This is a genomic window from Streptomyces sp. NPDC017225 (assembly GCF_044331465.1).
Classification (GTDB): domain Bacteria; phylum Actinomycetota; class Actinomycetes; order Streptomycetales; family Streptomycetaceae; genus Streptomyces.
In genome coordinates this window covers 115343-330160 of record NZ_JBIRNE010000008.1, presented here as the reverse complement: position 1 = coordinate 330160, position 214818 = coordinate 115343, and the positions used below count along the sequence as shown (strand labels likewise).

Genomic DNA, 214818 nt, shown 5'->3' with positions numbered 1-214818 from the left:
GCGGCCGCCTGGTTCTTTTTTGGGGGGGGGGGGGCCGCCCCCACCCCCCCCCCCCCCCCCCCCCCCCCCGCGCGCCCCCCCCCCCCCCCCCCCCCCCCCCCCCCCCCCCCTCCGCTGTGTACAGCCGCTTGGCCTCTGCGTTCTTCTACATGCGACGTGCGGTTGTCATTCAGTGCTCGTGCTCAGTGCCGGTGATGCACCACTCCAGTACAGACATAGCCGCCGTCATCTTGTGGTGTGCCTGCCGCCAGGCGCGGCTGCGTGCGCCGTCGAGCACGCCGTCGCTCACCTCCTGGCCACGCACTGCGGGCAGGTCGTGCAGGAACACGGTGTGCGAAGACGCGACCTTGGCGACGAACTCCTCGTCGATACGGAACCCCTCGAACGCCTTGAGCCAGTCGGCGTCCCTCTTCGGTACGCCCATGGTCTGCCAGCGGCTGGTGTAAATGGCGTCCACTGTTCCGGTGACCTGGTCGATGCCGGTGCACTGCGTCACGTGGGCGCGGCCGGCGCCCAGCCGCTCGACGGTTTCGAGGACGTGGTCGGGGACTCCGTAGCCGGCCGGACACAGCAGGGTGAGCCGCAGCCCGGGGGTGAGGGCCGCAGCGTACGCCAGGGCCGTGGCCGAGCTGTTGCCCTCGCCGACACACAGCACGTGCCGCCCGGCCAGGGAGCCGAACTCCTCGGCGACGGTGGTCAGATCTGCGATTGCCTGGGTGGGGTGTTCGCACTCGCTCAGAGCGTTGACGACGGGGAGGGAGGCGCTCTCGCTCAGGCTGCGCATCTCCCCGAGGGGGCCGTTGGTCCGTACGACCAGGGTGTCGAGGTACTGCGACAGGACGCGGGCGGTGTCCTGGAGCGTCTCGCCGGTGACGAGTTGGAGGTCGTCGGGTCCGTAGGCGATGGTGTGGGCGCCGAGCCGGGTGGCGCCGGCCCAGAACGAGGTACGGGTCCGGGTGGAAGACTTGTTGAAGTAGACGCCGACGGCCCGGTCAGCGAGGCTCTTGGCCCGCGCTCCTTCGCGGCCGAAGCGGGTGGCGCGCGCGACGAGATATTCGAGTTCGGCGGAGTTCAGATCGGTGAGCGAAATCAAGTTGCGCATATCGGGGTGGCGAGCCTTTCTACGGATTCGATGGGAGAGACGGCGGCGGGCACCTGGGCGGCGACGGGCAGAGGGGCCCGACGTTCCGCTGCCAGCAGGTGCTTGACCAAGTTAAGGACGCTGAAGCGGCTCACCCCGTCAGCTTGCGACTCCTCGGCACCGACCGGGCAGATCAGTCCTCGCACCAGCAGCGCGTGCACTCCGCGTCCGACCCATGCCGGGTTGCCCCGTGTGTCGTGCGCGACGGTGTCGACGGTCCAGGAACTCTCGTATCCGGCGAGGGCGTGCAGGAGGGCTCCGTGCTGCGGGGAGAGTCGGGCGATGGAGTGTTCCAGGGCACAGCGAAGCCCGAAAGCGGCACCGGGGTCGGAAACTGGCTCGGTGAGGGTCACTGGGGAGCGCTGGGCCGCTTCGAGGAGTTGGTGAGGGGCGTAGACGGAGAGCCAGGAGGCCGCGGACTCGAGTGCCAGGGGTACTCCGTCAAGGGCTTGGCAGACGCGGGCCATGGTGGCGACGACAGCTTCGGTGGGCAGGACCTCGGGCCGCAGGTGCCGCAGGTAGGACATCATTAGGGACACTGCCGGCTGCTCGGCGAGGGCCACCGATGTGCTGTCGGCGCGCGGGGCTAACGGCGCGAGCGCCAGTAATCGGCCGCCGAGACCCAGTTCGGGGTCCCTGGTAGTGACGAGGACTCTCAACCGCGGGTTCATGTCTAGGAGTTGGACAACCGCCGACTTCACTGCACCGCTCACCTCCAGGCCATCGAGGACAAGCAACGGGGTCCCGTCGATGACCTGTGTGAGCTCGGCTAACGAACCACAGTCATTGAGCAACTCGCGCACCCAGTTGGCGAGCACCTGCTGGGGCCGCCCCGCTAGAGCGTTGACCGAGCCTCCCATCGGCACCCACACGATTGGAGTCTGATGCCTGCGATGCAGTACCTGAGCGGCTTCGAGAGCCAGCCGGGTCTTACCCACGCCCATGCCGCCGACGATGCTGACGAGCCGCTCGCCATCGGTGCCCAGCAGTTCGGTGACGGCGCGCAGCTGCGGACCACGACCGACGAACGGTCCGGTCGACATTGGGGGTACGGCGGAGTGAGTGTTATCCACCTTCTGGAGCGTGTCGGCGACGGGCTGGCTGCCGGCCGCCATCTCGAGGGCGGCGCGACGCGGGCCGCTGAGCCGCATGGCGTCGGCCAGGAGCCGGACGGTCTCCTTTCGCGGCCGCTGGACACGTCCCAGTTCGAGGTCACGGATGGCCCGAACGCTGACCGTAGAGAGGCCAGCCAGTTGTTCCTGCGTCAGCCCGGACCTAGCTCGGGCTTCCTTGAGTAACTGGCTCAGTCGCTGGGCATGTCCGCTGACGCTCGCCTCGATCTTGGGCGCCGCCTGGACGGCGAGAGTGCCCGTTCCCCTCATGCGATCGGCCAGGGTCGTCTGATCAGGCATTTCACTCCAGATTGAATCGCTGCGTGCAACCGTTGGCTTGTCGGAGTACCAGACCTTGAACTGCTACCAATCGGCCTAAAGACAACACTCCTCGCTCGATTTCGCGGCGGCGTAGCATCTGCGGTTCCTAAGGCCGGCCGATCGATCGTGCCTTTCGCATCTCTCCCGTACGCATAAAGCACTAGCTGCTGATGCCGTTGACGTGGTACAGGAGGGGCGTGCCAGGCCAGCAACACTCGCAGCAAGCAGAGCGCGCGGCGGAACTGATTGGATCACGCAGCGATAAACGATCGATAAACGCAGCTCGACAGTCATGTCGGGGGTCGCGCTCCGGGACCGACACCATGGACTCAAAATCCCGCAAAGACCCGCTGCAGCACCAGCCGGACCGCCGCCCTTCACGCCGTCGAGATCGCCTGTCGATCGGGGCGAGAAAGGTTCACTGCGCGTAAAGTGCCCACCTGCTGCCGTCGATGGACGCCGTTCCGGGCAGTGCGACGAGTTCGGGCTTGAACAGCGGTTGCGCGCTCATCGCGGGCTCCCAGGTCGCCATCTTCTCGTCCTGCGGGACCTCGATCCGCTTGCCCTCGGCGAGGTCGGCGACCACCTTCAGGAGCAACCGCACGCCGAGCGGGGCCAGATGCTCGCGCCACAGGCTCTGCGCGGTCGAGCCCGGGGGAACGAACAGGTGCTCCTGTCCGGCGAGCGGACCGGCGTCGGTGCGCTCGGTGAGGTGGTAGACGCTCCCGCCCGTCACTTTGTCGCCGTCACGGATCGTCCACCGGATCGCGTCCCTGCCGCGGTGGAGCGGCAGCAGGCTGGGGTGGTAGCCGATGGTGGCGACGGAGGCCCTGGCCCGCGTATAGCGGCCGAGGAAGGCGTGCGAGTGCGCGGCGACGATGATGTCTACCCCGTCGGGGATGTGCATCGCGCGCAGTTCGGCCGAGTCCGTCCACGGGATGTCCCGGGGGAACGCCCAGGAGCGCAGGCGGTCCCAGGACATCGCGTTGCTCTCGTCGGACCTCCCCTTGCGCAGCCGGGGCGCTGCCGCACCGACGATCTTGTGCCCTTCATCGAGGAGAGCTTCCGCGACCTGTACCGCGAAGGCCCCCTGTCCTGAAATGTAGATGTTCATTCGCACTCCTGCGGTCGCTGGGCGGGTGTCTGTCAGCGTCAGGCCGCCGGCGCTCCCACCGCCGCGGTGAAGTGCCGTTCGACGTAGTTGAGGGCGCCGTCACGGTCGGGGCAGGAGTGGACGATTCGCCAGCCCTTCGGCACGTCCAGGTGCGGGCACCACAGCACGTACTGCTCGGCGGCGTTCGTCACCCCCAGCCCGCCGTATTCGCTGCCATCGTCGAAGGGGTTGCCGCTCATTAAAGGACCTCTTTCAGTCCGGAGTGATCGGGCAGGAACCGCACCGGGAGCGTGGAGAACCCGGTTAGGAAGTTGGATCGGATGGGCAGCGCCTCGTCGGTCTGCTCGAAGCCTGTGATGAAGTCCCGCAGCGACTGGAGCAGTTCGGAGATCTCCACCTTGGCCAAGTAGGAGCCGACGCAGAAGTGCGGTCCGTACCCGAAGGCCATGTGCTTGTTGGGGGTGCGGCCGAGGTCGAAATCCCCGGGCCGCTCGAAGACCCGCTCGTCCCGGTTGCCCGAAGCGTGCCACAGCGTGACGATCTCGCCGGGACGCAGCGTCACACCGTGCAGCTCGGTCTCGCGGACGACGCTGCGCCCGAAGTGCATTGTGGGCGAGGCCCAGCGCAGTACCTCGTCCACCGCGGTGTCGACCGCGACCTCCCCTTGCTTGAGCCGCCGCCACTGCCCGGTCTCGACCGCGAGCGTGCGGACGCAGTCGATCATCGTGAGACGGCTGGTCTCGTCGCCCCCGATGATCAGGCTGTAGCAGTTGAGCACGACGTCCTCGTCGGACAGCGGCACACCGTCGATGGAACTGCCGACCAACATGCTGATCACGTCGTCGCCCGGGGAATCGCGACGCTCCTCGACGAGTTCCATGAAGTACATCAGGATCTCGTTGCGGGCCATCTCGGAGTCGACCTCGTCGACCCCCTCGTCGTCAGTCGACAGCGCGGTCTTGGTGAGCGAGAGCAGGAACTCCCTGTCCTGCTCGGGCACGCCGAGCAGGTTCGAGATAGTGGTCATCGGGATCCGGCTGGCGATCTGCTCGGCGAAGTCGCAGCCGCCCGACTCGACCGCCTCGCGGATCCACTGCCGGGTGTTGGCCCGCACCGTCTGCGCCACCTCATTGAGCACCCTCGGCGAGAGCACCCGTTGAAGGATCTTGCGCAGCTCGTGGTGGCGGCGCCCGTCAGTGACGGCCAGCATCCGGCCAGCCCCGGCGTCACCGCCCTCCAGCAGCGTGACCAGCACGTTGCCGCGCTCGGACGTAAAGTTCGTGTTGTCCCGGTAGGTGGCCATGATGTCGTCGTAGCGGGAGAGCACCCAGAATCCGCGGCGGCCGTCGACCGGGGGGTTCCAGTGCACCGGTGCGGTGTCCCGCAGGCGGCGCCAGAACGTGTCGAGGTCGTGGTCCGCGAAGGTGTCCGGGTCGCCCAGGTCCAGGGTGTCCAGTGCCGGTGAACTCATGATCACCAGTCCGTACGCCAGAACCGGCGCGGCTGGAACGGATACGTGGGCAGCGGCACCCGGTGGCTGGTCTCCCCCTGGTGCAGGGAGTCGAAGTCCACCTGCTGGCCGGTCACCCAGGCGGCGGCCAGCTCGGACAGCGCCTGCGCGTCCTTCCCGGTCTGCACGATTCCCTTGTCGTTGCGCTGGAACGCGTCGACGTCCACCCGCGGTGCTGCGGCGGTCTTGGTGGCCGGGCCGTGGGCGGAGTCGTCAGACAGCGCGGCGACCAGTTCCTCGCGGCTACGGACCACGGCCGCCCAGCGGCGCGCCATCACCTTGCGGCCCAGGTTGAGGCTGAAGCAGATGTCGTCGAGACGCAGGTCGGGGTGGGCTACCAGCCAGTCCTTCAGCCGTGCGCGCTGCCGGGCGAGCGCCTCGTCGTCCAGGGCGGACAGCGTGGCCAGGCGCGGCCTGCCCTCGGCCTCGGGAGCACGCTCGGCGAGGGACGGTGGTTCTTCGAGGACCAGGTGCGCGTTGTAGCCGCCACCGCCGATCGAGGTGATGCCCGCGCGGCGGATGCCGGACTCCGGACCCCAGTCCGCCGTCTCCAGCTGCGGCACGAACGGGGTGCTGGGGAGGTCGAGGTCCTCGTTGACCTCGGTCAGGTTGATCGTCGCCGGCAGTGTCTTGTGGTACAGGGACATCGCGGCCTTGATGGCGCCGAAACCGCCCGACACCACGCCGCCGTGGCCCACGTTGCCCTTGACACCGCCGATCGAGGTGGTGGCGGTCTGTTTGCCGAAGGCCATGCTCGCGGCGTGCACTTCGAGCTCGTCGGTCATCGGCATGCCGAGACCGTTGGCCTCGTACATGGAGACGGTGTCCGGGGTGACGCCGCCGACCTCCATGGCGTTGGCGATGCACGCGCTCATCCGCTCGGGCTGGGCCAGGCCGTAGGCCATCACGCTGACGCCGTTGTTGTTGACGGCCGAGCCCTTGACCACGGCGTAGATGTGGTCGCGGTCGGCGACGGCCTGCCCCAGCGGCTTGAGCAGCACAGTGACGACGCCGCTGGACAGCGCGGTGCCGGTGCCGTTGGCGTCGAACGGCCGGCAGTGGCCGTCCTTCGACAGGATGCGGTTCTCCTCCCACAGGTGACCGCGGGGGTGCGGCAGACGGACCATCGAGCCGCCGGCGATCGCCATGTCGGTCTGACCGAGCAGCAGCGACTGGCAGGCCAGATGCACCGAGTAGTGGAAGCCCGCGCAGACCGCGGCGACGGTGACGGCCTCACCGATGAGACCCATGTAGTATAGGGCGTTGGACGTCATGGTGTCCGGCGACCAGGCCAGGCTCGCCTCGATCGCCTCGGGACCGACCGACACGCGGTCCGGCGGGGAGCTGTAAAGGGCGGCGGTCTGCGGGTTGTTGGCGCCATACATGCCTATCTCGGCGTTGATCCGGTCCGGGTCGTAGCCGCCGTCCTCGAGCGTCTCCCATGCGCTCTCCAGGAACAGCCGGTTCTCCGGCGTCATCGCGGCCGCCATCCGGTCGCTGATGCCGAACACCGACGGGTCGAACTTGTCGTACGTGTCGAGCACACCGCAGGCCCGCACGTAGAACGGGCTGTGGATCAGGGTCTCGTCGACGCGGATGTCGTCCTTGGCCAGGAAGGACACGGACTCCCTGCCGTGGACGAGGTTGTCCCAGAACTGCTCCTTGGTGCGGGCATCGGGCGCCCGCAGGGACATGCCGATGACGGCTACATCGCCTGGGTCGTAGTCCTGCTCGGGGCTTTCGGTCATGGAAGGCTCCTGCTCCGGATTGAGTTGACGGTGACTCAGTTCCTGCTGGAGGCGGCACGGCCGCGCAGCGCGGCACGGCGGGCGCCCGCGCGGCGGCGGGCCGTCCGGACCACCTCCGGGGTGGCGCCGCTCTCCTCGTCGAGCCAGCGGGCGAGGGAGGAGATGTCACGGAAGCTGAACAGGTCGGGCACGCGGACACGGCGGTCGAACCTCCGGGTCATCAGCCGGGCGAGGCGGACGAGCAGCAGCGAGTCGCCGCCCAGGTCGTAGAAGGCGGCCTGGACATCGATGCTCGCCGGTTCGAGGTCGAGCAGCTGGCCCCAGATCTCCGAGACCGCCACCTCGGTCGGCGTACTGGCGGCCGTCATGGGCCCCTCGGAGTCGGCGGCCGGCGGCTCGGGAAGCGCGGCCCGGTCGAGCTTCCCGCCCGGCGCCAACGGCAGCGCGGTCAGGAACACGATCGTCCCCGGCACCATGTAGTCGGGCAGCTCGGTGGCAAGCCTGCCGTTGATGGTGGTCTGGAGCGCGGCGTCCACCCAGACGCCGTCCCGGGCTCCCCCCTCGGGCACGACGTAGCCGATAAGCCGGTTGCCCCGTACGACGGCGGCGGCGTCCCGTACCTCGAGGCAGCCGGTGAGGCGGGCCTCGACCTCCTCCAGCTCGATGCGGTAGCCGCGCAGCTTGACCTGGTGGTCCGTGCGACCGACGAACTGGAGTTCGCCGTCGGCGGTGAACGTGACGACATCACCAGTGCGGTACATGCGCTCGCCGTTGACGAACGGGTCCGGCACGAACCGCTCGGCCGTGGTGCGGGGCCGGTTGACGTAGCCGTGGGCCAGGCCGACGCCGCCGATGTACAACTCGCCGGGCACGCCGACCGGCTGCCGATTCAGGTTCTTGTCGAGCACGTAGGTACGGGCGTGGGCCGACGGTGGGCCGATCGTCGGCTCGTCCGTCCCGTTCTTCGGCACAAGTCCATACGAGCAGAAGACGGTTCCCTCGGTGGGACCGTAGGCGTTGAAGACCCGGTCGGCGTTGGTCTCGTGGTAGGCCCGGTCCACCAGTTTGCGCCGCAGGGGCTCGCCACCGAACACGACGGTGCGTACGCTCGACGGTAGATACCCGGCGTCCAGCAGGCCGTTCATCACCGACGGGATGACGTTGAGGTGGGTGACCTTGTCGACGTACTGGCTCTCCGGCAGATGGACGGCGCTCTCCACGAGCACGACCGCGCCACCGCGGCACAGCGCGGCAAAGATTTCCATCACGGACATGTCGAAGCAGACCGAACTTGCCGCCGAGACACCGCTCAGGTCGCAGCCCTCGAAGAGCCGGTCCACCTCGGACAGCATGGCGACGCAGCCGCTGTGGTGGATGGCCACGCCCTTGGGCCGGCCGGTGGACCCCGACGTGTAGATGATGTACGCGGTGTCGCCGGGCACGACCGGCACGGGCTTCTCGCCTGGCTCGGTCGTCACCGTCTCGTCGAGCACGACCACGGTCGGTCCCGCCGGGCAGTTGGCCCGGGACAGGGGCGTGGTCATCAGCAGACGGGTTCCGCTGTCCCGGACCATGAAAGTCAGCCGCTCGGGCGGGTAGTTTGGGTCCAGGGGTACGTAGCAGGACTCTGCCCGCAGCGCGGCCAGGATGCCGACGAGCAGGTCGGGGGTGCGTTCAACGCAGATGCCGACCGGGACACCGGGCCCCGCGCCGTCGGCGATAAGGCGCTCGGCCAACAGGCGGGACCGCTCGTCCAGCTCGCCGTAGGTCAGGACGCCGGCGTCGGAGTAGACCGCGGTTGCGTCGGGGCTCTTGACCGCTTGCTCGATGAACTCGGAGTGCAGGGTCACGGTCACTGGTCCGTCTCCTCGGGGAGCCCGTCGGACGCGATGTCCTCGAGGGTTAGGTCGGGTTGGGCGATCGAGTCGAAGAGCACAGTGCGGTAGAGCGCGAGCAGTGCCGTCACGGTCTGCCTTTCCAGGAGGCTCGGTTTGTACTGGACGTGTCCCACGACTTCGCCGTCGATGTCGGCCATCGAGATCTCCAGGTCGAACTTGGCGAGGTGCCTGCGGACCTGGAGTGGTTCGAGCGGCAGGGCGCCGTCGGGCGAGACGGTCTCGCCGACGCCGTGGAAGAGCTTGACGGAGCGCGGAAAGGCGTCCGAGGACAGCCAGTTGACCACCACGTCGGACCACGGGGAGCGGCCCTCGGCCCGGGGTGGCTTTAAATGGGACGTCAACAGGTCGAAGGGGTAGTGCATGTGCTCCAGGAGGCCGAGCGAGAAGGCATGCACCTCGCGCAGCAGGTCGCGGAAGCTGCGGTCACCGGCCGGGTTCGCCCGCACAAGCACCGTGTTGACGTAGTAGCCGATGGCGGACTCTCGACCGGGCTCCGCGCGTTGGGCGATGGCGGTGGCCAGAACGGCATCCTCCGTGCTCACCGCACGGTTGAGCGTGGCGAAGAACCCGGCAAGCACTACCGTGCTGATCGACACACCCTCGCGAACTGCGAACTCCCGCAACATGCGGGACTCTTCGGCGCTCCAGCGAAACGCGATGTCGCGGCCTTCGTACGTGACGCCCGGGGGCCGCTCCTTGGTGGACAGGTCGAGGTGCGCGGGCGGGTCGGCCAGCTTCCGCGACCACCAGTCCAGCGCCGCGTCGGCGACAGGGCTCGCAAGCCACTGCCTCTCCCACTCGACGAACTCCGTGTACGGGGCCGCCGGCGCGCTTTCGGCGGGGTCCGCGCCCTCGTAGTACTCCTGGAGTTCGCGGATCATCACGTCCGCCGACGCCGCGTCCGACGCGATGTGATGGACGAGTACCAGCAGGTAGTGGTCCGCGGGGCCACGCGTCATGAGGACGACCCGCACGAGCGGTCCGTTGTCCATGTCGAGTGGCAGGTGCCCGAGCCGCGCCAGTTCCTCGCGGGCCTCTTCGTCGTCCAGGTCCGTGCTGTCGGCCACGTAGAACTCGTACACCGAATCGTCCAGAATGACCTGGTACGGACGGCCTCCGGCCTCCACGAAGATCGTGCGCAGCGCGGGATGCCGCTCGATCACAGCCCGTACGGCGCGGTCGAGCGCCTTCTCGTCGACCTCGGTCCTGATCCGGGCGGCGACCATGAAGTTATAGGGCACGGCGTCCGGCGAGACCATCTGCATGAACCACAGCGAGGCCTGGCCGTGCGAGGCCGGTGCCAGTTCGAGACCGAGTCCTTCGGCGCGCAGCTGGTCCAACGCCGGTGTGTCGGCGGGGACGAGGAGGCCGCGTGCGTCCAGCTCCTCCACGAGCTCTTCGGCGTCCAGCTCGGAGAGGTCGTCGAGGAAGGGCTGGGCGGGCTTGGCCTCGGGTGCGGGTTCGGCCGCTGCCTGGGGCTCCGGCTTCGCCACCGCGACGGGCTTCGGCTGGGCAGCCGGGGGAGTGGCAGGCCCGCCGGTGATCTCGACGAAGTGGTCGACGACCTCGGATATCATCCGGCCGTCCAGGAAGACGACCGGCGACACCCGCTGCCCGAACAGCGCTTGCATCCTGTTGACCAGGCGAATCGCCAGCATCGAGTCCAGACCAAACTCGCGCAGACCTGCCTTGATGTCGAACCTGCTCACCGGGACGCCCAGCGCGTCGGCGAGTTCGGCGAGGACGATCTCCTCGACCGACCTGCTCTCCTTCTCCACGGCCCTTTCCTCCACCGGCGCGACCGCGGCTTCTGTCACGGTCACCGCCGCGGCGGGGGCAAGCGCGGGAACCTGCGCGACATCACGGCGAGGCGTCGGCGTGGTGTCCAGCCAGTAGCGGTCCTTCTGCCACTGCACGAGCGGGGTCTCCACGACCTCGACGTCGTCGGCGAACAACGAGTCGAAGGTCAGCGGAAGGCCCCTGACGTACAGGGAAGCGGCGGCCCCCAGCAGACAGCGGACGTCGCTCTCGCCCCGCCGCAGGGAGTTGATCGCGTGTACCTGGGCACCACGGCTCAGCGCGATCTCCTCGACCGCGCCGCGCAGCGTCTCGTGCGGCCCAATCTCGATAAAGGTGGAGACACCTTCGTCGACCAGCGTGCCGATCGTCTCGGCGAACCGGACCTGGTTGCGCAGGTTGTGCACCCAGTAGTCGACGTCGGCGACCGGGTCCACTGCGCCGGCCAGTGCCGTGGAACGGAACTCGACGGTGTTCAGCAGCGGCGTGATGCCGGCGATGGTCTCGCGCAGCGGCTCGAGCAGCGGGCCCATGCCGGGGCCGTGCACCGGTCGCTCCACGCGGATCCGCTGGGTCGAGACCCCATCCCGCTCCAGGTCGGCCTCAAGGGCGTCGACGGCTTCGGGCGAGCCCGAGACCGCCGCGCTGGTGGGGCTGTTGACCACGGCGATCGCCGCGTGCTCGGCATACGGCGCGAGCCTCGGCACAAGCTCGTCCTCCGGCAGGCCGACCGAGATCATGGCGCCGGGCGCCGCCTTGCGTTCGAGCAGGTGAGAGCGTGCGACCACGACGCGGGCGGCGTCCTCCAGCGACAGCGATCCCGCGACGCAGGCAGCCGCGACCTCGCCCAGACTGTGACCGACCACGGCGGTCGGCCGGATGCCGAGTCCGAGCCAGACCTTCGCCAGCGAGACCTGCAGGGCGAACAGCACCGGCTGCTGGAAGTCCATCTCCTCAAACCTGGCCTCGTCGGCAGAGGCCGCGAGTTCGTCGAGCACCGAGCAGCCGCCCGCCGCGCGCACGGCGACGTCGCAGGCGTTCATCCACGTACGGAATCCGGTGTGCGAGCGCAGGAGCTCCCGGCCCATGCCGACCCACTGCGTTCCGCCGCCGGAGAACACCAGCGCAACGCGTCGGTCGACGCTGCCGGAGACCGTGCCTGTGACGACGTCGGGGTGCGGCTGTCCTGCGGCGACGCGAGCGAGTCCGTCCAGGACGTCCTGGCGGCTGCGGGCGAACAGCGCTATGCGGTGGTTGTGGTGGGCGCGCCTGGCCGCGAGCGTGTAGGAGAGGTCGGAGACCCGCAGGCCCGCGTCACGTTCGACGTGGTTGGACAGCTCACGGCAGGTGCCGGTCAGCGCGTCGGCCGTACGCGCCGTGACGGGGACGAGATGTACCTGCTCGTCGGCCGCGACGTCGCCCCCGCCCGACCTGACGTGCCGCCCACGGTCGCCCACGAGGAACGGGCTCTGAGTGACGGTGAGTCCGGCGGTGTACAGCGCGCCGAGGGAGCCCAGCAGGGTCGAGGCTTCGTCGGCGCCGCGGCGGAGCGAGGGCAGGGTGGTAGCCGGCAGGATCTCCGACACGGACTTGAGCAGGACGGGGTGCGGGCTGAGCTCGATCACCACGTCGATGTCGTGGTCGCGTAGGTTCGTCAGGGCGTCGACCACCCGGATCTCCTGGCGCAAGTTCTTCGCCCAGTAGTCGGGGCCGAGCTCCGTGCCATCGACGAGCTCGCCGGTGACCGTCGAGATCATCGGGATGCGTGCCGTGCGCGGCGTGATGCCGTCGAGTTCGAACTTGAGCGGGGCCAAGACGTGTTCGACCAACGGCGAGTGCGGGGCGTGGCCCATCCTTACCCGGTGGTTCGTGACGCCCACGTCGGTCAGCCGCTGGACGAGGTCGTCGATCTCCTGCGGGGTGCCGGTGACCAGGGTGGAGCCGAGTCCGTTGTAGCCGGACACGGTGAGTTGGCCACTCAGATACTGCTTGACCTCGTCCGCGGCGGTCATCACCACGATGCCCTCGCCGCGTCCCACGGCCAGTTGCTGGAGGAGCCTGCCGTGGTGGGCGGCTAGGCGGGAGGCGTCGTCGAAGTCGAGCGCGCCGGCGATGTGCGACGCGGCGAATTCACCGACGCTCTGCCCCAGGACGACGTCCGGCTCCACGCCCAGCGAGCGCCAGGCCTCGGCCAGCGCGACCTGGATGGAGAACAGCAGTGGCTGGAAAACATCCATGTCGTCGATGCGGCCCTCGGGGTCGAGCAACTGATCGACGATGGAGAAGCCGAGCAGCTCCCGCATCCGCTTGTCGGACCTCATCATGGACCGTCGGAACACCGACATTCCGGCGAGCAGTTGCCTACCCATGCCCACCCACTGCGAGCCGTTGCCGGAGAACAGGAACGCCACCCGCGGCGTGCGTCCGGTCGTCTCCCCGACGCTCAGTCCGGAGGCCGCCTCACCGGTGCCGAAGGCGTCCAGCTGTGTCCTGAGTTCGGCCATGTCGCGGGCGGTGGCCGCGAGCCGGAACATGCCGTTGCCGGGCGCCCTGCGGCAGACCGCGCGCAGGTCACTCTCGTCCCGCAGCGCCCGGGCCCGCTCGGCAAGCGCCTCCCGGGAGTCGGCAGCAAGGAGGAGTAGCGAGGCCTCGGGGCGCGGCAGTTCCTCGACGGCGACGTGACAGATCGCGCCGCCGAAGCCGAACGAGCTGACCCCGCCGCGGCGCGCGTCGGAACGCCGGGGCCACGGCGTCAGCCGGTCCTGGACGGTGAGGTTGTACTCGTCGAACATGATCTGCGGGTTCGGCGCGGTGTAGTGCAGGCTCGGCGGCAGCACGCCGTTGCGCATCGACATCGCGAGCTTGACCAGGCCGACGATGCCGGCGGCAGCCTCCAGGTGCCCGACGTTGGACTTGACGGACCCGAGCCGCAGCGGCTCCGCGCGGTCGCCGCCCAGGACCGCGCCGATGGCGTTGGCCTCGATCGGGTCGCCCAGTGGCGTCGCGGAGCCGTGGCACTCGATGTAGTCCACCAAGTGCGGGGGCACGCCCGCCCGTTGGTAGGCGGTGCGGAGCATCTTCTCCTGCGCCTGGGGGTTCGGCGCGGTCATGCCGTTGCTCAGACCGTCGTTGTTGGATGAGCTACCCTTGATCAGGCAGTACACCGGCAGGTCCCGCTCCAGCGCTACGCTCAGCGGGGCGAGCGCGACGACGCCGGCGCCCTCACCACGTACGTAGCCGTTGGCGCGGGCGTCGAACGACTTGCAGCGGCCGTCCGGGGCGAGCGCGCCCATCGCGTCCATGGCAGTGTAGTAGTCGGAGACGAAGCTCAGGTTCACGCCTCCGGCGAGCACCAGATCGCTCTCGCCCAGCCAGATCGACTGGCATCCAACGTGTACGGAGACCAGCGACCCGGCGCAGGCGGCGTCGATGGCCATGCTCGGGCCCTGCAGTCCGAGGATGTAGGAGACGCGGTTGGCGATGATGCCGTCGTGCATGCCGGTCGCGGTGTGCGGGGTGATCTGATTGTCGGGCCCGCGGTAGTGCGCGAGGGCCGCGTAGTCGCCCCAGCAGGAGGCCATGAAGACGCCGGTGTCGCTGCCGACGAGGCTGTCGGGCGCGACCCCCGCGTCCTCCAGCGCCTCCCAGCACAGCTCAAGGATGAGGCGCTGTTGCGGGTCCATCTGGACGGCTTCGCGGGGGGAGATGCCGAAGAATAGCGGGTCGAACTGGTCGATGCCGTCGATGAACCCGCCCCACCGAACCTTGTCGTTCAAGAGGTCGCGTCGCCCGGCCGGCACCGGGCCGACGGCGTCGCCGCCCTCGACCAGCAGTTGCCAGAATGAGGACGGATCTGGTCCTCCGGGGAATCGGCAGCCGATGCCCACGACCGCGATGGGCTCATGCCATGCCGTACGACGAGCATTGCTCGGGGCAGCGGTCTCTGCGGCACGAGGACCATCGACAAGCGCACGGGACAGCTCGTCGATGGTTGGATACTGCCACATCCAGGTGACCGGAACTTTCCAGCAGAGGAATTCGGACAACGAGGCGGCAAGGGCCGACAACTTCAACGAGTCCAAGCCGTACTGGCGCATCGGTGTCCAGCGATCCACCGCACCCCTGGACAAGTCCACCAGCTCAACAACACGAGAAATCAGAAACTCCGTTACGGCATGCGAATCTCGTGCTGCGCGCTCTTGGGGCATTTCGGCTCCTCAGCAGGGCGGATGGAATGGACTGACAGAGCTTGCGACCAGCTGATTAAGGGCTCAGAAATCGGGTCAGCCATGTGATGAGGAAGCTGCGGCACGCATGCGGCCGATCCGATCAAAACGACCAGGGTCAATGACTCTCAGCCTGGCGAGTCAGCGCTCAGGAAACTGGCCATGAGAACGCGTGCCACAGGGGAGCCAAACGCGACGAAGCCCTCTCAGGAGGTAAGGGGACCCTCATCTTGCTGGGCAGGCTGCCCCCTCCCGATTAGGAAGGCCTGGCGGTAGAAGAACTGGTACCTGCACCCCGACCCCCGTCAATGCATCTTGGCTGAAACAGATCGCTCTCTGCTTCAGAATCACTGCCCGACAGTCCAACCGCCGGCGTGCATCACGTGCCTCCTGAACGCATTGGTTCGCGACTACATTGCCATTGGGAACGTACACTCGAAACTCTCCGTGTGCACAACCGCTGCACCGCCGCGATGCGCAAGGCGCTGGCCGCATCATGAGGCACTCGCTCGACAACTTCAGGCTGCCACCTTGTTCAGGGTGATACAAGTGTCAGCCGTGCATCATGAGGTGTACTGGCGTGATTTGCTGCCCGAGGTGACCGATTCACTCTCTTCTCGAGCAACGACTCGAGCGATTCGGGCGCAATGGGCAACAGGAGGCATTCTTGTTCAACATAAGCCAACTTCGACGCGCCACCGGCCTGCATCAGTAACCCACTGCAGTCGCCAGCAGAGAAAGTCGGCGGCGGCCCTCCGCTGGGCCCCAGCGGAGTGGGAAACCATGGAGCCCTATAACGCTCAGCCCGGATGTGAGGGACACGCTCCAGCGGCGTACAAGTAGGCCGGTCTGGACAGCAGGCGAGCGGCACTGCAAGCTGCTCGGCATGACAATCATGCACGACGAGTCGACGTCGGCTGACGCACGCGTCCTGGTGATGGGCACCGGACGGATAAAACTCGCCACAACACGGCAGCAGCCTACGGGCAGTGCCAACGACGCCTTATCCAGCCATTCCCCTCATCGTCTTGCGGCCGCGCAACCCTGCACACTTGTAGCAGTTGTGGGCGGAGTGTTCGCCCGATTACGGCTCAGCTACCCCTTCCTTCGGGCAGCTGCCGTCAACCGGATACGTGACGGCGGGTCGGCCACCCAGCTGTCCGGGTCCAGCAGCATCCGGGTACACCCCAGCAACCGTCAGTTTGTCGGCGGCGAGTTCCTCGGGAGGCCCGCATGACCAGTACAGAGGTGATGCCACGGCACCGGCCGGGACTGGCACTTGGGGCGCTAGCCGGGGCGCTCGCACTAGATGTGAGTGGTCTCGGGGTGCTCAATGCCGCACTGCCATCCGTCGGAGCTCGTTTCGGCCTGGACGACACCACGCTCCAGTGGGTCATGATTGCTTACGCCGTAACGTTCGCCGGCTTCCTGCTGGTAGGCGGCCGCCTGGCCGATGTGTTCGGCCGTCGACGGGTGTTCGAACTCGGTGTCGCAGTGTTCACGGTGGCCGCGTTGGTCGGGGCTGTGGCGCCGAACACCTGGGTGCTGCTCGGTGCGCGTGCGGTCCAGGGCATCGGCGCGGCGCTGTCGGGTCCGGCTGCACTGGCCCTGCTGACCGAGGTGTTTCCGGTCGGCCCGGTCCGCAACCGGGCACTTAGTGTGTACGCGGCGGTCGGCGCAGCGAGCTTCAGCGGCGGGGTATTGCTGGGCGGTGTGCTGACCCAGTTCCTCGGCTGGCGGTCGGTGCTGTGGTTCTCGGTGGTAGTGGGGGTGGCCGTGCTGGCCGCGACGCGCGCTGGGCTGCCCGGTGGTGTTGGGCGCGGCAGCCAGTTGGACCTGCCCGGTGCGATCTCGGGCACGATCGGCCTCACCCTGCTGGTCGTAGGCGCGAGCAGTAGCGGCGCGTTGGCATGGGGTTCTTTCTGCGTCGCAGTGGTATTCCTGCTGCTCTTCGTCGTGTGCGAGCACCGCAATGCCGACCCGGTGCTTCCTCTCGGCCTCTTCCGGGTCGCATCGGTACGGGCAGCGAGTCTGGCGGCGTTCCTCCAGTACATGGGCTCGGTCGGGATGCTGTTCTTCGCGCCGCTGTATCTGCAGGGGATGCTGAAGTACTCTCCGTTCGAGTCCGGTCTCGCGCTGGTACCGATGTCGGCGGGCGTTTTCCTTACCGCCAACTTCGTCACCGGACGCCTGCTTGCCAAGTACACGCCGCGCACGCTGATGGCCGTCGGGCTCGTCCTGATCGGCGGAGGAACAGCGCTGTGGATGAGCACACCTCACCAGGGCAGCTATCTGCTGCATGTGCTGCCTGGCCTGGTGATCAGCGGCATCGGCCAAGGACTGAACTTCCCCTCAATGACGTCCGCCGCGCTCACCGGTGTCGAGCCGGAACGACATGCGGTCGCCGGGGCGGTGAATGTCGTGGCACAGCAGATCGGCGCCAGCGTCGGAGTGGCGGTCATGGTCCTGGTCGCAGCGACTAGCGATGACCAGCTCACCGGCTACCACCTAGCCTACCTCTCAGTCGGCATCGGCTGTTTGCTCGGAGCGGCGATCATCACTATGTCAGGTCGTCAGACAAGCGCGTCCTGAAGAGCCCTCATGTGGAATAGCTCGGGACTGCTGCAGCTGTACCAGGCCCGCCCCGGGCCGGGCCGTAGCCGTCGATGGCCTCCCACACGAAGATCAGCAACAGTCGTCGTCACGGCCGGCGCGCGCCTTTGGCGCGACTCTTTTGGTCATTGCTGGTGTCATCGCCGCGGTGGCCGCATGCCTCAAAAGTTGATCAACTTTCTGTCGAGCTGGAGGAGAATAGAGCCTGCCCCCCATAGGACCCCCGAACTTGGAAGTTCGGGGGTCCTATGCGTGGACTCACGCAGCGGGCATCAGTTCAGACACTTGGTGATGAACCTGCGGAGTCGTCGAGGAAGCCCGTCCGAAGCAGCCATCGATCCGGCTCGGCACGTAGGGACTCTGTGCCCCCCTGCGATCACCGGTTAGCGATCTGAGGGCCGATGCTGGATGGGCAGCACTCGAAGGGACTGCTGCAGAGTTGGGTGACACCTGACCTGGCTTGCTGAGAGGCGGCCTGGAAGGATGTTGCAGCGCCCAAGCCGTATCCCAAGGAGTTCCGCGAGGACGTCGTGCGAGTCGCGCGCAACCGCGAGCCAGGCGTCACGCTGGGACAGATCGCCGCCGAATTCGGCGTCCACCCGATCACGCTGTCGAAGTGGCCGCGCCGCGCCGACACCGACGAGGGCGCCAGGCCCGCAACGGCTTCGAGTGAGTCGGCCGAGCTTCGCGAGGCCCGGAAGCGGATCCGGCTGCTGGAGCAGGAGAACGAGGTCCTCAGGAGGGCGGCGTATCTGTCGCAGGCGAACCTGCCGGCAAAATGATGTACCCGCTCGTCCGCGAGCTGGCCGCCGCCGCTGCCCCTTGCCGGGTGCCGGTGGCGGTGGCGGTGACGTGCCGGGTACTCGGGCTGGCCCGCCAGCCCTACTACCGGTGGCTGGACCGGTCGGTCACCGACGCCGAATTGGCCGAGGCATACCGGGCCAACGCCTTGTTCGACGCGCACCGCGACGATCCCGAGTTCGGCCACCGCTTCCTTCTCGACGAGGCGCGCGCCGCCGATGAGGCATGGCCGAGCGGACCGCCTGGCGGATCTGCCGGGACAACGGCTGGTGGAGCGCCTTCGGCAAGCGCAGGGGCTGCGGGAAGAACGCCAAGGCCGGGCCGCCGGTCCACGATGACCTGGTGCGACGGGACTTCACCGCGGACGGGCCGAACCGGCTGTGGCTCGCGGACATCACCGAGCACACAACCGGCGAGGGCAAGCTGTATCTGTGCGCAGTCAAGGACGCTTTCTCGGGCCGTATCGTGGGCTACTCCATCGACGCCCGGCTGCAGTCCCGCCTCGCGGTGAGAGCCTTGGAGCCCGCCGTCGCCCGCCGCGGCCCCGTCGCGGGGTGCATCGTGTACTCCGACCGCGGCTCGCAATTCCGGTCCCGCAAGGTCGCCGCTGTACTCACCCGGCATGGCCTGGCCGGTTCGATGGGCCGGGTCGGGGCCGCCGGCGACAACGCCGCGATGGAGAGCTTCTTCGCACTGCTGCAAAAAGACGTCCTCGACCGCCGTACGTGGGCCACCCGCCAGGAGTTGCGGACCGCGATCGTCACTTGGATCGAGCGGACCTACCACCGGCGCCGACGGCAACGACGCCTGGGCCGATTGACCCCGTCGAGTACGAGACCATCATGACCCCACCCGCAGCTCTGGCTGCATAAACCCCGCTGTCACCTGATCACGCAGCAGTCCTCCCGCTGCGGCACGTCACCGAAGAAGCTCGGAGGATCCGGAACCTCCTCCACTGCCCGGTCCAGCTCGTCGAGTCTGCCCCCACACCCGACGGAACACCTCCGCCCCCGAGTATCGGCACACCCACCACATCTGCAGTCCTGGCACGCCTGCCGGCATAAGGGATTGCCACTTCGCATGCCACGGCATATCCGACCGGAGCGATCCCTCATTCAGTCGCCTGCTTCTGCACGACCATGCAACGACACCGTTGACCGTCTCCGCCCTCTCCCGGGCCAATCTCGATCACCCGCAGTTGGCCTACCTGTCTGCCTGCAACACCGCGGACCCTGGACGTGGGGACCTACTGGACGAGGCCGTCCACCTCACCAGCGCTTTCCAACTCGCCGGGTTCCGTCATGTCATCGGGACCCTGTGGCCGATCAACAATCACCTGGCCGCCGAAATCGCCGAGTCCTTCTACACACACCTGACAGTCGGCCAGCCCGGGAGCCTTGGCCCCGACCAATCCGCTACCGCGCTCCACAAGACGATCCGGGCAGTGCGCGACCGCTATCCTGCAACTCCCTCCCTTTGGGCTGCACACCTCCACGTCGGCGCCTGAGCCAGGCAGATGCAGTCTGCTCGGCCTATGCCTCTATCCTCAGCAACTCCGCACTGCCCCTCGCTTCCTCCTCGGTCGCCCTGTTAGGACCCGGCGGGGCGAAGCTGAGTGCCGTTCTTCAGCAGAGCGAGGCGGGGAGGCGGACGGCGGCGAGGCTGGTCTCGGTGTTCAGCCGTGGACGAGTCATGACGCTTCGGTTCAAATGCCTCGGTTCATGGGTCCCAGCCCGCTCATCGTAGGTCCCCGGCCCGGGTATACCCGCCCGGGCACACGCTTCCGTACGGGGACCGAGTCGCCGGTCCGTACGCGCGGCCGGTGGGGAAACCGGCTGATCACCTGCGGTCAGTGGTATGGCTGCGGCGACGGCTCGGCGGGGAGCGGCCGCGGCCCCCGTCGCGGTGGGCCCGCCGTTCGCCGGTGGCCGCCGACTCCGCCCCTGTCTCGGGCGGGATGACCAGCAGGTCCCAGCGGCCGGTGCCATAGGAGAGCAGCAGCTTGTGCGGGTCGATCTCCGGGGTGAACCAGCTGACCTTGACGATGTGGCCGTCCACGAGAACCTTGCGGGGGATGACCGGCCAGTACTCCGGGTTGACGGCGATGCAGCTGTGCCCCTTGCTCATTCAGGACGGCGTGCATCAGAGGGCGACGTATCGGTGGGCGTGACGGCCCTCGCCCATATCCACCACCGGCTGGAAGCAGGTCTGCGTCTCAGCCGCTCCCCTCTCGATGCTCACGGCGTGTGGCCTCGGCGGGAGGGCCCTTCGGCGCGGTCACACGTGGGCTCTTACGGTTCCGCCGACCGATTCCCGGTAGGGCGTCGCTGTGGCGGAACGCCTCGATCCTTTCGGCATGCTGCGCGTTGAGCCGGTGAATCAGGACCATTCCCGCGATGATCAGGAAAATGATCGCGGCGATGGTGACGGCTGTCTCCACGTCCTCACCTCCTCAGGGCGGAACTGGAGGTCCCGATCGCGGCTCAGTCCGCCGAAGCGGCTCCGCCGTCGGTCTGCCATTCCTCTTCCCAGCTCCGAGCCTCTGCCGTGTCGTAGCTGATGACCTCGTAGGCCGTCAGACCGCTGGCGGTGCGGATACCCCCCGAACAGTTGCTACTCATCAGCCAGGCGGCGGCCGGCTCCGTCTCCGGAGGGACCACGAGCAGGTCCAAGCGGCCCACCGTGTAGGAAGAGGAGGATCTGTTCCCCGGGCCTCCTCTTGGACACCGATGTTGTTGCTTGCCGGGAGCGGCACCGGCGTGGCGGCCGGTGTGCGGAGTGCTCCCGGCGCTTTCGGTCTACGCCGCTCCGAGGCCCCGGGACGTACTCCGTGAGCAGGCATTTCATCGCACTGCAACGAGTCCGGCACCGTCAGCGAGCGCAGCCTGTGGGGCGGCGCACGACATAGGAGTGCGTCAAGCAACCCATTGCGGCACGATCCTGTCGACGATCGGCGTACGGTCCCCGGGGAAGCGAGCCGGGCGGATCGTCAGCGACGTCAAGACGCATCCCAGAAGCATGCGCCGATCCGTGAGCGTCGACTCCGCCCACGCGTCCGCGAGTGCCTCGCCGTCCGCGAAGAAGACCGAGAGATCTGCCTCCCGCGCGAGCTCGCCGGCTTCGACGTCAAGGGCTTCGATTGCCGCCGACTGCTCGGCCGCCAGCGTCTTAAACCGGTCTTCGGACAGCGTTCCCTCGACGTAGAAGTCGTGCTCCAGCTTGTCTCGGCGTGCCTTCGCCGCGTCGAGGCCCGCCATGACCTCCTCGCGACGAGCTTCCCTCTCCACGTCGTGGAGGACCGCCCAGCGTCGGACAATGGCGTCGAGGCCGGGGGACCCGTGTTCGAGGGCCGAGACGTGGCTCAGCCACATCGCCTCGACCGCCGCGTCCATGCGCTCAGCTCGAACCACCACGCCGGGGCACGCGTCCTTGCCGTACACCGATCGGGTGCGGCACCGGTACATGCGACCGCGGTCGCCGCCACTGCCGGTCATGCCCTTCCTGCAGTGTGGGCAGGAGAAGATCCCGCCGAGGAACGTGGTGTGCGGACGTTTTCCCCGCGAGCCCCCACCCATCTTCGTGACCCGCGCTTCGATCAGCGCGAGAATCCGGAGCCGCTCCCCCGGACTGACGACACCAACGCCGATCACTACCGGATTGCCTTCGGCATCCCGCGCGGGTTCGGACGAGGGTACCCAGACGTCGAGGGGCTGACCGTGTTCGTCGTGCAGCCTGTCCTTGGTGGGCAGCAGGCCGGCCCACGCCGTCGAGCGCACCATGCGCGTGATCGCGCGCGCGTCCCAGCGGGCGCCGTCCCGTGTCCTGATGCCGTCCCGTTCCAGATCGTGGGCCACGCGCATCGCGGATTTCCCGGTCAGCAGCTCGTCCGCGATACGACGGGCGTACGGGTACTCGGCCGGGTCCGGTTCGATGCGTCCCGATCCCCTGGGGGAGCGGACGCCGTACGGGGTGCGCCCACCCGGCCACCGTCCGGCGGTGCGTGCCGCGTTCTTTCCGGTCGTCACCCGAAGGGTGAGGTCCTTGATCTCCTCGCGGGCGCGCTCGGCCAGGATCGCGAAGACGATGCGGGCGCCCGGCTGGCTGGAGTCCAGGCTCTCCTGGAGCACGAAAAGCCGCGCCCGGCGGCGGTCGAATTCGTCCAGGGCCGTACCGATGGCAGCCATGCCTCGTCGGTCGAAGCGGTCCGTCTTCCACACGGCGAGCGTCTTGATCTCGCCGGCCATCACAGCGGCCATCGCGCCTTCGAGCTTCTCTCGCCGTACGTGCTGCTTGGAGGCGCTCCGCTGCTCCAGCCAGACCTTACGGACGGTGAGTCCTTGCCGGTCCGTTTCACGTCGCAGGTCGCGAGCATGCTGCTTCAGGGTCTCGACGGTCTCCCTCTTCTTGCTGCGGCGGAGGTAGAGGTCGACCAGGTCCTCTGGTCCTTTCCCCGCCAGCTCCTCGGGGGAACCGTCCCGGAACTCCTCTGCCACTTTCTTCGCCATATTTCCCTCCTACATCACGGATCCGGCCGCTCCAAACGGCATCCGTGCAGGTGAGGGCTGCTGTGTACTTCTAGGCGCTCTCCCAGGCGAGCGCGAGGAACCGTTCGATCCGGGCGAGGTCGAGCTCGGCCGCGAGCGACACGGCGACGATCGCGTGGTCGACGTTGGCCGCGAGGATCTGCCCCTCGGACCGCTTGGAGGAGGTGGAGCGCACGAAGGCCGTACGGCGGGGCAGATACGTGCGCACGTAGCGCGGGTTGCCGTCCGGTTCCACGGCGACCCAGTCGCCGGTGCAGACGACGCGCAGCGGGTCGTGCGGGGTGACGAAGGCGGTGTCGGCCCGCAGGACTCCGCCGGCGGTGACGACGTCGCACTGCCCGCGGTCGACCCGTACGACCCGTCCGGGGACGAGCTCCTGGGCGGCGTACGGGGCGAACCCGGCCTCCCAGCCCTCGTCCCAGCCATAGGCGGCGAGGACCTGTCGGACGTCGGAAAGGGAAGGTGTGTTGAGCGAGGCGTTGGACAAGGGGGGCCCTTCGAAGGGTGGCCCCGGCGGCGCGCTCCGCGCGGAAGTCGAGTGGGTGTCAGCCGGAGACCACAGGGGTGGGAAGGATGAACTCCTGGATGCGGGCCGTGCCCGTCACCATGACAGTCATCAACGTCCTCACCTCCCGCTTCTTCTCGACGAACCGACACCGTCCCTTCGGGAACGGCTGAGCAGCACCATAACCTCGCCCCGGGGCGCGGCACCACCGATTAAACGCCGGGCCCGCAAGCCCGAGAGCCTGGGTGCACGACACCTGGGGACACCGCGGTCTGGTTCCGATTCCTCCGTACGGCCAACCTGGTGGTCAGGCAGTCGATCAGCTGCCGGACACTCGCCTCGGACCGCGCCGGCGCTCGTTTCGCGCGGCGGGGACACCGATGAGGCGACTCTCCACCGAGGAGCATGCGATGAGCATCACCGACACCGTGAGCTGGAACCAGGAGGCTCTCGACGCGATCCTCTCGAACGACGAGGGACGGCCCGTGCTGTTCACCAACGCACGCGTCCTGACGATGGACCCACTGATCGGGACCATGACCGGCGCCGACCTCCTCTTCGCCGGCTCCCTGATCGTGGGGGTCGGCCCCGCCATCGTCACCGCGGCGGGGGACGACAACGCCATCGTGGTCGACTGCGCCGGCCTGACCATCGCCCCCGCCGTCGTGGACACCGTCGCGCTGGCCGGTGGCCGCGGCCACCGCTCCGAGTACGTCGCGACGCTGTCACCGGGCAACACCTGCGACTTCCTGGTGCTGCCCGACGAACTCGCCACCGACGTGGCGAGCGCGGTCGCCACGCTCGTCACCCGGCCGGAGCGGGTGCGCGCGCTCGTCGCGGCCGGCCGGCCGGTCCTGTGGGCCGGCGCCGACGTCCCCGGCCGGGCCGGCGCCACCGAGGCGGGTGTCCCGGCGGCTGAGGATCTGACCGGCAGCCCCCGCGTCGGAACCTGGATCGACAAGAACGACTTCCTGCGCCAGGAACTCACCGCGGACGGCCGCTACGACGAGACCCGGGGCGGGCGCCCGCATGCCTTCCAGGGCCGGTACTGGATCGACGGCGACCGCGTCGACTACCTGGACGATCTCGGCTTCTGGGCCTACGGGGAGTTCCGGGGCGACGAACTGCACCACGCGGGTTACGTCATGAAGCTCGGCTGACCTTCCCTCCGGCCGGAACACGCACGGTCCCGGGGCCGGGCGCGATCCCGCCCATTTCGCCGAAAGGAAAGAAGACCTCTCATGAACGTCAACGACACCGCCGGCGCCGCCGTCCTCGAAGAGCTCCGGCGCCGGCCCGCCGACCGGCGGCGCGTCCTGTTCACCGGCGCGACCATCGTCACCATGGACCCCGGCCTCGGCGTCGTCGACGGCGGTGACCTCCTCGTCGAGGGCGACACGATCACCGCCGTCGGACGCGGCCTCGACGCGGCGGACGCCGTGGTCGTCGACGCCACCGACACGATCCTCACCCCCGGTTTCGTCGACACCCACCGGCACGCCTGGGAGGCCCAGCTGCGCCGGATCATGCCGGACGTCGACGACCTCGGCGGCTATGTCACGGCCACCCTGGCCGGCTACGCCACGGTCTACCGGCCCCAGGACATGTACATCGGCACCCAACTGGCCGCCCTGACCGCGATCGACAGCGGCATCACGACCATGCTCGACTTCTCTCACAACTCCCGCACCCGCGAGCACTCCGACGCCGCCGTCGAGGCCCTCCTCGACACCGGCATCCGCGGCGTGCACGCCTCCATGGGCCCGCACTTCGGCGAGTGGGACCGGCAGTGGCCCGGAGACCTGGCCCGCGTCCAGAGCCGGTACTTCAGCAGCGGCGACCAGTTGCTCACCCTGCGCCTGGCGGCCCTGGCCACCGACGAGATCGCCGGACCGGGGCTCGCCTACGGCCCTGAACTCGCGCGTGTGGCCCGGGAACTGGGTGTCGGAGTGAGCGTGGACGCCGTTTTCGGCAGGTCCTCCTCCGAGGCGGTCCTGCGCTGGGCCCGGGCCGGTGTCCTCAGCCCGGACGTCACCCTCATCCACTCCACCGGGCTGACCCCCGAGGCATGGAAGGCGATGGGGGAGACCGGCACCACCGTGGCCCTCGCCCCCACGTCCGACGCGCAGATCGGCCTGGACACGGCGATCCCCGCCGTCGACGAGGCGCTGGCCGCCGGCATCCGCCCCGGCCTGAGCATCGACGTGGAAGTCGCCCTGGCCGGCGACATGTTCACGCAGATGCGGGCCCTGCACACCATCCAGAGGATGCGCGCGGTCAACGCCGTCCACGGCACCGACCGGCGGCCCTCCCGCATCACCACCCACGACGTCCTCGACTTCGCCACCCTCCAGGGCGCCCGCACCAACGGCCTGGCCGGCGTCACCGGCTCACTCACCCCGGGCAAGAAGGCCGACCTGCTGGTCATCCGGGCCGAGGACCTGAACAACATGCCGCTCAACGACCCGATCGGCACGATCGTGCTGGGCTCCGACGCCCGCAACATCAGCGCCGTCCTCATCGACGGCGAGCCCCGCAAGTGGGACGGCCAGGTCCTCGGCGTCGACCTGGCCGCCCTGCGCGACGAGGTGCGCGCCTCGCGCGAGTACGTGCTGAACACCCCGGCTGTCTGAGCGTTCCCGCCCGCGGGCAGCCGGCGCCGCCCCCGACCGCGCCTGCTCCCACGCGACCGACAACCGGTCGCCCCGGACATGCTGAGGGCCCTGGGCGGCCCCTTCTCGGCCTCCTCCTCGGCCGTCCGGCCGCCCGTCTTTGCCGACGCGTCAGGGTGGGGGAGGAACAGCGGCGCGCTGTTCCTCCCCCACCCTGACGGGACGGACTTCAGATGGCCTGGGCGGTGGGCAGGATGGTGATCTCGGTGAGGTTGACGTGGCGCGGGACGGCGGCCATGAAGGCGACGGTTTCCGCGATGTCGGCGGACTGCAGGCAGTCGATGTCGTGGATGAGATCGGCCATCAGCTTGGAGGCGTCGGGGTCGGTGACGTGGTCGGGGAGTTCCGTCTCGACCATGCCGGGCTCGATGGTTGCCACGCGGACCATCTTGCGCCCGAGTTCGACGCGGAGCAGCCGGGTGAGGTGGCTGATGTACGCCTTGGTGCCGGAGTAGACGGAGAACTTCTCCAGGATCCGGGTGGCCGCGATGGACGAGGTGTTGATCAGGTCGGCGGGTTTGCCCTGGGCGGCGGAGTCCGTCAGGTGCGGGAGGAACGCGGCGATGACGTTCATCAGGCCGGTGATGTTGAGGTCGATCTGGCGCTGCCATTCGTCGACCTTGAGTTCCTCGATGCCGGAGACGAGTTGGACGCCGGCGTTGTTGAACACGAGGTCGGCCTTGCCGAAGCGGGTGGCGACCTGGTCGGCGGCGGTCTGGACGGCGGCACGGTCGGTGACGTCGACGGCCAGGGCGAGCGCGGTGCCGCCACCGGCCTCGATGTCCTTGACCAGGCTGTCGAGGCGTTCCTTGCGCCGGGCCAGGACGACCACGGTGGCACCGAGTTCGGCGAGTCGCTGAGCGGTGACGGCACCCATGCCGCTGGAGGCGCCGGAGACGACAGCGACACGGCCGGCGAGGGGAGTGCCGGTGAGCAGAACGGTGGACATCACACAATCTCCATCTCTTCGATCGGACGGCCCGGCGGTGGGGAGAGCCGGGGTGGTGCGGTGCCCGGCCGGCCGGACCGTCCTGCCCTGCCGGGCGACTGGAGGGGGCCGCGGGCACCCGAAGGCGAGGGCACCGGCGGCATGTCAGGCGGCGTCGTCGTGGCCGGTGGCGGCGGACTTCTCGCGCCACGGGGCGAGATCGTCCCGCACCTGCTGGCACTTGACCTCGAGTCGCTCAAGGGTGTCGCGCCCGAGGTAGAGGTGCGTGGGCGGCTTCTCGGTGGAGGCGGCCTCGACGATGAGCGCGGCGCCCTTGACGGGGTCACCGAGCTGGGCGTGGTTGGCCTGGTCGACCCAGTCCAGCGTCACGTGGGCGGGGGTGCCGTCGTAGTCGGCGATGCGGTTCGCGGCGACCGACAGGGAACTGGCGTCGAGGAAGTCGGTACGGAACACACCCGGCTCGACGACCATCGACCGGATCCCGAACGGGGCCATCTCGGCCGAGAGTGCCTCACTGATGCCGGCGACGGCGAACTTCGACGCGCTGTAGAGACCGACGCCGGGTTCGCCCTCGAAACCGGAGCGGGAACCGATGTGCACCAGCCGGCCCGAGCCCTGCTCGCGCATGACGGGCAGCACGGCGCGGGTGACGTTGATCAGGCCGAAGACGTTGAGGTCGAACAGCGACCGGGCCTCCGCGTCGGTGACCTCCTCCAGCGCGCCGAGCAGGCCGCGGCCGGCGTTGTTGACCAGGACGTCGATGCCGCCGAACCGGTCCACGGCGGCATCGACCGCCTGCGGGACGCTGTCGTTGTCCGTGACGTCCAGGGCGACCGTGAGCACCTTGTCCGCGTTCTTCAGATCGTCCGGCACACGCTCCGGATTCCGTACGGCGACCACGACATCGCCGCCTCCCGCCAGAGCGGCACGGGCGATTTCCGCGCCGATTCCGCGCGAGGCACCGGTGACGAACCACGTAGCCATGGGAAAAACCTCTTTCGTCGCTTCCCCTGTTCGGGAATTTCCGTTGACGTTTTCGAGGGTGCCCATCGGCTACGACGCCATGGTGGCAGCGCTTGTCCTGGGAGTGGCACACCCAGCCTCGATGACCCGGTAGGTCCGGGGCGGGCTGGTTCAGGAGCCGTGTGCGGGTTTCCGCCGGTGGAGTACTGCCGATGCGCCGAGGGAGCCCAGCAGGGCCAGTCCGTCGGCGGAGAGGGAGCCCGGCTCGGCCTGCAGGATGACGAGCTGCTGCCCCGGGGCACTGCGGATGCTGAGGGCCTCGTGCCGCAACTCCAGGTCTCCCACGACGGAGTGATGCACGTGCTCGACGTCGTAGGGCGGGAGCCGGGTGTACCGGCGGGCCCACAGGGTGCGGAACTCGCCGCTGCGTACCGACAGTTCGCCGACGAGCTCCAGGAGTCGAGAATCTTCCGGAGTGCCGGCCGCGGCCTGCTGGAGGTCGGCGACCGCACGCTGCCGGGCCCGTACCGCGTTTCGGTGGAAGGACTTCGCCGCGGGGTCGAGGAAGAGCATGCGCAGCACGTTGTCGTGCTGCGCGAAGTCACCGTAGAGGGCGTCGGCCAGGGCGTTGGTGGCCAGCAGGTCCTGGGCGTGCCCGATGACGAGGGCAGGCGTCCCGGTCCAGCTCTCGATCAGCTGCCGCAGGTGCGGACGGACCCGCTCGACCCGGACCGGGGGCTTCGTACGGCGGACCGCCGGCCGGGCCAGCCGGAGGAGCTCCCCCTTGTCCTCGTCTCCGAGCCGCAGTGCGCGGGCCAGGGACTCCAGCACCCGCAGCGAGGGGACGGCTTCGCGGCCCTGCTCAAGCCGGCTGTAGTAGCTCAGACTGATCCCCGCGAGCGTCGCGACCTCGTCACGCCGCAGGCCGGGCACCCTTCGCCGGCCCGCCACGGACAGTCCCGCCTCGGCAGGGCCGAGTCGTTGCCTGGCGGAGCGGAGGAGCTGACCCAGCCCTTCCACCGGGCCAGGGCGAGTGTCGTTGTCCATGGAGTCAAGGCTAGGCGGAGAAGGCCGGGCGAAGCCCCGCCGACGGTGGGTACGTCGCACCCAGGAACACGGCTTCCTCCCCCTCCGGGAGAAAAGCACGCGATGGATCGTTGAGCGATGTTCGACTGGTGTCACACCGGGCAGTCAATGGTTCTCGTCGGCTGCGACCATTTAGTCTTGCCGCATGAGCAATGGGACTCCTTTGGGTGATTTCCTCAGAGCCCGCCGAGAAGCCTTGAAGCCGCACGACGTCGGTCTGCCCGAACACGGGCGACGCCGGGTGCCGGGACTGCGCAGAGAGGAAGTCGCGCTACTCGCCGGAGTCAGCTCCGACTACTACATCAGGCTGGAGCAGGGGCGCGAGAACAGCCCGTCCCCGCAGGTGCTCGACGCCGTGGCGCAGGCACTGAAACTGAGCGCGGAGGCCACCGACCATCTCCACCGCCTCTGCCTCACCGCCTCGCAGCGCCCGCGTGACCGGGGTGAGGCGGACGTCAGCCGGCAACTGCTGCAGCTGATGGACGGATGGGAGCACACTCCGGCCTTCGTCGTGGGTCCGGCCCTCGACATCATGGCGGGCAACTCCCTCGCCACGGCCCTGCACAGCGCGTTCGACGAGTTCGACAACCTCGCCCGCATGGTGTTCGTCGACCCGGCGGGGCGCGAGTTCTACCAGGAATGGGAGCGAGCCGCGCACTCCTGTGTCGCCGAGATCAGAGCCGCCTTCGGCCACGATCCCCGATCGGCCCGCATCGCCGAGGTCGTGGCGGAACTGTCCGCCCGGAGCGAGGAGTTCGCCCGGATCTGGCAGATGCACGAGGTCAAGAGCAAGTCCCAGGAAGGCAAGCATCTCAAGCACCCCCAGGTCGGAGACCTGCACATCAAGTTCGCGGCTTTCACGGTCAACGGGGCCGCGCATCAGCAACTCGTGGTCTACCAAGCCGAACCGGCCAGCCCGACGGCGAACGCCTTCGAGGCGCTGAGGGCCATGGCCACCCAGCCCGAGCCGGCCCGGGCATCCGTGCCCGTGGCGCCCGACCTCGCCGGCGACGAGCAGGAGCGGTGACGGCGAGCGCGCGCGGCCGGGGAGAGGCCGGCCTGTGCTCTCGGGCGGGCCGGATCACCCTGGCTCGGACCGCTCCCTGAGACCAACCCATCCCCGCGTTGGGCGTGTTGGTGACCGAACAGGGCACCCGGAGCGGGAGGCCGGCGCATGCGAGTGCGGTCGGCGGTCGCTGAGGAGATGGGGATGCGTATGCGTGGCACGGGGACGAAGGCCGGTGCGATCGTGGTTGCCGCGGTTGTGGGGAGCGTGGTCCTCGCGGGGTGCGGGGACGGCGGTGAGCCGAAGTCGCAGGAGGGCGGCGGTTCGTCGGCGAGCGCGAGCAAGGACGGTGGCGGCACCGGGCAGGAGAAGGGCACGTCGGCGGTACGGGCGGCCTACGACAGGACGGCCGAAGCCGAGTCGGCGCGGATGACGATCAGAATGAAGCTCGCCGCGGAGGGGAAGACGATCACGTCCGACGGCAAGGGCACGCTCGACCTGGCCGCCGGCGACAGCGTCATGACCCTCACGGTGCAGGACAAGACGATCGAACAGCGAGTGGTCGACCAGGTCCTCTATCAGAAGGTGCCGGGGCAGAAGGCTCCGGGGGGCAAGCCCTGGATCAAGATCGACCTGGAGAAGGCCGCTGCACAGCAGGGGCTGAGCGGCCAGCAGATCGGCGATCCGGCGCAGACCGCCGCCTATGCCAAGGCGATCACCGACAAGGACGTGACCAAGGTCGGCACGGAGAAGATCGACGGAGCCGACACCACCCACTACAAGGTCTCCGTGGACGTCTCCCAGCTGCCGGGCGGCGAGCGGATGAGCAAGCAGCTCGGCCCGACGCTGCCGATGCAGGTCTGGCTCGACGAGGAGGGCCGGCTGCGCCGCCAGCAGATCGACATGACCGTCCAGGCCCCGGCCTCCGCCTCCGCGAAGCCGGACGGCGGCGCATCCGCCCGGCAGCTCAAGATGAGCACGGTGATGGAGTTCACGGACTTCGGCACCGAGGTCGACGCCGAGGCCCCGCCGACCGAGCAGGTGGCCGACATGACGGACCAGGCTCTCCAGGGCGGCCCGCAGCAGAGCTGATTCCCCGTCACCGGTCGAAGCCGCGTACGGGGGGGCGGATACGTGCGCACGTAGCGCGGGGTGCCGTCCGGTTCGACGGCGACCCGGCCGTCGGTGCAACGGCCCGGTGGACGCGGGTGCTTCGGCGGGTGAGCCGGGACGCCGCGCCCGCTGGCCCCGCTCACGGGATCGCTCCGGCGGCCGGGCAGGCGTCGACGGGGCCCAGGGAGACGATGTCCGCCAGTCGCACCGTCACCTCGCCCGTGTCCGTCTTGAGTACCAGTCCGCCGTCGGCGATCCGCAGGGACTGCCCGCAATGGGCGGCCGAGGAGGTTCGCACGAGCAGCCGCGGCCCCTCCTGGACCGGGCCGTACCAGGTGAGCGCGACCGCTCCCACCAGCGCCGCGCCGCAGACCAGGGTCAGCAGCACACCCAGCCGCAGCGCCCGCACGGCGCGCAGCGTCTCCACGTGCTCCCCCGCCCGGAGCCGGGCGGGGGCCGCTGCGGTGTCCGACGCGAGCGAGACCATGACGGGCGCGCCGTGGGCCGCGCGCAGCAGCAGGAGGGCGCCGGCCGTGCCGCAGACCAGGGAGAGCAGGAGCGTCCCGCCGACCAACGTGCCGTAGGGCGGCGCGAGTTTGCTGACGTCGGTACGTCCCTTGATCAGGCCGAAGCCGAGCAGTCCGACGAAGAGGCCGGCCAGTCCGTGCCGCCAGGCGTACGCGGCCTCCCGGACGCGGGGCAGTTCGGCGGCCAGCAGATCCAGGGTCCGGCGGGCCGCCTCCCGGTCCGCGGGAGTCGCCGGGGGCCCGGGAACCACGCGCCGGCCGGTCGTCACCCGTGCTCCAGCCGTACGTTCCAGTAGGCGCCGCAGCCGGTCTCGTCCTCCGGGCGGCCGGGATGCGCGGTCTCGCAGGTGCAGATGACCGGGATGCCGTCCGCGCGGTGCGACGGTCCTCGGTACGCGCGACGGACGTGGAGGTAGGTGCACGCGCACCCGCACCGCGGGCACCGCCCGCTGAGCACCACCGTCTCCTGGTTGACGGGCACGACGTCCACGGCCTGCGCGTACGTCGCCGCGTAGTCGGCCCGCGTCGTCTCCCGGTACGCGACGGGCTCCCGGGCGGCGCCCGACGCCGAACCGGTCGCGGCCGAAGCCGACCGGGCCGAACCGGACGTGTCGGTCCCCGTGTCCGCGTCCGTGTCCGTGTCCGCCATGTGTGCCTCCTCGCACCACCACGTGCCTGTCGGACGCCCGTTGGTCCGATGTCCCAGCCAGGACACCACGGGGGGTGCCGCGTCGACGGGCCGCGACCGGTAAACGCCCGGCCGGAACGGACAGTGGTCGGCCGCCGGGTGGAAAGCGGTCGGTCTCCGGTCGCCCGGCGGGTGCCTCTCGCCAACCGGCCGTGCCGGAAAGCGTGAAGGGGCATGATGAGTGCGGGAGGGAGAGCTGGATGGACGACGCCTCGCACGATGCCTCGCTCGACGCTCACGCCGCACGGCACTCGGACTGCTCACCGGCCGAGTCACCGACCGACGTCTCCGCACGTGCCGACTCCGTCCTGGCCGGGACGGCGGACTGCGTCGTCCCCTTCCGTGCCGACGAGCACAGCGGACCGGTCGGCCCGGAGCTGGACGCCCGCGTCGACGAGGTCGCCCTGCTCGTCGACGAGTCGGACGAGGTGCCCGGCCAGGAGACGCTCCGGGCCCGGCTCAGGGCGCGGCTCGGGGCGCTGGTCGCCACGCGGTTCGTCCTCGGGCAGCGGCCCGAGGACCGGCTCCGGGCCCGCGAACTGCTCCAGGAGGCACGCGGGTCGGAGCTGCTCGACACGGCGGACCGCGGCATCGCGCGCCGCGATCTCGTCCGTCTGCTGGGGTCCCGGCTGGTGCGGCTGGACGCGACGGTGCGGGAGGCGGGGATCGACACCGCGGACGGCCTCCGCCTGGGCGACGTGCGCATGGCCATGGAGATCGGCAGGCCCGAAACACAGGGCGGCTCGGGCCTACCGGAGGACTTCGGCCTACTGGTCCGACTGCTGTTGGCCAACGACTCGGTGGACCTGGACGCCGAGCAACGGGAACACCTCCTCCTCCTCGACGCCGCCACGGAGGCGATGCAGCGCAACGACCTGCCCGGTGTGTTCGCCTCGGCCGAGCGGCTGATGCGGTCCGGCCGGTACGAGGGCTCCTTCCTGCCCCGGATGCTGAACTCGGTGCTGCCCACCCTGCTGTCGGTGTTGCCGGACGACCCCCCGGCGGAGGTGGAGCAGCAGGCCGCCGACCCCGGGGGCGGCCTGGACGCCCTGTGGGAGATCCTGGCCCTGACCGAGGTGCAGGACCCCGGCACACTGGCCCCCGGGGAGCTGCCCGAGCTCATCGAGGCCCTGACGGGCCGCGAGGATGCCGGGCCGGACGGTCCCACGCTGTCCGCCCGGATGATCGCGGCCATGTCCCACGTCTCCCAGGCCACCCGTACCGGCGACATGACGAGCATGAACGCCGGGCTGAGACTCGTACACGAGGCCTTCGTGGCCGAGGAGTTCGACGCGGGCCAGCTCGCCGACTGGCTGCCGGGCGTCATGGCCGGCATGCTCGCCGGTGCCTCCATGACCGGAGGCAGCCTCCAGGACGAGGACCTGGCCGACACCATTCTGCGCGACCTCGAGCGGGCCGGCGCTCCGGTCGGCGGCAGACTGGCGGTCAGCCTGCGCGCGTGCGGCCGGATCGCCCGGCTGCAGATCGCCCTGACCCGGGCGTTGGACAGCGATGACGGCGACGCCGTCGAGTCCGTGCTGCTCGACCTCCAGGAAATGGAGGACTCGCTCGCCGGGGCGGAGGAGTGGGTGACGGTGGGGTATTCGTTCCTGCTGGGCTCGGCGTACCTGGCGATGGCGCTGCGCGGCAGGACGACGGAGGACGTCCGCACGGCCGTGCACCACTTCGAGCAGGTCATGACGGAGTCGGTGGAGATTCCCGCCCTCCGGAAACTGCTGGACGCCTCCTGGGCACCTCTGCTGGCGCTGACCGCGCAGCTGGACAAGGACCCCAGCCGCCTTGCCGCGGGGATCGAGCGCACCCGGTCCACTCTCGAGGGCCCGGGAGTGACCTTCGACTTCGAGTCCCGCGTACGGAGGGTGCTCGCCCTCGCCCTGGAAACGCTGCACGAGCTGACCGGCGACCCGGCCGCCCTGGACGAGGCCGTGGCGGAGCTGCGGCTGGCCCGGTCGGCGCTGCGGCCGGACGCCCCGGGCAATGCCTCGGTCCACGGATCGCTGGCGAAGACCCTGGCCGACCGGGCGGGCGCCCGGCCCGGCACTCCCGAGGCCGACGAGGACCTGCGCGCCGCCGTGGGCGCGGCACGGGACGCGCTGCGGGCGACGGCGGACGACGTGCTGCTTCAGGCCGGGGTGCGCCACGGCCTGCGGATGGCCCGGCAGGGCGCCGACCTGGGACGTACGGCGGCCCTGTGGGCGCTTCGGATCGGGGACCCGCAGGAGGCGGTCGGCTGTCTGGAGGCCGGCCGCTCGCTGGTGCTCCGGGCCGCCGGGGTGTCCTTGGGCGTCGCCGACCGGCTGGCCGCGCTGGGCGCGCCGGAACTCGCGGAACGCTGGCGCACCGCCGCCCCGGCGGGGGAGGCCCCGGCCGACGGCGGGGTGGCCCGCTCTGCGCTCGACGAGCTGCTGTCCGGATCGCCTGGCGGGCCCGCGCTCCCGGGCGACCTGCGACGCGAGTCACTGGCCCTGCTGCGCGGCCGGGAGCGGCCGGCCGACGAACCGTCGGCCGGGACGGTGGCCGCCCTGCGCGCCGGCCTGGCGCGGGCCGGGGTCGACGCCCTGGTCCATCTGCTGCCGGGGTCGGGGGCCGAGGACGGCGCGCTGCTCGTCGTCACCCCGGACGGGCCGGCCGGCGTGGTCCGGTCGCCCGGGCTGTCCGTGTCCGGCCGGGCCCCGGTGACGGACTTCCTGGCGGCCGGGGCGGCCCGGCAGCGCCTGGAGTCGGCCGACGGCGAAGTGGCGCCCCAGGAGCTCGACCGGGCGGACCGGGCCTGGTCGGCGGCGCTCACCGCGCTGTGCGACTGGGCCGGCGGGGTGGCGGGCCCGGCGCTGGACCACCTCGGCCTCTGGGGACGCGCCCTGCGCGAATCCGGGCTCGTCCGTCACCCGGCCGGCTCCGAGGACACACACTCCTCCTCCGCTTCGGATCGCGCGCCCGAGGCCGCCGTACGGCTGGTGCTGGTGCCCTGCGGCGAGCTGGGCGTGGTGCCGTGGCAGGCGGCCGTGCTGCGACCGCCCGACTCGGCCGGCGGCCCGGACTCGGTGCGGCTGTGCGAGGTCGCGGTGGTCTCGCACGCGGCCTCGGGGCGTGAGTTCCTCCGTGCGTCGGCACGTCGGCGCATGCGCCCGGCCGAGCGGCCCGCCCTGGTCTTCCACGGGCACGACCTGATGTGGGCGGAGGAGGAGGTCGAGGTGCTCCAGGAGCGGTACTACCCGGATGCCGGGCACTTCGCCGAGTCGTACGGCACCACCCCCACGCCGGAGACGGTGCTGGGGCTGCTCGGCGCGCGGGACGGCGCCCCCGCCTCGCTGGTGCACCTCGCCTGCCACGGGCTGGCCGGGCCGGACCCGACCGCCTCCGCGCTGCGGCTGGCCCCTCCCCCGTCGGCCGCGGCGGACGGGGCCGTCAGCGCCGACCTCACCCTCAGCACCCTGCTGGACACCCCGTCCGGCGACGCCTCACCGCGGACACGGGGCCCGCTGGTGGTGTGCAGCGCGTGCGAGACGGACCTCACCACCCGCGACCACGACGAGGCCCTGACGGTGACCTCGGTCCTGGTCCACCGGCTCGCGGCCGACGCCATCGGCTCCCGGTGGCGGGTCCCCGACGGCAGCTCCGAGATCCTCATGCTGGTCCTGCACGACCGGCTCGCGGCGGGACTCGCGCCGCCGGACGCCCTGCGGGCCGCGCAGCGCTGGATGATCACCCCGCCGGATCTGCGCCCCGAGGTGACCGGGCTGGCGGACGTCTCCGGCTACCGGCTCCGCCAGGACTTCCGCGACCGGCCCGAGACCTGGGCCGCCTTCGTCCACCAGGGCAATCCCGCCCCGGCCGCACCGCCCGAGACCGCCCAGGGGGGAACCCGGTGAACCCGGCCGACCTGCTCCTGTCACTGAAGGAGAACGCCCGCCTGCTGTCGGGCGAACTCGACGAGGAGGCCCGGCAGAAGGTCGTCTCCGCGCTGCGCCTGCTGTACGACGAGGCCGTCGCCGGCCGGGTGCCGGGCACCGCCCGCGCGCTGCGCCGGCTGATGCGCGCGCTGGCCGTTCTCCCGCCCGGCCATCCCGTCGCTCGGCATCTCGACGGCCGGCGGTACGCGACCGGGGCCACCGGCATCCCGTCCACGGCGCTCGTGGCGGACCTGATCGGTCTGCTGGGCGAAGCACCGGCCGGGCCGGAGGAGTTGCGGCGCTCCGCCCGGGCGCGTCTGCTCGCCGCCCCGGCCCTGTCGCCGCGGGAGCACGCGGGCCTGCTGGCCCGGGTGCCGGACGGCGGGCCGGAGCCGCCCGGGGTGATCCGGCTCGACGACCCGGGGAGCGGGCCGCGTTATCCACGGTTCCAGTTCAGGCCGGGCACGGCGGAGCCGCTGCCGGTCGTACGGCGGATCAACGAGCTGCTGCGGGCCGACCGGGACCCCTGGGGCGCCGCCGACTGGTGGCTGGGCGGCAACATGTGGCTGCGCGGGGTCCCGGCGGAGCTGCTCGGCACCCTCCCCGACGAGGACTTGGTGGCGGCCGCCGCCGAACTGGTGGAGGGGGGCTGATGGGCGGCCAGATCCCTCCCGAGGGCGTGCCGATGGAGCCGGTGTTCACCGAGCTGGCGGCGGGGTCCCTGCTCTGGCGCTGTCACGAGACCCAGTACGGCGTGGGGCAGTACAACCCGCGCACGGCGCACGAGTACTTCAAGGGAAGCCGGTTCGACCCCACGGACAAGGACCCGTACCCGTACCTGTACGCCGCGCTCGACCCGGTGACGGCGCTCGCGGAGGTGCTGCTGAGGTCCGTGGAGTTCGACGACCGGGCGGCCGTCCGGCAGGTGCCGTGGGCGCAGGCGTCCCGGTACCTGCTCTCGGCGGTCCGTACGGTCTCGGACGTGACTCTGGTCGACCTCACCAGCGCGGAGGGCCTGGCAGCGGTGTGGCAGGACGACTGGCTGGTGACCAGCATGGAGTACGCGCAGACCCGGTACTGGGTCCGGCTGATACGCGAGCACAGCGTGGAGGCGCAGGGGCTGTGCTGGACGTCCAAGCGCTGCATGCCGCGGCGGGCCCTGCAGTTGTTCGGCGACCGGTGTCCCGAGCCGCTGGTCACGTCCCGGCCGGAGGAGTGCTACCGGCTGGACTCCCCCGCCGGCCTGGCGGAGGTCAACCGACTGCTGGGACCGCTTCGGGCGGTGGTCTCGGAGCCGGAGTTCTGACCGGCTGAAGTTCCGACCGGCCGGAGTCACTGACCGGCCGGAGTCACTGACCGGCCGGAATCTCTGACCGGCCGGAATCTCTGACCGGCCGGAGTCTCGGCCGGTCGGCTAGGCCCCGGCGCCTCCGGCTCCCGACCACCGTCGGGGGCCGGAGGCGCCCTCGGTCAGCCCCGTCCGGTGGCCGGCAGCAGCGGCCAGGTGTCGGCCAGCTTCATGGCCGCCTCCGTCACCGCGGCGTCGCCGGATTCGTTGACCAGGCCGTTGAGATAGGCCGCCGCCGCCGCGTCGTAGAGCGCGTGCACGGCGCGGATCCGCTGCTCCGTCGCCTGCCGGCGGTCCTCCCTGCGGGCCTCGGCCGTGCTCTGCGCGGCCCGTGCCCGCTCCGTCGCCGCGACGCTCTCCTCGCGGCGCCGCAGGAGTGCGGCGCGGCGTTCCAGCGCCGTCCGGTAGGCGTCGAGGAAGGGGTGTTCGCGGAAGAGCCCCAGGAGGAAGCCGATCCCGCCGGACAGCAGCAGGAGGGCACAGAACATCGCGGTGACCGTCTGGGGCGCCAGGTCCAGGCGGTCCAGCAGGGTGGCGGTCGTACCGGTGTCCGCGCCGGCGAAACCCTCGGCCTCCGGCGGCAGGTCGGTCTCGCCCTCGCTCTGCGTCACGAACTTGGCGCGCAGGACGCCGAACAGGACGGTCAGCGCCACCCACACCCCCAGCAGCGTGAGCGACGGCAGCCACGAGGCGCGGACGGACCCGGTCGTGGCACGCCAGCGCAGCATGCGTCCGGCGAGGTGCGGCAGCAGGACCATGACGAACGCGGCGGCCCCGGCCAGGGTGATGGTCTGGGTGTCGGCGTTGATGCTGCCCACCCCGTGGAACGGCTGGAACGCCGCCCAGTAGATGGGCGCCTCCACCAGCACGATCGCCAGGAGCGTCGCCCAGGTCATCCAGCCGGGCAGGCCGGGCCGTTTGGCCAGTCCCTCCCACGCGTCGGCGGTGACGTCGCCGACCGCGGTCCGCGCCCCGAGGTGCGGCACCCGCACCGGCGCCGGGCCGCCGTCCCCGTCACCGTCGGCGGGCCGGGGCGCCTCGCCCGTGCTGGGCACCGGCTGGAGGATGTCCGGTTCCTCGTCGGAACGGGTCTGCCGCGCCTGCGCGGGGACGACCGCCGGCGTCTCCGGAGTCCGGCCGTCGCCGTCACCGTCGGCGCCGTCGCCCGCGCGGCGGGGTGACGGCACGGCGGGGAAGGTCTGCTCCATCCACCGGGCCTCCAGCCTGGCGCGGATGACGTCACGGAAGCGGTTCCAGCGATTGGTCCGCCGGGCGAGGATGTCCAGTTGGTCCTTGGCGGTGCCGATCTGTGCCACGGCCTCGCTCAGGCGCTGGTCGAGCAGCAGGGTGTCGGCGGTGCACTTGGTGACCTCGGACACGGCCCGGGCGTCCAGGAGTTTCTCCCGCTCCTCGGTGAGCCCGGCCTGCTCACCGATCCGCCCGATCACCCGGTCCCGCACGGAGGCGAGTTCGGCGAAGTAGGCGGGCCGGCCCTCGCCCCGGAGCACCCAGGGGTCCAGCACCTTCCGCTTGGCCGCCTTGCGGCCCATGGCGCCCGCGGCCCGCAGCAGTTGCCGCTCGGCCCGGTCGTCGAGGACGGCCGACCCGTCGGAGCGCGGTACGGGCACGCCGCCGCGGCCGCGGACACCGCTCTGCCCGCCCGCCCCGCGAGGTGCCGGCAGGCTCAGCCGGCCGCGTCGCTGGCGGCGCGGCTCACCGGTATTCGTTGTGGACATCGGCCTTCGCCCTTTCTTCCAGGACCTCCATCCAGAACGCCTCGAACCCCTCGAACTCGCTGGCGCGGTCGCCGTACTTCATGCCGAAGCCGACGGGGTAGACGTCCATCCCGTCGATGGCGGGCAGGCCGCGCTCCTCGACGAGGGACGTGATGGCCTTGTCGCGTCCCGCCCCGGTCGTGAGGTCGGCGTCGCCGATCGAGAACTCGGGGTCGGACTGCTCGAAGTCGCTCACCACCAGCAGCTTGGCCTTCGGACCGTCCGAGGGCATCACCGAGGCGATGCGGTCCAGCGCGCCCCACACGTCGGAGCCGGGGCGCTCCTTCATGGCGCACTCCAGTTCCTTGAGCGCCTGGCCGGCGGCGCCGGCCCGGGCCTCGCGCCGCTGGCTCTCCTGATCCGTCGTCTCGTCGTGCGGCGGGTCGAGGTCGACCCGGTCCACCTTGCAGGAGGAGATCTGGGAGGTGTACGTGATGGGGGCGAAGTCGACGGTGCCGCACTTCTGTTCCTTGAGGAACGGCAGCAGCTCGTCCTTCAGCTTCGCCTCCGCGTCGAAGCCGTTCTTCGTCGCGGCCGCCGAACCCGAACCGTCGACGACCACCCCGCAGGGTGTGGTGAGCGCCTCGGACTGCGAGGTGCAGGAGGCCAGGGCGGCGACCAGGGCGGCCGTCGGTATCAGGGCGAGCAGCCGGCCCCTGCGGGGCGGCCGGGGCCGCACAAGTGCTGAGGAGTGCACGGTGACCTTCCTTGTGGAGGGGGAACTCATCCCCTGTTGCCTGTTCCGCGCGGCGCGCCGGCCCCGGTGGCCTGGCTGTCGAGGATGGCCAGGGCCTGCGCGACCGCCGCCGGGTCGCCGCCCGTCCGGGGTGGCCCGGATCCGTACCAGCGGTCGGACAGCAGGCCGTCGTCGATCCGGTGCCAGGTGGCGTCCAGTTCGATCCGGCCCGGCAGCCAGCCGGTCGGACGCAGCTCCGGGATCTCACGGATACGGCGGGCGCGTGTCCAGGCCGCGTCCCAGTAGCAGGTCAGCAGATGGTTCGCCTCGTCGACGAGGCCTTGGGCGCGCGACCGGCACACGGCCGCGGAGTTGCGCCAGGTGCCGACCGATCCGCCGTAGCGGGCGAGGGCGGCGGGCGCCGGTTCACCGCGCCTCGTGTACTGGGTGACGACCCGGACGGACTCCGCCTGGATCTGTTCGCTCAGCGCCCGGTTGCCGAGCAGCATGCGCGAGCGCAACCGGGTGGTGCTGCGGAGCACCTGCGCCCGCACGCCCAGCACGTAGGGCGGCAGGCCGTCCGTGGAGGGGGGCAGCCCCGCCCCGATCTCCGTCAGCACGTCCAGGAGTCCCGGTGCGTCGCGTCGGCCGTGGCCGCGGGCGACGGCCGTGGAGAGGATTCCGATTCTCAGTCTTCGGGCGGTTCCGCCCGTGCGGCCGGAATTGATCATTCGAGCTACCCCCATTCCCGTGCGATCTCCGTGGAGATCGTGGCGCGGTGACGGAGAGAGTAGCGGAAACGATCGCCTCCGGAGACGTGAAATCAGAGGGGGAACAAACCATTCCGGCGGCCCTCCGGAAAACAACCGGATTCCGTCCGGTATCCAGCCGGACAGAGGCGGGAACGCGATTGCGGGCCGGATCCGGAGCCCTGCATACTCGCGGTCAGCACCCCGAGGAGGAGCGGTCATGGACGTCCGGATCGGCGGGACCCATTTCCCCCTGGAGACACTGGGGCCGGGCAGGCGTCTCGGTGTCTGGTTCCAGGGCTGCTCGCTGGCGTGCGCGGGCTGCATGTCCCGGCACACATGGGATGCCCGAGGGGGGACGCGCGTATCCGTTTCCGCGCTGCTGGAGTTGTGGGGGGAGGCGTTGGAAAGGGGTGCGGAGGGGCTCACGGTCAGTGGCGGTGAGCCCCTCCAGCAGCCGGACGCGCTGGCCGGGTTGCTGGCCGGCGCGGCCGGTCTGCGGGACGGGGCGGCGGGCGGCACGGCCGCCGGGGGTACCGGCGGAGCCGATCTGCTGGTGTACACGGGGTACGAACCCGAAGAGCTGTCGGAGCGCCAGACCGCGGCGCTGCGACACTCCGACGCGGTGATCACCGGACGGTTCCGGGTGGCCGAGCCGACGGGCCTGGTGTGGCGGGGCTCCGCCAACCAGCGCATCCGGCCGCGCACGCCCCGGGGCGTCGCCCGCTACGTGCCGCACCAGGAGCGGGAGAGCACCGGTGCCCGTCTCCAGGCGGTGGTCGACACGGGGGCCGCCGTGGGCCTGCGGCTGTACGGGGTGCCGTCGCGCGGCGAACTGGCCCACCTGGAGCGGCGGTCGAAGGAGGCGGGGGTGTCGCTCAGCGATCCGAGCTGGCGGCCCTGAGGACGTCGGCGTGGTCCGGCCGGCGCGTCACGATCCGCACCGACCAGGTGGTGTCCTCGCGCAGTTCGCGCCGGACGGACCAGAGCAGCCAGCGGGCGGCGACCAGGGCGGGCAGGCCGCCGCGCCCCGCGCCGATCAGGGGGAAGCAGATGGTGGACAGGGGCAGGGAGAGGGCCGCGCGCTCCTGTCGGGCGAGCGCGAACGAGGCCTGCACGGCCTCGGCCAGTGCGGCGGGTGCGACGTGGTAGCGGTCACCGTCTTCCACGGGGGTGGAGACGGCGGCGTGGTGGATACGTCGTACGCCGTGCGCGGCGAGGGTGCCCGGGGAGGTGGCGACCACGGTGCCGGGCCGCACCGGAAGGCCGGCCCGGCCGTGGCTGCGGAGCCAGGTGCCCAGCTCGCGCGGCAGGACGTCGTCGACGATCTCCCCGGCGGTGTTGCGGGTGGCGGCGGCCCTGCGCAGCGCGCCGGAGACGGTCGGCCTGAAGATCTTGGACATCTCGAGGTAGACGTTCTCCGAGGAGACCAGGATGTCCGCGTCCCGTACCAGTTCTATCGGGCAGACCCGGATGTCGATCCGGGCGGCCACGTGCGCGGGCACCGGGGCGGCGGGCGGCGGATCGGCGAACAGGAGGGAGGCGGCCGACGCGGGTGCGGTCCGCGCCGCGGCGTCGTCCGCCATGCCGTTCCGGCCCCCGCCGTTCAGGGCGTTCCGGCCGTCCGGACCGCCGTCGTCCGGTCCGCCGCCGTCCGCGCCGCTCCGGCCGTTCGGTCCGGGCCTGGCCGTGGCCTCCCGGGCCAGCGCCAGTGCGGCGGTGGCCAGTTCGGCGAACACCTCCAGCTCGTAACTGCGCCGGAACCGCTCGGTACTCACTCCGTAGACGGCCGCCGCGGCCTTGCGCCGGTCGGCCGCGGGTACTCCGCGCCGGTCGGCGAACAGCCCGAAGGTGTGCGCGGCGGCGCGGGCCAGCGGATCACAGCCCGGGCCGTCGTGCAGCGGACCGCCGCCCGTGAGACGGCGCACGGCCGCCGCCAGCAGCCGTTCGACGCCCTCCAGTTCGTCGTCCTCCCCGCCGCACAGCCCGGCCGCGAGAGCGGTGTCCCGCAGCGCTTCCCGGGCGCAGTGCCGGAGCCTGGGCAGGCCGGGCCGCCTGAGGGCCCTGAGTTCCTCGACGAGGCAGTGGTGCGGGGGAAGGGAGCGCATGCGGTGCATGGTAATCCGGGGGGCGTGAGAAGAGAGCGGTTCGGAGTGCGCCCCCTGTATGCGCCGGTGCGCGCCCTGGTAATTCCGTGGAACCCGTCCGTATCGGGAATTGTCTTCGGTATTGTCGTGCCCCCTTATCCCCCGTCATTGCGGTCGTCCCCGAAGTCGACTTTCCGGAAGGCCGATGGTGACTGATCTCGTCTCTCCCGAGGACGGCGGATTCACCGATGCCGGCCGGATCGAGACCCGCCCCGTACGTGACGACGTGCCTCCGGCGCTGGCCCTCGGGTTCGTCCTGGTCAAGGTCATCAGGGCCGCCGAACGCCCCAGCCAGGCCGTCGTGCTGCGCGTCCGGGAGAGCGGCGCGCGGGCGAGTGACGCGCCGCTGGTGCTGAAGTGGTACCACCGCATGCATGCCCCGGACCCCGCGGTGGGACGGCTGCTCGGCGGGGAGCCCGGTCCGCACCTGGAACAGCTGGTCGAGACCGGCCTCGCCGACGGCCACCCCTACCAGCTGTTCCGGTCGCACGGGGAGACGGACCTGCGGGCCTACCTCGACGGGAGCCCCGGCCCGATGCCGCCCGCGAGGGTCGAGGCGGTGGCCCGGCAACTGCACGCCGCGGTGTCCGCGCTGCACGAGCGGGAGATCGTCCACCGCGACATCACCCCGGACAACGTCATGGTCGAGAGCCGCCGCGGGAACGCGCTGGACCTGGTGCTCGTCGACTTCGGGGTCGCCGCGTACCGGCCCGACGAGGACCCTGGACCGCGGCGTGCCTGGCGGGGCAAACCGAAGTACCTCGCGCCCGAGGCCGGTTCCCTCCACCAGACCGTCTCCGAGGCGGGAGACTGGTGGTCGGTCGGCATGATCCTCGCCGAACTCGCCCTGGGCAGGCACCCCGTGGACTTCTTCAGCGACGAAGCGGTACTCCGGGAGACAGCCACGCACGACCCCGACGTCAGCGGCGTCCACGACGGGCGGACCCGCCGGCTGTGCGAAGGGCTGCTGACCCGCGCCCCGGAGGACCGCTGGGGTGCCGACGAGGTCGCGGCGTGGCTGGCCGGCCAGTCGCCGCCGGTCCCCGGCCGGACCCGGGGGCAGGCCCCGGGCGCCCCGCCGCCCTCCGGTCTTCGCCCCTTCCACTTCCTCGGCGAGCGGCACACGGAACCGGAGCACCTGGCCCGGGCCCTGGACTGCCACCCGCCCGCCACGGCCGCGCTGCTGTCCGACGCCGAGGACCGCGCCGCCCTGGCGGAGTGGCTCGGCCAGTTCGAGACCGCCGGCGGGCGCAGCCCCGAGGAACTGCGGCGGCTCACCGCGCTCCGCGGCGAACTGCGCGAGCCCCCCGGCCCGGCGACCGGCGTCCGGCTGATCACCTGGCTCGGCCCGTACCGCGAGGTGTCCCTGTGGGGCCTGCCGCTGACCGCCGAGGGCATCCGCGCGCTGAGCCGGGCGGCCCGCCGGGACGACTCCGAGGCCCTCGCCCTGATCCGGCACCTGACGACGGCACCGGAGATCCTCACCGTCCTGTCCCGCCGCCCGCGCGGGGAAGGCCTGGACGAGGTGCGCGTGCGCTGGGACACGCTGCGGGACCGATGGCCGCACCTGGCGCGGGAGGTGCGCCGCGCCCCGGACATCGCCGGGCTGGACCGCGTCCGCCGGGCGCTGAGGCAGACCCCCGCCGTGGACGCCCGGCTCCTCGAACTGGCCCGTGAGCCCGACCGCGCGGCGGCCCGGCTCGCCGCGGAGGCCGCCACGGTGCGCGGCCGGCTCAACGCGCCCGTGCCCTGGTTCGACCGGCTCGTGGAGTCCGGCGCGGACAGCGAGCCGTTGCGGCTGCTGACGGCGCTGCTGCTCGCCGAGCACGCCGTCCGCGAGGCGAACGAGCGGCACTCGCGCCAGGTCGACGAGGAGATCCAGCGGCTGATGGACGAGGACGCGGACGGTGTCGTGGCCGTCATGCGGCGCATGGACCGGCTGCCCACCCTGGCCTGGGCGCTGTTCGGCGCCACCGTGCTGACCGCGCCGTGGTGCTTCGTGATCGGGCTGGCGGACGTACTCGGCCGGGCCTCCCGGGAGGCGGTCGTCACCGCCTGGGTGCAGACGGTCCCGGCGGCGGCCGTGCTCTTCGCGACGGAACTGCTGACCGCCGCCTACATCGGGCCACCCGCGTACCACCCGGGCCGGTCGCTGGCCGGTCTGCTGATCCGCACCTCCGACCGGCCCGCGACCTTCGTGCGCTCCGGCCGGTTCTGGTCGGTGCTGCTCGGCGCGGCCGTCCTGGTCGGGGCGGTGCTGCTGGGCTTCTACGCGCTCGCGGTCGCCCCGTGGGTGTGGCCCCTGGCCAGTGTCGTGCTCCTCGCCGGGTGGAGCGTGCGCCGCTGCCACGCGTGGCGCCGGGAACGGCGCGCCCGGCTGGCCCGCCGGGTGGACGTGCGGCGCGGCCGGATCGCCGCACGCCGTGCCTGACGGGCCCGTCCGGCACCGGACATCCGACACGAGTGACCCGGCCACGAGCGGCCGGAGTACGAGTGACCAAGGCACGAGTGATCAAGGAACGGGAGGCAGGGGATGAGCGTAGGAGCCGCGTTTCCCACCCTCGACCTGGTGGCACCGGGGGTGGCCTTTCCGGCCCAGGCCCCGCCGGTCGACCTGTACGCGGTGCCGGACGCCGGTGCGGCACAGGTGGGCGACGCCGCCACGCAGGTGTCCACCCACGTGGGCGACGCCGCCACCCAGGTGTCGGACGCGGTGAGCCACGGGTTGCAGGAGGCGGGCCAGGCCGCGCTGGAGGCCCTCGGCACGCTCAGCGGCGTCCTGCTCGCGGGCCGCGCCGCGATGCTCACCACCCGGGTCCTCGCCTCGGCCGCTGTCCGGGCGGCCGAGGAACAGCGCTGCCTGGAGCGGCAGGAGGCCCTCTCCGCCACCGCGGCCGAACAGTGGGAGGCGGCCGCGTACGCCGTGGTGCGGGCCAACGCCCGCAGGACCGCGCTGCTGGCCCGGCACGCCCGCGCCGAAGCCCCGGGCGGGGGCGGCCAGGGGCCTCCGCGCCCCGACCTCCCTCCACCCCTGGACCCGGTGGGCCGCCCGCTCGGCGCGCTCCGAGCGGAGCTGGTGTGCTTCGAGGAGGCCGTGCGCCGGGCCGAGGCGGCGCAGACGGCCTGGGAGGTCGGCCGGCTCACCGACGTGATGGACGAGGCGTGCGACGCAGGCGACGCGGACGACGCCGACGACACCTGGCGGCGCCTGATCCGGGAGCGCGGGGAGGCCATGCTGAGCCGCCACCTGACCAGCCGCGATCCGGGTGCGGAGCAGGCCGGCCAAACCCCCGTGGAACCGCCCCGCGCGACGGCGGGCACGGAACGGGACGCCGATGCCGTCCGCCGGCTGGGCGCGGACATCCTGGCCGCGCTGGATCCGCAGGCGGCGCCGGAGACCGTGGAGCTGGCCGCCGCGTCGGTGGGGCGGGCCGCGCGGCACGCCGCGGAGAACCCGACGCGGGCCCGGCGCCACCTGGGCGAGGCCCGCAAGTTCGTGCAGGACGCCAACCGCAGGGCACGGGCCCGCCGGGCCGAGGAGGAGTGGGCCGCCGCCCAGCTGGACTTCCTCACCCGTCGCGCCCCCGAAGCCACGGAGCCGCTGCCCGGGGCGCCCGACGCGGAGCGGCCCCTGCACCGGCTGCTGGAGGAGGGGGTGCCGCTCACCCCCGAGGAGCGCCGACTGGTGGAACTCCGGGTCACGGAGCGGCTGACGCATCTGGAAGCCCTGTACGTACGCGCCCAGTTGACCGAGGTCATGACCGAACTGGCGGCCCGCTACGGCGGACCGGCCGACGCGACGTGTCCCGAGGGGCAGGAACTGCGCCTGGACTGGACACCGGAGGGCTGGGAGCCCGACCACTGGCTGCGGGCGACCCTGGTCCGCGGCACGCTGCGCATCGCCACCATGTACCGCGACGGCCCGGGCGAGCGCCGGCCCGAGGACCGCGCGGTGGACGACGAACGCTGCGCGGAGGCCCGCCGCCGGATCGACGAGTTCGCCGTCGTGGCCCGCGAGCTGGGGCTGGACATGGACGTACGGATCGAGCAGACCGAGGGCGCGCGACCGGGCCTGCCCGGCGAGGACGGCACCGTCGTCCTGGACGGCGCGCTCGGGACGAACATCCGGCGCCGCCGCCCACCGGGCGACGAGGGCCCGGCCGCCCGCGAGATGCCGCCCCCTGGGTGACCGGACCCGCTGAGGCGGCCGGAGCACCCCCCATCGGGAAGGACACATGGACCTGCAGAAAGAAGCCCGGTTCCCGCTCTTCGCGGAGGAGCTGGCGGGCACCCTGAGCGTGCACGCGCAGTACGTCCTGTACGGCAACTTCCGCGACCTGCACCTCGTACGGATCCGCGACCGCGACCACCCGCTGCCGCTGCTGGGGGTGCTGTGGAACCGGTTGCGCCCGTTGGGCTACCAGGCGCTGCTGCTGTGCGACCAGGTCTCGGGCGTCCAGGTGATGCAGGCGGACGAGAGCGTCCGGGAGGCGGTGCTGACGCTCCTGGAGCCGCTGGACTTCCCTGGCACCAGCCCGGCGCAGACCCAGCGCACGGTGGCGCAGCTGAGGGCGATCAGCGAGGGCTGGGGACCGGAACGGGCCAAGGTGCGCGGCGACCGCGTACTGCCGCCGCTGCGCGTGGCCCTGGTGATCGACCACGCCTCACGGCTGGTGAGCGACGTGAACCGGCTGACCCCCGAGGAGCGCGACTTCTTCCTCGCCTGCCTCCAGCTCGCGGTCGAGGCCAAGCCCGTGGAGGGCCCGCCCGGAGCCACCGGTGACGCGGCCGGAGCGCTGTTCAACCCGCTGATCTGGCTGGCCGACGGCGAACGGGACCTGCCGAACTGGCTGCTCGCGGGCAGCGAGCGGATCCGTACCGTGGCGGTGCCCGAGCCGGACGCGGACGAGCGGCGCCGCATGGCGCGGCAGCTTCGACGGGAGTACCTGCGCACCGCACCGTCCTGGCAGCCGGACGGGGAGCGGCCGGCCGGGGTCCGGACGACCGAGGAGGCGGCGGAGGAGACCGTCGGCGCGTTCGCGCGGGCCGCCGCCGGCATGAACCTCACCGCCATGCAGGAGAGCCTGCGCCTCGCCCTCGCCCGGAACCTCCCGTTCGACCGGATGCCGGACGCGGTCCGGATCTACCGGCTCGGCGTGGAGCGCAACCCGTGGAGCCGCGACGAGATCCGCCTGCGCATCCTCAAGGGCGAGGACCCCTCGGACGAGCGGGCCATCCCGCGACGGGTCCTGGGCCAGGAGGCCGCCGTGGCGATGACCCTCGACATCCTGAAGCGGGCCGCGCTGGGCCTCTCCGGCGCGCAGGCCACCAGCCCCGGGCACCGGCCGCGCGGTGTGCTCTTCTTCGCCGGGCCCACCGGCACCGGCAAGACCGAGCTGGCGAAGGCGGTCGCCTCGGTGCTGTTCGACAGCGACCAGGCGTATCTCCGCTTCGACATGAGCGAGTTCTCCGCGGCGCACTCCGCCGACCGCCTGGTCGGGGCGCCGCCCGGCTACGTCGGGTTCGAGGCGGGCGGTGAACTCACCACCGCCGTACGGGAGAACCCGTTCCGGGTGATCCTCTTCGACGAGATCGAGAAGGCCGACAAGGGCGTCCTCGACAAGTTCCTCCAGGTGCTGGAGGACGGCCGGCTCACCGACGGGCAGGGCGTCACCACGTACTTCAGCGAGTGCGTGCTGATCTTCACCTCCAACCTGGGCGTGCAGCGCACCGATCCGCAGACCCAGGAGTGGCAGCCGCTGGTGGAGCCGGGCACCCCGTACCCGGAGCTGGAGGCCATGGTCCGCAGGAACATCAAGGAGCACTTCGAACGGGTCATCGGACGGCCGGAGCTGATGAACCGGCTGGGCGGCAACGTCGTGGTGTTCGACTTCATCTCCCCCAAGGTGGCCGAGCAGATCTTCGATCTCCAGGTCGGCAACGTCCGTCGGCAGCTGGCCGCCGGGCACGGCATCGTGCTGGGACTGACCGACGAGGCGCGCGAGGTGCTGCTCGGCCACTGCACCCAGGACCCGTGGAAGGGCGGGCGGGGCGTCGGGATGGTTCTGGAGACGCATCTGATCAACCCGCTGGCCCGCGCCCTGTTCGCCAAGCCCCATCTGCGCCCGGGTGCGACGGCGCTCGTCTCGGACGTCAGACAGGACGAGACCGGCAGGGTGGAGATCGCGGTCGACTTCAAGAACGGCACGGAGAACGGCGCCGGAGGCGGGGCGCGATGACGGTGCCGGCCCCCGGGTTCGACGAAGACGAGGACGACGACGCGAGAGGGCCCGAGGACGACGGTCTGGAATGGGTCCCGACGTCCGGTCAGCCGCCGCGCGGGAGCGGTTCCGCCACTCTCGTGGCATCGTCCACCACCACACCGCGGATCGTCCCGTGCCCCCACTGCGGCGCCCGGTTCCCGGCGGGCACCGCCGCGTGCCCGGCGTGTCTGTCACCGCAGGCCGGCGGCCGGGCGCCGACGGGCACCGCGCGGGCGCCGTCCCGGGGCACGGCGCTGCGTCTGGTGTTCCGCGGCGCCGGGAGCCGCCTGGAGGTGCCGCCCGGCGGGGAACTGTCCCTCGGGCGGGACCCCGACTGGGCCCCGGAGGCGGCCGGGCTCCTCGCGGAGGAGTCGACGGTGTCGTCCCGGCACGCCCGCGTCGCCCACGGCGAGGACGGCACCGCCTCGCTGACGGAGGTCCCGCAGGGCTCCACCAACGGGGTGCGGATCAACGACCGGGTCCTGGTCGCCGGCCGCACGGAGCCTCTGGTGGACGGCGACCGGGTGTGGCTCGGTCCGCTGGTCAGCTTCACGGTCCGGGTCCCGGGACGACCGCTGTGCTGACCTTGGCCGGCTCGCGCTTCGGCTCCCTCCGGCTCACACCTCGACGGGCGCGTCCTCCGGCAGGCTGTCCATGAAGGAGCTGACGGAGAAGACGGCGCGGCCGGCGCCGGGCAGGCCGTAGCCGGGAGGCGAGGCCAGGCCGAACTCGTCCATCGTGGCGCGGTAGGCCTCCAGCAGCCGGATGTGGTACTCCAGCGGCGCGCCCTGCGGGTTGGCCTTGCCGAGCGGGGTGGTGGGCTCGGGGCACCAGGTGGTGAAGCGGGGCGTGATGCCGTGCGACATGAAGAAGCGCAGGCCCTCGGTGGTGGAGGCGATGGCCTCGTCGACCGTCTTGAAGCCGAACGGCTCGGCCATCTCGACGCCCGCCACGAAGTTCGGGATGACGTTGCGCGCGCCGAAGACGTCGGTGGAGTCCAGGATGCGCTTGTGCCACTCGTCGCGGCCGACGTACCGCTCCTTGCCGGGGCAGTACATCTTGAACAGGTACTCGTCCCACACCTCGTAGTTGGGGTGGTAGATCTGGACGCCGTAGTCCTTGAAGCGCTGGACGTCGTCCTTGGGCAGGGCCTGGGCGACGACCTTGCCGATCCATCGGCCGGGGAAGTGCTCCTCGATGGCCTTGGCGTAGCGCCCGTAGAAGTCCGCCTCGTCCAGGCCCTGGACCTTCGACGTGATGGCGCCGCCGGTGAGGGTGTAGGCGGTGGACGTCTTGGCCGTGTCGTAGGTGTTGATGATGTCCAGTGCTTCGAGGACCTCGTCGACGTCCTTCACGCCCGTGTACGGGCGGCCCGCCGCCTTGTGCTGGCGCCAGTTGTGGTTGATGTCGCAGTACTGGCACTCCTCCTTGGCGCCGAAGTACTGGCAGACCCGGAAGGCGGTCAGGTAGATCAGGTAGCCCCACTGGATGGTCGGGGCCACCTCCATGACCGACTTCCCGTTGGCGAGCTTGTGGCGGTAGTACTCCGGCATGGGCGGCACGCCGACGTCGGAGATCCGCCTGCCGTCCAGGTAGAGGCCGAGCTGCCCCTCCTCGTCGGCGGCGACCCGGTAGGGGGAGGCCGGGTTCACGCGGACCGAGACGACGGTGCGGCGCAGGTCGTAGGGGCCGCCGGTGAGGATGATCTCCTCGGGCGGGCGGCGCAGCGCGGCCTCGCCCAGCTCCGGCAGGGTGCCGTGGTCGAAGGAGAAGATGAAGTACGACTTCGGCTTGACGTCTCCGTCCTCGTTGTCACTCAGCGCGGAGGCGTCGAAGGCCACCCCGCCGCGGAGCAGGTCCTCCTTGAAGACGGCTTCCCGCGGCACATGCGGAAAGCGCTCCATCAGATCCTCGACCAGCGCGGTGCGGTTGCCCATCCGTGTCTCCTCCCGGCTCAGGCGTTCGACTTCTCACGGTATGCCCCCGCCGATGCGGCTTCCCGCCCGGGGCCCCTTCCAGGCGCGCCGGGTAGGTTCTCGCGGTATGAGCGACATCACCGTGACCAATTGGGCCGGCAACATCACCTACACGGCCAAGGAGCTGCTCCGGCCGCACTCACTGGACGCGCTGCGGGCCCTGGTGGCGGACAGCGCGAGGGTGCGGGTGCTGGGCAGCGGGCACTCCTTCAACGAGATCGCCGAGCCCGGTGCCGAGGGCGCCCTGCTGTCGCTGGCCGCGCTGCCGGCCGAGGTGGACGTCGACACGGCGGCCCGTACGGTACGGGTGGGCGGCGGCGTCCGGTACGCGGAGCTGGCCCGGCTGGTGCACGGGCGGGGGCTGGCGCTGCCGAACATGGCGTCGCTTCCGCACATCTCGGTCGCCGGGTCGGTGGCGACCGGCACGCACGGTTCCGGGGTCGGCAACGGCTCGCTGGCGTCGGTGGTGCGCGAGGTGGAGCTGGTCACGGCGGACGGCTCGACGGTGACCGTCGCGCGCGGTGACGAGCGGTTCGGCGGTGCGGTGACCTCGCTCGGCGCGCTGGGCGTGGTGACCTCGCTCACCCTCGGCCTGGAGCCGGCCTACGAGGTCGAGCAGCACGTCTTCACCGAGCTGCCGCTCGCCGGACTGGACACGGCGGCCTTCGACACGGTGATGGCGGCTGCGTACAGCGTGAGCCTTTTCACGGACTGGCGGGCTCCCGGGTTCCGGCAGGTGTGGCTGAAGCGGCGCACCGACCAGCCGCTGTCCGGCTTCCCGTACGCCGCGCCGGCCACCGAGAAGATGCACCCGGTACCGGGCATGCCCGCGGTGAACTGCACCGAGCAGTTCGGGGTGCCGGGTCCCTGGCACGAGCGGCTGCCGCACTTCCGCGCCGAGTTCACGCCGAGCAGCGGTGCCGAGCTCCAGTCGGAGTACCTGATGCCCCGCGAGCACGCCCTGGACGCCCTGCGCGCGATGGACGCGATACGGGAGACCGTCGCGCCGGTGCTCCAGACCTGCGAGGTGCGCACGGTCGCCGCCGACGAGCAGTGGCTCAGCCCGGCCTACGGGCGGGACACGGTGGCGGCGCACTTCACCTGGGTCGAGGACACGGCGGCGGTGCTGCCGGTGGTGCGGCGGCTGGAGGAGGCACTCGCGCCCTTCGCGGCCCGCCCGCACTGGGGCAAGGTGTTCACGACCCCGGCGGACGGGCTGCGCGCGCTCTACCCGCGGCTGGACGACTTCCGGGCACTGACCGGGGCGCTGGACCCGGCGGGCAAGTTCACCAACGCGTTCGTGCGCGGAGTGCTGGCGGGCTGAGCGCACTCCTGTGGGGCTCCGCGCCGGTCAGTGGTCGGCGCAGCAGGGTGTCGGGTCGGGGTCCTCGAACGGCACCAGCATGCCGCCCGCGGCGGGCATGGCGGCCAGGACGAGGCGGCCGCTGTGCCACTGCGGGCGGACGTGTTCCCGGGTCACCAGCCGCGTGTCCGCCGGCGGTTCCTCCGGCGTGCCCAGTACGGTCACCCGCTCGATCGCGGAGCGCGCCAGCAGGTCGGCCAGCGTCAGTGTGCCGGTGAGGGCGTCCGCGCCCGGGTAGAGGACGGCGCGGCCGGCCTCGTCCGGGGCGCCGTCGCCCACCTCGTACCCCTGAGCGGTGAGCCGGTCCCGGGCGGTGCGCAGGACCGGCTCCGCCCCGGCGGCGTGGGCCGCGAGGGACAGGGCGACGCGCGGGCGGCCGTCCCGCACCAGGTGTGTGCAGCCGAAGACGTCCTCGGGGAGGTCGAGTTCGGCCGCGAGCGCCTGGAGCAGGTGGTCGGCCTCGCGCAGTGTCGTCGCGTCGGTGTCGATGCCGATGGCGTACGGCGCGAAGGGCGGCGTCACGAGGGCAGGATCCATACCGGGTTGGAGTAGAACCACAGGTCGCGCCACGGGTCGGCGTCGCCGACGACGTCGATGGCGGGGCCGGCCGGGTCGACCTTGGCGCCCAGCGCGCCGACGGCGGAGCGGTTGCCGTCGGTGCCGCGGGTGCGGAGGTAGACGGGGCGGTCGACGCGGCCGAGGTCGTAGGTGAGCCGGACGGTGCCGGTGTCCTTGTTCACCTCGTACGACTTGACCACCCGGGCCGTCGGCGCGGTGAAGGTGTCCTTGTCGGCGACCTCGCCGGTCACCTCGCCCTGGATGACGTCGACGCGGGCCAGCTTCGGCGTGAATCCGGCCCAGTTGGGGCCGCCGGCCAGGGCCACGTCCATCGACAGGGTGACCCGCGTGCCCTTGCGGACGTGCAGGGCGCCGCCGAGCGTGGCCCAGCGGCCGCCGCCGGACACGCGCACGTCGAGGCCGCTGATGAGCTGGCCGTGGTCGACCCAGATGCGGCCGGCGCGGATGCCGTCCATGACGGCGGCGTAGTCGAAGCCGTCGGAGCCGACGTGGGTGCGGCTGTACTGGCCGGGCCAGAAGTCGCCCTGGGTGACGTCGATCTGCCCGGCGTAGACCGGGTCGTCGTAGCGGCCGTTGGCCGCGAAGTCGCCGCCGCCGCGGGCGGCGGTGTCGGCGTACACCTGGTGGGAGTCGGAGTTGGCGGTGATCCACCAGGGGCGGCCTTCGGCGATGAGGCTGTCCCACAGGCCGCCGACGGTGGCGGTCATCCAGTCGAAGCCGCCCCAGGTGCGGTAGCTCTCCAGCGGGTAGCCGGGGAAGGAGTTGGCGCCCGGGCTGCCGTCGTAGATGCCGCGGGCGCGGCCCATGCCGAGCGGCTTCGGCAGGCCGGCCGCCTGGTGGCCGGGGGCGCCCTCGAAGCCGACGGCGATCTGGTGGCCCCGGGAGGTGGCGTCGCGCCAGGCGCGGATCTCGTGCGGGGAGTCGATGCCCTTGCGCGCCGGGTGGTTGGCGAGCATGAGGGCGTCCTTGACCTTGCGCCGCCTGACCTGGTCGGCGAGGAAGGAGAGGCCGGCCACGGCGAGGGCCTCGTTGGCGGGCGTGGAGTCGCCCGCGCCCTTCACACCGCCGTCGTAGTCCGTCTCGAACTGCTTGAGGACGGAGACCTCGTTGCGGCCGGGGTGGACGAAGACCGTGCCGTGTTCGGCGGCCGGGATGTTCCACTCCAGGCCCTGGAAGACGAGGGTGTCCTCGTGGGCGTCGCGGGCCTCGCGGATGTCCGGGTTGACCTTCTCCACGCCGATCTTGGCGTGGGTGACGCTGCCGTGGTCGGTGATGACCATCCAGTCCATGCCGTGCCGGGCGCCCTGGCGGACCTGGTCGACGACCCGGTACTTGCCGTCGCTGCTGTACTGGGTGTGGATGTGGTGGTCGCCGGCGAGCCAGAGGAAGCCCTTCTTGCGGCGGCCGTTGCCCGCTGCCTGGGCGGGGGCGGCGGTCGCGGTCTGGGCGAGGACGGTGCCGGCGGCCAGTCCGGCGCCGAGCAGACCCGCGCGGCGCAGCAGGCCGCGGCGCGACTGCTGCTCGGGGCTCAGGGCCTCGTCGGGCACGCTGGTGTCGAAGGCGGCGGGCAGGGGCTGCGCGGCCTCGTGCTCGTGGTCGTGCGGATGTGCGTGTCCGTGGTGGTGATGGCCGTGCGTGTGCCCGTGACCGTGCCCCATGAAGTCCTCCTGGATACCGCCGCCGTGCGCGGCTCCGAGGAGAATCGAGGAAGAAGGTGAACGTTGAACGACCCGTAGGTGATCTCCGCCCGCCGCCCCGCCTGCCCAGGCGTGAAACCTGGGCAGGGGCGTGCCGGGCTCCGCGTCCCCGTCCGGTCCCGAACGACGTCCCCCCTGGTCAGCTCAGGGCCCGCACCTCGTCGTAGGTGGGCGTCGTGCCGCCCGGGACCCGCCCCGCGCCGATGTCGGCCGCCGTCTCCAGGGCGGCGCCCAGCGCCCGCCGGTACAGCAGCGAGCCGAGGCTGACGCGACGTACGCCGAGGTCGGCGAGGTGCGGGAGGGTGGGACCGGTGGGCGAGTAGAGGACGTTGAGGGGGACGTCGACGTGGGCGGCGAGGGCCGCGATCCGGCCGGGGTCGGTGAGGCCGGGTACGAAGACGCCGTCGGCGCCCGCCTCACGGTAGGCGTCCAGGCGCCGCATCGTCTCCGTGACGCGGCCCGCACCGGCACCCGCACTCTCGCCGTCGCCGAGCCAGTACGTGTCCGTACGGGCGTTGACGAACAGGCCGGGGGCCGCCGCCCTGACCGCGGCGATCTTCGCGGCGTGCCGGTCGACGGGTCCCAGGGCGTCCTCCAGGTTGATGCCGACGGCCCCGACCGCCGCCAGCTGCCGCGCCAGCTCCCCCACCTCGTCCGGGTCGTCGCTGAAGCCGTCCTCCGCGTCGACGGAGAGCGGGAACGGTGCCGAGCCCAGGGTGAGGGCCAGCCGCAGCGTCTCGTCGCGGGTCGCCGACGCCCCGTCGGGCAGCCCGCCCCCTGCCGCGACGCCCAGGCTGGTCGTACCGATCGCCCGGAAGCCCTGCCCGGCGAGGGCGAGCGCGGACGCGTGGTCCCAGGCGCACGGCAGCAGCAGGGGATCACCGGCACGGTGCAGCTCGGCGAAGGCGGTCACGACAGGTCACCCACCGCGTCGGCGTAGTACACGGATTCCGTGAGGTGCGCGGCGAGTTCGCGGAAGCTCCAGCCCTCGCCGGGCGAGTGGTCGAGCTGCTCGTCGGTGAGCGCGTCGAGGCGGTTGGACCAGACGCGGGCGAGCCGGACGAGGCGGCTGCGGGCCTCGTCGAGGTCCTCCCGCGTGAAGGGGGCCCGGTCCGCGTCCGTGGTGACCAGGGAGGCGTGCCAGTGGTCGGGCTGCGTCGCTTCACCGGCCAACCGCGCCTCCAGCTCCGCGAGATGGTCGACCATGTGGTCGGCGACGCGCCGGATCGCCTTGTGCGGGGTGTAGACGCGGCCGTCGACGTGCGCGGGCCGCCCGTCCCAGCGGGTCCAGGTGGCGGCCAGGGCGAGGACGTGGTCGACCATGCCGGTGACGGCGTCGGCGGGCGTGACGGCGGTGGCCGTGGCTGGGGTGACGGTGTTCGTTTCGCTCATGTCCCGCACGCTACGGGCCCGTCGCTTCGGTGCCGGCCGAAGTGTTCCCGGCCTTCGGGCGGGTACCTGGACGGTCATCTTGGCGACACCACGGGATTCGACTGCCCGAGAGGCGGACATGGACAGACGCGAGCGACGCGACGACACATCCGAGCCGCGGTGGCGGGACAGACTGTCGGTCATCGGCCTGGCCGCACTGGCCGTCGGCCTGGTGGTGCGACTGCTCTTCAACGGGGCCGACGCGTGGCCGTCGGCACTCGTCGGTGCCGCCCTGATGAGCGTCTGGATCGTGTTCCTGGTGCGCCGTCGCCGTCGGCACGACGCGCGGGACACCGGTGCGGAACCGGACGACGTGCCCGCCATGGAGCGGCGGATCCTCAAGGGCGGGCCGCCGCCCGAGGAGCCGCGACAGCGGCAGACCATGGCGGCGCTGGTCGACTCCCGTCAGCGGAGGCTGCGGCGCAACCGCTGGTGGGCGTTCCCGCTCCTGGCCGTCGTCTTCTTCGGGACGTCGATTCTGTGGTTCGTTTCCGGCTCCGTCGCGGCAGGGAGCCTGACCCTCGCCCTGGCAGTCGCCTTCCTGGGCTGGCTGACCTGGTTCAACCTCCGTTTCGACCGGCGCCTGTCCCAGATGCGGAGCCGGCTTCAGGGCTGAGCCGCCCGTGCCGTGCCTCACGCCTCGACACGGCAAGGGTGTGACGCAAAGAGGCCAACGGGTCCGGCACCGCTGCTCACGCGACGCGCGCGTCAGGCCACCAGACCGTGCCGGTAGGCGTAGACGACCGCCTGGACGCGGTCGCGCAGGTCGAGTTTGGTGAGGATGCGGGAGACGAAGGTCTTGACGGTCTCGGGGCTGATCACGAGGGCGGCGGCGATCTCGCTGTTGGAGAGGCCGTCCGCGATGAGGCGGAGGACCTCCGTCTCCCGGGGGGTCAGCGGGAGGTCGGTCGGGGTGCCACGGGTGGGCCGGATGCGGGCGGCGTACTGGCCCACGAGCCGGCGCGTCACGTCGGGGTCCAGCAGCGCCGCCCCCATGGCCACGGTCCGGATGCCGTGCAGCAGCCGGTCGGGCGGCGCGTCCTTGAGCAGGAACCCGCTCGCTCCGGCGCGCAGCGCCTCGTAGACGTACTCGTCCAGGTTGAACGTCGTCACCACGAGCACCTTGACGGGATGCGCCACCCCGGCGCCGGCCAGCAGGCGGGTGGCCTCGATGCCGTCGAGCACCGGCATGCGTACGTCCATCACCACGACGTCGGGACGCAGCTCACCGGCCATGTCGACCGCGGCCTGCCCGTCGCCGCACTCGCCCGCCACCTCCAGGTCGGGCTGGGCGTCGATGATCGTCGCCAGTCCGGTGCGGATCAGTACCTGGTCGTCGCAGACCAGGACCCGGACCGGCGCGCTCATGACGGGCTCCCCGCGGGTATCCGGGCCCGGACGACGAAGCCGCCGCCCGCCTCGCGGTCCGCGCTGAATTCGCCGCCCAGGACGTCGACCCGTTCGCGCAGCCCGGCCAGGCCCCGCCCGCTGCCGCCGGGCGACGCGGCCCGCGAACCGGACCCGTCCGTGCCGACCTCCACCGTGATCTCCCTTTCGCAATGACGGACCAGGACCGAGGTGCGGCTTCCGTGGTCGTACTTGAGGGCGTTCGTCAGGGCTTCCTGCACGACCCTGTACGCCACGAGGTCGGCGCTGCCGGTCGACGTCGCCGGCGTGCCCTCCTCGGTGAACTCCACGGGCTGCCCGGCCCGCCGCGTCTGCTCGACCAGGGTGAGCAGTCTGCCGACGGGCGGCGTCCTGGCCTCGCTGCCGGGGCCGGAGACGTGGCCGGTCCCGTGGTCCGGGTTGAGCAGGTCGAGCAGGTGCCGCAGGTCGGTGATGGCCCGCCGGCCGGTGTCGCTGACGGCCGTCAGGGTCTGGTCGAGGCGCTCCGGCGCGGCGGTCAGATACCGTGCCGCCTCCGCCTGTACGACCATCGCCGTCACGTGGTGGGTCACGACGTCGTGCAACTCGCGTGCGATGCGGCCGCGTTCGGCGGCGCGGGCGTCGTCGGCGACGCGGGCCCGGCGCTCGGCCTCCGCGGCCCGGGCGGAGCGCATCCACACGCCGACACCCCACGCCAGGGCCAGTGCCAGGTAGAACGTCACGAACTCGGCGGCCGGTTCACCCGGACCGCGCCGGTGCAGCACGACGGCCAGCGGCACGTACACGGCGGAGAGGACGAGCAGGGTGACGCGCCGGTACCGCTCCAGGTAGGACCCGGCGCTCAGCAGCGCGATGGGCAGCGCGGTGCCGGCGAGCAGGTGGTAGCCGTTGGCCTGGTCGACGGCGAAGCCGATCGCGATCAGGGCGAGGCAGAGAGCGGGCCACCGTCGGCGCAGGGCCAGGGGAAGGGACTGGAGGACGACCGCCACGCCGCCCAGCGCGTCGAGGGACTGGGTCGGCAGACCGCCGACCTCCGTCCCGTTGCCGCGCAGCCCCGGCAGGAGCGACGCGACGAGGAGCAGCACCCCGAGCGGGAGGTCCCGGACGGTGACGTCGAGCCGATGCCACAGCTCAGGAACCCGCCGACGATCGATCACTGGGGAAGTGTAGCGGTGGAGTTGACACGGGCGGCCCGCCGGGAGCGGGGCTTGATGTTGCCGCGCCGGTGGGCCAGCCACAGGAACACGATCGTCAGCACCACGCCGAAGCCGATCGCGTGGATGCTGCCCTCCGGTCCGAACCCGCCGCCGGTGAACAGCTCCGGTCCCGACGTCGCGGTGTCGAGCAGTCCCTGGCTGGCGCCGTTGCCGGACACCTCGGTACTGAAGATGCCGGCCGCGGCGAAGTTCCAGCCGAAGTGCACGCCGATGGGGACCCACAGGGTGCGGGTGGCGGCGTACGCGGCGGCGAGCATGAAGCCGGCCTCGATGGCGATGGCGATCGCGCCCCAGAGGGTCGCGTTCTCGTTGGCCAGGTGCATGAGGCCGAACACGACGCCGGTCAGCACGAGCGAGATGTACGTGCCTATGTGCTCCTCGATGATCCGGAACAGGACACCCCGGAAGACCACTTCCTCCGCCACGGCCGCGCCGGCCATGAAGCCCACCAGCCCCACGGCGCCCTCCGGTGAGCCCAGGCCGTCGATCTCGTAGTGCCCGGCGGCGTAGAGGTTCGCGATGACGGCCCCGAACATCCCGAGACCGATCAGCATCCCCCAGCCGGTCTTGACGACGGCGCCCTCACGGGCCACGTCCGGGGCCGCCCGGTGTTCGGTGCGCCGCACCACCCACGCGTACACGAGGATCGCGAGCGCGGCCGACGTGAGACCGACGACGAGTGCGAGCCAGTCGTTGTCCTTCACCGCGCTGGTGGCACTGCCGGTGGCGGCGAACATCACCATGACGGCGAGGAACTGCCAGACAAACCTCACGGAAAAACTCCTTGATCGGGGCCGGGACCCAAGCGCCGCGGACTGCACTGAACGCTACGGATCCGGCGGCCGGAGATCGTCACCTCACGGTGGGCACCTCGCCGTAGCTCTCACGGGGGACAAGTCCTACGGGCCCCGGCCCGACTGGCTAGCCTCGTACCATGACCAGCGACTTCGCCGACGCCCTCGCCTCCGGCCGCCCGCTCGTGCTCGACGGCGGGCTGTCCAACCAGCTGGAGTCTGCCGGTCACGACCTGAGCGACGCACTGTGGTCGGCCCGCCTGCTCGCCGAGGACCCCGGCGCGATCACCGACGCGCACCTCGCCTACTACGAGGCGGGCGCGGACGTGGCGATCACCTCCAGTTACCAGGCCACCTTCGAGGGCTTCGCCCGGCGCGGCGTCGACCGGCGGCGCGCGACCGAACTGCTCACGCTCAGCGTGGAACTGGCCCGGGACGCCGCCCGCCGCGCACGGGCGTCCCGCCCCCTGTGGGTGGCGGCGTCGGCCGGCCCGTACGGCGCGATGCTCGCGGACGGCTCCGAGTACCGGGGCCGCTACGGGCTCGGTGCCGGGGAACTGGAGCGCTTCCACCGGCCACGGCTGGAGGTCCTGGCCGCCGCCCGGCCCGACGTCCTCGCCCTGGAGACGGTCCCCGACACGGAGGAGGCCACGGCGCTGCTGCGGGCGGTGCGCCACCTGGGCGTGCCGGCCTGGCTGTCGTACACCGTCACGGGCGACCGCACCCGCGCCGGCCAGCCGCTGGAGGAGGCCTTCGCCCTGGCGGGGGACGCGGAGGAGGTGATCGCGGTGGGCGTGAACTGCTGCGCCCCCGAGGACGTGGCGGGCGCGGTCGAGACCGCCGCCCGGGTCACCGGCAAGCCCGTCGTCGCCTACCCCAACAGCGGGGAGGCGTGGGACGCTCAGACGCGGGCGTGGCGGGGGCGCTCGTCGTTCGCCGCCGAGCGGGTACGGGGCTGGCGGGCGGCCGGGGCCCGGCTGGTCGGCGGGTGCTGCCGGGTGGGGCCGGAGGTGATCACGTCGATCGCGTCGGGGCCCGCGTCGGCATGACCGGACGCCCGCGCCCGTCACGCCCTACGTGATCCCCACCTCGCACCACACGATCTTGCCGGGAGCCCGCTCCCCCACTCCCCACTTGTCCGCCAGCTCCGACACGAGCAGCAGCCCGCGCCCACCCTCGCCGGGCTCCCGTACGTCCGCCTGCGGCACCGCCGGTACGCCGACCCCGCTGTCGTGCACCTCCACACGGACGCCGTCACCGCAGGGCAGGAGCCGCAGCAGGAAGCCCCGGCCGGGTGGTACGCCGTGCACCAGGGCGTTGGTCGCCAGTTCGCTGACGCACAGCACCACGTCGTCCGCGCGCTCACGCATGCCCCACTCGGCGAGCGCCTCCCGCGCGAACGCCCTCGCGGCGGGGACCGACCGGCGTTCGCGGCGGTAGAGGCGTTCACGTGGGGACGGGGGTTGAGTTTCTTCGTTCACGTGACGAGGGTCACGCTCTGTGGCCATGATGAGACAGAGCGCACTGCCGTACAGCGGGACCGTACGGGTGCGCGATGGTGAACGTACGCGGGTGGGTGGGGAGTTCGACCTCATGGGCACGACGACACGGAGGAACGCCTCCGCGATGAAGATGGTGGGGGCACTGCTCGCCCTCTACCGCAAGGAAGCCGGACACACGCAGAGGTCGCTGGGCGAGCGGTTCGTCATCGGCGAGGAGCAGATCGCGTCGATCGAACAGGGCAGGCGCCCACTGAAGCCGGATCTCGCGGAGCAGCTCGACGAACTCCTGGGGACGAAAGGGGCCTTGTCGGTCGCGTTGAGCAGGATGCCGGAGGTGGATCTGGTTCCGTTGTGGGCGGAGGAGTATCTGGATCGGGAGCGGGAAGCGGTTGCGATCTCTTGGTACGAGGGCCTGGCGGTCCCCGGCCTGCTTCAGACCGGCGGGTACGCGCGGGCGGTCTTCCGCAGCCGCGTGCCTGTGTATGACGAGGACACGATCGAGCAGCTGGTGGCAGCACGGGTCGAGCGTCAAGACATCCTGCACCGCAAGGTGCCACCCACGACGAGCTTTGTGATCTGGGAGGCTGCGCTGCGCGACCAATTGGGCGGCAGGAAGGTGTACGTCGAACAGATCCAGAGGTTGCGCGAGTACGCCGACGTACCCGGGATCGTCCTACAGATCCTGCCGCTCGGGCGCACCACACACGCAGGGCTTGACGGGCCATTCATTCTGCTCGAGACCCCGACTATCAACGGCTCGCCTACATGGAAACGCAGCGTGGCAGCCAACTGATCGGCGACCCTGGTGGGGTGGGAATCCTGACCCAGAAATATGCGATGCTGCGGACGCAAGCCCTCAACACCGAGGACACGAGGGCCCTACTGGACCGTCTTCTGGGAGAGTAATGAGCGGCAACGCACTTGACTGGTTCAAGTCGAGCTACAGCGGCAGCGAAGGCGGCGCCTGCCTGGAAGTCGCCTACACCTGGCGCAAGTCCAGCTACAGCGGCAGCGACGGCGGCAACTGCGTAGAGGTCGCCACCGAACCCACCACCATCCACATCCGCGACTCCAAGGCCACCGACCCCACCGCCCCTCACATCACCGTCGAACCAGCCGCCTGGACCGCGTTCCTCGCGTGGTGACGTCGGCCTTCCACAGGTCGAACTCGGCGTCACGCGGGCCGTACGCCGTACGCGCCGCGCCGTCGCCGAAGATCCGCACGGGATGCGTGGCGTCCCACGCCGTCCAGCCCGGGTCGCCGGTCTCCGCGAACCGCACCCACGCCCCGTGCATCGCGTCGGCCAGCTCCTGCGGAGCACCCTCGCCCGCCAGCCTGCGTGAGTCGGGCGCGTCCCCGGAGTCGAAGACGAAGCCCAGCTCCAGGGCGTGGCAGGCGCCGAGGTCGGGCAGCCCGGACGGCCAGGCGAACTCGTAGACGTAGGACGAGCCCGGCCGCGCGTCGGCCAGGCGGTGGACCGGGATGCGGAGCAGGTGGTCGGTGACGAGCTGGCCGACGGTCTCGGCGGCACCGGCGTCGGGCCGCAGGGCGCGGTAGCCGCGTACGACCTCGTTGCCGCAGTGGACGCGGGCGCGGGCACCGGCCAGGGCGACGGCGCCGAGCCGGTCGACGCGTTCGAGGAGGCCGCCGGGCACCAGCCAGAGCCGGTACTCGTCTCGGGTCCAGCCCATCAGCAGGTCGACGCCGGGTGCCGCCCCGCCCTCCACCAGCGCCTCCAGCGGATCGCGCGGGACCACGTCGCCGTCGACGACGACCCCGAAGGCGGGCCCGCCGAGTACGGGGCTGCTGAGCCTGCCCACGTCGGCCTGGGCGCGGAGCAGCTGCTCCCGGTCGGCGGCGGCGAAGGCCGCGGCGGTGGCGGGGATTCTCAGGCGGGAGGCGATGCGGCGGACCATCCGCCGCACCTTGTCGCGGTCGGCGGCCTCCGGCGCGCCGCTCTGGAGCACGGCCCGCCGGAACAGTCCCTGAGCCCCCGGGGCGGCGAGGAGGGCACCGGTGCTGATGGCTCCGGCGGACTGGCCGGCGACGGTGACCCGGTCGGGGTCGCCACCGAAGGCCGCGATCGACTCGCGCACCCACTCCAGGGCGGCGAGCTGGTCACGCAGGCCGGCGTTGGCGGGGGTGTCCGGGAACAGGCCGTAGCCCTCGATGCCCAGCCGGTAGTTGATCGACACGCAGACCACGCCGTCCCGCGCGAAGGTGCGGCCGTCGTAGACGGGTACGGCGGAGGAGCCCCTGGTCAGGGCGCCGCCGTGCAGCCAGACCAGGACGGGCAGCCGGGCGCCGGGGCCCGGCTCGGGGGTCCAGACGTTGAGGTTGAGGCAGTCGTCGCCGGGGATCTTCGGGTCGGAGAGGTACTGGGCGAAGGCCTCGGAGTACGGCGGTTTCGGCGCCGTGGGGCCGAAGGAGCCCGCGTCGCGCACCCCGTCCCAGGGCTGGGGCGGCACGGGCGGGCGGAACCGGCGGGGGCCGAAGGGAGGGGCCGCGTAGGGGATGCCCCGGAACACGGCGACTCCGTGCTCGTACCTGCCGCGTACGGTCCCGTACGGCGTACTGACCACAGGGTTCGTCCTGTCCGCCATCACCCGCTCACCAGCCCTTCGCCGCACTGATGCCCTGCCGCACCGCTCATCTCACAGCGTTCCGTCGGGCGGATCTATTCCGGGACGTCCCGGACGTCCCGGACGTCCCCTCGGCGCCGCTGGGGGGACAATGGAAGCCACGCACGCCCGCTACGCGCCGTCGAGGAGGCCGTCGTGACCGCCGACCCTCATCGCCCGAGCCACTCCCCTGGCCAGACCCCACCCGTGAGGATCGCCGAGGCCGACGGGCAGCACGCCGTGCTGGCCTTCTCCGGCGACCTGGACGCCCCCGCGCTGCGCGTACTGGAGGAACTCCTCCTCGACGAGCGTCTGCGGCAGCCCGGAGCCTGGACCCTTGAGATGAACGACCTGCACCACATCGATCTGGCCTGCGCCTACGCACTCCTGCGCGCGGTCACCCGGGCCCCCGAACCGGCCGCCATCACCGTCCGCGGGGCCCACCCGGCCGTGCACCGGACTCTGCGGCACGCCGGCCTCGAAACGGTCGCCACCTTCGAGCACTGACCGGCCGGGCCGCCGCCCCGCCCCCACCTGCCTACTTGCCTGCCGGGAAAGCCAAAGGTAACTTTCCCAGCAGGCAAGTCAAGCGTGCACGCAACAGGGAACGGGGAGGCGGTGGCCGTGAGCGCACCGGTGGACGCCGAACAGGCATGGCGGGATCTTCAGCGCATCCGGGTTCCGCAGGAGCGGGTGTACGACGAGTTCGAGCGGTCCGGGACCAACGGCCCCGGCGCGACCCGCATCACGGCCGCGATCATGTGGGTCTTCCTGGCCGCACTGGGCCTGGACCTGCCCCGGTGGGGCGTCTGGCTGGCCCTCGCCGCCTACGTCACGCTGCTGAGCGCACTGGCCGTGAGGTACCACCGCAGGAGCCGGATGCAACTGCACCACTCCCACGCCGACTGGCGCATGCTCGCCGCGTTCGTCGCGGGGATGGTGGTGACCGGCACGACGATCGTGCTCTCCGGCCGTCTGCTCGAGTCGCTGGACCCGATGTCGGCCAGTCTCGTCCAGGCCACGGTCTCGGCGGCCGTGTACATCGCGTGCGTCGGGACGACGACCCGCTGGTCGACCGGCGCGCTGCGTGGCCGCGGCGCACGGACGGTCCGCGAAGAGGCGGGCCGGTGAGTACACCCACCGGCTTCGACGAGCTGATCCATCCCGCCACCCGGCTGTCGGTGGTCTCGCTGCTCGCCGCCACCGAGTGGGCGGACTTCGCGTTCATCCGCGACAGCCTCTCGCTCAGCGACTCCGCGCTGTCCAAGCAGCTGCACACTCTGGAAGAGGCCGAGTACCTGGAGATCCACAAGGAGGGCGGCGGCCGCAAGAGGCGCACGAAGGTACGGCTGACGGACCGCGGCCGGACCGCCTTCGAGGGCCACGTGGCGGCGCTCCGGTCGATCGTCGAGCGCGCCGGTCCGACGACGACGGCGACGGCGACGGCGACGGCGACGACCGAGTCGGCACCACGACAGCAGCAACCCTCGAGGGCAGGACGATGACGCAGCACGAGCACCCGACCACCCGACCGGTGATCCGGATACGCGACCTGACGATGGCGTACGGCGACGTCGACGTCCTCCACGGCATCGACCTGGACATCCACCGGGGCGAGGTCTTCGCCCTGCTCGGACCCAACGGCGCCGGCAAGACCACCACCGTCGAGATCCTGGAGGGCTTCCGGCAACGCTCCTCCGGAGAGGTCAGCGTCCTCGGCGCGGACCCGGAGCGCGGCGACGACGCCTGGCGCGGCCGCATCGGCCTGGTCCTGCAGTCCTGGCGTGACCACCCGCGCTGGCGGGTCGCCGAACTCCTGACGCACTTCGCGACGTACTACCCCGACCCGCGCGACCCGGACGAGCTGCTGGCGCTCGTCGGCCTCACCGAGCAGGCCGGCCGGCAGGTGAACCGGCTCTCCGGCGGCCAGCGACGGCGGCTGGACGTGGCGCTCGGCATCGTCGGCCGCCCCGAACTCCTCTTCCTGGACGAGCCGACCACCGGCTTCGACCCCGAGGCGCGGCGCGAGTTCCACCTGCTGGTCGAACGCCTGGCCCGCGACGAAGGCGTCACCGTCCTGCTCACCACGCACGACCTGGTGGAGGCCGAGCGGCTCGCCGACCGGATCGCCATGCTGGTCGGCGGCCGGATCCGGGCCTGCGGCACCCCGTCGGAACTGGCCCGGGGAGCCGCCGCGCAGGCCGAGGTCCGCTGGACGGACGACGACGGCACATCCCGCCGCGAACGCACGGAGGACCCCTCCCAGCTGGTCTGGGAACTCCACCGGGACGCGCACGGCCCGATCGCGGACCTGGAGGTCCGCCGCCCGACGCTGGAGGACACCTACCTGCACATGGTGCACCGGGAGTCCGACGACACGGACGAGTCCGTGGACAGGGAGGCACAGGCCGCATGAGGGAAACACCCGGAACACCCCGAACACACGGAACACACATGACGAAGAGGCACTGGCGGGCGGGCTTCCTCCGCGGCGGCATCGAGCTGCGGCAGCTCCTGCGCACCCCCAAGGAGCTGTTCGGCCATCTGAGCAACGTGGTCGTCGCCCTGGTGATCGCCGGCTACATGAGCGACGACGTCCCCGGCACCGACACCCCGATGGCCCATCTGGTGCTCGCGGGCTTCGCCGCCTATCTGCTGTTCCAGATCGGGCTGATCAACCTCCCGCAAATGCTGGTGACCGAGCGGGAGGAGGGCGCCCTGCTGCGGCTGCGCGCGACACCCGGCGGGATACCGGCGTACCTCATAGCCAAGTGCCTGCTGGTGGTCGGCACGGCGGTCGGCACCCTGGTCCTGCTTCTGGCGGCCTCGGCCCTGCTGGTGAACGGCCCGCTGCCGTCCGGGCCGGGCGACTGGCTGACGCTGCTGTGGGTCACCATGCTCGGGCTGCTCGCCGTCGTACCGCTGGGCGCGGCCATCGGCGCCGTGCTGCCCAACCCGCGCGAGGCACTGGCGTTGATCATGCTCCCCGCGATGGGGCTGCTGTTCACCTCCGGAGCGGTGATCCCGATCACCTCGATGCCCGTGCCGGTCCAGCAGGTGGCCTCCGTCTTCCCGCTCAAGTGGATGGCACAGGGCCTGCGTTCGGCGCTGCTGCCGGACTCCGCGCAGGCCGCCGAGGTCGCCGGAGCCTGGGAACTGCCCATGGTCGCCCTGGTACTGACCGCCTGGACCGTCCTCGGCTTCCTCCTCGCGATCCCCCTCCTGCGCCGCGCCGCCCGCCGAGAATCCGGCTCCCGCATGACCGCCCGCCACCGCAAGGCGGCCCAGAGCGGGGCGATGCCCGCGTAGGAGACCGCGCCCGCGCCCGTCCCCCGTGTCACGCCGTCCGCGCCGCCCAGGCGATGCCGCCCCGGAGATGGGCGCGGAAGTCCGGGTCGGCGTAGGCGTCGGCGGCGTGGCCGAGGGCCGTGTAGAAGACGCGGCCCGCGCCCTGTTCACGGCACCAGGACAGCGGATGGTCGTCGCCCATGCCGCCGCCCTCGTACGACGACTCGTCGGCGCGGGCGAGGACGCGGACCGCGCCGCGCGGGTTGGTGCGGAAGTCGTACCACTCGTCGGTGAACTCCCATACGGCGGGCAGATCCCGGGTCGCCGGATGACCGTGGTCCTCGACGACCACCCGGCCCGGCTGGTAGGCGGGGTGGCGCTCGAAGCGGGCGCCGAGCAGCTCGCCGTAGTACGGCCAGTCGTCCTCGGTGCAGGCCGCCGCGTGCACGCCGACGAAGCCCCCGCCCGCCTCGACGTACGCGGCGAGCCGGGCGCGCCCGGCCGGGGTGAGGACCTCGCCGCTGGTGGAGAGGAAGACGACGGCGGCGTACGGGTCCAGGGGTTGCTCCAGGACCGCCGGGTCCTCCGTGTGGTCGGCCTCGAACTCCCCGAACGTCGCGACGGCGTCGACCGCGTCCGGGATGGAGTCGTGGCGGTAGGCGGTGGTGCGCGTGCAGAGGAGCAGTCGGGGGGCCATGGCGCCGACCTTAGACGGCCGCGCCGAGCGGTGGCACCGGGCGGCGGGGCGGGGTCAGCCGCCCACGTCCACGCTGTTGTCGGGTGCCCCGTCGCCGAACGGGGGCAGGTCGCCGCGTTCCACCGGTGTGGTGACGGGCTTCGGTGAGGGCAGGGTGACCGCGGCCTCGGCGGCGTCGGGCCGGTGGACGGACGCGGCGGCGCCGCGCAGGATCTCGCGCGACACGTCGTCCGTGTCGGCTGACACCTTCACCACATGCCCGTTCTTCGGCAGGGCGTACTCGTGCCGACCGCCGCCCGTGCGGTAGAAGGTCCCGGCGTCGGGGTCACACGTGGTCCGTTCGCCGCTCGTGAGGCCGACCGGTTGGCTGCGGCAGGTCTCCTCGGTCATCGAGCCCCGCTCGACCATGATGTTGACCACGGCTCCCGAGACGGCCGTGTAGGCGGCGGAGAAGCCGTCGTCGCCGAGGGCGCCGACGGACTGCTGGGCCAGGGTGAAACCGGGGGACTCGGTGACGTAGACCAGCTCGGGCGCGATGCCCATCGCCTGTGCGCGGGCGTCGAGTTCGCCCTGACCGGCGGCCTCGGTCGTGCTCGCGGAGGAACTGGACGTGGGGCCCGCGGCCTGGGCCGTCCCCGCCGGAGAGCCGGTCGCGGGGTCGGCGCCCGCCTTCTCGGAGCCGCAGGCGGTGAGCAGCAGCGGGGCCAGCAGCAGCACCGGCAGAACGCGCGTGGGACGAGTCATGCGAACATCCTGCCGCACAGACGTTCCCCGTCCCGGCCCGGAGGCTCGTACGCCGAGGCCCCCGGAGCAACGGTCCGCGCGCGGGGGTGAATCCTTCCGCGCCCGCCGCGCCTCTCATAGACGTGCGGACGACCGCGTCCGCCCCGCACATCACCGGGAGGTACCCATGACCACCGTCCTCATCGCCGCAGCGGCCGCCGCGCTGCTGCTGTGCGCGTGCACCGTCACGCTGCTGCGCCGCCGGAGGCGTCAGCGTGGCTGACCGCGCCTGGCCCGGCGCGTCCCTGGTCGTCGCGGCGCAACGCGGCGACGTCGAGTCGCTCACCGCGCTGGTGTACGGCTCCTACCCGCACGTACACCGGTTCGCGCGCACGCTGTGTGCCACACCTCAGGACGCCGAGGACGCCGCCCAGGAAGCGCTGATCATCCTCTACCGCAAGATCGGCATGCTGCGGGCCTCCGGAGCGCTGGCGTCGTGGATGTTCCGGATCGTCCGCAACGAGTGCCTGCGCCGCGCTCGTGCCCTGCTGCACCGCGGACCGGCCTACGAGCCGGAGCAGCACGGCACGTCGGGCCGCGACGCGTTCGGCGGGACCGTGCGGTCCGCCGAGGAGGACGTGCTGCTGCGTCTGGAAGCCGAACGCGTCGCCGCCGCCGTCGCCGACCTGCCCGACGACCAGCGGCGGGTGCTGGTCATGCGGGACATCCAGGGCCTGCCCGGCCGCACCGTCGCCGACCGGCTCGGACTCAGCACCGCCGCGATGAAGTCCCGTCTGCACCGGGCCCGTTCCGCGGTGCGCGAGGCGCTGCGCGACGAACCGGCCGCGACGAAGGGACCCGACGATGACAGCTGACCCGACCACGGCGTCCCGTACCGCCGCGCCCGGTTCCACGCCCGGGGCCACGCCCGGTTCCACGCCCTCCGCCGGGCCGGCACGCGGCGGTTTCGCCGGCACCACCGTCCCGCGCCACCTGGCCCGCGGCGCCGTCGGATTCGGCGCGCTCGCCGGGTCCCTGGCCCTGTTGCCGGTCACCGGCCCGGTGAGCCTGCTGCTCCTGCCGGTCGGCCTGCTCGCGCTGCGTGGCTGCCCGGCATGCTGGGCGATCGGCCTCGCGGAGGCCGTCTCGGCCGGGCGGCTGCGCCGGTCCTGCGCGGACGGGAGGTGCGAACTGACGCGGCCCTAGGGACGGTGCGCCGCGGCGTCCTTCGTCAGCTGGACGGCGGAGAGCAGGCTGAGGCCCGGTGCCGCGTCGCGCAGGACCTTGACGGCCTGTACGGAGTCGGCGGGGCCCTGGTAGCCGGCCATGGCGAAGCGTTCGTGGACCCAGCGGGCGCGCAGCTCCGCGTCGGAGGCGCCGGCCGCCTGCTCGACCAGGGCGGCGGCGTGCTCCAGGCCGGCCCGCTGATCGGGTGTCGCCTCGGCGAGCGCCTGGCGGATGCCATGGGCGATGACGTCCGCGTCGCGCAGGACGAGGACGTTGAGCTCCGGTTGTCTGCCGCGTCCGAACATGGGGCCATGATCGTTGCCGTGGCCGTGCGGTACAAGCGACTTGAGGGGCTTCTGAGGCGCGGGACCACCGCGACGCTCTTTCCTGTCTGCTCCCCGCGTGTCCGATTCCTTCAAGACCGGCCTCGTACACCCTGCCTACGGTGGCCCCATGACCGCACGATTCAACGCCATCGGCCTCGTCGTCACCGACATGGCCGCGTCCGTGACCTTCTACCGCCGCATCGGTTTCGCGTTCCCCGAGGACGCCGGGGACCAGCCGCACGCCGAGGCCGAGCTGCCGGGCGGGATCCGGCTGCTGCTCGACACCGAGGAGTCCGTCCGTTCCTTCCACCCCGGCTGGCAGCCGCCGGCCGGCGGCGGGCGGCACTCGCTCGCCCTCTTGTGCGACAGCCCCGCGGAGGTGGACGCGCTCTACGAGGAGCTGACCACCGGTGCCGGGTGCCACGGCGAGCTGGGGCCCTGGGACGCGGTGTGGGGGCAGCGGTACGCCGTGGTCAACGACCCGGACGGGCACGGCGTCGACCTGTTCGCGCCGCTAGCCGCGTCGGCCCAGTAGCTCCCCGGGCGCCGCTCCCGCCAACTCCCGTACGTCCCGCGCCAGATGGGCCTGGTCCGCGTAACCGGACCGGGCGGCCGTCTCGGCGAGGGGCGCGCCGGCGCGGGCCAGGCGGAGGGCGCGCTGGAGGCGCAGTACGCGGGCCAGCGTCTTGGGGCCGTAGCCGAAGGCGGTCAGCGAACGGCGGTGCAACTGACGTGCGCTCAGGCCGAGTTCGCCGGCGGTGGTGGCGACCGGCCGGCCCGCGTCGAGGGCGGCCACGATCCGGCGCAGCAGCGGGTCGGGGGGATCGGTCTCGGCCGCCCGGGACAGCGCGGCCTCCTCCAGACCGCTCGCCGGGTCGGGGGCCGCGTTCACCCGCGCGGCCAGGCGCCGCACCCGGTCGGCCGGCCAGAGGTCGGTGAGGTCGACGCGCCGGTCGCGCAGTTCGTGGGCGGGGACGCCGAGGAGGGCGGGCGCGGCGCCGGGGTAGAAGCGGACGCCCGCCCAGGGTCCCGGGGCTCCCTCGGTGACGTGGGCGCGGGTGTCGGGGCCGGCGACCAGCAGGCGGCCGTCGTACCAGAGCAGGTCCATGCAGCCGTCGGGCAGGACCCGGCCCGTGCCGGGCGCGGTCGGGGTGTTGGTCCACACCACCGCGCCGGTCAGCCGGGAGGCCCGTTCCGCGTACACGGGTGCCAGGTTACGCCGACGCCGTCCGGTACTCCTGCGGGCTGACGCCGTACACCCGCTTGAAGGCCGTGGACAGCGCGAACGCGCTGCCGTAGCCGACCTGGCGGGCGATGGCGCCGAGGGTGTCGCCGGTGTCGCGCAGCCGGTCCGCGGCGACGGCGAGGCGCCAGCCGGTGAGGTAGGCCATCGGGGGTTCGCCCACCAGGTCGGAGAAGCGCCGGGCGAGCGCGGCGCGGGAGACCCCGGCCTTCGCGGCGAGCGAGGCCACCGTCCAGGGGTGGGCCGGGTCGTCCTGGAGCAGCCGCAGCGCCCGGCCGACGACCGGGTCGCCCAGGGCCCGGTACCAGGCGGGCGGCTCGGCCCGGGGGCCGGCGAACCAGGCGCGCAGCGCGGCGATGACCAGCAGGTCGAGGAGCCGGTCCAGGACCACCTCCTGGCCCGGTTCGTCGCGCGTGACCTCCGTCATCAGCAGGGGTGTCAGCGGGTTGTCCCACACGTCGGCGGGGAGGGACAGCAGCGGCGGCAGGGCGTCCAGCAGCCGGCCGCCGATCTCGCCGCGCACCAGGTAGGTGCCGATCAGCAGCACGGCGCCGCCGTCGGCCCGGTCGCCCCAGGTACGCACTCCGAGGTCCATCGTGCCGTTGAGGGGGCGTCCGTCGGGGTAGCCGCACGCGCCGCCCGGCAGAATCACCGCCCGCGGCGGGGTGGCGGGGTCGTCGGCGCAGGTGTACGAACCGGGACCGCGCGCGATGGCCAGGTCGCCGGCGCTCAGCCGCAGCCGCTCCCCCGTGTCCGGCACGATCCAGGCGTCGCCGCGGACCATGAGCATCACCGTCAGCGGCGCCCGGTCCTCCACCCGCACGGCCCACGGCGGGTCGAAACAGGCGCGGATCATGAACGCGCCCCGGGCACGGGGGCCCTCCAGCAGACCGGCGAGTGCGTCCATGGCGCCACAGCGTAGACGTACGCGTATGCCGGCGAGTCGCTTGGCGATGGGAACGTACGGCGCCCGGCCGTTGACTGGAGCCATGACGGACATGGCGGGCATGAGGGCACACGAAGACATGACGGCACAGAGGGAGAGGACGGTCGTGGTGACGGGGGCGTCCGGCCGTACCGGGCGGCGGGTGGCCGAGGCGGCGCGGGCGGCGGGGCTGACCGTGCGAGCGGCGTCCCGGGCGACCGGCTTCGACTGGCGGTCCCCGGCGACCTGGGCGGACGTCCTGCGCGGCGCCGACGCGGCCTTTCTGGTGTGTCCCACGGACGTCGGCGCCCCCGACGCCGCGGGCACGGTCGGAGCGCTCGCGCGCAAGGCGGCCGGGCTCGGCGTGCGGCGGATGGTGCTGCTGTCGGCGCGGGGCGAGGAGCAGGCGCGGCCCACCGAGGAGGCACTGGCCGGGGCCGGCGTGGACTGGACGGTCGTACGGGCCGCCTGGTTCGCGCAGAACTTCAGCGAGGGGCCGCTGGTGGAGGAGCTGCGGCAGCGCGGGGAGCTGGTGTTCCCGGCCGGTGACCGGGCTCGGGAGCCGTTCGTGGACCTGCGGGACGTCGCCGACGTGGTCGTGGCGGCGCTGACCTCCGGCGACAGGTACGCCGGGCGGGTGCTGGAGGTCTCGGGGCCGCGGCTGCTGACCTTCGAGGAGGCGGTCGCCGAGATCGCGGGGGAGACGGGCCGCCCACTGACGTACCGGGCCGTGTCGCCGCACCAGTACGGGGAGAACCTGGCCGGGTTCGGGGCGCCGAAGGAAGAGGCCGCGTTCCTCGTGGAGCTGTTCGGCACCCTGCTCGACGGACGCAACGCCCGTCTGTCGGACGGGGTCCAGCAGGTGCTGGGACGTGCGCCGAGGGACTTCGGGGACTTCGTACGGGATGGCGCGGCGGCGGGGACGTGGGCCGCGGGGTCGTCCGACCGGCCTTGAGGGGCCTGTCCGGCGCTTCCGCCTGCCTCTCCGCCTGCCTCGCGGGCGGACGACGGGACGCGTCGGACCGGCCCTGGGGAGCCTGGCCGGCCGGCTACGAGGCCTCCGGCTTGTCGTGGTTCACGGGCGGGTTGTTCTTCACGTGGGTGCGCAGGCGGGACGTGAGGTCCTCCGGGGGCAGGAAGCGGGACCAGCGTTCCGGGAACTCGGAGGGCATGTCGGGGTCCGCCTCGCCGTTCGCGGCGGAACGGGCCACGTACTCGGCGACCTGCGCCTGCCGCAGCCGCTCGTTGGCCTCGCGGGCCGCGGCGGTGGCGGCGGCCGGCCAGACCCGGTCGATGGCCGCGTTGACCGCGGCCCCGACGAGCACCGCGAACGCGGACACGCCGATCCACAGCAGCACGGCGACGGGCGCGGCGAGCGAGCCGTAGATGGTGGGGCCCTCGACGGTGTTGGTGAGGTAGATGCGCAGCAGGAAGCTGCCGAGCACCCACATCGCGAGGGCGACCAGCGCGCCGGGCACGTCCTCGATCCACGGGGAGCGCACGGGCACGGAGACGTGGTACAGCGTGGTCAGGAAGGCGACGGACAGGATGATGACGACCGGCCAGTACAGCACCTGGACGACCGTCGTCGACCACGGCACGATCCCGACCACGACATCCGGGCCGGCCACCATCAGCGGCAGCGCGATGGACCCGATCAGCAGCGCCACGAGGAACAGCAGGAACGCCATCAGGCGGGTCTTGACGATCCCCCGGACGCCGTCGAGGCCGTACATGACGGTGATGGTGTCGATGAAGACGTTCACCGCGCGGGAGCCCGACCACAGGGCGAACAGGAAGCCGAGGGAGATGACGTCGGGCCGGCCGCCCTTCATGACGTCGTCCAGGATCGGCTCGGTGATCTGTTCGACGCCCTTCTCGGAGAGCACCGCGCGGGAGGCGTCCAGGATGCTGGTGCGCAGGCTCTCGGTGGTGTCGGCGCCGATCCACAGGTCGACGTAGCCGAGCAGGCCGATGACGCTCAGCAGCAGCGGAGGCACCGACAGCAGCGTGAAGAACGCGGCCTCGGCGGCCAGGCCGAGGATGCGGTACTCCATGCACGAGTTGACCGTGTCCTTGAGCAGCAGCCAGGTGGTCCTGCGTTTGGATACGTTCCGGTACAGAACCCGGGCACGATGGAGCCGGCCGGAGGGCCGTTCGGTGGATTCACTTGCTGGCTGCACGACCTAAAGGTATCCGCCGCGGAGGGTCGCACTCATCCGCGGACGCCCTCCGCACCGTGCGGGCCCCTCACCGGTGTCCGACACGGTAGGTTCACGGTCATGGCAGGCAGTACCCACACCGTGACGAATCAGGCCCCGCCGCTGGTCGGCTACGACGTCTTCACCGCCGACCGGACCCTGACGGCCGCGGTCGAGCGGCATCTGGCACCGGAGCTGCGCGAGGAGGCGGTGGCCGAGCTGTCGGGGCTGGGCCTCGGCTGCGGGTCGGTCCAGGCCCAGGAGTGGGGCGCGCAGGCCAACGAGAACCCGCCGGTGCTGCGCACCCACGACCGCTACGGCCACCGCGTCGACGAGGTCGGCTTCCACCCCGCCTGGCACCGGCTGCTCGGCAAAGGGGTGTCGGCGGGCCTGACCGCGGCCTGGTCCCGGCCGGGCGGCCATGTGCGGCGCGCCGCCGGTTTCCTCATGTGGACCCAGGTGGAGGCCGGCAACGGCTGTCCGCTGTCGATGACCCACGCGGCGGTGCCGGCCCTGCGCGCCGACCCGGAGCTCGCCGCCGAGTGGGAGCCCCGGCTGACCTCCCGGGTGTACGACCGGGAGCTGCGGCCGGCCCACCTGAAGGCCGGTGCGCTGTTCGGGATGGGCATGACGGAGAAGCAGGGCGGCAGCGACGTACGGGCGAACAGCACCTCGGCGCGCCCGCTGGCCGAGGACGGCACGTACGAGCTGACCGGGCACAAGTGGTTCTGCTCGGCGCCGATGTCGGACGGCTTCCTGGTGCTGGCCCGGGCGCCGGGCGGGCTGACCTGCTTCCTGGTGCCGCGCGTGCTGGCGGACGGCGCCCGCAACGTGTTCCTGATCCAGCGGCTGAAGGACAAGCTGGGCAACCGGTCCAACGCCTCCGCCGAGGTCGAGTTCGCCGGTACCTGGGCGCGCCGGGTCGGCGAGGAGGGGCGCGGGGTGCGCACCATCATCGGCATGGTCGCGGCGACCCGGCTGGACTGCGTGCTGGGTTCGGCGGGCCTGATGCGGCAGGCCGTGGCGCAGGCGGTGCACCACTGCACGTACCGGGAGGCCTTCGGCGCGAAGCTGGTCGACCAGCCGCTCATGCGCAACGTCCTCGCGGACCTCGCGATCGAGTCGGAGGCGGCCACCACGCTCGCGATGCGGCTGGCGGCGGCCTACGACGCCGCCCACGGCGACGGTGGCGGCGACGAGCGGGAGCGGGCGCTGCTGCGGATCGCGGTGCCGGCGGCGAAGTACTGGGTGACCAAGCGGTGTGCGCCCCTCGCGGTGGAGGCCGCCGAGTGCCTGGGCGGCAACGGGTACGTCGAGGAGTCGGGGATGCCCCGGCTGGTGCGCGAGTCGCCGCTGAACTCGATCTGGGAGGGCGCCGGCAACGTGCAGGCGCTGGACGTGCTGCGCGCGCTCGGGCGGGAGCCGCTCGCGATGGACGCCTATCTGACCGAGGTGGGCCTGGCACGCGGCGCCGATCACCGGCTGGACGCGGCGATCAGGGGCCTGCTGACGGAGCTGGCCGATCTGGAGGCCGCCGAGGGGCGGGCGCGGCGGCTGGTGGAACGGCTGGCGCTGGTGCTCCAGGGCTCGCTGCTGGTCCGGTTCGCGCCGCCGGAGGTCGCCGACGCGTTCTGCGCCGCGCGGCTGGGCGGTGACGGGGGCGCTGCCTTCGGCACGCTGCCGCCCACGCTGGACCTGGCGTCGGTGGTGGAGCGGGCCCGCCCGGTGGCCGTGGCCTGATCCCGTCGGGTGGCGCGGGGGTGGTGCTGCGCCGACACGGCACCACCCCCACCACACAGGCCTGTTCAGGCCGCGTACGCCGCTCGGGGCGACGTGGTTCAAGTTTGGCCACCGGTACGGCCGCCCACCAGGGTTGCAGGGGGTTGCAACTTGCTGTCGGCTGTGTGCGGACTGTGTCCGCGGGTCACGGGCAAGCGGTCAGTATCGGACGAACATCCGGGTGCCTGGACGTCCGAGCATTCGAACGAATACGACTATCCGAGTATCCGAATAACCGGGCATCCGGCTTCCGGGAGGACGGGACCAGTGGCGCTCTCGCCGAGGGACGTGACCCAGTTCGCCGCCGTCGACACGGCGCGTGCGGCGCGGATGCTCAGCGAGGTCCGTTCCGCGAAACTCTCGGGCGGACGGGCACCGGTCGCGCCGCGGCCGGTGATCGAGCAGTCCTGGGACCGGGTGCTGCGCAGCGGTGTCGATCCCGAGCACGACTTCCGTTCCGGGCTGCTGGCCCCCGAGGAGGTACGGCGACGGCGGGAGGCCTCGGCGCTGCGCCACGTGCTGCCCGTGCTGCGGGAGGGTCTGCTCTCGGTCGCGGACGTCGCGCACCACATCATGGTGGTCGCCGACGACGAGGGCCGGGTGCTGTGGCGGGAGGGCAGCGCGCGGGTGCTCCGCAAGGCCGACGGTCTCGGTTTCGAACTCGGGGCGGACTGGCGGGAGGAGGTGGTCGGCACCAACGGCATCGGCACGCCGGCGGTCACCCGGCGGCCCGTACAGGTCTTCGCCTCCGAGCACTTCGTCCGGTCGCAGGCGACCTGGACCTGTGCCGGAGCGCCCATCACCGACCCGCGCAGCGGCCGACTGCTCGGCGTGGTCGACGTGAGCGGGCCGCTGGAGACGATGCACCCGGCGACGCTCGCCTGGGTCGACTCGGTGGCCAGACTCGCCGAGGCCCGGCTGCGCGAACTGCACGTGCGGTCGCTGGAGCGGCTGCGGGCGGTGGCCGCGCCGGTGCTGGCCCGGCTCGACGGGCGGGCCCTGGTAGCGGACCGGGAGGGCTGGACGGCGGCGGTGACCGGGATGCCGTACCTGGACCGGGTGGTGCTGCCCAAGTCCCCGGCGGCGGGGCCGAGGTGGCTGCCGGCGTTCGGGGCGTGCACCGTGGAGCCGCTGGATGAGGGCTGGCTGGTACGGGCCGCCGGGAGGCCGGTGCCGCGGGGCGACGCCAGGATCGTGCTGGACCTCGGGCAGCCGCGCCGCTGGTCGGTCCGGGTGCTGGGCGGCGCGGAGGACTGGGCCCGGGAACTGAGTCCCCGGCACGCCGAACTGCTGTACCTGCTGGCCGTCCACCGCGCCGGCCGCAGCGCCGCGGAGCTGGCCGAGGACGTGTTCGGCGACCCGGCCCGCACGGTGACGGTACGGGCGGAGATGTCGCGGGTACGGAGGTACCTCGGGGCCTATCTGGAACACCGGCCGTATCGTTTCTGCGAGGACGCGGAGGTCGAGGTGGTCCTCCCCGACGACCCACGCGGTCTGCTCCCCCACTCGACGGCACCGGCCGTGGCGGAGCACCGGGCGGGGGCACTGCCGGCATCCTGACAGCGACCAGCCGCGGCGGCGTGGCACGCGGTGGCGGCGCGACGCGGTGTGGCGGCGCGACGCGGTGTGGCGGCGCGACGCGGTGGCGGTGGATCGCCGCCGGATGCCCGCCGGATGGCCGCAAAAACGGTTCGTTTCGCATATTTGCACCGTCCGCGTCCGCGGACCCGTCCGTCTGTCGTAGCATCCCCTACGGACCGCCCCATCCGCTCCTCGGTCAACGTGGCCACCGTCGAGCCCAGTTGGTCCGGTGTCCGTGGAGGTTGTATGAAGCAGCGCGGCAGACACCGCCGACGCAGGCGGGGCAGGGCGCTGCGCGCGGCCCTGACCGGGGCGGCCCTCGCGCTGACGGGTGCCGCCACGCTGATCAGCGCCTCGCAGGCCACGATCGCCGACGACCCCGGCTCCCTCGAACGTCTCACCTCCGTCACCGAGACCGACGCGCTGCGGCTGACGGAGCACCGCGTGCCGTCACCCTGGCTCGACCGGCTCTCCGCCGCGATGGGCGAACCGGTGGGCGTCGACACCGTCCTCGACTCCGCCGACCACACACTGCGCGACGCCGCCGACTGCGCGACCGGGGACCGGGAGGCGCTGCCGGTCTCCCCCGCGGCGACCCGCGCCTACTGCTGGGAGGACGAGGACACCGAGGGCTGGCGTCCCGGCGCGGTCACCACCTCCGGGGACGCCGACGAGGACGGCCGCTGGGGCACCCACCGCGTCATTCTCTCCGCCTGGTCCCGCGACGACGGCACGCCCGGGGGCGGTCTCGCCCGGGTCTCCTTCGTCGACGCCGACGATCCCGACCACCTCGGCTACACCTCGGCGCTCCTCGCCGTCCCGGTCGACGGCGGCAACAACTACCGGGGGCTCGCCTCCCCGGTCTCCGGCATGGTCTGGTACCAGGACAAACTGCTGGTCACCACCGGTGCCGGGGGCCGCGACGCGCTGTACGTGTACGACGTGGAACGGATCCAGCGCGCCACCACCGACGCGGACGCCGTCGGGCGGGTGCCCGGGGGCTGGGCGGCGGACGGCCACCCGTACGTGCTGCCCGCCGTCGCCTCGTACCGCCTCTCCGGGTCCCGGGACGCCGCCCGTCCGGCCGCCATCTCCCTGGACCGCGGCACGGCCCCCGACAGCCTGGTGGCGAGCGAGCGGGTATCCGCGGACGGCGACCGCCCGACCCGGCTGTGGCGCTACGCGTTCGGCACCGACCCGGACCGCACCGGGCTGCCGGCCGTCGACGCCGCCGGGCGCGTCGACGCGGTGGAGGCCTACGAGACGGGGGCGGCGGAGGTCGGGGGCGTGCTGTCGCACCGTCCGCCCGGCGCGGAACGGGCCGACTGGTATCTGGGACGCGCGGCCGGCGGGCACGACGGGCGCGGGACCCTGTGGCGCCAGGACACGGAGGGCGCCCGGGCCACGGAGTGCGGGGCGGACCGCTCCCAGCGGTGCTGGAGCGGACAGGCGGGCTCCCTGTCCTACTGGGCGCAGACCGGCGAGGTCTGGTCGCAGTCGGGCCGCATGCTGTTCGCGCTGCCGCTGACCTCGATCGAGGACGCGCTCGACTGACGGCCACCGGCCCCCCGCGCGGGGTCCGTCGAGGCCACCGGGCCACGCGGGGCCCCCGCGTGGGCGGGGATCGACAGATCCGCGGGCCGGATGATTCCCTGACCGTCATGACCCGCATCGCCGTGACCACCTGGTCCCTGGAGCAGACGGCGCCGACCGATCTGCTGCCGGCCGCCGCACCGGAGGGGGACGTCCGGATCGTCCGCGCCGAGGTGCCCTCCCCCGAGTTCAGCCGCTTCCTGTACGCCTCGGTGGGCGGCGACATCCGCTGGACGGACCGGCTCGGCTGGAGCCACGCGCGCTGGCGGGAACACCTGGAGCGGCCCGGCGTGGAGACCTGGGTCGCCTACGACCACGGCACCCCCGCCGGGTACGTGGAGCTGACGTCCGGGGACGACGGGGTCGTGGAGATCGAGTACTTCGGCCTCATCCCGGCCTTCCGGGGCCGGCGTATCGGCGGCCACCTGCTTTCGTACGGCGCCGCCCGCGCCTGGGACCTGGCGGACCGGTGGCCCGGGCTGGCCACGACGAAGCGGGTGTGGCTGCACACCTGCAGCAAGGACGGCGAGTACGCGATGGACAACTACCAGCGCCGCGGCTTCCGCCTGTTCGACACCAAGGTCGAGGAGGAGGCGGAGGTGGCCACGCCGGGGCCCTGGCCCGGAGCGTTCCCCGCCTGACCGACCGGCCGGCCGCCGCCCCTCCCCCCGGGGGCCGTCTTGTGACCCACAACACCCCTGTCTCGCTCCACGAGACAGGGGTGTCCACTTTCTGGACGAAGCTGGACTGTGTCCAGATCGCCGTGCCAGGCTTCCGCCATGCCTGGAACTGGAATTGCCTTGGTGAGTCGGCGGCACGTCGACCTCGGCCGCATGTCCAGCGCCATCTGTCCGGTCCGCTGAGAGCTTCCTCCAGCACCACCGGATTTCCCCCATTCGCCTGATTCCCGCGCAATGACGCGCAGGGATGCCACACGTGTGCCATGCGCCATGCGTGCAGGTCAGAGCCGCTTCCCGTCTGCCTTGAAGGACGTGTCACCCATGGCCGCCACGCCGCCGAATCCTGCTGCCGCGACCCCCCGCCGCAAGGTGAGCCGTCACCGCGGCGAGGGTCAGTGGGCGGCCGGTCACTTCACCCCGCTCAACGGCAACGAGCAAGTCAAGAAGGACGACGACGGTCTCAATGTGCGGACACGTATTGAGACGATCTACTCCAAGCGGGGTTTCGACTCGATCGACCCCAGTGACCTGCGTGGACGGATGCGCTGGTGGGGGCTGTACACCCAGCGCAAGCAGGGCATCGACGGCGGAAAGACGGCCGTCCTGGAGCCGGAGGAGCTGGACGACAGCTACTTCATGCTGCGGGTGCGCATCGACGGCGGCGCGCTGACCACCGCGCAGCTGCGCGTCATCGGCGAGATCTCGCAGGAGTTCGCGCGCGGCACGGCCGACATCACCGACCGGCAGAACGTCCAGTACCACTGGATCCGCATCGAGGACGTGCCCGAGATCTGGGAGCGCCTGGAGGCCGTCGGCCTGTCCACGGTCACCGCCTGCGGCGACACACCCCGCGTGATGATCGGCTCCCCGGTCGCGGGCATCGCCGAGGACGAGATCATCGACGGCACGCCGGCCCTGGAGGAGATGAAGCGCCGGGTCCTGAACAACCCGGCGTACTCGAACCTCCCCCGCAAGTTCAAGACCGCGATCTCCGGGTCGCCGGTGCTGGACGTGGTGCACGAGATCAACGACGTGGCCTTCGTCGGCGTCGAACACCCCGAGCACGGGCCGGGCTTCGACCTGTGGGTCGGCGGCGGCCTGTCCACCAACCCGAAGCTGGGCGTGCGCCTCGGCGCCTGGGTGGCGATCGAGGACGTGCCCGACGTCTACGAGGGCGTCATCTCCATCTTCCGCGACTACGGCTACCGGCGACTGCGCAACCGCGCCCGCCTGAAGTTCCTGGTCGCCGACTGGGGGCCGGAGAAGTTCCGCCAGGTGCTGGAGGACGAGTACCTGAAGCGGAAGCTGACCGACGGCCCGGCGCCCGCCGCGCCGACCAGCCGCTGGCGCGACCACATCGGCGTGCACCGGCAGCAGGACGGCCGCTACTACGTCGGCTTCGCCCCGCGCGTCGGCCGCGTCGACGGCACGATCCTGACCAAGGTCGCCGACCTGGCGGAGGCGCACGGCTCCGGCCGCGTGCGCACCACGGTCGAGCAGAAGATGATCGTCCTCGATGTCGAGGAGGGACAGGTCGACTCCCTGGTGGAGTCCCTGGAGGCACTGGACCTCACCGCCCGGCCCTCCACCTTCCGGCGCGGCACCATGGCCTGCACCGGCATCGAGTTCTGCAAGCTCGCCATCGTCGAGACCAAGGCGCGCGGCGCCTCGCTGATCGACGAACTGGAGCGCCGCCTGCCGGGGTTCGACGAGCCTCTCACCATCAACCTCAACGGCTGCCCGAACGCCTGCGCCCGCATCCAGACCGCGGACATCGGCCTCAAGGGCCAGCTGATGCTGAACGACCGGGGCGAGCAGGTCGAGGGCTATCAGGTGCACCTGGGCGGCGCACTCGGCCTGGAGCCGGGCTTCGGCCGCAAGGTGCGCGGCCTGAAGGTCACGGCGGAGGAACTGCCGGACTACGTGGAGCGCGTCCTGACCCGCTACCAGGCCGAGCGCGAGGACGGCGAGCGCTTCGCCACCTGGGCGGCCCGCGCCTCCGAGGAGGCCCTGTCGTGAGCGAGCGCGCCGCGCCCTTCTACTGCCCCTACTGCGGCGACGAGGACCTCCGCCCCCATGAGGAAGGTCACGGCGCCTGGGAATGCGGGGCGTGCAACCGCGCATTCCAGCTGAAGTTCCTCGGGCTGCTCGCCCGGGGCGTTCAGCCCAACTCCACGGGAGGGGAACCGATATGACGGCGGTTCAGGAAGAACGTACGACCGAGGATCTCAAGGCACTCGCCGAGCGGGCGGGCCGCGAGCTGGAGGACGCCTCCGCGCCGGAGATCCTCCGGTGGGCCGCCGAGACGTTCGGCAGCCGCTTTTGCGTGACCTCCTCGATGGAGGACGCGGTCGTCGCCCACCTCGCCTCCCGCGCCCTGCCCGGCGTGGACGTGGTGTTCCTCGACACCGGCTACCACTTCCCGGAGACCATCGGCACCCGGGACGCGGTGGAGGCCGTGATGGACGTCAACGTCATCACGCTCACCCCGCGCCGGACGGTCGCCGAGCAGGACGCCGAGTACGGCCCGAAGCTGCACGACCGCGACCCCGACCTGTGCTGCGCGCTGCGCAAGGTGCGCCCGCTGGAGGAAGGCCTCAAGGGCTACCAGGCCTGGGCGACCGGTCTGCGCCGCGACGAGTCCGAGACCAGGGCGAAAACTCCGGTGGTCGGCTGGGACGAGAAGCGGGGGAAGGTGAAGGTCTCCCCCATCGCACGGTGGTCACAGGAAGATGTGCGAACGTACGTCGCCGAGCACGGTGTCCTCACCAACCCGCTGCTGATGGACGGCTACGCCTCCGTGGGCTGCGCGCCCTGCACCCGCCGTGTGCTGGAGGGCGAGGATTCCCGCGCCGGACGCTGGGCGGGCCGTTCCAAGACCGAGTGCGGACTGCACGGCTGACATGACGACGACCACCGGGACGACCGGGACCGGGACCACCGAGACCGGGACGACCGAGATTCAGGAGAACCACGTGAGGAGCGGAGCCACCGTCTGGCTCACGGGCCTGCCGAGCGCCGGCAAGACCACCATCGCCCACGAACTGGCCGGCCGGCTCCGCGAGGAGGACCACCGCGTCGAGGTCCTGGACGGCGACGAGATCCGCGAGTTCCTCTCGGCGGGCCTCGGCTTCGGCCGCGCGGACCGGCACACCAACGTGCAGCGCATCGGCTTCGTCGCCGAACTGCTCGCCCGCAACGGCGTCACGGCACTGGTCCCGGTGATCGCTCCGTACGCGGACAGCCGGGACGCGGTCCGGACACGCCACGAGGCGAACGGCACGGCCTACGTGGAGGTGCACGTGGCCACCCCGGTCGAGGTGTGTTCGGTGCGCGACGTGAAGGGCCTGTACGCCAAGCAGGCCGCGGGTGAGCTGACGGGGCTCACCGGCGTCGACGACCCGTACGAGGAGCCCGTCAAGCCCGACCTGCGCATCGAGTCGCAGGACCAGACCGTCCAGGAGTCCGCCGCGGCGGTCCACGCCCTGCTCACCGAAAGGGGACTGGCATGACGACGACCGTGGCCACAGTGGAGAAGGGTGCGGCCGGCCCGTACGCCCTCTCCCACCTCGACGCCCTCGAGTCCGAGGCGGTGCACATCTTCCGCGAGGTGGCGGGCGAGTTCGAGCGGCCGGTGATCCTCTTCTCCGGCGGCAAGGACTCGATCCTCATGCTGCACCTGGCGCTGAAGGCGTTCGCCCCCGCGCCGGTGCCGTTCTCCCTGCTGCACGTGGACACCGGGCACAACTTCCCCGAGGTCCTCGACTACCGCGACCGCACGGTGGACAGGCACGGGCTGCGGCTGCACGTCGCCTCCGTGCAGGACTACATCGACCGGGGGGTGCTCAAGGAGCGCCCGGACGGCACCCGCAACCCGCTGCAGACGCTGCCGCTGACCGAGAAGATCCAGGCGGAGAAGTTCGACGCCGTCTTCGGCGGCGGGCGCCGCGACGAGGAGAAGGCACGGGCGAAGGAGCGGGTGTTCTCACTGCGGGACGAGTTCTCCCAGTGGGACCCGCGCCGCCAGCGCCCCGAGCTGTGGAACCTGTACAACGGCCGGCACGCCCCCGGCGAGCACGTCCGGGTCTTCCCGCTGTCCAACTGGACCGAGCTCGACGTGTGGCAGTACATCGCCCGTGAGGGCATCGAGCTGCCGGCGATCTACTACGCCCACGAGCGCGAGGTCTTCGGGCGCGGCGGGATGTGGCTGACCGCCGGTGAGTGGGGCGGGCCGAAGGACGACGAGACGGTCGTCAAGCGGCGGGTGCGCTACCGCACCGTCGGCGACATGTCCTGCACCGGAGCCGTCGACTCGGACGCCGACAGCATCGAGAAGGTGATCGCCGAGATCGCCGTCTCCCGGCTCACCGAGCGCGGCGCCACGCGCGCCGACGACAAGATGTCCGAGGCCGCGATGGAAGACCGCAAGCGCGAGGGGTACTTCTAAAGATGACCAGCACCACCGAACCCACCGAGCCGCCGGCGGCCTGGCAGCTCTCGGAGACCACCCTGCTGCGGTTCGCCACCGCCGGGTCCGTCGACGACGGCAAGTCCACCCTGGTCGGCCGTCTGCTGCACGACTCCAAGTCGGTCCTCGTCGACCAGCTGGAGGCCGTCGAGCGGGCCTCCGCGAGCCGCGGCCAGGAAGCCCCGGACCTCGCGCTGCTCACCGACGGCCTGCGGGCCGAACGCGAGCAGGGCATCACCATCGACGTGGCCTACCGCTACTTCGCCACCCCGCGCCGCCGGTTCATCCTGGCCGACACCCCCGGGCACGTGCAGTACACCCGGAACATGGTCACCGGCGCCTCCACGGCCGAGCTGACGGTGATCCTGGTCGACGCCCGCAACGGCGTCGTCGAGCAGACCCGCCGGCACGCCGCGATCGCCGCCCTGCTGCGGGTCCCGCACGTCGTCCTCGCCGTCAACAAGATGGACCTGGTCGACTACGAGGAGCCCGTGTTCGCCGCCATCGCCGAGGAGTTCACGGCGTACGCGACCGAGCTGGGCGTCCCGGAGGTCACCGCGATCCCGATCTCGGCGCTCGCCGGCGACAACGTGGTGGAGCCGTCTGCGACCATGGACTGGTACGGCGGCCCGACGGTGCTGGAGCACCTGGAGACCGTGCCGGTCAGCCACGACCTGGCGCACTGCCACGCCCGGCTGCCCGTGCAGTACGTGATCCGGCCGCGCACCGCCGAGCACCCCGACTACCGCGGCTACGCGGGCCAGATCGCCGCCGGTACCTTCCGCGTCGGCGACGAGGTCACCGTCCTGCCCTCGGGCCGTACCTCGAAGGTGTCCGGCATCGACCTGCTGGGCGAGCCGGTCGACGTCGCCTGGACGCCGCAGTCGGTGACGCTGCTGCTCCAGGACGACATCGACGTCTCGCGCGGCGACCTGATCGTGCCCAGCAAGGACGCGCCGGCCACCACCCAGGACGTCGAGGCCACCGTGTGCCACGTCGCCGACGCGCCGCTCACCGTCGGCCACCGGGTCCTGCTCAAGCACGGCACCCGCACCGTCAAGGCGATCGTCAAGGACATCCCGGCCCGGCTCACGCTGGACGACCTGTCCCTGCACCCGCACCCCGGGCGGCTCGCCGCCAACGACATCGGCCGGGTGAAGATCCGTACGGCGGAGCCGCTGCCCGCCGACTCCTACGCCGACTCGCGGCGCACCGGTTCGTTCATCCTGATCGACCCGAGCGACGGCACCACGCTCACGGCCGGCATGGCCGGCGAGTCCTTCGCCGCGCCGGAGCCGGTCAAGGACGAGGCGGACGACGGGTGGGACTTCTGAGCATGGACTCCCCCGACTTCTGCTCCACGTTCGCGAAGGAGGGCGGCCGCGTCGGCAGCGGCGCCCTGGGCTGGGGGTGCCCCCGAACGGAGTTTGGGGGAGGGCAGGGCGGGGTCGCGCGATGTGCGTGCTGACGTACGCGCACCGCTCGCGCGCCCTCACCCCGCACCGCCGCAGACGCAAACCCGCCGACCTCCCGGCCACGACCTGACACCTCGGACCAACCGACAGGCGTGACCGCCGGGCCAACGAGAGGACCACCTCCCGTGCCTGCCACCACCGCCCCGCGCCGCACCCTCGCGGTCCTCGCCGCCCTCCCGCTGCTGGCCCTCGCCGGCTGCGGGTACGGCTCGCAGGCCAAGGACGACGACACCGCGAAGGTCGCGGCGGGCGCCGAGAAGATCGACGGTCTCGACTCCGTCCGGATCGGCTACTTCGGCAACGTCACCCACGCGACTCCCCTGGTCGGCAACCAGAAGGGCTTCTTCCAGAAGGAGCTGGGCGCCACCGAGGCGAAGTACGCGGTGTTCAACGCGGGCCCGTCCGAGATCGAGGCGCTGAACTCCGGCTCGATCGACATCGGCTGGATCGGCCCGTCCCCGGCGATCAACGGCTACGCGAAGTCGGACGGCAAGAACCTGCGGATCATCGGCGGTTCGGCCTCCGGCGGGGTGAGGCTGGTGGTGAACCCGGACAAGATCAAGACCCTGAAGGACGTCAAGGGCAAGCGCATCGCGACCCCGCAGCTGGGCAACACGCAGGACGTCGCGTTCCTCAACTGGATCGCCGAGCAGGGCTGGAAGGTCGACGCGCAGAGCGGCAAGGGCGACGTGACGGTCGTCCGCAGTGACAACAAGGTGACACCGAACGCCTTCAAGTCCGGCTCCGTCGACGGCGCGTGGGTGCCGGAGCCCACCGCCTCCCGGCTGGTCGCCCAGGGCGGCGAGGTGCTGCTGGACGAGTCGGCGCTGTGGCCGGACGAGGAGTTCGTGATCACGAACATCATCGTGCGGCAGGAGTTCCTCGAGAAGCACCCGAAGGCCGTCGAGGCGGTGTTGAAGGCCTCGGTGGACACCAACGAGTGGATCGGTGCCAACCCCGACGACGCCAAGGCCGCGGCGAACAAGCAGCTGGAGAAGGACACCGGCAAGGCGCTGCCGGCCGACGTCCTGGACCCGGCGTGGAAGTCGATCCGGCTGACCGACGACCCGCTGGCCGCCACCCTCGACGCCCAGGCGGAGCACGCCGTCACGGCCGGCCTGCTGGAGGAGCCCGACCTCGAGGGCATCTACGACCTCACGCTGCTCAACAAGGTCCTCAAGGCCAAGGGCGAACCCGCGGTCGACGACGCCGGTCTCGGCGTCCAGTAGGCCCGGATCCCGACCATTCCCCAGGAGGTGACGACCATGGCCACGACCACGACCCTCGCCAAGGCCGACGAGGGCACCGCGGCGGTCACGCACGCCGCCCGGATCGAGCACGTCTCCAAGTCGTTCGCGGGCCCCGCCGGGCAGCAGCTCGTGCTGGACGACATCACCCTCGATGTCGCGCCCGGCGAGTTCGTCACCCTCCTGGGGGCCTCCGGCTGCGGCAAGTCCACGCTGCTGAACCTGGTGGCGGGCCTGGACAAGCCGAGCGCCGGCGCGATCACCACGGACGGGCGGCCGGCCCTGATGTTCCAGGAGCACGCCCTGTTCCCGTGGCTGACCGCGGGCAAGAACATCGAACTCGCCCTGAAGCTGCGGGGCGTGGCCAAGTCCGAGCGCCGCGACAAGGCGGAGGAACTGCTCGAACTCGTCCGGCTGAAGGGCGCGTACGGCAAGCGGGTGCACGAGCTGTCGGGTGGTATGCGCCAGCGGGTCGCGATGGCCCGGGCGCTCGCCCAGGAGAGCAGGCTGCTGCTGATGGACGAGCCGTTCGCGGCGCTGGACGCCATCACACGGGACGTGCTGCACGACGAACTGACCCGGATCTGGCGCGAGACGCGGCTCTCCGTCCTGTTCGTCACGCACAACGTCCGCGAGGCCGTGCGGCTCGCCGAGCGGGTGGTGCTGCTGTCCTCCCGTCCCGGGCGCGTGGCGCGCGAGTGGACGGTCGGCATCCCGCATCCCCGCCGCATCGAGGACACCGCCGTGGCGGAGCTCTCCGTCGAGATCACCGAAGAACTGCGTGGGGAGATCCGCCGCCATGGCCAGCACTGACACGAAGCACTCCCCGGGGGGCGGCGCCAAGGACGGCGGCCCCGGGGGCAAAGGCTCCGGGGACGGCGGCGATCTCGCCGGCCTGGAGGCGGGCCTGGACGCGCTGGAGACGGTGCAGCAGGGCCGCACACCCTTCCGGCAGACCTTCGTGGAGAAGATCCTGCCGCCCACCGTCGCCGTGGTCCTGGTCATCGCGGTCTGGCAGGGGCTCGTCTCCTTCGAGATCGTCGACGATCCGACCAAGCTGCCCGCGCCGTCCGACGTGTGGGACGTGGTCCACCAGGCCTGGCTCCAGGGCGAGCTGCTCGGTTACATCTGGACCAGCGTCTCGCGCGGCCTGCTCGGCTTCTGCTTCGCCCTGCTGATCGGCACCCCGCTGGGACTGCTGGTGGCGCGGGTGAAGTTCGTACGCGCGGCGATCGGCCCGATCCTGTCCGGCCTCCAGTCGCTGCCGTCGGTGGCCTGGGTGCCGCCGGCGGTGATCTGGCTGGGCCTGAACAACTCGATGATGTACGCCGTCATCCTGCTGGGCGCGGTGCCGTCCATCGCCAACGGCCTGGTGTCGGGCGTCGACCAGGTGTCCCCGATCTTCCTGCGCGCGGGCCGCACGCTGGGCGCGACGGGGCTGAGGGGCACCTGGCACATCGTGCTGCCGGCCGCGCTGCCCGGCTATGTGGCGGGTCTGAAGCAGGGCTGGGCGTTCTCCTGGCGCTCGCTGATGGCCGCCGAGATCATCGCGTCCTTCCCCGACCTCGGGGTGGGGCTCGGCCAGTTGCTGGAGAACGGCCGCAACGCCAGCGACATGGCGATGGTGTTCGAGGCCATCCTGCTGATCCTGTTCGTCGGTATCGCGATCGACCTGCTGATCTTCAGCCCGCTGGAGCGGTGGGTGCTGCGCAGCCGCGGTCTGCTGGTGAGGAGCTGACAGTCATCATGTCCGCGCCGGTTCTCCTGGTCATCGCCCACGGCAGCCGCGACCCGCGGCACGCCCAGACCGTGCACGCCCTGGTGCGCCGGGTCAGGTCGCTGCGCCCGGACGTACGGGTGGAGACCGGCTTCCTGGACTTCAACGTCCCCTCGGTACAAGGGGTACTGGAGTCACTGGAGACGCAGGGAGTGCGCGACGTCGTGGCGCTGCCGCTGCTGCTGACCCGCGCCTTCCACGCCAAGGCGGACATCCCCGCGGTCCTCGCGGACGCGCCCCCGCGGCTGCGGATCCGGCAGGCCGAGGTGCTCGGCCCGTCCCCGCTGCTGCGCTCCGCGCTGGAGCGGCGCCTGTACGAGGCGGGTCTGACGCCCGCCGACAAGTCCTCGACCGGGGTCGTACTGGCCTCGGCGGGGTCCACCGACCCGGAGGCGATCGCGGTGATCGCAGAAATCGCGCGGGAGTGGCGGCACACCGGTTGGTGCGCCGTGCGGCCCGCGTTCGCCTCCGCATCCCTTCCGCGCACCGAGGACGCGGTGCGCGAGCTGCGGGAGCTGGGCTGCGCACGCGTCGCCGTGGCGCCGTACGTCCTGGCCCCGGGCTTCCTGCCGGACCGCATCGCACGGGGCGCTGCCGAGGCGGACGTACTGGCGGACGTCCTCGGGCCCTCGCCGGAGGTGGCACGGGTGGTACTGGACCGGTACGACGAGGCGCGGATGCCGGCGCTGGCGGCGGTCGGGGCCTGAGCCCCGGGTTCCTCGGCCGGGGCCCGCTCAGGCCCCGGTCAGCTCCACGAGCTTGACGACGGTGTTCCAGTTGCGGGTGGTGGCGATCAGGCCCTTGTTCACGCGGGGTCGGGCCAGGGCGTCGGCGAGCTTCGAGCGGCCGAGACCGTTCGGCGCGTACAGGTACAGGGCCCGGTCGCCGAGGCGGAACTCCTCGGGGAGGAAGGCCGGCTGGTCGACCGTCTCGAAGCGCTCCGCGGCGATGGGCGCGGAGAAGTAGGTGACGTGCAGCTGCTTGGCCTCCAGGCCGGCGGCCGGGAACGGGCACGCCTCGGCGACCGCCTTCAGATCGGCGTGGTCGCGCACGATCACGTCCACCGCGAAACCGAACCGCTTCTCGATCGCGCCCCTCAACTCGGCGGCCAGGGACTCCTCGTCCCCGTGCCCGGACTCGAACACGGCCTGCCCGCTCTGGAGATGGGTGCGTACGGCGTCATGGCCGAGGTCCGTCAGGAGCGCGCGCAGTTCGGCCATCGGGAGCTTCCTCGCGCCGCCCACGTTGATCCCGCGCAGCAGCGCCGCGTACGTCGTCGTCATGCGCACACCATAGAGCGGCCGTCGTGCCCCGTGGGGGTGGGCACGACGGCCTCGTCCGCGCGCCGGGCGGACGTGCGCGCCACTCTCGCCGATGCGGTGTGCGCGGTTCAACCACTACGCACTCCTGTGACTTATTCAACAACTCTGCGGAAGGGCCGCACGGGGCCGTGGTGACCGCCCGTACGGCGCCTTCCGCTTCGGCGCTCTCTCTCCTCTGTCGCTCTCAGGCCCGCGCCGCCGCCAGTTCCGCCTCGATCAGGTCGGCGGCCCGTCGGGTGCCGCCCTCCTGGGCCATCCGGGCCTGGAGTTCCGCCAGCCGCCGGGTCACCTCCGGGTCGTCGACCAGGGCGAGGGCGGCGGTGCGCAGCGCCTCGGCGGTGGCCTCCTCGGTGGGGAGGTGGCGGGCGACGCCGAGTCCCTGGAGCATGTCCGCGTTGCCGAACTGGTCCACGGCCTGCGGAACGGCGATCATCGGCGTGGCGGTGGCCAGCCCTTCCTGGCTGCCGCCCGCACCCGCGTGGGTGACGAACAGGTCGGCCTGCTTGAGGATCGCCAACTGCGGTACCCAGGACCGTACTTCCACGTTGTCCGGTACGTCGCCCAGCTCGGCGGCGTCGACGTGCTTGCCGACCTGGAGCACCACGTGCCAGCCGGGCAGCTCGCCGAAGGCCTTGACGCACTCCCGGTAGAAGGCCGGCTGCTTGGTGAAGGACGACCCGAGGGAGACCAGGACGACCTTCTCGGCGCCGTCGGGACGCTGCCACTCCCCCTCGGCGGAGCGGTCGCCCTGGCAGGCGCCGACGAAGGTGTACGTCGACTCGTCGACCCGGTCGGCGTTCGGCTGGAGCGCCTTGGGGATCAGTACCAGGGAGCGGGCGGGGCGGCCGACGAACGGGTCGGGGTGCATCGTGATCCCGTTCTCCTCCAGCCAGGCGTGGAAGCGGGCGTAGTAGGCCTGGCCGCGTTCGGTCTTCAGCGGCTCCTCCCACATCGGCTCGCCGACCTCCTTCTCGTATCCCTCCCAGGCGACCATGTTCGGCGAGAGGGAGACCACCGGCACGTTCCATCGGTGGCCGAGGACGCGGGCCGGGTAGGAGGTGATGTCGTGCAGGACGAGGTCCGGCTCGTCGCCCTGGTAGGCCTCGATGAGCTGCGGGAGCGCCTGGACGGCGTCGTTGAAGAACGGCTCGACGTTGTCCAGCAGGGTGGTGCCCCAGGCCTCCGGGTCGGCGTCGGGGCCGGGGAGCGTGCTGTTCCACAGCTTGGGTTCGGCGCCCGCCTCGGCGACCTTCTCCGCGAACAGCGGCGGGATCGCGTACGTCACCCGGTGCCCACGCGCGACGAGCTCGCGGATCACCTCCAGGCTGGGATTCACGTGCCCGTGCGCGGCGACGGAGAACATGGCGATGTGAGCGGGACTGGTCATGCGGAGAATGTATTCGAGACGAGACGTCTCGTACAACTTCTTCTCCTTTGGGTTCGTCCTCATGCCACCAGCTCCTCGTACAGCCGCAGCCAGCGCGCCGGCGCCACCTCGCCGACGAGCACGCCGGGGTCCAGGCGCGCGGCCCGGAACGCCGCGTCCACCCGGCGCCCGGGGTGGGCGCGACGCAGGGACGCGTGCAGCGAACCGCCGACTCCCGAGAAGCCCAGCTCGACCAGGTCCTGCCAACTCCGTTGCTCGACACCGGAGATCAGCGGCGTGCGCCGGCGTTCGACGCGCAGGATCCCGGCGTCGACGCGGGGCACCGGCCTGAAGCCGTACCGGCTCACCCGCCCGGCCAGCCGCCACTCGTGACGGGGCCAGGTCCGGACCGTCAGCAGGGTCCAGCGGCCGTAGTCGCCGGTGCGCTTGCGGGCGTACTCCAGCTGGGTGATCAGTGTGGCGTCGGTGAGGCCGGATGCGGTGAGGCACCAGTCGACGATGTCCGCCGTGCGGGAGAACGGCACGTTCCCGGCGACGGAGAACGGCGTGCGCGGGGGTCGCGCGGCGAGGAAGTCACCGGCGACGACGCGGACGTGGGGGGTGTCCGTGAAGCGGGCGCGGAGCCCGGGGACGAGTCGGGGGTCGATCTCGTAGGCGTGCAGTTCCCTGCTGCGGCGGGCGAGCGGCTCGGTGAGTGCGCCCTGGCCGGCGCCCACTTCGAGGAGCAGGGGCGGGCGACGGCTGTCGGGGGCGGCGAGGCGGGCGACGCGGTCGGCGGTGGCGCGGTCGGTGAGGAAGTTCTGCGAGAGCGTGCGGGCACGCTGGGTGGGGCGGGCCATGGCCTGCGGTCCTTGTCTTCCGTGAAAGGGGAAAAGGGCAGCCGAAGGCCCTGACCGGAAGACGAGGGCGGAAAGGAGATGCGGAGACTCAGCCCCGCCGCGTGTGTGTCACGTGTGTCAGCGGCGGGGGGACCCCGGTCCGGTCAGGGCTCCGGGGCCACGACGCATCCTGATGGAGTACGTGCTGCCCCGGCCGAGACCGGAGATGAAGATCGCGTTGAAAGCTGCCACGGAGCCGACGGTAGGCTCCGGCGCCGCGCACGGGCAACGGGTTTTCCTCGTCAGCGCTGGTAGCGGGCGAGGACGAGGTTTCCGTCCTCTTCCAGGCGGCTGCGCAGCTCCTCCAGGTCGATCGCTCCGCTGTAGTACTCCTGGAGCGCGGGGGTGGCCACCTTGTCCTTCCACTCGGGATAGCCCCTCACGGACTGCGCGGGCGCGGTGCGCAGCTGCCCGGCGAGGGCGGTGCCCGTGGCCCAGCCGTGCTCGGCCGTGTGCAGGGCCGGGTCCTTCAGCGCCTCGGTACCGGTGGGCAGCATCCAGTCGCCGAGCGCGAGGCGCACCATGTTGTCCGGCTGGAGGAGGAAGTCGATGAACGCGGCGGCCTGCTTCTTGTGCGGGCTGTCCTCGGCGACCGACAGGGTCTGCGGGCTGACGCCCTGGGTGAGCCCCTCGGAGCCGGCCGGGGCGGGCAGGACCTGCCAGTCGAAGCCGTCGGGCGCCTGCTGCTGGATCTGCTGGCGGTAGGAGAAGCCGAGCGGCACCATCGCGTACTTGCCGGCGAAGAAGCCGGGCAGCGTGTCGGAGCCGCCGCTGCCGAGGGTGGTGGAGGAGGCGCTGCGGTCCGTGTTGACCTGGTCGTGGATGGTGCGGGGCACCACCTGGTCGCCCTCCTCGAAGCGGACGGTGACCTTCCCGTCCGCTCCTCGGTGGAACAGCTTCCCGCCGGTGGACAGGGACAGGTTGAGCGTGGCGGACACGGGCTCCTTGAGCGGCCAGGCCACTCCGTACCTCCCCTCGCCGCTCAGCCGCTTCGTCACCTGCCGGAACTCGGGCCAGGTCCAGGGGTGTTCGGGCGTGGGAATCCGGACGCCCGACTCCCGCAGCAGGTCGGCGTTGGCGATCAGTACCCGCGGTTCCTGGAGGAACGGGACGCCGTAGACGCCGTCGCCGAAGGTGACCGTCTCCCAACCGCGCCGCGGGATGTCCGACTCGAGCCGCTCGGACAGCAGTCCGGTCAGGTCGGCGAGGTAGCCGCCGTAGGCGAAGTCGGCGAGGTCGTCGGAGGCGTCGTGGATGATGTCGGGCGCCTCACCGCCCTCGAAGGAGGTGAGGAGCTGGTCGTGGACGCTGTCCCAGCTGCCCTGGACGTACTCGACGCGCACGTCCGGGTGGGTGGAGTTCCACTCCCGCACCAGTTCCCTGTTGACCGTCACGGACTCCTCCTGCCAGGCCAGGGACTGGAAGCGCAGGGTGATCCGGCCGTCGTCCGCCCCGTCGCCGCCGCCCGAGCAGCCGGCGAGCAGCAGGGCGAGGGAGACGAGCAGGGTGGTGAACCTCGTACGTGCCCGCATCAGCTCTTCACCGCCCCGGCGAGCATGCCGCCCGTGATCCGCCGCTGGATGAGCGCGAAGACCACCAGCGAGGGCAGCGTCGCGAGGAAGGCGGCCGCCGCGAGCGGGCCGAGGTCCGCGACGCCCTCGGCGCCGAGGAAGTGGGTGAGGATGACCGGCAGGGTCTGTTTCTCCGGTGTCTTCAGCAGCACCAGCGCGAAGAAGAACTCGTTCCACGCGGTGATGAAGGCGAACAGGGCCGTCGCCACGATGCCCGGCGCGAGCAGCGGCGCGGTCACCGACACCAGTGTCCGCAGCCGCCCGGCGCCGTCGACCGCCGCCGCCTCCTCCAGCTCGGCCGGCACGGCCCGGACGTACCCGGCGAGCATCCAGAGCGCGAACGGCAGCGACCACACGACGTACACCATGATCAGCCCCGGCACCGAGTTGATCAGCCGGAGGTTCTTCAGGACCAGGAAGAGCGGGATGATCAGCAGGACGAAGGGGAAGGCCTGGCTGACCACGACCCACCCGGTGGCCGCCTTGGTGAGCCGGCCGCGGCGCCGGGCCATGACGTACGCCATCGGCGTCGCGATCACCACGGCGACCACCGCGGCGCCGAGCGCGGCGAGCAGGGAGTTGAGGGCGGCCCGCAGCAGCGGCTGTTCGTCGAAGGCCTGCCGGAAGTTGTCGAGGGTGGGGTTCTGCGGGATCCAGGTGGGGTGGAGGGTGGCCAGCTCCTGCGGTGGCTTGAACGCGGTGGAGATGAGCCAGAGGAACGGGAAGGCCAGGAAGACGAGATACGCGAGCAGCGCGGCGTACTGGCCCACGCGGGCCCCGGTCGAGGTCCTCATGCCTCGTCACCTCCCTTGGCCCGGCCCTCGGGTTGGTTCTTGAGTCCGCCCTTGAGCCGGCCGGCGAGGAAGACGGCCAGCAGGACCGAGATCACGGCGACCATGACGCAGCCCATCGCCGCGGCGTAACCGAACTGCCCGTAGCGGAAGGCCTCTTCGTAGGCGAAGAGCATGGGCAGCCGGGTCCTGCCGCCCGGTCCGCCGTTGGTCAGCACGTAGACCAGGGCGAAGGAGTTGAAGTTCCAGATCAGGTTGAGCGCGGTGATGGCGAGCGCGACCGGTCTCAGGGCGGGCCAGGTGACGGTGCGGAAACGGCGCCAGGCTCCGGCGCCGTCGACGGCGGCGGCCTCGTGCAGTTCGCGCGGGGTGTTCTGCAGCCCGGCGAGCAGGGCGACCGTGGTCTGGGGCATGCCGGCCCAGATCCCGACGACGATGACGGCGGGCAGCGCGGTGGCGAGGCCGCTGAGCCAGTCCCGGCCGTCGCCGAGGCCGAGGTCGCGCAGGGTCTCGTTGAGGATGCCCGCGTCCGGGTTGTAGACCAGCCGCCACATGATGCCGACGACGACCTCGGGCATCGCCCAGGGAATGATCGCCAGGGCGCGGGCCAGGAATCGCATCCGCCGGTTCTGGTTGAGCAGCAGGGCGAGGCCGAGCGCGAGCAGGAACTGCGGCACCGTGACCCCGACGGCCCACAGCAGCCCGATGCGGAACGAATCCCAGAACAGCGTGTCCCGCATCAGGTCCTGGAAGTTCAGGGTACCGACCCACTGGGTGGGCTGCGTCCGGCCCGACTGGGCGTCGGTGAACGCCAGCAGGATGCCGTAGAGCAGCGGCCCGACGCTGAGGATCAGGATGGGAATCAGCGCGGGCAGCACCAGGAACCAGGCGCCGTGGTCGGGGCCGCGCCGTTGCCGGTCCCGGCCGGGCGCGCGACGCGCCGGTTTACTCGGCTCGGTCACCAATGTCACGCAATCAGCCCCTTTGCACGGCTCGAGCGGGCCTGGCCATGGTCGTGAAGGCGCCGTGCCCCGTCAAGACACCGCGCACACGCTCCCACCTGTGCGAATGCGACACTGGCCGACGGTTGGCGGGAATCCGCCGGACATGACGGACACGGAGGCACACAACGATGGACGAGGCACGGGCGCGGGAGGTGCTGGCCGCGGCGGGGGTACTGCCCGGCCGGGCACGGGAGGCGCGGCTGCTCGCCCTCGGCGAGAACGCGGTGTTCGCCGCCGGTGACCTGGCCGTCAAGGTGGGCCGTGACGCCGAGCTCCTCGGCCGGGCGCGCCGGGAGCTGGCCGTCGCGGTGTGGCTGGAGGAGGCCGGGGTGCCGGCGGTGCGGGCGGCCGACCCGACGGCGCTGTTCGTCGACGGGCACCCGGTGACCGTGTGGCGGCGGCTGCCCGACTCGGTGCGGCCCGCCGAGCCGCGGGACGTGGCCGCGCTGCTCCGGCTGGTCCACGCGCTGCCCTCCCCCGCCTTCGAGCTGCCGCCCCGCGAACTGCTGGGCGGCGTGGAACGCTGGCTGCGGCTCGCGGGCGACGTGATCGACCCCGCGGACGCCGCGTACCTGCGCGAGCGCCGGGACGGCTTCGCGACGGCCGCCGCCGCGCTCGTCCCCCATCTGCCGCCGGGTCCGATCCACGGCGACGCGCTGCCGCGCAACGTGCACGTCGGACCCGACGGACCGGTCCTGGTCGACCTGGAGACCTTCTCCGCCGACCTGCGCGAGCACGACCTGGTGGTGATGGCGCTCAGCCGGGACCGCTACGGGCTGCCCGCCGGGGCGCACGACGCCTTCACCGCGACCTATGGCTGGGACGTGCGCGAGTGGGACGGCTGCGCGGTGCTGCGCGGCGCCCGGGAGACGGCCAGCTGCGCCTGGGTGGCCCAGCACGCGCCGAGCAACCCGAGGGCACTGGCCGAGTTCGAACGCCGGGTGGCGTCGCTGCGGGACGGGGACCCGACGGTGCGGTGGTATCCGTTCTGACCGCGCGTCGCCTTCCGGGGGCGGGGCTGCCGGGGTGGGGTCTTGCGGGGCGGGATTTCCGGAGCGAGGCTGCCGGGGCGGGGTCTTCCGGGGGCGAGGCCTTCCCCGCGGGGGACTGCCCCGACCGGGTCTTCCGGACCGGAGGCTCCCGGACCGGGGACTGCCCCGACCCGGCCTTCCGGACCAACGCCTTCCGCACCGCGCACTGCCCCGACCCGGCCTTCCGGACCAACGGCTCCCGCACCGCGCACTACCCCGACCCGACCTTCCGAGACCGGGTCAGACCCGCTCGTCGGCCGGTTCGCGCACCGGCCATCTCCCGTCGATGACGGCCGTGGCGTCGCCCTTGCGGCGCAGGAAGCTCTGGAAGTCCGCCGCCCACTCGGCGTACCACTCGATCTGGCGGTGGTGCAGGTCCGCCGGGCCGAGGGACGCGACCTTGGGGTGGCGGCCGGCTATCGCGCAGGCCAGCCGGGCCGCGGCGAGTGCGTCGGCCGTGGCGTCGTGGGCGGCGTCGAGCGGGACGCCGTACTCCCGGCAGACGGCTTCCAGGTTGCGCTTGCCCCGGCGATAGCGGTCGACCGAACGGTCGATGGTGTACGGGTCGATGACCGGGGCCGGGTCCAGGCCGCCGAGGCGGTCGCGCAGCGACGGCAGTCCGTAGCGCCGCAGTTCGGCGGAGAGGAGGCTGAGGTCGAAGGCCGCGTTGTAGGCGACGACCGGGACGCCCGTCTTCCAGTAGGCCGCGAGCACACCGGCGATGGCGTCCGCGACCTGGTCGGCGGGCCGCCCCTCGCCGGCCGCCCGCTCGTTGGTGATGCCGTGCACCGCCACCGCGTCCGCCGGGATCTCCACCCCGGGATCGGCCAGCCACTCCCGGCGTCCTCGCGGCTCCCCGCCCACGACCTCGATCACGGCTCCCGTGACGATGCGCGCCTCGCACGGGTCGGTGCCCGTCGTCTCCAGGTCGAAGCCGATCAGCAGCTCCCGGTGCCAGCCCATGGGCGGTCCCCCTTCTTGGTGGTGCGTTCCCCCAGTGGTCTCCACCTTCGCATGGGCCACTGACAATCAGAGGATCGCATTCCGCTTATGCCGGCCCCCGGGCCCCGCACGGACCGGCGCCGACCCTCACGACACCGGCCGCGAATCCGCCCACATCAGCTCGAACTCCTCGCGATAGGTGGGGAAAAGTCCGCCTTCTTCGACCTGGTCCGACTTCACCACCTTGCTGCCGTTCCGCCCGTTGCGCAGGACGAGCACCGGCGCCTCCATCCCCCGGGTCCGGCGCAGATAGGACTGCACGACCGCGATGCCGTCGGCGCCGTCCCCGTCGACGAGGTAGGCCGTGAAGCGCGGCGTCTCGTCGAAGACCTGGATCTCGAACGCGCCCGGGTCCCGCAGCCGGGAGCGCACCCGGCGCATGTGCAGGATGTTCATCTCCACGGCGCGGCTCAGCTCGCCCCGCTTGATGCCGAGTTCACGCTCCCGGCGCTTGATCGCGCTGGAGGCCGGGTTCAGGAAGAGCAGCCGCACCCGGCCGCCGGACTCGGCCAGCCGGAGCAGGCGGCGGCCGGAGAAGTTCTGCACGAGCAGGTTGAGGCCGATACCGAGGGCGTCCAGCCGCCGCGCGCTGCCGAAGATGTCCTCGGCCGGGAACTGGCGCAGCAGCCGCACCCGGTCCGAGTGCACGGCGACCACGTCGGCGTAGCGGTCGCCGACCAGGTCCTCCACGGCGTCGACCGGCAACCGCCGCGTGGACGGCACGTCGCCGCCCGCGCCGAGGACCTCCAGCAACCGCGCCGAGGCCCGCTCGGCCTGGTTCAGCACCGCCTCGGACAGCGCCCGGTTGCGGGAGACGACGTTGCGGGTGACCTCCAGCTCGTCCAGGGCGAGTTCCACGTCGCGGCGCTCGTCCAGGTACGGCTCGAAGCAGGGCCAGTGCTGGACCATCAGCTCGCGCAGCTGCGGCAGGGTGAGGAAGCTGAGGACGTTGTCGTCGGCCGGGTCGAGCAGGTAGCCCTTGCGGCGGCTGACCTCGCGGACGGCGACGGCCCGCTGCACCCACTCCTGGCCGGCGGGTCCCGCGGCGGCGACCACCCACTCGTCGCCGTGCACGGGTTCGTAGACCGGCCTGAGGACGGCGGCCACGACCGCGCGCAGCCGCTGTTCGACGAGGTTGAGCCAGATGTAGGCCCGGCCGGCCCGCTGCGCACGGGTGCGCACCTCGTGCCAGGCGTCGGCGTCCCAGTCCAGCTCCGGACCGATCGCGCCCGCGCTCATCGGCCGCGCCAGGGACACCGCACCGGGCGGGACGTCCGTGGAGTTCCCCTGGTGACCGTCGTCACCAGGAGGCAGCTCCAGCCCTCCCGAGCCCACCCGCGCACCGCCTTCCGCTCCCCCGGAGCACTACCGGTCAGACCCCGTCCCAACGATCAAGGAAGGGTACTCCGCGAGCGGTCCGCGGTGCAGCCCGATGGACCGGCCGGTTTTCCCAACGACCCTGATCCACGGGACCGTTCCGGTCCGTCGTACACCGGGGAGTGAGCGGATTCATAGCGGTGACGCCGCCCGGTTCGGGGAAGGCTTCCTCGCGCCCACACCGGGGCACTTGCCGAGGAGAACGCCGAGGGGCGGGTAGGAGGACGTACGTGCCAGGTGGTCGCCTCACTTTCGGGGAGACTTCCGGGGGACTCGGAGCCAAGGCGTCCGCACCGGCGCCGTACACCTGAAAGAGTCGTGTCCATGCAGGTCTGGCCTGGAGAGGCATATCCACTCGGTGCCACGTACGACGGCGCCGGCACCAACTTCGCGGTCTTCACGGAGGCCGCCGACCGAGTAGAGCTGTGTCTGCTGCACGACGACGGCTCGGAGACCGCGATCGAGTTACGGGAGAGCGACGCGTTCGTACGGCACGCGTACGTGCCGGGCGTGATGCCGGGGCAGCGGTACGGCTACCGCGCGCACGGCCCGTACGCCCCTGAGCGCGGGCTGCGCTGCAACAGCGCCAAGCTGCTCCTCGATCCGTACGCGCGTGCGATCAGTGGCTCGGTCCGGTGGGGCGAGGAGGTGTACGGCTACCACTTCGGCGACCCCGGCCGGCGCAACGACCTGGACTCGGCGCCGCACTCGATGACGTCGGTCGTGGTCAACCCGTACTTCGACTGGGGCGACGACCGGCGCCCGCGGACGGAGTACCACCACACGGTGATCTACGAGGCCCATGTGAAGGGCCTGAGCATGCGGCACCCCGGGCTCCCCGAGGAGCTGCGCGGCACCTACGCGGCCCTCGCGCACCCGGCGCTGATCGAGCACCTCACCGAGCTGGGGGTGACCGCGCTGGAGCTGATGCCGGTACACCAGTTCGTCAACGACCACCGCCTGGTGGACATGGGCCTCAACAACTACTGGGGCTACAACACGATCGGGTTCTTCGCCCCGCACAACGCCTACGCCTCCTGGGGCGACCGCGGCCAGCAGGTACTGGAGTTCAAGTCGGCGGTGAAGGCGCTGCACGAGGCCGGGATCGAGGTCATCCTCGATGTCGTCTACAACCACACCGCCGAGGGCAACCACCTGGGCCCGACGCTGTCCTTCAAGGGCCTCGACAATCCGTCCTACTACCGGCTGGCCGACGACCCCCGCTACTACATGGACACCACGGGCACCGGGAACTCCCTGCTCATGCGGTCCCCGCACGTCCTACAGATGATCATGGACTCGCTGCGGTACTGGGTCACCGAGATGCACGTCGACGGCTTCCGCTTCGACCTCGCCGCCACCCTGGCCCGGCAGTTCCACGAGGTGGACCGGCTTTCGTCGTTCTTCGACCTGGTGCAGCAGGACCCCGTGGTCTCGCAGGTCAAGCTGATCGCCGAGCCGTGGGACGTGGGCGAGGGCGGCTACCAGGTGGGCAACTTCCCGCCGCTGTGGACCGAGTGGAACGGCAAGTACCGGGACACGGTGCGGGACCTGTGGCGCGGTGAGCAGCGCACGCTGGCGGAGTTCGCGTCCCGGCTGACCGGGTCCTCCGACCTCTACCAGGACGACGGCCGCCGCCCGCTGGCCTCGATCAACTTCGTGACCTGCCACGACGGCTTCACCCTGCACGACATGGTGGCGTACAACGACAAGCACAACCACGCCAACGGCGAGGACAACCGGGACGGCGAGAGCCACAACCGGTCCTGGAACTGCGGTGTCGAGGGCGACACCGACGACCCGGCGGTGCTGGAGCTGCGGGCACGGCAGATGCGGAACCTCACCGCCACCCTGCTGCTCTCCCAGGGCGTGCCGATGATCAGCCACGGCGACGAGTTCGCCCGCACCCAGCGGGGCAACAACAACGCCTACTGCCAGGACAACGAGCTGGCGTGGGTGTCATGGCCGGACGGCGACGGCGACGGCCCCGGCGCCGGACTGCTGGAGTTCACCCGCGCGATGGTGTGGCTGCGCAAGAACCACCCGGTCTTCCGCAGACGCCGCTTCTTCCACGGGCGCCCCGTGGAAGGCACCCACGACGAGCTGTCGGACATCGCCTGGTTCACCCCCGAGGGCGCGGAGATGACCCAGCGGGACTGGAACTCGGCGCGGGCGTCGGCGCTCACGGTGTTCCTGAACGGCAACGCGATCTCCGAACCCGGCGCGCGCGGGGAGCGCATCGGGGACGACTCGTTCCTGCTGATGTTCAACGCCTCGCCGAAGACGCTGGACTTCGTGGTGCCGGTCGACCACGGCCGGCAGTGGGAGCTGATCGTCGACACCGCCCTGCCGGAGGGGGTGCCCGCGGACACGGCCGCGAAGGTGCAGGCCGGCGACCGGCTGACCCTGGTGGACCGGAGCCTGACGGTGTTGCAGCGGCCCGTCTAGCGGACACAGGGGCGTGTCCCCCCGAGGACACGCCCCTACGCCCGTGCAGGGGGCCCGATGACACGAAAGGCGGCGGGGCGGGTACGTAGGTCTGCATGACACCTGAGCGACCCGACCCGGTGCTGCCCTCGACCTCCCCGGCCCCCTCGGCCACCTACCGGCTGCAGCTGCAGCCCGCGTTCCCCTTCGGGGCCGCCGCGGCGGCCGTGCCCTACCTGGCCTCGCTCGGTGTGTCGCATCTGCACCTGTCCCCCGTCCTGGAGGCGGTCCCCGGCTCGCAGCACGGCTACGACGTCGTGGACCACGCGCGCGTGCGCGCGGAGCTGGGCGGCGAGGAGGGCCTGCGGGCGCTGGCGCGCACCGCGCGGGAGCACGGTCTCGGCCTGGTGGTGGACATCGTCCCGAACCACATGGCGATGTCCCCCCGTCACAACCGCGCCCTGTGGGGGGTGCTGCGCGAGGGCCCGAAGTCACCCTACGCGCGGTGGTTCGACATCGACTGGGAGGCGCAGGGGGGCCAGCTGCTGCTGCCGGTGCTCGGCGCCCCGGTCGGCGAGGTGCTGGACGAGCTGAGGGTCGACGGTGACGTACTGCGCTACCACGACCACGCCTTCCCCCTGCGGAGCGGCACCGCGGACCTGCCGCTGCCGCGGCTCCTGGACGCGCAGTGGTACCGCCCGGTGTGGTGGCGGCTGGCGCGCACCGAGCTGAACTACCGGCGCTTCTTCAGCATCTCCGAGCTGATCGGCGTACGCGTGGAGGACCCGGTGGTCTTCGAGGCCACGCACGCCACCGTGCTGCGACTGCTGCACGAGGGGGTGGTCGACGGGCTGCGCGTCGACCACCCCGACGGCCTCGCCGACCCCGACACCTACCTGCGGCGGCTGCACGAGGCCACCGGCGGCCGGTGGACGGTGGTGGAGAAGATCCTCGCGGACGGGGAGCGGCTGCCGGCCGCCTGGCCCGTCGCCGGCACGACCGGCTACGACGCCCTGCGGCACGTCGACGGACTCTTCACGGACCCGGCGGGCTACGGGGAGCTGCTCGGCCAGTACCGCAGGTTCGCCGCCCCGCAGACGGACCGGGGCGGGGACTGGGCGGCGACGGTACGGCGGGCGGCGTACAAGGTGATCACGCACGAGCTGGCCGCCGAGACGGACCGGCTGACCCGGGTGGCGCACCGCCTGTGCGTCGCCTCGCCGGAGCCCGCGTTGCGCGACCGGGCGCCGTGGGCCCTGCGCACGGCGCTGCGGGAGCTGCTGGTCCGGCTGGAGGTGTACCGGCCGTACGGGTCGGTGGACGCGGCGTCGGTCGTCACCGAGGATGCGGCGGCCGAGGCGCGGCTCGCGTTCGCGGTGCCTCAGGAGGCCGGCGCGGTGGACGTCGTACGGGATCTGGTCCTGGGCCGGTACGGGGACGGGCCGGACCACGTGGAGTTCCGCACGCGGTTCGCGCAGACGGCGTCGGCGCTGCGCGCGAAGTCGGTGGAGGACACGGCGTTCTACCGCTACGTGCCGCTGCTGTCGGCGACCGAGGTGGGCGGGAACCCGGGGAGTCCGGCCCTGTCGCCGGAGGACTTCCACGCGTACTGCGCGCGCGTGCAGCGCGACTGGCCCGCCACCGGCACGGTCGTGTCGACCCACGACACCAAGCGCAGCGCCGACGTGCGGGCCGCGCTGGCGGTGCTCACCGAGTGCCCGGAGCGCTGGGCGGACGTCCTGACGGAGGTCACTCGCACGGGTGAGGGTGTGCCGGACGCGCAGCTGGCGTGGGCGGCCTGGCAGACGGTGTTCGGGCTGGGTCCGGCGGACGGTGAGCGCGTGCGGGAGGCGCTGCTGAAGCATGTGCGCGAGGCGGGGATGTACACCAGCTGGACGGAGCGGGAGCCGCCGTACGAGGAGGCGGTGGCCGGGTTCGTGGCGGCGGGGCCCTGCGGCGCGCCGGGCGAGCGGGTGGCCGCCTTCCGCGCCGCCCTGGGGCCGCACATCCGGGCCAACGTCCTCGGCACCGCTCTGACGCACCTGACGATGCCGGGGGTACCGGACCTCTACCAGGGCACGGAGGACGAGTACCTGGCCCTGGTCGACCCGGACAACCGCCGGCCGGTGCCCTTCGGGGAGGGCGGCGATGCCGGGAGGTCCCAGGACGGGGAGAAGGGCGCGGTGACCCGGGCGGCGCTGGCGCTGCGCGCGCGGCGGCCCGACGTCTTCGGCGACGCGGCGACGTACGAGCCGCTGCGCGCCGAGGGACCGGCGGCCGCGCACTGCGTGGCGTTCGTCCGCTCCGGTGAGGTCCTGACGGCCGTGACCCGGTTGTCGCTGCGGCTGGCGGAGGCGGGCGGCTGGCACGGGACCGCACTGCCGCTGCCGCCGGGCCGCTGGGCGGACGCGCTGACGCCCGGGCGGGAGTTCACCGGGCACGCGCGCGTGGAGGAGCTGTTCTCGGGGGTGCCGGTGGCGCTGCTGGAGCGGGTGGGGGCGGCGGCGGGCGACGAGGACTGACCGGGACCGGCGGGGTGACGGGGCGCGGGCGGGGGTGGGTGGCAGGGCTCGCGGGAAGCGGACGGAGAGCGACACGCACTCGGCCCGGAGGCCGAACGCGTGTCGCCCGCTCACCGGGCCGCCCGGTTCACCCCTCCGTGTCCCACGCGAACACCGACCCCGTCCGCGCCGCCATCACGCACGGGTTGGGGAAGGTCTGCGTGTACTCCACCGGCCGGTCCCGCCACTGCCCGTGCGCGTGGGCGGTCACCGGGGCGTGGATCATCGGGCAGGGGGTGTCCCGCGGCGGGATGTCGGCGATGCGGCCACCGGCCGCGTCGAGTTCCGCGCAGGCTCGGGCGGCGTGGGCGTGGCCGCGGGGCGGGTGGCACAGCAGCAGGGCGTCGCGCGTGGGGCCGGACTGGTCACCCGACGGGGCGCCGGGCAGGACGTCCGACTGGGCGTCGCCCCGGGTGACGGTGAGATGGAGCCAGTCGTTCGCCGGTGTCCGCTCCGCGGTGGCCTGTGCGGGGGTGGCGCAGGCGAGGAGGAGGGCCGCGGCTGCCAGCAGGGCGGTGCGTGCCGCCCGGGCGGTGATGGTGTGGGTCATTCCCGGTGCATCGGCACGGCGGCCTCGGAACCCCAGCCCGGCTCACCCGAACGGGAGCCCGCGGTGGGGCGCCGCGCGGCCAGTTCGAACGCGGCGAGTACGACCCGCGTCTGATACTCCACCTGGCGTGCGACCGGTATCCAGCGGGCCGCGCAGCCGTCGCGGTAGTCGGCGCAGCCTTCGTCGACGAGCCGGTCCAGTTCGGGCAGCACGCCCGCCGGATCACCTCCGGTACGGGTCACCAGCTGGTGCAGCAGCCCCGCGGTCCGCAGGGACAGGCGCCGTCCGGCGAGCCGCAGGGCGACCAGGTGGGCGGTGCTCATCGGCGGCAGGCAGCGGCCCGATCCGTCGTCGGTGTCGGGGTCCCACGCGTCGGCCAGCCTCGGGCAGACCAGCAGGTAGTCGTCGACCGGTGCGAGGAGGTGCGCCGCCCCCGGGACGGTCGCCAGGTGGGGGCGGAGCCGGGCGAGGACGCGGTGCAGGCGCTGCGTGTCGTGCCGCAGGGCGCGGCTCACGGAGCGCAGTACCCCGTCCTGGTCGGCCGGGGGCGAGCCGTCCGCCACGGCGGCGACGCCCCACATGGGAGCCTCGACGACCGCGGTGACGGTGCCGTACCGCCGCGGGTGGCACCACGTCGAGTCGACGGCGGCCTCGGTGATGGCCGCGGTGAGGTCGCCGCGGCGGGGCGGCGGTATCCGGTAGACGGCGGGACCGAGGTCGGGCCAGTACAGGGTGTCGTAGGCGCCGAGTTCGCGGGGGACGCCGAGCCGGGCCGCGGTGTGGGCGATGCGCTGGGCGAGGCCCGGCAGGTCGTGGGTCACCTCGACGAAGCCGCCGCCGACGTCGACGCCGTGCAGGGAGCACTGCAGGAAGGGCCGCAGCTCGTCCTGGAGGGTGAGCAGGGCGCGGGTCTCCGGCAGCACGGCGCGGTCCGGGCCGTCGGGCAGCCACTCGGGCTGCTCCAGGAAGCCGGGCCGGAAGAAGTTCCGCGCGTAGCGGCCGAGGGTGTACGGGCCGGACAGCCAGCCCTCGTTGCGGCGCAGACCGTCCGGGTCGACGGACAGCAGGAGGTTCCAGGTGGCGTCCACGCCCTCGGTGAGCCGGGGGTCGGCGAGGGCGCGCTCGGCCAGCCGCAGGACGGTGGCCCCGCCCACGGGCTCGTTGGCGTGCGGCCCGGCGACGACGAGGACCTGGCGGCTGCCGTGGCCGACGCAGAGGAGCAGCAGCGGGATGCCCGAGCGGGACGTGCCGACGCGGCGCAGCCGGGCGTCACGGGGGTTGCGGGCGACGAGTGCGGCGGCCCGGGAGCCCAGTTCGTCCACGGTCGGATAGCGCAGGAGGGGCGGCAGGGCACACCTCCACGATGCGGGCCGTCGGGTCACCTGACGTGCGCGGTGTACGCACAGTCAGTCACGACTTGTGGGGTACGTCAACACCGTGAAATGCAAAGGGATTTGTCCCGCGATCCGACCCGACGATCCGGCCCACCGCGATGCACGACACCGAGTGAACCCCAGGCCAGAGCTGTGCGCCGGCCTCGCCGCCGGTCTCTCCACCGCCCCCGGGCTCAGTTCACCGCGAGGCGGAAGGCCATCTGGCCGAAGCCGATCTGGTCACCCTCGCGGACGACGGCCGCGCCGATGACCCGCCGTCCGTTGACCGTGGTGCCGTTGGTGGAGCCGAGGTCCCGCAGCACCCACATGCCGCCCTGGCGGCTGAGCTCGGCGTGCACGCGGGAGACCGTCTCGTGGGTCAGCCGCAGCCCGCTCGCCGGGTCGCGTCCTATGCGCATCGGATGACCGTTGCCGGGGTGGGGCAGCAGCAGCTTGGGCAGGCGTTCGGCCTGCCAGGCCCGGCGCAGCCGCACGCCGAACCCGGACACCGCCTCGACGGTGCCGAAGACCAGCCGCGACATCCGCCCCTCGGTGGCGAGGTCGGCGGTGAGCGGGGCGAGTTCCTCCGGGCGGCGGGCGGCGAGCGCCAGCTCCATCCTGCGGATGAACGTGTCGTGCGACAGACGTCCCATGGCGACGCCGTCCCGGAGCAAGTTCAGCGCCTTGTCGCGCTCCGCGTCGGACAACCGCGCGGGGTACGTGTTGAACTCGAAGGACGACGTCACGCAGGTGATTGTCGGTCAGCCGGGCCGGAGTGTCCAGAAAACGGGAAACGGCCGCCACGCGCGCCGGGCACGGCCGTCACTTCCGGACCACGGCACGACACCCGCCGCAAACGGGGCGTTCAGCAGCGCGGAGATCACTTTTGCAGGACCATGGACGGGCTACATCACGGTGAGCAGACGAAGGGGAACCGTCCGTGCAGTTCGAGGTGTGGGCACCGCAGGCCGGCCGAGTCACGTTGCAGTGCGACGGCGCCACGCGCGCGCTGGAGCGCGATCCGGAGCGGCCGGGGTGGTGGTGCGGTAGGGCCGAGGCACGCGACGGCTCGCGGTACGGCTTCGCGGTGGACGACGGGCCGGTGCTGCCGGACCCGCGCTCACGCCGGCAGCCGGACGGACCGGACGGGCTGAGCGCGGTCGTCGACCACGGACGGTACGCGTGGCGTACCGAGTGGGCCGGGCGCCCGTTGCCCGGGGGCGTCCTGTACGAGCTGCACGTGGGCACGTACACGCCCGAGGGCACGCTCGACGCCGCCGCCGAACGGCTCGGCCACCTGGCGGACCTCGGCGTCACACACGTGGAGTTGATGCCGCTGTGCCCCTTCCCGGGCCGGCACGGCTGGGGGTACGAGGGGGTCTCACTGTGGGCCGTGCACGAGCCGTACGGCGGCCCGGAGGCGCTGAAACGGTTCGTCGACCGCGCCCACGCGCTCGGCCTGGGCGTGGTCCTGGACGTCGTGCACAACCACCTGGGCCCGACCGGCAACTACCTGCCCGCCTTCGGTCCGTACTTCACCGACACCCATCACACGCCCTGGGGCGTCGCCGTCAACCTCGACGCTCCCGGCTCGGACGAGGTCCGGGCCTATCTGGTGGACAGCGCGCTGGCGTGGCTGCGGGACTACCGGGTCGACGGGCTGCGCCTGGACGCGGTGCACGCCCTGGTCGACACGCGCGCGTGCCACTTCCTGGAGGAACTGTCGACCGCGGTGGACGGCCTCGCCGCCGACCTGGAGCGCCCGCTGTTCCTCATCGCCGAGTCCGACCTCAACGACCCGCGGGTCATCACCCCCCGCGCGGAGGGCGGCCTGGGCGTGCACGCGCAGTGGAACGACGACTTCCACCACGCCCTGCACGCCGCGCTGACCGGTGAGTCGCAGGGCTACTACGCCGACTTCGCGCGCGCTCCGCTGGCGGCGCTCGCCAAGACGCTGACGCGGGGCTACTTCCACGACGGCACCCACTCCAGCTTCCGGGGCCGCGGTCACGGCCGTCCGCTGGACCGCGGCCGGGTCGCCGCGCACCGGCTGACCGGCTACAGCCAGACCCACGACCAGGTCGGCAACCGCGCCCAGGGCGACCGCCTGGCCGCGCTGGTCTCCCCGGGGCTCGCGGCCTGCGCGGCCACGCTGACGCTGACCGCGCCGTTCACGCCGATGCTGTTCATGGGCGAGGAGTGGGCGGCGGGCACGCCCTGGCAGTTCTTCACCGACCACACCGACCCGGAGCTCGCCGAGGCGGTGCGCGGCGGCAGGCGGCGCGAGTTCGCCGCGCACGGCTGGAAGGAGGAGGACGTGCCCGACCCGCAGGACCCGGCGACACGCGAGCGCTCCTGCCTGGACTGGTCCGAGCCGGAACGCGAGCCGCACGCGCGCCTACTGGCCTGGTACGGCCGGCTGATCGCACTGCGCCGCGAGCAGCCGGACCTGACCGCCCCCGACCTCGGCGACACCAAGGTCGCGTACGACGGCGAGGCGCGCTGGCTGGCCTTCCGGCGCGGCGACATCCGGGTGGCCGTCAACCTGGGCTCCGAACCGGCGGCGATCCCGCTGGGCACCCGCCCCGCGCGCGTGCTCGCCGCGTGGGAGCCGGTGCGGGCGCCGGGCGCGGACGGGGTGCTGCGGGTGCCGGGCGAGTCGAGCGTGGTGCTCGTACAGGAGTGAAGGGTGCGGGAGCGGCTCGTACAAGAGTGGCTCGTGCGGAAGCGGCTCGTACAAGAGTGGCTCGTGCGGAAGCGGCTCGTACAAGAGTGGCTCGTGCGGAAGCGGCCCGTGCAGGAGTGGCTCGTGCGGAAGCGGCCCGTGCAGGAGTGGCTCGTGCAGTCATGAGGGGTGCTCAGGACGGGGCGTCGTCCGTGCCGTCCTCGCGCAGCTCCGTCACGCGTTCCAGCAGGATCGGCTCCCAGGCGCGCCGCAGCCTGGCCCTGAGCAGGGGCAGGGGCAGGGGCAGGGGCGGCGGTAGAGGCAGCGGCGGCGGTTCGGACGCGGATCCGGCGGACCGGCCGGTGAGGGCCTCGGCGAGGTGGACGAGGGCGTCGCAGCGGGCCAGCCACAGACCGCGCAGACAGGGCCGGGCGCCGTAACCGGCGAGGGTGGCGGCGCGGACGGCGGCGGGCGAGCCGACACAGAGCGCGAGCGCGGCGATGTCCTCGGCCGGGTCGCCCAGGACCGCGTCGGTCCAGCCGAGGACGCCGCGCACCCGGCCGTCGGCGCCGACCACGAGGTGCTCGCCTGCCAGGCCGTGGTGGACGAGAACCGCCGCGCCCGACTGCACGCCGAGCTGGGCCGACGCGGCCCGGGTGAGCCGCTCCGGCCGGGCCGCGTCGAACTCGTCGGCCTCGGCGAGGTGCCGGGCGGCCCGCTCGCCGGCCTGCCGCAGCGTCTCCAGCGGGCGCGGGGCGGCCCGGGGCACGCCGAGGGTCTCGGCCTGGCGGACCGGGACCTCGCGCAACCCCGCGAGCAGCGCCGCGAGGTCGGCCTCGCCGAGGGCCGACACGTCGAGGTCCTCGCCCGACCCGCCGGACACCCTGGCGTCCAGCGTGTAGGTCAGCCCCGGCGCCCACTCGCCGTGCGCCACGCTCGTCGGTACCACGACGGAGACGTACGGGCGAAGCAGCTCGCGCAGGCGAAGCTCGCGTCGCTGCCGTACCGCGGCCCCGCGGTCGGGGGCCAGACGCAGCACGTGCCGGGCACCGACCCACCAGGTGGCGGGGGCGGCACCCGCCGCCACGGGCCGTACGTCGTCTTCCGCACTCTCTCCCAGCAGGGAACGGACCAGTCGGCGGACGGTGTCCGCGGTGGGTGTCGGTGCCTGGGTCATGGTCGCGCCGTCGTCTTCCGCATCTGCCGGGGCGCTCGGGTCCGCCGGGACGTTCGGGGCTCTTCGTCGCCGCTCACTCCACTATGACCATCTCCCGGGTCGTGTCGTTGAGACGCCGGCCGCCGTCCTCGGTGACCGTGACGATGTCCTCGATGCGTACCCCGAACCGGCCGGGCAGATAGACGCCGGGCTCGACGGAGAAGCACATGCCGGGCACGAGGAGCCGCTCCTCGCCCTCGATCATGTACGGCGGCTCGTGCGTGGTGACGCCGATGCCGTGCCCGGTGCGGTGGATGAAGTACTCGCCGTAGCCGGCGCCGGCGATGACCGCGCGGGCGGCCCGGTCGACCTCCTGGCAGGCCACCCCGGGCCGTACCGCGCCGAAGCCCGCCTCCTGCGCCTCGCGGACGAGGTCGTGCACCCGGCGCTCCTCGTCGGTGGGCGCGCCCACGTGGACGGTGCGGGAGGTGTCGGAGCCGTAACCGTCCTTCAGTCCCCCGAAGTCGAGGACGATCATGTCGCCGTCCCCGATGACGCGGTCGCCCACCTCGTGGTGCGGGTTGGCCCCGTTCGGTCCGGAGGCGACGATGGTGAAGTCGACCTGGGAGTGCCCGAACCGCCGCAGCAGACCGGCGAGGTCGGCGGCGACGTCGGACTCCCGGCGGCCGCCGAAGCGCACCTTGCGGATCTCCTCGAAGGCGGCGTCCGCGGCCGCGCCCGCCGCCGCCAGCAGCTCCAGTTCCGCCGCGTCCTTGACGGCGCGCAGCATGGGCAGCGCCTCGGTGAGGGCGGCGTACGAGGTGTCGGGCAGCGCGCGTTGCAGGGCCAGCAGGTGCATCGCCCAGGCGTTGTCGCTGACGCCGAACCGTCCGGAGCCGTCGAGGAGGGCGGCGGTGGCGGCGTAGGGGTCCTTGCCGTCGGTCCAGTCGCGCAGGGTCAGGGCGGGCGCGCCGACGGCCTTCTCCGCGTCGGGTGCCTCCAGCGTCGGGACGACGAGGACGGGGTCGCGGCCGGCGGCGAGGACGAGCAGGGTGAGGCGTTCGGTGGCCGCGGTGGGCGCGTAGCCGGTGAGCCACACGAGGTCAGGGCCCGGCGCCACCAGCAGTCCGGCGAGCCCGGCGTCGGCGGCCGCCCGAGCGGCGCGCTCCATGCGGACCCGGTAGTCGTCGGCGGTGAAAGAAGCAGTGGGCGCGCTGCCGGTCATCCGGGCCTCCCTGGGCGAGAAGAGTGAAGGGACTACGGGCAGCATCCTGCCCCCGGCGCGGGGGCGACGCGAGCCGATTGGCATGGAACAATCACCACGACTAATGGTTTGATGTGACTCAAGCATTAGTTGCGGGGGATGCCTTCGGGCGCCCGGAGGAGGCCGACACCATGCTCGTACTCGCGCACATCAGCGATCTGCACCTGGACGGGAGTGCGCGGGCGACCGGACGCGCCGAGCGGGTTCGCGACCGGCTGTGGGAACTGCCGGGGCGGGTGGACGCCCTCCTGGTGACCGGGGACATCGCGGATCACGGCACCGAGGCGGAGTACGAGGAGGCGGCACGCATCCTGGGGCTGCGCGACGGCACCGCGCCGTTGCCCGTGCTCACCTGCCCCGGCAACCACGACAGCCGCGCGCCCTACCGCAAGGCCCTGCTGGGCCGGCCCACCGCCGACGGACCGGTCAACGCAGTGCACGTCTTCGACGGCGGCGCGGTACTGATGTGCGACTCCAGCATCCCGGGGAGCGACGAGGGGGAACTGGACGAGGAGACCTACGGCTGGATCGAGGCCGCGCTCGACGAGCTCGACGGCGACCGCCCGGTCCTCCTCGCCTTCCACCACCCGCCCACCGCCGTGCACCACCCCCTGCCGGACTCCTACCAACTGCGCCGCCCGGAACGCCTCGCGGCGCTGCTCGGCCGCCGGCCCGAGATCGCCGGGCTGATCACGGGGCACGCCCACACGCCCGCCGCCACCGTGTTCGCCGGGCGGCCCCTGGTGGTCGGGCCCGGGGTGACGTGGACCCTGCGGCTGCCCTGGGAGGGTGAGCGGATCGCGGACCGGGACGCCCCGGTCGGACTGGCCTACCACGTGCTGGACGACACGGGACGGCTCACGAGCCACTTCCGCACGGTCAGGTGACGACCCCCGGCACGGCCGTCAGCTGCTGGTAGCCGCCGCTCTCGTGGCGCACGGTGACCTTGACCTCCTTGCCCGGCCGGGCGCGGGCCACGGCCCGGGCGAGGTCGGCGGCCGAGTCGACCCGGGTCGTGCCGACCGCCAGGAGCACGTCACCCCGGACCAGGCCCGCCGCGTGCCCGGGGCCGGGCACATGGACTCCCACGACCAGGGCGCCCGGCTTCTCGTCGTCCACGGCCTCCACGCCGAGGGTCGCGGCGGCCGGCGACGGGCCGGCCGGCGGGTGCGCCGGGGCGGCCCGCCCGCCCTTCGGCACCGCCGCGGCTGCTCCCGCCGCACCCGACGGCCCTGCCTGCCGTTGCAGTTCGGCGAGTCTGCTCATGCCGATCACCGTGGCGCCCATCGTGCCGAGTCCCGCGCCCGCCAGGAGCAGGACCGTCGCGGCGCACACGACCAGCAGCAGGGCGGTGAACCGGCGCCGGCCCCCGGCTCGCGGGCGCCGGGCGGTGTCGGGTGCGGTGCCGGCCCCCGGTTCCTGGCCGGGCATCGGCTTGGGTCGCAACGCTGTCTGTTCCATGGATCGCCTCCGGCAGGTGCTCTACCCGGCGCACCGGCGCGTGACGAGCCACGAAAGAGTGAGACTGACCGGGGGTCAGCCGAGCGCGGGCAGGGCGGTGCGCCTCGGGACGGGCACGGCCGGGATGCGGTCCGGGAGGAAGCCGTGGGTGCGCCCGGCGAGGTACCCGGCCTTGTACCGAGGGACCTCTCGGTGCCAGTTGAGGATGCCGGCCATCCAGTTCTGGAGATCGGTCACGTAGCCCCGCATGATGGCGCGTGCCTCGTCCGAGAGCTGGAAATCGTCGTAGACGACCGGGAGTTCGTGCTCGACGACGTGCTCGAACTGGCGCATGCGCTGGTTCATCAGGTCCTGGACGACGGGGAGCGCGGTCGGATAGTCGACGCCGAAGAAGTTCTGCACGACCAGGACCGCGTTGTGGATCTCGCCCTCGTACTCGATCTCCTTCTGGTACGAGAAGACGTCGTTGAGGAGGCACGCGTAGTCGATCGCCGCGTTCTCCAGGGACCGGACGGGACCGCTGCGGTAGACCTCGGGCGGCACGGCGGGGCCGTGGCCGGCGCGGCACAGGCCCAGGGTGAGGTCGGAGCCGAAGGTGGCGCGCCGCATCTCCAGGTAGTCCACCGGGTCGGGGACGCGGTTCTGGATCTGGTTGGCCAGCTCCCACACCCAGGCCTCGGTCATCTTGTCGACGGCCGTCTTCAACGGGAGCCGCTGCTCGGGCGTCATGCCCGCGGTGGTGCGTGCCCACAGGTCGATCAGGGAGCGCTCCATGGCGTTGGCGGGCGGCGGGACCGGCTCGGTGTCCAGCGGCATGCAGGCCGACAGCCGGGCCGTGGTCAGCCTGGCTGCGGCCAGGTCTCGGCGGTGGCCGTAGACGAGCGGGTAGTAGTCGTCGCCGTAGGTGCCGAAGGCCAGCCAGCCGGAGGCCAGGTTCAGCTGGTCCTGGGTGGCGTCCGGGTCGAGGCCGGCGGCGCACAGGGGCAGGTCGCAGCTCGCGAGCTTGTCCTCGTCCCACACCCCTTCGCTGAGGAACCCGATCCGGTGCGACCACTCGAACAGGTGCCGCCGGGCACCGTCCAGGGCGGGGCTCAGCTCCAGCGGGAACGGCATGCGGATGTCGGGGATGACCGAGGGGCCGACCTTCTGGAAGGGCGTGTACGTGTAGGGCCGCGCCCGCTCGGCGACGGCCGCGGCGAGCAGCCCCCCGACGTCGGCGGCGGAGGTGCCGGGCCCGGTCAACGCCTGCCAGGGGGCCGTGGGCCGGGCGCCCTTGTTCATGTAGCGGCTGGAGCGCATGTGCCATTCGTGGCCGCCGGACTGCCAGTCCTGGAGGCCCTTCGCGTACGCCCCGACGGCGGCGACCTCGGCCGGGGTCAGGCCGCTCTCCAGGGCCACCGCCGGCACCTCGGTGAACGCCGTGTGCTCGAACTGGTGCAGCCGGGAGGTGAGGACGTCGTTGACCAGCTCGGCGGCCTCCTGGGTGGTGCAGTCGAAGAAGGTCTCCAGGACCAGCACGCCGTTGCTCAGCTCGCCCTCGTCCTCGACCTCCCGCTGGTAGGAGAAGAGGTCGTTGCGCAGGTGCACGGCGTCGGAGAACGTCTCCATCAGCACCCTCAGCGGCCTGGAGCCGGAGACGGCCGCGGGCACCTCGGCGGTCGCGTACTCCACGAGTCCGGCCGACCAGGGTGCGCCGCCGACCTTGCGCCGCATCTCGATGTACTCGACGGGGTTGGCGACGCGCCCCTCGTTGATGTTGGACAGCTCCCACAGGGACTCGTTGAGCAGGTGCTCGGTGGCGACGGCGAAGCGGGCGCGCCAGTCGGCCGACATCGCGGGAACCGTACGCCTCCAGAGGTCGGCGAGACCGGCCTCGACCGGGTTCTCCGGTGCGGGCATGTCGGCGGTGGGGTCGAGCGGCATGAACAGGGGGAGCCGGTCGAGGTGCGCCTTGCCGCCGACGCGGTCCTGACTGCGCTTGAACTTCTCCAGGAAGTGGTCGTCGAAGAAGAAGACCCACACGTACCAGTCGGTGACGAGGGAGAGCGCCGGCCCGTCGCAGTCGGGGTGGGTGTAGGCGCAGAGCAGGCCGTAGTCGTGCGCGTCGAGGTCGGACTGCTCCCAGACCCCTGAGCCCTCCAGCATGCCCATCTCGCGCGCCCATGTCGTCGAGTGGGCGCGGGCCTCGTCGAGATGCGGGTTGAGCCGCGCGGGGTGCGGCAGGTAGAAGTGCGGGAGTTCGAAGGGCTGTCGCGTCATGGCCGGGCACTACCCACGGCCCTTCGGGCACATCCACGGGCCGGGACATGATCACACCATCGCGTGAATCAGGGCGGAAAGCGGAACTTTCGTCGGCCGGGCCTCCGGGGTGCCGGGGCGCGGGCGGGGTGCGCCGCCACGTGGCGCGGGCTCAGCGCCTGACCTGGATCAGGGCGTGCGTCCCGCTCGTCCGCCAGCGCTGTTCCCCGCTCGCCACCAGCGCGGCCTCCGTGTCCGCGGTCAGACCGGTGATCACGTCCGACTTCAGGGTGCGCAGCGCGGCGACGGGACCGGGGAAGTAGGCGGTGGCGTCGGTGAAGGAGGTGGTCGGCGGCCACCAGCGGTCGCCCACCAGGCGGCGGTAGTTCAGGTCGCCCTTGAGGACGGTGACCGTGGCCGCGGCGAACTCCGCACGCAGGTCGTCGGGCATGTCCGCGTACGGCAGGGGGGCGCACGAGAAGGGGTGGGCGCGTACGGTGACGCGGCCGTCGGTCAGCGCGTTCCACAGCCGGTCGCCGTACGCGGCGGCCGCGCCGCCCGCCGCGACGAGCCGGCGCAGCGCGTCGAGCACGTCGGCGGGCGTGGCGTCGGAGACGTAGTACGGATACGGCTTGACGTGCAGGACCGCCCGGTCGACGCGGCCCTGGCCGAGGAGGTGCGAGACGAGGAGCAGGTCGGGGACGAGTTCGCGGCCGGCGTTGTCGGCGACGAGGCACAAGGTGACCGGGCCCGCGGTGACCGGGCCCGCGGTGACCGGGGCGGAGGCGCTCGTCCCGGCGGGCGGGAGCAGTGACCAGAGCGCGTCGCTGTCGTCGGCGACCAGGGCCCGCACCCTGTCCTTGGTGCCGGTGCCGGTGCCGGTGGTGGCGGTGCCGCTGTCGGAGAGGCGGAAGCCGAGGTCCGCGCGGTTGCCCCAGAGCGAGCCGTGCAGCAGGGCCCGGGTGCGCTCGTCCGAGGGCAGGTCGGCGAGGCCGTCGAGCGCGGCGAGTTCCTCGTCCGTCTCCGGCGCGTCGAGCTCGGCGAGCTTGGCGGGCCGGAAGGGGTCGAGGCCCTCCCAGCTGCCGGGGCCGAAGTAGCCGACGGCGTCGAGGAGCCGACGGTAGAAGTGGCTCTCCGCCCACAGCCAGGGCACGTCGAACCAGGAACGGCCGGCGTACGCGTCCATCCCCCAGTCCGCCCAGCGGCGCCGGTCGCGGGGGTCGGCGTCGGCGGGCAGTGGCTCGACCACGCCGTCGGCACAGCTCGCGAGGAGCGCGTCGAGGGCGCGTCGCCGTTCAGGATCGTAGGGGAACGCCTCCCGCACCTGCCGGACGATGGCGGGATGCCGCTCGGCCAGCACTCCGTGGGGGAAGGCTCCGGGCTCGTTGCCGAGGATGACGGGGGCGGGCTCGGACGGGGTGTCGGGCATGCGCCTCACCGTACCGCGCGGTCCGGGGCGGGAAGGGAGGCCGGCCATGTGCCGGCGAGGGTCGCCCGCCTCGGATCAGGCCGCGCTCGTGTCCCGTTCCAGGCGGGCCACGAGGGTGAGGTAGCGGGCGCGTCGGGTCACCGGCACCATGCCGCGGATCAGGATGTACCACATGCCGGCCAGGCGGCGGGGCTGTCGCGCGGCCGGTTCGAGGGTGCCGCCCACGACGCGGGTGCCGACGATGGAGCAGACGAGGGTGTGGGCGACGGAGTCGATGTCGATGTCCGGGTGCACGTCGGACTGCCTGACGGCGTCCAGGAGACGGGAGGAGGCTATCTCCCGCCACTCGGTGAAGGGGTGCGGCAGCGGCGGCCGTACCGGCACTCCCCCGGTGGCGAGCCGCAGCCCGGCCCGCAGCACCGGCCCTTCCTCGCACAGCCGGGCCATGCCGAACGTGAGGCGCATCAGCGCCTCCAGGGAGGTGTAGCCCCGGCCGTCCAGATCCGTCGCCAGCCGGCGCGAGGTCCTGGACTGGATCTCCATGATGGCGTTGGCGAGGTCCTCCTTCGCCGCGAAGTGGAAGTACAGGGCGCCCTTGGTGACTCCGGCGTGGGCCACGATCTCGCTCAGGCTCGTCGACTCGTAGCCGTGACGGTCGAACAGGTCGGCGGCGGCCCCGAGGATCGTCGCGCGGGTCTGCTCGGCGCGTATCTGCCTCGCCATCGGCTGAACTCTCCTGGGCTGGAACTCAACAGGCCGTGCCGCCTGTCTTAACCCCCTGTACACGATAACTCACCGTCAGATCCGCGTGCTTACGGCCCCGTGGACCGCGATCCGGCCCTGCCGTACGAGGCACGGACCTAACCCGGTCGGTCGGTTGGTTCCGGTCATTCTCGGTCAGTCTCGGTCAGTCTCGGTCAGTTGACGCACACCGTTCCGCCCCGTCGGTCACGGGGCGCAGGTGGTGGTGAAGTACCCGTCGGCGAGGCGGAGTCCCGCGTCCGGAGTCGCGCCGCGACCGCCGACGTCGCGGGAAGGCGGCCCGGGCCGCGCGGACGGCTCCGCCGCCGCTGGAACGACGGGCCGGCGTACCCGCCCGAAGCCGAGCCGACGAACCTGTCACCCGGCCGTCGACGCCTCCGGCACCGGGGCACCCGGCGTCCGCGCCCCGGCGCGCGCCCGGAGCCGGACGCCGGGTCTTCATGCGCACCTTCGTTCCCCCGTCGCCGCCCTCTCTACCGCACCCGCCTCCCCTGCCCTCTCCCTCGCCCCCCTCGCCGGCCACGTGTTCCACCCGTCCCGTTCATCACGATGCGGCACCGACAACTCACACCTGGTCGCTGGTCACTTGACTACCAGCCGTCACACACTGTTTGCTCCGGCCAGGCGAAGTACACCCGGCTGGCGCACCGACCCGCGGCTCCGGTCCACCTCGTCCCGTTCCTCCTGCTCGGCCGCACAGCGAGGTGCCCCCACCCCCATGAGCACATCTCCCCCGCCCACCCGCTCCCCCGGACCTCCGCGCGCCGCGGTTCTCGCCGTGGCCGTCTGCCTGCTGGCGGCCGGCTGCTCCGCCCTGGGCGGTGAGGAGGACGGCTCGGCCGCGGACGCCGCCGGCGGGTCCGGCGCCGGGCGGATGAAGATCGTCATGGTCACCCACGGCGGTGAGGGCGACGCCTTCTGGGACCGGGTGCGCAAGGGCGCCGAGGCGGCTGCCGCCAAGGACGGTATCGAGCTGACGTACGCCGGTGACGCCGACGCCGCCGACCAGGCCGGCCTGGTGCGGGACGCGATCCGCGACAAGCCCGACGGCATCGCCGTGACCCTGGCCAAACCGCAGGCGATGAAGGGGCCGATCACCGAGGCCAAGGCGGCCGGCATCCCCGTGGTCGGGCTCAACTCCGGCATCGACGCCTGGCGGTCCGCCGGGCTCCTCGGGTACTTCGGGCAGGACGAGAGTGTCGCGGGCCGGGCCGTCGGCGACAAGCTGACCTCCCTGAAGGCCCGGCACGCCCTGTGCGTCATCCACGAGCGGGGCAACGTCGCTCTGGAGGCCCGCTGCGCCGGGGTGAAGAAGACCTTCAAGGGCGAGACCGAGATGCTCTACGTCGAGGGCACCGACATGAAGGCGGTGGACGCGGCCGTCACCGCACGGCTGCGGCAGGACTCCAGCATCGACGAAGTCGTCATGAACGGCGCGGCGTTCGCCCTCACCGCGGTCGAGTCGGTCGACGAGGCGGGCAGCAGAGCCCACGTCGCCACCTTCGACCTCGACAAGGACCTCGTGGCCGCGGTCAAGCGCGGGGACGTGCAGTTCGCGGTGGACCAGCAGCCGTACCTGCAGGGCTATCTCGCGGTGGACGCGCTCTGGCTGTACCGCACCAACGGCAACGTCAGCGGTGGCGGGGTGGCACCCGTACTGACCGGTCCCGCGTTCGTGACCCGGACGAACGCCGACGCGGTCGCCGAGTTCGCCGCGGGCGGCACCCGTTGACCGGGCACCGCGGCCGCGGGCGGCCCGTGCACCCGCACCTGCCCCTGCCCTGCCCCTGCCGGCGCCTGTGGCCGCGCCCGCGCACAACCGCCACCCTTCCCCACTGATCGCCTAGGACGACGATGTCTGCACGGACAGGTGCCCGGCGCCGCCTCGGCTCCATACGTCTCTCCCTGATCCTCCTGGCCCTGGTCCCCGGCGTCACCCTCGCCGCCGTGTGGGGGGTGACGACGATCCAGATGTTCTCGGAGGGCCTGCGGCTGCGCTCGCAGACGGAACTGAGCCGCGACACCGGGGCCATGGGCACCGAGGCCGCGCTCGCGCTGCAGAAGGAGCGCAGCCTGTCGGCCGCCTGGCTGGCCGGACCCGGCGGTGACCGCGCGGAACTGGACGCCCAGCGCGAGAGGACGGACCGGGCGGTCGCCCAGCTCGTCGGCGAGTCCGACGCGATCGAGCGCGCGCCCGCCCGGGTCTCGGACCGGCTGTACTCGGTGCTCGGCTCGGTGGGCAGTCTGGAGTACTACCGCAACCAGGTGGACGCCCCCAGCGACATCACTCCCGAGCAGGCGCTCGACCAGTACACATCGATCATCGACGAGCAGATCCACGCCTTCCAGGAACTCTCCCAGGTCGACGACGGCGACCTCACCTCTCAGGCCGGGCCGCTGGTCGCCCTCGAGCACGCGGCGGAGCTGATCTCCCAGGAGAACGCCCGGCTCACCCTGGCCTGGCCCGCCGGGCGGATGGACGAGGAGCAGTGGTCGCAGTTCGCCCAGCTGGCCCACACCCGGCGCTGGCTCGTCCAGGACCAGATCGTCCCCTCCCTGACCGGCAGCGCGAAGGCGCAGACCGAGCGGGTCCTCGCCAGTACCGAGTGGCAGACCCTGGAGGCCGTCGAGGACCAGGTGCTCGCGGCCCGCGCGGCGGACGGGGGCGGGGACGGGGACGGCATGATCGTTCTGCCGGACGCACGGCAGCGCTGGACCGCCGCGCTGGACACGGTCTCCGACCAGTACGAGGCACTGATCCGGCAGCAGACCGACGGACTGCTCGACCGCAGTGCCGACGAAGCGCGCGGGCTGCTGATCACGGCCGCCTCCCTCAGCGCGGGCGGCCTGCTCGCCCTGGTGCTCTGCGTCGTCATGTCCTGGCGCATCACCCGCTCGCTGTCCCGGCGGCTGCGCGGACTGCGGCTCGCCACCCTGAGCCTGGCCGAGGAACGACTGCCCGACGTCGTGGCCCGGCTGGAACGGGGCGAGAAGGTCGACGTGGATTCGGCCACCCCGCCGCTGGACTACGGACGGGACGAACTCGGCCAGGTCGCCCAGGCGTTCAACGCGGCGCAGCGCACCGCCGTGCACACCGCCGTCGAACTCGCCGACACCCGGCGCGGCTTCCAGAAGGTGATCCTCGGCATCGCCCGGCAGAGCCAGAACCTCGTCAACATGCAGCTCGGCAAGCTGGACGCGCTGGAGCGCGAGCACACCGACCCGGAGATCCTCAAGGGCCTGTACGAACTGGACTCCACCGCCAGCCAGCTGCGCCGGTACGAGGAGAACCTCGTCATCATCAGCGGTGAGCAGCCCCGGCGCACCTGGCGCGAACCCGTCGCACTGGTCGACATCCTGCGCAGCGCCGTCGGAGAGGTCGCCGAGTACCAGCGCGTGGAAGTGCACACCGACGAGGAGGTGGCGCTCGCGCCGCCCGCGGTGGCCGACGTGATCCACCTGCTCGCCGAGCTCATCGACAACGCGACCGCCTACTCCCCCGCGCCCAACCCGGTCGGGGTGCGGGCGGCGATGGTGGCCAAGGGCCTGGCCGTGGAGATCGAGGACCGCGGGCTCGGCCTGTCGGAGGAGGACTACGCCTCGTTCAACGCCCACCTGGCGGTGCCCCCGCAGTTCGACGTGGTCGCGCTCGCCGACGACCTGCGGCTCGGCATGTTCGTCGTCGCCCGGCTCGCGCACCGGCACGGCATCACCGTCACGCTGCGCCCCTCCCCGTACGGCGGGGCCACGGCGATCGTGCTGATCCCGCACGACATCGTGGTGCGCGAGCCGGTCGACGCGGCCCGTGACGCGGACGGTACGGCGACCCCCGGGGCGCCCGGCACTCCCGCGCCGCCGGCGCCTTCCACGTCACCCGTGTCTTCCGCGTCTTCCGTGGCCTCCACGCCTTCCACGTCCTCCGCGTCCTCCGCGTCCTCCGCGTCCTCCGCGTCCTCCGCGTCCTCCGCGTCCTCCGCGTCCGAGGGGGTGCCCGTTCCCGCGAAGCGCCCCGTTCGGCCGGTGCGGCCCGTACCCGCGAGCCGGCCCGGCGCTCCCGCCCCCTCCGCGTCCGCCACCGAGCGGAACGGGCCTGCCCCGCTGCCCCGCCGGGTGCCGCAGACCAGCCTGGCCGCCGAACTGCGCGACGAGGACGTCGTCGCCGGCCAGGACGGTCCGGACACCGCGTCCGACGACTACCCCGACTTCACGGCCGAGCGCGCCGCCTCTTCCCTCGCCGGTTTCCAGCACGGCACGCTGCGGGCCCAGGCCGCCGACGCCGACGCCGACGGCACGGACACGGGGACGGACGCCGACGACCGGGCGCTCTCCTCCGCCGCCCCCTCGACTCCGACCGCCGACCACCGACCGCCCACGAAGGACACGCGATGACCCGACCCTCCCCCGCCACGCACACCGAGCTGGACCAGCTGCTCACCGGACTCGTGGAGCGGGTCGCCGACGTGAACCAGGCCGTGGTGCTCTCCGAGGACGGACTGGTCGTCAGCAAGTCCACCGGCTTCCCGCGCGACGACGCCGAGCGGCTGGCGGCGACCGCGTCGGGACTGATGAGCCTGAGCAAGGGCGTCAGCATGGACTTCCGCGGCGGCCCGGTGCGGCAGGCTCTCATCGAGATGGCCAACAGCTACCTGATCCTCAGCTCGGCGGGCCCCGGCGCCCACCTCGTCGTGCTCACCGGCCCGAACGCCGACGTCGGTGTGGTCGCGTACCAGATGAACATGCTGGTGAAGAAGATCGGCGAGCACCTGAGCGCGGCACCGCGGGCCACCGCCGGCCCCGGCGAGTGACGTGACCGATGGCGACGCGGGGGGCCGGCTCGTACGGCCGTTCACCCTGACCGGTGGCCGGACCCGGCCCAGCCGCGCCGACTTCACCCTCATCACGACGGTCGCCGCGGTCGACCCGCAGCCCACCCGGGCCGCGCGACCGCAGCCCGAGCACCTGCGGATCCTGCGGCTGTGCGCGAAACCGCTCGCCGTGGCGGAGGTCGCGGCCCGCCTCGACCTGTCGGTGAGCGTGACCGTCATCCTGCTCTCGGACCTGCTGGAGGCCGGCCGGATCACCGCCCGGCCGCCGCGTCCCGTCTCCCGTGCCACCCCGGACCTGGACCTGCTGCAGAAAGTGAGGGACGGCCTTGGCCGGCTCTGACCGCGCCGCTGAGGCGCCCACGGCACCCGCACCCCCGGCCGCCGCCCCCGACGCCGTGAAGATCCTGATCGCCGGCGGTTTCGGCGTCGGCAAGACCACCATGGTCGGGTCGGTCAGCGAGATCGCCCCGCTGCGCACCGAGGAACCGCTGACCGCGGCGGGGCTGGACGTCGACGACCTCGCCGGCATCGAGGAGAAGCGGGACACGACCGTGGCCCTGGACTTCGGGCGCATCACCATCGGCCGGGAACTGGTGCTGTACCTCTTCGGCACGCCCGGTCAGCAGCGGTTCTGGTTCATGTGGAACGACCTGTCGATCGGGGCCCTCGGAGCCGTGGTGCTGGTCGACGTCCGCAGGCCCGAGTCGAGCTTCGCCGCCGTCGACTTCTTCGAGCGGCGGGGCATCCCGTTCGTCGTCGGCGTCAACGGCTTCCACGGGCGGCATCCGTATCCGGCCGACGAGATCCGGGAGGCGCTGGCGCTGCCGCCGCACGTTCAGGTGCTGCTGTGCGACGCGCGGGAGCGGGCCTCCAGCCGCGACGTCCTCATCGCCCTGATCGACCAGCTGATCGACGCCGCGGCCGGGGCCGCGGCGTCGTGAGGAGCGTACGGCGGGCGGAACAGAAACCGGACCGCTCAGGTCAGGTCAGGTCAGGTCAGGTCAGGTCAGGTCCGACCGAACCAGGTCAGATCAGATCAGACCCGCCGACCCGAGCCACTCCTTGGCCACGTCCAGCGGGTCCTTCTTGTCCAGCTGGACCTGCGCGTCCAGGTCGAGGAGCGTCTTCGTGTCCAGCTTGGCGGAGACCGCGTCGAGCGTGTCGACGCCCTCCTGGGACAGCCCCTCCTTGTGGACCAGCGGTGTGACGTTCGCGTACCCGAAGAGGTTCTCCGGGTCCTTCAGGACGACGAACTTCTCCTTGATGATGGTCGGGTCGGTGGTGAAGATGTCCGCCGCCTGCACGGTGTTCTTGGTCAGTGCCGACTGGGTCAGCGGGCCGCCCGCGTCGAGCGCCTTGAAGGACTCGAACTTCAGGCCGTACACGGACTCCAGGCCCTTCAGCCCCTGCTGCCGCGTCTGGAACTCGGGCGAACCGCCGATCACCAGGTCCGGCGCGATGTCCTTGAGGTCGGCGAGGGTCGACTCGGCGGTGAGCCCGTGCTTCTTCGCCGTCTCGGCGTTGACGCTGACCGAGTCCTTGTTCTCGGCCGGCGACGACTCCAGCAGCGTCAGCTTCTTGTCGAGCTTGGCCTCGGCCGCCGTGTTGACCGCCTCGGTGGACTTCTGCTCGGCATCGGGGTCGAGGTAGGCCAGCAGCGCGCCGTTGTACTCCGGCAGCACCGTGACCGAGCCGTTCTTCATCAGGCCGTAGGTCGTCTCGCGGCTGCCGATGTTGTGCTTGTAGGTGACCTTGAGGCCCTTGGCCTTGAGCGCCTCGCCGTAGATGTCGGCGAGCAGGGTGCTCTCGGCGAAGTTGTTCGAGCCGACGACGACCGTGCCGGCCTCCGCCTTCTCTCCGGCGAGGGGGTTGTCGGAGGTGTCGTCGGAGGAGGAACAGCCCACGAGCAGCGCCGCGGCGGCGGTGAGCGCGACCGCCGCCGCACCGGTGTGCCTCGTCCTGGACCTGCTGCTCTTGGCGGTAGAAGTCATCCACCGATCCAAACGAGCCACTTGTCGGTCAGTCAAGAACGGCCTGGTTACGGTTTTCTTCACCACTGTGTTCGAGGTCGTGGCCGGTCTCATCGCCTGCGCACCCCCGGAGACACCGCCAGGCGTTCCGCCGCCCAGAACACCGCGAGCGTGACGAGCGCCAGGAGCGCCACCAGAGTGGCGCCGCCGACCACCTTCTCGTAGTTCCGCTGGTAGAGCCCGTCGATGATGTACCGGCCGATCCCGCCGAGACTGACGTACGCGGCGATGGTCGCCGTCGACACGACCTGGATGGCGGCCGAGCGCAGTCCGCTGAGGACCAGGGGCAGGGCGACCGGCAGTTCGACGCGGAAGAGGATGCTCGACTCGTGCATGCCCATGCCCCGCGCGGCGTCCACCGGGGAGGGGTCGACCGAGCGGACCGCCTCGTAGGTGGTCACCAGGATCGGCGGGATCGCGAGCACGACCAGCGGGATCATCACGGGCAGCAGGCCGATGCCGACCACGACGGCGATCAGCACCAGCAGTCCGAAGCTGGGCAGGGCGCGGGCGGCGGTGGCGACGAGGGCGACGGCGTTTCCGCCGCGCCCGGTGTGTCCGGTCAGCAGCCCGACGGGCAGGCCGATCGCGGCGGCGAGGCCGAGGGCCATCAGCGTGTACTGGACGTGCTCCAGCAGGCGCTGCGGGATGCCGTCGTAGCCGTGCCAGTGGGCGCCGTCGCTGAAGAAGGCGTTGACGAAGCTGAGTACGTTCACCGGGCAGCCGCCTTCTCCGGTTCGGGCCGCTCCTGCCGTACGACGGCCTGTCGCACGGCGGTCTCCTTCGGGCGGCGTTGCCGCCCGCCGCGCGGCATCCAGGGCGTCAGCAGGTTCCGGACCAGGACGAGGGCCGCGTCGCACAGGATCGCCAGTACGGCGGTGGTGAGGACGGAGTTCACCGCCAGCTCGGGACGGCCGTACTTCTGCGCGTCCGCGAGCAGGTTGCCGAGGGCGCCCTGGTTGCCGATGAGGGCGCCGACGCTGACCAGGGAGATGCTGGAGGACACGGCCACCCGGAGCCCGGCGAGGATCGCGGGCACGGCGATCGGCAACTGCACCTGGAGGTATCGCCGTACGGGCCCGAAGCCCATGGCGGTGGAGGCGGCCAGGGTCTCCTGGGGCACCGACCGCACGCCGTCGACGATCGCCGGGACGAGCACCACCAGGCTGTAGACGGCCAGCGGGATCATCACGGTCAGTTCGGTCTGGCCGGTGTAGTCGATGAGGACGACGAAGACGGCCAGCGACGGCACGGCGTAGAACACGGTGGTCACGCCGAGCACGGGCGGATACAGCCAGCGGAAGCGCACACAGAGCTGGGCGATGGGCAGCGCGAGCAGCAGCCCGGCCAGGACCGGCAGCAGCGCCTCGCGCAGGTGCAGCCCGATCAGGCCGAAGTAGGTGTTGCCGAGGTCGCTGGGGATGTCGAAGAAGCCGTTCACGGGCCGACCTTCGTGACGCCGGCCGGCCCCGAGGGCTGCCCGTCGTCGTCCTGCGCGCCGGCGTCCAGTGAGCCGGCGTCCCGCGGTGCGGCGGCTCCCCCCGTGCCGTGGGCCGTGCGGATCGCCTCGCCGATGGTCTGCTGGGAGACGACGCCCGCCACCCGCCCGTCGGCGTCCACGGCGACCGCCCAGCCGGTGGGAGAGAGCACGGCGCAGTCGAGGGCGGCCCGCAGCGAGTCGGTGCCGGGTACGAACGGCCGCCCGTACGACAGCAGCCCCTCCACAGCGATGTCCCCGGCGGCCAGGTCCCCCGGCTCGGCCCAGCCCAGCGGCCTGCCGTCCGCGTCGGTCACCAGCAGGTAGGGGGCGTCGGACACGGCGAGCCGCTCGGCCGTGGCGTCGACGCCGACGACCGGACCGGTCGTCAGCTCCAGGCCCGCGGAGGGGAAGAAGGACAGCCGCCGGATACCGCGGTCGGCACCGAGGAAGTCCTCGACGAAGTCGTCCGCGGGGTCCGACAGCAGCTCGGCGGGCGGCGCGAACTGGGCGAGCCGGCCCCCGGTGCGCATCACCGCGACCATGGTGCCCAGTTTGATGGCCTCGTCGATGTCGTGCGTGACGAAGACGATGGTCTTGCCCAGCTCCTCCTGGATGCGCAGGAGTTCGTCCTGGAGTCCCTTGCGGACCACGGGGTCGACGGCGGAGAACGGCTCGTCCATGAGCAGCACGGGCGGGTCGGCGGCGAGCGCCCGCGCCACGCCGACGCGCTGCTGCTGGCCGCCGGAGAGCTGGTAGGGGTACCGCTTGCCGAGGGAGGTGTCGAGCCCCACCCGCTCCATCAGCTCGGCCGCCCGTTCGCGGGACTTCTGCTTGCCCCAGCCGATCATGCGGGGCACGGTGGCGATGTTGTCGATGATCGTCCGGTGCTGGAAGAGCCCGGCGTTCTGGATGACGTACCCCATCGACCGGCGCAGCGTGGTGAGCGGCTGCCGCTGGAGGTCCGCGCCGTCGAGGAGGATGGTGCCCTCGGTGGGCTCGACCATCCTGTTGATCATCCGCAGGGTCGTCGTCTTGCCGCAGCCCGAGGGCCCGACGAGGACCGTGATCGAGCGGTCGGGTATCTCCAGCGACAGCCGGTCGACCGCCACGGTGCCGTCCGGGTACCGCTTGGTGACTGATTCCATCCGTATCAAAACGCCGAATACCCTTCGGGTGGGCGGGAGGTTCTGGCCAGGTCGCTACGGTCGTTGCCGGGAGAGTCTAGACGTCCGGTGTCACGCAACCGTGGTGACCGTGTGCGGCTCCGCGCCGCCGGAAGGCGTCCCCGCCGCCGCTCCACCACCGGCAGCCCCGCCCGCGCCGCACCGGCGACCCGTCCTACGCCGCCACCGGCAGCCCCGCCGTGCGCCGCACCCGGCGTTCCGCGTCCACGGCGAACACCTCGCAGCCCTCGCGCGCCGCGGCCCACGCGACGCCCTCGGCGCCCATCGCGAAGGCCGCCGTGGCGACCGTGTCCGCCTCGGTGAGGGTCGGCGCCACGACGGTGAGGCTGAGCAGCCCGGTCGCCGGACGCCCGGTGCGCCCGTCGAGGATGTGGTCACCGCGTTCGTAGCGGGCGGAGGTCGCCACCGCCCCGTCGGCAAGCCGCAGTACGGTGCACAGCCGGCCGGCGTGCTCGGGGTGCCGTACGCCCACCCGCCAGGGCCCGCCGGCGGCGACCACGTCACCGCCGGCGTTGAGGCAGAACCGCCGCGCGCCCGCCGCCCGCAGCAGCCCGGCCGCCCGCTGCACCGACCAGCCCTTGACCACCGCGCAGGGATCCAGGCCCCGCCCCGGCAGCCGGACGTCGAAGGCGCCCCCGGTCGCGACCCGGTACTCCTCACACAGGTCCAGCACCTCCCTCAACCCGGCGCTGACGGACCGGACCTCACCGCGGCCCAGCCGGGACACCTCGCTGTCGGGCCGGAACGGGCTGAAGCGCGCGTCGACCTCACGCAGCCACGCGAAGACGGCGTCCGCGGCCTCCTCGGGCACCTCCGTGTCGTCGACCCGCAGCGAGACCGGGAAGCCCATGACGTGTTCGACGCGCCGCAGCTCAGGCACCGCCGCCACCGGCGCCCCGGGCGTCGATGGCGGCCTGGAGGGACTCCCTGTATCCGTCGCTGGTGACCGTGGCGCCGGAGACGGTGTCGATGTCGGCGCTCTGCGCCTCCAGGGTCTCCTCGACGAGTCGGGGGACGGCGGCCGTGGTCTGCGGATGGTCGGGCTGCCGGAGCATGCGTACGGCGGTGATCCTGTGGTCCTGGAAGACCACCTCCACCTGCACGGGGCCCTTCTCGGTGTCGACGGTGGGCCCCGCGACGACGGCGGAACCGGCTGCCGGCGCGGACGGCGCCACGGACGAGGGCGCGGACGGGGTGGCCGAGGTGGCCGCCGTCTCGTGGGCCGGGGCGTAGCGCCAGAGGGGGATCAGGCCGGCGATGCTCAGGACCAGGACGGGCAGTGCGCGCTTCACGGTGCGGGGGTTCCTCTCGTTCGCGCCGGACTCATCCGGCCAGGCTGAAGCGTTCGGCGTGTATCTGCGCGCCGGGGACGCCCAGTTCGCGCAGGGTGCGCAGCAGCGCACTCGTCATGCCGGGCGGTCCGCAGACGTAGACGTCCCGTTCGGCGATGTCGGGGACGAGCGCGGCGAGGTCGCGCGGACCCAGCTTGTCGGGGACGGCCGGTCCGGTGACCAGGTGCAGTTCGGCGCCCTTGGCGTGGGCGAGGTCGCGCAGTTCGTCGTAGAGGACGGCGTCGCGGTCGGTGGCGACGCGGTAGACGAGCACCGCGTGTCCGTGCGACTCCTCCAGCAGCGCCCGGATCGGGGTGACGCCGACGCCGCCGGCGATCAGCAGGGTGTCGGGGCGGGTGCGGTGCAGGGTGGTGAAGGCGCCGTAGGGGCCCTCGGCGAAGACGCGGGTGCCGGGTTCGAGATGGCGCAGGGCGGCGGTGCCGTCGCCGGCGGTCTTGACGGTGAGGCGGAGCTGCCGGCCGTCGGGCGCCATGGACAGCGAGAAGGGGTTGGCCTGCCACCAGCGGTCGCGGGTCAGGAACCGCCACAGGAAGAACTGGCCGGCCCGCGCGGGCAGCCGGTCGAGGTCGCGGCCGCTCAGGTACACGGAGACGACGTGGTCGTTCTCGGGGACGACGGCGGTGACGCGCAGCCGGTGGCGCAGGTTCCGCCGCAGCGGCAGCACGAGCCGGCCCAGCAGGACCGCGCCGAGTGCCGCGCCCCAGAGCCCGTACCAGTACGTCTTCGCGGCCGGCGAGGAGGTGAAGCTGGAACCGACGGCGACCTGGTGGGTGAAGGCGAGCACCACCGCGACGTAGGTGTACAGGTGGAGGAAGTGCCAGGTCTCGTAGGCCATCCTGCGCCGGGCGGCGCGCGCGGAGACGGCGCCGACCAGGATGAGGACCGCCAGCGCGACGGTCGCGCGCAGCACGCCCTCGACGGTCTCGGCGAGGTCGACGAGCTGGTTCAGCGGGTCCATGCGGGACGGCTGGGCGTAGCCGAGGGTGATGAAGGTGACGTGGGCGAGGAGGGTCCACAGGACGGTGAAGCCGGTCCAGCGGTGCCAGGACGTCAGCCGGTCCATGCCGATGCGCCGGTCGAACCAGGGCAGCCGGGCCACCAGCACCAGTTGGAAGGCCATGAGCAGGGCGCCGTACAGGCCGGTGAGGCGGCCGAGGACGACGAGGGTGTTGGAGGCGAAGCCCGCCTGGACGAACAGGACGGCCACGACGGCGGCGTTGGCGGCCAGGATCGCGTACAGGCCGGTGCGGGCGACCGCCTTGGGGCGGAGGGCCGGCGCGGGGGGCGGCCGGCGGTGGGGGGCGCTCGGGGCAGTGGTCACGGAACCGAGCTTCACCCGCGCGACCTGTCGTTTTCCTGTCGGGCGACTTTCAAGTATTTATCGATCCCGGCACGGCGGTCACCGCGGTATGGGGTGTGGGCGGCCGGTGGCGCAGTATGAGCGGGTGGAAAAAGTACGGCTTCTCGTGGTGGACGACGACCCGCCCATCGCCGATCTCGTGGCCACGGTCGCCCGCTACGAGGGCTGGGAGGCGGTCACCGCCAACTCCGGCGAACAGGCACTGCGGCTGGCCGCCGACTTCCGTCCGGACATCGTGGTGCTCGACCTGATGCTGCCGGACGTCGACGGCTTCGGTGTCCTGGACCGGCTGCGCCGCTCGGGCACGATGGTGCCGGTGGTGTTCCTCACCGCGCGCGACGGAGTGGCCGACCGGGTGGCGGGGCTGACCCGGGGCGGTGACGACTACCTGGTCAAGCCGTTCGCGGTGGAGGAGCTGATGGCCCGGCTGCGGACCGTGCTGCGGCGCAGCGCCGGGCCGGGTTTCCATCGGCCGGTGCTGCGGGTGGCGGATCTGACGATGGACGAGGACACCCGTGAGGTGTGCCGGGGTGAGCGGCGGCTGTCGCTGACCCCGACCGAGTACGAGGTGCTGCGCTATCTGATGCGCAAGTCGCCGGCCGTGCTGACCAAGGCGCAGATCCTCGACCACGTGTGGGAGTACGGCTTCGGCGGCCGGTCCAACGTCGTGGAACTGGTCGTCAGCCGGCTGCGCCGCAAGCTCGACGACACGGACGACGCGGACGACGGCGGTGAGCCGCTGATCCAGACGGTGCGGGGCTTCGGGTACGTGATCCGGCAGGCGGCGCGGTGATACGACGGTGGTGGCGTGCCTACCGGGGGCTGCGGCTCGGGACCCGGCTGGCGCTGGGCCTGGGGGTGCTGTCGCTGGTGGTGTTCGCCGTGGTCGGGACCGTGCTGACCGCGTACATGCGGGACTATCTGGAGCGGCAGCTGGCCGACCAGATGAAGCTGGTGCAGGTCGTGCAGTCCAAGGACGCGGCGACGCACGGCACGGTGCGGCGCGAGTCGTACTACGGCTGGTACACGGCCGTGTACGACGTCTCCGGCGGCTCGGCGGACCTGCGCACGCCCGCCGAGGTGCCGGCGGACAGCCGCGCGCTGACCGCCCTGGCGCAGACGATGGCACGCTCGGACGAGGACCTGACCCGCACCGTGCGGATCGGCGGGCACGGCCCCTACCTGCTGCGGGCCTGCGAGGTCGAGCCCGGGGTGGTGCTGGTCAGCGCCGCGCCCATGGGCGACGTCGAGGACACCGTGGAGCAGCTGATCACGGTGCAGGTCGTCGCCTTCGGTCTGGCGCTGCTGGCACTGGTGGTGTTCGGGCGGCGGATGCTGCGGCGCGGGCTGAAACCGCTGAGCGACATGGCGAGCACCGCGCACGGCATCACCTCGCACGACCTGACGGAGTCGGCCGCCCGGCTGCCGTTGCGCGTGGACGGGCGGGACGGCGGGCGGGAGGTGGCGGAGCTGCGGACCGCGTTCAACACGATGCTGGAGCACATCGACGACTCGCTCGCGGTGCGTGCCCGGGCCGAGCAGCGGTTGCGCCGGTTCGTCGCGGACGCCTCGCACGAGCTGCGCACCCCGCTGATGTCCGTACGGGGCTACGCCGACCTGTTCCAGTACGCGGCGGCCAACGAGCCTGGGGAGAGGGAGCGGCACCTGGCCCGGCTGCGCGCCGAGGCGGCCCGGATGGGAGTGCTGCTGGACGACCTGCTGCTGCTCGCCCGGCTGGACGCGGCCGAGGTGGAAACGCCGCTGCGCTGGGAGGACGCGGATCTGACGGAGCTGGTACGGCAGGCGGCCGACGCCTTCCGCGCCGGTCACCCGGATCATCCGCTGACGGTGACGACCGGTCCCGCGGTGGTGAAGCTGCGGCTGGACCCGCAGCGGATCCGGCAGGTGCTCGACAACCTGCTCACCAACGCGGCCGTTCACACCCCGCCGGGCACGAAGGTCTCGGTCGCCGTCCTCGGGACGGCCGACGCGGCCCGGGTGGCGGTCGCCGACACGGGGCCGGGCATCCCGGTGGCCGACCGGGGACGGATCTTCGACCGCTTCTACCGGGTCGACAAGGCCCGCAGCCGCGACCGCGGCGGCAGCGGGCTGGGCCTCGCCGTCGCCGCTTCGCTGGTGCGGGCGCACGGCGGCACGATCGAGCTGGGCGGCGAACCGGGCGTCACGGTGTTCACCGTGACGCTCCCGGCCGCCGGGCTCTGAACCGGGGGTTCAGCCCTCCGTGGGCGCCAGCCGCAGCGAGACGCTGTTGATGCAGTACCGCTGGTCGGTCGGGGTCGGATACCCCTCGCCCTTGAACACGTGCCCGAGGTGCGACCCGCACCGGGCGCACCGCACCTCCGTACGCACCATGCCGTGCGACCGGTCCTCGATCAGCTCGACCGCGTCGGTGTCCTTCGGATCGAAGAAGGACGGCCAGCCGCAGTGCGACTCGAACTTCGTGGAGGAGGTGAACAGGTCCGCGCCGCACGCGCGGCAGGAGTAGACGCCCTCGGTCTTAATGTCGGTGTACTCACCGGTGAAGGCGGGTTCCGTGGCGGCCTGGCGCAGGACGGCGTACTCGGCCGGTGCCAGTTCCGCGCGCCACTGCTCGTCCGGCTTCTCGACGTCGTACGACATGAGTCTCAGCCCCTTACAGGTTCGGTGCTCTACAGCTCGTCCAGGATGCGCGGTCCGAGGTCGGTGACGTCGCCCGCGCCCATGGTGAGAACGAGATCACCGGCCTTCGCCATTCCCGCGACCACCGCGGGCGCCCCGGCCTTGTCGTGCACGGGCGTGACGTCCGCGCCCGCGGCCCGGGCGGCCTCGATGATCAGGTCGCTGGTGATGCCCGGGATCGGGTCCTCTCGGGCGGGGTAGATGTCGAGGACGACCGACGCGTCCGCCAGCGCCAGCGCCTGGCCCATCTCCTTGCCCAGCTCCTGGGTGCGGGAGAAGAGGTGCGGCTGGAAGAGGACCAGGATGCGGGCGTCGCCGACCGCGGCGCGCATGGCCTCCAGGTCCGCCGTCATCTCGGTGGGGTGGTGCGCGTAGGAGTCGACGACCTGGACGCCGGCCGCCTCGCCCTTGAGCTGGAGGCGCCGCTTGACGCCCGTGTAGGCGGCCAGCGCGGGGGCCAGCTCGGCGGCCGGGAGGCCGAGGGCCACGCCCGCGGCGAGGGCGGCGACCGCGTTGTGCGCGTAGTGGCGGCCGGGGACGGAGACCGCGAAGGTCAGCTCCGCGCCGTCCATCACCACCGTGACCTCGCTCTTCAGGCCCTGTGGGACGACCGACAGGATCCGTACGTCGGCGTCCTCGGACTCCCCGTACGTCACCGTCCGCACCGATCCGGCCAGCCGCCGCGTCAGCTCCCGGGCGCCCTCCTGGTCGGCCGCGATCACCAGGGTGCCGCCGGGGACGATCTTGTCGGCGAAGGTCTCGAAGGACTCGTAGATCTCGTCCATCGACGCGTAGTTGGCGTGGTGGTCGAGTTCGACGTTGAGGACGATGGCGACCTCGGGGGCGTACTTGTGGAAGCTGCGGTCGCTTTCGTCCGCCTCGGCGACGAAGATCTCGCCGTCGCCGTGCAGGGCGTTGGAGCCGGGCGCGTCCAGGTCGCCGCCGATGGCGTACGAGGGGTTCAGGCCGAGCTCGGACAGGGAGACGGCCAGCATGGAGGTGGTGGTGGTCTTGCCGTGCGTGCCGGCGACCGCGATCGGACGTGCGCCGTCCATCAGGGCGGCGAGGGCGTCGGAGCGGTGCACGACCGGGATGCCGCGTTCGGCCGCGCGGGCCAGCTCCGGGTTGTCCTCACGGATCGCCGACGACACGACGACGCAGCTCGCGTCGTCGGCGAGGTGCTCCGCCGCGTGCCCGATGTGCACGGTCGCGCCGAGCGCGCGCAGGGCCTCGGCGGTCGCGGACTCCCGGGCGTCGCTGCCCGCCACCTCGGCGCCGCGCTGGGCGAGGATCTTGGCGATGCCCGACATTCCGGCGCCGCCGATGCCGATGAAGTGCGGTCGGTCCATGGCGGTAGGAAGGCCGGGTGCCATGCGCTGTTCTCCCCAGAGGTGCGACGGGTGGTACGACAGGTGGTGCCTGCTGACGGTGTCCGCCGGTGGTGTCCGACGGTGTCCGGCCGACGGTGTCCGCCGGCGGTGTCTGCTGGTGGGCGCGCCCCCGGGCACGCGGCCCCGGAGTGCGAGGCCCAGCCTATGCCTTGCTGTGGGAGAACAGTTTCAGGACCGGTACGCCGACCTTGTGGCGGGCGCGCGAGGCCCAGTCCCGGTGGAAGAACTCCTCCACGTAGTGCGGATCGGTCAGGACGATCACCTCGTCGGCGCCGATCTCCAGGACCAGGGATCTGAGCTCCTCGAGCGGGTGGTTCTCGATCAGGCGGCCCTCGGCCTCGGCCCCGGACGCGCGCAGCGCCGCGAGGGACACCTCCAGTGCCCGCTGCCCGACGCTCTGCGCCTCCTGGCCCTCGGGCGTCTCCCCTTCCCGGACGGCGTCGTCGAGCTCGCCGAGCGCGACGTCGTCGATGGCCCGCAGCAGCCTGTCCGCCTGATCGCCGCGCGGCTGGAGCAGCACGTGGAAGGCGACCGGCTCCTCCCCGTGCAAGGTGGTGACGAACTCCACGTCGGCGGACGTCAGGGCCTTCTCGATCATCAAAACGCTTGTGAACACCAGGCGCCCCTTCTCCTTCGAGGGCCCGTGGGCCCACCCTCCGTAGGCCGTACCGGACCCTGCGGAAACCATCCTGCCCCGTGATCGCCCGGGTACTGCCTGATTCAGTGTGCCCGGCGCGGGCCAGGCGGAACGGGTGACACCACCGATTCCCTAGTCACGCCGGTACCGGCTGAAGAGGAAGCCCTCCTCCTCCAGCAGGGACGCCAGGGCGAACCGCCGCGGCACCTCGACCGAGGGCCCGCCCGCGATCCGCTGCGCGTCGCCCGCGGTGAGCAGCGGCGAGACGGTCAGGCACAGCTCGTCGAGCACTCCGGCCGTGACGAACTGTCCCAGCAGCCGCGGGCCGCCCTCGGTCAGCAGCCGGGTGTGACCGAGTCCGGCGAGCGCCTCGACGGCACGGGCGGGGTCCACGCCGACGCCGTCACCCGCGATCACCACCCGGGCGCCGGCCCTCTCGGCGGCCGTGATCCGGTCCGGGGCCGCGGCCGCACCGGTCAGGATCAGCGTGGGCACCATGGGCGAGGTGAACAGCGGCAGGGAGAAGTCCAGCTCCAGGCCGGCGCTGACCACGGCGATCGCCGGCGCGGGACTCTGCCCGGCCGCCCGCCGCAGCTCGGCGAACTCCGCACGCGAGCGTGCCGGGCGGTATCCCTCCTGGCGTACGGTCTCGGCGCCGGCGACCACCACGTCCGCCAGGGAGCGCAGGGTGCCGAAGACGCGCATGTCGGCCGCGCTGGAGATGGGCTGGGACCGGCCGTCGTGCTGGGCGGCCCCGTCGAGGGTGGAGACCATGTTCGCCCGCAGCCAGGTCCTCGGCCGCCCGTCCGGCTCGGGGTAGGCATAGGCCGCGGCGAGCTCGGCGAGGCTCCACTCCCGATCGGTGGCGTCGGGGCCCGGGCCGGCTGTCTGATCGGTCACAGGGGGCACAGGGAACAGGCGTCGCATGCCGTGCAGTGTTCCACGCCCCCGCCCCCCGAACCGCCCCACCACCGAGCCACCCAGCACCCAGCCCACCTACCCCACCCAGCCGCCCAGCCGCCCAGCCGCCCAGCCGCGGGCGATCGTGCCGCCAGGGGCGGCACGGGTGGGCACGGGTGGGCGCGGCGGCACCCCGCGACGCCGGGCCACACACCCCACCCACCCCCGCTCCACGGCGACGCCGGGCGCCCCCACACCACCGGCCCACCGCACACCCCGCACCACCACGCCCCGCACAGCCGCATCCCCACACACCCCCACACCCCCACAGCGACACTGCACAGCGACACCCGCCCCCGAACAGGGCCTACCATGGACCCCCGTGTCGTCCTCCTCCCCCGCCCCCGGTTCCGCCCCCTCCGGCCGCCCCCTGATAGCCGGGACGGCGCCGGCGCCCGCGTCCGCGTCCGCCCCGCTGTCCCTGTGCGCCCGCGAGCCGCACGTCCCCGCGGACCGCCTGGTCGCCGAGATGGTGCCCCCGCCCCGCTTCGACTCGGTCCGCTTCAGCACGTACATCCCGGACCCGAACCAGCCCAGCCAGAGCGAGGCCGTACGCGTCCTGGAGGACTTCGCGACCGGACTGGACGGGGCACCCGCCGCGACCGGCAGGCGAGGCCTCTTCGGCCTCGGCCGGAGCAGGACCCCGAAGCGACCCGCCGGCCCACGCGGCGTCTACCTCGACGGCGGCTACGGCGTCGGCAAGACCCACCTGCTGGCCTCCCTGTGGCACGCCACCCCCGCCGAACCCTCCCGCAAGGCGTTCGGCACCTTCGTGGAGCTGACCAACCTCGTCGGCGCCCTGGGCTTCCAGCAGACCGTGCAGACCCTCTCCGGGCACCGCCTCCTGTGCATCGACGAGTTCGAGCTCGACGACCCCGGCGACACCGTCCTCGTCTCCAGCCTGCTCGCCCGGCTCGTCGAGGCGGGCGTGGCGCTCGCCGCCACCTCCAACACGCTGCCGGGCAAGCTCGGCGAGGGCCGCTTCGCCTCGGCCGACTTCCTGCGCGAGATCCAGGGTCTGTCCGCCCACTTCCGCGCCCTGCGCATCGACGGCGAGGACTACCGCCACCGCGGCCTGCCCGAGGCGCCGGCGCCGTACTCCGACGAGCAGGTGGCCCGCGCGGCGCAGGCCGCCGAGGGTGCTTCCCTGGACGACTTCCCCGCGCTCCTCGACCACCTCGCCCGCGTCCACCCCAGCCGCTACGGCGCCCTGACCGACGGCGTCGCGGCCGTGTGCCTCACCGGGGTGCGCCCGGTGCCGGACCAGTCGACGGCGCTCCGCCTCGTGGTCCTCGCGGACCGGCTCTACGACCGCGAGGTGCCGGTCCTGGCCTCCGGGATGCCCTTCGACCGGCTCTTCAGCGAAGAGATGCTGAAGGGCGGCTACCGCAAGAAGTACTTCCGTGCGATCTCCCGGCTCACCGCGCTGGCCCGGGACGCGGCACGGCTCGTCGACACGCCCTGAGAAGAGCCTGTTCTCGCCAACCCAGCGCGCTTTTCGGGCTCTCTTCTGCTCGTAACTCCCCGTTAACCCTGCAAAGCCCTCCGCAGGGTTAACGTGTTTCTTGACCGCGCATTTGACCATGCGTTGGCAGTGTCTTGACCATGCTTCGCCATGCGCTGACCACGCATCGGCCCACGCCACGGGCGTGAACTGCCTGGAGGGGGGCGTATGTTCCGAGGACCGACGGCCCGGACCGTGGTCTCGCTCCTCGCCGGCGTCCTGGTCGCCCTGGTGGCGTTCGCACCCGGCACACCCTTCGCATCCGCGCATACGAGCCGTGATGCCGTGGCCAACGCCCACCCCGGAGCCACCCTCTCCGGTACGGCGTCGCACGACGAGACCGTCACCTGCCACGACGTCGGCCCGTCGGGGAACCCGACCAGTTCCCCGCGCGTCCGCGACCGGCACCGCACCCCCACCGCGCCCCAGCCCGAGGCCTTCGAGCGCCCGTTCCTGCGACAGCGCGGCCCCGTGGTCCCCGACCTCGGCGCGTCGGTCCGTGCGACCGGGCACCGGCCGAGACCGGCGCCGGACCACTCCCCCGCGGCACTCCAGGTCTTCCGCTGCTGAGGGCTCACGACACCCCCACCTCTGTTGTCCTGCCCATCCGACGCGCCCCCACCGCGCGCCAGGAGGAATCACCCCCATCATGCAGCCCCTCATCGACAACGCCCGCATGTTCGGCCAGCGCCCTGAGGAGTTCGCCGGGCACGCCGAAGGCCAGTCGCCCGAAGTCCTGTTCATCACCTGCTCCGACTCCCGGGTCGTACCGGCCCTGATCACGGGCGCCCGGCCCGGCCAGCTCTTCGAGCTGCGCACCGCGGGCAACATCGTCCCGCCCCACGGCGGCGAGCACCCCTGTGGCGAGGCGGCCACCATCGAGTACGCCGTGGAAGTGCTCGGCGTCACCGACATCGTGGTCTGCGGCCACTCGCACTGCGGCGCCGTCGGCGCGCTGGTACGCGACGACGACCTGAGCGCCGTACCCGCCGTGCGCGACTGGCTGGCGCACGCCGCGGACGCGCCGAAGCCGTGCGACCCCACCGATCCGACGGTCGCCGAGGCCGTGCGGCACCACGTCCTGGCGCAACTGCTGCGGCTGCGCTCCTACCCCTGTGTCGAACAGCGGCTGGCGGACGGCCGGCTGCGGACGCACGGCTGGTACTACGAGGTCCACACCGGGGTCGTACGCGAACACCACGCGGACACCGACACGTTCGAGACCCTGTGAGCGCCGGCATGAACGCCATATCCGAGAACGGCCGCAAGTTCCCCCATCTGCGGCAGGACTTCACCGCCTCGCTCGTCGTGTTCCTGGTCGCCCTGCCGCTGTGTGTCGGCGTCGCCGTCGCCTCCGGTGTGCCGGCCGAACTCGGCCTGGTCACCGGCATCGTGGGCGGCCTCGTCACCGGACTCCTGCCGGGCAGCAGCCTCCAGGTGTCCGGTCCGGCCGCCGGTCTGACGGTGCTGGTCTTCGGCGCGGTCGACGCGTACGGGCTGCCCGCGCTCGGCGTGATCGTGCTGGCCGCCGGTCTGATCCAGCTCGCGATGGGCGCCCTGAGGCTGGGGCGCTGGTTCCGGGCGATCTCCCTGTCCGTCGTGGAGGGCATGCTGGCCGGTATCGGCCTCGTGCTCATCGCCGGTCAGCTGTACTCGGCGGCCGGTATGGAGGCGCCCGCGTCCGGACTCGACAAGCTGACCGGACTGCCCGGGGCCGCCGCCGACGCGCTGGGCAGCACCGAGGCACTCACCTCACTCGCCCTCGGCGCCGGCACCATCGCGGTGATGGTGCTGTGGAAGCGGCTGCCGAAGCGGGTACGGACCGTGCCGGGCGCGCTGGCCGCGGTCGGCCTGGCCACGGCGGTCACGGCGGTCTTCGGACTGTCGGTGGCGACCGTCGAGGTGAACGGCCTGCTGGACTCGATCCAGCCCCCCGGCGCCGACGCCTTCGGCGAGCTGGTGAACGTGGGCGTCCTCGGCACGATCGTCGCCTTCACCCTGATCGCCTCGGCGGAGAGCCTGTTCAGCGCCGCCGCGGTGGACCGGCTGCACGACGGCCCGCGCACCGAGTACAACAAGGAGCTGATGGCGCAGGGCGCGGGCAACACCGTGTGCGGCCTGCTCGGCGCGCTGCCGATGACCGCCGTGATCGTGCGCAGCTCCGCCAACGTCGGCGCGGGCGCGCGGACCAAGGCGTCCCGGGTGCTGCACGGTGTGTGGCTGCTGCTGTTCGCCGCGCTGCTGCCGTCCGCGCTGGCGCTGATCCCGCTGCCCGCGCTGGCCGGCATCCTGGTCCACGCGGGCTGGAAGCTGATCCCGTTCCGCGGCGTCGTGTCGCTGTGGCGGGGGCACCGGGGCGAGGCGCTGATCCTGGTGGTCACGGCCGTGTCGATCGTCGCGGTGAACATGTTCGAGGGTGTGCTGATCGGTCTGGCGCTGTCCGTGGCCAAGACCGCCTGGGAGGCCTCCCACCTCAAACTGGAGATCGTCGACAAGGGCGCCGGTCCCGTCCAGGCGCACCTGTCGGGCAACGCGACCTTCCTGCGGCTGCCGAAGATCCTGGAGAGCCTGGAGGCGCTGCCGCAGGACCGCCCGGTCGAACTGGACCTGTCCGGGCTGCACCACCTGGACCACGCCTGTCGCACCGCCCTGGAGAACTGGGCCGAGCGGCACAGCGCCACCGGCACGGACCCGGTGAAGGTCACCGAGCCGGTGACGGCGGCCGTGTAGTCGCGTCCGTAGCGGTCGCCGCCGGTGGCCCCCGGCGGCGACCGGTGACGACGCCCGGTCCGGGGCACCGCCCCGGACCGGGCGTCCGGCATGCCGTGACGAGAGCGCGTGGCCCGGGGGCGGTGGCCAGTGGCTGGCCCCCGGCCAGTGACACGAGCTACGCGCGTGGTTCCCGGTATTACCGGCAGATGATAGACACGGCGGGGTCACAGTCCTGTCCGCCAGCAGGAAGGTCGCCCCATGTCCGCAACCCGACGCCAGGTACTCGCCCGCACAGGAGCCCTCGGCGCAGGCATCGCCTTCACCGGAGCCCTCTCCGAACTCTTCGCCGGCACCGCCGCCGCCCAGTCCCCGGGCCACACCGGCTACGGCCCCCTGGTCCCCGACCCCGACGGCCTGCTCGACCTTCCCAGAGGATTCCGCTACCGGGTGCTCTCCCGCGAGGGCGACCAGCTGCGCTCCGGCGAGGGCCCGGTCCCGTCCAACCACGACGGCATGGCCGCCTTCGCCGCGCGTTCCGGGGGGCGCCACGGCGGCCGCCACGGCGGCGTCCACCTCGTGCGCAACCACGAGAACCGCCCCGGCGCGAAGGTACCCGTCCCCACCGTCGAGGGACTGACGTACGACCCGGAGGGCGAGGGCGGCTGTACGACCCTGACCCTGGACTCCCGGGGCCACGTCCAGGGCGAGCGGGTCGCGATCGCCGGTACGGCGGTGAACTGCGCGGGCGGGCCCACTCCGTGGGACACGTGGCTGACCTGTGAGGAGACCGAGGACAAGGCCGGCACCAACGGCTACACCAAGGACCACGGCTTCGTCTTCGAGGTCGACCCGGCCGATCCGCACCGCACCGGCGCGGTGCCGCTGACCGCGATGGGCCGCTTCCAGCACGAGGCGGTCGCCGTGGATCCGCGACGGGGCGTCGTGTACGAGACGGAGGACGCGTTCGAGCGGCCGTTCGGTCTCTTCTACCGGTTCCTGCCCGAGAAGCCGCTGGGCGGCACGGGCTCGCTGCGGGCGGGCGGCCGGCTCCAGGCGATGCGGGTGCCCGGCGTGCCCGACCTTTCCTCGATCCAGGAGACGGGCGCCCGCTTCGACGGTGTCGAGTGGGTGGACGTACCCGACCCGCTGGCCACCGGGACACCCATCCGGCACCAGGACTTCGGCCGGGGCGGCATCACCCACGCGCAGAAGCTGGAGGGCTGCTACTGGGGCGGGCGCAGCGTGTACTTCGTGTCGTCCTTCGCGCACAGCGACGAGGGCTCGGCGGGCGACCACTACGGCCAGGTCTGGCGCTACGATCCCGAGCGGCGCCGGCTGACCCTGGTGATCGTCTTCGGCCCGGACACCGACGTGCAGCTCCCCGGCGAGTCCCCCGACAACATCTGCCTGGCCCCCAGCGGCGGCCTCATGGTCTGCGAGGACGGCGCCGGCGCCCAGCACGTCTACGGCGTGACCAGGCGCGGTGAGGTGTACGCGATGGCCCGCGGCGCCCAGAACATCGGGACGCCGGACGACCCGGAGTGGGGTGAGTTCGCCGGGGTCGCCTTCTCTCCCGACGGCGACACCATGTACGTCAACTGCTACACGCCCGGGACGACCTTCGCGGTGACGGGCCCCTGGCGCGGGTAGGCGCGGGCGACCAGAGGCGCACCGCCCGGTCACTGAAGCCGCTGCTACGGGGTACTCGGCGCCGCATGACGGAGAAAGCGCAGGTCAACGGCTCGTACTGGCTTCAGACGGCACCGGGCGGTGCGCCGCGCCCCGCCCTCGCGGAGGACCTCGATGTCGACGTCGCCGTGATCGGCGCCGGCGTCGCCGGGCTCAGCGCGGCCTGGGAACTGGCGCGGGCCGGGCGCAGTGTGGCGGTGCTGGAGGCGGGGCGGGTCGCCGCCGGCGTCACCGGCCACACCAGCGCCAAGCTGACCGCACAGCACACCCTGGTCTACGACAAGCTGCGCCGCACCCGGGGCCCCGAGGGCGCCCGCCTGTACGCCCGCTCGCAGACCGAGGCGATCGAGCGCGCCGCCGGGATCGTGGCCGAGCTGGGCATCGACTGCGACTGGGAGACCCGCAGCGCGTACACCTATGTCCGCGACGCGGGCCGCGTGGACGAGCTGCGGGCCGAGGCGGCCGCCGCGAAGGAGGCGGGGCTGCCGGCGTCGTTCGTGACGGAGACGGGGCTGCCGTTTCCGGTCGCGGGCGCGGTGAAGGTCACCGGGCAGGCCCAGTTCCATCCGCGCAGGTACCTGCTGGCCCTCGCCGACGACCTGGAGGCGCACGGCGGGCGGATCTTCGAGAACACCACCGTCCACAGCCTGGACGAGGGCGAGCCGTGCCGCGTGTCGACCGGGGCGGGCGCGGCGGTGACCGCCCGGGACGTGGTGGTCGCCACCCACTACCCGATCTTCGACCGGGCCCTCCTCTTCGCCCGCCTCTCCCCGCGCCGGGAACTGGTCGTCGCCGGGAGCATCGAGGCGGACCGCGACGTCGACGGCATGTACATCACGCCGGACGAGAACACCCGCTCGGTCCGTACGGCCCCCCTGGACGGTGCGGGCGACGACGCGGGCCGCCGGCTGCTGGTCGTCACCGGGGAGCACTTCACGCCCGGCACGGGCGACACCCGGGAGCGGTTCGACCGCCTGTCCGCCTGGGCCGGCGAGCACTTCCCCGGCGCCGACCTCACGTACGCCTGGGCCACGCAGGACATCGATCCCACGGACACCGTGCCGATGGTGGGCCCGCTGCACCCGGGCGCGCACCACACGTACGTCGCCACGGGCTTCGGCGGCTGGGGGCTGAGCGGCGGCATGATGGCGGGCCGGCTGCTCACCGCGCAGATCACCGGCGAGGAGTGCGCGTGGAGCGAGCTGTACGACCCGCGCCGGCTGCGCACGGCGGTGCGTGAGGCGCCGGCGTTCCTCAAGACACAGGCCGAGGTCGCGCGCCACTTCGTCGGCGACCGGCTGCGGCCCGCACCGCCGGTGGACGCCCTGCCGCCGGGCGAGGGTGCCGTCGTGCGGGCGGGCGGTGACCGGCTGGCGGTCTACCGGGACGAGGCAGGCGCGCTGCACGCCGTCTCGCCGCGCTGCACCCACCTCGGCTGCCTGGTCGACTTCAACGCGGCGGAGCGCGCCTGGGAGTGCCCCTGCCACGGCTCCCGCTTCGGCACGGACGGCAGGGTGATCGAGGGCCCGGCGACGAAGCCGCTGGAGCAGCGGGACATCTGAGCGTCACCGGCTCCCGTTCTGAGCCGTGAGGGTGACAGCTCGGGCACGTCACACCCCATAGTCGTACATACAGAACAGCACACTCATACGTTCGTACGGTGATCACTCTCGTACGACGCGCAGCCGCTCTGGGTGTCCTGGGCGCCGCCCTCGCCGCCTGCGGGACCACCGACGCCCCGCGGGCTCCGCGCCCGGCGGCGACCGCGCCCGCCGCCGCCCCGGCGGAGCCGGCCCCGTCCCTGCCTCCGACGCTGGCTCCCGGCCCCGCCGGTCTGACCCCCGTCTTCGAGCACGGCCCGCGCGCCCGGGAGAAGACGGTCGCCCTCACCTTCGACGCCGACATGACCGCCGACCAGGGGCCGCGTGCGGCGGCGGGCGAACGGTTCGACAACCCCCGGCTGATCGCCACCCTGCGGAAGCTGAAGGTGCCGGCCACGGTGTTCATGACCGGCCGGTGGGCCGAGGAGTACCCGGACGAGGCCCGGTCCATCGGCCGGGACCCCGGGTTCGAGATCGCCAACCACTCCTACAGCCACCACGCCTACACCGACGACTGCTACGACCTGCCGACCGTGCCGAAGGAGCGGATGCGGTCGGACGTGGAGCGGGCCTACGCGGCGTTCGAGAAGGCCGGGGTGCGGAACGCGATGCCGTACTTCCGTTTTCCCGGCGGCTGTTACGACGAGGCGGCGCTCAAGGAGCTGACCACCACCGGTGTCACCGCCGTGCAGTGGGACGTGGTGAGCGGGGACGCGTTCGCGACGGACGCGGACGCGGTGGCCCGGCAGGTGCTGGACGGGGTGCGGCCGGGTTCGGTCGTCGTCATGCACTGCACCCTCAGCGCCGCCCCGGTGACCGAGGAGGTGGTGCGGACGGTCGTGCCCGAGCTGCGCCGCCGGGGCTACCGCTTCGTGAAGGTCTCGGAGCTGATCGGCGCCTCGGACGGCCGCCGCTGACGGGCCTACGCTGGAGAGATGAGCAGCGACGACGCCCCCGCTCCCGACGACTACTGTCTGATCGACGCGACCCGGCCGCCCAAGGCCGACGGTCCGCCGTACGCGGAGTGCGTGCTGTGCCGGGAGCCTACGGAGTACCCCGAGTCGTACAAGGGCATCACCTTCTGCCCTGTCTGCGAGTGGCAGGAGGCCCAGCGCACGGCGTGTTCAGGCTGATCCGCGCGAGCTGAGCGCACAGGCCGCGGCGGCCGCGGCGGCGGTGATCGAGGCCGCCACGGCCAGCGGGAGCAGCGGCAGCGGTACCGCGCCAGACTTCGACCCGGTGACCAGACCACTGACCGCCGCCCGCGCCGGGGAGCCCGACGCCACCAGCGCCAGGAGGGCCGCGAGCAGCAGCGCGGGGACCGCGCGGCCGGGCGAGCGCAGCAGCGGCCAGGCGGTGAGGGCGCCGACGGCGGTGCCGAGCAGGGCGCACACCAGCGCGGCGAGCAGTCCGGCGCCGCCCGCCGCGAGCGGGGGCACGCGCGTGCCGTGGTCCGTGCTCACCGGGTCGCTGATCAGCGTCACGACGACGGTGGCCGCCGTACCCAGTAGGACCGCGGCGGCGAGCGCCACCAGCAGACTGGCCAGGTGGGCACGCGCGGGTCCGCGCGCCGCCGACACACATGCCCGGGCGGCGGACGGCTCCCCGGTGACGCAGATCCGCACCAGCCAGGCGGCGACCGGCAGCAGCACGGCCGCCGCCCAGCCCAGTGAGTCGAGCACCGGCTGCCCGCCCCGCACACCGATGCCGAGGGCGGCGGCGTACAGGATGACGGGCGCCGGCCAGCGCTGGGAGCGCAGCAGGAGGGCGGCCTGGTAGCGGAACAGGGCGGTCATCGCGGGCCTTCCTGGGCGTGCACGCTCACCACGTGCCAGGGCGGCGTGGCGGTCAGAAGCGTACGCAGCAGGACGTCGGAGTGGGAGGCGGGGACGGTGAGGGAGTAGGAGCCGGGGCGGCTCTCCTCGGCGGTGGCGATCCGCAGGGCGTCGCCGGGCAGGGCGTCGCCGGGTGGTCCCTGCACCCGGACGACGACGCGCGGCCCGTCCGGTACCCCGGGGCATTCGGGACGGCGGTGGAGGGTGCCGTCGCGCACGGTGTACGTGGCGCCCTGCGCGTCGGCCAGACGGCGCGGGTCGTGGTCGACGAAGACGACGGCACCGCCGGACGCCGTGCGCTCGGCGACCGCCCGTTCCAACTCGCCCCGGGCGTCGGCGTCCAGGCCGGTCCAGGCCTCGTCGAGCACGAGCAGCTCCGGTTCGGCGAGCAGGGCCTGCGCCACGGCCACCTTCTGGCTGCCGCCCTTGGACAGCCGGGCCAGCGGAGTGGAGGCGTACCCGGCGGCTCCCAGCCGCTCCAGCCACTGCCCGGCCGCACGGGCCGCCGCACGGCGGGACAGCCCGTGCACGGTGCCGAGATGGGTGAGGTAGGCGGCGGCGGTGAAGGGCAGGGCGGGCGGGAAGCGCTCGGGGACGTAGGCCGTGCGCGGCCGGCCGGTGACCCGGCCCTCGGTGGGGGCGTCGATCCCGGCGAGCAGACGCAGCAGGGTCGACTTGCCGGTGCCGTTGGTCCCCTCGACACGGACGAGGGTGCCGGGCTCCACGCCCAGGTCGACGCCGCGCAGCACCCAGGGCCCGCGGATGCCGTACCTACGGCCGACGCCGTCCAGTCGCAGCTCGCGTCGCATGGGGTCGTCCTCTCGTGTCTGGTGCGTGGCTTGGCAGACTGGTGGGCGTGAGCAATGATCCGACGACGCCCGTCCCCGACAGTCCGTCCGTCCGCGACAGTCCGTCCGTCCGCGACAGTCCGTCCGTCCGCGACAGTCCGTCCGTCCCCGACAGTCCGCCGGTCCTTGACGGCGCGCCCGCCCCGGACAGTCCCTTCCGCCCCACACCCGGCGACCGCGACCTCGCGCCGCAGTTCGTGCTGCCGCTGGTCGTACGCATCGAGCGGGCGGCGCCACCGCCCCGTACCGACGCGCTGGAGACCGCGGCCCGGGCGGTGCTGGTGATGCTCGGCGACGAGCGGTCGACCGGCGACGGCGAGTGGGCGCGGGCGGTGCGGGACTGGCAGGACGCGCGCATCCGCAAGGTCGTACGGCGGGCGCGCGGCGCCGAGTGGCGGCGGGCCGAGGCACTGCCCGGCGTCAGCGTCACCGGGAAGACGGCCGAGGTGCGGGTCTTCCCCCCGGTCCCGCTGGACGGCTGGCCCAAGGACCTGGCCCGCCTCCAGGTCTCCGGCACCGACCTCGACGACCCGGAACCGCCGGCCGGCGCCGACCCCTGCGCGCCGGTGCTCTGGATGAACCCGGACCTGGACATGTCGGCCGGCAAGGCGATGGCCCAGGCCGGACACGGCGCGCAGCTCGCCTGGTGGGAGCTGTCGGACGGCGAACGGGCGGCGTGGCGCGACGCGGGCTTCCCGCTGGCGGTACGCACCGCCGACCCGGCCCGCTGGGGCGGCCTCACCACCGGCGGCCTGCCGGTGGTCCGCGATGCCGGGTTCACGGAGATCGCGCCGGGGTCGTGCACGGTGGTGGCGGACCACCCGGCGCTGCGGTGAGGCCCGGGCCGGCCCGGCTGCGGGCGCGCCGGTCCGCGACAGTGCCGTCACCAGCGCATGTGGACGTCCTCGGCCCACCCCAGGAGCCGCTCCACGGTGATCTCGGTGCCGTCGTCGGTGCGGATCCGGCCGTCGTAGTGGCCGAAGCGCTGGTCGGTGCGGTTGACGACCAGGCCGGCGTTGGTGTGCGCGGAGCGGTTGTGGAACGGCGTGAAGGTGAGGTCCACCTGGTCGGACGAGGGCGTGCGGACGGTCCAGGGCGCCAGGGGGTCCGAGGGGGACCAGCGCCAGTCCAGCTCCTCGCCGATCTTGGTGAGCCGGCCGTCCACGCACAGTCCGTTCTCGGTCGACCCGGTGCCCTCCGTCCAGCGCCCGCCGAACTGGAGGCCCACCGTGTGCCCGTCCGTGCGGCCGGAGGCGGCGCCCCAGTTCCAGTCGACCGTGCGTGGCCAGCGGCCCCGGCCGTGGTCCAGCACGGCCCAGGCCTCGCCGCCGTCCCCGCCGAAACCCAGGACCTCGGTGCCGATCCTGACCCCGCCGGTGGCGGGGAGCGCGGTCTGCTTGGACGTGTACTGGAAACGCCGTTCGCTCCACGGCACCACGACCGAGAGCGACTCGTGGCCCTCCGGGCGCTCGACCAGGAGGTCGACCTCGACGGGCAGCCGGTCCGGAGTGAGGCAGCGGGCCTTCAGACGCGTACCGCCGTCCTCGTCGCGGATCTCGACGCGCACCTTGCCGCCGGTGGGCCGCTCGGGGCCCACGACGACGTCGCCGGCACCCGGGGCGCCGGCGACGGTGTCCGGGAGGCGGACGCCACGGCCGGCCGGGATCACCGCGGCCCGCTCGAACTCGAGCCCGGTCGGCTCGTACTCCAGCAGGTAGAGCGAGTTCAGTGCGAGGAAGTCGAGGTCGCTGACGGTCAGCGCCACCAGGTGGGTGGGCGTCGTCACGCACCAGTGCTCCCACCGCTTGGTGCGGCCCCAGCCGCGCAGGTTGGCGCGATGCAGCGGCACCCTGGACCAGCCGACGGCCACCGGATCGAGCCTGCCGTCGGGCAGACAGAGGTCGACGGGCTCGGTGATCTCGTTCTCGTGCGTCGCCATGGGCGGAGCCTATCGGCGGCGCGAAGCTCAGATGGGCGGTTGACCGCGCCCCGCGTCGCCACAACTCCCACGCTCTCGCGCGGATGTCGCGGGAGCCGTTCCGGTCCGCGTGATCAGCGAATCCGCAGGACCGGCATCCGCACCAGGCCCTGGGAGACCCGGTTCGCCCTGTCGATGTGGCCGCATTCGGCGCAGGTGCGGGAGGTGTACGCCGGATCGACGTACACCACCGGCACCCCCGCCTTGCGGGCCTTGTAGGCGATGAACTGCCCCAGCTGGCGAAGGCCCAGCTGGAGTGGGTGGCCCGTCGGGGCTTGCGAAGCCGTACCCGCTCACGAATGCCCGTCAGTTCTCCAGGGCGATTCCGCGACCGGTGCGTTCTGCCTCGGCCACCACACGTTTCGCGATCTCGTGGTTGATGTCCTTGGCCCGCCGCGCTTCTTTGCGCCGCCGTTTCCTCAGCCGGCGTCTGGCGGACGGAGTGTTCTTCTTCTGCGGCTTGGTGCGGAGCGTGCGCTCCCGGCTACGGGTGCGGTTGAGCTCTCGTCCGGCCATGATCTCGCCGTCGCAGATCGGACTCGCCCCCGCGGTAGAGGGCCAGGGTCGCCATCCGCTCGGGTGAGGCCGTGAACGCCACGTCCTTCACCCGCCCGGCGGTCGTCCAGACCGAGACCCGGCGCTGGTCGATTCCAAGGTGGGCCCTCAGCGTGACGTACGCGTCACACACCTTCTTGATCACGTGCTGGGCGGCCTGCGCACCCAGGTTCCACCGGGCCTCGCTCGCCCAGGTCGCCGCTGCGTTGCAGGCCGCAGGGTCGCCTCCAGCGCCGCCGCCCGCACCGGCGTCGGCACCAACTTGACCCGCGTCATCAGTCCTGGGGTTCCTCGCAAGAATCTGCAGAACATGCCCTGCCCGGGGTTCGGTCCGGGTCGGGCGGGCGATAAACCCGGCATGCGCGCAGAAGGGGGACGTAGCCATGGAGCGACTGGGACAACCGGGACGACTGGGACGACTGGGAACCGGTATCGGATGGCGTCCGGAGATCGCGGACGTGGTTGAGCGGATGCCCGGCATCGACTGGGTCGAGGCCGTGTCCGAGAACCTCTGCCCCGGGCACCTGCCCGACTCGCTGCTGCGGCTTCGCGAGCGCGGGGTGACGGTCGTGCCGCACGGTGTCTCGCTCGGGCTCGGCGGTGCCGGGCGGCCGGACCCGGGGCGGCTGGCGGCGCTGGCCGAACGGGCTCAGGTGCTGGAGTCGCCGCTGGTCACCGAGCACATCGCGTTCGTCCGGGCGGGCGGGCCGCTGACCGCCTCCCCGGTCCTGGAGGCCGGGCACCTGCTGCCGGTGCCGCGCACCCGCGACGCCCTCGACGTGCTGTGCGAGAACGTGCGCATCGCGCAGGACGCGCTGCCCGTGCCGCTCGCCGTGGAGAACATCGCCGCGCTCCTCTCCTGGCCGGACGACGAGGAGATGACGGAGGGGCAGTTCCTGTACGAGCTGGCCGACCGGACGGGGGTGCGACTGCTGATCGACGTGGCGAACCTGCACACCAACCACGTCAATCGCGGCGAGGACCCGGCCGAGGCGCTCGCCGAGCTGCCGCTGGAGGCCATCGCCTACGTCCATGTCGCGGGCGGGCTCGAACGCGACGGCGTCTGGCACGACAGCCACGCCCACCCCGTCGCGCAACCGGTGCTCGACATCCTGACCGACCTCGCCTCACGTGTGACGCCGCCGGGCGTGCTGCTGGAGCGTGACGAGAACTTCCCCGAGGGGGAGGAGCTCATGGCGGAGGTGGAGGCGATCCGCGCCGCCGTGGAGAAGGGGCGGGCGGCGGGGACGGTGCCCACCGCGCCCGGGCCCGGGGCGGTGTTGTCCCGCGCCGCGCGTGCCGGGTCCGGAGCCGGAGCCAAAGCCGGTGACGCCGTACGTCAGCGGCTCGGTCTCGCGCAGGCCGCGCTGCTGTCCGCACTGGTGGCCGGGACGCCCGCGCCCGAGGGGTTCGACCGGGTGCGGCTGGGGGTGCAGGCGCGGGCGCTCGCCGGGAAGCGGGCGGACGTGGTCGCGAAGGTCGCGCCCGAACTGCCGGTGCTCCTCGGTGCGGGGTACCGGCCGGCCTTCCTCGCCTACGCCCGTCGGCGTCCGATGACGGGTGGCTACCGGCGGGACGCCCTCGACTTCGTCGAGCACCTGACGCGCGACGGCCTTCCGCAGGACGCCGACGCGCGGCGGGAGTTGCGGCAGTGGTGGCTGGAACGGTCGGGACCGGTGCCGCGGTCGGAGCGTGCCGGGGTGCGGTGGGCCCGTGCGACCAGGCGTGTTCTGCTGCGCCGTTGAACCGGACACGGCCTCGCCGGGACATCACCAAACGGAACGTCACATACCCACAACACCGCGTCCCGAAATGTGAACAGGGCATGGCGCCGGCGAAAGCCTTTGGCATAGAAGTACGGCATGTTCTGGGTCCTTCTGCTCCTGTCGGCCTGGGCCGTGGCCGGTCTGGCGTGCCTGCGTCTGTGTCTGGCCGCCGTACGCGCCGCTGCCGTCGACCCGCACACCGTGGGCCGTGAGCACGCGCTGACGCTGTACGAGGCGGCGTTCCTGTCCGGCGGCCCCCGGCGGGTCGCCGACCTGACACTGGTCTCCATGGCACGTCAGCGCCGGCTGCTGCTCGCGCACACCGGCTGGGCGACCGTCGTCGACCCGCGTGGACGGGACGAGATGGAACGGTCGGTCATAGGGGCGATAGGACCCGAGGGGCAGTCACGCATAGCGCCGGTACGGGCCGCCGCGGCCACCGCCGACGCGGTGCGGGGCCTGGCAGACCGGCTGGTCGGCGCGGGTCTCGCCGTGCCGGACGGCGCCACCGGCATCGCGGCCGGGGTCCGGCGGGTGCGGTTCGCCGCGGTGACCGTGGTCGCGCTGGGCGCCGCCGCCCTGGCGGTGCCGCTCCCCGCGGACCAGCCGCGCCCGCTGATCGCCCTGTGGTTCGCGCTGCCGCTCACCCTGACCCTGGGGTGCCTGGCGATCACGCGGATGGAGGTCCACCCGTATTCGCGCTGGGCCTCCCCGGCCGGACAGCGGCTGATCAGTGCCCTCGTCCGGCACGCCGACGGCTCGGCGGACGACCGCACGTACCTCACCTCGGTCGCCGTACGCGGCGTCCACGCGATCGGCGAACCGGACCTGCGGGCGGCCTTCGCCCACCGCGAGGAACACGCCGAGGAGCACTGGGAGCGCCGGGCCTGACACGGCGTACGGGGCCGTACGGGGCTTGCAGGGCTCGCGGTCCGGGGGCGTACGGAGGCGCTCGGCGCCGACACCCGCGGGCGGTGCTTGCCCCGCCCGGCCGCCGCACGGAACATCCCTTGTGTCACGCCGTGCACCGAAGGGATACGCGATGCGAGCTGCCGCCCTCTACTCGGCCGCCGGGTCCTTGCTGCTGACCACCCTCGCCGCCGCCCCCGCCCAGGGGACGCCGGGCGGTCCCGGGGCCGCCGAGGCGCGCGGCACCGCCGTGGCCGCCGAGCGGGCGGCGGCGGCCGGCATCGAGTTCGGCAGGTGCCCCGGGGCGGAGGACCTGCCGGGCAGCATGCGCTGCGGTACGGTCACCGTCCCCCTGGACTACGCGCACCCCGACGGCAAGCGGATCCGGCTCACCGTCAGCCGGGTGCGGGCCACCCACAAGGACCCGGACGACAGCGGGCGCGAGGTGCCCGGGCAGGGCGCGCTGCTCTACAACCCGGGCGGTCCGGGGGCCTCGGGGCTGCACTTCCCGCTGGTCGGCATGGTGCCCGAGTGGAAGCGGATCGCGGCGGCGTACGACCTCGTCGGGTATGCCCCGCGCGGGGTCGCGCCCTCCGCGCCCTTGTCCTGCCAGGACCCCGGGGACTTCTTCGAGGGGCCCCGGCCGGCCCCGGCCCGGCCCTCGGACGCGTACAAGGAGGAACGTGCCGCCGAGGCCGAGGCGTACGCGCGCGGCTGCGCCGAACGGGCCGGGGACGCGCTGCGGCACTACCACTCCCTCAACAACGCCCGCGACCTGGAGGTCGTACGGGCGGCGCTGGGCGAGCGACGGCTCACGTACATGGGCGCGTCGTACGGCACCTACCTCGGGGCGCTGTACGCCGAGCTGTTCCCCTCGCGCGTGCGGCGGATGGTGTTCGACTCGGTGGTGAACCCGCACCCCGAGCGGGTCTGGTACCGCAACAACCTCGACCAGTCGGAGGCGTTCGAGGACCGCTGGACGGACTTCAAGGTGTGGACGGCCGGGCACGACGCCGTGTACGGGCTCGGGGACACGGCGGCGAAGGTGCAGCGCGGTTACGAGGAGGCGAGCGCGCGGCTCGCGGCCGAGCCCGCGGGAGGCACCGTCGGACCGGCGCAGTTGCAGGGGGCGTTCCTGCGGGCCGGGTACTACGACGACTACTGGCCGCACCGCGCCGGGGCGCTGTCGGCCTATCTGCGGGGAGATCCGCAGCCGCTGATCGACCAGGCGGGGACACGGACCGAGGAGGGGGCGGCCGGGGCGGAGAACTCCAGCGCCGTGTACACGGCCGTCGAGTGCAACGACGCGCCCTGGCCGACCGACTTCGCCGTCTGGGACCGGGACAACACGCGGCTGGCGCGCCGGGCGCCGTTCGAGACGTGGGACAACGTGTGGACGAACCTGCCGTGCGCCTTCTGGCAGGCGCCCCGGCAGACCCCCCTCGACGTGCGCACCGGGCCGGGCGAGCTGCCGCCGACGCTGCTCCTGGCCGCCGAGCGGGACGCGGCCACCCCGTACGGCGGCGCGCTGGAGCTGCGCCGGCGGCTGTCGGGCTCGGTGCTGGTGACCGAGCGGGACGCCGGCACGCACGGCATCGCCGCCGGGCCGAACGCCTGCGTCAACGCCCACCTGGAGGCGTACCTGCTGGACGGACGCCTCCCGGCGCGGGACGCGTCGTGCGCCCCGCGCCCGGAACCGGAGCCGAGGTCCGCGGCCGGGCCGGGAACCGGGTCGGCCGCGCAACCGGCGGTCTGATCAGGCGAGCCCGGCCACGAGCTCACCGATGTCCTTGCGGCGCCCCGTGTAGAACGGTACCTCCTCGCGGACGTGCATCCGGGCCTCGGAGCCGCGCAGGTGGCGCATGAGGTCGACGATGCGGTGCAGCTCGTCGGCCTCGAACGCGAGGAGCCACTCGTAGTCGCCGAGGGAGAACGCGGGCACCGTGTTGGCGCGCACGTCCGGGAAGCCGCGGGCCATCTTGCCGTGGTCGGCGAGCATGCGGCGGCGGTCCTCGTCGGGCAGCAGGTACCAGTCGTACGAGCGCACGAACGGGTAGACGCTGACGTAGTTCCGGGGCTGCTCGTCGGCGAGGAAGGCCGGGATGTGCGAGCGGTTGAACTCGGCCGGGCGGTGCAGCGCCATGTTCGACCAGACCGGCTCCAGCGCGCGGCCCAGCTTGGTGCGGCGGAAGAGGTTGTACGCCTCCTGGAGCTGGTCGGCGGTCTCGGCGTGCCACCAGATCATGAGGTCGGCGTCGGCACGCAGTCCGGACACGTCGTAGGTGCCGCGGATCGTCACGTCCTTGGCGGCGAGCTGGTCGAACAGCTCCTGGACCTCGTCGGCGTAGCCCGCGCGGTCCTCGGGCAGCACGTCCTTGAGCTTGAAGACGGACCAGAGGGTGTAGCGGATGACCTCGTTGAGGTCCTTGGCCAGCTTGCCCTTGTTGGGGATCCGGTCGGCAGCGGTGGTGGAGGCGTCGTCACTCATGGCCCTATTCTCCCGCTCCGCCGTGCGCGCTCCGCACCGGGTGGGCGGTGAGTCGCTCCACACCGCGCGGTTCGTCCCGGAGCCGGTCCACGGCCGCGTACGCGCTCGCGATGCTCGCCGGGATGCCGACGCCGTCGTAGGCCGCGCCGCACACCGCGAGGCCCGGGAGCTTCGCGACGTGTTCGCGGACGCGTGCCACGCGCGCGTGGTGGCCGACGGGGTACTGGGGCAGGCCGTCCTGCCAGCGGGTGACGCGGGTGGCGACGGGTTCGGCGGTGAGACCGGTGGCCTCTGCCAGGTCGTGCCGGGAGGCGGCGACGAGGCCCGCGTCGTCGCGGCCCAGGATCTCCGTCTCGCCGTACCGTCCGACGGAGGTGCGCAGGACGACCAGGTCCGGGTCCTCGTCGGCGACCCAGCCCCACTTGCGGGAGGCGAAGGTGGCCGCCTTGATGGTGCGCCCGTCGACCGGCGGCACCAGGAAGCCGCTGCCCTCGGGGAGCGCGGCGGCGTCGGAGCGGCGGTAGGCGAGGGAGATCAGCGCCATGGAGGCGTACTCGACGGCGGCCAGCTCGGCCGCCGCGGCGGGGGCCTCGGCGCGCAGCAGCTCGGCGGCGGGGCGGGCGGGGACGGCGACGACGACCGCGTCGGCGTGCAGTCGCCGGTCGCCGGTGACGATCCGCCAGCCGTCCGGGGCCGTGCGGCGCAGCTCCGTCACGGGCGCGTGGGTGACGATCTCGCCGCCCCGCGCGCGCACCGACTCCGCGACCGCGGGCGCCAGGGTGCCGATGCCGCCCTCGATGCCCATGAAGACCGGGCCGCTGGGAGGGGAGGTGGCCGTCCGGCCCTGGAGGGCGCGCACCGCCTCGGTGAGGGAGGTGTGGGTACGGGCGGCCTCGAAGAGCTGCGGCACGGCCGAGCGCAGGGAGATGCGGTAGGCGTCGCCCGCGTAGACGCCGCCCAGCAGTGGTTCGACGAGGCGGTCGACGACCTCGCGGCCGAGGCGCTCCGCCACGTACTCCCCCACCGCCACGTCGTCGCCGACCTCGGTGCGGGGCAGTTCGGCGTCCCGCTCGATGCGGGAGAGGCCCTCCTCGGAGAGGACGCCGGCCAGGGCGGCGGCGGTGCCGGGGACGCCCATGACGTGTCCCTTGGGCATGGGGCGCAGGGCGCCGCGGGTCCACAGGGAGGCCGACGCGGTGGACGGCGGCTGGAGGCGGTCGGCGAGACCCACCTCGCGGGCCAGGCCGACGGCCTCGGGACGGCGGGCCAGCATCGACTCGGCGCCGAGGTCGACGCGTACTCCGGCGATCTCGCCGGGCAGCAGCTTGCCGCCGACGCGGTCCGACGCCTCCAGCACGGTCACCCGCGCGCCGCGCTCCAGCAGCCGGTGGGCGGCGGCCAGTCCGGCGATACCGGCTCCGATGACGACGACATGCCCCGTTTTCGCGGGGTTCTCGCCCGCGGGACTCTCACTTGCGCACATGCCCCCAGCGTCTCAGACGGCACCGACACCGCCGCCGGTCCGGTCGGCCCCCGCGCTCGCGCCGAAGGTCCCTGGGAGGAGGCCCCAAGAGGCCCCGCGAGTCCGGACCGTGACCGCTTCGGAACCGTTCCGCGCCAACGTTCGCGCCCCTGCCCGCGTCGAAGGAGCGTCAGTCGTCACGACTCCCGGGGGTTGGCAACTGCTCGCTGAGGAGTGTGTACAACGTCGGGTTAGCTCGTTCGTGTGATGGTCCGCTCGCGGGCTTGCGGGGGCCTGAGCCAACTGGAGTAGCGTGATCAGCGCGATCTGGGACGCCGGTTGCGGCGCCAGGATGCGGGGCCCCCGCTCCACCGGAGTGATGGTTCGGGGCCTCCCCGTCGCCTCTGGCCGTAGCCACATGGCCAGGTCGCGCAGGGAACTGGCCTCCCAGGACCGGATCACGCACAGGATGCGTGTCGCCGCCCCGGGGTCGAGTACGCCGGGGACCAGTGCGCTCAAGACCGTTCGGGGCGTGCGACTGAGCCGACTCACTTCTGCTCAGTCCCGAGGAACGGTACCCACCATGCGCGTACGACGATGAGCACCACGACCGCACGACGTTCCGTGCCATCCGCTCGTCACGTCGCAGCGCGCCAGCGTGGCCCGGATCCGCGAGCTGATGGACCGGGCGACGAAGCTGAGCGACGTGGTGACGCTGGAGGGCGAGCTGAGTACGCGCCAGGCGGAACTGGAGGCACTGCTCGCCCGGCAGGCGGCCCTCAAGGACCGCACGAGCCTGGCCACCATCACCCTGTCCCTGTCCGAGACGCCGGTGAAGCGGGCGGAGAAGGACGACGATCCCGGGTTCGTGGACGCCCTGGCCGGCGGCTGGGACGCCTTCGTGACGATGCTGCGCTGGGTGGCGGTGGCGCTCGGCGCGGTGCTGCCGTTCGCCGCGGTGGCGGCGCTGCTGGTCCTGCTGTGGCTGCGGGTGGTACGGCCCCGGCTGCCGCGCCGCCCCGTGTCGGTGCCCGCACCGCCCACGACGGCCGCCTCCGCCGCGCCCGCCCCGCTGCCGACGGCCCGGCCGGCGCCCGGGGCCGCGCACCGGCGGGCCGCACACGGCGAGGAGCCCGGCGGGCAGGACTGAAATGCCCCGTCCCCGTAGCGTGTTCGCATGGACATGAGTGCTGCGAGCGGGACGAGCGGGACCGGACGGGCCAAAGAGCGACTGGTCGTGATCGGCGGTGACGCCGCGGGCATGTCCGCGGCGTCACAGGCACGCCGGCTGAAGGGCCCGGACGAGCTGGAGATCGTGGCGTTCGAACGCGGCCACTTCAGCTCGTTCTCGGCGTGCGGCATCCCGTACTGGGTCGGTGGTGACGTCGGTGACCGGGACCAGCTGGTCGCCCGGACGCCCGAGGAGCACCGCGCGCGCGACATCGACCTGCGGATGCGCACCGAGGTCACGGAGATCGACGTCTCCGGTGGGCGGGTACGCGCGCGTGACGTCGATTCCGGGGCGGAGTCCTGGACGTCGTACGACAAGCTCGTGATCGGGACCGGCGCCCGCCCGATCCGTCCGGAGCTGCCGGGTGTCGACGCGCCCGGCGTGCACGGGGTGCAGACCCTGGACGACGGGCAGGCGCTGCTCGACACGCTGGCACGCACGCGTGGCCGCCGCGCGGTCGTCGTCGGCGCCGGGTACATCGGCGTGGAGATGGCCGAGGCGCTCATCAACCGCGGCTACGAGGTGACGGTCGTCAACCGCGGCCGGGAGCCGATGTCCACCCTCGACCCGGACATGGGCCGCATGGTGCACGAGGCGATGGAGGGTCTCGGCATCACCATGGTGAACGGCGCCGAGGTCACCAAGGTGCTGACGGGGGACGACGGCCGGGTGCGGGCGGTGGCCACCGAGGACGCCGAGTTCCCGGCGGACGTGGTGGTGCTCGGCATCGGCGTACGCCCCGAGACCGCGCTCGCGAAGGCCGCCGGTCTGCCGGTCGGCGCCCACGGCGGGCTGCTGACCGACCTGGCCATGCGGGTGCGCGGGCACGAGAACATCTGGGCCGGCGGCGACTGCGTGGAGGTGCTCGACCTGGTCTCCGGGCAGCAGCGGCACATCCCGCTCGGCACCCACGCCAACAAGCACGGCCAGGTCATCGGCACCAACGCGGGCGGCGGCTACGCCACCTTCCCGGGCGTGGTCGGCACGGCGGTCAGCAAGGTCTGCGACCTGGAGATCGCGCGGACCGGACTGCGCGAGAAGGACGCGCTGCGGGCGGGGCTGCGGTTCGTGACGGTCACCATCGAGTCCACCAGCCGCGCCGGCTACTATCCGGGCGCCTCCCCCATGACGGTGAAGATGCTCGCCGAGCGGCGCACCGGACGGCTGCTCGGCGTCCAGATCGTGGGCCGCGAGGGCGCGGGCAAGCGGGTCGACATCGCCGCGGTGGCCCTCACGGCCGGGATGACGGTGGAGCGGATGACGGCCCTGGACCTCGGTTACGCGCCGCCGTTCTCACCGGTGTGGGACCCCGTACTGGTCGCCGCGCGCAAGGCGGCGAGGGCGGTGGAGCGGCAGGCCTGACGGCGCGGCCCTAGGGAGTGGCCCTAGGCCCTCCCGTTGATCCGGTCGATGGCCTGCCGTGCCTGTTCGGCCGGGGGCCGCGACGGCAGGGACGACACCGACGCCGGGGTGGTCACCGGCGCCGGGGTGGTCACCGGCGGCTGGGCCGTCACCGGTGCCGGGCCGCTCACCGGTGCCGGGCCGCTCACCGCGGGCGGCTGCTCACCGGCCGGCCTGGCGTGTGCCGCGGCGTGTGTGGAACGCAGCCGGTGGCTCACCGCCTCGTCCAGCGTCACCGGCCGCTGCGTCCGCGCGGCCAGCCGCCCGGCCTCCTGACCGAGCCGGGCGACGTCCTCCCACGGCAGGCGCAGCACGAGGGCGACCTCGGCCTCGCCGTCGGGCAGGGCGTGCATCGCCAAAGCCGGTGTGACCCGTTCGTTCATCGCCTGATCCTCACGTCGTCCCCGCGCCCCGCCTTCCCCGGACCGCGGGCGGTTGAGAGGAGATACGCGCACCCGGGCGCCCGCGTTCAGGGGACCTACCGGTTCACCGTGTGTCGGACGGGCAGTAGTGTCCCGTGGTCATCCCCGTCCATGACGTGAACCCCGCCCGTCGCACCCCCTGGGTGACGTACGCCCTGATCCTGGCGAACGTCCTGGTCTTCCTGTTCACCCCCGGTATGACGGGTTCCGCCACGGGCGAGGGCGGTCTCGCCCAGACGTGTCATCTCCAGGCCTTCCTGGACCGGTACGCGGCGGTGCCGCAGGAGTTGCTCCAGCACCGGATGCCCCGCCTGGTGCCGACCGGTGAGACCGGGGTCGGCCCGCGGGGGCCGGGCTGCGTGGTCGGCCCGCCGGACTACGACAAGTCCGCGGAACTGAGCGTGCTGACGGCGATGTTCCTGCACGGCGGCTGGCTGCACCTGCTGGGCAACACGCTCTTCCTCTGGATCTTCGGCAACAACGTCGAGGACCGCCTGGGCCACCTGCGCTACCTGCTGTTCTACGGTGTCTGCGGCTACGCGTCCGCGTACGGGTTCGCGCTGACGGACTCCTCCTCCACCACTCCCCTGATCGGTGCCTCGGGAGCGATCGCCGGCGTCCTCGGCGCGTATCTGACGCTGTATCCGAAAGCCCGCGTGTGGGTCCTCGTGCCCTTCCTGTTCTTCCTGCCGCTGCGGCTGCCCGCCTGGATCGTCCTGGGCCTGTGGTTCGTCCTCCAGGCGTTCTACTCCGCCGGCCGGGGTGTCTCCGAGGCCGGCACCGTCGCCTACGTGGCCCACGTGGCCGGGTTCGCGGTCGGCATGCTGCTCGCCTGGCCCCTGCGGCGCGGCACCCCGCCCCCGCCGGAGCCGCGCGGGCCGGTGTTCGGGCGGAGGGCGCGGCCGGGCCGGTGAGCGCGGTGGGCAGGCTCCCGGTCCAGGAGGTCGCCGACGGTCACCGTCGCGCCGCTCGCCTTCGCGGTCGGCGACGGCGGCCGTATCCCGTCGAGTCCCGAAGGCGGCTCAGCGCGCGGTCCGCGTGTGGACGTACTCGACGAGACGGGTCAGCGCGTCCGGGTCGGTGGTGGGCAGGACGCCGTGGCCGAGGTTGAAGACGTGGCCCTCCAGGTCCGCCGCGGCGTCCAGGATCTCGCGGGTCCTGGTCTCGACCGCCTGCCGGCTGGAGAAGAGGACGGCGGGGTCCAGGTTGCCCTGGAGCGCCTTGCCGGGGCCGACTCGGCGGGCGGCCTCGTCCATCGGGACGCGCCAGTCGACGCCGACGACGTCCGCGCCGGCCTCGCCCATGAGGCCGAGGAGTTCGCCGGTGCCGACGCCGAAGTGGATGCGCGGCACCCCGTACCCGGCGATGGCCTCGAAGACCTTGCTCGAGGCGGGCATCACCGAGCGGCGGTAGTCCGCGGGCGAGAGTGCGCCGACCCAGGAGTCGAAGAGCTGGACCGCGCTCGCGCCCGCCTCGATCTGCACCTTGAGGAAGGCGGCCGTGATGTCGGCGAGCCGGTCCAGGAGGTCGGCCCACAGCTGCGGGTCGCCGTACATGAGCGCCTTGGTGTGCTCGTGGTTGCGGGACGGGCCGCCCTCCACGAGGTAGCTCGCGAGCGTGAACGGCGCGCCCGCGAAGCCGATCAGCGGGGTGGCGCCGAGCTCACGGGTGAGCAGGCCGTACGCCTCGGTGACGTAGGAGACGTCCTCGGGGGTGAGATCGCGCAGCCGCGCCAGGTCCGCCCGGGTGCGGATCGGGTTCTCGACGACCGGGCCGACGCCCGGCTTGATGTCGAGGTCGATGCCGATGGCCTTGAGCGGGACCACGATGTCGCTGAAGTAGATCGCCGCGTCCACGCCGTGCCGGCGCACCGGCTGGAGGGTGATCTCGGCGACCAGTTCGGGCCGCATGCAGGACTCGAGCATCGGGATGCCCTCGCGCACCTTGAGGTACTCCGGCAGCGAGCGTCCGGCCTGCCGCATGAACCACACGGGGGTGTGCGGCACCGGCTCACGCCTGCACGCCCTGAGGAACGCGGAGTCGTACGTGGCGGTCGGCTGCTTGCCCGCGGGGCTCTGGTTGGCACTCACACCGGCAAGTCTCGCATGTCGCCGCGACGGCGCCCGAACACGGGGTGCGGCCGCGCGCGGGGGGTGTGGGGGCGCTCACGCGAGGCCGCGTGACACCACGTGATCCGGACATCGCGCCCGCACGCGGGTGTCCCTCCCTGCACCGGGGCGCCGTTCCCCTTAATCTTCCCCGCATGGCTGCGGCTCAGGGACGACTGTCGGACGGCGCTGGCGGAATGGACGAACCGAAGGGTACCGAGGGGGACGCCCGGCATACGGGGAGTACGGCACCGCCGGTCTTCGCGGCGGCCGTCGAGGCGCTCAGGGCCGCGCGGCTGCGGCCGCAGATCGAGGTGGAGGCGGTGCCCCCGCCCAAGCGGCTCGCCCCGTACGCGTACGCGCTGGAGGCCGCGGTCGTCGACGGCGACGACGACCTGGCGGACGGGCGGCTCGTGCTGCTGCACGACCCGGCCGGGCACGACGCCTGGCGGGGCACCTTCCGGCTGGTGACGCTGGTGCGTGCCGAGCTGGAGCCGGAGATGGCCGCCGATCCGCTGCTGCCCGACGTGTGCTGGTCCTGGCTCACCGGCGCGCTGCAGGCGCGCGGGCTGGCCTACGGGGAGCCCAGTGGCACGGTCACGCGCGCGAGCTCCCACTACTTCGGGGGCCTGTCGGAACGACCGTCCGCCTCGCAGATCGAGATCCGGGCGTCCTGGACGCCTCGGGAGGGCCTGGGCGGCGTCCCGGACACGGCGACGCACCTCGCCTCGTGGTGCGATCTGCTGGCTCAGGTCGCGGGACTGCCGCCGGCCGCGCCGGGTGACGCGTCGATCGTCACGCTGCCGCAGCGACGCGGCCCGCAGTCGCGCTAGACCGTCTCCCCTCCCCCCGACCCCCCGTCCCCATCCTCCGCACCCGGGCCCGGTGCGGCCCGGGAAACGTTCCGTCACTTTGTCGATACGGCCACTTTCGACCCCGTATCGACAAAGTGTGGAACCGTTCGGTCTTCGAATGATCGACCGCGTGTCCGAATTGCTCGGATTGTTACTCACCAGATCGTGATCATTCTCTAAAGGCGGACGGGTTCGGTGCCGAAGACGACTGTGACCTTGAAAGCACGGTTCGTCCCGGCTTCAACCCCAAGAGCCGGCCCCGTCCCGCACCCCAGGAGGCCTGGTGTCCGTTCTCCTCGAGCAGCCTGCAAGCCTGGTCGCCTACCGCCCGAACAAGCCGACCGCCATGGTGGTCGTGGCCGACCCGCGCGTCCGTTCCACCGTCACCCGCCACCTGTGGGCGCTCGGTGTGCGCGATGTCATCGAGGCCTCGTCCGTCGCGGAGGCTCGTCCCCGCATCGGCAACCCCCGCGACATCTGTGTCGCAGACGTCCATCTCCCCGACGGCTCCGGCCTGACCCTGCTGTCGGAGACCCGCGCCGCGGGCTGGCCCAACGGCCTCGCCCTGTCCGCCGCCGACGACATCGGCGCCGTACGCAACGCACTCGCCGGCGGTGTCAAGGGCTACGTCGTCACCGGCACCCGTACCAACGTCGGGCTCCCCACCCGGCCGGGCGCCGCCCCCATCGGCGCCGCCGCCGCCCGCCTGCACCGCCGCCCCCCGGGTGCCCCGAGCCACCCGGGCGGCTATCGCGAGCTCTCCGGCCGCGAGGTGGAGGTACTGCGACTGGTCGCGGAGGGCCAGTCGAACAAGGCGATCGGCGTCTCGATGGGCCTGTCCGCCCTGACCGTCAAGAGCCACCTGGCCCGCATCGCCCGCAAGCTCGGCACCGGCGACCGCGCCGGCATGGTCGCCGTGGCCCTGCGCACGGGGATCATCCACTGACCGCCCCCGACCCCGACCGCTCCCCACCTTCCCCGCCCCCACTCCACTTCCCCGCCCCGCCTTCTCTCTCTCCCGACCCCCCGGTGAAGCCGGTCTTTCACTGACCTGACTGGTTTACGACCCCCCGGCGCCCGCCGACGGAACGTTCCGTCGGCGGGCGCCGTCGATCCACCGATACCCTTGACAGGTGACCGACGCCCACGAAACCGCAGCAGACCGTCCACTGCGAACCACCGGAGGCGCCCCTCCGGACGACGCCGGATCTTCTGCGAGTCAGGCGCCGACCCCCTTGCTCGAACCACGCGAGGGCATTCCGCGGGTGATCGCCGACGCGGACGCCCTCGCCGAGGTGACCGCCGCCTTCGCGGCCGGCCACGGCCCCGTGGCCGTCGACGCCGAACGCGCCTCCGGCTACCGGTACGGCCAGCGCGCGTATCTGGTGCAACTGCGCCGCGAGGGCGCGGGCAGCGCGCTGATCGACCCGGTGGCCTGTCCCGACCTGTCCGGGCTGGGCGCGGCGATCTCCGACGTGGAATGGGTGCTGCACGCGGCCACCCAGGACCTGCCGTGCCTGCGCGAAATAGGGCTGGTGCCCACCCGCATCTTCGACACCGAACTGGCCGGGCGGCTCGCCGGGTTCCCGAGGGTCGGCCTCGGCGCGATGGTGGAGAACGTCCTGGGCTTCGTCCTGGAGAAGGGCCACTCGGCCGTCGACTGGTCCACGCGCCCGCTGCCCGAGCCGTGGCTGCGCTACGCCGCGCTCGACGTCGAGCTCCTCGTCGACCTGCGTGACGCGCTGGAGAAGGAGCTGGACCGGCAGGGCAAGCTGGAGTGGGCCCGGCAGGAGTTCGACGCGATCGCCTCCGCCCCGCCGCCCGAGCCCCGCAAGGACCCGTGGCGCCGCACGTCCGGCATGCACAAGGTGCGCCGGCGCCGTCAGCTCGCCGTCGTACGGGAGCTGTGGCAGGCCCGGGACCGCATCGCGCAGCGCCGGGACGTCTCCCCCGGCAAGGTGCTCGGGGACGCGGCCATCGTCGAGGCGGCGCTCGCGCTGCCGGTCAACGCGCACGCGCTGGCCGCGCTGAACGGCTTCGGACGCGTGAACCGCCGGCAGGTGGAGCAGTGGCAGGTGGCGGTGGACCGGGCCAGGGACCTGTCCGAGTCGCAGCTGCCCCAGCCCGGTCAGCCGGTGACCGGTCCCCCGCCACCCCGGGCCTGGGCCGACAAGGACCCGGCCGCCGCGGCCCGGCTGTCCGCGGCACGGGCGGCGGTGACGGCGCTCGCCGAGCGGCTGAACATGCCGCAGGAGAACCTGATCACGCCGGACACGGTGCGCAGGGTCTGCTGGGAGCCGCCGGCGCCGGTCGACGCGGAGTCCGTGGCCGCGGCCCTCGCCGGACACGGGGCCCGGCCCTGGCAGGTGGAGCAGGTGACGCCGGGACTGGTGACGGCGCTGACTCAGAGCGTGTCGTAGGAGGAGCGGCGGCGAGTTCCGGCCAAGATCCAGGGTGGGCGCCGATCCGACGGTGTGACGTTCGCCGCTTGGGCCGGGGGGACTGGGCAGCTACGTTACTCATAAGTAGCATGGGCCTGAGCGCGCGCTCAGCACCTGCGCGCCGCAGCAGTGCCATCCCGCACCCTGGAGGAGAGCCATCGTGCCTCGTACCGTCAGGGACGTCGTCTTCGTAGACGGCGTCCGCACCCCGTTCGGCAAGGCGGGCCCGAAGGGCGTCTACCACGAGACCCGCGCCGACGACCTGGTCGTGAAGGCGATCCGGGAACTGCTGCGCCGCAATCCCGGTCTCGACCCCAAGAAGATCGACGAGGTCGCCGTCGCCGCGACCACGCAGATCGGTGACCAGGGCCTGACCATCGGCCGCACCGCCGGCATCCTGGCGGGCCTGCCCACCTCGGTCCCGGGCTACTCGATCGACCGCATGTGCGCGGGCGCCCTGACCGCCGTCACCTCGGTGGCCGGCTCCGTCGCCTTCGGCGCGTACGACGTCGCCGTCGCCGGTGGTGTCGAGCACATGGGCCGCCACCCGATGGGCGAGGGCGTGGACCCGAACCCGCGGTTCGTCAGCGAGAAGCTGGTCGACGAGTCCGCCCTGTTCATGGGCATGACCGCGGAGAACCTGCACGACCGCTACCCGAGCATCACCAAGCGGCGCGCCGACGAGTACGCGGTGCGCTCGCAGGAGAAGGCCGCCAAGGCGTACGCCGACGGCAAGATCCAGGCCGACCTGGTGCCGGTCTCGGTGCGCCGCACCAACGAGGAGGCCGGTGAGACCGGCTGGGGCCTGGTCACCGCCGACGAGCCGATGCGTCCGGGCACCACGCTGGAGAACCTGGCGGGCCTGAAGACGCCGTTCCGTGTGCACGGCCGGGTCACCGCGGGCAACGCGGCCGGTCTGAACGACGGCGCGACCGCCTCACTCATCGCGAGCGAGGACTTCGCCCGCGAGAACGGTCTGCCGGTCAAGATGCGCCTCGTCTCGTACTCCTTCGCGGGTGTCGAGCCGGAGGTCATGGGCTACGGCCCGATCCCGGCGACGGAGAAGGCCCTGGCCCAGGCCGGCCTGTCCATCGACGACATCGGTCTGTTCGAGATCAACGAGGCCTTCGCCGTCCAGGTCCTCGCCTTCCTGGAGCACTACGGCATCGCCGACGACGACGCGCGCGTCAACCAGTACGGCGGCGCCATCGCCTTCGGCCACCCGCTGGCCTCCTCGGGCGTCCGCCTGATGACGCAGCTGGCCCGCCAGTTCGAGGAGCAGCCGCACGTCCGCTACGGCCTGACCACCATGTGCGTCGGCTTCGGCATGGGCGCGACGGTCGTCTGGGAGAACCCGCACTTCGAGGGGGACAAGTGAGCACCACCGCAGAGCTTCTGAAGGGTGCGGCCGAGCTGTTCCCCGGCGAGGTCGTCACCAGCGCCCACGTGCGCCACTTCGACCTGCCCCTGGGCGCGGGACGCTTCGCCCTGATCACCCTGGACAACGGCCTGGACCACACCAAGCCGACCACGCTGGGCCCGCAGTCGCTGGCGAACATCGACGCCGCGATCGACCGGGTCGAGAAGGAGGCCGCGGACGGCGACATCGTCGGCGTCGGCGTCACCGGCAAGCCGTTCATCTTCGCGGTCGGCGCCGACCTCAAGGGCGTCGAGCTGCTCAAGCGGCACGAGGACGCGCTGGCCATCGGCAAGGGCGGCCACGACGTCTTCAAGCGGCTGTCGAAGCTGGCCGTGCCGACCTTCGCGTACTACAACGGCGCGGCCATGGGCGGCGGCGTGGAGATCGGCCTGCACTGCGCGTACCGCACCGTGTCCGCGGCCCTCCCGGCCTTCTCCCTCCCCGAGGTCTTCCTCGGCCTGGTCCCCGGCTGGGGCGGCTGCACGCTGCTGCCGAACCTGATCGGCGCCGACAAGGCCGTCTCGGTGATCATCGAGAACAGCCTGAACCAGAACAAGCAGCTCAAGGGCGCGCAGGTCTACGAACTCGGCATCGCGGACGCGATCTTCGAGGGCGCGGACTTCCTGGAGCAGTCGCTGATCTGGACGGCGTCCGTCCTCAAGGGCGAGATCGCCGTCGAGCGTCCGGCGATCGACCGGGGCGAGGCCTGGGACCAGGCCGTCGCCAAGGGCCGCTTCATCGCCGACTCCAAGGTGCACGGCGCCGCCCCGGCCGCCTACCGCGCCCTGGACATCATCGCCGCCGCCAAGAACGGCGACCTCCAGCAGGGTTACGACGCCGAGGACCAGGCGCTCGCCGACCTGATCATGGGCGGCGAACTGCGCTCCGGCATCTACGCCTTCAACCTGGTGCAGAAGCGCGGCAAGCGCCCCGCCGGCGCCCCGGACAAGGCGCTGGCCCGCCCGGTCACCAAGGTAGGCGTCGTCGGCGCCGGCCTGATGGCGTCGCAGCTGGCCCTGCTCTTCCTGCGCCGCCTGGAGGTGCCGGTCGTGCTGACCGACATCGACCAGGAGCGCGTCGACAAGGGTGTGGGCTACGTCCACGCCGAGATCGACAAGCTGCTCGGCAAGGGCCGGATCGACCAGGACAAGGCCAACCGCCTGAAGGCCCTGGTCTCCGGTGTCCTGGACAAGGCCGAGGGCTTCGCGGACGCGGACTTCGTCATCGAGGCCGTGTTCGAGGAGATGGGCGTCAAGCAGAAGGTGTTCGCGGAGGTCGAGGCGGTGGCGCCCGCGCACGCGATCCTCGCCACCAACACCTCCTCGCTCTCCGTCTCGGAGATGGCGTCGAAGCTGAAGCACCCCGAGCGGGTCGTCGGCTTCCACTTCTTCAACCCGGTCGCGATCCTCCCGCTGCTGGAGATCGTCCGTGGCGAGCAGACCGACGAGGCCTCGCTGGCCACGGCGTTCGGCGTCGCGAAGAAGCTGAAGAAGACCGCGGTCCTCGTGAAGGACGCCCCTGCGTTCGTCGTGAACCGCATCCTGACCCGCTTCATGGGCGAGATCCAGAACGTCATCGACGAGGGCACGCCGGTGGACGTGGCGGAGAAGGCGGTCGAGCCGCTCGGTCTGCCGATGTCCCCGCTGGTCCTCCTCGAGCTGGTCGGCCCGGCGATCGGCCTGCACGTCTCGGAGACCCTCAACCGGGCCTTCCCGGAGCGCTTCACCGTCTCCCCGAACCTCAAGGCGGTCGTCGAGGCGGGCAAGCGCGGCTTCTACGTCTACGACAGCGGCAAGCCCGAGCTGGACCCGGAGGTCGCCGCGCTGCTCAAGCAGGGCGACACCGTCCTCACCGAGGAGCAGGTCCGCGACCGCGTCCTGGACGCGGTGGCCCAGGAGATCGGCCTCATGCTCGACGAGGGCGTCGTCGCCGAGGCCCAGGACATCGACCTCTGCCTGATCACCGGCGCCGGCTGGCCCTTCCACCTGGGCGGCATCACGCCGTACCTGGACCGTGAGGGCGTCGCCGAGCGGGTGAACGGGAAGCGGTTCCTGGAGCCCGGGGTGGCGAGCGTTCCGGCGTAACCGGGCATCCCGGCGAAGGGGGTGGACCGCACGGTAACGATCCGTGCGGTCCACCCCCTTCCGCCACACACGCACCGCTAGGATCTCCACACGATCTGACTACTTGTGTACGCGGCTCTCCCGCCTGGACACCACACGCGGCCACGAGAGCGTGCGGTCGGCCTGTTGAGGAGATCCCCGTGGCGTCCACCCGCCGCCGCCCGCCCCGACGCCGGGTGTGGCCCAAGGTCCGGCTGCTGTTGTTCGCCGTCGTCCTCGCCGCGGGCGCCACGGCCCTCTATCCCGTCTGGAAGAAGGCGGACCCGGACCCGCCCGAACTGCTCGTGCGCTACCGGACCGGCACACCGGCCACCTCCGCGGTGGCCAAGCCGTCGCTGGAGGTCTTCAACAAGACCGGGAAACCACTGCCGTTGAGCGAGGTCACGCTCCGGTACCACTTCACCGCCGACGACGGCGCCTCCTACGCGTTCAACTGCGTCAACGCCGTCTTCGGCTGCTCCCACCTCGCCGGGCGGATCGTCGAGCCGGCCGAGCCGACCGACACCGCCGACCGCTACCTGGAGGTCCGGTTCTCGCCCGGGGCCGGCGAACTGGCGCCGGGCGCCAACAGCAAGGGCATCGACCTCCAGCTCTTCCGCACCGACCACAAGGAGCTGGAGCAGTCCGACGACCGTTCCTTCGACGCGGAGATGACCAGCTACAAGGAGGCGAAGCGGGTCACCGCGTACAGGCGGGGCGTGCTGGCCTGGGGCGAGGAGCCGGACGGCACGAAGCCGGACGACGACGGGAAGGAGGCGCGGACGGCCGCCGCCGACCCGTTGCCGGCCGCCCCCGAAGGCGTCCTGTTCGACACCTTCGACTACCTCGGCCACAAGGACCCGGCGCTCTTCAAACACGGCTGGCTGGTCCGCACCAGCAAGGGCGGCCCCGGCATCGAGAACACCTGGTCGGCCGAGAACGTCGCCTTCCCCACCGACGAGGAGGCCCTCGGGAGCGGGCAGGTGCTGCGTCTGCGCGCCAGCACCGACGGCACCGAGGCGGGCACCAGGCAGTCCAGCCTGGGCACGGCCGCGAGCAAGTTCCGCGAGGGGACCTACGCGGCCCGTATCCACTTCAGTGACGAGCCGGCCACCGGTGACGAGGGCGACCACGTCAACCAGACCTTCTACACCATCGGCGGCGAGGGCTCGGAGTACAGCGAGCTGGACAACGAGTACATGCCCAACGGCGGCTGGGGCCGGGCCGGACCCAAGCTCGACACCGTGACCTGGTTCGACCACAAGAGCAACGACCGCGTCTACACCACCACGAACAAGAGCCTCGCCGACTGGCACACCGTGATGATCAGGGTGAAGGACGGCGTCGTCGCCTACTGGCTGGACGGCGAGAAGCTCTTCGTCAGCGACGGCAAGTACGTCCCGCGCGCGGACATGTCGGTCAACTTCAACCACTGGTTCGTCGACCTGCCGTTCAAGGGCGACCGCGCCTGGGACATGAAGGTGGACTGGCTCTACTACAACGCGAACGACACCCTGACGGCGAAGGAGGTCCAAGCCCAGGTCGAGGGCTTCACCGGCAACGGCATGAACTACTTCGACACGGTTCGCGAGTGAGCCGGAGTCCCGTCCCGATCATGCGTTCACCGTGCCGTGCCGGCTACCAGCCACCGTCGCCGTGTCCCTGCCCGTTGCCGTGCCCGTGGCCCTGGCCCTGGCCCTGGCCCTGCTGCCAGGAGGGGTCGGGGTAGCCGCCCTGGCCGTGACCGGGCTGCGGCTGCTGCCGGTACGGCTCCTGGTACCCGCCCTGCCACTGGTGCCGGCCCGCCGGAGCGGGCGCGGGGGTCCCCCAGCTGACCTGCTGTTGCGGGACCGCCTGATGCTGCTGTTCGTCATAGCCGGGCAGCGGCTGCGGCTGGGTGGGGACGCGGGGGGCCCGGGGGGCCGTGCGAGCCAGGGCCGCGCCCTCCAGGCGCATCAGCTGAAGCGTCTCGGTGACCTTCTTGTCGGAGTACGGGTCCTCCTCCTCGAAGATCTCCGTCACGTCGGCCTCGTGGTCGCCGGCCACGGACACCTCGACACCGCCCTGCCGGGTGCCCCAGCTCCCCTTGTGCAGGGTGACCAGGGCGTAGAACCGCAGCGGGGTCAGCAGGAACAGCTGGATCAGGCCGTACAGCGGGGCGAGCAGGAACATGCCGAACCGCTTGACGAAGCCCATGCCCCGGCGCGGGAAGTCGAGGTAGCGGACGTTGCGGAGGTATCCCATGAGGACCATGAAGAGCGCGTAGTCCCCGATGTGGTCGAGGAACCGGGGCGGGTCCGTGATCGGCAGGATGACCATCGAGTAGAACATCGCCGTACCGAAGACCAGCCACAGCCCGAGTTCCATGCAGGTCAGCCAGAAGGCCGGGCGGTACTTCTTCTGGTGCCGGAAGGCCCAGAGGGACTCGCGGAAGAACGACTTGTTCCAGCGGACCTGCTGGCGCAGGAAGTGCGGCAGCTTCTCGGGGACGGCCGTGTAGCCGACGGCGGTCTCCTGGAAGACGACCTGCCCCTCCGTGAGGCAGTAGTTGGTCATCCGGCGGTCGTCACCGAAGACGGCGGGCTTGCCCAGGAACTGCTGGTTGAGGAAGTCCGGCAGGTACTTGCGCACCAGGGAACCGCGATAGGCGGACAGGGCGCCGCAGCAGCACAGGACGGACTTCAGCCGCGAGTAGGCGGCCCGCTCGAACAGGAAGGAGTTGCCGTAGCGCAGGTCCTGGAGGCGGGTGAAGACGTTGCTGTCGTGGTTGAGCGCCAGCACCATGCCGGTGGAGGCCATGATCCTCTCGTCGGCCATCGGCAGCAGCAGCTCGCGGACGGTGTCGCGGGAGAGCACGGTGTCGGAGTCGACGCACAGGAAGATGTCCGAGTACGGCGCCGCCTGGAAACCGAGCGCGAGCGCCTCGCGCTTGCCCTTGTTCTCGGGCTGCACGCTGACCGTGTACTTCACGCCCAGCGCCTCGAACTCGCGGCGCATCCGCCTGGCCATCCGGATGCCGGAGTCGTCGGCGCTGGCGTCGTCGACGATGTGGATCTCGTTGGGCAGGCGGCTCTGCGCGAGCAGGCTGCGCATGCCCTGCTCGAACATCACGGGGTCCTCGTTGTAGATCGGGATGACCGCGGTGACCCAGGACCGCTCCAGGTACTCCAGCTCCTCCCGGCCCGCCTTGGCGGGCCGGTAGAACAGTGCGCCGAACATCTTCAGCGACAGGAGCCCCATGGCGCCGATCGAGTACAGGTGCAGCGAGTCCGAGTCCAGACGGGTGGCGATCGCCGCGGCGATCACCAGGAAGAAGAGGTACGAGACCTTCAGCTGCCGCCGTTTGCGGTGGGCCCGGCGCCGGCCGGAGTCGACCGCTCCGGGTATGTAGGTGTCCCCGGACGTCACAGCTTGACCACCCGGGGGTGATCGACGGACCTGCCCCGTGTGTCGAAGAGCGTCCGCGCCCGGTCGGCGAGCAGGCCGAGGTCGATCTCCCGGTGGGGCTGGAGCAGGATGGTGAGGTCGGCGCTCTCGGCGGCGGCCAGGTAGTCCCGCGCGCGCTCGACCGGCGTACCAGCGACGGTCCAGTCCTCGACCCGGGGGTCGAAGTACACCAGTTCGGCGCCACGGGCGCGCAGGTTCTCGGCCACGGCCAGGGCCGGGCTCTCCCGCTGGTCGGAGATGTCCGCCTTGTAGGTGACGCCGAGCAGCAGGACGCGGGAGCCGCGGACGGCCTTGCCCTCGTCGTTGAGCAGTTCGCTCGCGCGGTTGACCACGTGCACGGGCATGCGCTGGTTGATCTCCTGGGCCAGCTCCACGAACCGGAACGGGATGCCCAGTGAACGCACCTTGTACGACAGGTAGTTGGGGTCGATCGGGATGCAGTGCCCGCCGACTCCGGGGCCGGGGTAGAAAGGCGCGAAGCCGAACGGCTTGGTGGAGGCGCAGCGAATGGCGTCCCACAGGTCGACGCCGATCTCCCGGCAGAACATCGACATCTCGTTGACGAGCGCGATGTTGACGTGCCGGTAGGTGTTCTCCAGCAGCTTGGCCATCTCGGCCTCGCGCGTACCCTTCGCCTCCACGACGCGGGTGACGAAGCGCTCGTAGAGGGCACGGGCGGCCTTGGTGCAGTCGGCGGTGACGCCGCCGACGACCTTGGGCGTGTTCTCCAGGCCGAAGGAGGCGTTGCCCGGGTCGATGCGCTCGGGCGAGAAGGCCAGGTGGAAGTCCCTGCCGACCCGCAGGCCGCCGGCCTCCAGGCGTGGCCGCACCACCTCGTCGGTGGTCCCGGGGTACGTGGTCGACTCCAGGACGACGAGCGTGCCGGGCACCAGGTGGGCGGAGATGTCGTCCACCGCCGCGTGCACCGCGCCGAGGTCCGGGGAGCCGTGCTCGGTGAGCGGGGTGGGTACACAGACGACGACCGCGGCGGCTTCGGCGATCACCCGCGCACGGTCGACCGCCTCGAACCCCTGATCGAGCATCGCGCGGACCTCGACGTCCGAGATGTCGTCCACGTGCGAACGGCCGGAGTTCAGACCGTCGACCACACTCCGGCTGCGGTCGAGTCCGACGACCTTCAGGCCCGCCGCCGCGGCCGAGCGGGCCAAGGGGAGTCCTACGTAGCCGAGTCCGACGACCACAAGATCCACCGTGGAGGATCTGCTCACGATTTAGCCCCCAACCCCCGTCGTTCCCCGGCCGGTTGAGCCGGTTCCGGGCAGCACGTGGCCACCCCAGATCGAACAGGGGAGGAGATTAACAGGGCCTTTACGCTTTAACCACGCTTAATTCAGGTGCCCCTTGTCACGCATGTCGACGCACAACCCTCCACCGGCCCCAAGTGTCTCCGTGCTCTCTTCCCGGTCCGAGGGCGGTCTGGGGGCCTTCTGTCAGACCGCCTGCCACGCCGTGAGTGCCAGCCCCGGCTCGTCCTTGCGACGGGTCAGCAGCAACTGTCCCGTCGAGGGCGACAGGACCGCCGCGACCACCCGGTTGTCGGCGTCCAGGGTCATGGAGACCTCGACGTCCGCGGGCAGCTGCGGCCCTGACTCCGTCCACCAGGCACCCGCCGACTCCTGCTCGCTGGGGTAGGCGGCGAAGGCGACCCGGCCGGAAGACGAGCACTGTGCCAGCAGTGTGCAGTCGTGGCCGTCGAGATCGCAGCGGACGGCCGCCACCCGGCCGGGCCCGGCCGCGGGGAGCAGGGCGACGGGCTCGGTGCCTGGGCGCCAGGCGGACAGGTGGCCGGACACGTCGGTGTAGAACAGGGTGGTGTTCTCGCCGGAGGTGGCCAGGGCGCGCAAGGTGCCCGGGCGGGCCTCCGCCGCCACCGTCTCCACCAATCGGATCGCGCTGCCGGGCGCCTCCTGACGCCAGTGCAGGATCTCGCCGGAGCCGGCCGCGTACGCCTCCATTCGGCCGTCCCTGCCCGCCACCGCGACGGGCGCCTCTTGGAGTTCGGCGCCCTTGAAGTCACGCCACGGGCCCCAGCCGCCCTTCTCCTTCTGGGCACGCATGCTGAGTCCGCCGCCGCCGTTGCGCACGAAGATGTGCGCCCGGCCTTGAAGGTCCACGGCCACGGCGGGCTTGCCGGTGCGGTCGCCCTTGCCGTTCGGATGACCGAAGGGGCTCCAGTCCAGGGCGGCCAGCAGGGGCCGGAAGTGGGTGGAGTGCACCAGGTCCGACTCCCCCGGCGCCGTGGGCCGCCAGGCGACCAGGTGCGCGTAGGAGTCGGCGCCCTGGCCGATCGCCGGGGCCGGGGCCGGGTGCAGTCGCTGGTCGCCGCCGATCCTGCGCGGTGCGTCCCAGGGGCCGCCCGGCACCTGCTCCGCACGGCACAGGACAGCGTCCCGGGTCATCAGGTAGACGCTGAGTCGGCCGTCCCGGCCGCGTATGAGCCACTCGCCGTTCACCTGATCATTTTATGCCTCCGCGCACGGGAGCGCTCCGGCCGGGTGGGGGTGCGTGCGACCCTGGCCCCATGGACGACAGCGAACCCCTCCTCGTGATCGTCGACGCCGCGAACGTCGTCGGATCCGTGCCCGACGGATGGTGGCACGACCGGCGCGGGGCCGCCGAGCGGCTGCGGGACCGGCTGGCGGCGGACGGGGTGCCGGGGCGTACCGGCCCGGTGGAGCTCGTCCTGGTGGTCGAGGGCGCGGCCCGCGGCGTGGAATCGGTCCCCGGAGTACGAGTGGAGTCGGCGCCCGGCAGTGGGGACGATCACATGGTCGAGCTGGTCGCGCGGGCCGGCGGTCGCCCCGTTCTGGTGGTGACGGCGGACCGTGAGCTGCGCCGCCGGGTGGCCGAGCTGGGGGCGGAGGTGGCGGGGCCGCGAACGGTCCGGCCCGCCTGACGGCGCCGGTGGCGGCGTGGGGCGGGCCTGACGGCGCCGGTGGCAGTGGCGGGCGGGCCGGACGGCCGTGGTGGCGGTGGCGGTGGCAGTCGCTACGGGGTGTCCTGGCCCGACGGCTTCGAGGGACTGCCGGCCGGCGCCTCCTCGCCGTGGGCCAGGCGGCTGTGGCTGCGGCCGTAGAGGAAGTACACGACGACACCGATCGCCATCCAGACGCCGAACCGCACCCATGTCTCGGCGGGCAGGTTCAGCATCAGCCACAGCGAGGCGGCCACCGACACGATCGGCAGCAGCGGCACCAGCGGGGTACGGAAGGCACGCGGCAGGTCGGGGCGGGTCCGGCGCAGGATGATCACGCTGAGCGCGACGATGACGAACGCGAACAGCGTGCCGATGTTCACCAGCTCGGCGAGTTCGCTCAGGCTGGTGAAGCCGGCGACGATCGCGATGATCACGCCGAGCAGGATGGTCGGCCGGTACGGCGTCCGGAACTTCGGGTGGACGTGCGAGAAGAAGCGCGGCAGCAGCCCGTCGCGGCTCATCGCGAAGAACACCCGGGTCTGGCCGAGCAGCAGGATCATGCACACCGTGGTCAGACCGACGGCGGCGCCGAAGCTGATGACACCGGCGAAGAAGGGATGCCCGGTGGACTTGAAGGCGTCGGCGAGCGGGGCGTCGATGGACAGCTCGCTGTAGTGCTGCATGCCGGTGACGACGATCGACACGGCGACGTACAGCGCGGTGCAGATGAACAGGGAGCCGAGGATGCCGCGCGGCATGTCGCGCTGGGGGTTCTTGGTCTCCTCGGCGGCCGTGGCGACGATGTCGAAGCCGATGAAGGCGAAGAAGACGACCGAGGCCGCGGTGAAGATGCCCATCACACCGAAGTTGGCCGGCGCCCAGCCGAACATCAGCTGGATCAGCGGTGAGTGCAGGCCCCCTCCCGCCTCCACCGGCTGCGCCTTCGGGACGAAGGGGTCGTAGTTGGAGCCCTTGACGAAGAAGGCACCCGCGATGATCACGATGAGGACGACGGTCACCTTGATGGCGACGACGACCGAGGTGACCCGTGCCGACAGCTTCATGCCGAGGACCAGGATGCCGGTGAGCACCAGCACCAGGAAGGCGGCGAGGATGTCGAAGCCGAACCCCTCGGCGCCGTCCCGGCCACCGAGCGCCGCGGGCATCTGCCAGCCCGCGTTGTCCAGCAGCGAACGGATGTAGCCGGACCAGCCGACGGCCACCACCGCCGTGCCCAGCGCGAACTCCAGGACCAGGTCCCAGCCGATGATCCAGGCGGGCAGTTCGCCGAGCGAGGCGTAGGAGAAGGTGTACGCGGAGCCGGCCACGGGGACCGTGGAGGCGAACTCCGCGTAGCAGAGCGCGGCGAGCGCGCAGACGACTCCCGCGACGACGAAGGCCAGGGCCACCGACGGCCCGGCGTTGTTCTTGGCGACCGTTCCGGTGAGTACGAAGATGCCGGTGCCGATGATGACACCGACGCCGAAGACGGTCAGATCCAGTGCGGACAAGGACTTCTTGAGCGCGTGCTCCGGTTCCTCGGTGTCCCGGATGGACTGCTCGATCTTTTTGGTCCTGAAGATACTGCTGCTCACGGGTGCCTCCGAGCTTGTCGTCCCCGACATGATCGAGAGGGGGGCGTACTGCGCATGCCCCGGCGTGAGCGGATTCACGCGGATGGGTCGGTTTCACCACCTCAAGGAATGGAGTTACCGACCCATCCGGCCGTACGTCAGTCGCGCGCGGCCTCCACCGAGTCCGCCTCGGAGCGCTCGTAGCGTCCGTCGAGCTTGGCGACCAGGCCGGTGACCTGGCGGGCGATGTCCGGCGCGGTGAGCCCGATCTCGGCCAGGACCTCGGCGCGCGAGGCGTGGTCGAGGAAGCGCGGCGGGATGCCGAAGTCGCGCAGCGGTACGTCGACACCCGCGTCGCGCAGGGCCTGGGCGACGGCGGAGCCGACGCCGCCGACGCGCGAGTTGTCCTCGACGGTGACGACCACGCGGTGCCGCTCGGCGAGCGGGGCCATGGCCTCGTCGACGGGCTTGACCCAGCGCGGGTCGACCACGGTGGTGGAGATGCCCTGCTTGTTCAGCAGGTCCGCCACCTCCAGGCACATCGGCGCGAGGGCGCCGACGGAGACCAGGAGGACGTCCGGAGTGTCGGTGCCCGGGGCGCGCAGCACGTCCATGCCGCCGACGCGGCCGACGGCCGGCACGGCGGGGCCGACGGCGCCCTTGGAGAAGCGGACCACGGTCGGCGCGTCGTCCACCTCGACGGCCTCGCGCAGCTGGGCGCGGACCTGGTCGGCGTCGCGCGGGGCGGCGAGCCTGAGGCCGGGGACGACCTGGAGGATCGACATGTCCCACATGCCGTTGTGGGAGGCGCCGTCGGTGCCGGTGACACCGGCGCGGTCCAGCACGAACGTCACGCCGCACTTGTGCAGGGCCACGTCCATCAGCACCTGGTCGAAGGCGCGGTTGAGGAAGGTGGCGTACACGGCGAAGACCGGGTGCACCCCGCCGTGGGCGAGGCCGGCCGCGGAGACCGCGCCGTGCTGCTCGGCGATGCCGACGTCGTAGACGCGGTCGGGGAAGGCCTTGGCGAACTTGTCGAGACCGACCGGCTGGAGCATCGCCGCGGTGATGGCGACGACGTCCTCGCGCTCCTTGCCGAGCTTGAGCATCTCCTCGCCGAAGACGCTCGTCCAGTCGGCGCCGGAGGTGGAGATGGGCAGGCCGGTGTCGGGGTGGATCTTGCCGACGGCGTGGAAGCGGTCGGCCTCGTCCGCCAGGGCGGGCTGGTAGCCGCGGCCCTTCTCGGTGAGGCAGTGCACGATGACCGGGCCGCCGAAGCGCTTGGCGCGGGTGAGCGCGGACTCCAGCGCCTCGAGGTCGTGGCCGTCGATCGGGCCGACGTACTTCAGACCGAGGTCCTCGAACATGCCCTGCGGGGCGATGAAGTCCTTCAGGCCCTTCTTGGCGCCGTGCAGGGTGTCGTAGAGCGGGCGGCCGACGACCGGGGTGCGCTCCAGGACCTCCTTGGTGCGGGCCAGGAAGCGTTCGTAGCCGTCGGTGGTGCGCAGGGTCGCCAGGTGGTTGGCGAGGCCGCCGATGGTGGGGGCGTAGGAGCGCTCGTTGTCGTTGACGACGATGACGAGGGGGCGGTCTTTGGCGGCGGCGATGTTGTTCAGCGCCTCCCAGGCCATGCCGCCGGTGAGCGCGCCGTCGCCGATGACGGCGACGACGTGGTCGTCGCGGTCGAGGACCTGGTTGGCCTTGGCGATGCCGTCGGCCCAGCCGAGGACGGTGGAGGCGTGGCTGTTCTCGATGACGTCGTGCTCGGACTCGGCCTGCGAGGGGTAGCCGGACAGGCCGCCCTTCATCTTCAGCTTCGAGAAGTCCTGACGTCCGGTGAGCAGCTTGTGCACGTAGGACTGGTGGCCGGTGTCCCAGAGCACCTTGTCCTTCGGCGAGTCGAAGACGCGGTGCAGGGCGAGGGTGAGTTCCACCACGCCGAGGTTGGGGCCGAGGTGGCCGCCGGTCTTGGAGACTGCGTCGACGAGGAAGGTGCGGATCTCCTTCGCCAGCCGGCCCAGCTCTTCCAGGCTGAGCCGGTCCAGATCGCGCGGTCCCGTGATGCGGGTCAGCAGCGGCACCCGTGCCTCCTTGCAGTAGAGCTGTTGCCGGGCTTGACGAGTCTAATGTTCCGCCGTGGCGGAACGTGTCGGGGCGGTGCGTCGTACGTCACGCGTTCGGCCTTACCCATCGGCGGTGCCTTCTACGGCTTCCCCGTCCGACGGCGAGAACCGGTCCCGCCGGCCGTCGTCCCCGCGGCAGCGGCGGACCCGGGTGCGCGCGGACAGCACGGCGCCCGCCCGAGGGCTCAGCTCGGGCGGGCGCTGTGCGGGGCGGCGTGCGTGGCTTGCGCCTACGCGCGGCCGGCCGTCTTCTGCGTCTTGCGGGTGACCGCGTCGATGACGACCGTCGCCAGCAGGACGCCACCGGTGATCATGTACTGGACCGGCGAACCGACGCCCTCCAGGGCGAGGCCGTACTGGATCGAGACGATGACCATCACACCGAGCAGCGCGTCCCACGTGCGGCCGCGGCCACCGAAGAGGGACGTGCCGCCGATCACGGCGGCGGCGATGACGTTCATCAGGAACTCACCGGTGCCCGCGCCCTGGTTGGCGGCGGCGATCTTCGAGGCGACGAAGAGGCCGCCCATCGCGGCGAAGGTGCCGGCGATCGCGAAGACCGAGATCCGGACCAGCTCGACGTTGATACCGGCCCGGCGGGACGCCTCGACGCTGCCGCCGAGGGCGAAGACCTTGCGGCCGTAGGACGTGCGGCGCAGCACGAAGTCCGTGAGCAGCAGGAACGCCAGGAAGATCACCACGGCCAGCGGCAGGCCCTTGTACTGGTTGAAGACGATCGCCGCGGCGAAGGCCAGGGCGGCCAGCAGCACCGTGCGCACGATGATCTCGTTCAGCGGCCGGGACGGCACGCCCGCGGCCTCGCGGCGGCGGTTGTCGAAGAAGGCGGAGAGGAAGTACCCCGCGGTCACGACGATCGCCAGGCCGTAGGCGGCGGCCACGTCGCTGAAGTAGTAGCTGGTCAGCTTGACGACGATGCCGTCGGGGTTCAGGTTGATGGTGCCGTTGCTGCCGAGTATCTGCAGCATGAAGCCCTGCCAGAACAGCAGTCCGGCCAGGGTCACGGCGAAGGCCGGCACACCGATGCGGGCGAAGAAGAAGCCGTGGATGGCGCCGGCCACGGTGCCGGTGAGGATGGCCAGCACCAGGGCCAGCACCTCGTTCATCCCGTGCGTGATGTTCAGCACCGCGAAGGTGGCGCCCGCGACACCGCTGACCGAGCCGACCGACAGGTCGATCTCGCCGAGCAGCAGGACGAAGACGATACCGACGGCGATCATGCCCGTGCCGACCATGGCGACGGACATGTCGGAGAAGTTGCCCGCGGTGAGGAAGTTGGAGTTCAGGCTGGTGAAGATGGCCCAGATGATCAGCAGACCGACGACGACCGGGATGGACCCGAGGTCGCCTGCCTTCATCTTCCGCTTGAACTCGCCGAGGTAGCCGGCGAAGCCCTGCTCGCGCACCAGCAGCCGCGGGTCGACCACGGTGGCGGCGGCGGGGGCGGCGTCGGGGTTCTCCACCGCCTGGTCGTCGGCGGTGGTGGAGGTCTTGTCGATGCTCACTTCTTGATCTCCCCATTGGTGCGCGCCGCACGACGGGTCACGGCGTTCTCCGTGGCGCCCGTGATGGCGGAGATGATCTCTTCCTGCGAGGTCGACTTGACCTCGAAGACGCCGTTGTTGCGACCGAGGCGCAGGACGGCGACCTTGTCGGCGACCGCCTTGACATCGGCCATGTTGTGGCTGATGAGGATGACGGCGTGGCCGCGCTCGCGCAGTCGCTCGACGAGGTCGAGGACCTGCGCCGTCTGCTCGACGCCGAGGGCGGCGGTGGGCTCGTCGAGGATGACCAGCTTGGGCTCGCCGAGCATGGACCGGGCGATCGCCACGACCTGGCGCTGACCGCCGGAGAGCGAGGCGATCGGGATGCGGACGCTGGGGATGCGGATGGACAGGGTGTCCAGCAGCTCGCGGGAGCGGCGCTCCATCTCGACCTCGTCCAGGACACCGCGCTTGATGATCTCGCGGCCCAGGTAGAGGTTTCCCACGACGTCGATGTTGTCGCACAGCGCGAGGTCCTGGTAGACGGTCGCGATGCCCAGGTTCTGGGCGTCGTGCGGCTTGTTGATCGAGACGGCCTTGCCGTCCCACTCGATGGCGCCCTCATCGATGGGGTGCACGCCGGCGATCGTCTTGACCAGCGTGGACTTTCCGGCGCCGTTGTCGCCCACCAGGGCGACCACTTCTCCGGCGTGGACCTCAAGCTCTACGTCGGTGAGCGCCTGGACGGCACCGAATCGCTTGGAGACCCCGCGCAACGCCAGCACGGGCGTAGCGGACACGTGAACCATCTCCTTCGCCGCCTGACCCGGCGGGAGGTTGTGCAGAAGTTTGGGGGGGTGTTCCGTCCGGCGCCCCGCGTAGCTTGCGGGGCTGTTGAGTGCGGGGCGCCGGAGGAAGCTGCGTGCAGCCGGTCCCGTCCGCGCTCAGGCGGTACGGGAGGCGGGGCTGCCTACTTGAGGCCGATCTTGTCGCAGGCGGCCTTGTAGTTGCCGCTGCAGATCTCGTCGAGGGTGTAGTAGCCCTCCTTGATGACGGTCTCCTTGATGTTGTCCTTGGTCAGCGAGACGACCGGGATGAGGACGGTGGGGATGCCCTTGGTCGTGGCGCTGTCGGACTTCTCCTTGGCGATGGAGTCGAGCGACTCGCCCTTGGCGAGGGCGACGGCCATCTCGCCCGCGACCGTGGCCTCCTGCGGGTAGGACTTGTAGACGCTCATGTACTGCTCACCGGCGATGATGCGCTGCACACCCGCGAGTTCGGCGTCCTGGCCGGTGACCGGGATGTTCGCGATGCCGGCGCGCTTCAGTGCCGTGATGACACCGCTCGCCATGCCGTCGTTGGCGGAGTAGACGCCGATGATCTTGTCCTTGCCGAGGGCGGAGATGGCCGCCTGCATGTTGGAGTTGGCGTTCTCCGGCTTCCACTCCTTGGTGTCGTACTCGCGGCCGATGTTCACCTTGCCGTCGAGGACGGAGTGGGCGCCCTCCTTGAACTGGGCGGCGTTCGGGTCGGTGGAGGACCCGTTCATCATGACGATCTGGCCGTCCTTGGCCTTGTCGCCCAGCGCCTTCAGCAGCGCCTCGCCCTGCGTCTTGCCGACGGTGACGTTGTCGAACGAGGTGTAGGCGTCGATCGGGCCCTCGGCCAGGCGGTCGTAGGCGACGACCGGGATGCCCTGGTCCTTGGCCTTCTTGATCGAGCCGGCGATGGCCTTGGAGTCCACGGCGTCCACGATGAGCACGTCGACCTTGTTGGTGATCATCGTGTCGACCTGCTGGGACTGCAGCGTGGGGTCCTGCTTGGCGTTGGCGTAGACGACCTCGCCCTTGTTGTTCGTGAGCTCCTTGACCTTCTTCTCGATCAAGGGCTTGTCGAACTTCTCGTACCGCGCGTTCTGGTTCTCCGGCAGGAGCAGACCGACCTTGATGTCGTCGCCCTTCTTGGCGGACGAGTCCGCCGCGTCCTTGTTCTCGTCGGACTCGGCGGCGCTGCCGCAGGCGGCGAGCGAGAGCGCCATCGCGGTGGCGGCAACGGCAACGGCGGCACGACGCATACGCGTGTTCACTTCAGAAACCTCCCTGACGAGGCCGCGTCGTTGCGGCCGAGGTGGCTGGAAGTCAACTCGGCCGCACGTGCGACGTCAAGAAGTAAATCCTTAACGAGATGACAACGGTGCCATCCGTGCTCTAAGTGAAGGCAGGAGTGGCCGCCGGCAGAACGCCGGTCGCAGTTCCGTCCAAAAGCGTCGAATCGCCCATCTCGCTGAGGGCGAGGGCGAGCGCTCCGAGCACCTCCGCACGCCCGCCGAGTGCCCCGGGGAGGACGGAGAGTTGACGCGCCGCACTGGGGATCGCGTAGCGGCCGACGGACTCCCGGATCGGGCCGAGCACCAGCTCACCGGCCTCGGCGAGATCGCCTCCGAGGACGACGCGGCTCGGGTTGAGCAGGTTGCAGAGGTTGGCGACTCCACTGCCGATGTGGCGGCCGACGTCGGCGATCACCCGACGGCAGCCCGGGTCGCCGTCCCTCGCCAGCCGCACGACGCCTTCCATCGTCAGCTCGGTGCCGTGGCTCGGCTGGAGGAGCGGGAGCACGTAGCGTGCGGACGCGAAGGTCTCCAGGCAGCCCCGGTTTCCGCAGCGGCAGACGGGACCGGCTTCGTCCAGCGTAATGTGCCCGATCTCGCCGGCCGTGCCGCCGGGTCCGCGGTAGATCTTGCCGTTGATCACCAGGCCCGCGCCGACGCCGCTGGCGACCTTGATGTACGCCAGGTCCCGCACCCCCCGGCCGCTGCCCCAGACCAGCTCGCCGAGGGCGCCGAGGTTGGCGTCGTTGTCCACGTGCACCGGCACGCCGAGCCGCCCCCGCAGCTCCTCGGCGGGCCGGGTGCCGCCCCAGCCGGGCAGGATGGCGGTCGAGCCCAGCGTCCCGGACTCCACGTCGATCGGTCCTGGCACGCCGAGGCCCACGCCGGCGATCTTGGAACGGTCGACGCCGGTCGCCGCGATCAGCCGGTTGACCAGCTGTTCCGCCCGGTCCAGGCCCTGCGCCGCGGAGGCGTCGACGTCCAGCGGCTCGGACTCCTCGGCGAGCACCTGGTGGGCGAGGTTCCCCACCGCGACACGCAGGTGCGTGTGCCCGAAGTCCACGCCGATGACGATGCCGGCGTCCCCGCTCAGGGAGACGCTGCGGGCCCGTCTGCCCCCCGCCGAGGTGGGCGTGACCTCGACCGTGCCGCCGTCCTTCAGCTCCCGAACGATATTGGAGACCGTCGCCGCGGACAGGCCCGTCGTCCTCGCGATCTCGGCCTGGGTCAACGAACCCGCAAGACGTACCGCTCGGACGACCCGCTCCAGGTTGGCTCGGTGCAGCGACGACTGCGACCCCGGAGTCTCCATTGACTCTCACCCTCATCCCTGGCCCGCGTCACCCTGTGGCGACCGGGCCTTGTACAAGTTATGAACTCCAAACTCCGCTGAATCGCCCAGTGACGTCAAGACCTTGAGAGGAATCGGTTCCAGGCCGTGTCCACGGCCGACTACCGGCGGTATACCACAGGGGCCCGGCCCCGGAGAGCTGTCTCTCCGGGGCCGGGCCCCTGCGTACGACGGGTGGAGCGGCGGTGGGGCTCAGCGGAAGGTGCCCTGCGACACCGAACCGGCGATCCGCCGCTGGAAGACGCAGTACACGATCAGTACGGGCACCACCGTGATCACGATCGCCGCGAACAGCGCGCCGTAGTCGATGTCGTAGACCTGCGAGGACGCGTAGGCGGCCATGCCCTGGGTGAGGACCCACATGTCCTGGTCGGTGTTGAGCGCCACCGGCAGCAGGAACTGGTTCCACAGGCCCAGGAAGTTGAAGATCGCCACCGCCGCCATGCCCGGACTGGCCATCGGCAGCATCACCTGGAAGAACGCCCGCCAGTCCCCGGCACCGTCGATCAGCGCGGCCTCGTACACGTCGTGCGGCAGCGACCGGAAGAACGAATAGAGGAAGAACATCGTGAACGGCAGCGCGAACGCGACATAGGTGAGGATCAGCCCGAGACGCGTGTTCAGCAGCCCGAAGTTCTGCAACTGGAAGAAGAGCGGAACGATCGCCAGGAAGACCGGGAAAGTCAGGCCGGCGAGCATCACGTAGTAGATCAGCCGGCGGCCGGGGAACTCGAACCGGGCGAGAACGTAGGCGCACATCGCGCCGAGCAGCATCACCAGGATCAGTGCCGAGACCACGACGATCACGGAATTCAGGAAGTACCTTCCGATGTTCGCGTCGGTCCACGCGTTCGCGTAGTTCTCGATCCGCCACTGATCCGGCAGCGAGAACGGCGACGAAAGGATCTCGCCGGTCGATTTGAACGACGACACCAGCACCCACAGCATGGGCACGATCACGATCACGGACCACAGGATCAGCATGGCGTGCGAGATCGCCGCGAATCTGCGGTCGCTGCTCGCGGCGACGCGCGTCAGATTCCGGTCTCTCGCCGGTTTCCGGTCACCGGCCGGCTTCCGGTCGGCGGCGATGACGCTCACCGGGCACCTCCCTTGGCTGCGGCACGCCGAGCTCTGGACCCAGGTGCTTTCCTCTTGCTCTCGCCCTCGCCGCCGCCCGTGAGGCGGTTGACGAGGAACACCAGCGCCGCGAACACCAGGGTGACGACGGCGAGGACGATGCCCATCGCGGTGGCGTAGCCGAACTGCTGCTTGGCGAAAGCGACGTTGAACAGACGCTGGCTGATCGTCAGGGTCGAGTTGTCCGGGCCGCCGTTCGGCACCATCGCCTGAACGTAGACGAACGCGTCGAGGGCGGCGATGCCCAGGTAGATGTACGCCGTCTGCACGCTGTCCCGGATCGCCGGCAAGGTGATCGAGATCGTGGTGCGCAGCCGGCCGGCCCCGTCGATCCTCGCCGCCTCGTACAGCTCGGCGGGAACGCCCTTGATCGCGGCGATGAAGAGCACCGCGTAGAACCCGACGAGCCCCCAGATGATGACGAACATCACGGACGGCATCGCGGTCGCCTTCTCGCCCAGCCACGCGAACGTGTCGAACCGGTCGAGGCCGAGGCCGGTGAGGACGCCGTTGAGCAGGCCGGCGTTCGGGTCGTACATCTGCGCCCAGATCAGACCGACGATGATCGCCGGCACGACGTAGGGGAAGAACGAGATGATCCGGTAGAACGACGCTCCCCGGATCCCGCGGACGGGGCCCCTGCTGGGCCCGCCCAGGGTGATGGCCACGGCGACCCCGAGGGCGAGCGTCAGCGTCACCAGCGGCACGAAGGCCGCGAGGAGTGCGACGTTGCGCAACGCCTTCAGGAAGATGTCGTCCTGGAACATCTTCGTGAAGTTGTCGAAGCCGACGAAGTTGTAGTCCGGGCTGAAGCCGCGCCAGTCGGTCATCCCCCAGAAGATCGCCTGGCCGAACGGGATCAGGACGAAGATCACGAAGATGGCCAGCGGGACACCGAGGAACGCGAGGAAGAACGTCACCCGGTCGAAGGTGAGCTTGCGGCGCCGTGGCCGCCCGCCGCGAGCGGCCGGCTCGGACCGGCGGCTCACGGCGTCGGAGGTGGTGATGTTGTCTTTCATCGCCGTACTAGCTGATCTTGATCTTGTCGATGGAGTCGTCTTCCTGGACCTTGTCGGAGATCTTCTGCAGGGCCGAGGTGAGGCCCTTGCGGTCGAGGTCGCCGGAGAGGAACGAGTTCCACGGCACCAACTGGTCGGTGTTCATGCCGTAGGCTTCGACGAACCTCCTCATGTCGTAGATGTTGTCGCCCGCGGCCTCGAGCATCGTCGTCTGGGAGACGAGGGCGGCCGATCCGAAGCCGTCGGCGGGCACGGTGCCCTTGACCACCGTCGGGGCCAGCTTCGTCTTGGAGAAGTTGGCGGCCGCCTTCTCCGACAGCATCGCCCGCAGCACTTCCTTGCCGCCGGCCGGGTTCTTGCCCTGCTTGGGCACGATGAAGGGCTCGCCGGCTGCGGCGTGGAGCGACTCGTAGGGAAGCTTCGGCTTGTCCGTGAGCGTCATCTCCGGGAACCCGGTCATCTGGAAGTCCTTCTTGGTGGCCTTCGCCATCTCGTTCTCGATCCAGCCACCGGACGGGTAGAGCAGCGCCTTCTGGTCGTTGCTCCAGATCGCCTGTGCCTTCTGGAACTGGGTGCCGGAGCCGCCGGGGACGAACATCTTCTCCTTGATCATGGTCTCCATGACCTTGAGGACGCCCTGGATGGCCGGATGCGACCAGGCGTTCTTCTCGAGATTGCCGAGCGCGAGCCGGACCTCGTCACCGCCCTCCTTGATCGCTGAGGCGAACAGCATCGTCTGGTAGTAGGTCGCGGCTTCCTTGCCGTGGACGAAGAGGTACTTGCCCTTCTTCTTCGCCTTCTGGCCGAGGTCGAGCGCCTCGTCCCAGGTCTTCGGCGGGGTCCAGTTGTTCTCCTCGAAGAGCGTCTTCGAGTACCAGACGCCGTACACCGTCATCACGTACCGGAGCGCGACGAACTTGCCGTTGTACGTTCCGGGGTCCTTGACGCCGGGGTAGACGAGGTCGGCGATCTTCTTGCCTTCGTAGGTGTTGGCCTCGAAGAGGTCGTCGAGCTCCTCCAACTGGTCGAGGATGCCGAGGAAGCCGATCTGATCCTCACCGGAGTTGTCGATGAGGTCCGGCGGGTTGCCGCCGACGAAGCGGGGCTGGAGCTGGGGGGCGATGTCGACGACCGGCTCGACCTGGACCTTGAGGCCCTTGACCTGGCTGCCGAGCACCTGGTTGGTGTAGTCGACGTAGTCGGTGCCGTAGCCGCCGTCGAAGATGGCCGCTTCGACCGTGGAGTCGGCGGCGACACCGAACGGGTTCGTGGCGCTCTTCTCGCCCTTCGGGCCGCCGTCGCCGTCGCCGTCCTCGCTGGAGGGAGAGCTGCACGCGACCGCGAACGAGCCCATCGCCGCGGTGGCGATGGCCCCCCGCAGGAGCGTCCGCCTGTCAAGAGAGCCGGCACGAATGGTCATCTCTGCATCCTCACTGATCGATTGGATCTGTACGGAAGTGCTGCGTGTGCGCCCGCCGTGGCCGGACCGGTTTTGCGCCGGCCGCACGTGGGGCGCTGTCGCCGTCGTCTCGGAGCCGCGGTGCGGCGCCGATGATCAGCTGAGTGATGCCGGCACAACAGTCGCCGGGGCCGGAGCGGCGGTCGCGCTCCGCCTGATCAGATCGCGATGGCCTACGCCGGTGGTGGATCCCATGCTCAAGTCCTCGCCTTCTCCAGGACTCAGGCGGTGAACCGGATCTTCCCCGGCACCGCGATCGGGTCACGCTGGGTCGTGCAGGAAGTGCGGGTACTGCTGTCGAACACCGCTGTTCGGGCGCTCTGGAGGTTGCTTTCGGCGTTCCCCCCGGATCCCCCTGATGGCCGACAGGTATAGTCCACTTACCGTCGGCGGAGCAAGATCGAATGCAAGGTTGGCGGTACGTCTTTTCCGAGTTGAGACCTCCCGGAAATATGAATGGCCTGTGTGCCACTTGCCGGAAGAATCCCCGGCATAAGCCCCGAACGCCACATCCAACACCCTTGACATCACATGTCACTTGACCCCTACTGGTCCTTGCGCAATTGAGTTGACAACGTTGTCCCCAGCGCAGGAGGGGTGGCCAGGGCATGCAGTACAGAGTTCGGCACAGATGGGGTCCGGCGGTCGTGATGACGACCGCCTTCGCTTTGGCGGTGGGTTCACAGGGGGCGGCGGTCGCGCTGCCCACCGCACCCGCCGAGACCGACCGGGAGTTCGCGTCCTCGTTCGAGGCGGATGACCCGGTTCCGGACTGGATCAGCACCGTGGACACCGATCCGGACGGCGGCAAGCGGTCCGCGGGGGTGGACGGCGGGTACAGCACCGGGATACCGGGCAACGTCACCGACCGCGTCACCGGCGTCCGGGCGAGCGCGGAGAACACGGGCGGCGGGGAGGTGAAGGAGAACCTCTTCGACAACGAACCCACCACCAAGTGGCTGACCTTCGCGCCGACCGGCTGGGTCGAGTTCGACCTGGACGAACCGGCGAAGATCACCAAGTACGCGCTCACCTCGGCCAACGACCACTCCGAGCGCGACCCCGAGGACTGGACGCTGAAGGGCTCCGCCGACGGGGAGAACTGGCGGACGCTGGACACCCGGTCCGGAGAGTCCTTCGACGAGCCGTTCCACACCAAGACGTACGAGCTCGCGGAAGTGGCCGAGTTCCAGCACTTCCGGCTGGAGGTCACCCGGAACAACGGGGCCGGCGACGCGCTCCAGCTCGCCGACGTCCAGCTGGCCACCGCCGCCACCGACACGCCCGTCCCCGAGGACATGCTGTCCCTCGTCGACACCGGCCCGAGCGGCTCGCCGACCGCCAAGGCGCACGCCGGCTTCACCGGCAGGCACGCCCTCCAGTACGCGGGCCGGCACACCGCGGACGGCCGCGCGTACTCGTACAACAAGGTCTTCGACGTCGACGTGAAGGTCGACCGCCGCACGGAGCTGTCCTACAAGGTCTTCCCCTCGATGAGGGACGGCGACCTCGACTACGACGCCACCAACGTCGCGGTCGACCTCGCCTTCACCGACGGCACCTATCTGAGCGACCTGAAGGCGACCGACCAGCACGGTTTCCCGTTGACGCCGCGCGGTCAGGGCGACGCCAAGGTGCTGTACGTCAACCAGTGGAACAGCGTGCGGTCGGGGATCGGGTCGGTCGCGGCCGGCAAGACCGTCGACCGGATCCTGGTGGCGTACGACTCCCCCAAGGGGCCGGCGAAGTTCCGCGGCTGGCTGGACGACGTGGCGATCGAGCGCGTCAGGCCCGAGCGGCCGAAGGCGCATCTGTCCGACTACGCGCTGACCACCCGCGGCACCAACTCCAGCGGCAGCTTCTCCCGCGGCAACAACTTCCCGGCGACCGCCGTGCCGCACGGATTCAACTTCTGGACGCCGGTGACCAACGCCGGTTCGCTGAACTGGATCTACGACTACGCGCGCGGCAACAACGCGGACAACCTGCCCACGCTCCAGGCGTTCGGCGCGAGCCACGAGCCGAGCCCGTGGATGGGCGAGCGGCAGACCTTCCAGGTGATGCCGTCCGCCGCCTCCGGCACCCCGGACACCGGCCGGGACGCCCGTGAGCTGCCCTTCAGGCACGAGAACGAGACCGCCCGGCCGTACTACTACGGGGTGCGGTTCGAGAACGGCCTGAAGGCCGAGATGGCGCCGACCGACCACGCGGCGATGATGCGCTTCACCTACCCCGGTGACGACGCGAGCGTGATCTTCGACAACGTCAACGACCAGGGCGGCCTGACCCTGGACGAGGAGACCGGCACCTTCAGCGGCTACTCGGACGTCAAGTCCGGCGGCTCCGCGGGCGCCACCCGCCTCTTCGTCTACGGCGAGTTCGACTCCAAGGTCACCGGCGGCGACTCGAGCGGCGTCACCGGCCACCTGCGCTTCGACGCGGGCCGGGACCGCACCGTGACGATGCGCATCGCGACCTCGCTGATCGGCGTCGACCAGGCCGAGGACAACCTGCGCCAGGAGATCCCGAAGCGCGCCTCCTTCGACAAGGTCAAGCGCGACGCCCAGAAGCAGTGGGACCGCATCCTCGGCAAGGTGAAGGTCGAGGGCGCCACGCAGGACCAGCTGACCACGCTGTACTCCAGCCTCTACCGGCTCTACCTGTACCCGAACGCGGGCCACGAGAAGGTCGACGGGAAGTACAAGTACGCCTCCCCCTTCTCGGACGCCGACAAGGAAGACACCCCGACCCGGACCGGCGCCAAGATCGTGGACGGCAAGGTCTACGTCAACAACGGCTTCTGGGACACCTACCGGACCACCTGGCCCGCGTACTCCTTCCTGACCCCGTCCAAGGCCGGTGAGCTGGTCGACGGCTTCGTGCAGCACTACAAGGACGGCGGCTGGACCTCGCGCTGGTCCTCCCCGGGCTACGCGGACCTGATGACCGGCACCTCCTCGGACGTGGCCTTCGCCGACGCGTACGTCAAGGGCGTCGACGACTTCGACGTGAAGGCGGCGTACGACGCGGCCGTCAAGAACGCCACCGTGGTGCCCCCGTCGTCCGCCGTGGGCCGCAAGGGCATGGAGACCTCGCCGTTCCTCGGCTACACCGGCACCGAGACGCACGAGGGCATGTCGTGGGCGCTGGAGGGCTACCTCAACGACTACGGCATCGCGAAGATGGGCGAGAAGCTCTACAAGGAGACCGGCGAGAAGCGGTACAAGGAGGAGTCGGCGTACTTCCTCGACCGCGCCCAGGACTACGTCAACATGTTCGACTCGAAGGCCGGCTTCTTCCAGGGCAAGGACCTGGCGGGCGACTGGCGCGTGGACTCCGAGAAGTACGACCCGCGCGTGTGGGGCCACGACTACACGGAGACCAACGGCTGGGGCTACGCCTTCACCGCCCCGCAGGACAGCCGGGGCCTGGCCAACCTGTACGGCGGCCGGGACGGCCTCGGTGACAAGCTCGACGAGTACCTCACCACCCCGGAGACGGCCTCCCCGGAGTTCAAGGGCTCCTACGGCGGTGTCATCCACGAGATGACCGAGGCGCGCGACGTCCGGATGGGCATGTACGGGCACTCCAACCAGGTCGCCCACCACGCCCTGTACATGTACGACGCGGCCGGGCAGCCCCACAAGACGCAGAAGAACGTCCGCGAGGTGCTCTCCCGCCTGTACACCGGCAGCGACATCGGCCAGGGGTACCACGGTGACGAGGACAACGGCGAGCAGTCGGCCTGGTACCTCTTCTCCGCGCTCGGCTTCTACCCGCTGGTGATGGGCAGCGGCGAGTACGCCATCGGCTCCCCGCTGTTCACCAAGGCGACCGTCGAGCTGGAGAACGGCCGCAAGCTGGTCGTCAAGGCGCCGAAGAACAGCACGGAGAACGTCTACGTGCAGGGACTGAAGGTCAACGGCAAGCGCTGGAACTCGACTTCGCTCCCCCACTCGCTGATCGCGAAGGGCGGCGTCCTGGAGTTCGACATGGGCCCGCGGCCGTCGAAGTGGGGCACCGGCGACAACGCCGCCCCGGTGTCGATCACCGAGGACGACGAGGTGCCGACCCCGCGCGCGGACGCGATCGAGGCCGAGGGCGCCCTGTTCGACGACACGTCGGCGACCGACGCGAGCGTGACGTCGGTGGAGCTGCCGGTGTCCGAGAAGGGCGCCGAGGCGGTCCAGTACACCCTGACGTCGTCGGCGGACCGGACGAAGGCACCGACCGGCTGGAAGCTCCAGGGCTCGGCCGACGGCACGACCTGGCGGACGCTGGACCAGCGCTCGGGCGAGTCCTTCGCCTGGGACCGGCAGACCCGGGCGTTCTCGGTGAGGTCGCCGGGGACGTACCAGAAGTACCGCCTGGTCCTGGACGGGGAGCACACGCTGGCGGAGGTGGAACTGCTGGCGTGAGCGGGACGAGGCCGGCGTCAGCGGATGAGGCCGGCGTGAGCGGGTGAGACACCGTGGCGGGTCCGGGCTTGTGGCCCGAACCCGCCACTCCCCCGTGCCGACCCATTCCCCGTACGTGACGGATGCCCCACAATGAGCGGGCGCCACCGGCGGACGCCGGCCGGCGCCTCACACGCATGCCGAGGGGGAACACATGCGGACGAGCATCGGCAAACGGTTCACGGGTCTGGTCACGGGCGCGCTGCTGGCGGCGGGGGCCCTGTTCGCGACGGCGACGCCGGCCCAGGCGTACGACCCCGATCCCAGCGTCTCCACGTACTACCGCAACACCAGCGGCTGCCCGTGCAGCGGCGGCAGCCTCACCGACCCGTTCGACGGCACCTACTTCGCGCACGACGCGGGCGGCACCGCCGTCAAGATGGAGCTGAACGACGCGGGCTGGTTCGTCGGCAAGGTGGAGTTCCACCCGAGCGGCGAGAAGCTCTGGATCTACGACACCAAGAACGACGGCGACACCTTCTACGTGGCCGTCGGCTACTCGTCCGGCGGCTCCTACCACGACCTGGGCACCTTCTCGGCGCCGGGCACCTCGGAGACCGTCGACCTCACGGTGAAGAACCTCAGCATCCCGGACGGCGCGTCGGTCGACATCACCGTGTACGACGGGGCCGGCCGCGCCGACTACATCGCCGCCGCACGCGGCACCGGCGGAGCGGTCGCCTGACGGCACCCGGAGGCGCACCGGTGGTCACCCCTCCGTGCCGTACCGGAACGCGCGCGGGGCCGCACCCCCGTCGCCGGGGATGCGGCCCTGAACCGCTGTGCCGTACCGCCTACTTGCGGATCAGGCTGCGCAGCACGTACTGCAGGATGCCGCCGTTGCGGTAGTAGTCCGCCTCGCCCGGGGTGTCGATGCGGACGACCGCGTCGAACTCGACGCCGGTGTCGGTGGTGACCTTCACCGTGCGCGGGGTGGTGCCCTCGTTGAGCTCGGTGACGCCGGAGACGGAGAAGGCCTCCTCGCCGGTCAGGCCGAGGGACTCGGCGGTGTGGCCCTCCGGGAACTGGAGCGGCAGGACGCCCATGCCGATGAGGTTCGAGCGGTGGATGCGCTCGTACGACTCGGCGATGACGGCCTTGACGCCGAGGAGCGCGGTGCCCTTGGCGGCCCAGTCGCGGGACGAGCCGGAGCCGTACTCCTTGCCGGCCAGGACGACGAGCGGGACGCCCTGCTCGATGTAGTTGCGGGAGGCGTCGTAGATGAACGACACCGGACCGCCGTCCTGGGTGAAGTCGCGGGTGTAGCCGCCCTCGGTGCCCGGCGCGATCTGGTTGCGCAGGCGGATGTTGGCGAACGTACCGCGGATCATGATCTCGTGGTTGCCGCGGCGCGAGCCGTAGCTGTTGAAGTCGCGGCGCTCGACGCCGTGCTCCGTCAGGTACTTGCCGGCCGGGGTGTCGGCCTTGATCGCACCGGCCGGGGAGATGTGGTCGGTGGTGACCGAGTCGCCCAGCTTGGCCAGCACCCGGGCGCCGGAGATGTCCTCCACCGGGGCCGGCTCCATGCCCATGCCCTCGAAGTACGGGGGCTTGCGCACGTAGGTGGACTCGCTGTCCCACTCGAACGTGTCGCCGGTCGGGATGGACAGCGCCTGCCACTGGGCGTCGCCCGCGAAGACGTCGCTGTAGGACTTGGAGAACATGTCCTCGCCGATGGTGTTGGCGACGACGTCGTTGACCTCGGCCTCGGTCGGCCAGATGTCCTTCAGGAAGACCGGGTTGCCGTCCTGGTCGGCACCGAGGGCGTCCTTGGTGATGTCGACCTTCATGGAGCCCGCGAGGGCGTAGGCGACGACCAGCGGCGGGGACGCCAGGTAGTTCATCTTGACGTCGGGGTTGATCCGGCCCTCGAAGTTGCGGTTGCCGGAGAGCACCGAGGTGACGGCCAGGTCGTGGTCGTTGACGGCCTTGGAGACCTCGTCCGGCAGCGGGCCGGAGTTGCCGATGCAGGTGGTGCAGCCGTAGCCGACGAGGTTGAAGCCGACCTTGTCGAGGTACGGGGTCAGGCCCGCCTTCTCGAAGTAGTCGGTGACGACCTTGGAGCCCGGGGCGAGGGTGGTCTTGACCCAGGGCTTGCGGGTCAGGCCCTTCTCGACCGCCTTCTTGGCCACCAGGGCGGCGGCGACCATGACGTACGGGTTGGAGGTGTTGGTGCAGGAGGTGATGGCCGCGACCGTCACCGCACCGTGGTCCAGCTCGTAGGTCGTGCCGTCGGGGGCGGTGACCGGGACCGGGTTGGACGGGGCGCCGTTCGGGGTGACGGCCGGGGAGTCGGAGGCCGGGAAGGACTCCTTGCCCGCCTCGTCCACCACGTCCACGTAGTTCAGGACGTCCTGCTTGAACTGCTGGGCGGCGTTCGCGAGGACGATGCGGTCCTGCGGGCGCTTCGGGCCGGCGATGGAGGGCACGACCGTGGAGAGGTCGAGCTCCAGCTTCTCGGAGAAGTCCGGCTCGGCCTTCGGGTCCAGCCAGAGGCCCTGCTGCTTGGCGTACGCCTCGACGAGGGCGACCTGCTGGTCGCTGCGGCCGGTCAGGCGCATGTAGTTCAGCGTCTCGTCGTCGATCGGGAAGATCGCGGCGGTGGAGCCGAACTCCGGCGACATGTTGCCGATGGTGGCGCGGTTGGCCAGCGACGTGGCGGCGACACCCTCACCGTAGAACTCGACGAACTTGCCGACGACGCCGTGCTTGCGCAGCATCTCGGTGATCGTGAGGACCAGGTCGGTGGCGGTGGTGCCGGGCGTCAGCTCGCCGGTCAGCTTGAAGCCGACGACGCGCGGGATCAGCATGGAGACCGGCTGGCCGAGCATCGCGGCCTCGGCCTCGATGCCGCCGACGCCCCAGCCGAGGACGCCGAGGCCGTTGACCATGGTGGTGTGCGAGTCGGTGCCGACCAGGGTGTCGGGGTAGGCCTTGCCGTCACGGGTCATGACGACGCGGGCCAGGTGCTCGATGTTCACCTGGTGGACGATGCCGGTGCCCGGCGGGACGACCTTGAACTCGTCGAACGCGGTCTGGCCCCAGCGCAGGAACTGGTAGCGCTCCTTGTTGCGGCCGTACTCCAGGTCGACGTTCTGCTTGAAGGCGTCGTTGGTGCCGAACTTGTCGGCGATGACGGAGTGGTCGATGACCAGCTCGGCCGGGGCCAGCGGGTTGATCTTCGCCGCGTCACCGCCGAGCTCCTTGACGGCCTCGCGCATGGTGGCGAGGTCGACGACACAGGGCACGCCGGTGAAGTCCTGCATGATCACTCGGGCCGGCGTGAACTGGATCTCCTGCGACGGCTGGGCCTGCGAGTCCCAGCCGCCCAGGGCGCGGATGTGGTCGGCGGTGATGTTCGCGCCGTCCTCGGTGCGGAGGAGGTTCTCCAGCAGCACCTTCAGGCTGTAGGGAAGGCGCGCGGAGCCCTCGACCTTGTCCAGCCGGAAGATCTCGTACGACTCGTCGCCCACCTGCAGTGTGCTGCGGGCGTCGAAGCTGTTCGCCGACACGACAGTCTCCTTCATTTATGTGCGCGTACCACCGCATCCTGCCGCCACGCCACCCTGGCCGATCCGCTAAGGTAGGGCTAACTTAGGCAAGCCTTACCATCAGATCCGACAGCGGCGTTCGACTGCGGTGCGCCTCGGCAGATATCTCGATGTCGAGATAACTCTAGTACATAGGGGCGAGCTGGTCATGCCCGGGCGCGGTGTGGCGTGCTGTGGCACGCCACAGCGTGCTGCGGCGTGCTGTGGCGTGCACCCCACCCCGGAGCCGCCCCGGTCTCACCCGGGAACCGCCCCGACCCCTCCCGAGTGACCCGCCCGGCCATCAGTACGCCGAACGGGGGTATCCGATGCGAGCCGGGAACACCCGGCGCGACTCGGAAGGAGACACGATGCCCCTCACGTTCCGCAAGAGTTTCCGGATCCTCCCCGGAGTACGGCTGAACATCAACAAACGTTCCTGGTCCATCACGACCGGCGGCAAGAACGGCCCGCGCCACACCCGCAGCAGCACTGGACGTCGTACGACATCGATGGATTTGCCCGGACCTTTCGGATGGCGGCGCACCCGCTCGACCAGGCATCATTGAGGCGACGTTGACGTCCCATCACCCCGACGGACCCCCCGAGAGGCGCCATCTCATATCTGAGATAGCCTCGACCTCATGGCAGACGACTACCTCGTACGCATCGGCAAGCTCATCCGTGACGCCCGGCAGCACCGGGGCTGGACACAGTCACAGCTCGCGGAGGCGCTCGGCACCAGTCAGAGCGCCGTCAACCGCATCGAGCGCGGCAACCAGAACATCAGCCTTGAGATGATCGCCCGCATCGGCGAAGCGCTGGACAGCGAAATCGTCTCCCTCGGCTACTCGGGTCCGATGCACCTGCGTGTGGTCGGCGGCCGGCGTCTCTCCGGCGCCATCGACGTCAAGACCAGCAAGAACGCCTGCGTGGCCCTGCTGTGCGCCTCGCTGCTCAACAAGGGGCGCACGGTGCTGCGCCGCGTCGCCCGCATCGAGGAGGTCTACCGCCTCCTGGAGGTGCTGAACTCCATCGGCGTGCGCACCCGCTGGATCAACGACGGCACCGACCTGGAGATCGTGCCGCCGGCCCAGCTGGACATGGAGGCCATCGACGCCGAGGCCGCCGTCCGCACCCGCTCGATCATCATGTTCCTCGGCCCGCTGCTGCACCGCATGGACCGCTTCCGGCTGCCCTACGCCGGCGGCTGCGACCTCGGCACCCGGACCATCGAGCCGCACATGATCGCGCTGCGCCGCTTCGGCCTGGACGTCGCCGCGACCGAGGGCCACTACCACGCGGTGGTCGACCGTCAGGTACGCCCGGACCGCCCGATCGTGCTGACCGAGCGGGGCGACACGGTCACCGAGAACGCGCTCCTCGCCGCCGCCCGCCACGACGGCGTCACCGTCATCCGCAACGCCTCCTCCAACTACATGGTCCAGGACCTCTGCTTCTTCCTGGAGGCCCTCGGCGTCCGCGTCGAAGGCATCGGCACCACCACCCTCACCGTGCACGGCATGCCGGTCATCGACGCCGACGTGGACTACTCCCCCTCCGAGGACCCGGTGGAGGCGATGAGCCTGCTCGCCGCCGCCGTGGTCACGGAGTCGGAGCTGACGGTCCGCCGCGTCCCCATCGAGTTCCTGGAGATCGAGCTGGCGGTCCTGGAGGAGATGGGCCTCGACCACGACCGCACCCCGGAGTACTTCGCCGACAACGGCCGCACGCGCCTGGTGGACCTCACCGTCCGCCCCTCCAAACTCGAAGCGCCGATCGACAAGATCCACCCCATGCCCTTCCCGGGCCTGAACATCGACAACGTCCCCTTCTTCGCGGCCATCGCGGCCTCGGCCCAGGGCCAGACCCTCATCCACGACTGGGTCTACGACAACCGCGCCATCTACCTGACCGACCTCAACCGCCTCGGCGGCCGACTCCAGCTCCTGGACCCCCACCGCGTCCTGGTCGAGGGCCCCACCCGCTGGCGCGCCGCCGAGATGATGTGCCCGCCGGCCCTGCGCCCCGCCGTGGTGGTCCTGCTGGCGATGATGGCGGCCGAGGGCACGTCGGTGCTGCGCAACGTGTACGTCATCAACCGGGGGTACGAGGACCTGGCCGAGCGGCTGAACTCGATCGGGGCGCAGATCGAGATCTTCCGGGACATCTGAACGGCACGGCGTCGTGCCCCTTGGAGGCAAGGGGCACGACACCTCAACATGCCAGCTGACCTGCGGATACTCACCTTCACTACCCTCCACTGATCACTGTTGTTTTTCAGCACCTTGTGCAACGCACGTGCAAGATGATCTTGAATGGCTGACGATACGCCAGGAGTTTCTGAGTGTCCGTCAGCCATCACGGAGGGTTGTCGCCGAAGTGGCCGTGCCGGCGCCTTCCGGTACGCGGGCAGCAGGGGCGTTCAGTCGGCCGCGTTACAGGAAGTGTTCACCGAATGCGCGGAACAGCTTCCCGAGGCCCGTAGGCAGATCGAGGACGGCAAGTACCGCCTGGACCTGCCGCTGGGAATGCGAACGGAGTACGACCGATGACGTCCGCCACGGCCGCGCAGGCCGACCTGGTCTCGCAGACCATCCCCGATGACACGCCGGTCTTCGGCGGGCACCGGAACCTGATCGCGGGCGTTGAGATCCCGTTGTTCGGATAGAGCCGCTCGTGGCCCGGCGACTGCCTGCGACGGCCGACCAACCGGGTGAAGAGTGCCTGGCAGGCGTCGTTCCCCACCGATCCGCTCTGGAATCTGCGGACCCGGGAAGTCGTCTTCGGGATGCTCAACTGCACCCACAGGATCCTTCGGGACGCGGGGCTGTTCTTCCAGGCCGAGACCTGGGGCATGAGCTCGGCGATGGAGACGTGCGACAAGATGCGGCTCATCGCCAAATGGGCGGTCGAGCAGCAGATACCGCAAGACTTGGCCGACTGGGTGGCGGACGACTGGCAGGACTACCTGGACCATCACGCCCTCACCTCCGGGACATCGACGCTGGCCAACGATGTCCGTACGATCCGCTTCCTCAGGGCGTTCGCTCCGATCCTGTCCGGCGGGGGCCTGCTGGACGATCCCTGGCCGGGCAGGACCGCCGCGGACGTCGCCCAGCGCACGAGCAGGGGAGAGCTGTCCACCCCGGAAATTCCCCCTGCGATCTGGTGGCCGCTGATGAGGGCGGCCTGGTTCTACATCGACCAGTGGGCACCGCAGATCCTCGAACGCCGGGACCAACGGGCCGCGGCCACCGAGGCCGCGACGCCAGGCCTACCGCACGCAGGACCTGGACGCCAAAATCGCCACCTGGGAGCAGGACCCCACCAGTTTGGTGCCCGTCCACGCCAGGGACTTCCGCGGCTATCGCGCAGGCAGCGTCATGTGGTCGACGCTGGGCCTGTGGATCACCGACGGCATCAGCAGCCACGTCTTCGTGGGCGGCCGAAACTCCGAACGCCATCAGATGCGCGCCAGGGCATGGTGCAGCGGCTGGTGGATGCCGGCCGAGCGCGTCCCATCACGGCCGAGGAGGGCCGGGCGGCCCTCGGTGATATCCCTCGGCATGTCCGGGCCCGCAACCGACGGCCCAAGGAACTGGACGCACAAGTCCGTGCCTGGCGTGTCCGCTCTTCTCACCGACCCCTCGGCCAAAGCTGCGACTGATGTCCGTGCCCCATGACAGGCTGTCGGCGTGATCATGCAGCCCCCTCACGACGCGGCCGACTTCGCCTTCAGTCCGACCGACGCCCTGGACATACCCGTCGTCATACGCGACTTCAGCTCGCTGCGGCGGCCCTCCGAGGCTCTGTGGAGGGGTGCCACCCAGCCGTGGCCGGGGGTGGCAGACATGCCTTCGTACGGGACCTACCTGGCGACCACGACCTGGCGGCAGGTCCTCCTCGCGGCCAAGGGCGTCGGGCGCGACCTGACCCCGTGGCTGAGCCGCACCCCCTGGCTCGCCGTAAACGAGCTCATCTCCCGTACCGCCCCCCTTCAGGCCTACCTCCAGCTCAAGGACGTGCCCGCACCCGCGCCCGCAGCCGGCCGCAGGCTCTTCGTGAACGCCCTCTACCAGTACGGCAGTGAGCGCAGCGCCCACTCCGCCTTCGGCTACCACTTGGGCATGACGATGGCGCACTGGCTCTGCGCCGGGATGGCTGGCCTGGGAAGCACCTGGCATCTCGAAGCCGGAGGTCCGGGCGGCCTGCCCGGCTTCACCGACCCGGCTGCCAAGCTGCCCGACCTGTGGGGCAATCACCACGCCGCCGGCCTGCCCTGGCTGATCGAGGCGAAGGCAGCCCGTGCACTCGGCGCAGGCGTGCTGAAGAACGGGAGGGTCCAGTTGGACGGTGGCAGCGCCCTCATGCCCGGCTTGGCACACCGGCAGGTCCTCTGCGGCACGTCGCTGCCCGGCAATAGGCCCGATAAGTGGGAGCAGGACCATCTGTTCCTGGCTCTGCATACGGCCCACCCCCACGGCGGGCCGCAGACCGGCGCCTCCCCGGCCGGCAGTCCGCAAGGCGACGCGGAGGATTACGTCGCCGATGACCCCGAGGCCCTGATGGCCGTTACCCGGCAGCAGCTCCTGACGTACCAGGCCTTGGCCTTCGGAGCCGTGGAGCAGCGGCGCGTCGTCCCGATGAGCCGTGACCGTACGGATCGCGGGCGTCACCGCACCGGTTCCCTGACACTGCTGGAGCACGACGAATCCACCACCGGCCTGCGCCGTCGGCTGCGCGCGCAGCAGGTGGACACCGAGGGGAGCCTGGCGTCGCACACGGACGCACGGCGGCGCCTACCAGCAAGGTCCGTCGCCTCGACGAGGGTCACGTGCTCCGCCGGCCACAGGTACTCACCCCGACTCACCTGGAACACCGGGAACAGCCACTGCGTGTCTCGGTCGGGCTCGATGAAATCTGGAGCGAGCCCTGCTGGTGGGCGGACACCCGGCGGACCTGATGCTCACCGACGCCGGCGAGAACACGGCGGTGGTCATCGACCCGGACCGGCCCGGCGCGAACCCGCGCAGCACCTTCGACTCCGCTACACGCGAGGCGACCTGCTCACCGCCTGCCCTCTGGGGGCCACGGCGGCAGACCCTGTTTGGTGAGCCGGACGGTGCGGGTGCCCACCTGGCGATCTTGCTGGGCGAGACCGCGCCGGCACGGCTGTTCGACTGAGCCGCGTGCAGGGCCTGGCCCGGTCCCTCGGAGCCTGCCGACGGCCCGCTCAACCGTCGGACAGGCTCCGTACGGCCGTAGGGGGCGTGATGGCACCTCTGGGGCTTTCTGGGACGCTCGGGGTGCGACGCGGGCGGGGCCGGAGGGACGTGTCGTTCCTCCGGCCCCGCCGTGCTGCCTGGGCCCCGCCGGCCTCCGCGCGGGACCGGTTGTCCCGGGGGCTCAGGCGGTCGGTGGGTCCGCCGGTCAGTAGGCGGAGTCGACGTTGTCCATGGAGCCGTACTTGTCGGCCGCGTAGTTGCAGGCGGCGACGATGTTGGCGACCGGGTCGGTGATGGAGTCCTTCGTGCCCTTGACGTGGTAGGCGTCGAAGGTGGGCTGGATCGTCTGGAGCAGGCCCTTCGAGGGGATGCCGTTCTGGGCGTTGATGTCCCAGCTGTTCTGTGCGTTCGGGTTGCCGGACGACTCGCGCATGATGTTGCGGTGCAGGCCGTCGTAGGTGCCCGGGATGTTCTTGGCGTCCATGACGTCCAGGGCGGTGCGGATCCAGCCGTCGAGGTCGTCGCCGTGCTTCTTCTCGCCGGCCTTGACGATGGCCTCGACCTTGTCGGTCTGGGCCTGCGCGGTGGATGCCTTGGCCGGCTCGGCGGCGTGTGCCGGGCTCGGGGCGAGGGCGAGAGTGACGGCGGCGGCGCCCGCAGCGGCGAGGGAGGCCACGGCGGACTTGCGGAAGTCGGGGCGGCGCATGATGGCGTGCACGGGTGTACCTCTCCATTCGGGAACGTGATGGGGAGGCCGACGGGGGGTCGGCGACGCGGTGTCCGCGTTGGACGCGGCTTCGCGTCATCAGGGCCGGTGTCTGGATCACGGACGGGCTCTTCCCGTCCGGTCCCGGCGCTCGGCTCCCCGGTACGCCGAACACACTGCGGAACGCTCCGGCGCCGCGACAAGTGTGTGACCTACTACGCCGCTTCGCAGACCGGCCGCGTGACTCGCCCGGACGGCCGGCGACCACGCTGGCGAGCGGCCGTCGGGCGTCTACTAACCCCGGCCCCGTGTGACGTGAGCCCTGTGCGCGCCCTCACAGAGCCGGTCACCCGGCGGTCACCCCTCGTCACCCTGCGGAGGCGGGCGTCTCGCTCTACGAAACGGCGCGGTCACCTTTCGGAGTCGTCAGGCGGCCCAGTGTCCCGGTACCGGGCGAGGTGGTGCACGAGGACGCGCGTGACGAGGGTTGTGTCAGTCGGTACGCGCAGAGTTCCGCGCCCGCCGCGGCCGGGGGACGCGCCTCAGCGGGACCGCGTGCCGAGGTCCGCGAGCAGGTCGTTCAGCACCGTTTCCTCCTCGACCCGGACACCGCACTCGGCGAGAGCGACGGCCAGGGCCGGGTCCCAGGGGGTTGCAGCGGGCGGGCCCGTCAAGACCGGGGCTTCGGTCACTGCGGTCGCTGCTGCTCGGTAATCCGCCGCCGTGTAGCGCCACGGCCGCCAAGGGACGCTTCGCGCCAGTGCTGTGGCGATGCGCACCCCGCCCCAGTCGAAATCGCCGTGATAGAGAAGGCGGGCTCCCCGCGAAGACTGGTCACGCAGCAACGTGAGCGCGGCAGCCGACGGTTGCCCCTGAAGGCACACCATGGGTGGGCACGCCCGGCCGAGGGTGTCGGCGGCAGCGGACAGTACCGCCGGGTTCTCGCAGATGCGGACGGTTCCCGTCGGGGGAACGGAGGCAACCGCTGCGCGGCCGGTGAGGGAGCGGAGGGTCAGCACCGTCGGCTCCCCCGCGTCGGCCATCCAGTCGAGGGCTGGGGTACCGCGCAGGTTGAGGGTGAGGACGGTCGATGACAGGTCGTCCTTGAGCAGGCCTGCCGAAGCCCACGCCTCCCGCCGCCACTGCGCCCCGGATCCGTCGGGGAAGCCGGTGAGGCATCGGATGCCGGACAGGACGAGAGTGGCGAGCGGCGTCCCCTCGTCCAGGGCGTGGGCGCCCGAGAGCTTCCGTGCCGCGAACGTCGCCCGCGACATCGGGGGTGACGCGGGTAGTGCACGCAACGCGCGCACGGCGGCCTCCACCAAGGGGGCCGCCGCCTCCGGTCTGCGGGCGAGGCGTCGTACGAGACCGTCACCGCGGATCCGTTCGGCCCAGGGAGCCAGCTCCGCGTCGAGGGTGCCGAGCGGGGCGTACGCCTCCTCCCAGGCCCGCTCCTCTCTGTTCCGCGTCTCGGCGTGGAGCACGACCGGGCCGGCGAGGGCGACGACGGCCGCCGCCAGGCCGCCGGGGCTGACACCGGAGCGACGCAGGATCTCGTCCACGATGTCGAGGCGAATACCGAGGGAGCCGCGGGCTCGTGGTGCCCGTCCCAGGAGACGTTCGGCGGCGCGGCGTCGGGACTCGTCGGGGTCGGGAAGGGTGACGGTGCCGGTGAGCGGCCGGCCGCGTGCCATCCGTTGCCGCACGCGGTCCACGAACCAGGTGAGGCCGGGATCGCCGAGCAGGCGTCCGAGGCGCTCGGTGTCGACGTCGGGCCGGGCTTCCGCCGGTGCGGGCTCCCTCGGCATCGCGTCCGCGATGGCGTCCGGCGGTGTCGTGCGTCCGGGTGCCGTCCGGCCTCCGTCGCGGTCGGGCGGGGTCGCCGCATGGTTCACGTCCACAGGGCCCCCTGTCCGCCGGCACTGTCGACCACGGCGGTCCGCCCTGTCTCACGGGATGGACTCACAGGTCCGTCGGGCCACTCGCCGGAGTCTCCGGCACCGGCGGCCGCCGCGAACGCGTCCGCCCGGTCACCGGGTTCCGTGCCGCGCCACCGTTCGCCGCCGTCCCATTCCCACCGTGTCACCAGTACGGCGTCGATGTCGTCGACGCGGGAGAGCTGGGCGATGGCGATACCCGGCACCTGGGGGTAGCAGGCCCATTCACGTTCACTGGTCATCACGACGTCGAGGTCGAAAGCGCGCAGCAGTCCGAGGCACTTGGCGCGGGAGTCGTCGTCGACGCCGGCGAACGCCTCGTCCAGGGTGACCAGGCGCGGGGCGTGCGCGCCGCCCGCGCTCGCGTAGTGCGAGGACGCGGCGGCGAACAGGGGTACGGACGCGGCCAGCACCCGCTCCCCGCCCGAGGCGGGACCGGTGGCAGGGACCCACTTGCCGTGCTGGTGGCGTTCGACACCGAACTCGTGCCAGGACCGGTAGTCGAGGGCCGCGGTGAGATCCTCCAGCCAGCTGCCGACGCTGTCGTCGGCCTGCCGGTGGGCGATCTGCTCCTGGAGGAACGCACCGACCGCGGCTCGGTCCTCGGGGGACCACGCGTCGGCCGACTGACGCAGCCGTTCGCGGGCCTGAGCCAGTCCCTGCGGAGCCCGGCGGGACGCTCTCCACACCAGCCGCAGCTTCATGCCCGTGGAGGTCGGGCGCTCCTCCAGCTCCCTGTTCATGGCGGCCACCTGCCGTTCGGCCGCCCCGATCAGCTCCTGGAGCGTCCCGGCGACCTCGGTGATCAGATGGGTCTGGAGGATCTCGCGCTCGCGTGCGGACAGGATGCGGATCAGTTCCGCGACCTCCACGGCCAGCGCCTCCGCGAGTTCGGGCACGGCCCGTTCCCGGCCCTGATAGACGATGTCGACCCGCATGCCGTCCTCGCTCGGGCGAGCGGTGGCGGTGTGGCCGTGCCGCGACAGCGCGTCCTGGAGCCTGCCGAACTCCTCGCTCAGCCGCTTCTGGACGCGCTCCCACGCCGCGTCGGTGTCGTCGATCGCGGAGAGCCGGGACTCCACCGCCCGCGCGAGGGCGACGGCGGGGGTCGCCGCCCACGTCCCTCCGCCGTCGTCCGGTACATCGATGTCGGGCAGCGCGACGGCGAGCAGCCCCGTCGCGGCGAACCGCTGGAGCGCCGCGACCGCTTCCTCCCGCGCGGCGGTCGCCTCGGTGACGTCCTCGGTGAGCCGCCCGAGGCGTCCTTCGGCTCGGCTGGCCCGCCGGTCGGCGTCACCGTACTCCGCCCGGGCCTGCCGCTGCTCGTGCTCGCAGACCCGGGCCGCCTCGGCCGTCTCCTCCAGTTGCCTCTGCAGCTCGGCGACGGCCGCTCCGACGGTGGAGCGGAGCGTCGTGAGGTGTGCGTCCGCCGCCGCGGCCGACCGAGCCGCCTCCGTGGCACGCTCCGCGAGTTCGGACACGAGGAGTTCGGCCCGGCCGGTCTCCTCCCGCTCACCGGTCACCGCGCGCTCGGCCTCCGCGCGCTCGCGCAGTGCCGGCCACAGGGCCGCCAGGAGCGCGGTGTGGTCGGCGAGCGCCTGGCGCACGGCGCCGAGTCCCGGGTGGTCGGCGGGGAGGTTCAGGGCCGCCGCGGTGTCGGTGAGTTCGGCTGCCGCACGGTCGGCCCGCTCCGCCGCCGGAGCCAGTTCCGCGGCACGTTCGTCCCGCCGGGCTCGGGCCCGACGGACCGCTTCGGCCGCGGCGGTGACGCGTGCGTGGGCGCGCCGCAGGCCGTCGTCGCCGGGCAGTGCGGCGAGTTCGGCGTCCAGCGTGGCACGGCGCCCGGCCACGGCGCGGGACTCCTCGGCCAGTCGTTCCCGCTCCGCCGTCAGGCCGTCGATCTCGGCGTGCAGTTCCCGCATGCGGACACGGCGTGCCTGCTCCCGCGAGCCTTCCCCCACGTACTGGGCGCTGTCCTTGGCCCAGCTCCCGGTGAGCGCCCCGACGCGGAAGCGCCCGTCCCGGCAGACCCAGGTGTCGTAGCCGCCGGCCTCCCAGGAGGCCTCGCCGGTCCCGTCGCTGTCGCCCGCGGCCAGCCCGATGGAGGCGAGCAGGCGCGCGACTGTCTCCTCCCCCACTGCGGCGGCCCCCGCGTCCGCGGGGTCGACGGCCGGGCACAGCGCGCGGTCGAGTCCGGGTCCGCCGAGCAGCCCGACCGGATCGAGCAGTACGTCGTGTCCGTCCGCCGCGACCGCGGAGCCGTCCGGCCGCACCCAGGCGTCGAGGAGCCCCGACGCCTGCAGCGCGGCTTCCAGTCCCGCACGGTCGGCCCCGGTGACGTGTGGGTGGAAGTCGACGAGCCGCCACAGCGGGGCGCCGGGGTCCCGGTCCCGTAGGCCAGGTGTGCGGGCGGGGGGAGCCGCGGGGCCGCGCTCCCCGCCTGATTCGAGGGCGGTCAGTTCCTCCACCGCCAGTCGCTGCCGCTCCGCCGTCGCCGCCTCGCGGTGGGCCAGTCCGGCCGCCCGGTCGGCCAGGTTAGAGGCGGCGGCGCGATGCGCCTCGCTCGCCGCCGTACGGGCGGGCATCGGGCCGTCAAGAGAGCTCGACCAGTCCTGTACGGCGTCCAGGACCCCGGGCAGCCCGGGCACCCGCAGCTCCACACATCCGGAAAGACGCTCCCGCACGGCCGTGACCAGCGCCCACCCCTCCCGGGCCACGTCCTCCTCCGCCTCGGCCAGTCGCTCCTCCCCGTGCACGACCTCCTCATCGGCCTCGTCGGCGCGCAGCCGAGCGGCACGGTGCCGCTCCTCGGCCTGCTCGGCCCGCGTGACGAGATCCGCCACGTGCTCGACGGCGCGCTGCCTGCTCGCGGTCGCCTCGTCCGCCTCCCGGCGCAGAACCGGGTCGGGGGCTCCCTCCGTCCTGGGGAGCTCGAGCCGGGCGGCCACGGCGCTCTCGGCCACCCGGTCCCGGATCCCGTCCAACGCCTCCCGGGCGGCTGTCAGCCAATTGTCCGCGGTGGCGAGCCGGCCCAGGGCCCGGGTGTGTGCCTCGGCCGCCGTACGCCGGTCCGCCTCGGCCCGCTTCAGGTCTGCCGCCGTGCGGGAGGCGTCGTCCGCCGCCCGGTCGAGCGCGCGGGCGTCGCGCATCTCGGGCCGGGACCGCAGCGTGGCGTCCTGGGCGGCCAGCCGTGCGGCCCGCTCGTCGAGGGCGGTGCCCCTCGCCGCGGCCTTCTCGCGTTCCGCCGAGGCCCGGTCCCGGTCCTCCTGTGCCCTGGCGAGTTCCCGTTGCAGGTTCTCGTATCGGGAGTGTTCGCGGCGGGGCAGGCGGGCGCGGCGCCGGGAGGCGAGGCGGGCGTAGCGGCGGTAGTGGTCGAGGAACGCCGTGGACGCCTGTTCGGCCTCGCGGGCCGCTCGCAGTTCCTCCTTCTCCTCGTCCAGCGACCGGAAGGCCTCCGCCACGTCGGCGACGACCGCCTGGTCCATCGGCGGGAGTGCCTCGGTCAGTGCCCGGGACAGGGCGGCCTCGCTGGGTCGCTTGGACAGCTGGGGCTGGCGCAGCTGGATCAGGAGGTCGACCAGGGCGCCGTAGCGCCGCTCCCCCAGCCCGAAGAGGGCTTCGTCGACCGCCCTGCGGTAGGCCTTCGCCGTGTCGTACACCATGCCGTGGGCGCCGATGGCCTCGGCGAGCCGGTCCCGGGACAGTGCCGTCCCGGTCGCGTCCAGCAGGCCGAGGTCGGCGCCGACCCGCTGGCCGGTGACCGCGAACCAGTGGCGGGCGATGCCACGTCCGGCGACCGCCTTGAGTCCGCACAGCAGCGTGCGGAAGTGCGCCTCACCCGTGCTGCCGTCAAGTCGTCCGAACTCGATCCAGGTGTAGCCGAGCCGTTCGGGGTGCGGGTGCGCGCCGCCCAGGAGGAGGTTCCACTCCATGCGCTTGCCCGGGTCGCCGTCGGGTTCGACGCGGCGGGCGGAGAGGTCGCCGTCCAGGAGAAACGGCAGGGTGAGGGCCAGCACCTTCGACTTGCCGGTGCCGTTGTTGCCGCGCAACAGCAGCCGGCCGTCGCGGAACCAGAACTCCTCGACATCGTAGTGGAAGAGATCGGCGAGTCCGATGCGCAGGGGCCGCCACCGGCCAGGCGCGGGAGCGGGCAGCGCGGGGCCGGGCGACTCGGGTCCGGGGAGCTCGGTCACGGGGCGGTTCACCTTTCGTCCTGCACGGGCTGCACGGGCTGCACGGGTTGTGCCGTCGTGGCGGACCTGCGAGCCCGTCCGGGTTGCCTGACCACGGGTTCGCCGACCGCGTACCGCGCGAGGGCCGGCCGCGGTACGACGCCCCCTTCGGTGCGCTCGGCCAGTCCCAGCTCCACCAGCCTGGCCAGTGCCTGCTCGACGAGTTCGGGCTCCGCTCCCGGTTCCCTCGCCGACTTGGACCAGAACCCGCCGTGTTCTGCGGCCAGTTCCCGTACGCGGACCGCCAGTTCCGCCGGTTCGACGGGCCCGTCCGCCCGGGCCAGGTGCCCCGCCAGCAGCAGGGTGATGTGGCCGTGGGTGCCCTGTTCCGGCATGCGCGCGTCCGTGAGTTCGTCCATCGGGTCGACCATGGCGATGCCCTCGGCCCGGGCCTCCGGGACGAGTCCCGTCAGCTCGTTGATGCGGGCGGTGATGAAGCCGCGCTGCCGGGTGAGGTAGGCCAGTTCGGCGTCGGTCAGGTCGTCGTAGTACAGCACCGGGTCGTCCAGGAGGATGCGGGTCAGTTTCCAGCGGACCGCCCGGAACCTGAGCTCGTCGCTGTCGAGCACGGTCGACGCGGTCATCTCCACCAGGCGCTCCTCGAAGCCGTCGGCCTCGACCATGGAGGGACCTCGCAGGGAGGCGGGCATCCCGGCCAGCACGCGCCGCCGCACGTCGTACAGCACGTCGCCCGATCCGCTGACGTAGGCGTCCTCGTCACCGGCGACCCGCCGCAGCACGCCGAGCCGCAGCAGCAGGCGGACGACGGCCGCGAGGTCGAGGCGCTCGTCGCGCCGTTCCAGAGTGAACGTGATACCGGCAGCGATGAGTTGGGGATCTGCGGCGGCCAGGACGACCTGCTCGGCGAGGCGTCCGAGCGCCACCTGGGACTCGCCCCGTTCCAGCGCGGCCAGGGCCAGGCAGAGCAGGACGTAGCGGCGGCGGGTGAAGGGCAGGGCGCTGCGGGTGGCCTCGCGCGCCGGGTGTGTGGCGTCGGTGAGGGTGCCCGGCGTCTTGCGCAGCCGGGCGGCGTCGGCGTCCGTGCGCAGCGTCCAGCCGACGTTGCGTTCGAACCACTCCCGCAGCTCGGCGGTGTGCCGGCGCACCAGCTTGAACTCGTCCGCGTACGGTCCGTCGGCCGTGAGCAGCGGTTTCCTCAGCAGGGCTCGTGCGGCCTTCTGAAGGTCGGCCTGCCGCTGGCCGTCCAGGACCTCGGCCAGGGAGCCACTCATCGGTCCTCCCTGAGTTGGGGAACGGTGTCCCGTCGCGGGGCGGGGAGGGAAACGGGTGCCGATGGCGGTGCGGCGGCGCCGTCGCCCTGCCCCACCGTGAGGTCGACGATGTCGATCAGGTGATCGGGGCCGCTGAACACACCGTCGGGAGTGCGCACTTCGGCTGTCGATCCGTCGTCGAGGGCGGTCAGCCGGATCTCCATCGAACCGTCACCGCTGGTGGCGACTGTGGTGACGGTGCCCGGCCGCCAGGTGGCAAGCGCGTCGCCGAGCAGCCGAAGGAACAACTGGAAGGCATGCGGGTCGAGTCCGCCGAGCCGGGACAGCCGCACCGGCCCGTCCGTCACGAGACGGTCCCGCGCTCGCCTGGTCTCCTCCGTCTGCCGAGCTGCGATCTCGGCGAGCCGGCGCTTCGCCTCTCCCCGGTCGGCCACCCGGCGCGGCTTGCCGCGCCTTTCATAACTGCCGGTGCGGCGCAACTGTGGGCTGATGCTCAGAGGTCGTGCCTCGCTCCACGGAGTGGAGGCCGGCTCCGGGGCGGCCGTCCGTTCGGCGAGGGTTTCGGCGTCGACGGTGAGATGCCGGGAGGAGTGCAACCCGAACGCCACGCGCCACAGCCGGTGCCGTGCCGCGTCGTCGGGTGCCTGGGCGAACCAGCGCGCGAGGGTGCGGAAGTCGGCTGAGCGGTCCGAGCGTCCGGCCCGCCGCTCGTTGAGCTGCCTTACGACGGCCAGCAGCTGCGGGATCGATCCGAGTGCCCGCCCGCGCAGCAGTCTGGCCTGCGACTCCCGCCCCTCCCCCGACACGAACCACTCGGAGAGCCCGGACCACCGGGCGGCCCACCGCTCGTACGCCACCGTCTCCGCCCGCTCGGCGTCCTCGGGAGCGGCGTCGGCGGCCTCGCGGGCGGCGGCGAGCCGCAGCAGCGGATCGACCCGCTCCTGCTCCTCCAGTACCCCGATGAGCAGGGCGATCCGCCCGCCGAGGGTGATGAGGTCCTGGATGAACCGCTCCAGATACTGGATCAGCCGGTCCTTGTACGCGAGGAACGCCTCGACCTCGATGTCGTGCAGGTCGATGGTGCGCTGGAGCGAGCCCATGAAGGCGCGGGCGTTGTCGGCGAGGTCGGTGAACCGCGCCGTCAGCACGGACAGCGCGACGTAGGTCTTGGCCGGGTCGGGCTCTTGCTCCACGGCGATCACCAGCAGCGCACGCAGTTGCGTGACGATGTCGTGCAGCGCGACCGCCTGGAGTTCGCCGCGCCGCCCCAGCACCTCGTCGTACGTCCCCAGCGCCGCCTCGGCCGCCTCACCGGCCCGGGTGAGCTGGTAGATGAACCGCCTGCGGTAGAAGTCCTCGACCGCCGTCACCCGCGCGTGATCGGGGTCGCCCCGCAGGTTGCCCCACTCCACGAGTTTGTCCAGCGCCTGCGTCACCGCGTCCAGGTCGGCGGGCCGGCTCCCCGCGTCCAGGGCGGCGTACACGTCCTCCGGCCGCAGATGCACCGCGAACCGCTCCTTGGCGGCGAGGAAGACGCGCATGACCTGGCGGTAGAGGGGGGCGTTGGGGGTGGTGAGGTGGGCGAACGGAGAGTAGTCGCTGGCGGTCATCTCGCCGTATTCTTCCATCACGGCCCCGAGCTCACATGGGAGTTGCGAACACGCACTCCGCCCAGACCGTCTTGCCCGGACCTCCCGGCCGGAGGTGCCGGCCCCAGCGGGTGGCGAGACCCGCGACCAGCAGCAACCCTCGGCCGCTGGTGTCCTGTGGGTCGGGAGCGGGCAGCGCGTCCGGTTCGGGTGGTGTGCATCCGGTACGGGTGTCGGTGACCTCGATCCTGACCGTGTGGGCGGGTTCGCTCGCGTGCAGGAGCAGATGGAAGTCCCGGCTGGGGACGTGGCCGTGTCGTACCGCGTTGGCGGTTGGCTCACCGACGATCAGCACGATCTCCTCGTGCGGGCCGGTGCCGTACGGGATTCCCCAGGCGTCCAACCGGTGGGCGGCCAGCGGGCCTCGTCGTCATCACCCTCGGCGGGCGCGGCGCCCTCGCGTCCCTCGACGGCGAACGCGTCACCGTGGAGGCCCCGCCCGTGACCGTCGCGGACACCGTCGGTGCCGGGGACTCCTTCACCGCGGGCCTGCTCCACCGCCTCGCCGACCTCGGGCACCTGGGCGGCCGGCTCGACGGACTGCCCCTCGACGACCTCACCGACGCCTGCTCGTTCGCCGCCCACGTCGCCGCCCTGACGTGCTCCGTCCCCGGGGCGGACCCGCCCCGGGCGGACGAACTGGCTCCGAGGGGGGAGCGCCGGTCGATTCCCGCCACGCCGAACGGGCTGAAGGGGCCCAGCAGCCCCTGAGACTTTCCCGGGACTTTCGGCGGCCTGACGTGGCGCGGCCTTGGCCACTCGCTACAACACAACCGCGAGTCCTGCCGGGCCGCTGTCACCGTCGCCTCGATCCTGCTCCGGACCTGACCGCTGACGACGATCTCTAGACCTCTGGCCGGATCTTCTTGCCGATGTGAGCGAGGCGGATCGTGCGTTCCTCCGGGACCAGGCGGAAGTGAATACGCCCGGCACCCGGCGTGAACCGGGCGTGCAGGTCGAAGGTGCGTGTCTCTGCGTCCAGGTCGATGAAACGGCACACGCGCTTACGGGTCTCGCCTTCCGGGCTGACCTTGCTCCGCCACTCGGGCTCGGCCATGGCTGCCGGGTCCCATGTGGCGACGGCTTCCTCCAGCCGTTCCAAGGCTCTCCGTACGGGGAGCACCCAGTGCGGGTTCAGGCCGCTGAGCTGACCCTCGACGCGCGGCAGGAACGTGAGGTGCGGGTAGAGGTCCGCCCGGCTGTCCCAGATCCGCAGACCGGTGGTGACGCTTTCCCGGCGTGTCTTGCGAACCCACTCCAGATGCCCGTCGAGATGCGGTTCGGCGGACAGATGCCGGACTTCCACAGTGTCGCGCCGCATCTCCAGCGTGCCCTCATCGTCCTCGACGAGTTCGGAGCGCTCCAGGGTGACGTGGTCGGTCTGCCACGAGCGGGCCACTGGGAGGCTGACGGCGATGCCGTCCATGATGTGCGCGGCGCCGAGGCCGAGCACGACCTCGCCGTCGTGGCGGTACTCCAGATGGTCGGCGGCATCCTTCGTGGGGAAGACGCTTCGCACGGGAGCGCGTGCCTGTAAGGCCCGCAGACGCTGCCAGAGGGCGCGGTTGCGTGGGCTGGCCCCGATCCATTTGTTGACGGGGTAACCCTCGGCGATGTGCAGTGCTTTGACGTCCACCTCGCTCACGAGCGTCGCGCCTCCCTCAGCCGCGGCGGCACGGACGACAGCCACGAAGTCGGCCATGGCCCGGTCGGCCCGCGCCGGATCGCAGGCCGCCCCCCAGGACTTCTCGTTCAGAAACAGCAGTGGCACGCTTTCCTCTCCCCCTCGTCCCGTGCCGTCAGTCCAGCAGCCGGTCGAGTGAGTTCTCCCACTCGTCGAAGAAGCCCCTGGGCCACTGTTCGAGCATGCCGTCCTTGTCGATGCGCGGGGTGACGACCTCGGTTCCCGCCCCGTTGCCGCTGAAGTAGTGCACGACCGTGTCGTGCGGCTGGAGGACGCCCTGTTTCACTGCGAGGCGAACGCCGTTCAGCACGTGGTCGCTGTGCGTCTCGACGATCAGCTGGGCGCCGGTGGCAGCGGCCGCGGACAGCAGTGCCGCCATCCTGCTCTGCCCCTTCGGGTGCAGATGGGCCTCGGGGTTCTCCAGCAGGATCAGGCTCTCGGGCGTCGCGGTGAGGCAGGCGACCACGACGGGCAGCGCGTAGGTGAGGCCGAACCCGACGTTGGTGGGGCGGCGGCGACGGGTGGCGTTGATGCCTGCGGTGCCGCCGAAGCCGTAGGAGAGGCGGACCGAGTCGGTGCCTTCGATGGGGTCGGTCTCGATGTTGATGCCCGGGCACAGCTCCTGCATCCAGGCGATCGTCTGGTCCAGGAGCTGGGGGGAAGTGGCGTCGGGATGGCGGAGCGGACCGTCAGGCACTTCCGTGGGAACGTCCTGGTCCGTGTGGTGGCGCAGGTAGTTGATGGTGTGTTCACCGCGCACGCCGAGGAAACCCCGTGCGACGGCGATCTGGTGAGAGCGCGGGTAGGTGACTGCCGGGGTGATGCGGTCGGCGTGCAGGTACTGGAACGGCTGCTCGGCCAGGTGGGCGCGGACCGATCCCTCTGCCAAGGGCATGACGTCACGGTCGGGGTGGCGGATGTCGTACGCGGCGGCCCAGGCCCGCTGCTCGCAGTCTTCTTCGATGACGAAGCCGACGAGCGGCTCGCGGACCGCGGGGAGTTCTTCCACCGGCCCGAAGTCCTCGTGCAGGACGTCCTGTGCGGTGCCCAGGCTCACCAGATCACCATTGAGCAGTAACCCGCCTCCGGCACGTCTGGCCCTGATGAGCATCTGCGTCTCGTACGACTGTCGCAGCAGCGCCAGCGCCTGCAGGACGCTGCTCTTGCCCGAGGAATTAAGACCGGTGAGGAGCGTCAGCGGGCCGAGAGGGAGTTCCAGACGCCGGAACGCCTTGAAATTGATCAGCGTGATGCGGTTGATCACTGCTCGGCCCCGCTCCGTCCCTCGTTGAGCACCGTCTCCAGGAGCTCCTTGACCGCGTCGAACCGCTTGCGGACCTTCCTGGCGTCGCCAGTGCCCACGGAGATGGCACGTTCGAACTCCGCGTCCTCCATGAGCTCGGCGAAGGCGCCGAGGGCGTCGGTCCGCCGCAGCGCCTCGCGGTCGTTGTCAGCGAGGCTCGCGAGATTGACGGCGACCGTCTCGAAGAGCGCCTTGTTGATGGGCGACTTGCGCTGCTGGTTCCGTCGGTACTTCCGGAAGGCGTGGTGGCCGAAGATCTCCTCGGCGGCCTGCATCGCCGTGAGGAACTCGGTGCGCAGGCGGTTCTCTTCTTGGCTGTCGAGGCGGTTCACCTGGTGCATCGCCTCGGCGAGGAACGCGTCGAAGTCGCCGGGCTTGTAGGCGTGCGGGGAGGTCATCCGGAAGGCCAGGAAGCGAAGAACCATCTCCCGGTCGGCCATCCGGTCGCCGACGACGCTGTAGCCGGTGGCCCGCCGGAACTCCTCGGTCTCCGCCAACTCCGCGAGAAGCGTGCGCGCCCGGCCCGCGATGAGCGCGTGCCGGATCTCCTGCCGGGTGAGGGGCTCGCCTCCGGTGTTGATGCGCGCGAAGACGTTGAACATCACCGGCTCGGGGGTGCCGCGCCGGATGACATGGACGACGACCTCCGTCTCACGCAGCCGGATCTGGAGTTTCCCGGACAGGTTCGCGAAGCCCGTGCCCTCGAAGTTGCGCAGGTACTCCAGGCCCGTCAGCTTCAGTGGGTCGGCACCGACTGCCTCGGGCTCCAGGAAGCGGGCGATGGACGTGAGGCGCTGAATTCCGTCGACAATGGCCCAACTGCCGTCCTTCTTCTCGGCGGCGTAGAAAGACGGAATGGGAATGCGCAGCAGCAGCGACTCGATGAGCCGGGACTGCTTGCCGTCGGTCCAGATGCCCGCCTTGCGCTGGAAGTCCGGGGCGAGGTCGATCATCTCGTTGCGCAGCCGAGACAACAGGAGGTCGACGGTCGTCGTCCGGGTGTCGATGTCGATGTGCTCGGGGTCGAAAGGGGAGGTGATCTGCTCGATCACCACATCCTCGGCCTCCTCGCGCTCGATGTCGGTCGGCCGGCCGTCGGTGGTGACCTCCACGGCGAACAAGGGGGTTCCATGCTCCCCGGCATCGGCCGCGGCGTCCTGATACCGCTCGAACACCGACCGTTGGTCCCGGGTACGTCCTTGGCTCTCCTCCAACGCCACCATTCCTCTGGTCGCCCTCCCCATGTGCCGTACGGGATCACCGTGCCGCGTGATCGCCCCTCACCCTACCGTCCGTGATCCCGTGGTGACGCCGGAAGTGGGAGGGCAGTGGGGACATGGCATCGAGGGGGACGGCGCCGGGCGGTTCGGCTCCTCGTTCCCGGCCTCGGGTGGCCCGGTGGTGGACGAAGCTCCGACGAGAAGCTCCCTGCCCCGGTGCAGGAAGTCACGGACGGGCGGGCGGATTACGGCCAGGCCGGCCACGCCCGAAAGCAGGCTCACCTGCGCGTCCATCCAGTTCGAGCAGGTCGACTGGGCTCCGTTCGACATCGTGACGTTCCAGCTGATCCGCTCGGCCGAGGTCGCCGACCGGTTCCGGGACGCGGTGCGCGCCTCGGCCCAGGGACCGAAGTCGCTCGCCATCACCGGATTCGGCACCGCGGCCTACCGCGGCGGGCGGGCGCTGGAAGTGGTCGATCACGACCCGAGACCAGGGTCCCCGTAAGGCTGAACGGCCTGTACGAGCGTGACGAGGCAGGCCAGGCCGCATGCCTGAGCGAACTGCTGGAGATCTTCGAGACCGAGGGCGTGGACAACGCGTTCGTGTGCCTGTTCGCCCTGCCCGGCCACACGCACCGCCCGGACGGCGACCCCTGGGACGACTTGGACCGGGCCGGCCTGGGCATCGTCGAACTCCGCGAAGGGCTCCGGGGGCAGACCTACCCCGACAGGGAATGGGAACCCAAGGCCGCCTTCGCGGCGGTGGCGCAGCGGTTCCGGAGGTGACAGGACCCGCCCACGGTGACCACGGCTGCTCGGGTTCCGCAGTGCGGAACCCGAGCAGCCGGAGACGTTGTACACAGACCTCGAATCGTTGATCACCGAGCCCTGCGCGACCTCGGGGGCGTCGCGGCCTCCGTCACGATCCGTACAACTCCTCATGAATGCGGCCGTGAACACCCGAAGCCGCTCCGCCATGGCTCTCAAACTCCCCCCGCGAGTCACGGACTCCACGCCGCTTCGAGGGAGCAGCGGAGTGAACACGCCTCACCATGTGCCAACCTGTTGACATTATCAACGCATGATGTGAGCCTCGTCAACCAGTGAAGGTGTACGCTCCTCACGGGATGTACCCACCTTGTATGCGACGGGGAGAGCGGGGAGGGCCAGTGGGCCAGGGGACGGTCGGCGGACGATTCCGGATCACAGGGGTCCTGGGGCGCGGGAACATGGGCGAGGTGCACCGGGCCCAGGACCTTCGGGCAGCTCCCGATTCTCCGCACCAGGAAGTCGCGGTCAAGACCGTGCTGCGGGCCCGGACCGGTGTCGCCGTCGACGCGTCCGGGTCGGGCAAGGAGATGGACCGCTTCCGCCGTGAGGTGCGGATCATGCGCATGCTCTCCCAGGGCCACCCCAACCTGACCCTGCTCATCGACGGTGGTGTGGACGGGGCACCGGAAGGCAGCGGCCTGCCCTACCTGGCCATGGAGCTGCTGGACGGCCATCCCCTCGCGGACCTCATCGACGAGGAGCCGCAGCTGCCCGTCTCCTGGGTGGCGGCCGTCGGTGCGCAGCTCGCCGCCGGTCTCGCCGCCGCGCACACCGCCGGGGTCGTGCACCGCGACCTGAAGCCGGCCAACGCGATGCTGACCCGTGACGGCACCGTCAAGGTCCTCGACTTCGGCATGGGCTCAGTGGTGGACGATCCCGACCAGACGCGGCTGACCAGCACGGGCGTCAGCGTCGGCACGGCCCGGTACATGGCACCCGAGCAGTTCCGTGCCGAGCGGGTCTCCGCGTCGGCCGACCTGTACGCGCTCGGCTGCATCCTGTACGAGCTGCTGATCGGGCGGCCGCCGTTCTCCGCCAGAACGCCCTTCGAGCTCTCCGAGCAGCACCAGCACGAGAAGCCTCCGCGGCTCACCCTGGTACGCCCGGACCTGCCCGCGGAGTTGGTCCGGCTGGTGGAGCGTCTGCTGGAGAAGGACGCCGAACACCGGCCCGACAACGCCGCCCTGGTCCGTGAGGTCCTGCTCCCGCTCGCCCTCGCACCGGACGACACGGCCGCCCTGCTGGCCCCGCACTGGCAGGTGATGGACCCGGTGGCGCGGTTGCGTGCCCTGCTCCCCGAGCCCGCCGCGGCCGCCCCCGCACCCGTGCCGCGTCGGGAGCCGCGCCTGCCCGAGGCCATGGACGTCTTCGGTATCCACGCCGACCTGATCGGCGAGTACAAGGACTTCACCCAGAGCGCGACGGTGATCCGGGACGCCCGGATCGGCAACTTCGTCGAGGAGGACCTGGCGGCGAAGTCGCAGTGGCCCGACCCGTGGCTGTCGCTGAACCCGTTCTTCGCCGACGGCGGCCAGGTCACCGATCTCGTACGGGACGGAGTGCTGCACCCCAGGTGCGCGGAGATCTTCCAGGCCGGCAAGAAGGAGACCTCGCCGCGCCCGGACGGCCGCCCGCTGACCTTCCACCTGCACCAGCGGCAGGCCATCGAGGCCGC

At 71.8% G+C, this 214818-nt stretch carries 175 protein-coding genes and 8 pseudogenes (1 of these 183 running past the window's edge); 87 read left to right on the top strand and 96 right to left on the bottom strand.

From position 1 onward, the window contains the following. Positions 1-169 precede the first annotated feature (169 nt). From ACH4NX_RS20205 to ACH4NX_RS20170, 8 genes are all read right to left on the bottom strand, one after another. Entirely contained in the window at positions 170-1102 is a 933-nt protein-coding gene (locus ACH4NX_RS20205) for an ornithine carbamoyltransferase (protein WP_398129210.1), read from the bottom strand. Then, on the bottom strand, positions 1090-2553 hold the full coding sequence (locus ACH4NX_RS20200; protein ID WP_398129211.1) for a helix-turn-helix domain-containing protein: 1464 nt from the start codon (positions 2551-2553) through the stop codon (positions 1090-1092). The genes ACH4NX_RS20205 and ACH4NX_RS20200 overlap by 13 nt, the downstream gene beginning before the upstream one ends. Positions 2554-2992: 439 nt before the next feature. Then, entirely contained in the window at positions 2993-3688 is a 696-nt protein-coding gene (locus ACH4NX_RS20195; protein WP_398129212.1) for a formyltransferase family protein, read from the bottom strand. A 38-nt stretch (positions 3689-3726) separates the two neighbouring features. Then, entirely contained in the window at positions 3727-3927 is a 201-nt protein-coding gene (locus ACH4NX_RS20190) for an MbtH family NRPS accessory protein (RefSeq protein WP_398129213.1), read from the bottom strand. Then, positions 3927-5159, bottom strand: coding sequence for a cytochrome P450 (locus ACH4NX_RS20185; protein ID WP_398129214.1), 1233 nt, complete (start codon positions 5157-5159; stop codon positions 3927-3929). The genes ACH4NX_RS20190 and ACH4NX_RS20185 overlap by 1 nt, the downstream gene beginning before the upstream one ends. A gap of 2 nt (positions 5160-5161) precedes the next feature. After that, positions 5162-6946, bottom strand: a complete 1785-nt coding sequence (locus ACH4NX_RS20180) for a beta-ketoacyl synthase N-terminal-like domain-containing protein (protein ID WP_398129215.1) — start codon at positions 6944-6946, stop codon at positions 5162-5164. A 35-nt stretch (positions 6947-6981) separates the two neighbouring features. Further along, complete coding sequence (locus tag ACH4NX_RS20175; protein ID WP_398129216.1) at positions 6982-8802, bottom strand: amino acid adenylation domain-containing protein; 1821 nt, start codon at positions 8800-8802, stop codon at positions 6982-6984. Then, the gene (locus ACH4NX_RS20170; RefSeq protein WP_398129217.1) at positions 8799-14849 is read right to left on the bottom strand and encodes an acyltransferase domain-containing protein; all 6051 of its coding nucleotides are present in this window, start codon (positions 14847-14849) and stop codon (positions 8799-8801) included. The genes ACH4NX_RS20175 and ACH4NX_RS20170 overlap by 4 nt, the downstream gene beginning before the upstream one ends. 1251 nt (positions 14850-16100) lie before the next feature. Between ACH4NX_RS20170 and ACH4NX_RS20165 the strand changes: the two genes are divergently transcribed. The 3 genes and pseudogenes from ACH4NX_RS20165 to ACH4NX_RS20155 all read left to right on the top strand — a co-directional run bounded on the left by ACH4NX_RS20165 (position 16101) and on the right by ACH4NX_RS20155 (position 19788). Next, positions 16101-17459, top strand: coding sequence for an MFS transporter (locus tag ACH4NX_RS20165; protein WP_398129218.1), 1359 nt, complete (start codon positions 16101-16103; stop codon positions 17457-17459). Between the two features lie 515 nt (positions 17460-17974). Continuing rightward, positions 17975-19153, top strand: a pseudogene (locus ACH4NX_RS20160) (IS3 family transposase); the annotation flags it as partial. 83 nt (positions 19154-19236) lie between these two features. Then, a complete protein-coding gene (locus ACH4NX_RS20155; RefSeq protein ID WP_398153362.1) occupies positions 19237-19788 on the top strand; it encodes a CHAT domain-containing protein in 552 nt (183 codons plus the stop codon). Between the two features lie 419 nt (positions 19789-20207). Here the strand turns inward: ACH4NX_RS20155 and ACH4NX_RS20150 are convergent. The 5 genes and pseudogenes from ACH4NX_RS20150 to rsgA form a co-directional block, all read right to left on the bottom strand. Next, positions 20208-20387, bottom strand: a pseudogene (locus ACH4NX_RS20150) (DUF5994 family protein); the annotation flags it as partial. A gap of 109 nt (positions 20388-20496) precedes the next feature. Then, positions 20497-20721: a hypothetical protein gene (locus ACH4NX_RS20145; RefSeq protein ID WP_398129219.1), complete on the bottom strand. Its 225-nt coding sequence runs from the start codon at positions 20719-20721 to the stop codon at positions 20497-20499. A gap of 43 nt (positions 20722-20764) precedes the next feature. Further along, the gene (locus ACH4NX_RS20140; protein ID WP_398129220.1) at positions 20765-20953 is read right to left on the bottom strand and encodes a hypothetical protein; all 189 of its coding nucleotides are present in this window, start codon (positions 20951-20953) and stop codon (positions 20765-20767) included. Between the two features lie 243 nt (positions 20954-21196). After that, a complete protein-coding gene (locus ACH4NX_RS20135) occupies positions 21197-22786 on the bottom strand; it encodes a recombinase family protein (RefSeq protein ID WP_398129221.1) in 1590 nt (529 codons plus the stop codon). A 76-nt stretch (positions 22787-22862) separates the two neighbouring features. Further along, positions 22863-23312, bottom strand: a pseudogene (rsgA, locus tag ACH4NX_RS20130) (GTPase RsgA); the annotation flags it as partial. A 428-nt stretch (positions 23313-23740) separates the two neighbouring features. Between rsgA and ACH4NX_RS20125 the strand changes: the two are divergent. After that, on the top strand, positions 23741-24490 hold the full coding sequence (locus ACH4NX_RS20125) for an Atu4866 domain-containing protein (protein WP_398129222.1): 750 nt from the start codon (positions 23741-23743) through the stop codon (positions 24488-24490). An 81-nt stretch (positions 24491-24571) separates the two neighbouring features. Beyond that, the gene (locus ACH4NX_RS20120; protein WP_351391868.1) at positions 24572-25963 is read left to right on the top strand and encodes an amidohydrolase family protein; all 1392 of its coding nucleotides are present in this window, start codon (positions 24572-24574) and stop codon (positions 25961-25963) included. A 208-nt stretch (positions 25964-26171) separates the two neighbouring features. Here ACH4NX_RS20120 and ACH4NX_RS20115 read toward each other — a convergent pair whose 3' ends face one another. The 3 genes from ACH4NX_RS20115 to ACH4NX_RS20105 all read right to left on the bottom strand — a co-directional run bounded on the left by ACH4NX_RS20115 (position 26172) and on the right by ACH4NX_RS20105 (position 28961). Further along, positions 26172-26951 carry an SDR family oxidoreductase gene (locus ACH4NX_RS20115; protein ID WP_398129223.1) on the bottom strand — a complete coding sequence of 260 codons (780 nt, stop codon included), beginning with the start codon at positions 26949-26951 and terminating at the stop codon, positions 26172-26174. Positions 26952-27095: 144 nt separating this feature from the next. Then, positions 27096-27935 (bottom strand): SDR family NAD(P)-dependent oxidoreductase, encoded by an 840-nt coding sequence (locus ACH4NX_RS20110; RefSeq protein ID WP_351391863.1) that lies wholly within the window; start codon positions 27933-27935, stop codon positions 27096-27098. Positions 27936-28085: 150 nt separating this feature from the next. Next, positions 28086-28961, bottom strand: a complete 876-nt coding sequence (locus tag ACH4NX_RS20105; RefSeq protein ID WP_398129224.1) for a helix-turn-helix domain-containing protein — start codon at positions 28959-28961, stop codon at positions 28086-28088. Between the two features lie 184 nt (positions 28962-29145). Here ACH4NX_RS20105 and ACH4NX_RS20100 point away from each other — a divergent pair, with 184 nt between their 5' ends. Beyond that, on the top strand, positions 29146-30027 hold the full coding sequence (locus tag ACH4NX_RS20100) for a helix-turn-helix transcriptional regulator (RefSeq protein WP_398129225.1): 882 nt from the start codon (positions 29146-29148) through the stop codon (positions 30025-30027). A gap of 183 nt (positions 30028-30210) precedes the next feature. Continuing rightward, entirely contained in the window at positions 30211-31098 is an 888-nt protein-coding gene (locus ACH4NX_RS20095; protein ID WP_351391854.1) for a hypothetical protein, read from the top strand. Positions 31099-31258: 160 nt separating this feature from the next. On the opposite strand, the gene ACH4NX_RS20090 is transcribed toward ACH4NX_RS20095, so the two are convergent. Next, the gene (locus tag ACH4NX_RS20090; RefSeq protein WP_351391851.1) at positions 31259-31915 is read right to left on the bottom strand and encodes a hypothetical protein; all 657 of its coding nucleotides are present in this window, start codon (positions 31913-31915) and stop codon (positions 31259-31261) included. Next, on the bottom strand, positions 31912-32295 hold the full coding sequence (locus ACH4NX_RS20085; protein WP_351391848.1) for a hypothetical protein: 384 nt from the start codon (positions 32293-32295) through the stop codon (positions 31912-31914). Before ACH4NX_RS20085 ends, ACH4NX_RS20090 begins: the two co-directional genes overlap by 4 nt. Before the next feature lie 239 nt (positions 32296-32534). Between ACH4NX_RS20085 and ACH4NX_RS20080 the strand changes: the two genes are divergently transcribed. From ACH4NX_RS20080 to ACH4NX_RS20070, 3 genes are read left to right on the top strand one after another with little or no spacing between them, the layout of a single operon-like run. Then, positions 32535-36224, top strand: a complete 3690-nt coding sequence (locus tag ACH4NX_RS20080; RefSeq protein WP_398129226.1) for a CHAT domain-containing protein — start codon at positions 32535-32537, stop codon at positions 36222-36224. After that, positions 36221-36898 carry a hypothetical protein gene (locus tag ACH4NX_RS20075; RefSeq protein ID WP_398129227.1) on the top strand — a complete coding sequence of 226 codons (678 nt, stop codon included), beginning with the start codon at positions 36221-36223 and terminating at the stop codon, positions 36896-36898. Before ACH4NX_RS20080 ends, ACH4NX_RS20075 begins: the two co-directional genes overlap by 4 nt. Further along, the gene (locus tag ACH4NX_RS20070) at positions 36898-37551 is read left to right on the top strand and encodes an RES family NAD+ phosphorylase (protein WP_351391840.1); all 654 of its coding nucleotides are present in this window, start codon (positions 36898-36900) and stop codon (positions 37549-37551) included. Before ACH4NX_RS20075 ends, ACH4NX_RS20070 begins: the two co-directional genes overlap by 1 nt. A 164-nt stretch (positions 37552-37715) precedes the next feature. Here ACH4NX_RS20070 and ACH4NX_RS20065 read toward each other — a convergent pair whose 3' ends face one another. The 3 genes from ACH4NX_RS20065 to ACH4NX_RS20055 are packed head-to-tail and all read right to left on the bottom strand — an operon-like array spanning position 37716 to position 40775. After that, positions 37716-39329 carry a hypothetical protein gene (locus ACH4NX_RS20065; RefSeq protein WP_351391837.1) on the bottom strand — a complete coding sequence of 538 codons (1614 nt, stop codon included), beginning with the start codon at positions 39327-39329 and terminating at the stop codon, positions 37716-37718. After that, positions 39307-40065, bottom strand: a complete 759-nt coding sequence (locus tag ACH4NX_RS20060; RefSeq protein ID WP_398129228.1) for a hypothetical protein — start codon at positions 40063-40065, stop codon at positions 39307-39309. The genes ACH4NX_RS20065 and ACH4NX_RS20060 overlap by 23 nt, the downstream gene beginning before the upstream one ends. Positions 40066-40091: 26 nt before the next feature. Next, positions 40092-40775: a hypothetical protein gene (locus ACH4NX_RS20055; RefSeq protein WP_398129229.1), complete on the bottom strand. Its 684-nt coding sequence runs from the start codon at positions 40773-40775 to the stop codon at positions 40092-40094. Between the two features lie 238 nt (positions 40776-41013). On the opposite strand from ACH4NX_RS20055, the gene ACH4NX_RS20050 reads away from it, so the two are divergent. Then, a complete protein-coding gene (locus ACH4NX_RS20050; RefSeq protein WP_351391829.1) occupies positions 41014-41697 on the top strand; it encodes a 4Fe-4S single cluster domain-containing protein in 684 nt (227 codons plus the stop codon). Here ACH4NX_RS20050 and ACH4NX_RS20045 read toward each other — a convergent pair. Further along, a complete protein-coding gene (locus ACH4NX_RS20045) occupies positions 41672-42901 on the bottom strand; it encodes a macro domain-containing protein (protein WP_398129230.1) in 1230 nt (409 codons plus the stop codon). The genes ACH4NX_RS20050 and ACH4NX_RS20045 overlap by 26 nt on opposite strands. 184 nt (positions 42902-43085) lie before the next feature. On the opposite strand from ACH4NX_RS20045, the gene ACH4NX_RS20040 reads away from it, so the two are divergent. The 4 genes from ACH4NX_RS20040 (at position 43086) to ACH4NX_RS20025 (ending at position 49787) form a co-directional block, all read left to right on the top strand. Continuing rightward, positions 43086-45371 carry a serine/threonine protein kinase gene (locus ACH4NX_RS20040; RefSeq protein WP_398129231.1) on the top strand — a complete coding sequence of 762 codons (2286 nt, stop codon included), beginning with the start codon at positions 43086-43088 and terminating at the stop codon, positions 45369-45371. A 102-nt stretch (positions 45372-45473) separates the two neighbouring features. Then, positions 45474-47129 (top strand): hypothetical protein, encoded by a 1656-nt coding sequence (locus tag ACH4NX_RS20035; RefSeq protein WP_398129232.1) that lies wholly within the window; start codon positions 45474-45476, stop codon positions 47127-47129. Between the two features lie 46 nt (positions 47130-47175). Then, the gene (locus tag ACH4NX_RS20030; protein ID WP_398129233.1) at positions 47176-49179 is read left to right on the top strand and encodes an AAA family ATPase; all 2004 of its coding nucleotides are present in this window, start codon (positions 47176-47178) and stop codon (positions 49177-49179) included. Then, a complete protein-coding gene (locus tag ACH4NX_RS20025) occupies positions 49176-49787 on the top strand; it encodes an FHA domain-containing protein (protein ID WP_398129234.1) in 612 nt (203 codons plus the stop codon). The genes ACH4NX_RS20030 and ACH4NX_RS20025 overlap by 4 nt, the downstream gene beginning before the upstream one ends. Before the next feature lie 33 nt (positions 49788-49820). Here the strand turns inward: ACH4NX_RS20025 and ACH4NX_RS20020 are convergent, their stop codons facing one another. Next, complete coding sequence (locus ACH4NX_RS20020; protein WP_398129235.1) at positions 49821-51140, bottom strand: radical SAM protein; 1320 nt, start codon at positions 51138-51140, stop codon at positions 49821-49823. A gap of 106 nt (positions 51141-51246) precedes the next feature. Here ACH4NX_RS20020 and ACH4NX_RS20015 point away from each other — a divergent pair, with 106 nt between their 5' ends. Further along, positions 51247-52503, top strand: coding sequence for a D-arabinono-1,4-lactone oxidase (locus ACH4NX_RS20015; RefSeq protein WP_398129236.1), 1257 nt, complete (start codon positions 51247-51249; stop codon positions 52501-52503). A gap of 27 nt (positions 52504-52530) precedes the next feature. Here the strand turns inward: ACH4NX_RS20015 and ACH4NX_RS20010 are convergent, their stop codons facing one another. The 4 genes from ACH4NX_RS20010 to ACH4NX_RS19995 all read right to left on the bottom strand — a co-directional run bounded on the left by ACH4NX_RS20010 (position 52531) and on the right by ACH4NX_RS19995 (position 56210). Beyond that, on the bottom strand, positions 52531-53064 hold the full coding sequence (locus tag ACH4NX_RS20010) for a hypothetical protein (RefSeq protein ID WP_398129237.1): 534 nt from the start codon (positions 53062-53064) through the stop codon (positions 52531-52533). Next, positions 53061-54779 carry a PHP domain-containing protein gene (locus tag ACH4NX_RS20005; RefSeq protein ID WP_351391804.1) on the bottom strand — a complete coding sequence of 573 codons (1719 nt, stop codon included), beginning with the start codon at positions 54777-54779 and terminating at the stop codon, positions 53061-53063. Before ACH4NX_RS20005 ends, ACH4NX_RS20010 begins: the two co-directional genes overlap by 4 nt. A 178-nt stretch (positions 54780-54957) precedes the next feature. Then, complete coding sequence (locus ACH4NX_RS20000) at positions 54958-55731, bottom strand: isocitrate lyase/phosphoenolpyruvate mutase family protein (RefSeq protein ID WP_398129238.1); 774 nt, start codon at positions 55729-55731, stop codon at positions 54958-54960. Then, a complete protein-coding gene (locus tag ACH4NX_RS19995) occupies positions 55728-56210 on the bottom strand; it encodes a hypothetical protein (protein ID WP_351391799.1) in 483 nt (160 codons plus the stop codon). The genes ACH4NX_RS20000 and ACH4NX_RS19995 overlap by 4 nt, the downstream gene beginning before the upstream one ends. Before the next feature lie 118 nt (positions 56211-56328). Here ACH4NX_RS19995 and ACH4NX_RS19990 point away from each other — a divergent pair, with 118 nt between their 5' ends. Continuing rightward, positions 56329-56865 (top strand): hypothetical protein, encoded by a 537-nt coding sequence (locus ACH4NX_RS19990; protein WP_398129239.1) that lies wholly within the window; start codon positions 56329-56331, stop codon positions 56863-56865. Positions 56866-56957: 92 nt separating this feature from the next. On the opposite strand, the gene ACH4NX_RS19985 is transcribed toward ACH4NX_RS19990, so the two are convergent. The 3 genes from ACH4NX_RS19985 to ACH4NX_RS19975 are packed head-to-tail and all read right to left on the bottom strand — an operon-like array spanning position 56958 to position 59625. After that, positions 56958-57617, bottom strand: coding sequence for a response regulator transcription factor (locus ACH4NX_RS19985; protein WP_351391795.1), 660 nt, complete (start codon positions 57615-57617; stop codon positions 56958-56960). Beyond that, entirely contained in the window at positions 57614-58792 is a 1179-nt protein-coding gene (locus ACH4NX_RS19980; protein ID WP_398129240.1) for a sensor histidine kinase, read from the bottom strand. Before ACH4NX_RS19980 ends, ACH4NX_RS19985 begins: the two co-directional genes overlap by 4 nt. Beyond that, positions 58789-59625 (bottom strand): type II CAAX endopeptidase family protein, encoded by an 837-nt coding sequence (locus tag ACH4NX_RS19975; RefSeq protein WP_351391790.1) that lies wholly within the window; start codon positions 59623-59625, stop codon positions 58789-58791. The genes ACH4NX_RS19980 and ACH4NX_RS19975 overlap by 4 nt, the downstream gene beginning before the upstream one ends. Before the next feature lie 161 nt (positions 59626-59786). On the opposite strand from ACH4NX_RS19975, the gene mmuM reads away from it, so the two are divergent. Beyond that, positions 59787-60695 carry a homocysteine S-methyltransferase gene (mmuM, locus tag ACH4NX_RS19970; protein WP_398129241.1) on the top strand — a complete coding sequence of 303 codons (909 nt, stop codon included), beginning with the start codon at positions 59787-59789 and terminating at the stop codon, positions 60693-60695. 24 nt (positions 60696-60719) lie between these two features. On the opposite strand, the gene ACH4NX_RS19965 is transcribed toward mmuM, so the two are convergent. After that, positions 60720-61127 carry an ATP-binding protein gene (locus tag ACH4NX_RS19965; protein WP_351391784.1) on the bottom strand — a complete coding sequence of 136 codons (408 nt, stop codon included), beginning with the start codon at positions 61125-61127 and terminating at the stop codon, positions 60720-60722. A 112-nt stretch (positions 61128-61239) separates the two neighbouring features. Here ACH4NX_RS19965 and ACH4NX_RS19960 point away from each other — a divergent pair. Next, positions 61240-62054, top strand: a pseudogene (locus tag ACH4NX_RS19960) (helix-turn-helix domain-containing protein). Further along, positions 62054-62293 (top strand): DUF397 domain-containing protein, encoded by a 240-nt coding sequence (locus ACH4NX_RS19955; protein ID WP_398129242.1) that lies wholly within the window; start codon positions 62054-62056, stop codon positions 62291-62293. Before ACH4NX_RS19960 ends, ACH4NX_RS19955 begins: the two are co-directional and overlap by 1 nt. Here the strand turns inward: ACH4NX_RS19955 and ACH4NX_RS19950 are convergent. After that, complete coding sequence (locus ACH4NX_RS19950) at positions 62250-63752, bottom strand: carboxylesterase/lipase family protein (RefSeq protein WP_398129243.1); 1503 nt, start codon at positions 63750-63752, stop codon at positions 62250-62252. The two genes, ACH4NX_RS19955 and ACH4NX_RS19950, sit on opposite strands and share 44 nt — an antisense overlap. 225 nt (positions 63753-63977) lie before the next feature. Here ACH4NX_RS19950 and ACH4NX_RS19945 point away from each other — a divergent pair, with 225 nt between their 5' ends. The 5 genes from ACH4NX_RS19945 to ACH4NX_RS19925 all read left to right on the top strand — a co-directional run bounded on the left by ACH4NX_RS19945 (position 63978) and on the right by ACH4NX_RS19925 (position 67079). Beyond that, entirely contained in the window at positions 63978-64277 is a 300-nt protein-coding gene (locus ACH4NX_RS19945) for an STAS domain-containing protein (protein WP_351391774.1), read from the top strand. 117 nt (positions 64278-64394) lie between these two features. Next, entirely contained in the window at positions 64395-64901 is a 507-nt protein-coding gene (locus ACH4NX_RS19940) for a hypothetical protein (RefSeq protein ID WP_351391771.1), read from the top strand. Next, on the top strand, positions 64898-65275 hold the full coding sequence (locus ACH4NX_RS19935) for a transcriptional regulator (protein ID WP_398129244.1): 378 nt from the start codon (positions 64898-64900) through the stop codon (positions 65273-65275). Before ACH4NX_RS19940 ends, ACH4NX_RS19935 begins: the two co-directional genes overlap by 4 nt. After that, on the top strand, positions 65272-66186 hold the full coding sequence (locus tag ACH4NX_RS19930) for an ABC transporter ATP-binding protein (RefSeq protein ID WP_351391766.1): 915 nt from the start codon (positions 65272-65274) through the stop codon (positions 66184-66186). The genes ACH4NX_RS19935 and ACH4NX_RS19930 overlap by 4 nt, the downstream gene beginning before the upstream one ends. A gap of 38 nt (positions 66187-66224) precedes the next feature. After that, the gene (locus tag ACH4NX_RS19925) at positions 66225-67079 is read left to right on the top strand and encodes an ABC transporter permease (protein ID WP_398129245.1); all 855 of its coding nucleotides are present in this window, start codon (positions 66225-66227) and stop codon (positions 67077-67079) included. A 28-nt stretch (positions 67080-67107) separates the two neighbouring features. Here ACH4NX_RS19925 and ACH4NX_RS19920 read toward each other — a convergent pair whose 3' ends face one another. After that, positions 67108-67755 carry a ThuA domain-containing protein gene (locus tag ACH4NX_RS19920; protein WP_398129246.1) on the bottom strand — a complete coding sequence of 216 codons (648 nt, stop codon included), beginning with the start codon at positions 67753-67755 and terminating at the stop codon, positions 67108-67110. A gap of 54 nt (positions 67756-67809) precedes the next feature. After that, the gene (locus ACH4NX_RS19915) at positions 67810-68499 is read right to left on the bottom strand and encodes a hypothetical protein (protein ID WP_351391759.1); all 690 of its coding nucleotides are present in this window, start codon (positions 68497-68499) and stop codon (positions 67810-67812) included. 254 nt (positions 68500-68753) lie between these two features. Here ACH4NX_RS19915 and ACH4NX_RS19910 point away from each other — a divergent pair, with 254 nt between their 5' ends. Then, positions 68754-69353, top strand: coding sequence for an RNA polymerase sigma factor (locus tag ACH4NX_RS19910; protein WP_398129247.1), 600 nt, complete (start codon positions 68754-68756; stop codon positions 69351-69353). Then, positions 69343-69684 (top strand): hypothetical protein, encoded by a 342-nt coding sequence (locus ACH4NX_RS19905; RefSeq protein ID WP_398129248.1) that lies wholly within the window; start codon positions 69343-69345, stop codon positions 69682-69684. The genes ACH4NX_RS19910 and ACH4NX_RS19905 overlap by 11 nt, the downstream gene beginning before the upstream one ends. On the opposite strand, the gene ACH4NX_RS19900 is transcribed toward ACH4NX_RS19905, so the two are convergent. Beyond that, positions 69681-70010, bottom strand: coding sequence for a hypothetical protein (locus ACH4NX_RS19900; RefSeq protein ID WP_351391753.1), 330 nt, complete (start codon positions 70008-70010; stop codon positions 69681-69683). The genes ACH4NX_RS19905 and ACH4NX_RS19900 overlap by 4 nt on opposite strands. 148 nt (positions 70011-70158) lie before the next feature. On the opposite strand from ACH4NX_RS19900, the gene ACH4NX_RS19895 reads away from it, so the two are divergent. Further along, positions 70159-70566 (top strand): VOC family protein, encoded by a 408-nt coding sequence (locus ACH4NX_RS19895; protein ID WP_398129249.1) that lies wholly within the window; start codon positions 70159-70161, stop codon positions 70564-70566. Here ACH4NX_RS19895 and ACH4NX_RS19890 read toward each other — a convergent pair. Next, positions 70546-71235 (bottom strand): helix-turn-helix domain-containing protein, encoded by a 690-nt coding sequence (locus ACH4NX_RS19890; protein ID WP_398129250.1) that lies wholly within the window; start codon positions 71233-71235, stop codon positions 70546-70548. The two genes, ACH4NX_RS19895 and ACH4NX_RS19890, sit on opposite strands and share 21 nt — an antisense overlap. A gap of 10 nt (positions 71236-71245) precedes the next feature. Continuing rightward, the gene (locus tag ACH4NX_RS19885) at positions 71246-72181 is read right to left on the bottom strand and encodes an AraC family transcriptional regulator (RefSeq protein WP_351391749.1); all 936 of its coding nucleotides are present in this window, start codon (positions 72179-72181) and stop codon (positions 71246-71248) included. Positions 72182-72281: 100 nt separating this feature from the next. Here ACH4NX_RS19885 and ACH4NX_RS19880 point away from each other — a divergent pair, with 100 nt between their 5' ends. Then, a complete protein-coding gene (locus ACH4NX_RS19880; protein ID WP_398129251.1) occupies positions 72282-73154 on the top strand; it encodes an NmrA family NAD(P)-binding protein in 873 nt (290 codons plus the stop codon). 94 nt (positions 73155-73248) lie between these two features. Here the strand turns inward: ACH4NX_RS19880 and ACH4NX_RS19875 are convergent, their stop codons facing one another. Beyond that, positions 73249-74382 carry a YihY/virulence factor BrkB family protein gene (locus ACH4NX_RS19875; RefSeq protein WP_398129252.1) on the bottom strand — a complete coding sequence of 378 codons (1134 nt, stop codon included), beginning with the start codon at positions 74380-74382 and terminating at the stop codon, positions 73249-73251. A 99-nt stretch (positions 74383-74481) separates the two neighbouring features. On the opposite strand from ACH4NX_RS19875, the gene ACH4NX_RS19870 reads away from it, so the two are divergent. From ACH4NX_RS19870 to ACH4NX_RS19800, 15 genes are all read left to right on the top strand, one after another. Further along, the gene (locus ACH4NX_RS19870; protein ID WP_351391743.1) at positions 74482-76140 is read left to right on the top strand and encodes an acyl-CoA dehydrogenase family protein; all 1659 of its coding nucleotides are present in this window, start codon (positions 74482-74484) and stop codon (positions 76138-76140) included. A 306-nt stretch (positions 76141-76446) separates the two neighbouring features. After that, positions 76447-77739: a GAF domain-containing protein gene (locus ACH4NX_RS19865; RefSeq protein WP_398129253.1), complete on the top strand. Its 1293-nt coding sequence runs from the start codon at positions 76447-76449 to the stop codon at positions 77737-77739. A 267-nt stretch (positions 77740-78006) separates the two neighbouring features. After that, a complete protein-coding gene (locus tag ACH4NX_RS19860) occupies positions 78007-79314 on the top strand; it encodes a hypothetical protein (protein WP_398129254.1) in 1308 nt (435 codons plus the stop codon). A 107-nt stretch (positions 79315-79421) separates the two neighbouring features. Next, positions 79422-79994 (top strand): GNAT family N-acetyltransferase, encoded by a 573-nt coding sequence (locus tag ACH4NX_RS19855; RefSeq protein ID WP_398129255.1) that lies wholly within the window; start codon positions 79422-79424, stop codon positions 79992-79994. A gap of 138 nt (positions 79995-80132) precedes the next feature. Beyond that, positions 80133-80216, top strand: coding sequence for a putative leader peptide (locus tag ACH4NX_RS19850; protein WP_351391960.1), 84 nt, complete (start codon positions 80133-80135; stop codon positions 80214-80216). Between the two features lie 138 nt (positions 80217-80354). Then, the gene (gene sirA / locus ACH4NX_RS19845) at positions 80355-82052 is read left to right on the top strand and encodes a sulfite reductase SirA (protein ID WP_351391732.1); all 1698 of its coding nucleotides are present in this window, start codon (positions 80355-80357) and stop codon (positions 82050-82052) included. Next, the gene (locus tag ACH4NX_RS19840; protein ID WP_351391729.1) at positions 82049-82228 is read left to right on the top strand and encodes a hypothetical protein; all 180 of its coding nucleotides are present in this window, start codon (positions 82049-82051) and stop codon (positions 82226-82228) included. The genes sirA and ACH4NX_RS19840 overlap by 4 nt, the downstream gene beginning before the upstream one ends. Beyond that, on the top strand, positions 82225-82935 hold the full coding sequence (locus ACH4NX_RS19835; protein WP_351391726.1) for a phosphoadenylyl-sulfate reductase: 711 nt from the start codon (positions 82225-82227) through the stop codon (positions 82933-82935). Before ACH4NX_RS19840 ends, ACH4NX_RS19835 begins: the two co-directional genes overlap by 4 nt. A gap of 1 nt (position 82936) precedes the next feature. After that, positions 82937-83545, top strand: coding sequence for an adenylyl-sulfate kinase (cysC, locus tag ACH4NX_RS19830; RefSeq protein ID WP_351391724.1), 609 nt, complete (start codon positions 82937-82939; stop codon positions 83543-83545). Next, complete coding sequence (cysD, locus tag ACH4NX_RS19825) at positions 83542-84480, top strand: sulfate adenylyltransferase subunit CysD (protein ID WP_351391722.1); 939 nt, start codon at positions 83542-83544, stop codon at positions 84478-84480. Before cysC ends, cysD begins: the two co-directional genes overlap by 4 nt. Positions 84481-84482: 2 nt before the next feature. After that, entirely contained in the window at positions 84483-85835 is a 1353-nt protein-coding gene (locus ACH4NX_RS19820; RefSeq protein WP_351391719.1) for a GTP-binding protein, read from the top strand. 266 nt (positions 85836-86101) lie between these two features. Beyond that, positions 86102-87205 carry an aliphatic sulfonate ABC transporter substrate-binding protein gene (locus ACH4NX_RS19815; protein WP_351391716.1) on the top strand — a complete coding sequence of 368 codons (1104 nt, stop codon included), beginning with the start codon at positions 86102-86104 and terminating at the stop codon, positions 87203-87205. 36 nt (positions 87206-87241) lie between these two features. Beyond that, a complete protein-coding gene (locus tag ACH4NX_RS19810; protein WP_351391714.1) occupies positions 87242-88036 on the top strand; it encodes an ABC transporter ATP-binding protein in 795 nt (264 codons plus the stop codon). Then, positions 88023-88961, top strand: a complete 939-nt coding sequence (locus tag ACH4NX_RS19805) for an ABC transporter permease (RefSeq protein WP_351391711.1) — start codon at positions 88023-88025, stop codon at positions 88959-88961. The genes ACH4NX_RS19810 and ACH4NX_RS19805 overlap by 14 nt, the downstream gene beginning before the upstream one ends. 8 nt (positions 88962-88969) lie before the next feature. Beyond that, positions 88970-89707, top strand: coding sequence for a sirohydrochlorin chelatase (locus tag ACH4NX_RS19800; RefSeq protein WP_398129256.1), 738 nt, complete (start codon positions 88970-88972; stop codon positions 89705-89707). A gap of 27 nt (positions 89708-89734) precedes the next feature. Here ACH4NX_RS19800 and ACH4NX_RS19795 read toward each other — a convergent pair whose 3' ends face one another. The 6 genes from ACH4NX_RS19795 to ACH4NX_RS19770 all read right to left on the bottom strand — a co-directional run bounded on the left by ACH4NX_RS19795 (position 89735) and on the right by ACH4NX_RS19770 (position 95920). Continuing rightward, positions 89735-90283: a DUF1697 domain-containing protein gene (locus tag ACH4NX_RS19795; RefSeq protein WP_398129257.1), complete on the bottom strand. Its 549-nt coding sequence runs from the start codon at positions 90281-90283 to the stop codon at positions 89735-89737. Between the two features lie 223 nt (positions 90284-90506). Next, positions 90507-91772 (bottom strand): glycosyltransferase, encoded by a 1266-nt coding sequence (locus ACH4NX_RS19790; protein ID WP_398129258.1) that lies wholly within the window; start codon positions 91770-91772, stop codon positions 90507-90509. Then, positions 91769-92548, bottom strand: coding sequence for a 23S rRNA (adenine(2058)-N(6))-methyltransferase Erm(O) (gene erm(O) / locus ACH4NX_RS19785; protein WP_351391699.1), 780 nt, complete (start codon positions 92546-92548; stop codon positions 91769-91771). The genes ACH4NX_RS19790 and erm(O) overlap by 4 nt, the downstream gene beginning before the upstream one ends. A 281-nt stretch (positions 92549-92829) precedes the next feature. Continuing rightward, complete coding sequence (locus ACH4NX_RS19780; protein WP_351391696.1) at positions 92830-94119, bottom strand: sugar ABC transporter substrate-binding protein; 1290 nt, start codon at positions 94117-94119, stop codon at positions 92830-92832. Next, complete coding sequence (locus ACH4NX_RS19775) at positions 94119-94952, bottom strand: carbohydrate ABC transporter permease (RefSeq protein ID WP_351391693.1); 834 nt, start codon at positions 94950-94952, stop codon at positions 94119-94121. Before ACH4NX_RS19775 ends, ACH4NX_RS19780 begins: the two co-directional genes overlap by 1 nt. Then, positions 94949-95920, bottom strand: a complete 972-nt coding sequence (locus ACH4NX_RS19770) for a carbohydrate ABC transporter permease (RefSeq protein WP_398129259.1) — start codon at positions 95918-95920, stop codon at positions 94949-94951. The genes ACH4NX_RS19775 and ACH4NX_RS19770 overlap by 4 nt, the downstream gene beginning before the upstream one ends. Before the next feature lie 161 nt (positions 95921-96081). Here ACH4NX_RS19770 and ACH4NX_RS19765 point away from each other — a divergent pair, with 161 nt between their 5' ends. Then, the gene (locus ACH4NX_RS19765; RefSeq protein ID WP_351391687.1) at positions 96082-96945 is read left to right on the top strand and encodes an aminoglycoside phosphotransferase family protein; all 864 of its coding nucleotides are present in this window, start codon (positions 96082-96084) and stop codon (positions 96943-96945) included. Positions 96946-97224: 279 nt separating this feature from the next. Here the strand turns inward: ACH4NX_RS19765 and ACH4NX_RS19760 are convergent, their stop codons facing one another. Both ACH4NX_RS19760 and ACH4NX_RS19755 read right to left on the bottom strand, forming a co-directional pair. Continuing rightward, positions 97225-97947 (bottom strand): 3'-5' exonuclease, encoded by a 723-nt coding sequence (locus ACH4NX_RS19760; protein ID WP_351391684.1) that lies wholly within the window; start codon positions 97945-97947, stop codon positions 97225-97227. Between the two features lie 126 nt (positions 97948-98073). Next, complete coding sequence (locus tag ACH4NX_RS19755; RefSeq protein WP_351391681.1) at positions 98074-99321, bottom strand: SAV2148 family HEPN domain-containing protein; 1248 nt, start codon at positions 99319-99321, stop codon at positions 98074-98076. 366 nt (positions 99322-99687) lie between these two features. Here ACH4NX_RS19755 and glgX point away from each other — a divergent pair, with 366 nt between their 5' ends. Continuing rightward, positions 99688-101811 carry a glycogen debranching protein GlgX gene (gene glgX, locus ACH4NX_RS19750; protein ID WP_351391678.1) on the top strand — a complete coding sequence of 708 codons (2124 nt, stop codon included), beginning with the start codon at positions 99688-99690 and terminating at the stop codon, positions 101809-101811. A 95-nt stretch (positions 101812-101906) separates the two neighbouring features. Further along, positions 101907-104312 carry a malto-oligosyltrehalose synthase gene (gene treY, locus ACH4NX_RS19745; protein WP_398129260.1) on the top strand — a complete coding sequence of 802 codons (2406 nt, stop codon included), beginning with the start codon at positions 101907-101909 and terminating at the stop codon, positions 104310-104312. Between the two features lie 127 nt (positions 104313-104439). Here the strand turns inward: treY and ACH4NX_RS19740 are convergent, their stop codons facing one another. The 3 genes from ACH4NX_RS19740 to ACH4NX_RS19730 form a co-directional block, all read right to left on the bottom strand. Then, entirely contained in the window at positions 104440-104901 is a 462-nt protein-coding gene (locus ACH4NX_RS19740; RefSeq protein WP_351391672.1) for an SSI family serine proteinase inhibitor, read from the bottom strand. Continuing rightward, entirely contained in the window at positions 104898-106223 is a 1326-nt protein-coding gene (locus ACH4NX_RS19735; protein WP_398129261.1) for a M14 family zinc carboxypeptidase, read from the bottom strand. Before ACH4NX_RS19735 ends, ACH4NX_RS19740 begins: the two co-directional genes overlap by 4 nt. 245 nt (positions 106224-106468) lie before the next feature. Next, on the bottom strand, positions 106469-107020 hold the full coding sequence (locus ACH4NX_RS19730; protein ID WP_351391666.1) for a DUF1707 and FHA domain-containing protein: 552 nt from the start codon (positions 107018-107020) through the stop codon (positions 106469-106471). Positions 107021-107214: 194 nt separating this feature from the next. Between ACH4NX_RS19730 and treZ the strand changes: the two genes are divergently transcribed. Further along, positions 107215-108960 carry a malto-oligosyltrehalose trehalohydrolase gene (gene treZ / locus ACH4NX_RS19725; protein ID WP_398129262.1) on the top strand — a complete coding sequence of 582 codons (1746 nt, stop codon included), beginning with the start codon at positions 107215-107217 and terminating at the stop codon, positions 108958-108960. A gap of 172 nt (positions 108961-109132) precedes the next feature. Here the strand turns inward: treZ and ACH4NX_RS19720 are convergent, their stop codons facing one another. Both ACH4NX_RS19720 and ACH4NX_RS19715 read right to left on the bottom strand, forming a co-directional pair. Then, complete coding sequence (locus ACH4NX_RS19720) at positions 109133-110116, bottom strand: aminoglycoside phosphotransferase family protein (protein WP_398129263.1); 984 nt, start codon at positions 110114-110116, stop codon at positions 109133-109135. 73 nt (positions 110117-110189) lie between these two features. After that, positions 110190-111320 carry an aminopeptidase P family protein gene (locus ACH4NX_RS19715; protein ID WP_351391657.1) on the bottom strand — a complete coding sequence of 377 codons (1131 nt, stop codon included), beginning with the start codon at positions 111318-111320 and terminating at the stop codon, positions 110190-110192. Between the two features lie 170 nt (positions 111321-111490). On the opposite strand from ACH4NX_RS19715, the gene ACH4NX_RS19710 reads away from it, so the two are divergent. Further along, on the top strand, positions 111491-112246 hold the full coding sequence (locus ACH4NX_RS19710) for a phosphodiesterase (RefSeq protein WP_398129264.1): 756 nt from the start codon (positions 111491-111493) through the stop codon (positions 112244-112246). Here ACH4NX_RS19710 and ACH4NX_RS19705 read toward each other — a convergent pair. The 4 genes from ACH4NX_RS19705 to ACH4NX_RS19690 all read right to left on the bottom strand — a co-directional run bounded on the left by ACH4NX_RS19705 (position 112239) and on the right by ACH4NX_RS19690 (position 117210). Further along, positions 112239-112820 (bottom strand): PDZ domain-containing protein, encoded by a 582-nt coding sequence (locus tag ACH4NX_RS19705; protein ID WP_351391651.1) that lies wholly within the window; start codon positions 112818-112820, stop codon positions 112239-112241. The two genes, ACH4NX_RS19710 and ACH4NX_RS19705, sit on opposite strands and share 8 nt — an antisense overlap. Positions 112821-112895: 75 nt before the next feature. After that, on the bottom strand, positions 112896-115079 hold the full coding sequence (gene cyc2 / locus ACH4NX_RS19700; RefSeq protein ID WP_398129265.1) for a germacradienol/geosmin synthase Cyc2: 2184 nt from the start codon (positions 115077-115079) through the stop codon (positions 112896-112898). A gap of 151 nt (positions 115080-115230) precedes the next feature. Then, complete coding sequence (locus ACH4NX_RS19695; RefSeq protein WP_398129266.1) at positions 115231-116487, bottom strand: damage-control phosphatase ARMT1 family protein; 1257 nt, start codon at positions 116485-116487, stop codon at positions 115231-115233. 75 nt (positions 116488-116562) lie between these two features. Beyond that, entirely contained in the window at positions 116563-117210 is a 648-nt protein-coding gene (locus ACH4NX_RS19690; RefSeq protein ID WP_351391642.1) for a ScbR family autoregulator-binding transcription factor, read from the bottom strand. 757 nt (positions 117211-117967) lie between these two features. Between ACH4NX_RS19690 and ACH4NX_RS19685 the strand changes: the two genes are divergently transcribed. From ACH4NX_RS19685 to ACH4NX_RS19665, 5 genes are all read left to right on the top strand, one after another. Further along, a complete protein-coding gene (locus tag ACH4NX_RS19685; RefSeq protein WP_351391639.1) occupies positions 117968-118981 on the top strand; it encodes a substrate-binding domain-containing protein in 1014 nt (337 codons plus the stop codon). Positions 118982-119103: 122 nt separating this feature from the next. Beyond that, positions 119104-121638 carry a nitrate- and nitrite sensing domain-containing protein gene (locus ACH4NX_RS19680; RefSeq protein WP_398129267.1) on the top strand — a complete coding sequence of 845 codons (2535 nt, stop codon included), beginning with the start codon at positions 119104-119106 and terminating at the stop codon, positions 121636-121638. Further along, complete coding sequence (locus ACH4NX_RS19675) at positions 121635-122054, top strand: roadblock/LC7 domain-containing protein (RefSeq protein WP_351391632.1); 420 nt, start codon at positions 121635-121637, stop codon at positions 122052-122054. The genes ACH4NX_RS19680 and ACH4NX_RS19675 overlap by 4 nt, the downstream gene beginning before the upstream one ends. A gap of 1 nt (position 122055) precedes the next feature. Then, positions 122056-122415, top strand: a complete 360-nt coding sequence (locus ACH4NX_RS19670; protein WP_351391629.1) for a DUF742 domain-containing protein — start codon at positions 122056-122058, stop codon at positions 122413-122415. Continuing rightward, entirely contained in the window at positions 122402-123016 is a 615-nt protein-coding gene (locus ACH4NX_RS19665; protein WP_351391627.1) for an ATP/GTP-binding protein, read from the top strand. The genes ACH4NX_RS19670 and ACH4NX_RS19665 overlap by 14 nt, the downstream gene beginning before the upstream one ends. Positions 123017-123106: 90 nt before the next feature. Here the strand turns inward: ACH4NX_RS19665 and ACH4NX_RS19660 are convergent, their stop codons facing one another. The 7 genes from ACH4NX_RS19660 to ACH4NX_RS19630 all read right to left on the bottom strand — a co-directional run bounded on the left by ACH4NX_RS19660 (position 123107) and on the right by ACH4NX_RS19630 (position 129442). Next, complete coding sequence (locus ACH4NX_RS19660) at positions 123107-124066, bottom strand: ABC transporter substrate-binding protein (protein ID WP_351391624.1); 960 nt, start codon at positions 124064-124066, stop codon at positions 123107-123109. Positions 124067-124155: 89 nt separating this feature from the next. Further along, entirely contained in the window at positions 124156-124821 is a 666-nt protein-coding gene (locus tag ACH4NX_RS19655) for an ABC transporter permease (protein ID WP_398129268.1), read from the bottom strand. Further along, entirely contained in the window at positions 124818-125546 is a 729-nt protein-coding gene (locus tag ACH4NX_RS19650) for an ABC transporter permease subunit (protein ID WP_351391619.1), read from the bottom strand. The genes ACH4NX_RS19655 and ACH4NX_RS19650 overlap by 4 nt, the downstream gene beginning before the upstream one ends. Continuing rightward, complete coding sequence (locus tag ACH4NX_RS19645; protein ID WP_398129269.1) at positions 125543-126739, bottom strand: ABC transporter ATP-binding protein; 1197 nt, start codon at positions 126737-126739, stop codon at positions 125543-125545. Before ACH4NX_RS19645 ends, ACH4NX_RS19650 begins: the two co-directional genes overlap by 4 nt. 184 nt (positions 126740-126923) lie before the next feature. Next, the gene (locus ACH4NX_RS19640) at positions 126924-127640 is read right to left on the bottom strand and encodes an FAD:protein FMN transferase (RefSeq protein WP_398129289.1); all 717 of its coding nucleotides are present in this window, start codon (positions 127638-127640) and stop codon (positions 126924-126926) included. Between the two features lies 1 nt (position 127641). Then, entirely contained in the window at positions 127642-128061 is a 420-nt protein-coding gene (locus tag ACH4NX_RS19635; RefSeq protein WP_398129270.1) for an FMN-binding protein, read from the bottom strand. Between the two features lie 31 nt (positions 128062-128092). Then, positions 128093-129442 (bottom strand): ferredoxin reductase family protein, encoded by a 1350-nt coding sequence (locus ACH4NX_RS19630; protein ID WP_351391611.1) that lies wholly within the window; start codon positions 129440-129442, stop codon positions 128093-128095. Positions 129443-129548: 106 nt separating this feature from the next. Between ACH4NX_RS19630 and ACH4NX_RS19625 the strand changes: the two genes are divergently transcribed. Together ACH4NX_RS19625 and ACH4NX_RS19620 are read left to right on the top strand one after the other, a co-directional pair. Continuing rightward, positions 129549-130274, top strand: a complete 726-nt coding sequence (locus ACH4NX_RS19625; RefSeq protein WP_398129271.1) for a response regulator transcription factor — start codon at positions 129549-129551, stop codon at positions 130272-130274. Next, on the top strand, positions 130271-131704 hold the full coding sequence (locus ACH4NX_RS19620; protein ID WP_398129272.1) for a sensor histidine kinase: 1434 nt from the start codon (positions 130271-130273) through the stop codon (positions 131702-131704). Before ACH4NX_RS19625 ends, ACH4NX_RS19620 begins: the two co-directional genes overlap by 4 nt. 9 nt (positions 131705-131713) lie before the next feature. On the opposite strand, the gene msrB is transcribed toward ACH4NX_RS19620, so the two are convergent. The 4 genes from msrB to ACH4NX_RS19600 form a co-directional block, all read right to left on the bottom strand. Next, positions 131714-132121 carry a peptide-methionine (R)-S-oxide reductase MsrB gene (msrB, locus tag ACH4NX_RS19615; protein WP_398129273.1) on the bottom strand — a complete coding sequence of 136 codons (408 nt, stop codon included), beginning with the start codon at positions 132119-132121 and terminating at the stop codon, positions 131714-131716. A 29-nt stretch (positions 132122-132150) separates the two neighbouring features. Then, positions 132151-133533 (bottom strand): UDP-N-acetylmuramate--L-alanine ligase, encoded by a 1383-nt coding sequence (gene murC, locus ACH4NX_RS19610; protein WP_398129274.1) that lies wholly within the window; start codon positions 133531-133533, stop codon positions 132151-132153. Positions 133534-133693: 160 nt separating this feature from the next. Further along, positions 133694-134167 carry an indole-3-glycerol phosphate synthase gene (locus ACH4NX_RS19605; protein WP_351391599.1) on the bottom strand — a complete coding sequence of 158 codons (474 nt, stop codon included), beginning with the start codon at positions 134165-134167 and terminating at the stop codon, positions 133694-133696. Positions 134168-134320: 153 nt separating this feature from the next. Then, positions 134321-135115, bottom strand: a complete 795-nt coding sequence (locus tag ACH4NX_RS19600; protein ID WP_351391596.1) for a pyrimidine reductase family protein — start codon at positions 135113-135115, stop codon at positions 134321-134323. Between the two features lie 355 nt (positions 135116-135470). Between ACH4NX_RS19600 and zapE the strand changes: the two genes are divergently transcribed. From zapE to ACH4NX_RS19560, 8 genes are all read left to right on the top strand, one after another. Continuing rightward, positions 135471-136613, top strand: coding sequence for a cell division protein ZapE (gene zapE, locus ACH4NX_RS19595; RefSeq protein WP_398129275.1), 1143 nt, complete (start codon positions 135471-135473; stop codon positions 136611-136613). Positions 136614-136820: 207 nt separating this feature from the next. Further along, positions 136821-137222, top strand: coding sequence for a hypothetical protein (locus tag ACH4NX_RS19590; RefSeq protein ID WP_398129276.1), 402 nt, complete (start codon positions 136821-136823; stop codon positions 137220-137222). 79 nt (positions 137223-137301) lie between these two features. Beyond that, positions 137302-137883, top strand: a complete 582-nt coding sequence (locus ACH4NX_RS19585) for a carbonic anhydrase (RefSeq protein WP_351391591.1) — start codon at positions 137302-137304, stop codon at positions 137881-137883. Positions 137884-137891: 8 nt separating this feature from the next. Next, a complete protein-coding gene (locus tag ACH4NX_RS19580; RefSeq protein ID WP_351391588.1) occupies positions 137892-139382 on the top strand; it encodes a SulP family inorganic anion transporter in 1491 nt (496 codons plus the stop codon). 240 nt (positions 139383-139622) lie between these two features. Continuing rightward, the gene (locus ACH4NX_RS19575) at positions 139623-141014 is read left to right on the top strand and encodes an alkaline phosphatase PhoX (protein ID WP_351391586.1); all 1392 of its coding nucleotides are present in this window, start codon (positions 139623-139625) and stop codon (positions 141012-141014) included. Between the two features lie 65 nt (positions 141015-141079). Continuing rightward, a complete protein-coding gene (locus tag ACH4NX_RS19570; RefSeq protein WP_398129277.1) occupies positions 141080-142615 on the top strand; it encodes an FAD-dependent oxidoreductase in 1536 nt (511 codons plus the stop codon). Between the two features lie 98 nt (positions 142616-142713). Continuing rightward, complete coding sequence (locus ACH4NX_RS19565) at positions 142714-143571, top strand: polysaccharide deacetylase family protein (RefSeq protein ID WP_398129278.1); 858 nt, start codon at positions 142714-142716, stop codon at positions 143569-143571. Positions 143572-143589: 18 nt separating this feature from the next. Next, positions 143590-143787, top strand: coding sequence for a hypothetical protein (locus ACH4NX_RS19560; protein WP_351391577.1), 198 nt, complete (start codon positions 143590-143592; stop codon positions 143785-143787). Here ACH4NX_RS19560 and ACH4NX_RS19555 read toward each other — a convergent pair. Together ACH4NX_RS19555 and ACH4NX_RS19550 are read right to left on the bottom strand one after the other, a co-directional pair. After that, entirely contained in the window at positions 143779-144450 is a 672-nt protein-coding gene (locus tag ACH4NX_RS19555) for an ABC transporter (protein WP_351391574.1), read from the bottom strand. The two genes, ACH4NX_RS19560 and ACH4NX_RS19555, sit on opposite strands and share 9 nt — an antisense overlap. Then, on the bottom strand, positions 144447-145298 hold the full coding sequence (locus ACH4NX_RS19550) for an ATP-binding cassette domain-containing protein (RefSeq protein ID WP_398129279.1): 852 nt from the start codon (positions 145296-145298) through the stop codon (positions 144447-144449). The genes ACH4NX_RS19555 and ACH4NX_RS19550 overlap by 4 nt, the downstream gene beginning before the upstream one ends. A gap of 47 nt (positions 145299-145345) precedes the next feature. Between ACH4NX_RS19550 and ACH4NX_RS19545 the strand changes: the two genes are divergently transcribed. Further along, a complete protein-coding gene (locus tag ACH4NX_RS19545) occupies positions 145346-146173 on the top strand; it encodes a peptidyl-tRNA hydrolase (RefSeq protein WP_398129280.1) in 828 nt (275 codons plus the stop codon). Between the two features lie 47 nt (positions 146174-146220). Here ACH4NX_RS19545 and ACH4NX_RS19540 read toward each other — a convergent pair whose 3' ends face one another. Further along, a complete protein-coding gene (locus ACH4NX_RS19540) occupies positions 146221-147276 on the bottom strand; it encodes a DUF2804 domain-containing protein (RefSeq protein WP_398129281.1) in 1056 nt (351 codons plus the stop codon). Between the two features lie 34 nt (positions 147277-147310). Further along, a pseudogene (locus tag ACH4NX_RS19535) lies at positions 147311-148146 on the bottom strand (RNA-guided endonuclease TnpB family protein); the annotation flags it as partial. A gap of 134 nt (positions 148147-148280) precedes the next feature. On the opposite strand from ACH4NX_RS19535, the gene ACH4NX_RS19530 reads away from it, so the two are divergent. The 3 genes from ACH4NX_RS19530 to ACH4NX_RS19520 all read left to right on the top strand — a co-directional run bounded on the left by ACH4NX_RS19530 (position 148281) and on the right by ACH4NX_RS19520 (position 152301). After that, the gene (locus tag ACH4NX_RS19530) at positions 148281-149615 is read left to right on the top strand and encodes a DUF692 domain-containing protein (RefSeq protein WP_351391949.1); all 1335 of its coding nucleotides are present in this window, start codon (positions 148281-148283) and stop codon (positions 149613-149615) included. Positions 149616-149732: 117 nt separating this feature from the next. Further along, positions 149733-150527 carry a TIGR04222 domain-containing membrane protein gene (locus tag ACH4NX_RS19525; RefSeq protein WP_351391567.1) on the top strand — a complete coding sequence of 265 codons (795 nt, stop codon included), beginning with the start codon at positions 149733-149735 and terminating at the stop codon, positions 150525-150527. A gap of 151 nt (positions 150528-150678) precedes the next feature. Then, positions 150679-152301 (top strand): alpha/beta hydrolase, encoded by a 1623-nt coding sequence (locus ACH4NX_RS19520; protein WP_398129282.1) that lies wholly within the window; start codon positions 150679-150681, stop codon positions 152299-152301. On the opposite strand, the gene hemQ is transcribed toward ACH4NX_RS19520, so the two are convergent. Then, positions 152302-153033 (bottom strand): hydrogen peroxide-dependent heme synthase, encoded by a 732-nt coding sequence (gene hemQ / locus ACH4NX_RS19515; protein WP_351391561.1) that lies wholly within the window; start codon positions 153031-153033, stop codon positions 152302-152304. 4 nt (positions 153034-153037) lie between these two features. Further along, the gene (gene hemG, locus ACH4NX_RS19510) at positions 153038-154516 is read right to left on the bottom strand and encodes a protoporphyrinogen oxidase (protein ID WP_398129283.1); all 1479 of its coding nucleotides are present in this window, start codon (positions 154514-154516) and stop codon (positions 153038-153040) included. A 616-nt stretch (positions 154517-155132) separates the two neighbouring features. Between hemG and ACH4NX_RS19505 the strand changes: the two are divergent. Together ACH4NX_RS19505 and ACH4NX_RS19500 are read left to right on the top strand one after the other, a co-directional pair. Then, positions 155133-155645, top strand: a pseudogene (locus ACH4NX_RS19505) (DUF4349 domain-containing protein); the annotation flags it as partial. Positions 155646-155672: 27 nt separating this feature from the next. Then, a complete protein-coding gene (locus ACH4NX_RS19500; protein ID WP_398129284.1) occupies positions 155673-157088 on the top strand; it encodes an FAD-dependent oxidoreductase in 1416 nt (471 codons plus the stop codon). A gap of 23 nt (positions 157089-157111) precedes the next feature. Here the strand turns inward: ACH4NX_RS19500 and ACH4NX_RS19495 are convergent, their stop codons facing one another. Beyond that, on the bottom strand, positions 157112-157510 hold the full coding sequence (locus ACH4NX_RS19495; RefSeq protein ID WP_398129285.1) for a hypothetical protein: 399 nt from the start codon (positions 157508-157510) through the stop codon (positions 157112-157114). Between the two features lie 134 nt (positions 157511-157644). On the opposite strand from ACH4NX_RS19495, the gene ACH4NX_RS19490 reads away from it, so the two are divergent. Next, complete coding sequence (locus ACH4NX_RS19490) at positions 157645-158463, top strand: rhomboid family intramembrane serine protease (RefSeq protein ID WP_398129286.1); 819 nt, start codon at positions 157645-157647, stop codon at positions 158461-158463. A gap of 108 nt (positions 158464-158571) precedes the next feature. Here the strand turns inward: ACH4NX_RS19490 and hemE are convergent, their stop codons facing one another. Continuing rightward, positions 158572-159639: a uroporphyrinogen decarboxylase gene (hemE, locus tag ACH4NX_RS19485; protein ID WP_398129287.1), complete on the bottom strand. Its 1068-nt coding sequence runs from the start codon at positions 159637-159639 to the stop codon at positions 158572-158574. Between the two features lie 173 nt (positions 159640-159812). Here hemE and ACH4NX_RS19480 point away from each other — a divergent pair, with 173 nt between their 5' ends. From ACH4NX_RS19480 to ACH4NX_RS19455, 6 genes are all read left to right on the top strand, one after another. Beyond that, on the top strand, positions 159813-160490 hold the full coding sequence (locus tag ACH4NX_RS19480) for a DUF3000 domain-containing protein (protein ID WP_351391545.1): 678 nt from the start codon (positions 159813-159815) through the stop codon (positions 160488-160490). A gap of 304 nt (positions 160491-160794) precedes the next feature. Then, positions 160795-161457 carry a response regulator transcription factor gene (locus ACH4NX_RS19475; protein WP_003972894.1) on the top strand — a complete coding sequence of 221 codons (663 nt, stop codon included), beginning with the start codon at positions 160795-160797 and terminating at the stop codon, positions 161455-161457. Positions 161458-161644: 187 nt separating this feature from the next. Next, complete coding sequence (locus tag ACH4NX_RS19470) at positions 161645-162931, top strand: HRDC domain-containing protein (RefSeq protein ID WP_398129290.1); 1287 nt, start codon at positions 161645-161647, stop codon at positions 162929-162931. A 181-nt stretch (positions 162932-163112) separates the two neighbouring features. Then, complete coding sequence (locus ACH4NX_RS19465; protein ID WP_351391540.1) at positions 163113-164330, top strand: acetyl-CoA C-acyltransferase; 1218 nt, start codon at positions 163113-163115, stop codon at positions 164328-164330. Beyond that, positions 164327-166456: a 3-hydroxyacyl-CoA dehydrogenase NAD-binding domain-containing protein gene (locus tag ACH4NX_RS19460; RefSeq protein WP_351391537.1), complete on the top strand. Its 2130-nt coding sequence runs from the start codon at positions 164327-164329 to the stop codon at positions 166454-166456. Before ACH4NX_RS19465 ends, ACH4NX_RS19460 begins: the two co-directional genes overlap by 4 nt. 179 nt (positions 166457-166635) lie before the next feature. Next, a complete protein-coding gene (locus ACH4NX_RS19455) occupies positions 166636-168069 on the top strand; it encodes a cellulose binding domain-containing protein (protein ID WP_398129291.1) in 1434 nt (477 codons plus the stop codon). Positions 168070-168112: 43 nt separating this feature from the next. Here ACH4NX_RS19455 and ACH4NX_RS19450 read toward each other — a convergent pair whose 3' ends face one another. The 3 genes from ACH4NX_RS19450 to ACH4NX_RS19440 form a co-directional block, all read right to left on the bottom strand. Then, on the bottom strand, positions 168113-169882 hold the full coding sequence (locus tag ACH4NX_RS19450; protein WP_351391531.1) for a glycosyltransferase: 1770 nt from the start codon (positions 169880-169882) through the stop codon (positions 168113-168115). Further along, positions 169879-171150, bottom strand: coding sequence for a nucleotide sugar dehydrogenase (locus ACH4NX_RS19445; protein ID WP_351391528.1), 1272 nt, complete (start codon positions 171148-171150; stop codon positions 169879-169881). The genes ACH4NX_RS19450 and ACH4NX_RS19445 overlap by 4 nt, the downstream gene beginning before the upstream one ends. Before the next feature lie 222 nt (positions 171151-171372). Next, positions 171373-172395, bottom strand: a complete 1023-nt coding sequence (locus tag ACH4NX_RS19440; protein WP_398129292.1) for a hypothetical protein — start codon at positions 172393-172395, stop codon at positions 171373-171375. Positions 172396-172463: 68 nt separating this feature from the next. On the opposite strand from ACH4NX_RS19440, the gene ACH4NX_RS19435 reads away from it, so the two are divergent. Next, positions 172464-172838: an NTP pyrophosphohydrolase gene (locus tag ACH4NX_RS19435; protein WP_398129293.1), complete on the top strand. Its 375-nt coding sequence runs from the start codon at positions 172464-172466 to the stop codon at positions 172836-172838. A 92-nt stretch (positions 172839-172930) separates the two neighbouring features. Here the strand turns inward: ACH4NX_RS19435 and ACH4NX_RS19430 are convergent, their stop codons facing one another. From ACH4NX_RS19430 to ngcE, 9 genes are all read right to left on the bottom strand, one after another. Continuing rightward, positions 172931-174454, bottom strand: a complete 1524-nt coding sequence (locus ACH4NX_RS19430; protein ID WP_398129294.1) for an amino acid permease — start codon at positions 174452-174454, stop codon at positions 172931-172933. A gap of 137 nt (positions 174455-174591) precedes the next feature. Further along, positions 174592-176514 carry a 1-deoxy-D-xylulose-5-phosphate synthase gene (gene dxs / locus ACH4NX_RS19425; protein ID WP_351391518.1) on the bottom strand — a complete coding sequence of 641 codons (1923 nt, stop codon included), beginning with the start codon at positions 176512-176514 and terminating at the stop codon, positions 174592-174594. 272 nt (positions 176515-176786) lie between these two features. Continuing rightward, on the bottom strand, positions 176787-178079 hold the full coding sequence (locus ACH4NX_RS19420; RefSeq protein WP_351391515.1) for a sugar ABC transporter permease: 1293 nt from the start codon (positions 178077-178079) through the stop codon (positions 176787-176789). Beyond that, positions 178076-178867 carry an ATP-binding cassette domain-containing protein gene (locus ACH4NX_RS19415; protein ID WP_279564884.1) on the bottom strand — a complete coding sequence of 264 codons (792 nt, stop codon included), beginning with the start codon at positions 178865-178867 and terminating at the stop codon, positions 178076-178078. The genes ACH4NX_RS19420 and ACH4NX_RS19415 overlap by 4 nt, the downstream gene beginning before the upstream one ends. 161 nt (positions 178868-179028) lie before the next feature. Then, positions 179029-180132 carry a sugar ABC transporter substrate-binding protein gene (locus tag ACH4NX_RS19410; RefSeq protein ID WP_351391946.1) on the bottom strand — a complete coding sequence of 368 codons (1104 nt, stop codon included), beginning with the start codon at positions 180130-180132 and terminating at the stop codon, positions 179029-179031. Positions 180133-180265: 133 nt separating this feature from the next. Beyond that, the gene (locus ACH4NX_RS19405; RefSeq protein WP_351391512.1) at positions 180266-181477 is read right to left on the bottom strand and encodes an ROK family transcriptional regulator; all 1212 of its coding nucleotides are present in this window, start codon (positions 181475-181477) and stop codon (positions 180266-180268) included. A 231-nt stretch (positions 181478-181708) separates the two neighbouring features. Further along, the gene (locus ACH4NX_RS19400) at positions 181709-182617 is read right to left on the bottom strand and encodes a carbohydrate ABC transporter permease (protein WP_351391509.1); all 909 of its coding nucleotides are present in this window, start codon (positions 182615-182617) and stop codon (positions 181709-181711) included. Further along, on the bottom strand, positions 182614-183675 hold the full coding sequence (locus tag ACH4NX_RS19395) for a carbohydrate ABC transporter permease (RefSeq protein WP_398129295.1): 1062 nt from the start codon (positions 183673-183675) through the stop codon (positions 182614-182616). The genes ACH4NX_RS19400 and ACH4NX_RS19395 overlap by 4 nt, the downstream gene beginning before the upstream one ends. Positions 183676-183682: 7 nt before the next feature. Next, positions 183683-185095, bottom strand: a complete 1413-nt coding sequence (gene ngcE, locus ACH4NX_RS19390) for an N-acetylglucosamine/diacetylchitobiose ABC transporter substrate-binding protein (protein WP_351391506.1) — start codon at positions 185093-185095, stop codon at positions 183683-183685. A 647-nt stretch (positions 185096-185742) separates the two neighbouring features. Between ngcE and ACH4NX_RS19385 the strand changes: the two genes are divergently transcribed. Continuing rightward, positions 185743-189552: a GH92 family glycosyl hydrolase gene (locus ACH4NX_RS19385; RefSeq protein WP_398129296.1), complete on the top strand. Its 3810-nt coding sequence runs from the start codon at positions 185743-185745 to the stop codon at positions 189550-189552. Between the two features lie 193 nt (positions 189553-189745). Beyond that, positions 189746-190276 (top strand): hypothetical protein, encoded by a 531-nt coding sequence (locus ACH4NX_RS19380; protein WP_351391500.1) that lies wholly within the window; start codon positions 189746-189748, stop codon positions 190274-190276. Positions 190277-190385: 109 nt separating this feature from the next. Here ACH4NX_RS19380 and acnA read toward each other — a convergent pair whose 3' ends face one another. Beyond that, a complete protein-coding gene (gene acnA, locus ACH4NX_RS19375) occupies positions 190386-193103 on the bottom strand; it encodes an aconitate hydratase AcnA (RefSeq protein WP_351391497.1) in 2718 nt (905 codons plus the stop codon). Between the two features lie 389 nt (positions 193104-193492). Here acnA and ACH4NX_RS19370 point away from each other — a divergent pair, with 389 nt between their 5' ends. The 4 genes from ACH4NX_RS19370 to ACH4NX_RS19355 all read left to right on the top strand — a co-directional run bounded on the left by ACH4NX_RS19370 (position 193493) and on the right by ACH4NX_RS19355 (position 198238). Then, the gene (locus ACH4NX_RS19370; protein ID WP_351391494.1) at positions 193493-193690 is read left to right on the top strand and encodes a DUF4236 domain-containing protein; all 198 of its coding nucleotides are present in this window, start codon (positions 193493-193495) and stop codon (positions 193688-193690) included. 75 nt (positions 193691-193765) lie between these two features. Beyond that, on the top strand, positions 193766-195295 hold the full coding sequence (locus ACH4NX_RS19365; protein ID WP_279564869.1) for a UDP-N-acetylglucosamine 1-carboxyvinyltransferase: 1530 nt from the start codon (positions 193766-193768) through the stop codon (positions 195293-195295). A gap of 542 nt (positions 195296-195837) precedes the next feature. Next, positions 195838-196791 (top strand): hypothetical protein, encoded by a 954-nt coding sequence (locus ACH4NX_RS19360; protein WP_398129297.1) that lies wholly within the window; start codon positions 195838-195840, stop codon positions 196789-196791. A 28-nt stretch (positions 196792-196819) separates the two neighbouring features. Next, positions 196820-198238 carry a hypothetical protein gene (locus tag ACH4NX_RS19355; RefSeq protein ID WP_398129298.1) on the top strand — a complete coding sequence of 473 codons (1419 nt, stop codon included), beginning with the start codon at positions 196820-196822 and terminating at the stop codon, positions 198236-198238. A gap of 316 nt (positions 198239-198554) precedes the next feature. Here ACH4NX_RS19355 and ACH4NX_RS19350 read toward each other — a convergent pair whose 3' ends face one another. From ACH4NX_RS19350 to ACH4NX_RS19325, 6 genes are all read right to left on the bottom strand, one after another. Further along, a complete protein-coding gene (locus tag ACH4NX_RS19350; protein WP_398129299.1) occupies positions 198555-199067 on the bottom strand; it encodes a transglycosylase SLT domain-containing protein in 513 nt (170 codons plus the stop codon). Between the two features lie 530 nt (positions 199068-199597). Beyond that, a complete protein-coding gene (locus ACH4NX_RS19345) occupies positions 199598-200956 on the bottom strand; it encodes a TIGR02679 family protein (protein ID WP_398129300.1) in 1359 nt (452 codons plus the stop codon). Further along, the gene (locus ACH4NX_RS19340) at positions 200947-205185 is read right to left on the bottom strand and encodes a TIGR02680 family protein (protein ID WP_398129301.1); all 4239 of its coding nucleotides are present in this window, start codon (positions 205183-205185) and stop codon (positions 200947-200949) included. Before ACH4NX_RS19340 ends, ACH4NX_RS19345 begins: the two co-directional genes overlap by 10 nt. A gap of 8 nt (positions 205186-205193) precedes the next feature. Then, positions 205194-206456, bottom strand: a complete 1263-nt coding sequence (locus ACH4NX_RS19335) for a TIGR02678 family protein (RefSeq protein WP_398129302.1) — start codon at positions 206454-206456, stop codon at positions 205194-205196. Beyond that, a complete protein-coding gene (locus tag ACH4NX_RS19330) occupies positions 206453-208066 on the bottom strand; it encodes a TIGR02677 family protein (RefSeq protein ID WP_398129303.1) in 1614 nt (537 codons plus the stop codon). The genes ACH4NX_RS19335 and ACH4NX_RS19330 overlap by 4 nt, the downstream gene beginning before the upstream one ends. A gap of 31 nt (positions 208067-208097) precedes the next feature. Further along, entirely contained in the window at positions 208098-208448 is a 351-nt protein-coding gene (locus ACH4NX_RS19325; RefSeq protein WP_398129304.1) for an ATP-binding protein, read from the bottom strand. 14 nt (positions 208449-208462) lie between these two features. Here ACH4NX_RS19325 and ACH4NX_RS19320 point away from each other — a divergent pair. Beyond that, a pseudogene (locus ACH4NX_RS19320) lies at positions 208463-208816 on the top strand (PfkB family carbohydrate kinase); the annotation flags it as partial. 133 nt (positions 208817-208949) lie between these two features. Here ACH4NX_RS19320 and ACH4NX_RS19315 read toward each other — a convergent pair. From ACH4NX_RS19315 to ACH4NX_RS19305, 3 genes are read right to left on the bottom strand one after another with little or no spacing between them, the layout of a single operon-like run. Next, positions 208950-209876 carry a hypothetical protein gene (locus ACH4NX_RS19315; RefSeq protein WP_398129305.1) on the bottom strand — a complete coding sequence of 309 codons (927 nt, stop codon included), beginning with the start codon at positions 209874-209876 and terminating at the stop codon, positions 208950-208952. A gap of 28 nt (positions 209877-209904) precedes the next feature. Next, the gene (locus ACH4NX_RS19310; RefSeq protein WP_398129306.1) at positions 209905-211053 is read right to left on the bottom strand and encodes a DUF3696 domain-containing protein; all 1149 of its coding nucleotides are present in this window, start codon (positions 211051-211053) and stop codon (positions 209905-209907) included. Next, on the bottom strand, positions 211050-212204 hold the full coding sequence (locus tag ACH4NX_RS19305) for a DUF262 domain-containing protein (RefSeq protein ID WP_398129355.1): 1155 nt from the start codon (positions 212202-212204) through the stop codon (positions 211050-211052). Before ACH4NX_RS19305 ends, ACH4NX_RS19310 begins: the two co-directional genes overlap by 4 nt. A 376-nt stretch (positions 212205-212580) precedes the next feature. Between ACH4NX_RS19305 and ACH4NX_RS19300 the strand changes: the two are divergent. Continuing rightward, positions 212581-213098, top strand: a pseudogene (locus tag ACH4NX_RS19300) (hypothetical protein); the annotation flags it as partial. Between the two features lie 356 nt (positions 213099-213454). Then, a protein-coding gene (locus ACH4NX_RS19295; protein ID WP_398129307.1) for a protein kinase crosses the window boundary here: on the top strand, positions 213455-214818 show its 5' end (the start). It continues 4999 nt past the right edge of the window; only the first 1364 of its 6363 coding nucleotides appear in the window; it begins with the start codon at positions 213455-213457; its stop codon lies off the right edge, out of view.

What these genes read in the sequence shown, in the direction of transcription:
- murC (WP_398129274.1), bottom strand. Translation starts at nt 133,533, where the DNA reads ATGGCACCCGGCCTTCCTACCGCCATGGACCGACCGCACTTCATCGGC.
- ACH4NX_RS20185 (WP_398129214.1), bottom strand. Translation starts at nt 5,159, where the DNA reads ATGAGTTCACCGGCACTGGACACCCTGGACCTGGGCGACCCGGACACC.
- msrB (WP_398129273.1), bottom strand. Translation starts at nt 132,121, where the DNA reads ATGTCGTACGACGTCGAGAAGCCGGACGAGCAGTGGCGCGCGGAACTG.
- ACH4NX_RS19480 (WP_351391545.1), top strand. Translation starts at nt 159,813, where the DNA reads ATGGCTGCGGCTCAGGGACGACTGTCGGACGGCGCTGGCGGAATGGAC.
- ACH4NX_RS20095 (WP_351391854.1), top strand. Translation starts at nt 30,211, where the DNA reads ATGCGTATGCGTGGCACGGGGACGAAGGCCGGTGCGATCGTGGTTGCC.
- ACH4NX_RS19590 (WP_398129276.1), top strand. Translation starts at nt 136,821, where the DNA reads ATGTTCCGAGGACCGACGGCCCGGACCGTGGTCTCGCTCCTCGCCGGC.
- ACH4NX_RS19855 (WP_398129255.1), top strand. Translation starts at nt 79,422, where the DNA reads ATGACCCGCATCGCCGTGACCACCTGGTCCCTGGAGCAGACGGCGCCG.
- ACH4NX_RS19715 (WP_351391657.1), bottom strand. Translation starts at nt 111,320, where the DNA reads ATGACCGGCAGCGCGCCCACTGCTTCTTTCACCGCCGACGACTACCGG.
- ACH4NX_RS20135 (WP_398129221.1), bottom strand. Translation starts at nt 22,786, where the DNA reads ATGGCGAAGAAAGTGGCAGAGGAGTTCCGGGACGGTTCCCCCGAGGAG.
- ACH4NX_RS19905 (WP_398129248.1), top strand. Translation starts at nt 69,343, where the DNA reads ATGACAGCTGACCCGACCACGGCGTCCCGTACCGCCGCGCCCGGTTCC.
- ACH4NX_RS20025 (WP_398129234.1), top strand. Translation starts at nt 49,176, where the DNA reads ATGACGGTGCCGGCCCCCGGGTTCGACGAAGACGAGGACGACGACGCG.
- ACH4NX_RS19385 (WP_398129296.1), top strand. Translation starts at nt 185,743, where the DNA reads ATGCAGTACAGAGTTCGGCACAGATGGGGTCCGGCGGTCGTGATGACG.
- ACH4NX_RS20030 (WP_398129233.1), top strand. Translation starts at nt 47,176, where the DNA reads ATGGACCTGCAGAAAGAAGCCCGGTTCCCGCTCTTCGCGGAGGAGCTG.
- ACH4NX_RS19800 (WP_398129256.1), top strand. Translation starts at nt 88,970, where the DNA reads ATGTCCGCGCCGGTTCTCCTGGTCATCGCCCACGGCAGCCGCGACCCG.
- ACH4NX_RS19790 (WP_398129258.1), bottom strand. Translation starts at nt 91,772, where the DNA reads ATGAGGACGAACCCAAAGGAGAAGAAGTTGTACGAGACGTCTCGTCTC.
- ACH4NX_RS19990 (WP_398129239.1), top strand. Translation starts at nt 56,329, where the DNA reads ATGGACAGACGCGAGCGACGCGACGACACATCCGAGCCGCGGTGGCGG.
- ACH4NX_RS19805 (WP_351391711.1), top strand. Translation starts at nt 88,023, where the DNA reads ATGGCCAGCACTGACACGAAGCACTCCCCGGGGGGCGGCGCCAAGGAC.
- ACH4NX_RS19925 (WP_398129245.1), top strand. Translation starts at nt 66,225, where the DNA reads ATGACGAAGAGGCACTGGCGGGCGGGCTTCCTCCGCGGCGGCATCGAG.
- ACH4NX_RS19685 (WP_351391639.1), top strand. Translation starts at nt 117,968, where the DNA reads ATGAGCACATCTCCCCCGCCCACCCGCTCCCCCGGACCTCCGCGCGCC.
- ACH4NX_RS19985 (WP_351391795.1), bottom strand. Translation starts at nt 57,617, where the DNA reads ATGAGCGCGCCGGTCCGGGTCCTGGTCTGCGACGACCAGGTACTGATC.
- ACH4NX_RS20115 (WP_398129223.1), bottom strand. Translation starts at nt 26,951, where the DNA reads ATGTCCACCGTTCTGCTCACCGGCACTCCCCTCGCCGGCCGTGTCGCT.
- ACH4NX_RS19415 (WP_279564884.1), bottom strand. Translation starts at nt 178,867, where the DNA reads ATGGTTCACGTGTCCGCTACGCCCGTGCTGGCGTTGCGCGGGGTCTCC.
- ACH4NX_RS19500 (WP_398129284.1), top strand. Translation starts at nt 155,673, where the DNA reads ATGGACATGAGTGCTGCGAGCGGGACGAGCGGGACCGGACGGGCCAAA.
- ACH4NX_RS20020 (WP_398129235.1), bottom strand. Translation starts at nt 51,140, where the DNA reads ATGGGCAACCGCACCGCGCTGGTCGAGGATCTGATGGAGCGCTTTCCG.
- ACH4NX_RS19880 (WP_398129251.1), top strand. Translation starts at nt 72,282, where the DNA reads ATGAGGGCACACGAAGACATGACGGCACAGAGGGAGAGGACGGTCGTG.
- cyc2 (WP_398129265.1), bottom strand. Translation starts at nt 115,079, where the DNA reads ATGACGCGACAGCCCTTCGAACTCCCGCACTTCTACCTGCCGCACCCC.
- ACH4NX_RS20070 (WP_351391840.1), top strand. Translation starts at nt 36,898, where the DNA reads ATGGGCGGCCAGATCCCTCCCGAGGGCGTGCCGATGGAGCCGGTGTTC.
- ACH4NX_RS20045 (WP_398129230.1), bottom strand. Translation starts at nt 42,901, where the DNA reads ATGCGCTCCCTTCCCCCGCACCACTGCCTCGTCGAGGAACTCAGGGCC.
- ACH4NX_RS19410 (WP_351391946.1), bottom strand. Translation starts at nt 180,132, where the DNA reads ATGCGTCGTGCCGCCGTTGCCGTTGCCGCCACCGCGATGGCGCTCTCG.
- ACH4NX_RS20200 (WP_398129211.1), bottom strand. Translation starts at nt 2,553, where the DNA reads ATGCCTGATCAGACGACCCTGGCCGATCGCATGAGGGGAACGGGCACT.
- ACH4NX_RS19775 (WP_351391693.1), bottom strand. Translation starts at nt 94,952, where the DNA reads ATGAGGACCTCGACCGGGGCCCGCGTGGGCCAGTACGCCGCGCTGCTC.
- treY (WP_398129260.1), top strand. Translation starts at nt 101,907, where the DNA reads ATGACACCTGAGCGACCCGACCCGGTGCTGCCCTCGACCTCCCCGGCC.
- cysC (WP_351391724.1), top strand. Translation starts at nt 82,937, where the DNA reads ATGACGACGACCACCGGGACGACCGGGACCGGGACCACCGAGACCGGG.
- ACH4NX_RS20005 (WP_351391804.1), bottom strand. Translation starts at nt 54,779, where the DNA reads ATGGGGCACGGTCACGGGCACACGCACGGCCATCACCACCACGGACAC.
- ACH4NX_RS19835 (WP_351391726.1), top strand. Translation starts at nt 82,225, where the DNA reads ATGACGGCGGTTCAGGAAGAACGTACGACCGAGGATCTCAAGGCACTC.
- ACH4NX_RS19550 (WP_398129279.1), bottom strand. Translation starts at nt 145,298, where the DNA reads ATGCGACGCGAGCTGCGACTGGACGGCGTCGGCCGTAGGTACGGCATC.
- ACH4NX_RS19575 (WP_351391586.1), top strand. Translation starts at nt 139,623, where the DNA reads ATGTCCGCAACCCGACGCCAGGTACTCGCCCGCACAGGAGCCCTCGGC.
- ACH4NX_RS19560 (WP_351391577.1), top strand. Translation starts at nt 143,590, where the DNA reads ATGAGCAGCGACGACGCCCCCGCTCCCGACGACTACTGTCTGATCGAC.
- cysD (WP_351391722.1), top strand. Translation starts at nt 83,542, where the DNA reads ATGACGACGACCGTGGCCACAGTGGAGAAGGGTGCGGCCGGCCCGTAC.
- ACH4NX_RS20180 (WP_398129215.1), bottom strand. Translation starts at nt 6,946, where the DNA reads ATGACCGAAAGCCCCGAGCAGGACTACGACCCAGGCGATGTAGCCGTC.
- ACH4NX_RS19660 (WP_351391624.1), bottom strand. Translation starts at nt 124,066, where the DNA reads ATGACTTCTACCGCCAAGAGCAGCAGGTCCAGGACGAGGCACACCGGT.
- ACH4NX_RS19720 (WP_398129263.1), bottom strand. Translation starts at nt 110,116, where the DNA reads ATGACCCAGGCACCGACACCCACCGCGGACACCGTCCGCCGACTGGTC.
- ACH4NX_RS19765 (WP_351391687.1), top strand. Translation starts at nt 96,082, where the DNA reads ATGGACGAGGCACGGGCGCGGGAGGTGCTGGCCGCGGCGGGGGTACTG.
- ACH4NX_RS19885 (WP_351391749.1), bottom strand. Translation starts at nt 72,181, where the DNA reads ATGGACGCACTCGCCGGTCTGCTGGAGGGCCCCCGTGCCCGGGGCGCG.
- mmuM (WP_398129241.1), top strand. Translation starts at nt 59,787, where the DNA reads ATGACCAGCGACTTCGCCGACGCCCTCGCCTCCGGCCGCCCGCTCGTG.
- ACH4NX_RS20040 (WP_398129231.1), top strand. Translation starts at nt 43,086, where the DNA reads ATGGTGACTGATCTCGTCTCTCCCGAGGACGGCGGATTCACCGATGCC.
- sirA (WP_351391732.1), top strand. Translation starts at nt 80,355, where the DNA reads ATGGCCGCCACGCCGCCGAATCCTGCTGCCGCGACCCCCCGCCGCAAG.
- ACH4NX_RS19760 (WP_351391684.1), bottom strand. Translation starts at nt 97,947, where the DNA reads ATGGGCTGGCACCGGGAGCTGCTGATCGGCTTCGACCTGGAGACGACG.
- ACH4NX_RS19570 (WP_398129277.1), top strand. Translation starts at nt 141,080, where the DNA reads ATGACGGAGAAAGCGCAGGTCAACGGCTCGTACTGGCTTCAGACGGCA.
- ACH4NX_RS19860 (WP_398129254.1), top strand. Translation starts at nt 78,007, where the DNA reads ATGAAGCAGCGCGGCAGACACCGCCGACGCAGGCGGGGCAGGGCGCTG.
- hemG (WP_398129283.1), bottom strand. Translation starts at nt 154,516, where the DNA reads ATGTGCGCAAGTGAGAGTCCCGCGGGCGAGAACCCCGCGAAAACGGGG.
- ACH4NX_RS20105 (WP_398129224.1), bottom strand. Translation starts at nt 28,961, where the DNA reads ATGGACAACGACACTCGCCCTGGCCCGGTGGAAGGGCTGGGTCAGCTC.
- ACH4NX_RS19995 (WP_351391799.1), bottom strand. Translation starts at nt 56,210, where the DNA reads ATGAGCGAAACGAACACCGTCACCCCAGCCACGGCCACCGCCGTCACG.
- ACH4NX_RS19810 (WP_351391714.1), top strand. Translation starts at nt 87,242, where the DNA reads ATGGCCACGACCACGACCCTCGCCAAGGCCGACGAGGGCACCGCGGCG.
- ngcE (WP_351391506.1), bottom strand. Translation starts at nt 185,095, where the DNA reads ATGACCATTCGTGCCGGCTCTCTTGACAGGCGGACGCTCCTGCGGGGG.
- ACH4NX_RS20195 (WP_398129212.1), bottom strand. Translation starts at nt 3,688, where the DNA reads ATGAACATCTACATTTCAGGACAGGGGGCCTTCGCGGTACAGGTCGCG.
- ACH4NX_RS20170 (WP_398129217.1), bottom strand. Translation starts at nt 14,849, where the DNA reads ATGCCCCAAGAGCGCGCAGCACGAGATTCGCATGCCGTAACGGAGTTT.
- ACH4NX_RS20015 (WP_398129236.1), top strand. Translation starts at nt 51,247, where the DNA reads ATGAGCGACATCACCGTGACCAATTGGGCCGGCAACATCACCTACACG.
- ACH4NX_RS20065 (WP_351391837.1), bottom strand. Translation starts at nt 39,329, where the DNA reads ATGTCCACAACGAATACCGGTGAGCCGCGCCGCCAGCGACGCGGCCGG.
- ACH4NX_RS19900 (WP_351391753.1), bottom strand. Translation starts at nt 70,010, where the DNA reads ATGTTCGGACGCGGCAGACAACCGGAGCTCAACGTCCTCGTCCTGCGC.
- ACH4NX_RS19540 (WP_398129281.1), bottom strand. Translation starts at nt 147,276, where the DNA reads ATGGCGACGCACGAGAACGAGATCACCGAGCCCGTCGACCTCTGTCTG.
- ACH4NX_RS20120 (WP_351391868.1), top strand. Translation starts at nt 24,572, where the DNA reads ATGAACGTCAACGACACCGCCGGCGCCGCCGTCCTCGAAGAGCTCCGG.
- ACH4NX_RS19495 (WP_398129285.1), bottom strand. Translation starts at nt 157,510, where the DNA reads ATGAACGAACGGGTCACACCGGCTTTGGCGATGCACGCCCTGCCCGAC.
- ACH4NX_RS19695 (WP_398129266.1), bottom strand. Translation starts at nt 116,487, where the DNA reads ATGCCCGACACCCCGTCCGAGCCCGCCCCCGTCATCCTCGGCAACGAG.
- ACH4NX_RS19820 (WP_351391719.1), top strand. Translation starts at nt 84,483, where the DNA reads ATGACCAGCACCACCGAACCCACCGAGCCGCCGGCGGCCTGGCAGCTC.
- ACH4NX_RS19680 (WP_398129267.1), top strand. Translation starts at nt 119,104, where the DNA reads ATGTCTGCACGGACAGGTGCCCGGCGCCGCCTCGGCTCCATACGTCTC.
- ACH4NX_RS20085 (WP_351391848.1), bottom strand. Translation starts at nt 32,295, where the DNA reads ATGGCGGACACGGACACGGACGCGGACACGGGGACCGACACGTCCGGT.
- ACH4NX_RS20205 (WP_398129210.1), bottom strand. Translation starts at nt 1,102, where the DNA reads ATGCGCAACTTGATTTCGCTCACCGATCTGAACTCCGCCGAACTCGAA.
- hemQ (WP_351391561.1), bottom strand. Translation starts at nt 153,033, where the DNA reads ATGAGTGACGACGCCTCCACCACCGCTGCCGACCGGATCCCCAACAAG.
- ACH4NX_RS19525 (WP_351391567.1), top strand. Translation starts at nt 149,733, where the DNA reads ATGTTCTGGGTCCTTCTGCTCCTGTCGGCCTGGGCCGTGGCCGGTCTG.
- ACH4NX_RS19705 (WP_351391651.1), bottom strand. Translation starts at nt 112,820, where the DNA reads ATGGAACAGACAGCGTTGCGACCCAAGCCGATGCCCGGCCAGGAACCG.
- ACH4NX_RS19520 (WP_398129282.1), top strand. Translation starts at nt 150,679, where the DNA reads ATGCGAGCTGCCGCCCTCTACTCGGCCGCCGGGTCCTTGCTGCTGACC.
- ACH4NX_RS19405 (WP_351391512.1), bottom strand. Translation starts at nt 181,477, where the DNA reads ATGGAGACTCCGGGGTCGCAGTCGTCGCTGCACCGAGCCAACCTGGAG.
- ACH4NX_RS20125 (WP_398129222.1), top strand. Translation starts at nt 23,741, where the DNA reads ATGAGCATCACCGACACCGTGAGCTGGAACCAGGAGGCTCTCGACGCG.
- ACH4NX_RS19335 (WP_398129302.1), bottom strand. Translation starts at nt 206,456, where the DNA reads ATGAGTGGCTCCCTGGCCGAGGTCCTGGACGGCCAGCGGCAGGCCGAC.
- ACH4NX_RS20110 (WP_351391863.1), bottom strand. Translation starts at nt 27,935, where the DNA reads ATGGCTACGTGGTTCGTCACCGGTGCCTCGCGCGGAATCGGCGCGGAA.
- ACH4NX_RS19955 (WP_398129242.1), top strand. Translation starts at nt 62,054, where the DNA reads ATGAGCGGCAACGCACTTGACTGGTTCAAGTCGAGCTACAGCGGCAGC.
- ACH4NX_RS19555 (WP_351391574.1), bottom strand. Translation starts at nt 144,450, where the DNA reads ATGACCGCCCTGTTCCGCTACCAGGCCGCCCTCCTGCTGCGCTCCCAG.
- ACH4NX_RS19435 (WP_398129293.1), top strand. Translation starts at nt 172,464, where the DNA reads ATGGACGACAGCGAACCCCTCCTCGTGATCGTCGACGCCGCGAACGTC.
- ACH4NX_RS19330 (WP_398129303.1), bottom strand. Translation starts at nt 208,066, where the DNA reads ATGACCGCCAGCGACTACTCTCCGTTCGCCCACCTCACCACCCCCAAC.
- ACH4NX_RS19850 (WP_351391960.1), top strand. Translation starts at nt 80,133, where the DNA reads ATGCCTGGAACTGGAATTGCCTTGGTGAGTCGGCGGCACGTCGACCTC.
- ACH4NX_RS19600 (WP_351391596.1), bottom strand. Translation starts at nt 135,115, where the DNA reads ATGCGACGCCTGTTCCCTGTGCCCCCTGTGACCGATCAGACAGCCGGC.
- ACH4NX_RS19710 (WP_398129264.1), top strand. Translation starts at nt 111,491, where the DNA reads ATGCTCGTACTCGCGCACATCAGCGATCTGCACCTGGACGGGAGTGCG.
- ACH4NX_RS20100 (WP_398129225.1), top strand. Translation starts at nt 29,146, where the DNA reads ATGAGCAATGGGACTCCTTTGGGTGATTTCCTCAGAGCCCGCCGAGAA.
- ACH4NX_RS19895 (WP_398129249.1), top strand. Translation starts at nt 70,159, where the DNA reads ATGACCGCACGATTCAACGCCATCGGCCTCGTCGTCACCGACATGGCC.
- ACH4NX_RS19915 (WP_351391759.1), bottom strand. Translation starts at nt 68,499, where the DNA reads ATGACTCGTCCCACGCGCGTTCTGCCGGTGCTGCTGCTGGCCCCGCTG.
- ACH4NX_RS19780 (WP_351391696.1), bottom strand. Translation starts at nt 94,119, where the DNA reads ATGCGGGCACGTACGAGGTTCACCACCCTGCTCGTCTCCCTCGCCCTG.
- ACH4NX_RS19950 (WP_398129243.1), bottom strand. Translation starts at nt 63,752, where the DNA reads ATGGCGGACAGGACGAACCCTGTGGTCAGTACGCCGTACGGGACCGTA.
- ACH4NX_RS19580 (WP_351391588.1), top strand. Translation starts at nt 137,892, where the DNA reads ATGAACGCCATATCCGAGAACGGCCGCAAGTTCCCCCATCTGCGGCAG.
- glgX (WP_351391678.1), top strand. Translation starts at nt 99,688, where the DNA reads ATGCAGGTCTGGCCTGGAGAGGCATATCCACTCGGTGCCACGTACGAC.
- ACH4NX_RS19370 (WP_351391494.1), top strand. Translation starts at nt 193,493, where the DNA reads ATGCCCCTCACGTTCCGCAAGAGTTTCCGGATCCTCCCCGGAGTACGG.
- ACH4NX_RS19675 (WP_351391632.1), top strand. Translation starts at nt 121,635, where the DNA reads ATGACCCGACCCTCCCCCGCCACGCACACCGAGCTGGACCAGCTGCTC.
- ACH4NX_RS20190 (WP_398129213.1), bottom strand. Translation starts at nt 3,927, where the DNA reads ATGAGCGGCAACCCCTTCGACGATGGCAGCGAATACGGCGGGCTGGGG.
- ACH4NX_RS19795 (WP_398129257.1), bottom strand. Translation starts at nt 90,283, where the DNA reads ATGACGACGACGTACGCGGCGCTGCTGCGCGGGATCAACGTGGGCGGC.
- ACH4NX_RS19395 (WP_398129295.1), bottom strand. Translation starts at nt 183,675, where the DNA reads ATGAAAGACAACATCACCACCTCCGACGCCGTGAGCCGCCGGTCCGAG.
- ACH4NX_RS20165 (WP_398129218.1), top strand. Translation starts at nt 16,101, where the DNA reads ATGACCAGTACAGAGGTGATGCCACGGCACCGGCCGGGACTGGCACTT.
- ACH4NX_RS19920 (WP_398129246.1), bottom strand. Translation starts at nt 67,755, where the DNA reads ATGGCCCCCCGACTGCTCCTCTGCACGCGCACCACCGCCTACCGCCAC.
- ACH4NX_RS20080 (WP_398129226.1), top strand. Translation starts at nt 32,535, where the DNA reads ATGGACGACGCCTCGCACGATGCCTCGCTCGACGCTCACGCCGCACGG.
- ACH4NX_RS19365 (WP_279564869.1), top strand. Translation starts at nt 193,766, where the DNA reads ATGGCAGACGACTACCTCGTACGCATCGGCAAGCTCATCCGTGACGCC.
- ACH4NX_RS19930 (WP_351391766.1), top strand. Translation starts at nt 65,272, where the DNA reads ATGACGCAGCACGAGCACCCGACCACCCGACCGGTGATCCGGATACGC.
- ACH4NX_RS20035 (WP_398129232.1), top strand. Translation starts at nt 45,474, where the DNA reads ATGAGCGTAGGAGCCGCGTTTCCCACCCTCGACCTGGTGGCACCGGGG.
- ACH4NX_RS19380 (WP_351391500.1), top strand. Translation starts at nt 189,746, where the DNA reads ATGCGGACGAGCATCGGCAAACGGTTCACGGGTCTGGTCACGGGCGCG.
- ACH4NX_RS20055 (WP_398129229.1), bottom strand. Translation starts at nt 40,775, where the DNA reads ATGATCAATTCCGGCCGCACGGGCGGAACCGCCCGAAGACTGAGAATC.
- ACH4NX_RS19870 (WP_351391743.1), top strand. Translation starts at nt 74,482, where the DNA reads ATGGCAGGCAGTACCCACACCGTGACGAATCAGGCCCCGCCGCTGGTC.
- ACH4NX_RS19690 (WP_351391642.1), bottom strand. Translation starts at nt 117,210, where the DNA reads ATGGCGAGGCAGATACGCGCCGAGCAGACCCGCGCGACGATCCTCGGG.
- ACH4NX_RS19585 (WP_351391591.1), top strand. Translation starts at nt 137,302, where the DNA reads ATGCAGCCCCTCATCGACAACGCCCGCATGTTCGGCCAGCGCCCTGAG.
- ACH4NX_RS19740 (WP_351391672.1), bottom strand. Translation starts at nt 104,901, where the DNA reads ATGACCCACACCATCACCGCCCGGGCGGCACGCACCGCCCTGCTGGCA.
- ACH4NX_RS20050 (WP_351391829.1), top strand. Translation starts at nt 41,014, where the DNA reads ATGGACGTCCGGATCGGCGGGACCCATTTCCCCCTGGAGACACTGGGG.